Source organism: Marivibrio sp., assembly GCF_040218065.1.
GTDB lineage: Bacteria > Pseudomonadota > Alphaproteobacteria > UBA8366 > Aestuariispiraceae > Marivibrio.
The window spans coordinates 334,820-527,565 of record NZ_JAVJQE010000008.1 but is presented as its reverse complement, the minus strand read 5'-3'; the positions used below and the strand labels follow the sequence as shown (position 1 = coordinate 527,565).

At 68.6% G+C, this 192,746-nt stretch carries 169 protein-coding genes, 1 other RNA gene and 1 pseudogene (1 of these 171 cut by a window edge); 83 read left to right on the top strand and 88 right to left on the bottom strand.

Going from position 1 to position 192,746, the window contains the following annotated elements; all coding sequences use genetic code 11:
* Together RIB45_RS08750 and RIB45_RS08745 are read right to left on the bottom strand one after the other, a co-directional pair.
* A partial coding sequence (locus tag RIB45_RS08750) for a T1SS-143 repeat domain-containing protein (protein ID WP_350049865.1) occupies positions 1–6,868 on the bottom strand: 6,868 nt, incomplete at its 3' end.
* A 386-nt stretch (positions 6,869–7,254) separates the two neighbouring features.
* The gene (locus tag RIB45_RS08745) at positions 7,255–9,318 is read right to left on the bottom strand and encodes a TolC family outer membrane protein (RefSeq protein WP_350049864.1); all 2,064 of its coding nucleotides are present in this window, start codon (positions 9,316–9,318) and stop codon (positions 7,255–7,257) included.
* Between the two features lie 447 nt (positions 9,319–9,765).
* Here RIB45_RS08745 and RIB45_RS08740 point away from each other — a divergent pair, with 447 nt between their 5' ends.
* The 4 genes from RIB45_RS08740 (at position 9,766) to RIB45_RS08725 (ending at position 13,032) form a co-directional block, all read left to right on the top strand.
* Positions 9,766–10,575, top strand: a complete 810-nt coding sequence (locus RIB45_RS08740) for an ABC transporter ATP-binding protein (RefSeq protein WP_350049863.1) — start codon at positions 9,766–9,768, stop codon at positions 10,573–10,575.
* 122 nt (positions 10,576–10,697) lie between these two features.
* A complete protein-coding gene (gene aotJ / locus RIB45_RS08735) occupies positions 10,698–11,474 on the top strand; it encodes an L-arginine-binding protein AotJ (protein WP_350049862.1) in 777 nt (258 codons plus the stop codon).
* A 125-nt stretch (positions 11,475–11,599) separates the two neighbouring features.
* A complete protein-coding gene (locus RIB45_RS08730; protein WP_350049861.1) occupies positions 11,600–12,289 on the top strand; it encodes an ABC transporter permease in 690 nt (229 codons plus the stop codon).
* Between the two features lie 14 nt (positions 12,290–12,303).
* Entirely contained in the window at positions 12,304–13,032 is a 729-nt protein-coding gene (locus tag RIB45_RS08725; RefSeq protein WP_350049860.1) for an ABC transporter permease, read from the top strand.
* A gap of 55 nt (positions 13,033–13,087) precedes the next feature.
* Here RIB45_RS08725 and RIB45_RS08720 read toward each other — a convergent pair whose 3' ends face one another.
* Complete coding sequence (locus RIB45_RS08720; protein ID WP_350049859.1) at positions 13,088–14,245, bottom strand: succinylglutamate desuccinylase/aspartoacylase family protein; 1,158 nt, start codon at positions 14,243–14,245, stop codon at positions 13,088–13,090.
* A gap of 125 nt (positions 14,246–14,370) precedes the next feature.
* Here RIB45_RS08720 and RIB45_RS08715 point away from each other — a divergent pair, with 125 nt between their 5' ends.
* Together RIB45_RS08715 and RIB45_RS08710 are read left to right on the top strand one after the other, a co-directional pair.
* Positions 14,371–15,927, top strand: coding sequence for a gamma-glutamyltransferase (locus RIB45_RS08715; protein WP_350049858.1), 1,557 nt, complete (start codon positions 14,371–14,373; stop codon positions 15,925–15,927).
* Positions 15,918–16,691 carry a sulfite exporter TauE/SafE family protein gene (locus RIB45_RS08710; protein WP_350049857.1) on the top strand — a complete coding sequence of 258 codons (774 nt, stop codon included), beginning with the start codon at positions 15,918–15,920 and terminating at the stop codon, positions 16,689–16,691. The genes RIB45_RS08715 and RIB45_RS08710 overlap by 10 nt, the downstream gene beginning before the upstream one ends.
* Before the next feature lie 109 nt (positions 16,692–16,800).
* On the opposite strand, the gene RIB45_RS08705 is transcribed toward RIB45_RS08710, so the two are convergent.
* A complete protein-coding gene (locus RIB45_RS08705) occupies positions 16,801–17,703 on the bottom strand; it encodes a LysR substrate-binding domain-containing protein (protein WP_350049856.1) in 903 nt (300 codons plus the stop codon).
* 117 nt (positions 17,704–17,820) lie between these two features.
* Between RIB45_RS08705 and RIB45_RS08700 the strand changes: the two genes are divergently transcribed.
* A complete protein-coding gene (locus RIB45_RS08700; protein ID WP_350049855.1) occupies positions 17,821–19,050 on the top strand; it encodes an aromatic ring-hydroxylating oxygenase subunit alpha in 1,230 nt (409 codons plus the stop codon).
* Between the two features lie 172 nt (positions 19,051–19,222).
* On the opposite strand, the gene RIB45_RS08695 is transcribed toward RIB45_RS08700, so the two are convergent.
* Genes RIB45_RS08695 through RIB45_RS08685 form a run of 3 tightly spaced genes read right to left on the bottom strand, consistent with a single transcriptional unit; the run spans position 19,223 to position 27,170 of the window.
* The gene (locus RIB45_RS08695; protein ID WP_350049854.1) at positions 19,223–21,232 is read right to left on the bottom strand and encodes an adenylate/guanylate cyclase domain-containing protein; all 2,010 of its coding nucleotides are present in this window, start codon (positions 21,230–21,232) and stop codon (positions 19,223–19,225) included.
* Positions 21,229–22,503, bottom strand: a complete 1,275-nt coding sequence (locus RIB45_RS08690; RefSeq protein ID WP_350049853.1) for an amino acid ABC transporter substrate-binding protein — start codon at positions 22,501–22,503, stop codon at positions 21,229–21,231. The genes RIB45_RS08695 and RIB45_RS08690 overlap by 4 nt, the downstream gene beginning before the upstream one ends.
* On the bottom strand, positions 22,500–27,170 hold the full coding sequence (locus RIB45_RS08685; protein ID WP_350049852.1) for an nSTAND1 domain-containing NTPase: 4,671 nt from the start codon (positions 27,168–27,170) through the stop codon (positions 22,500–22,502). Before RIB45_RS08685 ends, RIB45_RS08690 begins: the two co-directional genes overlap by 4 nt.
* Before the next feature lie 210 nt (positions 27,171–27,380).
* Here RIB45_RS08685 and RIB45_RS08680 point away from each other — a divergent pair, with 210 nt between their 5' ends.
* The 4 genes from RIB45_RS08680 (at position 27,381) to RIB45_RS08665 (ending at position 33,410) form a co-directional block, all read left to right on the top strand.
* Complete coding sequence (locus RIB45_RS08680; RefSeq protein WP_350049851.1) at positions 27,381–28,475, top strand: ABC transporter substrate-binding protein; 1,095 nt, start codon at positions 27,381–27,383, stop codon at positions 28,473–28,475.
* A gap of 6 nt (positions 28,476–28,481) precedes the next feature.
* The gene (locus RIB45_RS08675; protein WP_350049850.1) at positions 28,482–29,213 is read left to right on the top strand and encodes a hypothetical protein; all 732 of its coding nucleotides are present in this window, start codon (positions 28,482–28,484) and stop codon (positions 29,211–29,213) included.
* A 5-nt stretch (positions 29,214–29,218) separates the two neighbouring features.
* Positions 29,219–31,267 carry an MFS transporter gene (locus RIB45_RS08670; RefSeq protein WP_350049849.1) on the top strand — a complete coding sequence of 683 codons (2,049 nt, stop codon included), beginning with the start codon at positions 29,219–29,221 and terminating at the stop codon, positions 31,265–31,267.
* A 106-nt stretch (positions 31,268–31,373) separates the two neighbouring features.
* Positions 31,374–33,410, top strand: coding sequence for a hydantoinase/oxoprolinase N-terminal domain-containing protein (locus RIB45_RS08665; RefSeq protein WP_350049848.1), 2,037 nt, complete (start codon positions 31,374–31,376; stop codon positions 33,408–33,410).
* Here the strand turns inward: RIB45_RS08665 and RIB45_RS08660 are convergent.
* From RIB45_RS08660 to RIB45_RS08640, 5 genes are read right to left on the bottom strand one after another with little or no spacing between them, the layout of a single operon-like run.
* On the bottom strand, positions 33,407–34,507 hold the full coding sequence (locus tag RIB45_RS08660; protein ID WP_350049847.1) for a phosphotransferase: 1,101 nt from the start codon (positions 34,505–34,507) through the stop codon (positions 33,407–33,409). The two genes, RIB45_RS08665 and RIB45_RS08660, sit on opposite strands and share 4 nt — an antisense overlap.
* Positions 34,504–35,130, bottom strand: a complete 627-nt coding sequence (locus RIB45_RS08655; protein ID WP_350049846.1) for a TIGR04282 family arsenosugar biosynthesis glycosyltransferase — start codon at positions 35,128–35,130, stop codon at positions 34,504–34,506. Before RIB45_RS08655 ends, RIB45_RS08660 begins: the two co-directional genes overlap by 4 nt.
* Before the next feature lie 25 nt (positions 35,131–35,155).
* A complete protein-coding gene (locus tag RIB45_RS08650) occupies positions 35,156–35,899 on the bottom strand; it encodes a TIGR04283 family arsenosugar biosynthesis glycosyltransferase (RefSeq protein ID WP_350049845.1) in 744 nt (247 codons plus the stop codon).
* 25 nt (positions 35,900–35,924) lie between these two features.
* A complete protein-coding gene (locus RIB45_RS08645; protein ID WP_350049844.1) occupies positions 35,925–36,437 on the bottom strand; it encodes an Lrp/AsnC family transcriptional regulator in 513 nt (170 codons plus the stop codon).
* Positions 36,438–36,447: 10 nt separating this feature from the next.
* Positions 36,448–37,377, bottom strand: coding sequence for a DMT family transporter (locus RIB45_RS08640; RefSeq protein ID WP_350049843.1), 930 nt, complete (start codon positions 37,375–37,377; stop codon positions 36,448–36,450).
* Between the two features lie 135 nt (positions 37,378–37,512).
* Here RIB45_RS08640 and RIB45_RS08635 point away from each other — a divergent pair, with 135 nt between their 5' ends.
* On the top strand, positions 37,513–38,547 hold the full coding sequence (locus RIB45_RS08635; RefSeq protein WP_350049842.1) for a peptidoglycan-binding domain-containing protein: 1,035 nt from the start codon (positions 37,513–37,515) through the stop codon (positions 38,545–38,547).
* Here the strand turns inward: RIB45_RS08635 and RIB45_RS08630 are convergent.
* The 3 genes from RIB45_RS08630 to RIB45_RS08620 all read right to left on the bottom strand — a co-directional run bounded on the left by RIB45_RS08630 (position 38,524) and on the right by RIB45_RS08620 (position 40,333).
* Positions 38,524–39,351 carry a hypothetical protein gene (locus RIB45_RS08630; protein WP_350049841.1) on the bottom strand — a complete coding sequence of 276 codons (828 nt, stop codon included), beginning with the start codon at positions 39,349–39,351 and terminating at the stop codon, positions 38,524–38,526. The genes RIB45_RS08635 and RIB45_RS08630 overlap by 24 nt on opposite strands.
* A 274-nt stretch (positions 39,352–39,625) precedes the next feature.
* A complete protein-coding gene (gene yidD / locus RIB45_RS08625; RefSeq protein WP_502882563.1) occupies positions 39,626–39,880 on the bottom strand; it encodes a membrane protein insertion efficiency factor YidD in 255 nt (84 codons plus the stop codon).
* A gap of 9 nt (positions 39,881–39,889) precedes the next feature.
* Positions 39,890–40,333, bottom strand: coding sequence for an iron-sulfur cluster assembly scaffold protein (locus RIB45_RS08620; protein ID WP_350049840.1), 444 nt, complete (start codon positions 40,331–40,333; stop codon positions 39,890–39,892).
* Between the two features lie 222 nt (positions 40,334–40,555).
* On the opposite strand from RIB45_RS08620, the gene folE reads away from it, so the two are divergent.
* The 4 genes from folE to RIB45_RS08600 all read left to right on the top strand — a co-directional run bounded on the left by folE (position 40,556) and on the right by RIB45_RS08600 (position 44,320).
* Positions 40,556–41,158, top strand: coding sequence for a GTP cyclohydrolase I FolE (gene folE, locus RIB45_RS08615; RefSeq protein WP_350049839.1), 603 nt, complete (start codon positions 40,556–40,558; stop codon positions 41,156–41,158).
* Between the two features lie 250 nt (positions 41,159–41,408).
* A complete protein-coding gene (locus RIB45_RS08610) occupies positions 41,409–42,701 on the top strand; it encodes an O-acetylhomoserine aminocarboxypropyltransferase/cysteine synthase family protein (RefSeq protein WP_350049838.1) in 1,293 nt (430 codons plus the stop codon).
* 26 nt (positions 42,702–42,727) lie between these two features.
* The gene (gene bmt, locus RIB45_RS08605; protein ID WP_350049837.1) at positions 42,728–43,786 is read left to right on the top strand and encodes a betaine--homocysteine S-methyltransferase; all 1,059 of its coding nucleotides are present in this window, start codon (positions 42,728–42,730) and stop codon (positions 43,784–43,786) included.
* Positions 43,787–43,831: 45 nt separating this feature from the next.
* Positions 43,832–44,320, top strand: a complete 489-nt coding sequence (locus RIB45_RS08600) for a YtoQ family protein (RefSeq protein ID WP_350049836.1) — start codon at positions 43,832–43,834, stop codon at positions 44,318–44,320.
* A 15-nt stretch (positions 44,321–44,335) separates the two neighbouring features.
* Here RIB45_RS08600 and RIB45_RS08595 read toward each other — a convergent pair whose 3' ends face one another.
* The 3 genes from RIB45_RS08595 to RIB45_RS08585 form a co-directional block, all read right to left on the bottom strand.
* A complete protein-coding gene (locus RIB45_RS08595; protein ID WP_350049835.1) occupies positions 44,336–44,995 on the bottom strand; it encodes an endonuclease III domain-containing protein in 660 nt (219 codons plus the stop codon).
* Positions 44,996–45,189: 194 nt separating this feature from the next.
* Positions 45,190–45,360 (bottom strand): hypothetical protein, encoded by a 171-nt coding sequence (locus RIB45_RS08590; RefSeq protein WP_350049834.1) that lies wholly within the window; start codon positions 45,358–45,360, stop codon positions 45,190–45,192.
* A gap of 358 nt (positions 45,361–45,718) precedes the next feature.
* Positions 45,719–47,023 carry a hydroxyacid-oxoacid transhydrogenase gene (locus RIB45_RS08585; protein WP_350049833.1) on the bottom strand — a complete coding sequence of 435 codons (1,305 nt, stop codon included), beginning with the start codon at positions 47,021–47,023 and terminating at the stop codon, positions 45,719–45,721.
* A gap of 443 nt (positions 47,024–47,466) precedes the next feature.
* Here RIB45_RS08585 and RIB45_RS08580 point away from each other — a divergent pair, with 443 nt between their 5' ends.
* The 10 genes from RIB45_RS08580 (at position 47,467) to RIB45_RS08535 (ending at position 57,600) form a co-directional block, all read left to right on the top strand.
* Positions 47,467–49,779 carry a bifunctional salicylyl-CoA 5-hydroxylase/oxidoreductase gene (locus RIB45_RS08580; protein WP_350049832.1) on the top strand — a complete coding sequence of 771 codons (2,313 nt, stop codon included), beginning with the start codon at positions 47,467–47,469 and terminating at the stop codon, positions 49,777–49,779.
* Between the two features lie 19 nt (positions 49,780–49,798).
* A complete protein-coding gene (locus tag RIB45_RS08575) occupies positions 49,799–50,575 on the top strand; it encodes an SDR family NAD(P)-dependent oxidoreductase (RefSeq protein WP_350049831.1) in 777 nt (258 codons plus the stop codon).
* On the top strand, positions 50,572–51,093 hold the full coding sequence (locus RIB45_RS08570; protein ID WP_350049830.1) for a MarR family winged helix-turn-helix transcriptional regulator: 522 nt from the start codon (positions 50,572–50,574) through the stop codon (positions 51,091–51,093). Before RIB45_RS08575 ends, RIB45_RS08570 begins: the two co-directional genes overlap by 4 nt.
* Positions 51,090–51,920 (top strand): enoyl-CoA hydratase family protein, encoded by an 831-nt coding sequence (locus RIB45_RS08565; RefSeq protein ID WP_350049829.1) that lies wholly within the window; start codon positions 51,090–51,092, stop codon positions 51,918–51,920. Before RIB45_RS08570 ends, RIB45_RS08565 begins: the two co-directional genes overlap by 4 nt.
* Positions 51,921–52,037: 117 nt before the next feature.
* Complete coding sequence (locus RIB45_RS08560; RefSeq protein ID WP_350049828.1) at positions 52,038–53,210, top strand: acyl-CoA dehydrogenase family protein; 1,173 nt, start codon at positions 52,038–52,040, stop codon at positions 53,208–53,210.
* A 3-nt stretch (positions 53,211–53,213) separates the two neighbouring features.
* Positions 53,214–54,860 (top strand): benzoate-CoA ligase family protein, encoded by a 1,647-nt coding sequence (locus tag RIB45_RS08555; protein ID WP_350049827.1) that lies wholly within the window; start codon positions 53,214–53,216, stop codon positions 54,858–54,860.
* Positions 54,857–55,324, top strand: a complete 468-nt coding sequence (locus tag RIB45_RS08550) for an acyl-CoA thioesterase (protein ID WP_350049826.1) — start codon at positions 54,857–54,859, stop codon at positions 55,322–55,324. Before RIB45_RS08555 ends, RIB45_RS08550 begins: the two co-directional genes overlap by 4 nt.
* Positions 55,325–55,449: 125 nt before the next feature.
* Positions 55,450–55,845 carry a RidA family protein gene (locus RIB45_RS08545; protein ID WP_350049825.1) on the top strand — a complete coding sequence of 132 codons (396 nt, stop codon included), beginning with the start codon at positions 55,450–55,452 and terminating at the stop codon, positions 55,843–55,845.
* Positions 55,846–55,915: 70 nt separating this feature from the next.
* The gene (locus RIB45_RS08540) at positions 55,916–56,683 is read left to right on the top strand and encodes a glutathione S-transferase (protein WP_350049824.1); all 768 of its coding nucleotides are present in this window, start codon (positions 55,916–55,918) and stop codon (positions 56,681–56,683) included.
* 77 nt (positions 56,684–56,760) lie between these two features.
* On the top strand, positions 56,761–57,600 hold the full coding sequence (locus tag RIB45_RS08535) for a L,D-transpeptidase family protein (RefSeq protein WP_350049823.1): 840 nt from the start codon (positions 56,761–56,763) through the stop codon (positions 57,598–57,600).
* Positions 57,601–57,769: 169 nt separating this feature from the next.
* Here the strand turns inward: RIB45_RS08535 and RIB45_RS08530 are convergent, their stop codons facing one another.
* Positions 57,770–58,069, bottom strand: a complete 300-nt coding sequence (locus RIB45_RS08530; RefSeq protein WP_350049822.1) for a DUF2312 domain-containing protein — start codon at positions 58,067–58,069, stop codon at positions 57,770–57,772.
* A gap of 156 nt (positions 58,070–58,225) precedes the next feature.
* Between RIB45_RS08530 and hemN the strand changes: the two genes are divergently transcribed.
* Positions 58,226–59,647, top strand: a complete 1,422-nt coding sequence (gene hemN / locus RIB45_RS08525) for an oxygen-independent coproporphyrinogen III oxidase (RefSeq protein ID WP_350049821.1) — start codon at positions 58,226–58,228, stop codon at positions 59,645–59,647.
* A gap of 9 nt (positions 59,648–59,656) precedes the next feature.
* Here the strand turns inward: hemN and RIB45_RS08520 are convergent, their stop codons facing one another.
* Positions 59,657–59,977 (bottom strand): DUF1244 domain-containing protein, encoded by a 321-nt coding sequence (locus tag RIB45_RS08520; RefSeq protein ID WP_350049820.1) that lies wholly within the window; start codon positions 59,975–59,977, stop codon positions 59,657–59,659.
* A gap of 127 nt (positions 59,978–60,104) precedes the next feature.
* Between RIB45_RS08520 and RIB45_RS08515 the strand changes: the two genes are divergently transcribed.
* Positions 60,105–61,367 (top strand): hypothetical protein, encoded by a 1,263-nt coding sequence (locus tag RIB45_RS08515; RefSeq protein WP_350049819.1) that lies wholly within the window; start codon positions 60,105–60,107, stop codon positions 61,365–61,367.
* Positions 61,368–61,373: 6 nt separating this feature from the next.
* Here the strand turns inward: RIB45_RS08515 and RIB45_RS08510 are convergent, their stop codons facing one another.
* From RIB45_RS08510 to RIB45_RS08500, 3 genes are all read right to left on the bottom strand, one after another.
* Complete coding sequence (locus tag RIB45_RS08510) at positions 61,374–61,796, bottom strand: hypothetical protein (RefSeq protein ID WP_350049818.1); 423 nt, start codon at positions 61,794–61,796, stop codon at positions 61,374–61,376.
* Positions 61,797–61,906: 110 nt separating this feature from the next.
* The gene (locus tag RIB45_RS08505; protein ID WP_350049817.1) at positions 61,907–63,067 is read right to left on the bottom strand and encodes a carboxylate-amine ligase; all 1,161 of its coding nucleotides are present in this window, start codon (positions 63,065–63,067) and stop codon (positions 61,907–61,909) included.
* 68 nt (positions 63,068–63,135) lie between these two features.
* Positions 63,136–63,951, bottom strand: a complete 816-nt coding sequence (locus tag RIB45_RS08500; RefSeq protein WP_350049816.1) for an N-formylglutamate amidohydrolase — start codon at positions 63,949–63,951, stop codon at positions 63,136–63,138.
* 164 nt (positions 63,952–64,115) lie between these two features.
* Between RIB45_RS08500 and RIB45_RS08495 the strand changes: the two genes are divergently transcribed.
* Both RIB45_RS08495 and RIB45_RS08490 read left to right on the top strand, forming a co-directional pair.
* Positions 64,116–64,643, top strand: a complete 528-nt coding sequence (locus RIB45_RS08495) for a hypothetical protein (RefSeq protein ID WP_350049815.1) — start codon at positions 64,116–64,118, stop codon at positions 64,641–64,643.
* Between the two features lie 91 nt (positions 64,644–64,734).
* Positions 64,735–65,481, top strand: a complete 747-nt coding sequence (locus RIB45_RS08490) for a FadR/GntR family transcriptional regulator (RefSeq protein ID WP_350049814.1) — start codon at positions 64,735–64,737, stop codon at positions 65,479–65,481.
* Positions 65,482–65,581: 100 nt separating this feature from the next.
* Here the strand turns inward: RIB45_RS08490 and RIB45_RS08485 are convergent, their stop codons facing one another.
* Both RIB45_RS08485 and RIB45_RS08480 read right to left on the bottom strand, forming a co-directional pair.
* Positions 65,582–66,445: a hypothetical protein gene (locus tag RIB45_RS08485; protein WP_350049813.1), complete on the bottom strand. Its 864-nt coding sequence runs from the start codon at positions 66,443–66,445 to the stop codon at positions 65,582–65,584.
* Positions 66,446–66,569: 124 nt separating this feature from the next.
* Entirely contained in the window at positions 66,570–67,772 is a 1,203-nt protein-coding gene (locus RIB45_RS08480) for a sensor histidine kinase (RefSeq protein ID WP_350049876.1), read from the bottom strand.
* Between the two features lie 226 nt (positions 67,773–67,998).
* On the opposite strand from RIB45_RS08480, the gene RIB45_RS08475 reads away from it, so the two are divergent.
* Positions 67,999–69,180: an MFS transporter gene (locus RIB45_RS08475; RefSeq protein ID WP_350049812.1), complete on the top strand. Its 1,182-nt coding sequence runs from the start codon at positions 67,999–68,001 to the stop codon at positions 69,178–69,180.
* On the opposite strand, the gene RIB45_RS08470 is transcribed toward RIB45_RS08475, so the two are convergent.
* The 3 genes from RIB45_RS08470 to ettA form a co-directional block, all read right to left on the bottom strand.
* Positions 69,173–69,460: a hypothetical protein gene (locus RIB45_RS08470; protein WP_350049811.1), complete on the bottom strand. Its 288-nt coding sequence runs from the start codon at positions 69,458–69,460 to the stop codon at positions 69,173–69,175. The genes RIB45_RS08475 and RIB45_RS08470 overlap by 8 nt on opposite strands.
* A 78-nt stretch (positions 69,461–69,538) precedes the next feature.
* On the bottom strand, positions 69,539–70,510 hold the full coding sequence (locus RIB45_RS08465; protein ID WP_350049810.1) for a D-2-hydroxyacid dehydrogenase: 972 nt from the start codon (positions 70,508–70,510) through the stop codon (positions 69,539–69,541).
* Positions 70,507–72,189, bottom strand: a complete 1,683-nt coding sequence (gene ettA / locus RIB45_RS08460; protein WP_350049809.1) for an energy-dependent translational throttle protein EttA — start codon at positions 72,187–72,189, stop codon at positions 70,507–70,509. The genes RIB45_RS08465 and ettA overlap by 4 nt, the downstream gene beginning before the upstream one ends.
* A 250-nt stretch (positions 72,190–72,439) precedes the next feature.
* On the opposite strand from ettA, the gene hspQ reads away from it, so the two are divergent.
* Positions 72,440–72,808 (top strand): heat shock protein HspQ, encoded by a 369-nt coding sequence (hspQ, locus tag RIB45_RS08455; protein WP_350049808.1) that lies wholly within the window; start codon positions 72,440–72,442, stop codon positions 72,806–72,808.
* Between the two features lie 261 nt (positions 72,809–73,069).
* Positions 73,070–74,677, top strand: a complete 1,608-nt coding sequence (locus RIB45_RS08450; RefSeq protein ID WP_350049807.1) for an acyl-CoA synthetase — start codon at positions 73,070–73,072, stop codon at positions 74,675–74,677.
* 181 nt (positions 74,678–74,858) lie between these two features.
* Here the strand turns inward: RIB45_RS08450 and RIB45_RS08445 are convergent, their stop codons facing one another.
* The 3 genes from RIB45_RS08445 to ssrA all read right to left on the bottom strand — a co-directional run bounded on the left by RIB45_RS08445 (position 74,859) and on the right by ssrA (position 77,891).
* Positions 74,859–76,496: a fumarate hydratase gene (locus RIB45_RS08445; RefSeq protein WP_350049806.1), complete on the bottom strand. Its 1,638-nt coding sequence runs from the start codon at positions 76,494–76,496 to the stop codon at positions 74,859–74,861.
* 311 nt (positions 76,497–76,807) lie between these two features.
* On the bottom strand, positions 76,808–77,323 hold the full coding sequence (locus RIB45_RS08440) for an SspB family protein (RefSeq protein ID WP_350049805.1): 516 nt from the start codon (positions 77,321–77,323) through the stop codon (positions 76,808–76,810).
* A 177-nt stretch (positions 77,324–77,500) separates the two neighbouring features.
* Positions 77,501–77,891, bottom strand: a transfer-messenger RNA (tmRNA) gene (gene ssrA / locus RIB45_RS08435).
* Between the two features lie 60 nt (positions 77,892–77,951).
* On the opposite strand from ssrA, the gene RIB45_RS08430 reads away from it, so the two are divergent.
* Positions 77,952–78,746: a thymidylate synthase gene (locus RIB45_RS08430; RefSeq protein ID WP_350049804.1), complete on the top strand. Its 795-nt coding sequence runs from the start codon at positions 77,952–77,954 to the stop codon at positions 78,744–78,746.
* 11 nt (positions 78,747–78,757) lie between these two features.
* The gene (locus RIB45_RS08425; RefSeq protein ID WP_350049803.1) at positions 78,758–79,285 is read left to right on the top strand and encodes a dihydrofolate reductase; all 528 of its coding nucleotides are present in this window, start codon (positions 78,758–78,760) and stop codon (positions 79,283–79,285) included.
* Positions 79,286–79,340: 55 nt separating this feature from the next.
* On the opposite strand, the gene RIB45_RS08420 is transcribed toward RIB45_RS08425, so the two are convergent.
* Both RIB45_RS08420 and RIB45_RS08415 read right to left on the bottom strand, forming a co-directional pair.
* Positions 79,341–80,795: a hypothetical protein gene (locus RIB45_RS08420; RefSeq protein WP_350049802.1), complete on the bottom strand. Its 1,455-nt coding sequence runs from the start codon at positions 80,793–80,795 to the stop codon at positions 79,341–79,343.
* 163 nt (positions 80,796–80,958) lie between these two features.
* A complete protein-coding gene (locus tag RIB45_RS08415) occupies positions 80,959–82,323 on the bottom strand; it encodes a pentapeptide repeat-containing protein (RefSeq protein WP_350049801.1) in 1,365 nt (454 codons plus the stop codon).
* A 242-nt stretch (positions 82,324–82,565) separates the two neighbouring features.
* On the opposite strand from RIB45_RS08415, the gene trxB reads away from it, so the two are divergent.
* From trxB to RIB45_RS08400, 3 genes are all read left to right on the top strand, one after another.
* On the top strand, positions 82,566–83,534 hold the full coding sequence (gene trxB, locus RIB45_RS08410; protein WP_350049800.1) for a thioredoxin-disulfide reductase: 969 nt from the start codon (positions 82,566–82,568) through the stop codon (positions 83,532–83,534).
* A 149-nt stretch (positions 83,535–83,683) separates the two neighbouring features.
* A complete protein-coding gene (locus RIB45_RS08405; RefSeq protein WP_350049799.1) occupies positions 83,684–84,244 on the top strand; it encodes a bactofilin family protein in 561 nt (186 codons plus the stop codon).
* A 12-nt stretch (positions 84,245–84,256) separates the two neighbouring features.
* A complete protein-coding gene (locus RIB45_RS08400) occupies positions 84,257–84,601 on the top strand; it encodes a TfoX/Sxy family protein (RefSeq protein WP_350049798.1) in 345 nt (114 codons plus the stop codon).
* Between the two features lie 18 nt (positions 84,602–84,619).
* On the opposite strand, the gene RIB45_RS08395 is transcribed toward RIB45_RS08400, so the two are convergent.
* Positions 84,620–85,729: an enolase C-terminal domain-like protein gene (locus RIB45_RS08395; protein WP_350049797.1), complete on the bottom strand. Its 1,110-nt coding sequence runs from the start codon at positions 85,727–85,729 to the stop codon at positions 84,620–84,622.
* Between the two features lie 119 nt (positions 85,730–85,848).
* Between RIB45_RS08395 and fumC the strand changes: the two genes are divergently transcribed.
* On the top strand, positions 85,849–87,243 hold the full coding sequence (gene fumC / locus RIB45_RS08390) for a class II fumarate hydratase (RefSeq protein WP_350049796.1): 1,395 nt from the start codon (positions 85,849–85,851) through the stop codon (positions 87,241–87,243).
* 149 nt (positions 87,244–87,392) lie between these two features.
* Here fumC and RIB45_RS08385 read toward each other — a convergent pair whose 3' ends face one another.
* Positions 87,393–88,403, bottom strand: a complete 1,011-nt coding sequence (locus RIB45_RS08385; RefSeq protein WP_350049795.1) for a chemotaxis protein CheW — start codon at positions 88,401–88,403, stop codon at positions 87,393–87,395.
* A 144-nt stretch (positions 88,404–88,547) separates the two neighbouring features.
* On the opposite strand from RIB45_RS08385, the gene RIB45_RS08380 reads away from it, so the two are divergent.
* Complete coding sequence (locus RIB45_RS08380) at positions 88,548–89,180, top strand: alpha/beta family hydrolase (protein WP_350049794.1); 633 nt, start codon at positions 88,548–88,550, stop codon at positions 89,178–89,180.
* Between the two features lie 140 nt (positions 89,181–89,320).
* Positions 89,321–89,614, top strand: a complete 294-nt coding sequence (locus tag RIB45_RS08375; protein ID WP_502882562.1) for a ribbon-helix-helix domain-containing protein — start codon at positions 89,321–89,323, stop codon at positions 89,612–89,614.
* Positions 89,615–89,618: 4 nt separating this feature from the next.
* On the opposite strand, the gene RIB45_RS08370 is transcribed toward RIB45_RS08375, so the two are convergent.
* Positions 89,619–92,660 (bottom strand): AsmA family protein, encoded by a 3,042-nt coding sequence (locus RIB45_RS08370; RefSeq protein WP_350049793.1) that lies wholly within the window; start codon positions 92,658–92,660, stop codon positions 89,619–89,621.
* A gap of 173 nt (positions 92,661–92,833) precedes the next feature.
* Between RIB45_RS08370 and RIB45_RS08365 the strand changes: the two genes are divergently transcribed.
* Complete coding sequence (locus RIB45_RS08365) at positions 92,834–93,061, top strand: DUF4169 family protein (protein WP_350049792.1); 228 nt, start codon at positions 92,834–92,836, stop codon at positions 93,059–93,061.
* On the opposite strand, the gene RIB45_RS08360 is transcribed toward RIB45_RS08365, so the two are convergent.
* A complete protein-coding gene (locus RIB45_RS08360; protein WP_350049791.1) occupies positions 93,058–93,966 on the bottom strand; it encodes a transcriptional regulator GcvA in 909 nt (302 codons plus the stop codon). The genes RIB45_RS08365 and RIB45_RS08360 overlap by 4 nt on opposite strands.
* 138 nt (positions 93,967–94,104) lie before the next feature.
* On the opposite strand from RIB45_RS08360, the gene RIB45_RS08355 reads away from it, so the two are divergent.
* Positions 94,105–94,305 carry a DUF1127 domain-containing protein gene (locus RIB45_RS08355; RefSeq protein WP_350049790.1) on the top strand — a complete coding sequence of 67 codons (201 nt, stop codon included), beginning with the start codon at positions 94,105–94,107 and terminating at the stop codon, positions 94,303–94,305.
* A gap of 78 nt (positions 94,306–94,383) precedes the next feature.
* Here the strand turns inward: RIB45_RS08355 and RIB45_RS08350 are convergent, their stop codons facing one another.
* Positions 94,384–95,796 (bottom strand): FAD-binding oxidoreductase, encoded by a 1,413-nt coding sequence (locus tag RIB45_RS08350; protein WP_350049789.1) that lies wholly within the window; start codon positions 95,794–95,796, stop codon positions 94,384–94,386.
* Between the two features lie 225 nt (positions 95,797–96,021).
* Between RIB45_RS08350 and RIB45_RS08345 the strand changes: the two genes are divergently transcribed.
* The gene (locus RIB45_RS08345) at positions 96,022–96,645 is read left to right on the top strand and encodes a DUF2062 domain-containing protein (protein ID WP_350049788.1); all 624 of its coding nucleotides are present in this window, start codon (positions 96,022–96,024) and stop codon (positions 96,643–96,645) included.
* On the opposite strand, the gene RIB45_RS08340 is transcribed toward RIB45_RS08345, so the two are convergent.
* From RIB45_RS08340 to RIB45_RS08290, 11 genes are all read right to left on the bottom strand, one after another.
* Positions 96,597–97,913: an MFS transporter gene (locus tag RIB45_RS08340; RefSeq protein ID WP_350049787.1), complete on the bottom strand. Its 1,317-nt coding sequence runs from the start codon at positions 97,911–97,913 to the stop codon at positions 96,597–96,599. The two genes, RIB45_RS08345 and RIB45_RS08340, sit on opposite strands and share 49 nt — an antisense overlap.
* Positions 97,914–98,071: 158 nt before the next feature.
* Complete coding sequence (locus RIB45_RS08335) at positions 98,072–98,491, bottom strand: SufE family protein (protein ID WP_350049786.1); 420 nt, start codon at positions 98,489–98,491, stop codon at positions 98,072–98,074.
* A 75-nt stretch (positions 98,492–98,566) separates the two neighbouring features.
* Positions 98,567–99,163: a dimethylsulfonioproprionate lyase family protein gene (locus tag RIB45_RS08330; RefSeq protein WP_350049785.1), complete on the bottom strand. Its 597-nt coding sequence runs from the start codon at positions 99,161–99,163 to the stop codon at positions 98,567–98,569.
* A 74-nt stretch (positions 99,164–99,237) separates the two neighbouring features.
* Positions 99,238–100,068 (bottom strand): phytanoyl-CoA dioxygenase family protein, encoded by an 831-nt coding sequence (locus RIB45_RS08325; protein WP_350049784.1) that lies wholly within the window; start codon positions 100,066–100,068, stop codon positions 99,238–99,240.
* Positions 100,069–100,246: 178 nt separating this feature from the next.
* Positions 100,247–101,053 (bottom strand): phytanoyl-CoA dioxygenase family protein, encoded by an 807-nt coding sequence (locus RIB45_RS08320; protein ID WP_350049783.1) that lies wholly within the window; start codon positions 101,051–101,053, stop codon positions 100,247–100,249.
* A 252-nt stretch (positions 101,054–101,305) separates the two neighbouring features.
* Complete coding sequence (locus tag RIB45_RS08315) at positions 101,306–101,818, bottom strand: PAS domain-containing protein (RefSeq protein ID WP_350049782.1); 513 nt, start codon at positions 101,816–101,818, stop codon at positions 101,306–101,308.
* A 99-nt stretch (positions 101,819–101,917) separates the two neighbouring features.
* Entirely contained in the window at positions 101,918–105,523 is a 3,606-nt protein-coding gene (locus RIB45_RS08310) for a hydantoinase B/oxoprolinase family protein (RefSeq protein ID WP_350049874.1), read from the bottom strand.
* Between the two features lie 148 nt (positions 105,524–105,671).
* Entirely contained in the window at positions 105,672–105,989 is a 318-nt protein-coding gene (locus RIB45_RS08305) for an AzlD family protein (RefSeq protein WP_350049781.1), read from the bottom strand.
* Positions 105,979–106,725 carry an AzlC family ABC transporter permease gene (locus tag RIB45_RS08300; protein ID WP_350049780.1) on the bottom strand — a complete coding sequence of 249 codons (747 nt, stop codon included), beginning with the start codon at positions 106,723–106,725 and terminating at the stop codon, positions 105,979–105,981. Before RIB45_RS08300 ends, RIB45_RS08305 begins: the two co-directional genes overlap by 11 nt.
* Positions 106,726–106,798: 73 nt before the next feature.
* A complete protein-coding gene (locus RIB45_RS08295; protein ID WP_350049778.1) occupies positions 106,799–107,536 on the bottom strand; it encodes a hypothetical protein in 738 nt (245 codons plus the stop codon).
* Positions 107,533–107,919, bottom strand: a complete 387-nt coding sequence (locus RIB45_RS08290) for a hypothetical protein (protein ID WP_350049777.1) — start codon at positions 107,917–107,919, stop codon at positions 107,533–107,535. Before RIB45_RS08290 ends, RIB45_RS08295 begins: the two co-directional genes overlap by 4 nt.
* Positions 107,920–108,042: 123 nt before the next feature.
* Here RIB45_RS08290 and RIB45_RS08285 point away from each other — a divergent pair, with 123 nt between their 5' ends.
* The gene (locus tag RIB45_RS08285) at positions 108,043–109,053 is read left to right on the top strand and encodes a DUF3179 domain-containing protein (protein ID WP_350049776.1); all 1,011 of its coding nucleotides are present in this window, start codon (positions 108,043–108,045) and stop codon (positions 109,051–109,053) included.
* 84 nt (positions 109,054–109,137) lie between these two features.
* On the opposite strand, the gene RIB45_RS08280 is transcribed toward RIB45_RS08285, so the two are convergent.
* Positions 109,138–109,344 (bottom strand): cold-shock protein, encoded by a 207-nt coding sequence (locus RIB45_RS08280; protein WP_350049775.1) that lies wholly within the window; start codon positions 109,342–109,344, stop codon positions 109,138–109,140.
* Between the two features lie 286 nt (positions 109,345–109,630).
* Between RIB45_RS08280 and RIB45_RS08275 the strand changes: the two genes are divergently transcribed.
* The 3 genes from RIB45_RS08275 to RIB45_RS08265 all read left to right on the top strand — a co-directional run bounded on the left by RIB45_RS08275 (position 109,631) and on the right by RIB45_RS08265 (position 113,523).
* On the top strand, positions 109,631–110,767 hold the full coding sequence (locus RIB45_RS08275) for a trimethyllysine dioxygenase (RefSeq protein ID WP_350049774.1): 1,137 nt from the start codon (positions 109,631–109,633) through the stop codon (positions 110,765–110,767).
* Positions 110,768–110,851: 84 nt separating this feature from the next.
* On the top strand, positions 110,852–112,351 hold the full coding sequence (locus tag RIB45_RS08270) for a CoA-acylating methylmalonate-semialdehyde dehydrogenase (RefSeq protein WP_350049773.1): 1,500 nt from the start codon (positions 110,852–110,854) through the stop codon (positions 112,349–112,351).
* A 161-nt stretch (positions 112,352–112,512) separates the two neighbouring features.
* Positions 112,513–113,523, top strand: a complete 1,011-nt coding sequence (locus RIB45_RS08265; RefSeq protein ID WP_350049772.1) for a hypothetical protein — start codon at positions 112,513–112,515, stop codon at positions 113,521–113,523.
* On the opposite strand, the gene RIB45_RS08260 is transcribed toward RIB45_RS08265, so the two are convergent.
* The 5 genes from RIB45_RS08260 to RIB45_RS08240 form a co-directional block, all read right to left on the bottom strand.
* Positions 113,520–114,065: a CDP-alcohol phosphatidyltransferase family protein gene (locus RIB45_RS08260; protein WP_350049771.1), complete on the bottom strand. Its 546-nt coding sequence runs from the start codon at positions 114,063–114,065 to the stop codon at positions 113,520–113,522. The two genes, RIB45_RS08265 and RIB45_RS08260, sit on opposite strands and share 4 nt — an antisense overlap.
* A gap of 96 nt (positions 114,066–114,161) precedes the next feature.
* Positions 114,162–114,920 carry a glycerophosphodiester phosphodiesterase family protein gene (locus RIB45_RS08255; RefSeq protein WP_350049770.1) on the bottom strand — a complete coding sequence of 253 codons (759 nt, stop codon included), beginning with the start codon at positions 114,918–114,920 and terminating at the stop codon, positions 114,162–114,164.
* Entirely contained in the window at positions 114,917–116,506 is a 1,590-nt protein-coding gene (locus RIB45_RS08250) for an alkaline phosphatase family protein (protein WP_350049769.1), read from the bottom strand. Before RIB45_RS08250 ends, RIB45_RS08255 begins: the two co-directional genes overlap by 4 nt.
* Before the next feature lie 74 nt (positions 116,507–116,580).
* Positions 116,581–117,564, bottom strand: coding sequence for a calcium/sodium antiporter (locus tag RIB45_RS08245; RefSeq protein WP_350049768.1), 984 nt, complete (start codon positions 117,562–117,564; stop codon positions 116,581–116,583).
* Positions 117,565–117,708: 144 nt separating this feature from the next.
* Positions 117,709–118,431: a TetR/AcrR family transcriptional regulator gene (locus RIB45_RS08240; RefSeq protein ID WP_350049767.1), complete on the bottom strand. Its 723-nt coding sequence runs from the start codon at positions 118,429–118,431 to the stop codon at positions 117,709–117,711.
* Positions 118,432–118,511: 80 nt separating this feature from the next.
* Between RIB45_RS08240 and RIB45_RS08235 the strand changes: the two genes are divergently transcribed.
* Positions 118,512–119,825 (top strand): phenylacetate--CoA ligase family protein, encoded by a 1,314-nt coding sequence (locus tag RIB45_RS08235; protein ID WP_350049766.1) that lies wholly within the window; start codon positions 118,512–118,514, stop codon positions 119,823–119,825.
* 9 nt (positions 119,826–119,834) lie between these two features.
* A complete protein-coding gene (locus RIB45_RS08230) occupies positions 119,835–120,593 on the top strand; it encodes an enoyl-CoA hydratase/isomerase family protein (RefSeq protein ID WP_350049765.1) in 759 nt (252 codons plus the stop codon).
* Positions 120,594–120,610: 17 nt separating this feature from the next.
* On the opposite strand, the gene RIB45_RS08225 is transcribed toward RIB45_RS08230, so the two are convergent.
* Positions 120,611–121,105: a hypothetical protein gene (locus RIB45_RS08225; protein WP_350049764.1), complete on the bottom strand. Its 495-nt coding sequence runs from the start codon at positions 121,103–121,105 to the stop codon at positions 120,611–120,613.
* A 101-nt stretch (positions 121,106–121,206) separates the two neighbouring features.
* On the opposite strand from RIB45_RS08225, the gene RIB45_RS08220 reads away from it, so the two are divergent.
* Complete coding sequence (locus tag RIB45_RS08220) at positions 121,207–122,079, top strand: AraC family transcriptional regulator (RefSeq protein WP_350049763.1); 873 nt, start codon at positions 121,207–121,209, stop codon at positions 122,077–122,079.
* 13 nt (positions 122,080–122,092) lie between these two features.
* Here the strand turns inward: RIB45_RS08220 and fghA are convergent, their stop codons facing one another.
* From fghA to apbC, 6 genes are all read right to left on the bottom strand, one after another.
* The gene (gene fghA / locus RIB45_RS08215) at positions 122,093–122,932 is read right to left on the bottom strand and encodes an S-formylglutathione hydrolase (RefSeq protein ID WP_350049762.1); all 840 of its coding nucleotides are present in this window, start codon (positions 122,930–122,932) and stop codon (positions 122,093–122,095) included.
* A 14-nt stretch (positions 122,933–122,946) separates the two neighbouring features.
* Positions 122,947–124,056 (bottom strand): S-(hydroxymethyl)glutathione dehydrogenase/class III alcohol dehydrogenase, encoded by a 1,110-nt coding sequence (locus tag RIB45_RS08210; RefSeq protein ID WP_350049761.1) that lies wholly within the window; start codon positions 124,054–124,056, stop codon positions 122,947–122,949.
* Between the two features lie 84 nt (positions 124,057–124,140).
* Positions 124,141–124,899 (bottom strand): HpcH/HpaI aldolase family protein, encoded by a 759-nt coding sequence (locus RIB45_RS08205; protein WP_350049760.1) that lies wholly within the window; start codon positions 124,897–124,899, stop codon positions 124,141–124,143.
* A 260-nt stretch (positions 124,900–125,159) separates the two neighbouring features.
* Positions 125,160–126,365: a 2'-deoxycytidine 5'-triphosphate deaminase gene (locus RIB45_RS08200; RefSeq protein ID WP_350049759.1), complete on the bottom strand. Its 1,206-nt coding sequence runs from the start codon at positions 126,363–126,365 to the stop codon at positions 125,160–125,162.
* Between the two features lie 83 nt (positions 126,366–126,448).
* Complete coding sequence (locus RIB45_RS08195) at positions 126,449–127,360, bottom strand: CAP domain-containing protein (RefSeq protein ID WP_350049758.1); 912 nt, start codon at positions 127,358–127,360, stop codon at positions 126,449–126,451.
* Positions 127,361–127,368: 8 nt separating this feature from the next.
* Positions 127,369–128,529: an iron-sulfur cluster carrier protein ApbC gene (gene apbC / locus RIB45_RS08190; protein WP_350049757.1), complete on the bottom strand. Its 1,161-nt coding sequence runs from the start codon at positions 128,527–128,529 to the stop codon at positions 127,369–127,371.
* Between the two features lie 369 nt (positions 128,530–128,898).
* On the opposite strand from apbC, the gene hflK reads away from it, so the two are divergent.
* The 14 genes from hflK (at position 128,899) to queG (ending at position 145,962) form a co-directional block, all read left to right on the top strand.
* Positions 128,899–130,068, top strand: coding sequence for an FtsH protease activity modulator HflK (gene hflK / locus RIB45_RS08185; RefSeq protein ID WP_350049756.1), 1,170 nt, complete (start codon positions 128,899–128,901; stop codon positions 130,066–130,068).
* Positions 130,065–130,958 (top strand): protease modulator HflC, encoded by an 894-nt coding sequence (hflC, locus tag RIB45_RS08180; RefSeq protein WP_350049755.1) that lies wholly within the window; start codon positions 130,065–130,067, stop codon positions 130,956–130,958. The genes hflK and hflC overlap by 4 nt, the downstream gene beginning before the upstream one ends.
* Before the next feature lie 101 nt (positions 130,959–131,059).
* On the top strand, positions 131,060–131,257 hold the full coding sequence (locus RIB45_RS08175) for a DUF2065 domain-containing protein (RefSeq protein ID WP_350049754.1): 198 nt from the start codon (positions 131,060–131,062) through the stop codon (positions 131,255–131,257).
* Positions 131,258–131,569: 312 nt separating this feature from the next.
* Positions 131,570–133,084 (top strand): DegQ family serine endoprotease, encoded by a 1,515-nt coding sequence (locus RIB45_RS08170; RefSeq protein ID WP_350049753.1) that lies wholly within the window; start codon positions 131,570–131,572, stop codon positions 133,082–133,084.
* A 99-nt stretch (positions 133,085–133,183) separates the two neighbouring features.
* Complete coding sequence (locus RIB45_RS08165) at positions 133,184–133,924, top strand: 2OG-Fe(II) oxygenase (RefSeq protein ID WP_350049752.1); 741 nt, start codon at positions 133,184–133,186, stop codon at positions 133,922–133,924.
* 107 nt (positions 133,925–134,031) lie between these two features.
* The gene (gene pepN, locus RIB45_RS08160; protein ID WP_350049751.1) at positions 134,032–136,665 is read left to right on the top strand and encodes an aminopeptidase N; all 2,634 of its coding nucleotides are present in this window, start codon (positions 134,032–134,034) and stop codon (positions 136,663–136,665) included.
* 149 nt (positions 136,666–136,814) lie between these two features.
* The gene (locus RIB45_RS08155) at positions 136,815–138,248 is read left to right on the top strand and encodes a dihydrolipoyl dehydrogenase family protein (protein ID WP_350049750.1); all 1,434 of its coding nucleotides are present in this window, start codon (positions 136,815–136,817) and stop codon (positions 138,246–138,248) included.
* A gap of 66 nt (positions 138,249–138,314) precedes the next feature.
* The gene (locus RIB45_RS08150) at positions 138,315–139,940 is read left to right on the top strand and encodes an MBL fold metallo-hydrolase (RefSeq protein ID WP_350049749.1); all 1,626 of its coding nucleotides are present in this window, start codon (positions 138,315–138,317) and stop codon (positions 139,938–139,940) included.
* Positions 139,937–140,761, top strand: coding sequence for an LOG family protein (locus tag RIB45_RS08145; RefSeq protein WP_350049748.1), 825 nt, complete (start codon positions 139,937–139,939; stop codon positions 140,759–140,761). The genes RIB45_RS08150 and RIB45_RS08145 overlap by 4 nt, the downstream gene beginning before the upstream one ends.
* A 21-nt stretch (positions 140,762–140,782) precedes the next feature.
* On the top strand, positions 140,783–141,601 hold the full coding sequence (locus tag RIB45_RS08140; protein WP_350049747.1) for an isocitrate lyase/PEP mutase family protein: 819 nt from the start codon (positions 140,783–140,785) through the stop codon (positions 141,599–141,601).
* A gap of 403 nt (positions 141,602–142,004) precedes the next feature.
* Entirely contained in the window at positions 142,005–142,574 is a 570-nt protein-coding gene (locus tag RIB45_RS08135) for a queuosine precursor transporter (RefSeq protein ID WP_350049746.1), read from the top strand.
* Between the two features lie 12 nt (positions 142,575–142,586).
* Entirely contained in the window at positions 142,587–143,642 is a 1,056-nt protein-coding gene (queA, locus tag RIB45_RS08130) for a tRNA preQ1(34) S-adenosylmethionine ribosyltransferase-isomerase QueA (protein WP_350049745.1), read from the top strand.
* Positions 143,643–143,694: 52 nt separating this feature from the next.
* Complete coding sequence (gene tgt / locus RIB45_RS08125) at positions 143,695–144,822, top strand: tRNA guanosine(34) transglycosylase Tgt (protein WP_350049744.1); 1,128 nt, start codon at positions 143,695–143,697, stop codon at positions 144,820–144,822.
* An 18-nt stretch (positions 144,823–144,840) separates the two neighbouring features.
* Positions 144,841–145,962 carry a tRNA epoxyqueuosine(34) reductase QueG gene (gene queG / locus RIB45_RS08120; RefSeq protein ID WP_350049743.1) on the top strand — a complete coding sequence of 374 codons (1,122 nt, stop codon included), beginning with the start codon at positions 144,841–144,843 and terminating at the stop codon, positions 145,960–145,962.
* Positions 145,963–146,096: 134 nt separating this feature from the next.
* Here queG and rpmB read toward each other — a convergent pair whose 3' ends face one another.
* The gene (gene rpmB / locus RIB45_RS08115; protein ID WP_350049742.1) at positions 146,097–146,390 is read right to left on the bottom strand and encodes a 50S ribosomal protein L28; all 294 of its coding nucleotides are present in this window, start codon (positions 146,388–146,390) and stop codon (positions 146,097–146,099) included.
* Between the two features lie 361 nt (positions 146,391–146,751).
* Between rpmB and RIB45_RS08110 the strand changes: the two genes are divergently transcribed.
* The 3 genes from RIB45_RS08110 (at position 146,752) to RIB45_RS08100 (ending at position 149,212) form a co-directional block, all read left to right on the top strand.
* Positions 146,752–147,264: an acyloxyacyl hydrolase gene (locus tag RIB45_RS08110; RefSeq protein WP_350049741.1), complete on the top strand. Its 513-nt coding sequence runs from the start codon at positions 146,752–146,754 to the stop codon at positions 147,262–147,264.
* A gap of 78 nt (positions 147,265–147,342) precedes the next feature.
* The gene (locus RIB45_RS08105; protein ID WP_350049740.1) at positions 147,343–148,689 is read left to right on the top strand and encodes a spore maturation protein; all 1,347 of its coding nucleotides are present in this window, start codon (positions 147,343–147,345) and stop codon (positions 148,687–148,689) included.
* Positions 148,690–148,771: 82 nt separating this feature from the next.
* A complete protein-coding gene (locus RIB45_RS08100) occupies positions 148,772–149,212 on the top strand; it encodes a VOC family protein (protein ID WP_350049873.1) in 441 nt (146 codons plus the stop codon).
* A 27-nt stretch (positions 149,213–149,239) separates the two neighbouring features.
* On the opposite strand, the gene RIB45_RS08095 is transcribed toward RIB45_RS08100, so the two are convergent.
* The 3 genes from RIB45_RS08095 to RIB45_RS08085 form a co-directional block, all read right to left on the bottom strand.
* Positions 149,240–149,923 carry a FecR family protein gene (locus RIB45_RS08095; RefSeq protein ID WP_350049739.1) on the bottom strand — a complete coding sequence of 228 codons (684 nt, stop codon included), beginning with the start codon at positions 149,921–149,923 and terminating at the stop codon, positions 149,240–149,242.
* Between the two features lie 73 nt (positions 149,924–149,996).
* Positions 149,997–150,248 carry a hypothetical protein gene (locus RIB45_RS08090; RefSeq protein ID WP_350049737.1) on the bottom strand — a complete coding sequence of 84 codons (252 nt, stop codon included), beginning with the start codon at positions 150,246–150,248 and terminating at the stop codon, positions 149,997–149,999.
* A gap of 99 nt (positions 150,249–150,347) precedes the next feature.
* Entirely contained in the window at positions 150,348–151,646 is a 1,299-nt protein-coding gene (locus RIB45_RS08085) for a hydroxymethylglutaryl-CoA reductase, degradative (RefSeq protein WP_350049736.1), read from the bottom strand.
* Between the two features lie 193 nt (positions 151,647–151,839).
* Between RIB45_RS08085 and RIB45_RS08080 the strand changes: the two genes are divergently transcribed.
* Positions 151,840–153,381 carry a sensor histidine kinase gene (locus tag RIB45_RS08080; protein WP_350049735.1) on the top strand — a complete coding sequence of 514 codons (1,542 nt, stop codon included), beginning with the start codon at positions 151,840–151,842 and terminating at the stop codon, positions 153,379–153,381.
* A gap of 67 nt (positions 153,382–153,448) precedes the next feature.
* Here RIB45_RS08080 and RIB45_RS08075 read toward each other — a convergent pair whose 3' ends face one another.
* The 6 genes from RIB45_RS08075 to RIB45_RS08050 form a co-directional block, all read right to left on the bottom strand.
* Positions 153,449–154,417, bottom strand: coding sequence for an ABC transporter substrate-binding protein (locus RIB45_RS08075; RefSeq protein WP_350049734.1), 969 nt, complete (start codon positions 154,415–154,417; stop codon positions 153,449–153,451).
* 94 nt (positions 154,418–154,511) lie between these two features.
* Positions 154,512–156,632: an ABC transporter permease gene (locus tag RIB45_RS08070; RefSeq protein WP_350049733.1), complete on the bottom strand. Its 2,121-nt coding sequence runs from the start codon at positions 156,630–156,632 to the stop codon at positions 154,512–154,514.
* Entirely contained in the window at positions 156,629–157,738 is a 1,110-nt protein-coding gene (locus RIB45_RS08065; RefSeq protein ID WP_350049732.1) for a quaternary amine ABC transporter ATP-binding protein, read from the bottom strand. Before RIB45_RS08065 ends, RIB45_RS08070 begins: the two co-directional genes overlap by 4 nt.
* A 216-nt stretch (positions 157,739–157,954) precedes the next feature.
* Positions 157,955–158,737, bottom strand: coding sequence for an SDR family NAD(P)-dependent oxidoreductase (locus RIB45_RS08060; protein ID WP_350049731.1), 783 nt, complete (start codon positions 158,735–158,737; stop codon positions 157,955–157,957).
* Positions 158,727–160,424 carry a choline dehydrogenase gene (locus tag RIB45_RS08055; RefSeq protein WP_350049730.1) on the bottom strand — a complete coding sequence of 566 codons (1,698 nt, stop codon included), beginning with the start codon at positions 160,422–160,424 and terminating at the stop codon, positions 158,727–158,729. Before RIB45_RS08055 ends, RIB45_RS08060 begins: the two co-directional genes overlap by 11 nt.
* Complete coding sequence (locus tag RIB45_RS08050) at positions 160,421–161,605, bottom strand: aromatic ring-hydroxylating oxygenase subunit alpha (protein ID WP_350049729.1); 1,185 nt, start codon at positions 161,603–161,605, stop codon at positions 160,421–160,423. The genes RIB45_RS08055 and RIB45_RS08050 overlap by 4 nt, the downstream gene beginning before the upstream one ends.
* A gap of 285 nt (positions 161,606–161,890) precedes the next feature.
* On the opposite strand from RIB45_RS08050, the gene RIB45_RS08045 reads away from it, so the two are divergent.
* The gene (locus RIB45_RS08045) at positions 161,891–162,928 is read left to right on the top strand and encodes a GlxA family transcriptional regulator (protein ID WP_350049728.1); all 1,038 of its coding nucleotides are present in this window, start codon (positions 161,891–161,893) and stop codon (positions 162,926–162,928) included.
* 290 nt (positions 162,929–163,218) lie between these two features.
* Here RIB45_RS08045 and RIB45_RS08040 read toward each other — a convergent pair whose 3' ends face one another.
* Positions 163,219–163,770 carry a hypothetical protein gene (locus RIB45_RS08040; protein WP_350049727.1) on the bottom strand — a complete coding sequence of 184 codons (552 nt, stop codon included), beginning with the start codon at positions 163,768–163,770 and terminating at the stop codon, positions 163,219–163,221.
* A gap of 210 nt (positions 163,771–163,980) precedes the next feature.
* On the opposite strand from RIB45_RS08040, the gene RIB45_RS08035 reads away from it, so the two are divergent.
* From RIB45_RS08035 to RIB45_RS08005, 7 genes are all read left to right on the top strand, one after another.
* Positions 163,981–165,003, top strand: coding sequence for a GlxA family transcriptional regulator (locus tag RIB45_RS08035; protein WP_350049726.1), 1,023 nt, complete (start codon positions 163,981–163,983; stop codon positions 165,001–165,003).
* 94 nt (positions 165,004–165,097) lie between these two features.
* Positions 165,098–166,252: an aromatic ring-hydroxylating oxygenase subunit alpha gene (locus RIB45_RS08030; protein WP_350049725.1), complete on the top strand. Its 1,155-nt coding sequence runs from the start codon at positions 165,098–165,100 to the stop codon at positions 166,250–166,252.
* Positions 166,249–167,007, top strand: a complete 759-nt coding sequence (locus RIB45_RS08025) for an SDR family NAD(P)-dependent oxidoreductase (RefSeq protein ID WP_350049724.1) — start codon at positions 166,249–166,251, stop codon at positions 167,005–167,007. Before RIB45_RS08030 ends, RIB45_RS08025 begins: the two co-directional genes overlap by 4 nt.
* Positions 167,008–167,012: 5 nt before the next feature.
* Entirely contained in the window at positions 167,013–167,957 is a 945-nt protein-coding gene (gene kce / locus RIB45_RS08020) for a 3,5-dioxohexanoate:acetyl-CoA acetone transferase (RefSeq protein WP_350049723.1), read from the top strand.
* Positions 167,958–167,989: 32 nt separating this feature from the next.
* On the top strand, positions 167,990–169,411 hold the full coding sequence (locus RIB45_RS08015) for a gamma-aminobutyraldehyde dehydrogenase (protein ID WP_350049722.1): 1,422 nt from the start codon (positions 167,990–167,992) through the stop codon (positions 169,409–169,411).
* Positions 169,408–170,178: an SDR family NAD(P)-dependent oxidoreductase gene (locus RIB45_RS08010; protein WP_350049721.1), complete on the top strand. Its 771-nt coding sequence runs from the start codon at positions 169,408–169,410 to the stop codon at positions 170,176–170,178. The genes RIB45_RS08015 and RIB45_RS08010 overlap by 4 nt, the downstream gene beginning before the upstream one ends.
* Before the next feature lie 3 nt (positions 170,179–170,181).
* Positions 170,182–171,132, top strand: coding sequence for a 3-hydroxyacyl-CoA dehydrogenase NAD-binding domain-containing protein (locus RIB45_RS08005; RefSeq protein ID WP_350049720.1), 951 nt, complete (start codon positions 170,182–170,184; stop codon positions 171,130–171,132).
* 99 nt (positions 171,133–171,231) lie between these two features.
* Here the strand turns inward: RIB45_RS08005 and RIB45_RS08000 are convergent, their stop codons facing one another.
* The 5 genes from RIB45_RS08000 to RIB45_RS07980 form a co-directional block, all read right to left on the bottom strand.
* Entirely contained in the window at positions 171,232–173,313 is a 2,082-nt protein-coding gene (locus RIB45_RS08000; protein ID WP_350049719.1) for a dipeptide ABC transporter ATP-binding protein, read from the bottom strand.
* 7 nt (positions 173,314–173,320) lie between these two features.
* Entirely contained in the window at positions 173,321–174,217 is an 897-nt protein-coding gene (locus RIB45_RS07995) for an ABC transporter permease (protein WP_350049718.1), read from the bottom strand.
* On the bottom strand, positions 174,204–175,148 hold the full coding sequence (locus tag RIB45_RS07990) for an ABC transporter permease (RefSeq protein WP_350049717.1): 945 nt from the start codon (positions 175,146–175,148) through the stop codon (positions 174,204–174,206). The genes RIB45_RS07995 and RIB45_RS07990 overlap by 14 nt, the downstream gene beginning before the upstream one ends.
* Positions 175,149–175,223: 75 nt before the next feature.
* The gene (locus RIB45_RS07985; RefSeq protein ID WP_350049716.1) at positions 175,224–176,789 is read right to left on the bottom strand and encodes an ABC transporter substrate-binding protein; all 1,566 of its coding nucleotides are present in this window, start codon (positions 176,787–176,789) and stop codon (positions 175,224–175,226) included.
* A 169-nt stretch (positions 176,790–176,958) separates the two neighbouring features.
* Positions 176,959–178,986 carry a CocE/NonD family hydrolase gene (locus tag RIB45_RS07980; RefSeq protein ID WP_350049715.1) on the bottom strand — a complete coding sequence of 676 codons (2,028 nt, stop codon included), beginning with the start codon at positions 178,984–178,986 and terminating at the stop codon, positions 176,959–176,961.
* Positions 178,987–179,110: 124 nt separating this feature from the next.
* Here RIB45_RS07980 and RIB45_RS07975 point away from each other — a divergent pair, with 124 nt between their 5' ends.
* The 3 genes and pseudogenes from RIB45_RS07975 to RIB45_RS07965 all read left to right on the top strand — a co-directional run.
* Complete coding sequence (locus tag RIB45_RS07975; RefSeq protein ID WP_350049714.1) at positions 179,111–179,926, top strand: helix-turn-helix domain-containing protein; 816 nt, start codon at positions 179,111–179,113, stop codon at positions 179,924–179,926.
* A gap of 136 nt (positions 179,927–180,062) precedes the next feature.
* On the top strand, positions 180,063–182,390 hold the full coding sequence (locus RIB45_RS07970) for a molybdopterin-containing oxidoreductase family protein (protein ID WP_350049713.1): 2,328 nt from the start codon (positions 180,063–180,065) through the stop codon (positions 182,388–182,390).
* Between the two features lie 217 nt (positions 182,391–182,607).
* Positions 182,608–182,747, top strand: a pseudogene (locus RIB45_RS07965) (transposase); the annotation flags it as partial.
* A gap of 363 nt (positions 182,748–183,110) precedes the next feature.
* On the opposite strand, the gene RIB45_RS07960 reads toward RIB45_RS07965, so the two are convergent.
* On the bottom strand, positions 183,111–183,869 hold the full coding sequence (locus RIB45_RS07960; protein WP_350049712.1) for a polysaccharide deacetylase family protein: 759 nt from the start codon (positions 183,867–183,869) through the stop codon (positions 183,111–183,113).
* A gap of 277 nt (positions 183,870–184,146) precedes the next feature.
* On the opposite strand from RIB45_RS07960, the gene RIB45_RS07955 reads away from it, so the two are divergent.
* Positions 184,147–184,974, top strand: coding sequence for a class I SAM-dependent methyltransferase (locus RIB45_RS07955; RefSeq protein ID WP_350049711.1), 828 nt, complete (start codon positions 184,147–184,149; stop codon positions 184,972–184,974).
* A 319-nt stretch (positions 184,975–185,293) separates the two neighbouring features.
* On the opposite strand, the gene RIB45_RS07950 is transcribed toward RIB45_RS07955, so the two are convergent.
* On the bottom strand, positions 185,294–185,593 hold the full coding sequence (locus tag RIB45_RS07950; RefSeq protein ID WP_350049710.1) for a helix-turn-helix domain-containing protein: 300 nt from the start codon (positions 185,591–185,593) through the stop codon (positions 185,294–185,296).
* 133 nt (positions 185,594–185,726) lie between these two features.
* Here RIB45_RS07950 and RIB45_RS07945 point away from each other — a divergent pair, with 133 nt between their 5' ends.
* Positions 185,727–186,314: a class II aldolase/adducin family protein gene (locus RIB45_RS07945; RefSeq protein WP_350049872.1), complete on the top strand. Its 588-nt coding sequence runs from the start codon at positions 185,727–185,729 to the stop codon at positions 186,312–186,314.
* A 241-nt stretch (positions 186,315–186,555) separates the two neighbouring features.
* The gene (locus RIB45_RS07940; protein ID WP_350049709.1) at positions 186,556–186,678 is read left to right on the top strand and encodes a hypothetical protein; all 123 of its coding nucleotides are present in this window, start codon (positions 186,556–186,558) and stop codon (positions 186,676–186,678) included.
* A gap of 136 nt (positions 186,679–186,814) precedes the next feature.
* On the opposite strand, the gene RIB45_RS07935 is transcribed toward RIB45_RS07940, so the two are convergent.
* From RIB45_RS07935 to RIB45_RS07900, 8 genes are all read right to left on the bottom strand, one after another.
* Positions 186,815–187,126: a DUF6455 family protein gene (locus RIB45_RS07935; RefSeq protein ID WP_350049708.1), complete on the bottom strand. Its 312-nt coding sequence runs from the start codon at positions 187,124–187,126 to the stop codon at positions 186,815–186,817.
* A gap of 106 nt (positions 187,127–187,232) precedes the next feature.
* Positions 187,233–187,904: a 3-oxoacid CoA-transferase subunit B gene (locus tag RIB45_RS07930; RefSeq protein WP_350049707.1), complete on the bottom strand. Its 672-nt coding sequence runs from the start codon at positions 187,902–187,904 to the stop codon at positions 187,233–187,235.
* Complete coding sequence (locus RIB45_RS07925; protein ID WP_350049706.1) at positions 187,901–188,623, bottom strand: 3-oxoacid CoA-transferase subunit A; 723 nt, start codon at positions 188,621–188,623, stop codon at positions 187,901–187,903. Before RIB45_RS07925 ends, RIB45_RS07930 begins: the two co-directional genes overlap by 4 nt.
* A 23-nt stretch (positions 188,624–188,646) precedes the next feature.
* Entirely contained in the window at positions 188,647–189,246 is a 600-nt protein-coding gene (pcaG, locus tag RIB45_RS07920) for a protocatechuate 3,4-dioxygenase subunit alpha (protein WP_350049705.1), read from the bottom strand.
* Between the two features lies 1 nt (position 189,247).
* Positions 189,248–189,991, bottom strand: a complete 744-nt coding sequence (gene pcaH, locus RIB45_RS07915) for a protocatechuate 3,4-dioxygenase subunit beta (RefSeq protein ID WP_350049704.1) — start codon at positions 189,989–189,991, stop codon at positions 189,248–189,250.
* A complete protein-coding gene (pcaC, locus tag RIB45_RS07910) occupies positions 189,988–190,371 on the bottom strand; it encodes a 4-carboxymuconolactone decarboxylase (protein WP_350049703.1) in 384 nt (127 codons plus the stop codon). Before pcaC ends, pcaH begins: the two co-directional genes overlap by 4 nt.
* An 80-nt stretch (positions 190,372–190,451) precedes the next feature.
* A complete protein-coding gene (locus RIB45_RS07905) occupies positions 190,452–192,374 on the bottom strand; it encodes a TRAP transporter permease (protein ID WP_350049702.1) in 1,923 nt (640 codons plus the stop codon).
* Positions 192,371–192,746: the end of a TAXI family TRAP transporter solute-binding subunit gene (locus tag RIB45_RS07900; RefSeq protein WP_350049701.1), read on the bottom strand. 608 nt of this gene lie beyond the right edge of the window; only the last 376 of its 984 coding nucleotides appear in the window; its start codon lies off the right edge, out of view; the stop codon is at positions 192,371–192,373. The genes RIB45_RS07905 and RIB45_RS07900 overlap by 4 nt, the downstream gene beginning before the upstream one ends.

Here is a 192,746-nt window from a genome sequence, read left to right as displayed (position 1 = left end):
TGTAGGTGAAGTCGTCCGGCAGGTCGCCGTTCGAATGATCCTCGCTCGGATCGGACTCATAGCTCCAAGAGCCGTCGGAATTGACCGTCAGCGTGCCGTACTGGGTGTTCATCGGCTGGCCGATGACGCCGTCCTGGGTCGAGCCGTCCTCGGCCGTGTAGGTGAAGCCGGTCACCGTGACCGAGCCGTCGGCGCCGGCGTCGTCATTGTCGAGGACGTTGCCGCCGATCTGGTTCTGACCTTCCTGGACAGCGCGGAGAGCGTCGTCTTCGGCGACGGGGCCGGCGCCGTCTGTGATCTCGATCGCCTGGGTCGCGCTAGACGTATCGCCGTCGCCGTCCGTGATCGTGTAGGTGAAGCTCTGCTGCGGGTTGCCGGAGGCGTTGTCGACGTCGGAGGTCGGCGTGAAGCTCCAGGTCCCGTCGGCGCGCACGGTCAGCTGGCCGAACTCGGCGTCGACCGTTGTCTCGCCGCCAGCCGGAACACTCGCGGAGACGGCCGCGCCGCCGCCCGCGGGCGTGTATTCGAAGCTGGTGAGCGTCGCGCCGTCGGGTCCGCCGTCGTCGTTCGCCATCACGTCGCCGGTGACCGGACCCGCGCCCTCCTGCACCGACTTCAGCGGATCGTCGACCGCGACCGGCGCGCCGTCCGTCACCGTGATGTATTGGGTCGCAGACGCCTGGCTGCCGTCCTGATCCTCGATCGTGTAGGTGAAATTGTCGGGCAGATCGCCGGAGGCGTGATTCTCGCTCGGATCGGACTCGTAGGTCCAGGAGCCGTCGGAATTGACCGTCAGCGAGCCGTATCGGGTGTCGACCGTCTGGCCGGCGTCGACGGTCTTGGAGGAGCCGTCCTCGGCCGTATAGGTGAAGCTGACGACGGTGATCGGGCCGTCCGAGCCGGCGTCGTCGTTCGCGACCACGTTGCCGCTGATCTGGTTCTCGCCCTCGACGACGCTCGCGCCGCCGTCGCCGGCGCCGGGGCCGTCGTCGTTGGCGACGGGGACGCCGGCGTCGGTGATCTCGATCCCCTGGGTCGCGCTCGACGTATCGCCGTCGCCGTCCGTGATCGTGTAGGTGAAGCCGTCCGCGACCGGGCCGTTCGACTGATCGATCCCGTCATCGGCCGTGAAGCTCCAGGAGCCGTCCGAATTGACGGTCAGCGAGCCGTACTGCGTCGCGACCGTCGCGCCGCCGCCGCTCGGGACCGTCTGGCTGACCGCCGCGCCGCCGCCCGCGGGCGTGTATTCGAAGCTGGTCACGCTCGCGCCGTCGGCGCCGAGCGCGTCGTTGGACAACACGTTCCCGCCCGTTGCGCTGTCGCCCTCCGCGAGCGAGACGGTCGCGTCGTTGACCGCCTGGGGCACGTCGTCGACCACGTCGACCGTGAAGCCGGCCTCGGCCGTGCTGCCGTCGCCGTCGGTCACCGCGACGGTGAAGGGCAGATTCTGGGCGACGTTCTCGCCCGCGCCGGCCGCATGGTCGAGCTCGCCCGCCAGCGTGAAGGTCGCGCTGTACTGGCCGCCGCTCTCGCTCAGCTGGACGGTGAAGACCGTCTCCCCGCCAGCCTCGGCCGTCAGCGTCCGGCCGTCGCCGGAGACGCTGTAGCTCAACGGCTGGCCGCCGGAGGTGAGGCCCATGACCTGCAGCGCCTGCGGAACCTGAAGCGCGACCGAATCGAGCCCGTCCGAGCCGCCGTCGATCGTCAGATCGCCGGTGACGGAAAGCGAGTCCGAGCCGTCGGCGCCGGCCGGTAGGTCGTCTTCGTCCACGGAGAATTCGTCGCCGCCCGCGCCCAGGCCGCCGCCGACATCGACGCTCGGGCCGTCGTCGGTGATCGAGATCGGCTGGGTCGCGCTCGCCGTGTCGCCGTCGCCGTCGACGATGGTGTAGCTGAAGCTGTCGTCCAGCGGCTGGCCGCCGCTGTGATCCAGATCGCCGTTCGCGGTGTAGCTCCAGCCGCCCCACGGATTGACGGTCAAGGAGCCGAACTGGGTCGTCACCGTCTGCGTCTGGCCGCCCATCGCTTGCGTCGCCGCGTCGCCGTTGGCGTCCGTGTAGGTGAAGCTCTGAATCGCCGCGCCGTCGGCGTCGGCCCCGAAGCTGTCGTTGGCGATCAGATTGGCCTCGCCCTGGGCGGTGCCGATGGTCCCGGCCCCTTCCTCGATCGAGACCGCGGGCTCGTCCGCCGCCTGCGGAACGTCGTCGATCACCTCGACATTGATTGTCCCGCGGGCCTGATCGCCGTCGGAATCGGTCACGACGACGCCGAGCGGAACGTCGGCGATCGAATTCTCGCCCTCGCCCTGCGCCTGGTCGAGATTGCCAACCAGATCAAACGTGTAGCTGTAGCCGCTGTTCGGATCGCCCGACAGCACGGCCGTGAAGATGGTGTCGCCGCCGGCCGAGCCGGTCAGCGTCGTCCCGTCGCCCGAGACGGCGTAGCTCAGCGCCTCGCCGTCGGACGTCAGGCCCTTGTCGGTCAGCGCCTGCGGGATCTCGAACTGCACCGCGTCGCTGGCGGCCGGGCCGTCGCTGCCGAAGTCGACGTTGATCGACTGGGTGAAGGAGCTGGCGCCGGCCTGATCGGTGCCGGCCTCCCGGTCGCCGCTCTCGGCGCCCAGATCGTCCTCGTCGACGGCGCCGCCGCCGTCCTGGCCGAAGGGCTGGCCGCCGAAGCCGATCTGCGGGCCGCCGTCGGTGATCGAGATCGCCTGCATGGCGGTCGCCTCGTCGCCGTCGGCGTCGCGGATCGTGTAGGTGAAGCCGTCATCCAGCGTCGATCCGGTCTGGGCGCCCGCATTCGCGGTGAAACTCCAGGAGCCGTCGCTGTTGACCTGCAGCGTGCCGTACTGGGTCGTCACCTCCTGGCCGGCCGAGGCGCTTTGCTGAACCCCGTTGGCGTCGGCGTAGGAAAAGCTGACCAGCGTCGCGCCGTCAGCGCCGAGATCGTCGTTCGAGAGCACGTTATAGCCGGTGACGCTGTCGCCGTCGCCGATCGCCAGCGCCGGCTCGTCCGTCGCGGTCGGCACGTCGTCGATCACGTCGATCTCGACGCCGGCGCGCGCGACCGTGCCGTCGCCGTCGGTCGCGACCACGGTGACCGGCAGATTCTGGATGGAGTCCTCCCCCGAGCCGTCGTGATCGAGCGGCTTGGAGAGCGTCGCGGTGTAGCTGTAGCCGGAGGCGGGATCGCCGGAGACGCTGATCGACAGCACCTCCTCGCCGCCGGCGGAGCCGACGATGCTGAGCCCGTCCGCCGACAGCGCGAAGGTGACCGGCTGCCCGCCCGCGGTCAGACCCGCGCTGGCGAGCGCAGGCGGGATCTCGAGCTGGACCGGGTCGGTCGCCGCCGGCCCGTCGTCGCCGAAATCGATCGCGATCGGCTGAGTGACGCTGGCGGACGAGATGTCGTCCTCGTCCACCGCCGCATCGCCCGTCTCGGCGTCCGGCGTCCCCGGATCGCCGTCCGGGAACCCGATCTTCGGCCCGCCGTCGGTCAGCGTTAGGCCCTGAGTCGCGCTGGACGTATCGCCGTCCGCGTCGGTGATCGTATAGGTGAAGGCGTCGCTCACCCCGTCGCCCGCCACGCTCGCGTCCGAGGAGTAGGACCAACTCCCGTCGGCGTTGACGGTGAGCGAGCCGTGCTGCGTGTCGACCGTGACGCCGTTCGTCGGATCGACGGCGGCGGTCTTGGCCGCGCCGGACTCGTCCGTGTAGGCGATTTCGGTGATCGTCGCGCCGTCGGCGCCGGTCTCGTCGTTCGCCAGCAGATTGACGCCGCCGTTCGAGGATCCGACGCTCTCACCGCCCTCGCCCAGCGTGATCGTCGCTTCGTCGACCGCCTGCGGGACGTCGTCGACGATGTCGACGGTGAAGTCGGCGCTCGCCGTGGTGCCGTCCGTGTCCGCGACCTGCACCTGGAAGGGCACGCCGGAAATGACGTTCTCACCCGCGGCGTCCGGATGATCCAGCTCGCCCTGTAAGGTGAAAGTGAAGCCGTACTGGCCGCCGCTTTCGCTGAGCGCGACGGTGAAGACAGCCTCGCCGCCGGCCGAGGCCGTCAGCGTCTGGCCGTCGCCGGAGACGCTGTAGCTCAGCGCCTGCCCGCCGGAGGTGAGCCCCATATCCTGCAGCGCCTGCGGAATCTCAAGCGCCACGCTCTCAACCCCGTCGGCCGCGCCGTCGATCGTCAGCTGACCGCTGACGGAGACGGCGTCCGAGCCGTCGGATCCGGCCGACAGATCGTCCTCGTCCACCGTGAAGCTGTCGCCGTCGGCGCCCAGGCCCCCGTCGACGTCGATCGAGGGGCCGGCGTCGGTCAGCAGGATCGGCTGCTGGCCGCTGACCGCATCGCCGTCGGCGTCCACCAGCGTGTAGCTGAAGCTGTCGAACGGGAATTCGTTGGCGTCGTGATCGGCGCCGGTCGTCGCCGTATAGGACCAGGTGCCGTCGGCGTTGACGGTGAGCGAGCCGTACTGCGTCGTCACCGTCTCGCCGGCGTTCGCGCTCTGCGTCGCGCCCGTCGCATCGGTGTAGCCGAAGCCGGTAATGGTCGCGCCGGAGGCCGGCTGGCCGTCGGCGCCGAAGGTCTCGTTCGCCAGCAGGTTGGGCGCGCCGTGATCGGTCCCGACCGCGCCTCCGTCCTCGCTGACGGTCAGCGTCTGCTCGCTCGCCCCGACCGGCGTGTCGTCGACGACGGAGACCGAGAAGGAGCCGGCGGCCGTGTCGCCGTCCGCGTCCGTGACGGTCACGGCGAAGGGCAGATCCAGGCTGTTCTCGCCGCCGCCGTAGGCGTGGTCGATCGCGCCCGACAGCGTGAAGTCGTAGCCTGAATTGTCCGACTTGACGGTCGCGGTGAAAATCGTCTCGCCGCCGGCGGAGCCGGTCAGCGTCTTACCGTCGGACGAGAGGCTGTAGGTCACCGCCTCGCCGTTCGAGGTGAGGCTCGGCAGGCCGTCGGTCCCGCTGAACTGGATGTCCGCGATCGCGTCCTGGCCGCCCGTCTGGGTGAAGGCGCCCGAGACGGTCGTGGATTCCGGGCTCGAATCCCGGCCGGCCGCCAGATCGTCCTCGTCGACGCTCGTATCCTCGGCCGCGATCGTCGCCGCGCCGGCGTCGGTGATCGAGATGTTCTGGGACGCGCTGGCGGTGTCCCCGTCGCCGTCCGTCAGGGTGTAGATGAAGCCGTCCTGCACCGCGCCGGCGGAGTGATCCAGCACGGCGTTCGGCGTGAAGCTCCAGGAGCCGTCGGCGTTCACGGTAAGCGAGCCGTTCGGCGTCGTGACGGTCTCGCCGGCGGCCGCGGTCGCGGTCGCGCCGCTCGCGGCCGTGTACTGGAACGAGGTCAGGTCGGCCCCGTCGGCGCCGACCGTGTCGTTCGTCATCACATTGCCGGTCAAGGCCGCGCCGCCTTCGGCGACCGAGGCGGTGCCGTCGGAAATCGCGGTCGGCACGTCGTCGACCACGCCGACCGTCACGGTCGCGGTCCCGGTCTCGCCGTCGTCAGCCGCGACGCTCAGCGTCAGCGGAATGTTGCTCACCGAATTCTCGCCCGCGCCCGACGGGTGGTCGAGCCCGCCGTTCAGCGTGAAAGTCAGGGAATAGGCGCCGCCCGACTGGCTGAGCGCCGCGGTGAACACAGTCTCGCCGCCGGCCGTCGCGGTCAGCGTCTGACCGTCGCCGGAGACCGAGTAGCTAAGCGCCTCGCCGCCCGACGTAAGGTTCAGCGCCTGCAGGCCGCCCCCGGCCGAGAGCGTGACGCCGGTGACGTCGCCCGACCCCTCGGTGATCGAGAGCGTCTGGCTGACCGACAGCGCGTCCGCGCCGTCCGAGCCGGCCGTCAGATCGTCCTCGTCGCGCTCGAGCGAGAAGGCGCCCAGGCTCGGCGGGCTCGACAGATCAGGCTCCGGCGGAGGCGGCGGAGGCGGCGGCGGAGGCGGAGGCGGCGGGGGCGGCGGAGGCGGCGCCGAAGAAAGCGGCGGAAGCGGCGGCGGGGCCGGCGGCAGACCGCCGCTCGCCAGCGTCGGGGCGGGGGTGTCGGCGCCCAAAGCGCTCTCGCCCGGCTGCTCGCCGGCGCCGTCGCCGTAATTGGTCACCGGGCCCACATTGGCCTGCCCGGCCGCCGTGTCGACGCCCGCCAACGCGTCGGCCAGCGCGTCGATGTTGGATCCCATGTCGATGAGCTCCTGGGAGCTCATCAGGCTGCCGTCCGGCAGCAACAGCACCGGCGGGGCCTCGGAGAAGGCGGCGTCCACCAGAGAGCTGAACGAGATCTGCGCGCCGTCGGCGAAGCTGAGCACGATGTCGCTGTCGGTCTGGATGACCTCGACCTCGTCGAGATCGAAATTGAGCTTCAGCGGCTGCCCGGGTTGGATCAGCATCTCGCTGGTTTCGCCCGCGCCGGGTTTGTCCACCTCGATCGCCCGCGCCTCGAGCTCGGCGTCGCCGGCGGCGAACTGGAACGGATTGCTCGAGTCTCCGCCGTCCGACTCATCGCTAACGGCGCGCTCGCCGCCATCTTGCGCCGCTCGATTTCGCGCGTCCTCATACTGGGAATCCGGGGTCAGCAGAAGCGGGGGATTGTCCCCGAAGCCGCCGGGTTCGGTCGAGGCGAGGGTCAAGGTGGAGCCGTCGGCGAAGGTGAGGGTCACGCCGTCCGGGCCGGAGGTCACGGCGACCTCGCCCGGGTCGAAATCCAGACGCAGCGCCTGCCCGGGCGCGACCGGGATCGTGTCCGACCCGCCGCCGAGCGGCGCGCCGATCGAGATCGCGGCGCCGGCCGCCTCGTGGCTCTCCGGGATGAAATCGAACGCGTCGTCCGCGCCGTTCTGGTATCCCGGGCTCGGGATCTGACCCTCAACCGCCATGGCTCTCGCCTTTCAGATGCCGTCCCGCTGACGTCGACCCTCTCGACGAACCGTGGCGGGGCGCTTCGCTTTCCGGTCGTGCAACCGCGTTCCGGTCGCCCAACTGGACGACGGGACGCACTTCGCCCCGCCTTATCCGAGCGCACTCTAAGGTCGCGATGGGGTGAAAATCTACAAAAATTTGAAAATCTTTTATACGAATTTAATTAAATTTTTATCGATATCATAATTATACTTTTAAAACAAATAGAAAGCATTCAACGCCCGAAGGGAAACCGACGTGTCAGCGCGCGTCGAAGGCAAGAGAAAGAGGAGCCCGGCCGCATCGATTCGACCATCGGACGCGTCGGCGCCCGTTTGCGGGGCGCCGCCGCAGTCTTGGCCGCTCACTCCGTGAACAGTCCGTACGGAGCCGCGGGCGCTTGACGAACCGGCGCGGCGCGGACGGCGGCCTCCGCCTTCTCTCGCCCGCTCCTAAGCGCGCCGGCGCCCGGTACGTCTGCGCCCTCCTCATCCGGGCCCGCCATGACGTGCAGGCGCGAGGCGGGACCGTCGGCCGCCGGATGTTTCGACGGTGCGTCGGGAAGTCGTGGGCCGCCGCCTCCCAGGGCCGTGAACTGCGCGGCGTCCGCCTCGCTGACCCGACGCAACGGCGCAACGTCCGGGAAGCTCTCCTCCATCGGCGCGCCCTGGGCGCTCGGGTCCAGCGGCGCGTTCGGATCCAATGGCGCGTTCGGATCGAGCGGAAGGCTCGGATCCAACGGAGCGGACGGGTCGAGCGGAGCGGACGGGTCGAGCGGGGCGGACGGGTCGAGCGGCGCCGAGGGGTCCACCGTCGACGCCCCCTCCCCCCCGCCGCTCGGATCAAGCGGCGCAGAGGGATCAAGCGGCGCAGAGGGATCGAGCGGCGCAGAGGGATCGAGAGGCGCGGAAGGATCGAGCGGCGCGGAGGGGTCGAGCGCCGCCCCCGGTTCGGTGAAGACAGGCGGGGCTGGCAACCCGCCGGCGGCGTCCGGCGACAGCGTCGGGTCGCCGCCCTGGCCCACGCCTCCCTCTTCAGGCGGCGCCTCCAGCTGACGCTCTAGATTGATTTGGTCCGGCGGCGTGGGATCGAGGCCGGTGCGCCCGTCGCCCAACTGCGGCACGTCAAGCGCCGCCAGAAGCACGCCGCCCGTCGCCAGAATGCGGTAGACCGAAAAAAGCTCCGTGAACTCGGAACTCACCAAATTCCCGCGCGCCAGAAAGTACTCGTTTTCAGAATCCAGCAATTCCAGAAGATTGCGCCCGCCAAGATCGAATTGCTGACGGTAGGTCTGGCGCACGCGGTCGTTCGCCTCGACTTCCCGGCGCTGCGCGCGCAGCCGATCGCGTGCGGCGGTCAGCGCATTCCAGGCCAAACGCATTTCCTCTTCGGTGAGCCGCATCGCCCGATTGTGGCGCTGCCGGGACTCCGCGATGCGATGCACCAGCTCCTGGCGTCGATTGACGTCGCGCCCGCCGTTGAAGAGATTGTAGTTGAGCCGCAACAGCGCCGACGCCCCGTAGTCGGCTCCGCGCGAGCCCTCCAGGTTCCGACTGGTCTCGCCCGAAATCTCAAGATTGACGCTCGGCATGAAGGCCGACTTCGAGGCCTTGTAGTCTTCCCGCGCTGTATCGAGATCGGCGCGGGTGACCGCGATCGTCGGATTGTTGCGCAACGCGATCTCCACCGCGCCGTCCAAGCTTTTCGGCAAGGACCAAAGCGGAGGTTGCGGCCGGAACAGCTCGCTCGGGCTTTCGCCGATGACGCGCACGTAGGTCGCGTCCGCGTCGCGCAGACGCGCCTCCGCTTCGGTCAAGGTGCTCTCCGCGGCCGCGAGGCGCGACTGCGCCTGCTGGATGTCGGCGACGGTGGCTGCGCCGCCGGCCGCCTTCGCCTCGACGAGTTCCAGCGTCTGCTCGTGGCTGCGCACGTTATCCTCGGCGATCGCCACGAGTTCCCGCTGCCGCAGGCTTTCCAGGTAGGCTTCGATGGCGTCCAGGCCGACGAACTCCGCCGTCTCCCGCACCCGACGCGAGGCCGAGACGACCCGGCTTTCCTGGCGCGAGACATCCGCGTCGGTGGCGAAGCCGTCGAAGATCGGCTGGGTCAGGGTCAGGCTCGACTCCCAGCGCGGCATGCGCACGGAGTCCGCGTCGCCGCCCGCCTTGGACCGCCCGCGGGTCGAGCGGTCGTCCGTCCACTCGTAGCCGCTCGACGCCTGGAAATCGACGGAGGGATAGTAGCCGCCCTCCGCCTGCTCCAACTCGTACTCAACAGCGCGCTTGTTCTCGGCGACGATGCCGACGTCGGGGTTGGTCTGCAGGGCGCTTCGGACGGCGTCGCTCAATTCGATCGCCCACGCCCCGGGCGCCGCGATCAGGACGGCCCAGGCCGCGCCTCCCGCGAGCAGCCGGGCGCGGCGTCGCACAATGCGGCGCGCCGCCCGCCTGACCAGACGACCGGTCGCCGCAAAACCGCGGACTCCGTATCGGTCCTCGCTCGTCACGGTCTCGGACCTACCCAGGCTCTCGCGGCCTCGGCCGCGCAGGGTTCCTATCAGCTGAGCCAAGCGCCCGCCAAACCTCGTGAGCGCGCTCTCTCCCACGGCAACATATAGTATAGACCACCATATACCCGCCAGGAAAAACCGGACGAAAAGAGCATGCTGAGAAGAACAAGCCGTGATTCGGCGCCGCAACGCAATGCGCTTGCGTCCGTTTCGGCATACCACTACGGTTTCGTTTGTATGACAGGGACGATGCGGGTCCGATCGGGGGGGACTCGCGCCGCTTAGCTCACCGGCCGACGCGCAGACGCGCACAGGATCGGCGCCAATGACGGGAGCGCGGCGAAGCCAGGGGGCTTGGAGCCACTGATGGATGGGGTGAGCCCGACCGGGGGCGGAGCCGGACCCGTCGCCGATCAGACGGTGCTGGCGGTCGACGACCTGCACAAGAGCTTCGGCGAGATCGAGGTGCTGAAAGGCGTCTCTTTGACCGCGCGGCGCGGCGACGTGATGGCCATGCTCGGCTCGTCGGGCTCGGGCAAGAGCACGTTTCTGCGGTGCCTCAATCTGCTGGAGACTCCGAACGCCGGTCAGGTGTCCGTCAACGGCGAAACCATTCGGATGACCGAAAAGCGCGGCCAACCCGTCCCGGCCGATCCCAAGCAGGTGCAGCGCATCCGCACCCAGCTCGCCATGGTGTTCCAGAGCTTCAATCTCTGGGCTCACATGACGGTTTTGGAGAATGTGATCGAAGCGCCGGTCCACGTCCTGGGCGTTCCGAAGAAACAGGCGCTGGAACGCGCGGAGGCGCTGCTCAACAAGGTCGGCATTTGGGAGCGCCGCGACTACTATCCCGCCCACATGTCCGGCGGCCAGCAGCAGCGCGCGGCGATCGCGCGCGCGCTGGCCATGGAGCCGTCGGCGCTGCTGTTCGACGAGCCGACATCCGCCCTCGATCCGGAGCTGGTGGGCGAGGTCTTGACCGTGATGCGAGATTTGGCGGAAGAAGGCCGTACGATGATCGTTGTCACGCACGAAATGGGCTTCGCCCGCGACGTCGCCTCGGAGGTCGTCTTCCTCCACCAGGGGCGCGTCGAGGAGCGGGGGCCGCCGGATGAGGTTTTCAGCAATCCGCGCTCAGACCGGTTTCGGCAGTTTCTCGCCCGCACCCGCGAGTGAGGGAGGAGCGGCCGAACGAGGGAGAACCGGCGCGACGCCGGATCAAACCACGGGCGACAAGGAGGCGGGACGCTTGGTTCCCGCGCCGTCCGCCGCCCCGATAAACGAGGAGAGTGAGCACCATGCGTTTCCCGAAATTCACCGCCGCCCTGGCCGCGGGCGTGATGGCCCTCGGCGTTTCGGCCGCCTCCGCGCAGGACACGCTGCGCATCGGCGTCGAAGGGGCCTATCCTCCGTTCTCGGAGAAGACCGCCTCCGGCGAACTGGTCGGCTTCGACATCGACATCGCCAACGCGCTCTGCGCCGAGATGAATGTCGAGTGCACGCTCGTCGAGCAGGACTGGGACGGCATCATTCCCGCCCTGCAGGCGAAGAAGTACGACGCCATCATCGCCTCCATGTCGATCACGCCGGATCGCCAGAAGGTCGTCGACTTCACCAACAAGTACTATCAGACCCCCGCCAAGTTCGCCGCCGAGGAAGGCGTGGACTGGGCGGACACGCCCGAAGGGCTGGCCGGCAAGACGATCGGCGTGCAGCGCGGCACGATTCATGACGATTACGTCAGCGCGCTCTACACCGACTCGGAGATCAAGCGCTACGCCACCCAGGACGAGGCCTATCTCGACCTGCAGGCCGGTCGCGTCGACGCCATTCTGGCCGACTCGATCGCCGTTTCGGACGGCTTCCTGAAGACCGAGGCCGGCGAGGGCTACGCCTTCTTCGGCGGCGATCACACCGATCCGCAGTATTTCGGCGAAGGCGCCGGCATCGCGGTGCGCAAGGGCGAGGACGAGCTGCGTCAGAAGTTGAACGACGCGATCGCCGCGATCCGCGAGGACGGGACCTACAAGGAAATCAACGACAAGTACTTCGAGTTCGACATCTACGGCGGCTGAACGGCCGACCGGTCGAGGACCGAGTGACGCGTTGACGGGGCCCGCCGTCTCGTCCGACCGGATGTCGGATCGGGCGGCGGGCCTTCCTGTTTCGGATCAAGCCGCGGCTTGAGGAGGCCCATGCGATGGAAAGCGTCTGGGAATATCGCTGGAACCTGCTGGACGGCGTCCTGGTGACGATCGAGGTGGCGATCGCCTCGGTCCTGATCTCGGTGCTGCTGGGCCTGCTGGGCGCGTGGGGCAAGCTGTCGGGGGCGCGCGTCCCCGGCGTGATCGCCGAGGCCTACACCACCGTGATCCGCGGCGTGCCGGACCTCGTGCTCATGCTGCTGATCTTCTTCGGCGGTCAGCTGCTGCTGAACGATCTGGGCGAACTCACCTCGCTATGGACCTATGTCGAGGTCAATCCCTTCATGGCCGGGGTGCTGACCATCGGCTTCATCTTCGGCGCCTACATGACGGAGACCTTCCGCGGCGCCTTCCTCTCCATCCCGAAGGGACAGATCGAGGCCGCGGTCGCCTGCGGCATGACGCCGAGCCTGACCTTCCGGCGGGTGATCTGGCCGCAGCTGGTGCGCTACGCGCTGCCCTCCTTCACCAACAATTGGCTGGTGCTGTTGAAGACGACGGCGCTGGTCAGCGTCATCGGCCTTCAGGACGTCGTCTACAACGCCAACGCCGGCGGCAAGGCGACGCAGGAGCCGTTCATGTTCTTCTTCGCGGTGCTGATCATCTATCTGGTGCTGACCGCGATCTCCGATTGGGGCCTCAACCGCCTCGATCGCAAATACTCCGCCGGCGTGCGGCGGGCCTGAGGGGGAGACGCAAGATGGATCTCGCCCTCGTCTTCGAGAATTGGGACTTCTTCCTGACCGGCGTCATCAACACGGTGCTGCTGGTCGCGATCGCGCTGGCGATCGGCTTCGTCCTGTCGGTCCCGCTGTCGCTGGCCCGCGCCTACCGCCATCCGGTGTGGAACCCGATCGTCTGGGCCTACACCTATTTCTTCCGCGGCACGCCGCTGCTGGTGCAGCTCTATCTGCTCTATTACGGGCTCAGCCAGTTCGAGGCGGTGCGCGACAGCGTCTTCTGGGTGGTCCTGAAGGACGCCTGGTGGTGCGCGCTGATCGCCTTCGTGCTCAACACCACCGCTTACACGACCGAGATCTTCCGCGGCGCGATCGAAGCGACCCCCTGGGGCGAGGTGGAGGCCGCGAAGGCCGCCGGCATGGCGCCCTGGACGCGGGTCCGCCGCATCATCATGCCGAGCGCGCTGCGCCGCGCGCTGCCCGCCTACGGCAACGAAGTGATCTTCATGCTGCACGGCTCGGTCGTCGCCTCGACCATCACGGTGATCGACATCCTGGGCGCGGGCCGCGTGGTGAACGCGAAATACTACGTCACCTGGGAAGGCTTCATCTCGGCCGCCGTGCTCTACGGGGTGCTGGTCTTCGGCATCACTCGGATCTTCAAGGCGCTCGAGCGCCGCTACCACGCCCATCTGCGCCCGCGCGAGACCGCCCCCGCCAAGACGCCCGCGCCGCAGCCGGCGGCGTAGGGGCGCGTCTTGTTTCTCCCTCTCCCCTTATGAAAGGGGCGAGGGGCGCCGGCTTCTAATCCTCCAACAACGCCCCCAGCTTGCGGTAGGAGAGCGGCTCGCGCCCCGCGACCTTGGCGATGCGGTCGCCGGGCTGGACCAAGCGGTGTTCGTTGAAGGCGAAGAGGCGGCCGGTCTGCTGCGTCGTCACCTCGGTGCGCGCCGCGCCGGGCTCGGCGGCCGGGTCGATGACGACGGCGACGACCTCGCCCGCCTGCACGGTCGCGCCCAGCGGCTTCAGATAGCAGGCGAGGCCTGCGACCGGCGCGTTGAGCGTGTCGACCGCATCCAGGCGGTAACCGACCGGCGTCGCGGCGGGCGCAGGGCCGGCGCGATCGGCCGCGGCCGGCGTCGTCGCGCCGACCCGCGCCAGGAAGCGCAGCAGCCCGGCCGCGTCGCGCGCCCCCAGTTCGTCGGAGACGTCCCCCTTTCCGCGCAACTCCACTGTCGCGCCGAAGCAGGCGACGGGCAGTCTCTCCGCGCCGGGGACGTCGTGCTCCTTCAGGCGCCACCAGAGCTCCACCGGCGCGGTGTCGAAGGCGCCGCCGCCGGCCTCCTCCTCCAGCAGCGCGACCTCGATCCCGAGATCCTCGGCCAGGCCCATCGCCGTCTCGCGGCGGGCTTCGTTGGCGTAGAGATGAAGCTCCGCCTCGCCGTCGCAGTGGAGGTCGAGGACGTGATCGGCGTCCGCAGAAAGGCCCATGAGGGTGCGGCGCAGCTCCATCATCGGGGTGCGGCTCGGCAGGTCGGCGACGGCGGCGCGGATCGCGCCGCGCACGCGCTCCACGTCGGCTTCGGCCTCGCCCGACAGCGGGCCGTTCAGGCGTTGGGCGATCAGCGGCGCCAAATCCGCCCAATCGCGGTTGTAGTTGCCGGAGCCGTCATAGGCGTAGCGCCCGACGATCCCGCCGCCGTAGCGCGCGTCCATGCCGAGCGGGTTGGCGTAGGGGACGACGATGATCTCTCCCTGGATCTCCCCGGCCGCGTCGGCGGCGTCGAGCAGCGGCAGCAGATGATGGATCGCCATCAGGCCCGGCCACTCGTCGGCGTGCAGCGACGCCTGGATATAGACCTTCGGGCGCCCGCCGGGCGCGCCGTATCGATGCACCATAAGATGGCGGGCCACGCCGGGCGTGGGGGAGGCGAGGGGCAGACGCTCGGTCTGGCGGGGCATGGGGACCTCTTCCAAGCTGGTCGCTGTTGCCGGGACGCAAGCATTACGCCCGGCCCTATGGACGCGCAAGGGCGCGCGCGGCTATGGTCCGCCGCCTGAGCTGACGGGTTCGAGGAAACTGAGGGATGAGCGGACGAGGCGGCGCGGTCGCAGCCGGCGATCCGGCGACGGCCGCTGCGGCGGCCGAAGTCCTGGCTGCGGGCGGAAGCGCCTGCGACGCGGCGCTGGCCGGAATGTTGGCGGCCTGCGTGGCGGAGCCGGTCTTGTGCTCGCTGGGCGGCGGCGGCTTCCTGCTGTCCGCCCCGGCGGACGGGGACGCGCCGCGGATCTTCGATTTCTTCTGTCAGACCCCGGGCGGCAAGCGGCCGCAGTCGGACCTAGACTTTCGCGAGATCGTCGCCGATTTCGGGACGGCGACCCAGGCGTTCCACATCGGCCGGGCGGCGGCCGCCGTGCCGGGGATCCCCGCAGGCTTGTTCGCCGTGCACGCTGCGCGCGGGCGCCTGCCCTTGCGCGAGATCGCGGCGCCGGCGATCCGCCTCGCCCGGGAGGGCCATCCGATCGGGCCCTTCCAGGCGCTTTTGATGCGCGTCGTCTCGCCCATCATGCTGGCGAGCGACGAGGCCCGCGCCCTGATGGCCGACGCGCATGAGCCCGGCGCGACCAAGCGCGAAGGCGCTGTGCGCCGCCTGCCCGCCTTCGCCGACGCGGTGGAGACGATGGTCGCCGAAGGCCCGCGCTGGTTCTATGAGGGCGAACCGGCCGCCGCGATCGCCGACCAGGCGCGCGACGGCGGCCTGTTGACCCGCGCCGACATGGCCGCATACGCCGCGCAAACGCGGGCGCCGCTGGAAGCGCGCGCGCTGGGGGCGCGGGCGCTGACCAACCCGGCGCCGTCCGCGGGCGGCGCGCTGATCGCCGCACAGCTGGCGGTCATCGAGCGGCTGGCCCCAGGGCGCGCCGATCTGCTGAGCGCCGTCGCCGGGGCGATGGGCGCGGCGGTCGAAGGCCGCGCGGAAAGCGGCCTGACCGGGGCCGAGGATCTGCAGGCGATCGAGAGCGCGGCCGAGCGCCTCTTGGCCCCGGCGACGCTGGACCGACTGGCGGGGCGCGCGCGCAAGATCGGCGGGACGACGCATATCTCCGTCGTCGACGCCGCGGGCGACCTGGCCGCCCTGTCGCTGTCAAACGGCGAAGGCAACGGCGAGATCATCCCCGGCGCCGAGCAGATGATGAACAACATGCTGGGCGAAGAGGACCTGAATCCCCGCGGCTTCTTCCAATGGCGCGAGGGGGAGCGGATCGCCTCGATGATGGCGCCGACGGCGCTACTGACCGACGACGGCCGGCGCGTGGCGCTGGGCAGCGGCGGGTCGAACCGCATCCGCTCCGCGATCTTTCACACGGCCGTGCGGCTTCTGGCGGAGGATTTGCCGCTTGAGGCTGCGATCGCCGCGCCGCGCCTGCATGTCGAGGGAGAGCGGCTTGAGATCGAAGGCGGCTTCCGCGACGAGGAGGCGACAGCCCTCGCCGCGCTTTGGCCGGACCACCGCCTGTGGCCAGAGCGAAACGTCTTCTTCGGGGGCGTCCACGGGGCTGAGATCGACGCCGCCGGCGCGATCAGCGCGGCCGGCGATCCGCGCCGCGGCGGCGTCGGCGAGGTGGTTCCCGGATGGAGTTGATCGAGGATCCGCTGTTCTACGCGGTCGCCATTCCGGCGGTGATGATCGCCGGGATCTCCAAGGGCGGCTTCGGCGGCGGCCTCGGCATCGTCGCGGTGCCTACGATGGCGTTAGTGATCGGGCCGATCGAAGCGGCGGCGATCATGCTGCCGATCCTGTGCGCGATGGACGTGTTCGGGCTGATCGCCTACCGACGGACGGCGGATTGGACGAACCTGGCGCGCCTGCTGCCCGGCGCGATCGCCGGGATCGTCGTCGGCGCGCTGACCTTCAGGCTGTTCGACGCGGATGCGGTGCGGCTCACGATCGGGCTGATCGCCGTGCTGTTCACGCTGCAGCATTGGACGGGTTTCGGTCCGCGCAGGGCGGACGGCGCGCCGCCCCGCCCAAGCTGGTTGAAGGGAAGCGGCTTCGGCGGCGTCGCCGGCTTTACCAGCTTCGTGGCCCACGCGGGCGGCCCGCCGGTGCAGTTCTACATGCTGCCGCAGCGGATCGACAAAACCCTCTATGTCGGAACCACCGTCTGGTTCTTCTTCGCCGTCAACGCCGCAAAGCTCGTCCCCTATTCGATGCTGGGGCTGTTCTCGGCGGAGAATCTGGGCACGTCGCTCGCGCTCGCCCCGCTGGCGCCGCTGGGGATCTGGGCCGGGGTGCGGTTGCACCGGCTGGTGAGCCAGCAGGTCTTCTACCGCATCGCCTACGGGCTGTTGTTCCTGACGGGGCTGAAGCTCTGTTGGGACGGGGCGGCGGCGCTGGTGGGGTGATCGACGTCTCGCTTGCGGACTGCGCGCCGCCGCGCGCCACCCGGCATCCTCGGTGCAACGCGTCGCGACGATCCTCCGGCGAAGACCGCGCCTCCCTCCACCCGCCCCTTCATTGCGCCGCCGCCTCGGTCAGCCAGGCCTGCAGCAATTGCGCTTCCGCGCTCAACGGACGATCGGCGCGGCGGACCAGGAAGTAGGCGCCCGGCGAGGGGATCTCGTGCTCGGTCAGGCGCAGCAGGCGACCGGCCTCCACCAACCCGCTGATCATCGAATGCCAGCCGAGCAGCGCCCCCTGCCCGTCCAACGCCGCCTCCACCGCGATGGCGTAGGAGTTGATGCGGTTGAGCCTGAGCGGCCGGGCCGGCGCGCCCGCCGTGCGCATCCAGTCCGGCCAGCCGAGCCAGCCCTCCTCGCGCACCGCGCCGATGTCGATGAGCGGCGCGGCCGCGAGATCGTCGAGCGTGCGCAACGGCCCGCGCTCGAAGGCGAACTCGGGGGAGGCCACGGGGTAGATTCGGTCCGCGAACAGCATCTGACTCTCCAGGCCCGGCCACTGGCCCTGCCCGAAACGCACCGCCAAATCGACGCGCTGCTGCGTCAGATCGATCATGAAATCGGAGATCACGTGATGCAGTTGGAACTCCGGATAGCGGCGCCAGAAATCATGGAGGCGCGGGACCAACCAGAAGCGCGCCACCGCGGCCGTCGAGCCGATCGTCACATCCTCCTCCGCCGCGCCGCGCAGCGCGCGCGCCGCGCCGGCGATCCCGGCGAAACCGGCGGCGACCGCGTCGAAAAAGGCCTCCCCCGCCTCGGTCAATTCCACCCGGCGATGGAGACGACGGAATAGAGGCCGCCCGAACCATTCCTCCAGCCGACGGACCTGTCGGCTGATCGCCGCAGGGGTGACGTTCAACTCCCCCGCCGCCTGCTTGAAGCTGAGCCGGCGCGCGGCCGCCTCGAAAGCGGCGACGGCGGAAAGCGGCGGCAGATCGTGCGGACTTTTTGACATTACTTGAAGTTACCTGATGGATAGGAATTTGTCAGCTTTACGGCGCCCGGGATTCGGCGCGAAAGTTCGCGCTTGAGCTCAAGGCTCATGCAGGATCCAGCGGAAGGGAGCGCAGCCGTGACCGATCTCTCGCAGCACCCGACATCGGCCCTTTCGGATAAGGCGGCGTCACTTATACCGGCGCTCCACCGCGTCGCCGCGGACGGCAGCGCCATCGGCCTGCCCAACCCCTGCTACACCGACGCCGAGGTGACGGCGCTCGAGCGCGACACGGTCTTCGGCAAGCATTGGGCGGGTCTCGGCTTCACCGCCGACATCGCCAAACCGGGCGATTGTCATCCCCTCGACTTTCTCGGCCAGCCCTTGTTGATGGTGCGCGACAAGCAGGGGCGCGCGCGCGTCTTCCACAATGTCTGCCGCCATCGCGGCATGCTGCTGGTGGAGAAGGCCGGACCGAGCAAGGGCGTGCTGCGCTGCCGCTATCACAGCTGGGCCTACGATCTGGAGGGGCGCTTGAAGCGCACTCCCTATGTCGGCGGCCCGCAGCAGGACAGCCATCCCGACTTCGACCCCAGCTGCTACGGGCTGATGGAGGTGCGCGCGCATGAATGGCTCGGCGTCATCTGGATCAATCTGGACGGAAAGGCCCCGCCGTTCGAGGAGGCGAACGCCAAGATCCTCCATCGCTGGCGCGAGTTCGCGAACGCGCCGCTCGTCCATACGGGCGACGACTGCCGCCTGACCTTCGCGCTCGAGACCAACTGGAAGCTCGCGATCGAGAATTATTGCGAGGCCTATCACCTGCCCTGGGTCCATCCGGCGCTCAACAGCTATTCGCGGATCGAGGACCACTACAACATCGTCGAACCGGGGAATTTCTCCGGGCAGGGCTCGAGCGTCTACAATCCGCTCCTTTCCCACGACGGCGTGAAGTTCCCGGCGTTGCCGGACTTGTCCGAGATGTGGGAGACGGGCGCGGAGTACGTGTCGCTGTTCCCCAATGTGATGCTCGGCGTGCATCGCGACCACAGTTTCGCGATTGTAGTGCTCCCGGACGGTCCGACCCAATGCCGGGAGCGGCTGTCGCTTTATTATTTCGACGAGGCGGTGCGCGACCCCTCCTACGCCGAGCTGCGCGCCGTCAACCAGCGCACCTGGTCCCAGGTCTTCGTCGAGGACGTCTTCGCGGTCGAAGGCATGCAGAAAGGCCGGGCCTCGCCCGGCTTCGACGGCGGCGTCTTCACGCCCGTGATGGACCCGCCGACCCGCTGCTTCCACGTCTGGGCGGCGCAGACCATGCTGGACGGGCCGCGACCCGGGCGGGAGATGGCGGCCGCGGCGGAGTAGCGACCCAGGATTTCTCCTTTCCCGTCATTGGAGACGGTCGGGTAGCGGATGGGCGCGCCGCCAAGGCGCGCGTCGACCAGCCCTCTCGGCGCTTTCCCGCCCAGGCGACGCTGACGCATCGCCCCCTCCAACCTTCCCTCGTCGAAGGAAAAAGCTTTCAGGGCCAGCCCCGCTAACGCCCCCGCAAGCTATAGACCTTTTGCTTTCCGAATTTCTTGGCGAGCGCCATGTCGCCGACATACTCGACCCGCCAGGGGCGGCCCGCGCCGCCCGCCGTCTCACCCTGCTGCACCGCCTCTGCCGCCAGCAGCGCGGTGAACTGCTCTGAGCAATAGACTTGGCCCGGCACCGTCACCGGCTCGATTCGCGCGGCGCGGTTGACGTGGCCGCCGTAGAAGTTGGGCCGTCCGGTCAGCGGATCGGTCTCGCGATAGGCGGGTCCGGCGTGCAGCGCGATGCGCAGGTCCAGCGCCGCGGCGGGACCGGTCAGCTTGGCGCGCGCCTCCAAGATCGCCGCCTGCAGGGCGAGCGCGTAGCGCGCCATCTCCTCGGCCGTGTCGGTGACGGCGAAGATCGCGTCGCCCCACGTGTTGAGGAAGACAGGCGTCGGCGCGCCCGTCATCGCGTCGGCGACATGCGTGAGGAAGCGCACGAAATCCGGCACATGCTCCTCGTCGATCTTGGAAAAGCCGACCACATCGGCGAAGAGCATCGCCTGGATGCGCCGCCGTCCGGTGTGCGTGTCGTCCTCCGAGGGCGGCGGCGCCTCCATCAGCCGTGCGATCAGCGCCTCGTCGTCCGGCGCGTCGCCGCCGGGCGCGCGCAGCGCGGTCAGGTTCACCATGCGAAGCCGTCCGGTCGGCGCCCACAAGGCGGCCATGTCGGCGGTGCCGCCGACGATGCGCGTCGGCGTCCCGTCCCACAACGCGACCAGATAAGGCTGGGCGCCCAGCAGTTCCGCGCGCAGCTCCGCCATGCCTTCCATCACCTGCGCGCCGTAGCGGAACAGCACGTCGTCCCCCAGATGCTTCTCGGTCGTCGCGTAGGAGACGGTGTCGGCGATCTTCAGCAAATTCTCGAAGCGCGCGACCCAGCGCTCCCCCGCCGCGGCGACCGAGGCGGCGACGAAGTCCGGCTTGGCGAAAGGCAGCACGATGTTGACCTCCGCCCCGCGCTCGGCCAGCGCCTCAAGGAACAGGATGTCGCCGCCGCTGGCCGCGGCCGAGTAGCCGATGCGACAGTCGATCGCCTCCAGCTCGGCCGCGATCGCCGCCTTCGCCGCCGCTTCCAGAGGCGCGGGAAAGCGCGGGCTGGCGCGATCCGGCGCGTCGATCATATGCCCCGTGAAGAGCGCGATCACCGGCGGCTTTACAGCCGCCAGCAACGCCGCAGGGACGCTGAGCCCGGCGTCGGCCAGCTGCTCCAAGCGCGCGCGCAGAGCGGCGGCCGCGCCGCGTTCCGGCGGATGGGCGGCGAGCGCCGCCTCGGCGCGCCCGACCTCGCCGGCGATCAACAAAGCCTCCAACCGCGCCTCATCCGTCGCGCTCGGGTCGGCGACGGCCTGGGCGGCGAACTCCGCGGCGCGCGCCCTTTCGCCCGCGAGATAGGCGGCAACCGCCGCTTCCGCCGCCAGATCGGCGCGTCGGGTCAGCCGCACGCCGTCGGCCAGCACGTCGGCGGCGGCCGCCAGGTTCTCAGCTCCGCCGTCACGGCGCCAAAGCGCAAGATGCAGCCGGCCGAGCAGCAGGAAGGTCTCGCCCTCGGCCGCGCCGGTTCGGCCGCGGCCCAGCTCGGCGAAGGCGCCGGCCAGGCCCGCGACCGCGTCCAACGCCTCATCCGAAGGCGCGGCGCTCGGCTCCGCCGCGCGCAAGACGTCGGCCAGTCGATCGTAGGCGGCGCGGACCTTCGGATTGCGCCGCACCAGCGCGCCCTCCAGGGGTTCCGCCAGCCGGCGCGCCTCGCCAAGCGCCCCCGCGCGCAGCGCCGCTTCCGCGGCCAGGCGGCGCAGCGCGGGATCATGCGCGAACCGCTCCAATCCGGTGCGGGCCAGATCGTGGGCGACGAAATACTGTCCGTCCGCGATCAGCGCGGCGACCGCGCCCTCGAACTCGCCGGCCTCATAGGCGGTCGGGTCGACGCCCGCCCCCGCCAGCAGCGCAAGCCGCCCCGCTTCGCTCATCATTCGTCCCCCTTCATCTCGGCGCTCTCGGCGCGGCCGCGCTCCGCCCAGGGCGGCGCGGGATAGGTCGTTTTCCCCCACGCCCAGCGGGCGGGAGCCACGACGGGAAACCGCCCGTCGTCGATCTGCGTGAACAGCATCGGCTTGGCGATGTTGCGCCCGGCCGCGTCGAAACGCACCTCGCCGAAGAGCGTTTGCAGGTCGGTCGCCCGCAGGGCCGCGCGCACGGCCGATCGGTCCAGCGCGCCGGCCCGCTCGATCGCGTCGACCAGCACCAGGACCGCCGCGCTGGACTGGGCGGCCTGATAGCTGACGGGGCGGCCCGTCGCCTCTTCGTAGAAGAAGGCGTATTCGTTCGCCGTGCCGAACCAGCGATCGCGGTAGCTGAGGAAGCGCTCCCACTGCGTGCCGCAGACGAGGTAGGCGCTCGCCTCCGGCGCCAGGTCGGCCAAGGCGGCGGGATTGCAGTGGGTCATCGCCGTCATCGGCAGATAGCGCCGGCCCGCGTAGAGCGCCTCGGCCGCGGCCGTCGAGCCGGCGGAAAAGCCGGAAAGCAGCAACGCGTCCGGCCGCTCGGCCGCCGCGCGCGCCAGCGCGTCGCCCATATTCGAGAGATCGTCGGCCAAGGTCAGGTCGGCCGCGACCCCCATCCCCCAGCGCGCCAGGGCGTCCAACACCCCGGCCCGGATCTCCTGAGTGCCGGGGTTGCTGAGGAACACAAGCGCGACGCTCGCCTCGCTCGGGTCGCGTCCGCTCGTCAGCAGTTCGCGCCCCAGCAGATCGACGGCGCCCGCCAGATAGTCGCGACTGACCGACAGCACGGCGAAGACGTTCTCACGTCCCTGATCGAACAGGAAGCTCGCAGTGCCGTTGGAGATCATGATCGGCGCGCCGGCCGCCTCCGCCTCCGCGGCCGCCGCTTCCGACAGACCGGAGCTGTAAGGGCCGAGGAGGAAGTCGACGCCGTCCTCGCTCAGCAGCGCGCGGGTCGCCTGGGCGGCGCCGTCCGGCTGCGACCCGTCGTCGCGCAGGGTCAATGAGAAGACGGCTCGACGCCCGTCGGAAAGCGCGACGCCGCCGGCTCGATTGACGGTCTCGACCGCCAGCCGGTAGCCGGCGATCACGTCCTGCGAGATCTCGGCGAAGCGTCCCGACTCAGAGATCGCGGCGCCGAGCGCTACGGTCGTCGTTTCCTGCGCCGCGACCGGGGCCGCAACCGGCGTCGCGGGCGCGAGAAGGCAGAGCGCCGCCAGGGCGCGCAGCGCGCGTTTCATCCCGCGTCCTCCACATCCAGGAACCAGCGCGCGCGCTCAGTCGGCGACAGCGGCCGACCGCGCAAGGCGCGCGCGTGATCGACCAGGCTTTGCGCATCCGGCATCAGCGGCGTCCAGTAGAGCGTCCCGTCGACGCCGCCGGCGGCGGCGGCGCGCCCGTCCGGGGCCAACGCGGCTTCCGCGAGGGGCTCGCCGCTCGCAAGCGGTCGCGCCAGGGCGACGCCGCTGGAGCGATCCCACAGGCGCAGCGTGCCGTCGGCGCCGGCGGTCAGCAGGCGCTCGCTCGGGCGCGCCGGGGAGAGGGCCTCGACCGCGCCGTCATGGCCGGCGAACGCCGTCAACGGATAGCCGGTGCGCGCGTCCCACAGACGCACGAGACCGCTTTCTCCGCCCGCCGCCAACGCCCGGCCGTCCGCCGTGAAGGCCAGGTGATGGACCGCCGCCCTATCGGCTTCGAGCTTCGCCAGAGCCCGCCCGTCGGCCGTGTCCCAGAGCGCGACCGTTCCGTCCGCGAAGGCCGCGGCCGCCATCCCGCCGTCGGGAGAGAAGGCGACCCGCGTCGCCGCGGCAGCGCTTGGCGCGGCGAGAGCGCGCGCGGTCCAATCGGCGTCCCGACTCCACAGGCTTACGCCGGCCGCGCCGCCGGCGGCGGCCAACAACCCGCCGTCGTCGCTCCACGCGAGATCCGTCACGATCCCCGCTCCTGCGCCGGTCTCAAGCGTGCGCAGCAACGCGCCTGTGCCGACGTCGTAGAGCCGCACGCGTCCGTCATCCGCTCCGGTCGCCGCGATCGCCCCGTCCGGCGCAAAGGCGAGCGCCCGAACGTCGTCTTCAGGCCCGTAAAGCACGGCGGCCGGCGCGCCGTCCGCCGCCCGCCACAAGCGCGTGCGGCCGTCGCGTCCGGCGGTGGCCAGAAGCGCGCCGTCCGGCGAGAAGGCGAGCGCCCGCACGCGCCCGGCATGGCCGCGCAGACGCCAAAGCCCCGTCGGCGGGCCGGCCGCCGCCCGCCGCCACACCGCCACCTCGCCGCGCCAATCGGCTGCCGCCAGGCGCTCACCGCGCGGATCAAAGGCCATCCGGTCCACCCGATCGCTCATCCGGGCGAAGGGCTGCGCGGCGCCGATCGGAGCGTCGCCCCGCAGACCGCGCGGCGCGACCGGCCAGAGCGCGACCGCGCCGCTCGTCTCGCCGGTGGCGACGGACCGGCCGTCGGGCGTCAAAGCGGCGGTCCTCAGCGGCGCGCCGATCTGCAAGCTGGCCAGCGGCGCGCCGTCGGCGGCGCGCCAAAGACGTGCGGCGCCGTCCGCACGCGCCGTCATGACCAGCGCGCCCGCCGGATCGAAGCCGCCGGCGACGACCGCCGCGCCGCCGCCGTCCAGTATCGCGGTTTGGCGGCCGACGGCCGGATCCCAAAGCGCCGCATTGCCCGCGCGATCGCCGGTCAAAAGCCGCTCGCCGTCAGGGCTGAAGACAAGGGTCGCAATCGCAGCGCCGCGCCCCGGGAGGCGCACAGAAAGCGCGCCCGACGTCGCCTCCAGCAGCACGATCGAGCCGTCGCGGCCGCCGACGGCCGCCCGCGCGCCGTCTTGATCGACCGCCAACGCCGTCGCCGCCGAAAGCCGAAGATCGATCGTCCGCGCCGGTCGTTGGCCGGCCTGCAGGATCGCTCCGCCGTCCCAGCCTACGGCGATCCATCCGCCGCCAGGCAGCGCCGCAAGACCCGACAGACGGCCAAGGCCGGTCTCCGCGCGCGCAAGGGCGGCCCCGCTCGACGCGTCGTGCGCTGCGACCGCGCCGTCCCAGCCGGCGCTCAAAACCTGCGCGCCGTCGGCGCTGTAGACCAGCGCGGCCACCGGCCCGTCATGCGCCGGCGCCTCCGCGGTCCTGGCCCCGTCAGCCGCGCGCCAGAAATGCAGGCGCCCGTCGGCCCCGGCCCCGACCAGCGATCGACCGTCCGGCGCGACGGCCGCCGCCGTGGCGCGTACGCCGCCGGTCTCCAGCCGAAAGATCGGACGCCCGTCGATCCCTGCGCTGGCCGCGTTCCAAAGACCGACGCTTCCGTCTGCGGAAACGCTGGCCATGCGCGTTCGGTCGGCGGAGAAGACGAACGTCTCGACGGCGCCCGCATGCCCGGCCAGCCGCTGCGGGGCGCGGCGATTGGCCAAAACGTGATAGAGCGCCGCCTCCGCTTCCGGCGCGTAGGGCCTGTCCGGCCGCGCCATGGAGCGCGGCAGCGCCGCCAGCGCCAATTCAAGCGCTGTGCGGGATCGCCCGGCGTCGGCCAGATCGCGACTGACGCGCGACAGGAACAGCGATTGCTTCACCAGCGCGCGGTCGGTCTGCTTCTCCGCCCGCTCCAGCGACACCTCGGCCGCCAGCCGCGCCGCGTCGGTGCGCCGCGCTTGATAGGCCGTCTCGTCGGCGAGCCGCAGAGCCTCGGCGCGCGCCGCCTCGGCTTCGGCCGCGCGGCTCTCTGCGACGGCGCGCTGCGCCTCCGCGGCGCGTTGACCCGTGACCCCGAGCCAACCGCCGACGCCGGCGCCGAGCGCCAGCACGGCCATCCCCGCCGCCAGCAGACGGGTGCGCTTCAGCGTGCGGCGTTGGGCGGCCTCCTCGGCCGTGCGCCGCCGCTGAAACGCGTCGTAGGACGCCTCGATGAAGGCGATCGTCGCCTCGTCGAGATCCTCGGCGCGCAGGCGCAAGAGATCGCGCGCTTCGAACAACGGCTTGCCTTCGGGCAGCAGCAGCTCGACGCTTTCCGCCTCCTCGCGCCAATGGGCCGCCTGATCGGCCAGCCGGGCGCGCAGACGCAGGAACTCCTTGTCCGCCTCAAGCCACAGCGCGAGACGCGGCCAGCGCGTCAACAGCGCCTCATGCGCGACGCGGATGTGCGGCTGGCCGCCGTCGCCGTCGACGACCAGCAGGCGCGCCTCGACGAAAGCGTCCACCAGGCCCCGGCGCGCGGCGTCGTCGCCGATCGCCTCGGCCAGCGTCGGTCGCCGCGCGGTCGGCCGGTCCTCCTCCCCCTTCGCCAGGGTCACGAGACGGCGCAGCAGCGGGTTCAGCGCCTCCTGCACCGACGGGTCGAGGGCGCTGAAGACGTCTTCGGCGCGCTTTGCAAGCGCCCCCTCCAGTCCGCCTAGCGCGTCGTAGGCGGCGAAGGTGAGATAGCCGTCCTCGGTCCGGGCCGCGAACAGCTCGTCCAGCACGAAACTCATCAAAGGCAGCGCGCCGGGATCCTTCGCAGCGGCCGCCTGCAGGGTTTCGTCCAGCCGTTCCTCGCGCTTGGGGTCGAATTCGAAACGAAGCCCGGCCGCCCGCGCCGGCTGGCGGATCATCTGACCGATCTCGGAGAAGTCGGGCGGCAGAAGGTGCACCTGGCCTTCGCCGTCCATCAGGCCCGCCAATGTACGGTGATCGGCGGTGCGGTGATAGAAGTCGTCGCGCATCGTGGCGATGACGTAGACGAGGCCGCTGCGCGCGAGCGCGTCGATCAGATCGACGAAGCGCGCGGCGCTTTCGGCGGACAAGGCCTCGGTGGTGAAGAGCTCCTCCGTCTGGTCGACGGTCAGGATCAGCCGCGCGATCGGAGGTTTCGTCAACCGCTCCGCCCTCGCCGTCGTCTCCGCCGCCTGGTCGAGCGCTGCGCGGACCGGCGCGACGACGGCGTCGGGCGCCCGGGCGATCAGCTTGGCCAGGGCCGCGCGCTCGAAGCCGGAGCGGGCAAGCTCCGGAAGCGCCGTCTCCGCGAGCAGCGCGTCGGCGAGGCCTTCGGCCGCGTCGCCGCCCCCGTCGCTGGGCCGCACCGTCGCGCGACGCCACAGGCCGACGCCGTCGATCACGCCGGGCTGGCAGACCGTCGGCACAAGGCCTGCGCGGACGAGGGACGACTTGCCGCCCCCGGACGCGCCCAGCACCATCACGAAGGCCCGACCGCGCGCGGCTTGCGCGACAAGCGCGTCCTTCACCTCGCCGATCGCGCGCGTGCGTCCGAAGAAGACTGGCGCATGTTCATACTGAAAGGCCGCGAGACCGCGGAACGGCGAGCCGCGGGTCCAGGTGACCGCCGGCGCGCCCTCGTCTTCCGAGAGACGCTGCGGCGCCTTGGCGCGCATCAGGCGGCGGAGATGCTCTTCGGCCATCTCCTCGAAGCGGTCGGGCGTCTCGAAGGGGTGGAAGGCGCTCTTGAAGCCGCTTGAATGGCTGCCGAACCACTTCTCGAGAAAGCCGTCGAGCTTCTTCTTCTGCTGCAGGCGCTCGATCAGCGCATCCTCGTCCGACATGTCGGAGACGGGCGGCGCGGTCTTCTTGTAGACCAGGATGTCGGGCTTGCCGGAGGCGCGGAAGGACTCCAGCGCATCCTCGAACTCCCACTCCGTGCCGCTGTCGTAGCGGCTGCCGTCGGCGCGGTGGAACTGGTCCGGCAGGCGGGTTCCCAGGCGCGACCACAGGATGCAGACCATCACGTCCGCGTCGGAGGGCTTCTCGATCTCCTCCTGAAAATGGGCGCTGGCCCGCAGCGGCTCATGCTCCCAAAGGATCGGTTCGATCTGCAGGAATCCGCCGAATTCGCCCTGCAGGCGCTCAAGAATGCGCGCGCAGATCAACCGCTCCTGGCCCACGTCGCCGGGCGAGGAGATGAAGACTTTGACCGCGCGTCGGCTCATCGCATCCACAAACCCCGGGCGGGCGCCGACACGCCTGCGCCGGCGCCGCCCTCCCCCATGTCAGGCGGGCAGCTTAGCCCCGACCTCGCCTCGGAACCAAGCGGAACCAAGCGCCGCAATTGCCGGGCGTCGAGCCCTGTGCTTTGCTGGGCGCCGGATCGGCGGGCCGCAGCGCCCGGCGGTCAGGCCGCAGAGGGGGACATCGGCGCCGTGGGATGGGCTTCGCGCATTCGTCAGGCCGCAGGCGCGCCTCGGCTCGCATTCGCGCTCGTCGCGACCGCCGTCATCGGCGCGTCCGCCGTACCGGCCGCGGCCGACGGCGCGCCGGGGCCGACCCCCGCCGCCGACTTCGCGCCCGCGGGGGCCGCCGAAATCCGCATCGCCCTGCCCTTTCCGCCCGGGGTGGAGTACGCCGGCTTTTACCGCGCGCAGGATTTGGGGCTATACGCCGCCGAAGGGCTGCGCGTGCGCCTGCTGCATGAACTGGACGATCCGCTGGCTCGACTGCAGCAAGGAGGGGCCGACGTCGCCGTGGCCTGGACGGCCGATCACCTGACCGCCCGCGCCGCCGGCGCCCAGACGGTGGAAATCGCGCGTCTGATCGCCGGCGCCAGCCTGACGCTGGTCTGCCGCGACGCGGACGCCTTGGCCGACGCGGGGCCTAGGGGGCTCGCCGGGTTACGCCTCGGCCGGCCGGACGGACCGACGGGGCGCGGCCTCGACCTTTGGCTGGCGACCATGGGGCTGGACGCCGCGTCCGGCGGAGGCGCCGCACGGACGACGGCGCAACCGACGAGGGTGAGCGCCGCGGACCCCGCGCTTTTCGACTGTTTGACGGTGCGCCGACATGTCGATCTGGCGGACGCGCCGGCGGGCTTCGCGCCCACGTTCGCACTCGGCAGGCTCGGCGCGCCCTTGGCTGAAGACGCGCTCTACGCCTCGCGACACGCCGTCGCCGACCCGCAGCGTCGCGACCATCTGGCGCGCCTCCTGCGCGCGTTGTCGGCCGGCTGGGCGGACGCCTTTGCGGATCCTGCGGCGGCAGCCGCGGCGGTGGGCGCGCGAACCGGGACGGCGCCGTCCCCCGCCGCGGTCGCGGAGCGACTGGCGGAGCGCCGGACTCTCGCGCCCTCTGCCGGGCCGGTGGGCGCGCCGGATCCGGCGCTGATCCAAGCGGCGGCGGTCTGGCTGCTCAACGCCGGCGCCCGCCCGCCCCTCACGCGGTTTCCGCAGGGCGGTTGGACGCATGGCGTGGCGGACGCCGTCGCGGGACCGCCCGAGACGCCACCGTCGGACGAAAGGTAGCGAGGCATGCGGCTCAGCCTCAAGATCGCGGCCGTCCTCGGGTTGGCGCTCGCCTTCGGCGTCGGCCTCACCGTCTTTCTCAGCCTGGCCAAGGTGGAGCGGACCTTGGAGGAGCTGGTCGCCTCGCGCCTCGCCGTCGCGGCCCAGGATCTCGCCCACACGGTCAACGGCGCCTTGGCGCTCGGCCTGTCGGTCGAGGAGGCGCGCAACCTGCCGGAGGCCTTGGCGGCGGCGCTGGCCGCCGACGATCAAATCTTGGCGATCCGGATCGAGAACGCCGCCGGCGACGCCGTCCTGCAGGCCGGCGCGTCGGCGCCGCCGAACGACGCGCTGGTCGCCGAGGCGCCGTTGACCACCGCCTTCGGCGCGCCGGCGGGACGGGTCGCGCTGTTCGGCGCACGCGCGGCGGTCGACCGGACGGTGGCGGATCTGACCCGACGCATGGCCGCGCTCGCCCTCGCCGCGGTGGTCGCGGCCGCCTTGATCGGCGCCGTCGCCGCCTTCGGGCTGCTGCGCGGGCCGATCAGGCTGTTCGCCGAAGCCGAAGGCGCGCTGCGCGCCATGCTGGCCGGTCGAACGCCCCCGGTCGAACCGGCCTCAGCCGAGGCGCCCGCGATAGAACAGGACTTCACGGCGTTCCGGGCCCAGGCGCGCCAAGCCTTCGTCGACATCTACCAGGCCGAACGCGACGCCGCCCGGACGCCGTCCGCCCGGACGCCGCCCGCACGGAAGGGTTGAGCGCGATGCGAGCCGAGCAAGCCGACCGCTTCGCCCGCGGGATCCATCTGAAGCTTCTCGCGCTCGCCATGGCGCTGCTGGCGGCGACGCTCGGCGGGGTCGGCGCGGCCGCCTTGTGGAGCTACGAGGGCGCGCTGGCGCCGGCGATTGAGGCGAAGGCCGATACGCTGGGTCGAACAAGCGCCCAGGCGGTCGAGCGGGCGCTGGGTCTGGGACTGCCGCTGGAGGAGATGCGCGGAGTCGAAGAATTTCTCGCGGAGCAGCGCGAGGGTCATCCGGAGGTGGTCTACCTCGCCGTCAGCGACGCGGCCGGCGCCCCGCTTTTCTCGGTCGGCGCCGCGCCGGTCGGTCAGGGCGCAGCCGAGGGGGTGATAGACCACGCCCGGGCGTTGCGCGCGCCCTCGGCGCAGGGTCCGCAAGTGGTCGGGGCCTTGCATGTCGGCGTCGACGCAGACTATGTCCGCACGGCCCTGTCGGACATCCTGTTCGACATCGCCGTGGTGATCTTCGCCGCGTTGCTGATCACCTTCGAACTGCTGCTCTACCTTGTCACCGTCGCGTTGAGCGGACCGGTCCGCCAAGCGAGCCGCGTGATCGCGGGCGTCAGCGACGGCGATCTGACCCTTCGCCCGGCCCGCGGCGGGCGCGACGAAGTGGGCCGGACGCTGGCCCGCCTCGATCAGGTGTTGGAGGCGGTCAACGCGCGCTTCGCGGCCCTGCGCGCCCGGGCGCAGGCCGGCGAGGCGGAGGCCGCCGCCGCCGTCGCGCGGCTGCGCGGGCGCTACCGCTACGCCGCGGATCGGCGCGACGGGGCCGAGCGGGTGGAGACGGATCCGATCGCCTCGATCCGCACGCCGTTGTTTCTTTTCATCTTCGCGGAATCGCTGTCGATCAGCTTCCTGCCGATATTCGTTGACAGCCTGTATCAGCCCGACGGGCCGCTGGGCGCGATCGGACGGGAGGCCGCGATCGGCCTTCCGATCGCGCTGTTCATGTTGATCTGGGCCGTCAGCCAACCCCTGGCCGGGTTCTATTCCGAAGGCGCAGGCCGCGCGCGCACGTTCGTCCTGGGCGCGACGCTGGCCGCGGGCGGACTTGCGGCGAGCGCGTTCGCCCCGGATTTGACGACCCTGATCCTGTGCCGTTTGGTCACCGCCTTCGGCTACGGCGCGGCCTATATCGCCGCGCAGGGATACGTCGTCGACAACACGACGGCCGCGAACCGGACCCAGGGTTTCAACGTCTTCGTAGTCGGCTTCTTTTCGGCGACCATCTGCGGTTCGGCCATCGGCGCCATTTTGGCGGATCGGTTGGGCTATCGGCCGACCTTCCTGTTCGCTGCGGTCCTGGCCCTCGCGGCGGTCGTCTTCGTCGCCAAGCTGGTCCGGGACCGTCGCCCCCCGTCCGACCGGCCCCGCACGCGCCTGCGGCTGGCCGACATTCGGGCCGTCTTCGCCAATCCGCGCTTCCTCGCGCTGACGCTGTTCGCGGCGATCCCGGCCAAGTTCGTGCTGGCCGCCTACATCTACTATCTCGCCCCGCTTCACTTGAACGCCCTCGGCGAAAGCCAGTCTGCGATCGGCCGCATCCTGATGCTCTACGCCGTGTTGATGGTCTTCCTGTCGCCTTGGACGGCGAAGCTGTCCGACCGCATCGGGCGGCCGTTGCCGTTCGTTGCGCTCGGCACCGCGCTGTCGGGCGCGGCGCTGCTGATCGCGCTGGGCGTGCAAGGAACGGCCGGCGTCGCGGCCAGCATCCTGGTGCTGGGACTGGGCCATGCGATCTCGGTCTCGACGCTGGCGACCATGGTCCCGTTGGCCGCCGAGGCCGAGTGCGAGCGGCTCGGCCGCGGCGCGGTGATGGGGATTTACCGGCTGGTGGAGCGGTTCGGCAGCGTCGCCGGCCCCTTCGTCGCCGGCGCGCTGCTGGCCGCGGGGGGCTACGACATGAGCGCGGCGGCGATGGGGCTGGGCCTGACGGCCTGCGCGGCGGCGCTCGCGCTCGTGTTTCTCGCGACGCGCGGGCGCGCAGGCGGCGATTCGCGCGCCGCGTGACGCCGCCGTCCCGCTATCGCGCGTGCACGTCGTTTTCTCGATGACGCCGACCCCCGGCTTGGTCTAAACGCGGCGGAGCGTTCCCTCCAAGGCCGGCGCCCTATCCATGACCCTTCTTCTCGGCATCGACACCGGCGGCACCTATACCGATGCGGTCCTCTTCGACGAGGCTGAACGTCGGGTCGTCGCCGCCGCTAAAGCGCTCACCACCAAGCACGATCTGGCGCTGGGCGTCGGCGCGGCGATCGACCGGGCGTTGGCCGAGGGTCCACAAGATGCGGCCGGACGGATCGGCTTGGTCTCGCTGTCCACCACGCTCGCCACCAACGCGATCGTGGAGCGGCACGGCTTTCCCGTGGCGCTGGTCTTGGTGGGGCAGAACCGCGAAGCGCTGGAGCGCGCCGGCCTGGCCCAGGCGCTGGGCGGCGATCCGGCGCTGTTCGTCGACGGCGGCCACAACCCGGACGGAAGCGAGCGCACGCCGCTGGACGAGGCGGCGCTGCGAGCAGCCCTGCCCGAGTTGCGCAAGAAGGCCGCCGCCGTCGCGGTCAGCGGCTATTTCGCCGTACGCAATCCGACGCACGAACAGCGCGTCCGCGACCTGATCCGTCAGGAGACCGGCATGCCCGTCAGTTGCGGGCACGAACTCGCCAACGCGCTGGACGCGCCGCGCCGGGCGCTGACGGCCCTTTTGAATGCGCGGCTCATTCCCCTGCTGCACCAGCTTATCCTAGCGGTGCGCGGCAGACTGGAGGCGCTGAGCGTCGCCGCGCCGCTGATGGTGGTGAAGGGCGACGGCTCGTTGATCGCGGCCGAGACCGCGTTGACGCGCCCGGTGGAAACCATTCTCTCCGGCCCGGCGGCGAGCGTCGTCGGCGCGCAATTCCTGGCGGGCGAAGCGGACTGCGTCGTCTCCGACATCGGGGGCACGACGACCGACATCGCGGTCTTGAAGGGCGGCCGCCCGGTGATGGATCCGGACGGCGCGGCGGTCGGCGGCTACCGCACGATGGTGGAGGCTGTGGCGGTCCGCACCGTCGGTCTTGGCGGCGACAGCGAGATCCGCCTGGACGAGGAGAAGCGCCTGGTCGCCGGACCCCGTCGGGTGCTGCCGCTCAGCCTGCTGGCGCGCGATTGGCCGGAGGCGCTGACGATCCTGCGCGGACAGGCGGCGCGCCCTTGGAACAAAAGCCACGACGGGCGTTTCGCGGTGCGCCTGCGACCGCTCGTCGGCGGCGCCCTGTCACGCAACGAGGCGTTGCTGTGGGAGCGGCTGGAAGCGGGCCCGGTTGCGCTGGAAGCGCTGTTCGCCGGTCGGCCGTCGGAACAGCCTCTGCAGCGCCTGGTCGATCGCGGATTGGTGATTCTGAGCGCCTTCACGCCGTCGGACGCGGCCCACGTTCTAGGCTTGCAGGCCGATTGGGCGGGCGAGGCGGCGGCGTTGGGCGCCGCTTTGTGGGCGCGCAGCGAACGGCGGCCCGGTCTGCCCGTCGCCGACGACGGCGCGGCCTTCGCCCGCACGGTCTACGATCTGGTGGTGCGCCAGTCGGCCGAGGCGATCCTCGAGGCCGCCTTGGCGGAAGAGGATCGGACGGCCGGGGTGCGGGCGTCCGGCCTCGGCCCCTCGGCCGCCGTCCGGCGATTCCTCGACGTGGCGCTGAGCGCGTCCGCGGGCGACGACGCGGACCGCCTCGTGTCCTTCGCGGCGACGCTCGGGCGGCCGCTGATCGGCATCGGCGCCCCGGCGGCGACCTATTATCCAGAGATCGCCCAGCGTCTGCGCACCCGCGCCGTCGCGCCGCCGAACGCGGACGTGTGCAACGCCGTCGGCGCGGTCGCCGGCGGCGTCAGTCAGCGGGAAAGCCTGCTCGTCACCCAACCTGAGGAAGGCCGCTTCCGCCTGCACACCGCGCACGGCGCGGAGGATTTTCGCTCCCTGGAGGACGCCGCCGACCGGGCCGAACGTCTGGCGCGCGAGGGCGCCGAACGCAAGGCGCGCGAGGCCGGGGCCGGCGAGATACGCGTAGAACTCACGCGCGAGGACAAGACCGCCACGGTCGCCGGCGGCTACGAAATCTTCGTCGAAAGCGTAATTTCGGCCGTCGCCTACGGCCGGCCGCGCATCGCCGCGGGCGCGGCCTAGCCGGCCAAGCGTCCCAGCAGATCGCTCAGGGCGTTGCGCTCGCGCCAATCGGCGCGCACGCGCTCGACCGTCTCGGGCGCCAGATAATGCGCGGTGCGGTCGCGCACGTGGTCGACCAGGGCCGCCTCTGAATTTTCGGCCGACCAATCCTCCGCGCTTTCCGCGGCGCGCTTGTCCGCCTTCGCCGGGCGCAGGCTCTCCACCCGCCATTTCGCGCACCAGCTGACCGACCACAGCCACATCAGCCGGCGCAGCGCCATCAGATGGTCCGCCTGCGCCTCGGCCAGGCCGGACGGCAGGGCGTCCAGCCAGGCTTGGTAGAAGCCGGCGATCTCGTCGTGACTGGGCTCCGAATAGGTCCCGACGTCCCAAGTGGTGGAGGTGTAGAGCGTCGCATGCGCGAGGTCGAAGCCGGCCGCGCCGTAGCGCGCCTTCTCCAGATCCACCAGCACGGCGCGGCCCGTATCCTCGCGGATCAGGAAGTTGCCGGGATGCGCGTCGAATGAAATCAGCGTCAGCGGCGCGGGCGCGGCCAGCGCCTCGGCGTGCGCCTCGGCGGCGGCGATCTCCGCTTCGATCGCCTTGCGGGCGGCCGGGTCCAGCGCGGCCGCATCGAAGGCGCGGGCCTGCTCTCGCACCTCCTCCAACGTCGCGGCGTACGGGTCCGCGTGATCGGCGAGCGGCGGGCGCGCCTCTTCGCCCGGCACGGGCAGCGCGTGGATCGCGGCCAGCGCCTGGGCGACCCGCCCCATATCGTCAGGAAAGACGGCGAGGGGTCCGACGATCTCTTCCACGATCAACGCGCCCATCGGCAGCGTCTCGCCAGGGCGCAATTGCCCGAAGTAGCGCGGCGCCGCCCCGCTGTCCCCGGCGCGGGTGAAACAGGCGGCCTGGTAGTCCAAGTTGCTGCGCGCGTCGAGCCGCATCTGGCTTTGCTTAGGCACGCGCAGCAGCCGGCCCGCGCCGCGGATGCGCACATGGTCGTGCGCCAGCCCCGTCGTCGGCAAGGGCTCCAAGTCGGCCGCCGTGATCCCGGCGAAGCTGGGCACCACGCCCAGCGCGCCGGCCAGCGCCGGCAGGGCGTTCTGGATCGTCACGGCGCGGGCTCCTTATCTGTCGGTGAACGAAATAGGCGCTCATAGTCGCCTCCATCGTCGACGTCTTCAAGCGTTACCAGCGTCGCAACTTTGTACGCGCGTGGAAAGGTCGCCCCCGTGTCGGCGTACGCGTACGGACTGGACCAGCGCACGCCTCGGAAAAGGGTGGGCGGCGGCGGCGCGCGGCGGCGCAATCCGATCAGCCAATATCCCCCGTCGCCGGACGGCCCCAAGACCGCGTCCGCCCGGCCCAAGGCGGCGAAGGCCGATGCGATGTGCTCCGAGTCGAGGGCGGGTATGTCGCTGCCCACGATGACCACCGGCCCCGGCGGCAGGGTGCGGAAGACCCGCGCCATCCGAGCGCCCAGGTCGCCGCGCCCTTGGCCGATCAGCCGAGAACCCGGGCGCCGCAGGGCGGGCGCGCAGGCCGCCCGGTCGGGCGTCACCGCGAGCCAGGGCGTCCAGCGCGGATCTCCGAGCGTGCGTCGCATCACCGTGAAAAGCGTTTGGCGATAGAAGGCGAGCGCCCGCTGTCGGCCGACGTCACGGGCCAACCGCCGCTTTACCGCGCCGAGACGCGGTTCACGGGCGAAGAGGACGAGATGGCGGGCGGGCGTCGGCATGCCCCGACTGTGCCCCGTCGCCGGCTCACCCGTAAAGCTTCGCCAGAAGATGGGGCGAGACGCCGAGCGAATGCAGGCCGAGCAGGCTGAGATTCTTGAGCGGCCGGCGCCAGAATCCGTCACGGCGATAGCGCGCCGCGCCGGTCACGGCGACGGCCGGCATCTCCGACAGACGCGCCTTCCCGATGCGCCGAACGAGGCGCACGTCCTCCATCAGCGGAACCGACTCAAAGCCGCCGACCGCCTCGTAAAGCGCGCGCGACAGCAAGAGCCCCTGATCGCCGTAGGGCAGACCCATCCGTCGGCACCGCCAGGCGGTCAATCGCTCGATCCGCCGGGCGGCCGGGCGCGCAGGGTCGGTCGTCGGAACGTCGAGGGCGAGGCGGAAGTAGCCCGCGCGCATGGCGTTCGCCGGCGCGGCGGCGAAGGCCCGAACCACCGCCGGCCACCCCTCGGGCGGGCGCGTATCCGCATGCAGGAACAAAAACCACGCCCCCAACGCGACGCGCGCGCCTTCAGCCAATTGCGGGCCGCGTCCCCCGTCGGCGTGGGCGATCCGCACGCCGCAGCGTTGGGCGACGTCGAGCGTCTCATCCGTCGATCCGCCGTCGACGACGACCACGTCCAGCTCGATCCCCGGCGTCGAAGTCGCCAGCGCGGCCAGCGTCGCCGGCAGCGTTCCGGCGGCGTTCAGCGTGGGGATCACGACAGAGAGCGAGAGCGGCTCGCCTCCGCTCGGCGTCGGGTTCGGCGTCATGGGACGGGTCATGCAAGGGTCGGGCCGGGCGCCGGCGTCAACGCGTCGGATCGCCGCCGTTCATCAGCGCGGCCAGCGGCCAGCCGTCCTGCACCTTGACCGGCTTGGTGACGATGTAGGTGAAATACTTCTCGATCCCCAGATCGGCGCCCAGCAGCTCGTCCACCAGCGCCTGATAGCCGGCGATCGAGGGGACGGCGATCATCAGGATGTAGTCGACCCCCCCGCCGATGGCGTAGCAGCTGAGGATCTGGGGGCGGGCCAGCATCGCGCCCTCGAACCGGTCGAAATCGACCGCGGCGTGGCGGCCCAGCGTCACCTCCGTGAAGACCAGCGAGGTGGCGACCAGCCGGTCGACGTCGATCAGCGCGCGGTAGCCCTTGATGTAGCCGGCGGATTCCAGGCGCTTCACCCGCTCGTGCGCGGGACTCGGGCTCAATCCCACCGCGTCGGCAAGGGCGAGCTTGGTCATCCGGCCGTCGCGCTGCAGCGCGGCCAGGATCTTCAGATCGATCGAATCCAGTTTCGGGGCGCGGGCGTCGCTCGGCATGGTCGACAGTTTATCCGCCTCGCCGGGCCGTGGCGAGAGCGAGGGATCGCTGAAGCCGGCGCTCGCGATAGAAGGTGTAGAGGCCGGTCCCCACCACGATCGCAGCGCCCGTCATCATGTAGACGTCCGGAACCTCCCCGAAGACGAAGAGGCCGAGCAGGATCGCCCAGATCAGATTGGTGTAGCGGAAGGGCGCGACGAAGGCGACCTCCCCCTGGCGCATGGTCATGATCGAGAACAGATAGCCGAAGAAAATGAAGACCGCCGCGCCGGCGAGCGCGGCCAGCGCGTCGACCCGGCCCGCGTCCAGCGCGGCCCACTCGCCCGTAAGCGCCACCCCCAGCCCGCCCACGATCGTGATAACGACCGCCGTCAGGCTAGCCGCCAGCAGCGAGGGCGTCTCGGGCGAAAGCCGCCGGGTCGTCAGGTCGCGCAAGACGACGAAGCCGACGGCGGCGACAGCGAACAGCGCGTAGCTGTTGAACCCCTCCGCCCCCGGCCGGACGATGATCAGCACGCCCGCGAAGCCGACCGCGATCGCGAGATAGCGCCGCCAGCCGACCGCCTCGCCCAAGAACAGCGCGCCGGCCAGCGTGACCGCCAGCGGCAGCGCCTGCAGGATGGCGGTGGCGTTCGCGATCGGCATGTTGAAGAGCGCCGTCAGGAAGCAGAGCGTCGCCCCCACCTCCCCGGCCGAGCGCAGCGCCAGGATCTTCCAATCACGCCGCGGCGGCGCGCGGCGGAAGGCGCCCAGCGCGGCGGCCAGCCCCGCGATCAGCAGGCTGGCCGCGACCCCGCGCAGCAGGATCGCCTGAAAAAGCCCCATCTCCGCGGAGGCGAGCTTGATCAACGCGTCGTTCGCCGCGAAACCGGCCATCGAGCCGATCATCAACAGCGCGCCCTTCACATTGTCGGATAGCGGACCGCGAGCCCCCGTCATCCGCCCTTCATGCCGCAAGCGGAGCGGGGCGTCCAGCGGCGGGACGGCGCGTGCGGCGGAAGACTCGGTTTTAATTGCACAGACGCCTTACGGACCGGCCCGATCGGCCCCGACTACAACAGCGCGCCCGAGGACGTGCGCGGCGCCAAGCGCGCGCTCAACCGCCTTGGGCGCTATCGACCGCCCTTCGGCGAGATCGACGAGATCCCCGATCGCGGTTTGTTCGAAGGCGTGAAGGGCTTTCAGCGCGACCGCGGGCTGAAGGTCGACGGCGTGGTGACGCCCAAGGGCGAAACCGCCCGCGCGCTCGATCGCGCCTTGGCCGGACAGCGCGCCCCGCGCGCGACCGCCGCCGATGCGATCGCCAAGACCATGAAGCCCGCCGAACCCCGGCGCGCCGACGCCCGCGCGGGGGCCAACGCCGCCGCGCGCGACGCGCGCCCTGCGTTCAAGCTGTCCCGACCCGTCGGCGCCGCGCGGGAGAACGACGCGCAGGACGTGGTCAAAGCGAAAAGCGCGCTGGCCTGGACGGGCCATTACCCGCGCGAGCGCGCCCAGCGCCCGGACCCGGGCGCAGACCGGCTCCTCACCGGCGCCCTCGCCGCCTTCCAGCGCGCGCAGGGCCTGAAAGTCGACGGCTGGATGCGCCCGGGCGGGGAGACGGAGCGCGCGTTGTCCGGACTTGTCGAAACCATGATGGGGGCGGCTCAAAACGCCGCGCCGGCGGAGAGAACCGCCGCATTTGAGAGACGCGCGCCGCAGGATGACGAGAAAGACGCCGCCCTCGCTCTAGACACGAAGGATCTGCCCCATGACGGCGAGCGGTGTCGGATTCTGTTAGAGAGAATAGAGCGCTACAGACGAGAACCGGATGAAATCGAAAAAAAATCTGCACGAATTGAAGGACGAGAAGGACCGCTTGACCGAAGAAAGGGACAGGCTGGAAACGGAGATCCGAGAAAGCCTGATGCTGCTGGTCGGCAACGCGGCGCTCGCCTCGATCCTGGCGTTGGTGCGGAGCGGCGACGCTGCGGCGGCAAAGCGTGTGCTGTCGAAGAAGCTGAGGTCCATGGCCGACATTTTGAGTATCTCTGCAAAGATAAAACGCATCTCAAAAATCCTGGAGCGTATCCGCGAAATCGTTCCTCAGATTTCCGAATTGGAAGATAAGCGCGATGACAAAAAAGACCAGCTAGACGCCGCGATCATTGAGGCCGTGAGACCCTCGCCGAGCGCCTGTCGCTGCTGCGGCTCCATAAAGCCCGCCCTCTCGGCCCGCAGCGCCCAGCGATAGACGTCATGTGAGGACCACCACTTATCTTCCTGCTGGTGAAACGCGACGAGTGTCGTAAAGGCTTCACCCACGCAGGCACTTGCAGCGATTCTAAGGGCGAGAAGAACATCCAGCTTTGAGATCGAGGACATATGGGCGAGGCGGCCGTCCAGCACCGCTTTCGCGAAGTCTAACCTCGCTCTCGGATATTCCAGCGCCAACGCCGTCAGCATTTCGCGGCCCAAGGTCTCGGCGCGCGGTATCGGCTTATCGCTCCAATCCACAGCGCTTCCTTCCATCAAGGCGATGGCGAAGGCGCTCAGCCGACCCGGCGGCCCAGTGCGCAACCGCTCCGCCCACCGGACGCCCTCCGCCAGCGGGGGGTGGGCGGGCCTGAAGAGAACGACTTCTTCGGCCCACGCCGGGGTCGGCAGCGAGAAAAACCTCAGGGCGTAGACCAGCCAGTCCCGCGTCCGCTCATAGGATCGCTCTCGATCGCGCGCTACGCCGTGCCCGAACCACTCCTTCCACGCGACCGTCAGGAAGACTATGCGGCCGTCCTCGTCGCGCGCCGCGGCGAATTCCTCATAGGCGCGGTGCGGATCGAACGGCCGGCACAGCCCCGTATCGTACAGCAGCGCGATCAGACCCCGCCGAAACGGACGCTGAAAGTCGGGCGCCGCCGCGTCGACTGCGGGCAATCGCGCGTCAAAGGCGGCGCAATCGCCGGCGCGCGCAAGATCGTAGACGTCCCAATAGGCGTGGGACGGAAAAGACGGCGGCGGATCGATCGGCCCTTCGAACCGCGCGTCGGGCGCAGCCTCACGGAGCCCGCTGACAGGGCCGTCCGGCGCGCAGGCGGACAAGGCAAGCGTCGACAGGCCGAACGCCGCCGCCAATACGGCCGATAGGCGTTTCCTCGTCATGCAATCTATGATTGCGCGCGCCGCACGCGCCGTCAATCGCACACCCGCCTTACCTCTCGCGCGGCGGAACGGGATCGTAGCCGGAGCCGCCCCAGGGGTGGCAGCGGGCGATGCGGCGCAGCGCAAGGCCGGCGCCCTTGGCGGCGCCGTGGCTGCGGATCGCGTCGGCCGCATATTCCGAGCAGGTCGGTAGGAACCGGCACTGCCGGCCCATCACCGCCGACAACGTCACGCGATAGAGGAAGATCAGGCCGAGGGCCAGGCGCTGGGCCCAATTCAGGCGCGTTGCGTCCGGGGCGGCCATCGGCGCCGCTCACCCGCCGCCGGTCTTGGCGGCGGCTTCGTCATAGGCCTTCACCGTCGCCTTGAAGGGCAGCAGGATCGAGGCGTGGCGGGACTTGTGCGCGCGCGCGGGCGTCAGCAGCTCAAGCTCCGCCCACTCGCCCTCAGGCGGGGGCGCGCCCTGCTTCAGCATCGCCTCCATCGCGTCGCGGACCTGAACCAGCTCGTCGCGCGTGCGGCCGACGGCGTGGCGCTTGAAGATGGCGGCCGCGCTTTGCCCCAGCGCGCAGGCGCGCACCTCCTGGCCGTAGGCCTTGACGCGGCCGACCTCGTCCAGCGTCAAGTCGACGCGGATGCGGCTGCCGCAGAGCGGGCTCGTCACCTGGACGCTGGCCTGCGGGTTCGCCAGCCGGTCGTCGGGGACGAGCGCCTTGGCGGCCTCCAGGATCCGATCGTTGTAGAGCTGCTCGCTCATGCCGCCTCTCTCGCCTCCGACCCGTAGCGCGCTTGTCAAATGGCCGTTACCTGCGGGGTGATATTGTTGACTCGTCCGGCTCTTACAACAATATACCCGCCTCATTCGCCGCGGCGAGGCGTCGCCGACAGACCGGCCCCGGTCGTCCGGACGCCCGACCATTCTATATGGACGCAATAGAACAGCCGCATAGTCGCGACACCGCCGACAGGAAACCGTTCGATGCCAGAGACCGCCGCCAAGCCCGCGTTCGTCGCCGACCGCCCGAGCCGCGAAGAGGCCGAAGACGCCGTGCGCACGCTGCTTTCCTTCATCGGCGAGGATGTCGAGCGCGAGGGGCTGCTGGATACGCCCAAGCGGGTGGTGAAATCCTATGAGGAATTCTACGCCGGCTACGCCAGCGACCCCGACGAGGAACTGCGTCGCACCTTCGAGGAGACCGAGGGCTACGACGAGATGGTGATGCTGCGCAACATCACCTTCGAGAGCCATTGCGAGCATCACATGGCCCCGATCATCGGCGTCGCCAACATCGCCTATCTGCCGGACCGCCGCGTCGTCGGCATCTCCAAGCTGGCGCGCGTCCTGGAGATCTACGCCAAGCGCCTGCAGACGCAGGAGACTATGACGGTCCAGATCGCTGAGACGATCGAACGCGTCCTCAAGCCGCGCGGCGTCGCCGTCGTGATCGACGCGGAACATCAGTGCATGACGACCCGCGGCATCCGCAAGCAGGGCGTCACGACGCTGACCAGCCACATGCTGGGCGCCTTCCGCAAGGATCCGGAGACGCGGCGCGAATTTCTGGCGATGATCCGAGACTGAGGCCGTCGGGCTCGCCGGTCGAAAGATCCGTCACCGCCGGTCGCGCCCCTCAGCGCCCTCCTCAGGATGCCGTTTCCGCGCGCTCTCGCGAAAGCGGGGGCCTCAGGCGGCCGGCTCCGGCGGGCGAGCGCGCCGCCGAAAGCTCCCCGCTTTCGCGGGGGCGCCAATAGGCTGAGCGCCGAACAGCCCCTCTCGACCGCACGGCCCCGCTCCGATAAAGATCGGGGACGCATCGAGGAGGAACGGCGCTATGGCGCGGAAGAGCTACGGATTCGAGACGCGGGCGCTGCACGCCGGCGCGACGCCCGACGCGGAGACCGGCGCGCGGGCGACGCCGATCTACCAGAACACCTCCTACGTCTTCGACTCGTCGGAGCATGCGGCCTCGCTGTTCAATCTGCAGGAGCCGGGCTTCATCTATTCGCGCCTGACCAATCCGACCGTCGCGGTGCTGGCGGAGCGGCTGGCCGCGCTGGACGACGGCGTGGGCGCGACCGTGACGGCGAGCGGCCATTCGGCGCAGATCCTGGCGCTGCTGCCCCTCATGGGCCCCGGCGATCATATCGTCGCGGCGAACAAGCTTTATGGCGGCTCCATCAATCAGATGGGCCACACCTTCAAGAAATGGGATTGGAGCGTCGACTTCGTCGAGGCGACGGAGCCGGACGCCTTCGCCCGCGCGATCCGACCCGAGACCAAGGCGCTGTTCGTCGAGTGTCTCGCCAATCCGGGCGGCGTGGTCGTCGATCTGGAGGCGATCGCCAAGATCGCCGCCGAGGCCGAGATCCCGCTGATCGTCGACAACACGATGGCGACGCCCTATTTGTGCCGACCGTTCGAGTGGGGGGCGAGCCTCGCGACCTACTCCACCACCAAGTTCCTGCAGGGCCAGGGCGTGGCGTTGGGCGGCGCGGTGGTCGACAGCGGACGCTTCAACTTCAACCAGCCGGACAAGTTCCCCTCGCTCGCGAAGCCCGCGCCGGAATATCACGACCTGATCTTCTGCGAGACCTTCGGCGACCTGGCCTATACGATCTACGGCCAGGCGGTGGGCCTGCGCGATCTGGGGCCGAGCCAGCAGCCGATGAACGCGTTCCTGACGCTGCTCGGCATAGAGACGCTGCCGCTGCGCATGGAGCGGCACTGCGCCAACGCGCTCGCCGTCGCCGAGTTCCTGGAGGGGCACGACCAGGTCGCGCGGGTGAATTACGCCGGCCTGAAGAGCTCGCCCTACCACGATCTTGCGCGGAAATACCTTCCGAAGGGCGCGGGCTCGGTCTTCACGGTCGAGCTGAAGGGCGGCTTCGAGGCGGCGAAGAAGCTGACCGAGAGCCTGGAGCTCTTCAGCCATCTCGCCAATATCGGCGACGCGAAGAGCCTGGTGCTGCATCCCGCGTCGACCACCCATAATCAATTGAGCCCCGAGCAGCAGACCGCCGCCGGCGCCGGGCCGGAGCTGGTGCGGCTTTCGGTCGGGCTGGAGACGGCGGCCGATCTGATCGAGGATCTGGACCGCGGCCTCGCCAAGGCCGCCAAGCTTTGACCCCTAGTGAGAGAGACAGGCCCCCGATGAGCGACGCGTCCGATAATCTGTTCCTGAAGCTGCTGGCCGAAAAACCCTATCTTATGGCCGACGGCGCGATGGGCACCAACCTGTTCGCCCGCGGTCTGCAGTCGGGCGACGCGCCGGAACTCTGGAACCTCGACCATCCCGACCGGGTGGAGAGCGTGCATCAGGAATTCGTCGACGCGGGGGCCGACATCATCCTGACCAACAGTTTCGGCGGCAACAGCTTCCGCCTGAAGCTGCATCAGGCGCAGGATCGGGCCTACGAGCTCTCAAAGGCCGCAGCCGAGCGCGCGCGCGCCGTAGCCGACAAGGCCGGCCGGCCGGTGGTCGTCGCCGGCTCCATCGGCCCGTCGGGCGAATTGTTCGTCCCCGTCGGCCCGGTCACCCATGAGGAGGGCGTCGAGGCCTTCGCCGAGCAGGCCCAGGGCCTGGTCGACGGCGGCGCCGACATCCTTTGGGTCGAGACCATGTCGAGCCGCGAGGAGGCCGCCGCCGCGGTCGAAGGCGCCGCGCGCGCCGGCCGGCCCGTGGTCAGCACCATGACCTTCGACACCGCCGGCAAGACCATGATGGGTCTGTCGCCGGAAGACGCCTACACGAGCTTGCGCGCCCTGCCCGTCCGACCGGCCGCGATCGGCGCCAATTGCGGCCTGGGCGCGACCGAGAACGTGCTGTCGATCGTCCAGATGCACGGCGTCGTCGATCCGGACGCGGTGATCGTCGCCAAGGCCAATTGCGGCGTGCCGGAGTTCAAGGACGGCCAGTTCCGCTACACCGGCACGCCGGAGCTGATGGCGGACTACGCGCGGCTCGCGCGCGACGCGGGCGCGCGCATCGTCGGCGGCTGCTGCGGCACCGACGGGACGGTGCTGAAGGCGATCCGCCAGGCGCTCGACAGCCACGAGCCGGGCCAAGTCCCGACGCTGGAGGCGATCGTCGAAAAGCTGGGCCCGCTCGCCGGCGTCACCGACCGGCCGGCCCACGTCCACGCCGGCGGCGCGGGCGAGAGCGGCGACGGGGACGACGGCGGCCGCCGCCGGCGTCGCCGGCGGGCCTGATCGCCCTATACGCCCAAAGGGTTATCGATCGGAGGGAGAGAGACCATGAGCACGCACCGCCGTTGGACAGTCTATCTGTCGGGCGAGATCCACAGCGACTGGCGCGAGCGGATCGAGACCGGCGTCGCGCAGGCCGGCTTGGCCGTCGACCTGACCACCCCCGTCACCGTGCATGAGGACAGCGACGATTGCGGCGTCGCCATCTTCGGGGCCGAGGACAGCAAATTCTGGCACGACCGCAAGGGCGCGCAGCTGAACGCGATCCGCACGCAGACCCTGATCCGGGACGCAGACGTCGTCGTCGTGCGCTTCGGCGAGAAGTACAAGCAGTGGAACGCCGCCTTCGACGCGGGCTACGCCGCGGCGCTCGGCAAGCCGATCATCACCCTCCATCCGCCCGAACACGATCACGCGCTGAAGGAGGTCGACGCGGCCGCCAACGCCGTCGCGCGCGAGCCGGAGCAGGTCGTCCAGGCGCTCGCTTACGTCATCGGCGGCGCGACGCCCAAAACCAAGGCGGAGGCGGCGGAGTAAGGCCCTTCCGGCCGTCTATCGGCTCTTCTTTCCCTTCGGCGGAGCCGGGTTCTTTTCGCAGACGTCTTCCAGGAAGCAGGCCGCGCACTGGGGCGTGCGGGATTTGCACAGGCGCTTGCCGTGCTCGAGAAGCCAGATGTGGGCGCCGAAGCCGAAGCGCTTCGGGACCCGCGGCTCGAGCTGGGCGGCCGTCTGCGCCTCCGTCTTGCCATGCGCGAGTCCGAGGCGGTTGCACACACGGTGGACGTGGGTGTCGACGGCCACCACCGGCTTCCCGAAGGTGAAGCGCAGCAGGATGTCCGCCGACTTGCGCCCCACGCCCGGCAGACTGGTCAGCGTCTTGCGATCGGCCGGGACGCGGCCGCCATGCTCCTCCAGCAGCGCGCGGCACATCTTGTGCAGGCTCTTCGCCTTCATGTTGTAAAGGCCGCAGGGCTTGATCAGTTGGGCCAAGCGGTCCTCCGGCAGGCCCAGGATCGCCTGCGGCGTACCGGCCTCGGCGAACAGCTGATCGCGGGCCTTGGCGGTCATCTCGTCACGCGATTGCGCGGAGAGCATGACCGAGACGAGGCTGCGAAAAGGGTCCTTCTCGACCTTGTCGGGGATGCGGTTCACGTCCGGGAATCGCGCCTCGAACCGCTCGAAGAGCGTTTCCACCGCCTGATCGCTCAACATCGCGTCTCGCCTCTTCTCGTCGCCGCGTGGAACGGGGGCGGATATGGCGCACAAAAAACCCGGGTCAAACGCTTGCCGCGTCGAACCCGGGTTTTTTGGTCGGTTTGAATGCGCCGCTGTGGCGCGTATCGGCTGCGCCGCTGGGGCGCGTATCGGCTGCGCCGCTGGGGCGCGTGAAGCCGGTCGCCGGCGCGTTACGCGGCCAGCGAGGAATCGTTCCAGGCGCTGGTCTGCTTGCAGTTGGAGCAAACGCGCTCGCCCGGCCAGGAGCTCTTGAACTCGTTCCGACACATCAGGCACTTACGGGGCTTCGCCTCGTACTGACGATCCGACTCCGGCTTCTTGTTCTTGCTTGAATCGCTCATCTCTCGAATCCGCTCCATCTCGTTCTTGACCATAAGGGCCCCCCGCGACGCCGGACCCCGGACTGAAATCAAACGGACACATAACCCAAACCTGTTGGTCACACCAATTCGCTTTCCGCAAATCGAACTTGCCGAAAACGCATGGCAGCCGGCTCTGTTACGCAATCCGTGCATACCTGATTACCCGAGCGCGCGAAAAAATGGCCCTGCCGCAGAGTGATCTCTGCGCGGACCCACGCCTCTCGGATTGCCCCCAATATAGGCGGAAGCCGAAATGAATGCTAGGGGCAACGGGTCGCAGCCCGTCCGGGCTGTTTTTCCCAATCGTCTCAAATCCGCGCGAGGGCGCGCGGTCCGCCTACCAGTACCGCAGCGCGTCCCGGAACAGCGTCTCAAGCTCCGGTTCGCGCACGGCTTTCGGCGCATTGTCCAGGAGCCGGCGCTGCGGCGCGGATTTGGCGACGAGATTCGCCACATCCGCCTCGGCGTAGCCGACGCCGGAGAGCCCGTTCGGCATGCCGGTCGCGCGCATCATCTCGATGATCCGATCGGCGAGCGCCGCGCCGGCGTCCGCCGGCGCTACCTCGCTGACGTCGGCCCCCATCGCCTTCGCGCCCATCAGATGACGCTCCGGACAGGCGGGTCCCATCATGCGGAAGACCGCGGGCGCGTTGACGATAACGGAAATTCCGTGCGGAACCATCGGCTCGTTGGTCGACCACCCCTCCGGCACATAGTCTTCGACCAGCCCGGCTACGGCGTAGCTCATCGCGTGCGGCACGTGACAACCGGCGTTGCCGAAGCCGATCCCCGCCAGCATGCCGGCGAACATCAGCGCCTCGTAATCCTCGTCCTGCGGATCGTTGACGGCGCGGACAAGATGCGCGCCGACAAGCCGGATCGCCTCCTGGCAGGCGATGTCGGAATAGGGGTTGGCTCCCTGGCTCAAAGGCCGCTTCATCGGATCGTCGGCTTTGGGGCGGTGTGAATAAGGGCGCGCGGTCAGGCTTTCGAAGGCGTGGCTGAAGACGTCGAAGCCGTTCGCCGCAATCACCGGCGCCGGCAGGGTCCGCAGCACGCCGGGGTCGAGCACGCCCAGCGCCGGGCGCAGCCGCGGGCTCGCGACGCCCGTCTTAGCCTCCATCTCCAACAGGTCGAAGATCGCGATTCCGGTGCATTCGGAGGCCGTGCCGAAAGTCGTCGGACAGGCGATATGCGGCTTCAAGGGCCCGGGCACGGGCTTCGCCGCCCCGATCGGCGCATTGACGTAAGCGAGGAAGTCGTCCGGATAGGTCGCGTAAAGATTGGCCGCCTTGGCCGTGTCCATCGTCGAGCCGCCGCCGAGCGAGATGTAGCCGTCGAAGCGGCCGTCGATCGCGAAATCCGCCGCCGCCTTGAACGACCCGTCGGTCGGCTCGACCTCCAAATCGGTGTAGAGGACGGCGTCGAGACCCTCCGCCCTCAGCGCCGTCTGCACCGTCTCGGCCGCCGGCAGCTCCGCGATCTTGGGATCGCAAAACAGCGCGATCCGGGTCATGCCCAGCGCCTTGGCGTCCTTGCCCACCTCGCCGAGCGCCCCGTCGCCGAACTTGATCTTGGGCGCCTCCACCGTAAAGGCGGTGTCGCCGTCGGCGGAAGGGCTGAAATAGGGGTCGAGGGGCATCGGCGCGTCTCCCGCTTGCTGCTTTACCTTTGTTCTGACGGCCGGGATGATTCCACGGGTCCGCCTGTCGGACAATGCAGGCTGTCGGGGCGCCGGCGGTCGATCGCCCTATCCCCTGCTTTCGCAGGAATGAGGATAGCCGAGGCGGCCGCCTCTTTTCTCGTCGTCCCGGCCGTAAGAGCGGGGACAACCGGAGCCTGAGAGAGGCGCGAGCGCCGGTTGGCCCGGAACAGGTCCGGGCTGACGGGAAAACGATCTTTCAGGGCGGCGATGCTCCGCCGGTCGCGGGACGATCGGCCTCAGGCCGGGATCCCCGCCGTCGCGGGGACGTGGGCGGGTTGCGTCGCCCGCACCCTTCAAGCTCCCATTGACGGAAGATATTTTAAGCTTAAAATATTTAAGCCTGAAACAATCGGCGACCGCGAAGCGAGGTGAGGCGTTCCATGAAAATCGTGTGCATCGGCGGCGGCCCGGCGGGCCTCTATTTCGCGATTTTAATGAAACTGCAGGACGGCGCGCACGACATCACGGTGGTGGAGCGCAACCGGCCCTACGACACGTTCGGCTGGGGCGTGGTGTTGTCCGACGAGACTATGGACAATCTGCGCGAGAGCGACCCGGTCAGCGCCGAGACGATCTTGGGCGAATTCGCCCACTGGGACGATATCGACGTTCATTTCAAAGGAACGTGCGTCACCTCCGGCGGCCACGGCTTCTCCGGGATCGGGCGCAAGCGTCTGCTCAATATCCTCCAGGCCCGCGCGGAGGAGCTGGGCGTGAAGCTCGAGTTCGAGGTCGAGGTCGAGGGCGTCGAGGCCTACGCCGACGCCGATCTGATCATCGCCAGCGACGGTATTAACTCCAAGATCCGCAATCAGTTCGCGGACGTCTTCGAGCCGGATATCGACGTCCGACGCAACAAGTTCATCTGGCTCGGCGTCAACAAGATCTTCGACGCCTTCACCTTCATCTTCGAGAAGACGGAGGCCGGGTGGATCTGGGTCCACGCCTACAAGTTCGACAGCGACACCTCGACCTTCATCGTCGAGTGTGCGCCGGAGACCTGGGAGGCGCTGGGCCTCGACACGGCGGACCAGGACGACTCGATCCGCATCTGCGAGGAGATTTTCGGCAAGTATCTCGACGGCTGCCGGCTTATGAGCAACGCGCGGCATCTGCGCGGCTCGGCCTGGCTCAATTTCCAACGGGTCTCCTGCAAGCGCTGGCGCCACGGCAACGTCGTGCTGATGGGCGACGCCGCGCACACGGCGCACTTCTCGATCGGGTCCGGCACCAAGCTCGCCATGGAGGATGCGATCGATCTGGCGAATATGGTGAAGACCGGCGTAATCGAGGGCGGTCGCGCCTTGGACGACGTGCTCCACGACTATCAGGAGGCGCGCCGACTTGAGGTGCTGAAGATCCAGTCCGCCGCCCGCAATTCCACCGAGTGGTTCGAGGATATCGAACGCTACTTCCATTACGAGCCGATCCAGTTCGCCTATTCGCTGCTGACCCGCTCGCAGCGGGTGAGCCACGAGAACCTGCGCCTGCGCGATCGGGCGTGGCTGGAGGGGGCGGAGCGCTGGTTCGTCGGCGCCGCGCGCGGCCGCGAGACGCAAGAGCAGATCCCGCCGATGTTCGCGCCCTTCAAGTTGCGCGACATGGAACTGGCCAATCGGGTTTGCGTCTCGCCGATGTCGATGTATTCGGCCGAGGACGGGCTGATCAACGACTTCCACATCGTCCACTACGGCGCCCGCGCCCAGGGCGGCGCCGGCCTGATCTTCACCGAGATGACAGACGTCTCCGAGGACGGCCGAATCACCCCCGGTTGCGCCGGAATCTACCGCGACGATCACGAGGCGGCGTGGAAGCGCGTCGTCGACGTCGTGCACGGTCTGGGCGCGGCCAAGATCTGCCTGCAGCTTGGTCACGCCGGCCCCAAAGGCTCCACCCAGGTGGGCTGGGAGGAGATGGACGCGCCGCTGGGCGACGGGAATTGGGAGATCATCGCCCCCTCGCCCGTTCCCTGGTCCGAGCGCAATCAGATCCCGCGTGCGATGACCCGCGCCGACATGGATCGCGTGAAGGCGGACTACGTCCAGGCGGCGGAGCGTGCTGCGCGCGCCGGCTTCGACATGATCGAACTGCACTACGCGCACGGCTATTTGATGAGCGCCTTCATAACGCCCCTGATGAACAAGCGCGACGACGAGTACGGCGGAAGCCTGGAGAACCGCCTGCGCTATCCGTTGGAGGTGTTCCAGGCGGTGCGCGCGGTCTGGCCGCAGGAGAAGCCGATCTCGGTGCGCATCTCCTCCAACGACTGGGTCGGCGATCTGGGGATCACGCCCGAGGACTCGGTCGAGATCGCCCGCATGCTGAAGGAAGCCGGCGTGGACATCGTCGACGTCTCGGCCGGCCAGACCTCGACCCAGGCGAAACCGGTCTACGGGCGGATGTTCCAGACGCCGTTCTCGGACCGCATCCGCAACGAGGTCGGCATCCCGACCATGGCCGTCGGCAACATCTACGAGATCGATCACGTGAATTCGATTCTGATGGCGGGCCGCGCTGACCTTTGCTGCCTGGCCCGCCCGCATCTGTGGGATCCGTACTGGACGCTGAAGGCGGCCGCCCACCAGGGTTACGGCGACGTCTCCTGGCCCAAGCCCTATCTGACGGGCAAGAGTCAGCTTGAGCGGCTGGCCGAAAAGCAGGCCCAGCAGGGCGATCAGACGATCCGGGTCTGAGGCGGGGAGCGTAAGAGCCGTGGGGGACGATCCGCAACCGCTTGACGGCCGTCACGCCGTCGTGACCGGCGGCTACAAGGGCATCGGCGCCGCAATCGCGGAGCGTCTGGCGGCGCAGGGCGCGCGCGTCAGCATCCTGGCGCGCGACGCGGACGCCGCCGACGCCTTCGCGAAGACGCTGCCTGACGCCAAGGCCTTCGCCTGCGACGTAACCGACGAAGCCGCAACCGCGCAGGCCTTCGCCGCCGCCCGTCAGGCCTTCGGTCCGGTCGGCGTGCTGATCGCCAACGCCGGCGGGACGACCGCGGCCGCAATCGCGCAGGAGAGCGTCGAGGGCTTTCGCCGCGGTCTCGAACTCAACTTGATCGGCGTCTTCGCCTGCCTGAAAGAGTCGCTGCCGGACATGCAGAAGGCCGGCTGGGGCCGCGTCGTCGCGGTCGCCAGCACGGCGGGCCTCAAGGCCTATCCGGGCGTCGCCGCCTATGTGGCGGCCAAGCACGGCGTCGTCGGTCTGGTTCGCGCGGCGGCGCTTGAGACCGCCGGGAGCGGCGTCACCGTCAACGCCGTCTGCCCCGGCTACACCGAAACCGATCTGGCCGCCCAAGCGATCGAGGCGCTGAGCGCCAAGGGGATGAGCGCCGACGAGGCGCGCGAGAAGCTGGCCCGCACCAACCCGATGCGCCGGCTGATCAAGCCCCGTGAAGTGGCCGACGCCGTCGGCTGGCTGATGGGCGCGGACGCGGGCGCGATCACCGGCCAAGCGATTGCGGTCGCCGGCGGGGAGGTGATGGGATGAGCGATAGCGAGCACGCGCCGCACGCAGGCTCGGCCGCGGCCGCGTTGGCGGATCGGGACGTGGCCAAGCTGAGATTGTGGCTGCGCATCCTCGACGCCTCCAATCTGGTGCAGCGGGAATTGCGCGGGCGGCTGCGCGAAGAATTCGACGTGACGCTGCCCCGCTTCGACCTGATGGCGGCGCTCGACCGCGCGGGCGACCGCGGCATGACGATGGGCCAGCTCTCGCGCCGGCTGCGCGTCTCCAACGGGAACGTGACCGCCGTTGTCGATCGCCTGGTGAAGGAAGGCGCGGTGGTGCGCCGCTCCCCGCCCAATGACCGCCGCACGCATCTGATCGCGCTGACCGACGAGGGCCGGGCTCAGTTCGTGGAGATGGCCGCCGCGCATCTGGGATGGATCGACGCGCTGTTCGCCGACCTGTCGGCGGAAGAAACGGCGCAACTGATGAGCTTGATGGAAAAGGCGCGCGGCTCGCTCCGCCGGCACGCGCAAGAGTCCGAGGAGAAAGACAAGTGACCCAGCAGGCGCCCGACGGCGGCATGGCCGCCTACCAGCCCGCCCACTTTCAACTGGAGATGCGCGGGCCGATCGCCGTCGTCACGCTGAACCGGCCCGAGAAGAAGAACCCGCTCACCTTCGAGTCCTACGCGGAGCTGCGCGACTATTTCCGCGCCCTGCGGGACGCGGAGGACGTGCAGGGCGTCGTCGTGCGCGGAGCCGGGGGCAATTTCTGCTCCGGCGGCGACGTGTTCGAGATCATCGAACCGCTGACCAAGCGCGACATGAAGGGCCTGCTGCAGTTCACCCGGATGACCGGCGATCTTGTACTGGCGATCCGCAATTGCCGCCAACCGGTGATCGCGGCCGTCGAGGGCGTGTGCGCCGGCGCCGGCGCGATGATCGCGCTCGCCTCCGACCTGCGCCTCGGGGCGCCGGACGCCAAGACGGCCTTCCTGTTCGCGCGCGTCGGGCTTGCCGGCTGCGACATGGGCGCCTGCGCCATGCTGCCGCGCGTGATCGGTCAGGGCCGGGCGAGCGAGCTGTTGTTCTCCGGCCGATCGATGAGCGCGGACGAGGGCGAGCGCTGGGGCTTTTTCAATCGGCTGGTCGACAAGGACCGGCTGACGGAGGAGGCGATCGCGCTGGCGCGAAGCCTCGCCGAGGGACCCAACTTCGCGCACATGATGACAAAGACCATGCTGAACCGCGAATGGGACATGAGCCTCGAGGCGGCGATCGAGGCCGAGGCCCAGGCCCAGGCGATCTGCATGCAGACGCAAGACTTCACCCGCGCCTTCGAGGCCTTCGCGGCCAAGCAGAAGCCGGTTTTCGAGGGAGATTGAGGATGGGGACGGAGAGATCGTCGACGCGGCCCCCGCCTTCGCGGGGGCGCCATGTCGAGATGCGGGGAGTCCCCGTGAAGGCGGGGACCTTCATCGGCTCGCTCAGAAGGACGCGCGATGCCTGACCGCAGCTTCCTCTCCTGGCCGTTCTTCGAAGACCGCCACCGCGCGTTCGCACAGGAGCTCGCGCGTTTCGCCGAGGATCTCGGCGATCTGGCGCACGCCCATGACGCGGTCGACTTCGCCTGCCGCGAGCTGGTGCGTCGGCTGGGCGGCGCAGGCTGGACCAAGCACAGCGTCGCCGGACCCGGCGGGGTCGAGACGCTGGACGCGCGCACGTTGTGCCTGGCGCGCGAGGTCCTGGCCTACCGCGGCGGCCTCGCCGACTTCTCCTTCGCCATGCAGGGGCTGGGCGCCGGTCCGATTTCGCTTTTTGGAACGAACGATCAAAAACAAGACTGGTTGCCGAAAGTCGCCGCCGGCGAGGCGATCGCAGCGTTCGCGCTGAGCGAGCCCGAGGCGGGGTCGGACGTGGCGGCGCTGAAGACGCGGGCGGTCCTGGAAGGCGACGGCTACAGTCTCGAGGGCGAGAAGACCTGGATCTCAAACGGCGGGATCGCCGATCTTTACTGCGTCTTCGCGCGAACCGGCGAAGCCCCGGGGGCCAAGGGCCTCAGCTGTTTCATCGTCCCCGGCGACGCGCCGGGGCTTGAGGTGTCGGAGCGGATCGAGACCTCGGCCCCGCATCCGCTGGCCCGTCTGCGCTTCGATCGCGTGAAGGTTCCGGCCTCGGCGCGCGTCGGCGAGAGCGGCGCGGGCTTCAAGGTGGCGATGTCCGTGCTGGACGTCTTCCGCACCACCGTCGGCGCGGCCGCGCTCGGCTTCGCGCGACGTGCGCTGGACGAGGCGACCGCGCGGGCCGCGAAGCGCGAACTGTTCGGCGGCAAGCTGGGCGATCTGCAGATGGTTCAGGGGATGCTGGCCGAGTGCGCCGTCGAGGTCGACGCGGCCGCGCTGATGATCTACCGCGCGGCCTGGGCGAAGGATCAGGGGCAGGCCCGGGTCACGCGTGAAAGCGCGATGGCCAAGCTCTACGCCACAGAGGCGGCGCAGCGCGTCGTCGACCGGGCCGTGCAGATCATGGGCGGTCACGGCGTGGTGCTGAACAGCCCGGTCGAGCGGCTCTATCGCGACGTGCGCGCGCTCAGGATCTACGAAGGCGCGAGCGAAGTGCAGAAGGTCGTCATCGCCCGCCAGCATCTGGCCGGCTTCGAGGACGAGGGAGGCTGAGAGATGATCGAAAGCGCTCACCAGGACAGCTTCGCGCGCGACAACCTGCCGCCGCGCGAAGAATGGCCGGACTTTCTGCTCGACCGCCCGGAGTTTCAGTATCCCGAGCGCCTGAACTGCGCGGTCGAGCTGTTGGACGCGATGGTCGCGGCCGGCTACGGCGAGCGGCCGTGTTTCATCGGCCCGAACGCGCAACGCTGGACCTACGCCGACGTGCTGGACCGCGCCAACCGGATCGCCCGCGTGCTGACCGAGGATCTGGGCGTGGTCCCCGGAAACCGCGTGATGATCCGCGGCGCCAACAATCCGTCCTTCATGGCCTGCTGGCTGGGGATCGCAAAAGCCGGCGGAGTCGTGGTCGCGACAATGCCGCTGCTGCGCGGCCGCGAGCTGGCCGTCATCGCCGAGAAGGCCGAGATCGCGCTGGCTCTGTGCGACGAGCGGCTGAAGGAGGAGATGGACGAGGCGCTGAAACTCGCCCCCGCCCTAAAGCGCGTATGCACCTACAACGGCTCGGGCGAGGCCGGCGCCCGCGGCGAGCTTGAGGACCGGATGGCGAGCAAGCCGGGCGATTTCGAGGCCTGCGACACCGCCGCCGACGACGTCGTGCTGATCGCCTTCACCAGCGGCACGACCGGCAAGCCCAAGGGGACGATGCATTTCCACCGCGACGTGATGGCGATCTGCGACGCCTTCCCGAAATCGGTGCTGAAGCCGACGGCGGACGACGTCTTCATCGGCAGCCCGCCGCTGGCCTTCACCTTCGGCCTCGGGGGGCTCGCGACCTTCCCGATGCGCGTCGGCGCCGCCGGCGTGCTGCTGGAGCGACTGCCGCCGGAGGAGTTGGCGAAGGCGATCGACCGGCACAAGGCCACCGTCTGCGTCACCGCGCCGACGGCCTATCGCGCGATGCTGAACGTGATCGAGCGCTATTCGCTGAAAAGCTTGCGCAAATGCGTTTCGGCCGGGGAAACCTTGCCGAAACCCACCTTCGTCGCCTGGCGCGAGGCGACGGGGATCAAGATCATCGACGGCATCGGGGCGACCGAGATGCTGCACATCTTCATTTCCGCGCCCGAAGACGAGATCAAGCCCGGCGCCACCGGCAAGCCGATCCCCGGTTACGAGGCCAAGATCGTCGACGACGACATGGCCGAGCTGCCCGCCGGCGAGGTCGGCCGTTTGGCCGTGCGCGGGCCGACGGGCTGCCGTTATTTGGCCGACCCGCGTCAACGCGACTATGTGCGCGACGGCTGGAACCTGACCGGCGACGCCTACATGAGGGATGAGGACGGCTACTTCCACTTCAAAGCGCGGGCCGACGACATGATCGTCTCGGCCGGCTACAACATCTCCGGCCCAGAGGTGGAGGAAGCCCTGATGAGCCACGCAGCCGTCGCCGAATGCGCCGTCGTCGGCGCGCCCGACGAGGAGCGCGGCGTGATCGTGAAGGCCTTCGTCGTCCTGCAGGAGGGCGAGGCCGGCGACGCCGCCCAGGTCAAGACGTTGCAGGATCATGTGAAGAAGACCATCGCCCCCTACAAATACCCCCGCGCGATCGAGTTCGTGACCGCCCTGCCGAAGACCGAGACGGGCAAGGTTCAGCGCTTCAAACTGCGCAAGATGGAGGAGGATCGGGCGGGGTCATGAGCGGCTGGTTCGAGACGCGGCTGACCGTGCTGTTCCAGCACTGCGACCCCGCCGGCATCGTCTTTTTCCCGCGCTGGTTCGAAATGCTGAACCAGGTGGTGGAGATATGGTTCGACGAAGGCCTCGGGTGCGATTTCCGGGAGCTTCACCTGACGCGTAACTGCGGAATCCCGGCAATCCGGACGGAGGCCGACTACAGGAGCCCCGGCGTGCTGGGGGAAAGCGTGCTGTGGCGCCTGGGCGTCGTGAAGCTCGGCGGCAGCTCCATCGCGCTCAAGGTCGAGGCGAGCGGCGAGGACGGCCGCGTGCGCGTCGCCTTCGACCACACCGTCATCTTCGCCGAAATGGGTCCGCCGCCGAAGGCCAAGCGCGTGCCGGACGACCTCAGGACGCGGATGGCCGACTTTGTGATCGGCGAGGAAGACGGGACGGCCGCCGCTCCTCATCCGTCGGTCCGGACTTGATCCGGGCCAACCGGCGGCGGTTTTTCGCGCCGCCGCGTCATACAGGCTCCGGTCGCCCCGGCTCTTCGGCGGGGCCGACGCCATAGGAAGAACTGATCGGCCGCAGGGCCAAAGGGAGTGACGCCATGACGATCGAACACCTCAACCCCGAAGGCTGGCCGCGCCCCAGCGGCTATTCCAACGGCACGGCCGCGAGCGGCCGCATGGTCTTCGTCGCCGGGCAGGTCGGATGGCATCCGATCAACGGCTGGGAGAGCGACGCGTTCGTCGACCAAGTCCGCCAATGCCTGGAGAACACCCGCGCCGTGCTGGAAGCCGGCGGCGCCGGGCCAGAGCATATCGTGCGCATGACCTGGTACGTCACCGACAAGCAGGAATATCTCGCGAATCTGAAGGGCGTGGGCGACGCCTATCGCGCGGTGATGGGCAAGAGCTTCCCCGCCATGGCGCTGGTGCAGGTGACCGCGCTTGTCGAGGATCGCGCAAAGGTCGAGATTGAGACGACGGCCGTCGTCGGCTGAGCGAGCCTCGACAAGGCGTCCGCGCGGCCTTACCGTCCGGCCTTCGACAACCGCTCCGAGGCCGCCCTTCATGGCTCCCCGCCCGCCGCACGCCAGCGCCGACCTGACCCTCTATATCGGCAATCGGGCCTACTCCTCCTGGTCGATGCGCGCTTGGCTGATCCTCGCCGCCTCCGGCTTGCCGTTTCGCGAGGAGATGATCCGCCTGCGCGAGGCGGGCTTCCGCGAGAAGCTGGCTCTCGCGTCCCCGGGCGCGACGGTCCCGGCGCTGCATGACCGCGATCTGGTGCTTTCCGAGACGTTGGCGATTGCGGAATACGTCGCCGAATGCGCGCCCGACGCCGGGCTTTGGCCTGAGGACCCGCGCGACCGGGCGACGGCCCGCATGATGGCGACCCGTATGGCGGTCGGCTTCCACGCGCTGCGCGAAGAATGCCCAATGAACGTAAGCCAACGATTCAAACCGGCCAAACTGCCCGGCCTGGTGCTGGAGGATGTGGCGCAGTTGGAGGCCATGTGGCGCCCGCGCTTCCTGCCCGGCGCCCAATCGCCGACGGGGCCGTTCCTGTTCGGCCGCTTCGGAATCGTCGACGCCTTTTTCGCGCCGGTGGCGATGCGTTTCTACACCTACCGCGTGCCGGTCTCACTGGACGTCGCCGGGTACGTCGACGCGTTGATCGCCCACCCTCTGGTGCATCGCTGGTTGCAGGACGCGAAGGCGGAGGCCCCGCGCGACCCCGCGCTCGTCGGCGATTTCGCGCGGCGCAAACACACGCCCGGCGCCTTCGAGATCCTGTCGCACCCCGCCCTCGCGAAACCGGGCGAAACTGAGGCCTGAGCCCGGTCCACGGCCCCGAAAAGGCCCAAAATCGGCCCCGGATCGCGCCCCGTTGGGCGGCGAGGCTTCCCCCCGCCATGAAGACGATCGCCAAACCCGCGCTGTTCACCTGCCTGCTGACGCTCTGCGTCGCTGGGCCGCTCGCGCTCATCGAGCTGTCCCGCGCGCCGGTGGAGCCGCGCGAGACGCATACCACGGCAAGCCGCCTCGCCGACTTCGGCCCGGCGGCCCGCGCCCGGCTGAGCGGCGTCTTCGGGCGGGCCGGCGTCCCCTACCCGCCGGCGCGCGTGCGTCTCGCCGCCTTCAAGCAGGAAGGCCGCCTCGACCTCTTCGCCGCGGCCGACGCACACGGGAGAGAGCTGCGCTTCATCAAAAGCTACGACGTCGACGCCGGCCCGCAGCCGATGCAAGCCGCCTATCGCGGCCCGAAGCTGATGGAAGGCGACCGCCGCACGCCGGAGGGCCTCTATCGTCTGGAGGGCCTAAATCCCAACTCCATAGAGCATGTCTCAATCCGCATCGGCTACCCCAACCGCCAGGACCGGGCCAGGGCGGCGGCCGCCGGGCGGCCTCCCGAGGCGCTCGGCGGCGACATCATGCTGCATGGCGGGGGACCGGGCGGGACCGAGGGCTGCCTGAAGCTAACCGACCGAGAGGTCGAGGAGCTCTTCACCCTGCTGGCCGACGCCCGCGCCGACGCGGCCCGCGCCGGCCGGCCTCTGCCCGCCGACATCCTAATCGCGCCCTACGACTTCCGCTTTGCGAGCGCCGATCACGACGTGCTGGAGGCCGCGCGCCTGGACGCAGCCCTGCCCGAGTGGGCGCCCGCGCTCTACGCCGAAATCGACCGCTCGCTCGCCGACCTGCCGACGGCGGAGCCGGGCGCGCGCTTTCGCACCTGGCTCGCCGCCGATTGACGGCGCGCGCCGCCGCGAGACGGCGGAGTCACGTCCGGCCATGTCGGCGCAGCGTTGCGAGCGGGGTGAGAGACGCCCACCCTCCAGGCCCGGCCCAGGCCGCCGGCGAGACGCCGTCGCGCGGGTGCGGCGGTTTCGTCAGGCCGGGGGCGTGCGATAAGGCCCCCCCTCAGCGCATGCCCAAGGCGGACATGTAGGTGTCGAGCAGCGCGTCCTCTTCGGCCCGGTCGTCCGGATCCTTTTTCCGAAGGCTGACGATCTTGCGCATGGTCTTGACGTCGAAGCCTTGAGCCTTGGCCTCGGCGTAGACTTCCTTGATGTCGTCGGCGAGGCCCTTCTTCTCCTCTTCCAGACGCTCCACGCGCTCGATGAAGCTGCGCAGGCGCTGACCCGTGGGCGTCTCGGAGACGGGCGTATCCTGGTCCTGTTCTTTGGGGTCGGCGTTCGGGAAACCGGCAGTCTCGGACATGCGAAGGGCCTCGCTGGATGGTGGTGTCGCTGGAGGCCGGACAGTACCGACAGCCGGCGCGCCCATCAAGCGGAGCGGCGGGCGGGCGGCGCGCTTTTCGGCGCCGTTTGACCTCGATCAACGCGCGCGGGCGTTTGCGCCCGCAAGGTTCGCTCCATGACGATGCAAACCGCCCCCGCTCCCGCCGCCGCCGCGCCCGCCCGCGCCGCTGAGGCGCCCGCAGGCCTCCTCGCCAAGTACGGCGGCCCGGCTCCGCGCTACACCAGCTATCCGACGGCGCCGCACTTCGACGCCCGCGTCGACGGGGGCGTCTACGCCAACTGGTTGGCGCAGTTGCCGGCGGATCAGGCGGTCTCGATCTACGCCCATATTCCCTTTTGCGACACGCTGTGCTGGTTCTGCGGCTGTCAGACCAAGATCACGCGGCGCTACAAGCCGGTCTCGGAATATCTCGACGTGCTAGAGACCGAAATCGCCCTGATCCGACGCGCGATCGGCGATCGACGCCTGCCCATGAGCCACATGCATTGGGGCGGCGGCTCGCCGACCATGCTGACCCCGGACGACGTTCGCCGTCTGGCGCGCGCGCTCGACGCCCATTTCGACCGCACGGCGGACTGCGTCTTCGCGGTGGAGATCGATCCGCGCGAGATGTCGAACGCCGACGTCGACGCGCTCGCCGAAGCCGGGGTGACCCGTGCGAGCCTGGGACTGCAGGATGTCGACCCCAAGGTCCAGCAGGCGATCAACCGCCTGCAGCCGATGGACGAGACCGAGGCCTTGGCCGCGCGCTTGCGCGCCGTCGGGGTGAAGGAGCTCAATCTCGACCTGATGTACGGCCTTCCCTATCAGAGCGTGGAGCATGTGCTGCGCTCGGTTGAGGCGGCGCTGACGCTTCGGCCGGACCGCATCGCGCTGTTCGGCTACGCGCACGTCCCCTGGATGAAGACGCACCAGAAGATGATCCCGGAAGAGGCGCTGCCGGGCGGAGAAGAGCGTTACGCCCAGGCGGAGGCAGCCAGCGCCGCGCTCGACGCGGCCGGCTACGTGCGCATCGGTCTCGACCATTTCGCGCGGCCCGACGATCCGATGGCGATCGCGCACACGGCCGGTACGCTGAAGCGGAATTTCCAAGGCTACACCACCGACGACGCCTCGGCGTTGATCGGGGTCGGCGCCTCGGCGATCGGCCGTCTGCCGCAGGGTTACGTCCAGAACGAGTCCGCGACCGGAACGTACGCCCGCATGGTCGCCGCCGGCCGGCTGCCGGTCGGCCGCGGCAAGGCCTTTGAAGGCGACGACCGCCTGATGGGCGCCGCCATCGAACGTCTGATGTGCGATTTCGAGGTGGATCTGGACGAGCTGGCCGCCGAGTTCGCCGTCGGACCGGAGGCGTTCGCGACGGCCGAGACGCGGCTCGTCCCGCTGGTGGCGGACGGTCTGGCCGAACGGTCCGGCGGGCTGCTGCGGGCGACGCCGGAAGGCCGCCCCTATATCCGCCACCTCGCCGCCTGTTTCGATCACTACTTCAAGGATCCGGCGCGCGCCGGGGCGGCGCGTCACTCAAGCGCCGTTTAGGCCTCGGCCTCAGTGATTGTCCTTGAAGGAAGCCGCGAACTGCGCCTCCTGCTCCGGCGTCGCCTGGGCCTGGTGCTTCGCCTTCCACTCGTCATAGGGCATGCCGTAGACGATTTCGCGCGCCTCATCCTTCGACAGCTCGACCCCTTTCGCTTGCGCGGCCTCGCCGTACCAGCGGCTGAGGCAGTTCCGGCAAAAGCCGGAAAGATTCATCAGATCGATGTTCTGCACGTCGGTGCGCTCGCGCAGATGATCGCGCAAGCGCCGGAAGGCGGCCGCCTCCAGCTCCAAGCGGGTCTGATCGTCGAGTTTCTCTGCCGCATCGCTCATCGCGCACGCTCCTGTCGTCTGTCGGGTTCCCGTTGCACGGGTCTACAGATAAGTGAGCGCGACGGCCCCGCCAACCCTTCAGGCGTGAGGCGCGGGAATCCGGCTGTTCCCGCCGGACGGATGCGATATGGTCGACCCTCGAGCGTTGTTTCGACAGGCGGAAGCCGGGTGGGGCATGGACAAAGACGATCTTGACAGGCTGCTGACATCCGGCAAGTTCCTGTGTTTCAAGCCGGCGGCGATGAAGCCGCGCCCGCCCGCGGAGACGCCGACCGGGAATAGCGGCGACGGCGCCGCGGAGGCGCCGGTCGATCCGAAAGCGCCGCCCCCCGACCTGTTCGAAAACGCCTTGCTGCAGAACGCCGTCTATTTCAAGGAAACCGCCGTGGACGAGGGCGGCGATCTGGAGACCGAAACCCGGATCATGCTGTCCTTCGATGCGGGCGACCCGATGCAGGGCGGCGTCTCCACCTCGGCGGACGCCAATCGGCTGCTGCCGACGCTGAAGAAATGGTATGGCGGGTCCGGCGAACTCGACCTTGGCGAGCATGACCGCGCGGTGCTGTCGGTGCTGTGTCGCGCGCCGACCTTCGATCCCTTCATCCTGATGTCTTATCGCGGCGAGTTGGAAATGGCGCGCGCGGTGCACCCCGCCTATTTCGAGGTGGACGACCTCACCTCGCGCGGGGTCCAGAAGGTGATCGAGAGCCGGGCCTCGCGACTGGTCAAGCTGGCGCTGGCGATGGAGGAGAGCCTCGACGTCCCGGCCGGGGAAGGACAAGCCCCCAGCCATGTCCAACCGGACGAGGCGCTGTTGGACCGCCAACGCACCGTCACGCGCGCGCTGACCGAGGCGATCTGGACCAACAGCGTCGGGCCGCAGAGCAAATCGCTGCTGCAAAGCTTCCGCATCCAGGAGGCGGACATGCCGCGGGTCCTGTTCGCCTGGAAAGGGATCAGCTATTACGAGTTCCTGTTCCGCGGCCTCGCGCAGGAGCATAAGGACTTTTTCCGCTGGCTGGGCGCCCCGGATTCGCTGCCGCGCGACGCCCACCAGATCCCAGCCGACCAGTTGCGCGCCTTGCAGGAGCGCCGCCAACGCTCGATCCAGGCGATCCGCCAGACCTATCTGCGCTGCGCCAATCTGCTGAACCGTTACGAGGACGCCTATGAGGCGCTGACCAGCCGAAACGATCCGAAGCCCTTCCAGCGCTTTCTGATGGCGGCGCCGAAACTGTTTCAGGGGCTGGGCGCCAGCATCGGGCGCTTCGGCCACGCCTCGAACGCGTGGAGCGTGCTGACCAACAAGGGGCGGCGGATGCGCCTCGGCTTCGCACGGTTGGAGCCCTTCTACGACTTCATCTTGAGCCTGCACGCCGACAAGGGATGAGGCCGCTTATTCCGCGGCGAGCGGGGCGGCCTTGTCGGGCGCGCCGCCGGTCTTCGCCGCGAGCGCGCCCGACTCGATCAGCGCCTGGGTCTCCCACAGCGCGTCGCGCATCGCCTCCCACAGCTCCGCCGTCTCGCTCGGCGGGAACCCGTCGACCGGCGCCGCCGCAGCGGCGGCGCGCAGCGGCCGAACCTTTGCGGCCACGTCAGTCAGCCCGAAGCGCTCCGCGATCACCAGGATCTGTTTCACCCGACGGCGCAGGACCGGGACCTCCTCGGTCTCGATCACCTCCCGCGCGAGTTTCCAAAGTTGGCGCACGACTTCCTTCAACGCTGGTTGAAAGACGGCCTCGCCCATATGGGCGCGCAGTGTCTCGAACCGGTCGCGGTCGATCAGGGTCTTGCTGGAAAGGCCGATCACGGCGGTCATGCTGGTGCGCTCATCCGTTGACGTCCGCCGGGACGGCGGAACGATTGGGCACACTATCGGGCGATTCGATTAACGCGGGGTTAGCGCCGCCGTCTGAAAGTCACGGGCGGCTACACGCCGACGACCGTCTCGTCGATCAGCCAATCGACCACAGTCTTCAGCGCCGATTCCTTGTCGGCGCCGGCCTCAAGCGCCTCGTTGTAGACGCGGAGCTGATTGTGGGCGGAGGTGCCGCGCTGCAGGATCGTGCGGGCGTGCTGACACTCCTGGGCGCAGCCGAGACGCTCCTGATCGGGCGCCGTCAGCTCCAGGATCTCCTCCAACAGGCCGTCGAAAGCCCCCAGCTTGCCGACGCCGAAATCGACGAGCCCCTCGTCAAAGCCGTAGCGCTGGGCCCGCCAGCGATTCTCCTGGATCAACATGTTGGAGTAGGCGCGCCAACGCTGGTTAGAGCGCCGCAGCCGCTGCAGGAACGACAGCAACACGGCGTAAAGCGCCGCGATCGCGATCCCGTCCTCCAGGCGCGTGCAGATGTCGGGGATGCGCATCTCGATCGTCGGGAACTTGAAGTGCGGGCGCACGTCCCACCAGATCTTCGAGGCGTCTTCCATAAGCCCGGCCTTCACGAGCACGCTGATATGGCGTTCGTATTCCGACCAGCTGTCAAAGCGCTCCGGCAGGCCGGTGCGCGGCAGCTCGTCGAACACCGCCAGGCGATAGCATTTGAGGCCGGTGTCCGCCCCCTGCCAGAACGGGCTGGAGGTGGACAGCGCCAGCAGGTGCGGCAGGAAGTAGGCGATCTGGCCGAGCAGATCCATGCGATGCTCGTCGTCCTTGAAGCCCACATGGACGTGCATGCCGCAGATCACCAGCCGGCGCGCGACCCCTTGCAGGTCGTTCGCCAACATGTTGTAGCGTTCCTTGTCGGTGTGCTGGACGGCCATCCAATGCGCCGTCGGATGGGTTGAGGCGGCGATCGCCGCCAGCCCCTGATTGCGCGCGGCCTTGGCCACCGCGCCGCGCAACCGGGCCAGTTTCTCCCGCACCTCGCGAATCGACCCGCAGACGGCCGTCCCCACCTCCACCTGCGCCTTCAGGAATTCGGGCGTCACCATACCGACATCCTCGCCGACGGCGGCCCTCACCTCGTCGATCACCGCCTCCTGGCGATCGGTGTGACCGGCGAGTTCCCCGGTCGCGGGGTCGACCAGCAGATACTCCTCCTCGATCCCGATGGTGAAGTCGTCCGCTCTCGTCTCGCTCTCGCCCATCGCTCCCCTCCCCGGCCGTCGCTCGCGTCTTGCGGCGCGGGCAGTCTAAGCCGATTTCGAGGCCCGCGTCAGCCGTCGAAGGCGTTGAACAGACCGGGCTCCGCGAGGCAGGGCCCCAGCGCTTCGGCCAGGATCTCGGCGAAGCGGGCTTGGCCCTCTTCGGTGCGAATCAGATCCTGGCGCACCTCGAAGAGGACGTTCGGACGGCCGTGCGGCCGGGCGTGGGTCTCGATCGTGTAACCGAAGCTGTCCAAGCCCGAATACGGCTTGTTGTCGCCGACGACGAGATCTGGATGCGCGACGGCCAGCGTCGCCATCACGCGCTCCGCCATGCGCCGGTCTTCGTTCGAGAGCACGCCGACATGCCAGGGACGTTGGACGCCCTTGTAGACGTCGGTGCAGCTGTGCACCGAAATCAGCGCCGGATGCGAGACCCGCCGGCGCTTCGCCTCCAAGGCGGCGGCCAGAGCGTCGTGATAGGGCTGGAACAGCTCCGCCGCGCGTTGCGCCCGATCGGCTGCGCTCAGCCGCCGATTGCCGGCGACCACCACCCGATCGTAGATCTCTCGGATCGAGGTGAAGTCGTCCGGATCGCGGTTGATGTCGATGACGAGCCGGGAGTAGCCCGACAGGATCGCCGGCGCGTCCAGCAGATCCGCCAGTCGCCTGGCCACCCCGGCAGCCCCGATGTCGTAGGCGATGTGGCGCTCCATCGCGGCCGCGACGGCGCCGAGATCGCCCAGCGCTTTGGGAACCCGGTTCGAGGCATGGTCGCAGCAGACGACGACGGGCGCGCCGCCGGCCTCCCGCGCCCATTCGAAGGGCGGCGGATCGTCGGGACCCAGCAGCGGCGCGCTCGCAGGTTCGGCGGGGGCGGTGGTCATGGCGGGCGCGATCATACCGAACGGCGGCGGCTTTGAAAGTCCCGCCTGGGGCGGCGGGCGGCGCCGGTGAAAGAGCCGGTCGCGGTCTGGTCCGGGATCGAATCGCCCGCTACCTTATGGGCTGGTGCGAGGATCGTCCCAACGAGGCCTGAGACAGGCGAGAGATGCAGCCCTTCGACGACAAAGCGCGCGAGCGGTTTCGCAAGATCGTCGGCGTCATGGAGCGCGCGACGATCGAGGGCGAGCGTCTGGCCGCGCGCGAAGCGGCCCAGCGCATGGCCGCCCTGCACGGGATGAGCCTCGACGAGGCGATCCTGGAGGCGCATCCCGAGCGCGACGACGGACGCGTCGACGCCGAAGAGCGCCAACGCCGGCGCGACGATTTCGAGGCCTGGGCCGCCCGACAGACCCGCATGAACGCGGCCTACGAGCGCGCCGAAAAGGCCCGGTTCGAAGAGGCGAAGCGCGAGGCGATGCGCCGCGGCTACCAGCCGGAGCCGGACGGCCCCGCCCGCCCCGGCCGCTACAACGTGCGCTCCCGCTATCGCCCCAGCAACTACAAGCCGACGCCGGAAGACCGCTTTCGTCTGATCGCCGGCCTGCTGCGCGACGGGGTCAGCCTGCGCCGCGTCGCCGACCTCGCCGACGCCAGCGCCAACGAGGTGGCGCGGGTCTGGATGCTGATCCGGTGAGCGGGGCCCTGAACGCCTAAAGTTCCGGCGCCTTGGCAAGCCCGACGCCCCCGCACTATCCTGCGGCCCGAGGGGTGCGGGGGACTGCGGTATGGATGAGCTGTCGATAGGGGGCGAGGAAGAGCCTGCGCGCGCCCGGGCGACGGAGCGCGAAAGCGTCTCTGACCGGGTCGCGGCTGACGTCTTGCGCATGGTGGCTGCGGGGGACATCGCGCCGGGCGAACGCCTGCCCTCGGAACGCCGGCTGGCCGAGCGGCTGGGGGTCAGTCGCGTCTCCGTGCGCGCGGCCCTGCAACGCCTGAAGGCGCAGGGCTTTCTGGCGGCCGTACAGGGGGGCGGCACGCGCGTCGTGAAGACGGTCAGCGACGCCGATCCGGCGCTGGCGGAACTCGTGCGCCTCGACCGCAGCAATCTTCTCGACCTGATGGAGCTGCGCGCGCAGATGGAGGTCTGGGCCGCGCGCAAGGCCGCGCTTGAGGCGCGCGCCGACGATCTAAGCGCCCTGCGCCGCGCCTTGGAGGAGATGGGAAGCGACGCCGCCCCCACCCCAGAGGCCAAGGCGCGCGCCGACGTCGCGTTTCATATGGCGGTCGCCAAGGCGTCCCACAGCGTCGTCTACCGCCACCTGCTGTCGGTCGTGCGCGAGACGCTGGTCGAGATGCTGAACTATCATCGGACCGAGCTGTTCGCGACGCCGGAGGACGACCGCGCCGTGATGGCCCACCATACCGCCATCGTCGAGGCGATCGAAGGCCGCGATCCCGACCGCGCGGAAGCCGCCATGCGCCGACACCTGGATTGGACGCGCGCGCATTACGAGGAGTGCGACGCGCGGTAACGGCGGGAGGGCCTCGTCAAGGGTGAGACCGCGGCCGCGCCCCTGACACCGCCGTCCTTAGCCGCCTGACCGAGCGAAACGCCTCCCGCAGTCGGCCGCGTCATCGGTCGCGCGCGCCCAGCGATTTCAGGTTGACCACGAAATCGCGGGCGACCGGTGCGAAGACCCCGCCGAGGAACGCGACGATCGCGTAAAAGACCAAGTCAACCGGGTCGAGAACGTCGTTCAGGAAAACCGTTCGCCAGACGCCGGCGGCCAGGATGATGCCGGCGCTTAAACCGACCGACGCGATATGCATCCAGCGCCGCCATTCATAATCCAAAGAGACCTTCCAGGCGTCGAACTGCCGCTGCGCCCGCGCGCCGACGCGCGCGCGGACGTCGCCTATCTTCTCCCCGCGCGGGCTTATCTCCTCCACGCCCCGGCGATCGGATCGCGCGTCCAGGTCCGCGAGCAGGAGGTCGGCGACATCCTTCACATCAGCGCCCTTCGCAGCCAACCAGAAGATGTCGAAGTTCGCCACGGGCTGCATCAGACTTAACTGAAAGGCTGCATCCAACTGTCCGATCATCCGCTCCGGCGGCAGCGCATAGAGCGCGCGCCAATCGCCCGCGGCGGCCTCGCGCTCAATCGCCTCCGGCCCGCAGGCGTCTCGAACGAGATTGTCGGCTTTATCATAGAGCTCAGACGCATCGCCCTGTTCCGAGCCCTGCGCCTCCTTGCGACGCTTGCGCAATTCTTCTGCGAGGTCGCGCAACGCCTCGCGCCGCTCACCGCACCTGGCCCTCATCCAGCTCCGGTGGTGCCAGCGGCGAAGCGAGAGGCCCTGTTTCAAAAGTTCGATCAGAGCCGATGCAAGCAGTCCGACGACCGCGAGAGCGGAGGCGGCCGGCAGAAGAAATTGGGCGAACTCGTCAACGATCCCCCCCAATTCTTCCCATCCCAGCAGCATTTCATCCCCCATCAAAATGACGTCGCAAGTCGAGCGGCGGCGCTCCCGGCGCGTTCGATCTCCAGAATACCCGTAAAATGACGTATTGAGATGTTAAAACACGTCTTTAATGCAATTCTGAAAGGGAAAAGGGCGCTTAAGCGCCGAGAATGCGCTCCGCAGGCAGCACGACGCGGACGACGAGCCCGCCGCCGGCCCGGTTTTCGAGCGTAAGGTCGCCGCCGTGGAGTTCTGTCAGCGATTTGGCGATGGCGAGTCCGAGCCCGGCGCCGCCGGTCGACGCCCGGCTCAACGCCGAACCGCCCGCCTGTTCGAACGGCAGCAGGATGCGCGCCAAGTCCGCCTCCGGCACGCCCGGGCCGCGGTCCTTCACCAGAATCGCGCAACCGCCGTCGTCGGCGGCGACGATCGCCGCCTCCACCTCCGCCTCCGGCGGCGTGAATTTCAGCGCATTGGAAAGCAGGTTGGACAGAATCTGGCGCAACCGGCGCGGATCCGCGCGTAAGATGGGGGAGATGTCGGCCGTCAGCCGCGTGGCGGCGATTCCCGCCCGGCCGGCGCCGCGCGCCTGGCGCAAACAGGCCGAGACTTCGGCCGTCAGATCGACCGCCTCCTCCTCGAGCGACAACTGGCCGGCCTCCACCTTGGCGATGTCGAGAATGTCGTTGATCAACGCGTGCAGCTGGACGCCGGCGGTGTGGACCGCGTCCACATAGCCGCGCACCCGTTCGCCGTCCGGGCCGAGATCGGCGCCGGCGGCGATCAGTTCGGAGAAGCCGAGGATGGAATTGAGCGGCGTCCGCAGATCGTGGCTCATCCGCGCCAGGAAGTCGGACTTCGCGTTGTTGCTGCGTTCGGCCTCGGCCTTCGCGCGCGCCATCTCCGCTTCCGCGCGCTTCAGCTCGGTCACATCGGCCTGAACGCTGACGAAGCCGCCGCCCGGGATCGCCCGATCGGTGGTCTTCAACCAGCGCCCGTCCTTCAGTTGAACGGTGAAGGACCCTTTTAAGGTGCGGCGATACTCCGCCTTTCGCGCGAGATAGGCGTCGGCGCCGCCGTATTCGTCGCCGACGACGACGTTGCCCCGCGCCACGTCGATTTCGCCCAATGCGCGGAAGTGCACGCCGGGGCGCGCCTCATCGCGGCTATAGCCGTAGATTTCCCGGAACCGGCTGTTGCAATAGACGAGGCGGCCGGCCGCGTCATAGACGACGATCGCCTCTCCCAGGACGTCGAGCGCCGCGTCGAAGTCGACCGGACGCGTCGTCTCGCTGTCCCGCCGACCGGCGGTCCCGTCAGGAGAAACGTCCGACGGAGGCCGGGTCTCCCATCGCGCCATATGCACCTAAGACGTCTCCTACTCCGCGCCGTCCGTCACCGGACCGCGTCGCCCCCCCCCTGTATAAGACCGAAGATCCAGGAGTTTGGTTAAGAATTCCCTTAGAGGTGCGCCGCGGCCTCTGGCGCGGCGGCGGCGACCGTGCTAGCGCCACGAGGCCATGTATGACGCTTCTGGTTCCCCCTCTCGGGCCGCCTCCGCGCGACCGCGCGCCGAATTGCCGGCCGTGATCGCGACGGTGTGCGGTTTCGCGTTCTCGGCCGGGCTGCTCTATCCGATCGTCGCGCTGATGCTGGAGCGGCGCGGCGTCGCAGAAGACATGATCGGCCTGAACACGGCCATGGTCGGCCTCGGCGTCATCGTCAGCGCCTTCTTCCTGCCGCGTCTGACGGAGCGTTACGGCGGTTGGGCGATGCTGTTCGTCGGCGCCGCCGGCGCGATCCTGGTGCTGGGGCTGATGAGCCTCGAGTACGGCTACTGGCGGTGGCTCGTCCTGCGCTTCCTGCTGGGCGTCTTCATCAACGGGCTCTATGTGATCGGCGAGGCTTGGATCAACGCCATCGCGGGCGAGGAGCGGCGCGGGCGCGTGATCGCCCTCTACACCACCGTGATGGGCGCGGCCTTCGCCGCCGGCCCGGCGTTGGCGCCGATGGTCGGGACCGAGGACATGACGGCCTTCTATCTGGTGATGGCGGTGGTCGCGGCCTCGGTCGCGCCGGTGCTGGGGTTCCGGCGGCTGGATCCCTTGCGCGGCGAAACGGCCTTGGGCGCGCCAAGCGAGGCGCGCTTCGGGCCGATCTGGCGCGGCGGCGCGGTGATGCTGGGCGCGGTCTTCGCCTTCGGCCTGCTGGACGGGACGACCTTGGGGCTGACGCCGGTCTGGGCGCTGCGCCTGGGGTTGGAAGGGGACGCGGCCTCGCTGCCGCTGATCGCGATCGTGGTCGGCGCGGTCGGATTCCAGTACCCGATCGGCTGGCTCGCCGACCGGATCGGTCCGCGCCAGGTGCTGCCGGGCTGCGCCGCTCTGTGCGCGGCCTGCGGCCTCGTTCTGCCGTTGCTGGCGCCGGGGGGCTTCGTCTTCTACGCAGTGCTGGCGCTGTGGGGGGCGATGAGCTTCGCCCTCTTCACCGTCAGCCTGATGCTGATCGGCCGACGCTTCCGCGGACCGGCCCTGTCGGCCGCGAGCGCGCTTCTGACCATGATGTGGGGCTTGGGCGCGATGATCGGCCCCTGGGGCGCGGGCGCCGCCATGGGCGCGGCCGGCCCCCACGCCATGCCGCTCACCCTCGCCGTCGTATGCGTGATGCTGACCGCCGCGACGCTGATCTTCCGCGGCCTGCTGCCGACGAAGGCGGAAGCGCGGGCGACAGCCAAACTATCGAAGCCGCGTGGCGGTCCTCTCAATTGACATGCAAGACGATCGAATGAAGACCGTAGAAAACGACGAGCGACAAAAATGCAGCGCAAAGGAGGCCGGCCCGTCCGCGGAGCCCGGCCTGAAGCGCCTGCTCTAGAAGCGCCGATAGGATCACGCCGAGAAGAGCGCCGAGAAGGAGCGCCGCCGGCACGAGAAGCAGCGCCCAGAGCAACCGCACCTCCTCGGCGGCCGTCCAATAGGCGTATTGGCCAGTGGCGACGCCAGCCAAAGCGCCAAGTCCAGCCGCTACATCCTCTTTCTGAAAACGCATAGTCCACTCACACTTGCGGCTCGCGACATTGAACCATTTTAGTGGCGTCTATTAAAATAAACAACTAAATCGGGTGTTTTAATAGCCGACGGCAGGGTCCACTCGGTTATCGAGGGACAGTCCCGCTCGGCGCCGATCGAGGTTGTCGAAAAAGGCGCTGGTCATGCGGCGGAACCAATCGTCGACGAGGTCGGCGATGTGGGGTGTGATCAGGACCTGATCGAAGCTCCAGAGGGGCGAGGCCTCCGGCAAGGGCTCGGTCTCGAAGACGTCGAGGACGGCCTGACCGATCGTCCCATTTTCCAACGCGCGGATCAGCGCCGCCTCGTCCACGACGGGTCCGCGCGCGGCGTTCAGGAAGCCGACGCCCGGCTCCATGGCGCGGAAGACGGCGGCGTCGACCAGCCCGCGGCTTTGCGGCGTCAGCGCCGCATGGACGGCGACGAAGTCGCAGTCGGCGACGGCGCGCTCGATCTCATCGGGGCCGAAGACCTCCGAGACATGCTCCGTCGGCTGCGGATTGGCGCGCACGCCGACGACCTTGAGCCCCAGGCCCGCGGCGCGCGCGGCCACCGCGCGCCCGACCCGCCCCAGCCCCACGACGCACAGCCGCTTGCCCGCGATCGGCGTCCAGGTGCGCTCCGCCCAACGCCGGGCGCGCTGGTTGGTCCTATGCTCCATCAGGCGCAGGTTCATCGCCATGAGGGCGCCGGCGGCGTATTCCGCCAGGAAGTCGGCGTTGACGCCGGCGGCGTTGGTGACGGTCTTCGCGGCCGGATCCCAGGGCAGCAGATGCTCGATCCCCGCCCCGCCGTTGGAAAGCCAGCGCACGCTCTCGAAGTCGAGCGCGCGCTTCAGATCCTCTTTCGCGACCCCGCCGCCGCCCGTTCCGAAGACGATCGTGGGGCGGAAGTCTTTGAGCGCCGCGTCCAAGTCCGCCGAGCGCGCGACGTAACGCACGGGCAACTCGCCCGCCCGCGCCTCGACGATGTCGCGGATCTCGTCGGGCGCCGCGTAGAGGATGAGGAGGCGGTCGTCGCCGCCGCTCACCGCGTCATCCGGCGGTACTTGATGCGGTGCGGCTGGTCGGCGTCGGCGCCGAGGCGGCGTTTGCGGTCGGCCTCGTAATCCTCGTAGTTGCCCTCGAACCAGGTGACCTGGCTGTCGCCCTCATAGGCGAGGATGTGGGTGCAGAGCCGGTCCAGGAACCAGCGATCGTGGCTGATCACCACGGCGCAGCCCGGAAAGGTCTCCAGCGAATCCTCCAGCGCGCGCAGCGTATCCACGTCGAGATCGTTGGTCGGCTCGTCGAGCAGCAGCACGTTGGCGCCGGATTTCAGCATCTTCGCCAGATGCACCCGGTTGCGCTCGCCGCCTGAGAGCTGGCCGACCTTCTTCTGCTGGTCGCCGCCCTTGAAGTTGAAGGAGCCGACATAGGCGCGGCTGGGGACCTTGCGCTTGCCGAGCTCCAGCATGTCGGCGCCCTCCGAGATCTCCTCCCAGACGTTCTTGTTGGGATCGAGGGCGTCGCGCGACTGATCGACATAGCCGAGCTTCACCGTCTCGCCGACGCGCATGGAGCCGGAATCGGGCTCCTCCTGACCGGTGATGAGACGGAACAGCGTGGTCTTGCCGGCGCCGTTCGGCCCGATCACGCCGACGATGCCGCCCGGCGGCAGATTGAAGGTCAGATTCTCGAACAGGAGCTTGTCCTGATAGGCCTTTGAGATCCCCTCCGCCTCGATCACCACGTCGCCGAGGCGCGGCCCGGGCGGGATGACGATCTGGGCGGTCTGGTTGGCCTTTTCGGCGTCCTGCGCCTCCTGAACCAGCTTGTCGTAGGACTGGATGCGCGCCTTGGCCTTGGTCTGCCGGCCGCGGGCGGAGGCGGAGACCCACTCGCGCTCGGCGGCGATGGTGCGAAGCCGCGCCTCCTGCTCGCGCCCTTCCTGCTTCAGGCGCTTCTCCTTCTGCTCCAGCCAGCTGGAGTAGTTGCCCTCGTAGGGGATGCCGCGACCGCGGTCGAGCTCAAGGATCCAGCCGGTGACATTGTCCAGGAAGTAGCGATCGTGAGTGACCATCACGACCGTGCCGGCGTAGTCCGCCAGGAACTTCTGCAGCCAGGCGACGCTTTCGGCGTCCAGATGGTTGGTCGGCTCGTCCAACAGCAGCATGTCGGGCTTGGACAAAAGCAGCCGGCAGAGCGCGACGCGCCGGCGCTCGCCGCCCGAGAGCTTCTCCACCCCCCAGTCGCCGGGCGGGCAGCGCAGCGCGTCCATCGCCACGTCGACCTGGCTTTCCAGATCCCAGGCGTCGGCGGCGTCGATCTTCTCCTGCAGCTCCGACTGCTCGCCGATCAGCGTCATCATCTCGTCGTCGTCGGTGACTTCGCCGAGCTTCATCGACACCTCGTTGAAGCGGTCGACCAGCGCCTTCAGCTCGGCCATCCCCTCCATCGCGTTCTCGGCGACGGTCTTGCTCTCGTCCAGATGCGGCTCCTGCTCCAGATAGCCGATCTTGATCCCGTCGGCGGCCCAGGCCTCGCCGTTATATTCGGTGTCGCGGCCGGCCATGATCTTCAAGAGCGTCGACTTGCCCGCGCCGTTGTAGCCGAGCACGCCGATCTTGGCGCCCGGCAGGAACTGAAGCGTGATCTCCTTCAGCACCTCCTTGCCGCCGGGATAGGTCTTGGACAGCTTGTGCATGCCGAAGACGTACTGTTGGGCCATGGTGTCGATCCTCGCTCCAAGGCGCGCCCGGCGGCCGCTCAGGGCCGCGGAAATCCGCGCGAAATCCGGGAAAAGCCGGAGGGTTGTAGCCGATGGGGCGGCTGCGCTCAAGCGCGCGCGGCGGATTGCGCGCAAGGGTGTGCGCCCGGGCTTGATTTTCAGGCCCGTCGCCCCGATTTTGTTGGTTATGATGGATGACCGAAACGACCCCCGTACGACTGACCGCCAGCAGCGCGCCGGCGCGCCTCCGATGGCTCCGTCCGACGAGACGGCGCAGGAGGACGGCCCGCTGTTCGCGGAGGCGAAGTTTCCGATCGGCCTGCCGGTGCGGCACCGCAAGTTCGGCTTCCACGGCGTCATCTTCGACGTCGACCCCGAGTTCGACAATTCCGAGGAATGGTACCAGTCCATCCCGGAAGAGGTGCGGCCGCGCAAGGACCAGCCTTTTTATCATCTCTTCGCAGTCAATCCGCAGGACGAGAGCCCGTACATCGCCTACGTCTCCGAACAGAATCTGGAGCCGAGCGCGGACGACGAGGGCCCCTTCCACCCGGCCGTGGCGGAATACTTCGCCGGCATGGAGGAAGGCCGTTTCGTGCTGCGCACGCCGCTGAACTGAGCGGCGCGATCGACAAGGTCGCGCCAACGCTTGAGGCGACGCCTTGTCTTAGAGAGAGCGGTTAACGTCGGCCCGCACTTGTTCCGGGTCCGCCGCAGCCCGCTACGAGAGCGCGCGGCGCGGTTCCCTCGGGACAAGCCCGGGGTGAGGCGCGTTGCGACACCGTCGCGATCGGCGCGCTCCGCGTTCGCCCCCCCAACGCCGCCCCCTTCCCGTCGCAGCCGAACCCCACTACCCTCCCGCCTAAACGGGAGGAAACAAATGCTGACCCGCGCGCCGGACTACCGGACCCTGTATGACGGCTTCCGCTGGCCGATCCCGGATCGCTACAACATCGGCGTCGACTGCACCGACAAGCAGGATCCGCAGAAGCCGGCGCTGATCTACCGCGCCCCGGACGGCACGGTGACGCGCTACAGCTTCGGCGACCTGTCGCGCCTGACCAATCGCTTCGCCAATGTGCTGACGGCTGGCGGCCTCAAGCGCGGCGACCGGGTCGGCGTGCTGGCGCCCCAGGCGCCGGAGACGGCGGTCGCCCATCTCGGCGCGCACAAGGCGGGGATGGTCTCGGTCCCGCTCTTCACGCTGTTCGGCGAGGAGGCGCTGGAATACCGCCTGAAGACCTGCGGGGCGGCCGCGCTGGTGACGGACGCGGCGAGCCTGCCGAAGATTCTGGCGATCCGGGACCGGCTGCCGGATTTGCAGCTCATCCTGTGCATCGACGGGCCGGCCGACGGCGCCCAGGATTTTCACACGCTGATGGACAAGGCCGCCGACGCCTTCCAGGCGGTCGACACAGGGCCGGACGATCCGGCGATCCTGATCTTCACCTCCGGCACCACCGGGCCGCCCAAGGGCGCGCTGCACGGCCATAGGGTGCTGCTGGGCCATTTGCCGGGCGTCGAGTTGCCGCAGGAATTCTTCCCGCAAGCGGGCGATTTGTTCTGGACGCCGGCGGACTGGGCCTGGATCGGCGGCCTGATCGACGTGTTGCTGCCGAGCCTGCATCACGGCGTCCCGGTGTTGGCCTATCGCATGGGCAAGTTCGACCCGGAGGAGGCCTTTCAGGTGCTGGCCGACTTCAAGGTCCGCAACGCCTTCATGCCGCCCACCGCCTTGAAACTGATGCGCCAGGTGACAGAGCCCCGGCGCTTCGGGTGCGCCGTGCGCTCCATCGGCAGCGGCGGGGAGACCTTGGGCGAAGAACTGCTGGGCTGGGGCCGCGAGGCCTTCGGTCTGACGATCAACGAGTTCTACGGCCAGACCGAATGCAATCTGGTGCTGTCCAACTGCGCGGGCCTGTTCGAGGTGCGCCCGGGCGCGATGGGCCGCGCCGTTCCCGGCCACCGCGTCGCGATCGTCGACGCCGAGACGGGGGAGGAACTGCCGGACGGCGCGGTCGGCGCGATCGCCGTCAAGGCGCCGGATCCGGTGATGTTCCTCGGCTATTGGGGGAACGAGGCGGCGACCAACGAGAAGTTCGTCGGGGACTGGCTTCTGACCGGCGACACCGGCCGGCGGGACGCAGACGGCTATTTCTTCTATGTCGGGCGCAATGACGACGTCATCACGACGGCCGGCTACCGCGTCGGCCCGGGCGAGATCGAGGATTGCCTCGCCGGCCATCCGGCCGTGCAGATGGCGGCCGTCGTCGGCGTGCCGGACCCGATCCGCACCCAGGCGATCAAGGCCTTCATCGTCGCCGCCCCCGGCCATGCGCCGAGCGAGGATCTAGCCGAGGAGATCAAGGCCCACGTGAAGACGCGCCTCGCCGCGCACGAATACCCGCGGCTCGTCGAGTTCGTGGACGAGTTGCCGATGACCGCGACCGGCAAGATCATGCGCAAGAAGCTGCGGGAGCGGGGGTGAGGCTTTGCGCCGGCCCCCTTCCCCCTCTCCCCTTCAGAGGGGAGAGGGTCGGCGTGAGGGGTGGCTGCTGAAAGTCGGGAAGTCGGCGCGTCGCTGCAACCATCCCCTCACCCTCCCACGACGCGTTCCGCGTCGCGGCCCCCTCACTCTCCCCTTATGAAAGGGGAGAGGGGGTCTCCCCTCAGATCTTCAAATCCTTGAAGAAATCGTTCCCTTTGTCGTCGACGACGATGAAGGCGGGGAAGTTCTCGACCTCGATGCGCCAGATCGCCTCCATGCCGAGCTCGGGATACGCCAGGCACTCCACCTTCCTGATGCAGTCCTGGGCGAGGCGGGCGGCCGGGCCGCCGATGGAGCCGAGATAAAAGCCGCCGTGCTTGGCGCAGGCCTTGGTGACGACCGGGCTGCGGTTGCCCTTGGCCAGCATGATCATGGAGCCGCCGGCCGCCTGGAATTCGTCGACGAAGCCGTCCATGCGTCCCGCCGTCGTCGGCCCGAAGGAGCCGGAGGCGTAGCCTTCCGGCGTCTTGGCCGGGCCGGCGTAGTAGATCGGATGATCCTTGAAGTACTGCGGCAGCGGCTCGCCCTTCGCCAGGCGCTCGCGCAGCTTCCGGTGGGCGGCGTCGCGGGCGACGATGATCGGGCCGGTCAGGCTGAGGCGGGTCTTGATCGGGTGTTTGCTCAGGATCTCGCGCTGCTTGTCCATCGGCAGGGTGAGGTCGAGCTCGACCACCTCGCCCTCGAACTCGCTCGCGTCGACCTCGGGCAGATATTTAACCGGGTCGCGCTCCAGCTCCTCCAGGAAGACGCCGTCGCGGGTGATCTTGCCCATCGCCTGGCGGTCGGCCGAGCAGCTGACGCCGATCCCGATCGGCAGCGAGGCGCCGTGACGCGGCAGGCGGATGACGCGCACGTCGTGACAGAAATACTTGCCGCCGAACTGGGCGCCGATGCCCATGTTGCGGGTCATCTCGTGGACGGCGGCCTCCATCTCCAGATCGCGGAAGGCGGCGCCTTCCGGGCCTCCTTGCGTCGGCAGGCCGTCCAGATAGCGGCAGGAGGCGAGCTTGACGGTCTTGAGGTTCAACTCCGCCGAGGTGCCGCCGATCACGACCGCCAAGTGATAGGGCGGGCAAGCGGCGGTCCCCAGCGTGCGGATCTTCTCGTCCAGGAAGGCCAGCATGCGCTCGCGATCGACCAGCGAGGGCGTCGCCTGATGCAGGAAGGTCTTGTTGGCCGATCCGCCGCCCTTGGCGATGAAGAGGAACTTGTAGGCGTCCTCCTGTTGGCCGGCGCCTTGCGCGTAAAGGTCGATCTGCGCCGGCAGATTGGTCTTGGTGTTGGTCTCCTCGAACATCGAGACGGGCGAGACCTGGCTATAGCGCAGATTGTTGCGCTCATAGGCGTCGAACACGCCCTGGCCCAGCGCGGCCGCGTCCGACCCGTCGGTCCACACCCGCCGGCCCTTCTTGCCCATGACGATGGCGGTGCCGGTGTCCTGGCACATCGGCAGCACGCCGCCGGCGGCGATGTTGGCGTTCTTCAAGAGATCGAAGGCGACGAAGCGGTCGTTCGGCGAGGCCTCCGGGTCCTTCAAGATGTCGGCCAACTGCTGCAGATGGCCCGGGCGCAGCAGATGGTTGATGTCGCGGAAGGCTTCCTCCGACAGCAGGCGCATCGCCTCGGGCTCGACCGTCAGCCACTCCTCGCCCCGGAAGCTGTCGGTCCCAACGAAGTCGCCGGAGAGCTTGCGATAGGGCGTCTCGTCCGGCGAGAGCGGGAACATGTCGTAGGCGGCGGGCGGGACGGAATCGGGCATGGTCTGCCTCCCTCGATGCGCTTTTTCGGATCCGCCTCAGGTTATCGGCGACAGCGCGGCGAAGCGCAAGATCGGGGGCGCTCGACAAGCTCCCCAGATCAGGCCCGGGAATGATAAGAGCGCCGGTATGTCAGAGAACGATCCCGCCACGGCCCGGCTTCACCCGGCCGTCTGACACGTCCCTCCCCAGTCCGCCGTCGCAGCATTAGAGCCGCGTTGCGCGGGCGCCGGAGCGGCGGCGCCGGCTCCCCCGGAACGAGTGAGGGTGGACGCGCGCAATCGTTTTTCAGGCGGATCGCCGGCGAAAACGCCTACTTCTTCCGGAACGCGTCCAGCGTGACGACGTTGTCGCCGTCTTCCTTGTCGGGATCGTCCGCGGCGGCCTCCTCGGGGGCGTCATCCGCCTCCGGCGCGTTCGGGCCCTTTTCGTCGGAGGCGGCGGGCGGCGAGGCGCGACTCGGCGCCTCGTCCATCTCGACGTGGAACTGCAGACCGAAATTCACCGACGGGTCGGCGAAGGTGATCAGGCTGTCGTAGGGAATGCGCAGGTGCTCGTGGATCTTGTTGAAGCTGAGCTCCACGTCGAAGCCTTCGTCGTCCGCCACCAGGCCCCAGAACTGGTGCTGCAGGACGATCGTCATCTCCTCCGGATACTGCTGGCGCAGCCGGTCGGGGATCATCACGTCCGGGTGGTCGGTGCGGAAAGTGACGTAGAAATGATGGTTGCCCGGCAGCCCGCCTTTGGCCGCGCGCTCCAACGCCTGGCGCACGACCGAGCGCATCGCGGTCTCCACCATTTCGTTGTAGCCGAGCAGGTCCTCGCTCATTTCGTCCATCCGATCCGTCATCCGGCGCGTCAGTTCGTCCCTAAGCAGCAGGCCAGCCTAATCGCATTGCTCCGGACTCTCCAGAGCAAATGCCAGGCCGACCGAGAGCCAAGCAAATGCCGCGCGCCGACGCAACCGGGCGTTTCGTCGAGAGCGGCGGGCTAGCGGAAAAAGAAATGGGGAGAGTTCTGTTGCTAGGCCTCTCCCCGCGCCCCACCTACCCGGCGATGAACCGGCTAGGGATTTCGAGTCAATGTCACCTTGACCGCATTACGCGGCGACGGCGACCATCTCATCGTTGTCGTTCGCATCTAAGCGAATGGCCCGATAACGGCGGGTACCATACCGAGCGCCAACACCGCTTTTACCACGCGCGTCGATCCTGGTTCGCCCCCTGAGAGAGGCCGCCGGCCGCGCCCGGCGAGGGCGGCGGCGGGCAGCCTTGAAGTGGTGGAGGCGCCGGGTACTGCCCCCGGGTCCGCTGCGCTTATTCTGCGGCGCTGTTTAGCGCCATAGTCGGTCGCCCGACATCGCTTATATAGGACGTCCGCCCGGCTTTTTGAAGGGAAAAGGCGGCGGACCGCGCCGGCGCATTGCGTCCGGCCCGGACTCGCCCTAGGAAGGAGCCATGCGGCAATATCACGACCTGCTGGCCCATGTGACGGCCCACGGCCTGGAGAAGGGCGACCGGACCGGGACGGGCGTGCGTTCCGTCTTCGGCTGGCAGATGCGCTTCGATCTGAGCGACGGCTTCCCGTTGCTCACCACCAAGAAGCTGCATGTGCGCTCGATCATCCATGAACTGCTCTGGTTCCTCGCGGGCGACACCAACATCAAGTACCTCAAGGACAACGGCGTCAGCATCTGGGACGAATGGGCGGACGAGAACGGCGATCTCGGACCCGTCTACGGCCATCAGTGGCGCAGTTGGCCTGCGCCCGACGGACGCGCGATCGATCAAATCGCCCAGGTGCTGGAGCAGATCAAAACCAATCCGAACAGCCGCCGGCATCTGGTCACCGCCTGGAACCCGGCCGAGGTGGATAAGATGGCGCTGCCGCCGTGCCATTGCCTGTTTCAATTCTATGTCGGGGACGGGCGGCTCAGCTGCCAGCTTTACCAACGTTCGGCCGACATCTTTCTCGGGGTCCCGTTCAATATCGCCTCCTACGCCCTGCTGACCATGATGGTCGCCCAGGTGAGCGGTTTGAAACCCGGCGATTTCGTCCACACGCTGGGTGACGCGCATCTCTACTCGAACCATCTCGATCAAGCGGCCGAGCAGCTGACCCGCGAGCCGCGCGCGCTGCCGACGATGCGCCTCAATCCGGACGTGACGGATCTGTTCGCCTTTCGCTTCGAGGACTTTGCGCTCGAGGGCTACGATCCGCACCCCCACATCAAGGCGCCGGTGGCGGTGTGAACGGGGCGGCCATGACGTACTCCCCCACCCACCCGATCGCCCAGGTGGTCGCCGTCGCCGCCAACCGGGTGATCGGCGCCGACGGCGATCTGCCTTGGCGGTTGCCGGGGGACCTCAAGCACTTCAAGGCGGTGACGCTGGGAAAACCGATCGTCATGGGCCGCAAGACATGGGAATCGCTGCCCAAGCGCCCCCTGCCGGGTCGGCCGAACATCGTCGTAACCCGCCAGGCCGGCTATCGCGCGCAGGGGGCCGAGGTCTTCACCGACCTGGACGCGGCCTTGGCCCGCGCCGACGCGCTGGCGGGCGAGTCGGGTCTGGAGGAGCCGGAGGTAAGCGTCATCGGCGGCGCGGAAATCTTCCGCCTGACCTTGCCGCTCACCGATCGGCTCTACCTGACGGAGGTGCACGCCGCCCCCGAGGGGGACACCTGGTTTCCCGAGCTGGATCGCCGTCAATGGCGCGAGGCCTGGCGCCGGCCCGTCGGCCCGGAGGACGACGCGCCGGGGCATGATTTCGTGCTGCTGGTGCGTTGCTAAACAAAATGCTTCGTGTTTAATGCTCAGAATTTCGTACAGAAGGGGAACTACGCTATCAAACCCAGGCTGCCGAAGATACTTTGAAAATCTCTTCCCTATCTTCTGGAAAAAGATCGACCATGCATTCACGGTATTCATTTGGAAATTCGTGCTGAATCATAGGAACAATGTTCCATGTCGCATGATCTTTCGAGTATTTTTTTCGCATTATTGTCTGGATATCCAATCGGCCCATGACTTGTAGCGAAACCTCCAAATCTCGCACTGACATCACCGTGTAAGGAAAAAGTTCAAAGAGGTTCTGTTCAATGCCGGAATCAGCTAGGGCCTTGCGGATGTACGTATCCAAATACGGGCGGACTTGGATACCGAAAAGATACCAATCCTCAAGCGTTACGACTATTGGATAAATTGGCTTGTCATCAGGCGACCAATGCGGATATCGGCCATGACGAGCGTCGTCAAGAGTCCTGTATGATTGAACTACAAAGCTGGCCAGTTTGGAAATGTCATCCTCAAGAACGCCTTTCATCTCAAGGGATTGCTTTGACCCCAAACGCATCCGCTTTGTTTTACACTCCAAAAATATATGGGCTGAATCGTCTGATATAATCCAATCGATAGAATGCTTTTGACCAGATTCGTAGGGTTTCTCTCCAAGAATTTGAAAGGAATTTCCCGATAGATCGTCGATTCTTTTTGCAGCTTCGCCCACGTACAACTGAAACGATTGACCAAACGCATCAGAGAAACCTTTCTCATCATGTATTTCATAGTAAATTCCCGAAGTAAAGCGATTAAATAGAAGTGTGGGTAATGGGCAAATCAAATTTGGACGACTTTTCCGATTAGTGAGAATGATCGGATAGGTTCTTAGTGGATTAAAGGCGTACGCAAAATTTTCATCGTACTTCTGCGATTTTTCAATTTCATTTCTGAGCGTCCTGATGTCGATTGCGAACCGCTCAATGAAACGCTTAAACGATTCGCTTGACAGATTCGGAATAGCAGGCGGCTGAACCAAATCAAGATACGTACTCTTGAGAAATCCGCCACAAGTCATACAGCCAATAGTGTATAAATCCTTAACCTCCAAACCAATCTTTCTTTCGATTAATTCAGCTAGGCCTTCTCTCGCAAAAATTCGGTAATACCGTGAGATCATTCCTGCATCAGGCGGATGCTGCCAATGAAACTGGCGGTGTGCGATACGGGAAAGTTCGTGTAGCACATTGTCTTGGTTAATACTTTCTCCTGATATACTATCCTCGAGATTCTTTATTCTATTAATTGCTGCTGCGAAATCATGCCACTTCCGCAAATCGTATTTGCCACGAGGTTGTGCATGCAATATCAATTCTTTAGCAAGGAGTTCCAGTTCCCAGGGAAAGAATCCTTTTTTGGTCCAAACTTCTTTCTCTCGAAACTTTGGGAATTCGATATCTCTTGGAACAGGTTGGTTGAAGTGAAGGTATTGAATATATGCACGCACAACCGCCAAAGAATCCAAGAGTGGACATTGCCGTAAGTAGTTTCGAAGCGGTTTATAGTAGGGGTAGATATCCACAACGATCACTTGAAGAGCTTATGGTGCGATCGAAATAGTATATCATCTAGCATTGGTTTTCGATAATTTCTCTCATTGCACAACCCTGCGACACAAAGCCCTTAGTTTACGCCCGCTCCCCCGCCGCGGCGACGGGCAGGCCGCTTTCCAGGATGGTGTTCTTCAGATCGGCGCCCTTGAAGTCTGTGCGGGTCGTGACCGCCTCCTCCAACAGCGCGCCCACCAGGACGGCGTCGCGGAAGTCCGCGCCCGCCAGGTCGGCGTTGGTCAACTTCGCCGCGCTCAAATCCGCGCCGGCGAATTTGGCGTTGCGCAGCCGCGCACGGGTCAGATCGGTGCGCCAGCGATCGCCGCGCACCCCGATCATATGCACCGCATCCAGGCGCGCGCCGGTCAAATCCGCGCCGGTCAAGTTGGCGCGCACCAGAACCGCGCCGCGCAGGTCGGCGCTGTGCAGGTCCGCCCCGCGCAGATCGGCCCCCGTCAGGTCCGCCATGATCAACCGCGCGCCCGACAGCTTGGCGCGCGCCAGGCTGACATAGCCGAGCTGCGCGGCCGAGAGGTTGACGCGGCTCAGATCCTGCTCCTCCAGATCGACCTTGGAGAGGTCGGCGCGGTTCCCCTTGTGGCCGGAGCTCTCAAGCCAGCGCTGATGGTCGCGCAGGATCTCGGTGATCTCGCGGCCGATTTGGTCGAGCTTGCGGGCGATCTCGGCGTCGGAGATGTCGACCTCGCTGAGGTCGACGAAGTCGAGCACCGCGCAGACCATGTTGGCGCCGGTCAGCACGGTGCCGCTCAACACCGCGCGGCTCAGGATGGCGCCCTGCATCGAGGCGTCGGAGAGATTGGCGTCCGTCAAGTCCGCCCCCTCCAGCACCGCGCCGGTCAGGATGGCGCCGGACATGTCGGTGCGGTTCAATTGGGCGTCCTGCATCTTCGCGTCGGTCATGTCGGTGCGCAGGATCTCGGTGCCGGTCAGCTTGGCCCCGCGCAGCTCGGCGTTCTTCATCACGGCGTCGGCGAGTTCGGTCGCGCCGGTATGGCCGCCGTGCGCCGTCAGGCCTCCGCGCCCGTCGGGCACGATCAGCCGGCCGGCGCGCATGTCGGCTTCGCTCAGAATAGCGTCGGTCATGTTGGCGCGGTGAAGCCGCGCGCCGCGCATGTCCGCCCGCCGCAGCGACGCGCCGACCAGCGAGGCTTCGCTGAGATCGGCCCCGTAAAGCAGGGCGTCGTCCAAAATCGCGCCGTCGAGCCGGGTCCCCTTGAGCAGCGCGCCGGTCAGGTCGGCGCCGCTCAAGTCGCGGCCGGAAAAATCAGCGTAGGACAAATCGGCCAGTTTAAGACTGGCGCGCGCCCCGCCGGCGCGCTGTTTCAGAAACAGCGCATGGCGCTTCAACGCCTCGGCGAGCTCGCCGCGCCCGGGCTTGTGACGGGGGAACTCGACATCCTCGACTTTCAAATCGCGCGGCATGCAGCGCCCTTCCACTCCCCGCCACGGCCCTGCGCGACTGGTGCGACGCGGCGGGTCGGCATGGGATCACCTTTTTTCGCGTGCGACTATAGCGAGCGCTCCTTACCGGAGCGTTAACGGTCTTCGGCGCGCTCTCGGACTTGCGCCGGGCGGCGTGCGGGGTATGGTGTGAGGAGACGCGCGCCGGCGCGCGCAGCCGCCCTCCAAAGACCTCTGTCGCGACGCCCGGGAGAGCCGATTTCATGGCCGACGAACTCCACAGCAAGGTGCTCATCATCGGGGCCGGCCCGGCCGGCTACACCGCCGCCATCTACGCCGCGCGGGCGAGTCTCGCGCCGCGCCTCGTCGCGGGCATGCAGCCGGGCGGCCAGCTGATGATCACCACGGACGTCGAGAACTATCCCGGCTACGAAGACGTGATCCAGGGTCCCTGGCTGATGGAGCAGATGCAAAAGCAGGCGGAGAAGGTCGGGACCGATATGATCTACGACCTGATCACCGCGGTCGACTTCTCGACGCGGCCGTTCCGCTGCACGGGCGACAGCGGCAAGGTCTACACCGCCGACAGCGTCATCATAGCCACCGGCGCACAGGCCCGCTGGCTTGGGCTGGAGAGCGAACAGCGCCTGCAGGGCGCCGGCGTCTCCGCCTGCGCCACCTGCGACGGCTTCTTCTTCCGCGGCAAAGAGGTGGCGGTGGTCGGCGGCGGCAACACCGCCGTCGAGGAGGCGCTCTATCTCACGAATCACGCCTCCAAAGTCACTCTCATTCACCGCCGCGACAGCCTGCGCGCCGAGAAGATCCTGCAGGAGCGGCTGTTCGAGCACCCGAAGGTCGAGGTGGTCTGGAACAAGGTCGTCGACGAGATCTTGGCCGAGGGCGAGCCGCCCGGCGTCTCCGGCGTTCGGTTGAAGGACACGCACTCCGGCGAGATGTCGGAGATCGGCTGCGAGGGCGTCTTCATCGCCATCGGACACGACCCGGCGACGAGCCTGTTCAAGGGCGCCCTCAAGATGGACGAGAACGGCTACATCCTGACAGCGCCGGACTCCACCGCCACCGAGATCCCCGGCGTCTACGCCGCCGGCGACGTCAAGGACCATGTCTATCGCCAGGCGGTGACGGCGGCCGGCATGGGCTGCATGGCCGCCCTGGAAGCGGAGCGTTTTCTCGCGATGGGCGGGGCGCAAAAGGCCGAGGCGGCCGAATAATCGGGGAAAGACAACCCACGCGCGTATTCTGCGTGGAAATCCGTAAAATGTAACATGGTCTTCGTTGCCGCCTCCTGATCGCTGACGTACCATTCATCCGCGTGACAGGGCGACGAGCGCCCCCATTCGTCGGCGGAGGATCAGCGCGCATGTTCGGCAGCAAGAAATCCGAGACCCCGGCGCCCCCGAGCCCGACGCCTGAAAAAGCGAGCGTTGCGCCCGAAACCGCGGCCGCCCGGCGCAAGGTCTCCGAGATAACCGCGGGGCTCACCGTCGTCGGCCGGATCGAAGGCGACGGCGACGTGCGTCTCGACGGGCGGCTTGAAGGCGACGTGCGCTGCCGCGCGCTGACCATCGGCTCGACGGGCGAGCTCATCGGCCGGATCGAGGCTGAGGAACTGACCGTTCAGGGCCGGATCGAAGGGGATGTGCGCGCCAAGCGCGTGCGCCTGGAGGCGACGGCGAAGGTCATCGGCGACGTCGCCCACGACGTGCTCGAAGTCGCCGCCGGCGCCACGATCGAGGGCCGCTACAGCCGCGGCGCCGCCAAGGCGGATAAGCTTTCGAAAAGCGCGCCGGTCGACGTGTCGAAGGACCCGCCGCCGCGTGCGCCCGCCCGCCCCCTCGCCAAGCCGGCGAACGGCGGCGGGTTGGCGCGTCCGGCGTTGGCCGCGTCCGCGACGGAGCCGCGCGGCGCCTCGGACGCCTGACGCGCCGGGCGCATGGCGTCCGCGCCCGACCTGCTCGCCTTCTATCGCGATCTCTACGATCAGGCCGGCCTGGGTCCGGTGACGACGCGCGCCATGTTCGGCGGCGCGGGCGTCTTCAAGGACGGCGTGATGGTCGCCCTCGTCGCCTTCGATCAGCTCTACTTCAAGACCGACGCCGAGACCCGCCCCCGCTTCGAGGCCGAAGGCCTGCCGCCCTTCACCTATGACGGCAAGCGCGGCCGGCCGGTGGTGATGTCCTATTCGCTCTGTCCCGACGCGGCGCTGGAAGATCCGGAGCTCTTCGCCGACTGGGCCGGGCAGGCGATCAAGGCGGCGCGGAGAGCGGGGCGGCGCTAGCCGCTCGCCCAAGCCTGCTCACACCCCGTACCGCCTCACCGCCGCTTCGTCCCAGGCGATCCCGGTTCCGGGCGTCTCGCTCGGATGGGCGAGGCCGTCTTCGATGCGAAGACCTTCGGTTAGAATCGACTCGGCCCAATCGACATATTCCAAGCGATGGGCCGTCGGCGTCACCGCCATCAGATGTGCGGAGACTTCCGGAAACAGGTGGGTGGAGACCGGCAGGCCCGCCGCCTCCGCCAGCGCCGCCGCGCGCAGCCAGCCCGTCGTCCCGTAGATCTTCATCGCGTCCGGCATCATAAAATCCGTCGCCTCGGCCTCGACCGCACGGGCGACATCGTGCGGACCCCAGCAGTTCTCGCCCAGTTGGATCGGCGTCGTGACGCGCCGGCGCAGGGCCGCGTAGCCGGCGTAGTCGTCGGCGCGGATCGGCTCCTCCGCCCATTGCGGGCCGAGGCCCGCGCGGGTCTCATCCAACGCCTCGAGGGCCGTGATCCGCTGCACCGCCTCGCCGACGGAGAGCGCCTGATTGTAATCGATCGGCAACTCCGCTTCGCCCGCCGCCTCCCGCGCGGCGCGGAAGGCGGCCAGATCGTCGCGCGGGTCGGCGTAGCCGAGGCGCAGCTTCACGCCCCTGAAGCCCTTGCCGTCCTGGGCCAGCAGCCGCGCGGCCTCCGGCCCCACCTTGTCAGGTCCGATCAAGCCGAGGCCGTTGCTGTTGTAGGCCCGGATCGGCTTCGGCGCGCCGCCCAGCAGCCGGCACAGCGGCAGGCCCGCCGCCTTCGCGGCCGCATCCCACAGCGCCATGTCGATCCCCGCGAGCGCCATGCCCGCGATCCCCGCGGCCCCCAGCAGCTTCAGCTTGGCCTGCAGCATGCGTTCGACGTCAAGGGGATCGGCCGGCTGACCGGCGATCAGCTCGCCGAACTCCGCCAGCATGCGGCAGGTCGGCGCCAAGGCCGGCGGCGTGTAACAGAAAAGATAGCATGACCCGACGATCCCGTCCGTGCGCTCCACGTCGATCAATGCAAGCGGGACGTCCTTCACCAACCCCGCGCCGGTCATCAAGGGCTGCGGCATGGGGACGATCACGGGGCGGACGGTCAGGCGGGCGATGATTGCGGCCATGGAATCCTCATCTCAAGGGCGGGACGGAAACGCTAGCAAGCCTCCCCCCTGGTGGCGAGCCCGCCGCGCCGCCCCATATGCGAAGGCAGCCACCCGCCAACGATTGGAGCGACCGCGCCATGACCGAGACCCGCATCGAGACCGACAGCTTGGGCGAAATCGAGGTTCCCGCCGACCGCTTCTGGGGCGCCCAGACCGAGCGGTCGCGCCGGAATTTCCGGATCGGCGAGGAGCGCATGCCGATCGCCCTGATCCGCGCCTTCGCGATTCAGAAGAAGGCCTGCGCGCTGGCCAATAAAGAGCTCGGCGAGCTGGAGCCGGAAATCGCCGACGCCATCGCCGCGACGGCGGACGAGGCCGCCGGCGGCGAGCTCGACGATCATTTTCCGCTGGTGGTCTGGCAGACCGGCTCCGGCACTCAGACGAACATGAATCTGAATGAAGTGATCGCGAACCGGGCGAGCGAGCGCCTGGGGGGCAAGATGGGCGAGAAGAGCCCGGTCCACCCGAACGATCACGTCAATCGCGGCCAAAGCTCCAACGACAGCATGCCGACCGCGATGGCGATCGCCGTCGGGGTCGAACTGCACGAGCGGCTGCTGCCGGCGCTCAAACGGCTGCACGCGAGCCTCGCCGCCAAGCGCGACGCCTTCCAGGACATCGTGAAGATCGGGCGCACCCACACCCAGGATGCGACGCCGCTCACCCTCGGGCAGGAATTCTCAGCCTACGCGCAACAGGTGCGCAACGGCGTCGATCGGCTGGAGGCGGCCGCGCCGCGGACGATGGAGCTGGCCCAAGGCGGCACCGCCGTCGGCACGGGCCTCAACAGCCGCGAAGGCTTCGACCGCCTGGTGGCGGAGAAGGTGGCGGAGATCACGGCGCTCAGCTTCACGCCCGCGCCCAACAAGTTCGAGGCGCTGGCCGCCCACGACGCCCTGGTCGAGATGTCGGGCGCGCTCAACACGCTCGCCGTCAGCCTCATGAAGATCGCGAACGACATCCGCTTCCTCGGCTCCGGTCCGCGCTCAGGTCTGGGCGAATTGATCCTGCCGGCGAACGAGCCCGGCTCCTCCATCATGCCGGGCAAGGTCAACCCGACCCAGGCGGAGGCGCTCACCCAGGTCGCCGCGCAGGTGATGGGCAACCACACGACCGTCACCGTCGCCGGCTCGAACGGCCATTTCGAGCTGAACGTCTTTAAGCCGGTGATCGTCTACAACGTGCTGCAGTCCATTCGGCTGCTCGCCGACGGCGCCGTCAGCTTCGCCGAGAGGTGCGTCGATGGAATCGAGGCGAACGAAGCGCGCATCGCCGAGCTAATGCGCCAGTCGTTGATGCTGGTGACCGCGCTCAATCCGCATATCGGCTACGACAACGCGGCCAAGATCGCCAAGAAGGCGCATGCGGAGGGGACGACCTTGAAGCAGGCGGCGGTCGAAAGCGGGTTGGTGTCCGAGGAGGATTTCGACCGCTGGGTCGATCCGAAGCAAATGATCGGGCCGAGCGCGTGAGCGCGCCGGCTCCTCGGCGCGCTGAAAACGGCGCGCGATCGGCGCGCTCGCCCCGGGGATCGCGCGGGGCGCCCTGAGAGGGCCGGGTCAAGCTCGGCCGCGGCGATCAACCTCTAAACGGCGAAAGTACACGCCGACGCCGCACCGCCTCAGCGATCCAGCACCTCGTCCCGCAGCCCTTCGACCGCGCCGAGGACCTCGTGGATCAGCTCGTCCGGAACGCTCATTTGATTGAGCGTATCGGCCAAGTGCCCGGCGACGGCGATGAAGTGGCTGTCGTCCAGCCCCTTCTCATGCACCAGCTGCTGATGGGCGCTGCGCATGTCGCGGCCCTTATAGTTCTTCGGTCCGCCGAGCGCCTGGGCGAGGAAGGCCTTCATGGCCGCGCCCTGCATGCTCATCTCGACGCCGTCGAAGAAGGGCGTAAGCCGCTCGTCGGCCGCAGCTTTCTCGTAGAACAGGTCGACGGCGGCGTCGATCGCCGCTTCGCCGCCAAGACGCTCATAAAGAGAGGGTTTCGCCGTTGGCGCCCCGACGTCTTTCTTTGCGGCTGCGGTTTTCGCCGCGTCGTTCGCGGGACCCTTCTTCACCGGGCCTGCGGCGGCGACCTCCTTCTTCTCGCGTGCGCGGTCCTTCTTGGCGCGGTCGAGATTGAGGCGCGGACGGGTGCGCGTCGGCATGCTGGCGATGAACTCCTCGTCCAGCACCTTCTCGACGTCGAGCACGGCCAGCAACTGTCCCTCCAGCCGGAAGACGCCGGAGCACAGGCGGCGCATGCGCTGATCCAACGTCACCGGCGGCTTGTCGAAGGCGTTGCGCGGAACGGAGCGGACGTCGCCGATCGAATCGACCAGAAGGGTGAAGAGATCGCCCTTGTGCTCGACCGTCACCGACATCAGCCGGCGATCTTCGGAGGCCGCCGGCGCGCCGAGACATTCACGCAGGTCGATGACCGTCACGATGCGCCCGCGCAGATTCAGGACGCCCGCGATCGCCGACGGCGCGCGCGGCACCGGAGTGATCTGCTGGGGCTCCACAATGTCCTGCACGCGCAGGATCGGAATGCCGAACAGCTGGTCGTCGACCATCATGGTGACGAGTTGCTCTTCTTCGCCTGCGCTCATGACCTCGGTATTCTCCGCGACCGCCAGATTGGACATGGTCCCATCCTTCCCATACTCGTTCAACGCGCCCCGTCGCACGACGGGCTTCGGGGCCGCTTGCCGAGCGCATCATGACCGGCGATGGTTAACATCCTATTGACGGGCGGAGCCGGGTCGCGATCCGCGACGAGAGAGGGCGAGTTGCAGTTTCTTGCGCAGGGGCCGTCCAATGCGCCGCGGACGCTTATTCTGGCGCACGGCGCCGGCGCGCCGATGGATTCGGACGTGATGAACGACTTGGCCGGACGGTTGGCGACGGCGGGCTTGCGGGTGTTGCGGTTCGAATTTCCTTACATGGCCGAACGCCGGGCGAGCGGAAAGAAGAAGCCGCCGGACCGTGAGCCCAAGCTTCTCGACGCTTGGCGCACGGCGGTCGCGGCGGCGCGCGTCGACCTGCCCGTGGGAGGGCGGTTGGCGCTGGGCGGCAAGAGCATGGGCGGGCGCATGGCGAGCCTGATCGCCGACGAAGCCGGCGCGGATGCGCTGGTCTGCTTCGGCTATCCCTTCCATCCGCCGGGCAAACCGGATCGCCTGCGCACCGCCCATCTAGAGACGATTCGGACGCCGACGCTCATCTGCCAGGGCGAGCGGGACCCGTTCGGTCGGCGCGCAGAGGTCGAGGCCTATGCGCTCTCCGGAGCCGTGGAGCTCTTCTGGGCGCCGGACGGCGATCATGACCTCAAACCGCGCAAGGCGTCGGGCCTCACGCATGCGGACGCCCTCGACCGGGTGAGCGCGGCCGCCGCACGGTGGTTGGAGAACCGACTCGGATGATCGCCAGACGTTGGTAAGCATTCATTAAGGCCCGGCCTGTACAACAACGTCATCTGACCGACTTGGTTGACGGCGCACGCCCGCAGAGCGGCCCTATGTTAGGGTCGGGCGGCGCGTCGGATCTAAAGGATGTGCGCCCCATGAACGAGCAGCCTCGGTACGCGATCGTCTCCGCCGGGTGCGAGAACCAGAGCATGGCCGAAACAAACGCCGCAGAAGCCGCCGAGATCAAGAAGCGATCCGTCGTAATCGCCGGTCATCGGACGAGCATTTCGTTGGAGAACGCTTTCTGGGACGCGTTGCGCGACCTCGCCACCGCCCGAGACCTTTCCGTCAACCAGTTGGTTACGGAAATCGACCGCGGCCGACGCGGCAATCTGTCGAGCGCGATCCGCACTTACGTGCTGTTGGCGCGCGGCACGGCCAACGGTTGAGCCGCTAGTTTCCGGAAATCCAGGCGCCGCCGGTGCGCACGTCGGGTCGCGCGATCGGCCCCGAGGCCTCGACTTCCAGATAGGGGCGTTCCTCGCCTTGGCTGAGCACCGTCAGGTCCCCGCTGAGGCGATCTTCCGACAGATCGAGCGTCAGCGATCCGCGCCCTGTCGCCTCCCGGCCCTCGAGCCGCATATCGCGCACGGTCAGTCGGCCGTCGGCGAAGCGCACCGCCCCTGACAAGGCCCCGCCGGGCGTCGGAAAGTCGCGCGCCAAGCGCCGTTGCAGCGCGTCCAGTTGCCGAACCCCTGCGGCCGCTCCGCCCGCCTGATCCTGAAGGCGCAAAAGCGCCCGCCCCCCGAGCCGACCGACGACCGTAAGACCGGTCAGCGGGTCGGCCGGGTCGAGGGCGTCGGCCGTCACCCGCCCGCTCGCCTCCGCCCGCCCGCCGAGCGCCAGCAGCGGCCCCATGCGCCCGATCAACCGATCGAGAGCGAGGGACTCGATCCGCGCCTCCAGATCGAGCGACACCCCGCCCTCCGCCAACCGAATCGGCCCCGAAGCGCTCATCAGGCCCCCCGCATAGCTCGCGGACAGGCTGTCCACCGAGACGTCCGGCCCCGCTTCCTCGAGCGGCAGGACCGCGGCCATCTGCAACCCCTCCAGCACGAACTCCGGCGTCGCCAATTCCCCCTGGCTCACCTGCAGCGCCAATCCGCCGCCCTGGGCCGGAGACAGCACGCCGCCCAGCGTCAACCGACGGGGCGCCGGGTCGTCGGGGGCGCCCACCGGACCGAGCCCCAGATCGGCGCGAAAGCCGAGGCCGGCGGCGTTGCCGTCGATCGTCGCGTGCAGCGTCGCTTGCCGCCAGCCGCGCGCGCGCTGGATCCAGTCGGAATCGGCGATCAGCGCCGCGGCGGTCTGATCGAGCGCGGGCCCCTCGGCCCGGACGGCCAGACGCCAATCGACCCGCCCCTGATCCGTCGGGAAGCGCAAGCCCGCGCGCAAGCGGAGCGCCGCGGCGTCCGCCACCTCCACCGTTGCGCGGCGTTCGCCCGAGCGCGCCCCGAGCGTCAGCCGAACCCCCTCATAGGTTCGTCCGCGATAGCCCAGCCGATCGACGCTGAGGTCGAGGGTCAACGGCGCATCCTCGATCGCCCGCGCCCAGGCGCTGGTCGACCGGAACAGCGCGGCTTCGCGTCCCGTCCCCGCCGACTGATCGGCCCCCGCGTCCCGGGCGTCGCCGGCGAGGGGCGCGCCGGCGTCCACGGGCGCGCCCGGCGCCCCGGGGCCGGTCGGATCGAGCCGCGTTGGCGCGCGATAGACGTCGAGATTGACCGTATCCGCCTTGAGATCCAACGACAGCGCCGCCGGACCCTGATCGAGGGAGAGGGAAGCCGAGCCCGTGAAAGCGGCCGCGTCGACGTCGGCCAACAGATCGCCGACCCGCAACCCGTCACGCGTCAAAACCGCCGAGGCGGACAGTCGGACGGAGCGCAGCCGATCGCGCGGCAGATCGCGCACCCAGGCTTCGTCCTCCATGCCGGCCCATTCGAGGATCCGCCGGGCGTCGTCCGACTGCAAGGCGACTTCGCCCTCGAACCGGGGATCGTCCGGATCGGTGGCGACGAAGCCGAACAGCGAGACGTCCGACCCGCCGGGCAACAAGGCGCCTGCGCGTTCGATCAAGAGTTCGCCGGCGTCCGCCGAGGCCTTCAGGCTGGCCTGCCGAACCACGCCGCCCGCCGTGCGCAGCGTCTCGACAGACAGATCGAGCGTGACCGCCAGGCCGTCGAAGGCGCGCGCCGCGCCGGCGGCGGCCGCCACGCGCAGCATCAGGGCGCGGTGCGCCGCTTCCATCCGCGCGGCCAGCGCGGCCGGAAAGCGGGTCGGATCGGCAAGCCCGTCGGCCTCGGCCCCCGCCGTCCGATCGAGCGGCGCCTCGGACGGCGACGGGTCGGCGGCGTCGGCGCTTTCTCGCAACAGATCCCCGGTCCCTTCCGGCGCCGCCCGGTCGGCCGTCGCAGCGAGATCAAGCGAAGCGAGCGCAAGCCGCATGTCGAGGCGCGGCCGCCCGGCGAGCGATAAGGCGAGTCCGCCCGTCCCGCGCAATGCCGGCGTCGACGCCGCCGCGTCCTCCAGCGCCAGACGCTCCTGCGCCCTGTCGGCGATCAGTCGGCCTTCGAGGGTCAAGGCGCCGGGCGCATATAGCGCCGCCGCGCGCGTCAGGTCCGTCGGGGCCCAGGGCAGACCGGTCAAGCCTCGGGCGGTCAGCCGCGCGTCGCCGGTCAGCCGCTGCGGGGCGTCCGGGCTGGTGGTCCCTGCGAAGGTGAGGCGCGCCTCCGGCTCGCCGGCGGCGTTGCGGCTGTCGTCGGTCTCCAGCTCCACCGCGAGGCGGAGGCGGGCGCCGGCGGGCGTGCGCTCCGGTTGCAGGCGAAAGCCGCCGGACAATCGCCGCCCGGCCAACGCGAACAGGCCCTCGAAGGCCAGTTCCTCGGCCCCGCCGGCGGCGTTCGGACGCAACGAGAGCACGCCGTCGACCTGGTCCAGGCGCACCTCGAGCCCGTCGATCGGCGCGCCTCGCAAAACGCCGTCCTCGATCTCAAACGGGATGACGGGACGGTCGGCGCGACGCCCTAGAAAGGCCGGAGGCTGCGCTTCCGTCCGGTCCTCGGGCGCGCCGGCCGCATCGGACAAGGCGCGGCCCAGGCGATTGATATGCGCCTGCGGTTCGACCACCGCGACGCGCTCAAGCACGACGGAGCCTTTGATTAATTCGCGCAAGTCCAACGCCGCGCGCACCCAGCGCATGCTGGCGGCGGGCTGCGTCGGATCGCCCAGCGTCACCTGGGTCGCGGTCAGCCGAGGGGTCGGCAGCAGGTCGACGCTGACATTCCCGCCGATCGCCACCGGCAGTCCGAGCCATGCGCCGGCGCGGCCCTCGATTTCGCCGCGCCACTGGTTCCAATCGACGAACCGGGGAGCGACCGCGAGAGCCGCGACCGCCGCAAGAACAAGCGCTCCCGCCGCCCAATAGAGCCGTCTCATTCGGCCTCCCGCATGGGGTCCCCTCCCCCTCATTCCCGATCCGACGGCGATCCACGCGCTTTTTGCTCTGGCCCCCGCGCGTCGGCGCGCTAAGCTTAACCGAGGGCGGCTTTGGATCAACCGCCGCGCCCGGCCCGAGCGCCCCCGGCGCGGCTTTTTGCGAGCGGACGAGCATGGCGGAGATCGTCAATCTCAATCAGGTGCGCAAGGCCAAGGCCCGTCGACGGAAGGAGGCCGAGGCCTCGGCCAACCGCACGAAGTACGGCCGCACCAAGGCCGAGCGCCAACGCCGCGAGCAGGAGCAGGCCCGCGAGCGCCGCGTGCAGGACGCCCATAAGCTGGAGGGCGAAGAGACGCCGTCCGACCGGCCGCCCGATCGCCAGCCGACCGACGACGCCTAAGCCGCCGAGGGCGCGCCGCGCGCGACTTCCGCGAACAGCCAGTCGCGAAAACGCTTGATCTTCGGCAGGTCGGCCGTCTCCGGCAGGGTGACGAACCAATAGGCGGCCCCCGCCGGCGATTCGAGCGTGAAGGGCCGCACCAGCGAACCCGCAGCCAGCGCGTCCGCCACCAACACCGAACGGCCCAGCATCACGCCCCGTTCGGCGATCGCGGCCTGCACCAAAAAGGTGCTGTTGGTGAATCCGGGACCGCGGTCGAGATCCAGCCCTTCGAGCCCGTGCGCGCGGGCCCAGGTCTTCCAATTGTAGATGTAGCGTCCGGTGGCGCTGGCGTCGTGCAGCAGGGCGACCTCGGCCAAATCGGCCGGACGGGTCAGACGCCGGGCCAAGGCCGGCGCGCAGACCGGAAAGACCGTCTCGTCCATCAATTTTTCGGCGTGCAGGCCGGAATAGGGACCCGGACCGTAGCGCACGCCCGCGTCGACGCCGTCCGCCGCCAGATCAACCACCCGATCGGAGGTGGCGAGGCGGACGTCGATCTCGGGGGCGGCCGCCTCGAAGCCGGGGAGACGCGGCACCAGCCACAAGGCCGCGAAGGAGCCGAGCGCGGTGACGGTCAACGTGCGGTCGTCGCCGCCGGCGGCGAGCGCCCGGCTCGCTTCGGCGATCGCGTCCAGCGCCTCGGTCAGACGCGGCAGATAACGCCGCCCGGCCGCCGTCAGGCTCAAGCCCCGCGCGCGGCGGGTGAACAAAGCGACCCCCACTATCTCCTCAAGCGTCTTCACCTGCTGGCTGACGGCCGAGGGGGTCACCGCCAGCTCGTCCGCGGCGAGCGCGAAGCTTTCGTGCCGGGCGGCGGCCTCGAAAGCGCGTACGGCGTTTAGCGGCGGCAGGCGGCGAGCCATGATTCTAGCCTTAGATCAGCTAATCCAAACCATCAGATCTTCCCGTTTGTGACCGGGCCGGTCAACGCGTATCTAATCCTCAGACAAGGCGCTAAAGGGGTTTTTCACCAATCGCGCCGCCGATCAAGGAGACGAGCCATGCACGCGTTGACCAAGAATTCTTATGCGTTGAGCCGCCCCGCATCGCGGTCGGGCCTGATCGCGACGCTGCGGCTTTGGCAGGCCCGCGTCGAGGATCGCGCGCGGCTGCGCGACGCCCCGGCGGCGCTTCTGGCGGATATCGGCGTCACCCGCGCCGACGCCGAGCGCGAGGCGGCGAAGCCCTTCTGGCGCGCCTGACCGGGCGCGTCGGAGGCCGGCCGGGCGCGTCCATCAGCGCGGACGGCGCGCCCGGCCGGCACGCGCTTCACGCCGCCGTCACAGACTGACGATCTTCCCCGGATTGAGGATGTTGTCCGGGTCCATCGCCTGCTTGAGCGTGCGCATGACGGCTACGGCCTCGCCGTGCTCATGGGTCAGGAAGTGCATCTTGCCGACGCCGATGCCGTGCTCGCCCGTGCAGGTGCCGCCATAGGCGATGGCGCGGTGGTTCATGCGCTCGACCAGATCCTTGGCGCGCTTGGTCTCGTCCGCGTCGTCGGGATCGAACAGCAACACCAGATGGTAGTTGCCGTCGCCCACATGGCCGACGATCGGGGCGATCAGACCGCTTTCCTCCACATCGCGCTTGGTGTCGAGGATGCAGTCGGCGAGTTTTGAGATCGGCACGCAGACGTCCGTCGCCATGCCCTTCTTGCCGGGTCCCAACGCCATCGCGGCGTAATAGGCGTCGTGGCGGGCCTGCCAGAGCTTGCTGCGATCTTCCTGCCGGGTCGACCAGGCGAAGGCCGAGCCGCCGAAATCGTCCGAGATCGCCTTGACCTGCTCCGCCTGCTCTTCGACGGAGGCTTGGGAGCCGTGGAACTCGAAGAACAGCGTCGGCTTGGTCTCGAACCCGTCCAGATCGGAATAGTCGACGCAGGCCTTCATCTGCACATCGTCGAGGAGTTCGATTCGCGCCACCGGGATGCCGGACTGGATGGTCAGGATCACCGTGTTCACCGCGCTTTCCAGATCCGGATACTGGCACACCGCGCTGGAGACGGCCTCTGGGATGCCGTAAAGCTTCAACTGAACTTCGGTGATCACGCCGAGCGTCCCCTCGGAGCCGACGAACAGCCGCGTCAGATCGTAGCCGGCGGCCGACTTCTTGGCGCGTCCGCCGGTCTTGATGATGCGACCGTCGGCCAACACGACGGTCAGCCCCATCACATTCTCGCGCATGGTGCCGTAGCGCACGGCGTTGGTGCCGCTGGCCCGGGTCGCGGCCATCCCGCCCAGCGACGCGTCGGCGCCGGGGTCGATCGGGAAAAACAGGCCCGTGTCGCGCAGATGCTCGTTCAGCGCCTTGCGCGTGACGCCGGCCTGGACGCGGCAGTCCAGATCCTCGTCATTCACCTCAAGCACTTGGTTCATCGCGCTGACGTCGATCGAGACCCCGCCCGTGAGCGCCGCCACATGCCCTTCCAGCGACGTGCCCGTGCCGAAGGGGATGACCGGCACCTTGTGCGCCGCGCAGGTGCTGACGACTTCGGCGACCTCTTCCGTCGTCTCAGCGAAGACGACGAGATCGGGCGCGGCGGTCGGCTGATAGCCCTCGCCGCGGCCGTGCTGCTCGCGTACGGCCTGAGCCGTCGAGGCGCGCTCGCCGAAACGCTGCGTCAAAATCGAGACGACGCGCGCCACATTCTCGCTCGAGGCGGCCGACGCGGCGGCGGTTTCTGCGGGCATGGAACGTCCTCCAAATGTCAGGCGCTTGCGGCGCCTATTTAGTTCCATATGGAACCAATAAGCGCTTCGCCGGTCAAGATCATATCGCCCCTCGCCGGCCCGGTCACGTCGTCGACCGCTTCCTTGACGTGGCGCGAGGAAGCCCTTCATTCAATGTTCAGATTTATCCGGTATCTATCGCGCGCGTCGCCGATCCGGCGCGACGCTCGGTCGAACAGAGTTCCCATGGCCCGTCCGCACGAGAAGAAGGCGACCCTCGGTTGGCTCAACCGGCTGCTGCGCTATCGCTTGGTGGTTCCGATCCATCGCAATCGCCAGGACCCGCGCCCGGCCGCGCGGGGCGTGGCGGTCGGGCTGTTCTTCGCCCTCACGCCGACGGTGGGCGTACAGCTGCCGCTGCTCGGCTTGTTCTGGGCGACGATGCGCTGGCTTCGGCCGGGTTGGCGCTTCAATCTGCTGGTGGCGGGGGCCTGGGTCTGGGTCACCAACATCCTGACGATCCCCGTCGTCTATTACGTGTTCCTGGTGACCGGCCGACTGATGATGGGCGTCGAGCGTCCGTTCGGCGGGTTCGACGCGTTTCGCGCGCACATGGAAGCGTTGCTGACGGCCGATACAGGCTTTCTCCAGTCGCTTTACCTGACCACGATGGAGATATTCCATGAGTATGGCGAGCCGTTATTCCTCGGATGTCTGCCTTGGGCGATCGGCTCGGCCTGGCTCGGCTATCGCTGGTCGCTGGCGGTCTTGAAGCGGCTGCACGCCCGCCATCGCCGCAGGCTGGAGGAGCGTTTCGCCCGTCAGCTCCGCGGGGTCGAGGGCTCCGAGCCTCCCTCCCCGCCGGCGTGAGGCCCGACGACGTCGCCGACCGTCAATTTGTCGAGATCCTCCTCGCTGCGCGGATCGAGAACGAAGACCTGCGGCGTCGAGCGCTCAGCCGGCACGAAGACGCCCTGCTCGGCCGCCGGGACCGCCGCCCGTCGCGTCATCCGGAACAGCGCGTAGAGCAACAAAAGCCCGTGCACGCCGGCGGTGAAGACGAACAGGCTCGCGGGTCCGAAAAGCCGGATCAGCTCGCCCGCGGCCGGCGGGCCGACCACCGCCCCCATCGCATAGGCCACCAGCAGCGCCGCCCCCGCTTCGACGAAATCGCTTGGGGCCAAGTGATCGTTCATATGGGCCACGCACAGGGAATAGAGCGGCATGGCGAGCCCGCCGAAGAAGCCGACCGCCGCGAACAGCATCCAGCCCCCGAGTTCCGCCGTCAGCACCGCGGCCAGCGCCAACCCGCTGAGTCCGGCCAAGCCCGCGGCGATTGTAAGCACCAGACGGCGATCGAAGAAATCGGACAGGCGCCCGATCGGCAACTGCAACACCGCCCCGCCGACGACGGCCGCCGACATGAAGCTCGCCACCCCGACGCTGTCTAGCCCCACGTCCAACGCCACCTTCGCGCCGAGCCCCCAGAAGGCGCCCAACGCCGCGCCGACCAATACGCAGCCCATCATGCCGAGCGGCGAGGCCTTGAAGAAATAGACGAGGCGCACCCGCCCGGCGGCGACCGGGCCGGGCTGCACCCCTTTGGTCAGGCCGACCGGCACGAGGCTGAGCGCGATCAGAATCGTGACGGCCGAGAACAGCTCGAACCCCGCCGGATCCGCCAAGGGCAGCAGGAACTGGCCGCCGGTCACCGCCGCCAGATCGACGATGCGGTAGATCGACAGGACGCGTCCGCGGTTCTCGTTGGTGGAGAGCTCGTTGACCCAGCTCTCGATGACGACGTAGAGGCCGGCGAAGCACAGCCCCGTCACCGCGCGCAGCGCCGTCCAGGCCCACGGATCGACGACCAGCGCATGGGCGCTGGCGGTCGCCGCCACGACGGCAGCAAAGACGGCGAAGGAGCGAATGTGACCGACGCGCCGCACCAGCGGCACGGCGATCAGGCAGCCGACGCCGAAACTGGCGAAATAGGCCGCCGCGATGACGCCCAGTTCGCCGCCCGTGAATCCTTCGAGCGTCGCGCGCACGGCGATCAGCGTCGGCAACAGCCCGTTGCCCAGCGACAAGATCGCGAGCGACAGAAAAAGCGCGCCGAAACTGACGAAGACGGTGATCACGTGACCGAAACCCTGAAGCTGATCCTCAGCCCGACGCTATGCCGTCCCGCCGACCCACGCAAATAGACGGGCCGGGCGGGCGGTCCCGAACGCCGCGTCGCCCCGTCGGAAACGACGCGCGCTCTGGGCGACGCGGACGTCGCCCCGGGTTCGATCCGTCAGGCGGTCTCGGCCGCGACGCCCTTGATGCGGTCGACCATGGCGACGAAGCCGTTGCGGCGGTTCGGGGACAGGTGATTGGACAGGCCCAGCCTGCCCAACGTCTCGACCGCGTCAGTCTCCAGGATTTCGGCGGGTCGGCGGTCGTTGTAGAGCTCAAGCAGGATGGCGATCAGCCCTTTGACGATGAAGGCGTCGCTGTCGGCGCGGAAATGCAGGCGCGTGTCGCCGCCCTCCTCGACCACGTCATGGGCGAGCCAGACCTGTGACATGCAGCCCTTGACCTTGGCCTCGTCGGTCTTCTCGGCCTCAGGCATCGGCTCCAGCTTCTTGCCCAGATCGATGACGTAGGCGTAGCGGTCCTCCCAATCGTCGAAGAGGGAGAAATTCTCGACCAGTTCGTCGACCGTCATGGCCATGGCGGCGCCTCCAGCTTTGCTAATTCGTCCGCGGATGCGGATATAGGCCCTACCCGCCGGTGGGGAAAGGGCGGGTCAGCCGCCCGTCGCGTCCTCCGGATCGACAAGGCGATAGCCTTCCGCGCCCGCGGCGCACCCCGCGCCTCGCCAGACGTAGAGCGCCAGCAGCGGCTGCGGGCGGGTTTCGATCGCATGCGCCTCCTCCGACGCATGACGCCGAAGCGCGCCTGGCCCCTCCGGCTTTCCCTCGATCGCGCCGCCGCGCCCCCACCATGCGGCGCCGGCCAGCGTCAGATAGAGCTCGGCCGCCCGGTGCACGTGCCAAGGATAGAGCGTCCGCGGGCCTTGCAGATGCAGGCCGATCCGAAGCCGGTCGCACGGGACCGGCGCCGTCGGCCCCACGATCTCCGCCCAGGCGACCTTCCCGGCGACCGCCCAGCCCAATTCAGAGGCCGCCGGCCGTCGCCAGATCAGCCGATCGGAAAGCGCGCCGACGGACCCGACAAGGTCCGCCGTCGCCGGCCCGCCCAGCCCCAAAACCGGACGCAGGAAGGCGGTCGCCGGCTCGCGCCGCCCGCCGGAGATACGCGGACCGGTGCGCGGGCGGGCGCGCGTGAGGCCGTCGATCGCCTCGGCGATTTCCAGCCCGCTGCGCCCTGCACGGGCGCGCATGTGGGCGGCGACGATGTCGAGAAACGGTTGATGCGCATCGTCCCTATCGGGTCGCGCCGGTCGGCGCGGGCCGTTCACGCCGCGCCCCCGGCGCGTTGCGGCCAGACCTGCGGCGTCATCGGGTTGTCCAGCGGCGCGTCGACCGCCTGACCCTGCTCGATAAGGAACTGCGTCGTCTCCTCAGTCCAGGGGCCGCGCGGGCGGAAGCGAACGTCCTGATCGCCGTAGCGCAAACTGAGCCGGCGGATCGTCCGGTCCAGGGGCCGCCGCCCGGCCGTCGCGCCGTGCACGGTGCGCAGATCGAAGACCAGACAATCGCCCGGCGTCGTATCCCAGGCGAGGCGCCGGTCGTCGAACCTCGGATCGTCGAAGTCGGGGGCGCGCGCATAGTCCGGTCCCACGCCGACGAACGGCGCGTCCAGCTTGAAGTTCTTCGGCTGCAGCAGCCCCATGTCTCGATGCGAGCCGCGGATGAACGTCAGCCCCTCATCGGCGCTTGAGGCTTCGAGCGGGATCCATACAGCGCACATCCGCCCGCCGTCGAAATCGAAATACGGCTCGTCGTGATGCCAGGGGGCGCCGTTCTCGGCCCCGGCCTCGCGCAGGAACCAGTTGTCCATCAGAAGCGTCAGCCGTTCGGCCTGCAGCAATTGGGCGACCAGCTGCGGGACGACCCCCGTTTGGGCCGCCTCCGCGATGGCCGGATTGTCCGGCCACATCCAGTAGCTGAAGAGATAGCGCGCCGGCGACCCGTCGGGGGTCTGATCGCGAAAGAAGCGGCCGGGCGAAGCGCGGTCCGCCTCGATCCCGTCGGAGATGAGATTCAGCGTCGCGTCCGGGATCGCCCCGGCGAGCTTCACCACCCCGTCGCGATCGTAGGCCCGGCGCGTTGCGTCATCGATCATACGTCGGATGCTAGGAGCGCAAGCGGCGCGCGACAAGAGGAGCGACGCGGAGGCGTCAACCCGCCCCCCTTCTCCTCCTAGACGGGAGAGGCGCGGCGCGAAGGCGGGGCGGCCGTCAGGCTCTCGGAACAGGGGCCTCGGCGCTTTTCCGCCAGGGCGATCTCCCGTCCGTAACCGATCACGCGCCCCGCGGCCAGAGCACCGGAAACCAATCCTCGCGCAGCCGTTGGCCGGCGATCATGCCGTGGCCCGGAAAGGGCGGCGAGGTGCGGCCGGGCCGTTCGGCGTAGCGCACGTCGTCGCCGACCCAACGCATGGAGAAAGCGCGGCGGCGACTCTGGCTCAGATTGCCGGGCGCGCCGTGGGCGGTGCGGAAATCGAACAGGATCGCGTCGCCCGGCTGCATCTCCCAGCTCAGCAGATCGAAATCCTCCGTCGCCGGGTCCGGGACCGGGCGGTAGAGCGCCGGATCGGGGTAGAAGTCGCTGTCGTCGAGCCAGCGCACAGGCGTGACCATCTTCTCCCACAGATGCGAGCCTTTGATGAACTGCGGACAGGTCGCGCTCGCCACCGGATCGACCGGGATCCAGAAGCTGACCGTCCGGCGCCCGTCGACGAAGTAGTAGGGGATGTCCTGATGCCAGGGGGTGGGCTTGGCCGTGCCCGGCTCCTTCACCAGCACGTGGTCGTGGAAGAATTGGGCGGTTTCGGAGCCCATGATTTCGGCGGCGATCTCGGCCGCCGGGCTCGTCTCGATCACCTCCACAAATTCGGGAATGCGCCGCCAGTTGCAATAGTCGTCGAAGAAGCGCCCCGGCTCGCCCGGCTTCAGGTTCTCGGCCGCGAATTCGCCCGGCTCCGCCATGTTGCGGTCGATTCCGGCGGCGATGGTCTCGACATGGGACGCGAAGACGCCGCGCAGCAGCACGGCCCCGTCGCGCGCGAAGGCGTCCTTGGTCGCTTGGTCGATCTCGATCACGCTCATGAGGCGGATGCTAAGACGCGCCGGGTCCGGGCCGCAAGAGGGAGTGCGGCCGCGAAGGACGGATCGGACCTTCGAACTTCATGGGGCGTCCCCTGCACTTGCAAAGAGCGTCGGCCAGGACGTGTTCCGGACCCACGGCGTCACGCGAAAGACGGCGCCCGTCGCGGGTCCCCCGGGACAAGCCCGGGGCGACGAAGTCTTCGCTCTTCATGAGGGAAGCGGACGTCCCGGCGGTCGATCCGCCTTCGGCCCTCACCCCGCCCCCAACACCTCCCGCGCGATCTCTGTGCGCACGGCCTCGCCAACCTCGGCGATGATCGGCTGGACCGGACCGCTCTGGGAATAATCGAACACCTGGCTGACAAGCACGAAGCCGACGACGCCGGGATCCTCATCCCGGGCGAAAGGCAGCATCAGGCGCCGCGTGTCCAACGTCCGGCCTCGATCCCATTGGAACCGGCTGTGCGAGAAGACGCAGGCCTGCGTGCGCACGCACTGGTCGAAAAGGCTGCGGATGAAGGCGTGGTAGTCGCCGGTCATGATGTCGGACAGCCGCTCGCCCGTGTAGTCGCGCCCCCAGGCTTCGACCATATCGGTGCCGACGACGCGGAAGAAATAGTCGTCAGGCTCCACCTCGGCGAAGATCAGGGTGGACATCGCCTTGGGCGCGTCGACGGGGTCGAAGGCCGAGCGTGCAGGCGCGCCCCCGCCCTCGGGACGCTGGGAGAGCCACAACTCGTACAATTGCTTTTGACGCGCCTCCAACAAAGGCCTGCCTCCGCGTCGCGACCCCCGATCCGGGCGGTAGGCCCGCTCTAAGCGTCAAGATAGAGCGCGGACGCCCGATTGGCCAGATCAGCGACCCTACGCCTTGCCGAAGCCGCCTCCCGTCGGCGTCTGCAGGACGAAGACGTCGCCCGGCTTCACCGTGCGCCGGTCGGCGTTGGTCATCTCGTCGACCGAGCCGTCGGTGCGCTCCACCCAGTTGCGCCCGGCCTCGCCGTCCTCGCCGCCCTCAAGGCCGAAGGGCGGCACGCGCCGGCGGTTCGCCAGGATGACGACCTCCATCTCCTCTAGGAACTTCAGCCGGCGCAGCGTGCCGTCGCCGCCCTTGTGCTTGCCTTTCCCGCCCGAGCCCTCGCGGATCTCGAAGCTCTCCAGCCGCACGGGGAAGCGCCATTCCAGCACCTCTGGGTCGGTCAGGCGGGAGTTGGTCATATGCGTGTGCACGCCCGCCGTCCCGTCGAAGTCGGGTCCGGCGCCGGAGCCGCCGCACACCGTCTCGTAATACTGATAGGTCTCGTTGCCGAAGGTGGTGTTGTTCATCGTGCCCTGGGCGCCCGCCAGCACCCCGAGCGCGCCGTAGATGGCGTCGGTCACGACCTGGCTGGTCTCGACATTGCCGGCGACGACGGCCGCCGGATAGACCGGATTGAGCATCGAGCCTTCGGGGATGACGATGTCGATCGGTTTCAGGCACCCTTCGTTCATCGGGATCTCGTCCTCCACCAACGTGCGGAAGACGTAGAGCACCGCCGCCCGGCAGATCGCGCTGGGCGCGTTGAAGTTGCTCTCCAGCTGATCGCTGGTCCCGGTGAAGTCGACCTTGGCCTGGCGCTTGTCCTTGTCGATGGAGACGGCGACCTTGATCACCGCGCCGTCGTCCATCTCGTAGGAGAATTCGCCGGGCTTGAGGACGTCGATCACGCGGCGGACGCTCTCCTCCGCATTGTCCTGAACGTGGCCCATATAGGCGAGCACGGTGTCGAGGCCGAAGCTCTCCACCATCTTGTTGAGTTCCTTGACGCCCTTCTCGTTGGCGGCGATCTGGGCTTCCAGATCGGCCAGGTTCTGCTCCGGATTGCGGGCCGGATACGCGCCGCTCGAGAGCAGATCAAAGAGCGCGTCGCGCCGGAACTCCCCCTGATCGACCAGCTTGAAATTGTCGATCAGCACGCCCTCCTCATCGACCGTCTTGGAGTTCGACGGCATCGAGCCGGGCGTGATGCCGCCGATGTCGGCCTGGTGCCCGCGGCTGCCGACGTAGAACAGGATCTTCTCCCCCGCCTCGTCGAAAACAGGCGTGATGACCGTGACGTCGGGCAGGTGCGTGCCGCCGTTATAGGGCGCGTTCAGGACGTAGACGTCGCCCTTCTTGATCGCGCCCTCATTGTTGCGGATGACGGCGCGCACGCTCTCGCCCATGGAGCCCAGATGCACCGGCATGTGGGGCGCGTTGGCGACCAGGCCGCCCTCGCTGTCGAAGATCGCGCACGAGAAGTCCAACCGCTCCTTGATGTTCACCGAAAAGGCGGTGTTCTGCAGCGTGAAGCCCATCTGCTCGGCGATCGACATGAAGAGGTTGTTGAAGACCTCCAGCATCACCGGGTCGCTTTCGGTGCCGATGGCGTGGGTGCGCGCAAGCTCTTCCACCCGCGTCAGCACCAGATTGCCGATGGCGGTCATCTCCGCCTCCCAGCCGGGTTCGACGACGTTTGTGCCGGTCTTCTCGGCGATGATGGCAGGGCCTTTCACCTTGGCCCCGGCGGGCAGCGCGTCGCGCTCGAAGATCGGCGTCTCGCGCCGCTCGCCCGCCATGTGGATGTCGAGGCGCGCGGTCGCCTCCGGCGTCTCGCCGGCCTCGCCCGTCTCGTCCTCGGCCAGATCGAAGGTCTTGCCGACGGCCTCGACGGCCGCGTTGGCGGCGATCATGGTCTTGCCCTCCATGACGAAGCCGAAGCGCGCGCGATACTCGGCCTCGAAGGCCTCGATCATCTCGTCCTTGGCGCCGTAGGGAACCTCCAACGGCGTGTCGGAGCCGTCGTAGCGGATGTGGACGCGGCGATGGACGGCGATCTTCTCCTCCGGCACCTCCTGGTCGGTCAGTTCGCGATGCGACTCCTCGGCCATCTCGTCGAGCGCCCGGTCGAGCTCGCCGCTCTCCAGCGCCTCGCCAAGCTCCTTCTCGATCGAGCGTTCGCGCAACGAGCGCACGTCCGCCAATCCCATGCCGTAGGCCGACAGCACGCCCGCGAACGGGTGCAGCAGCACCCGCTTCATGCCCAAGGCGTCGGCCACCAGGCAGGCGTGCTGGCCGCCGGCGCCGCCGAAGCTGACCAGCGTGTAGTCGCTGACGTCGTAGCCGCGCTGGACCGAGATCTTCTTGATGGCGTTCGCCATATTCTCGACCGCGATCTTAAGGAAGCCTTCGGCCACCTCTTCCGGGCTGCGATCGTCGCCGGTCGCCTCGCGGATCTCTTTCGACAGCGCATCGAACTTCTCGGCGACGGCGTCGACGTCCAGCGGCTGATCCTGATTCGGCCCGAAGACCGCCGGGAAGAAGTCCGGCTGCAGCTTGCCCAACATGACGTTGCAGTCCGTGACCGCCAGCGGTCCGCCGCGGCGGTAGCAGGCGGGGCCGGGGTCGGCGCCCGCGCTTTCCGGACCGACGCGATAGCGCGCGCCGTCGAACTGACAGATCGAGCCGCCGCCGGCGGCGACCGTGTGGATCTGCATCATCGGCGCGCGCATGCGCACGCCGGCGACCAACGTCTCGAAGGCGCGCTCAAGCTCGCCGTTATAATGGGCGACGTCGGTCGAGGTGCCCCCCATGTCGAAGGTGATGAGCTTGTCGAAGCCGGCCTGTTCGCTGGTCTTGACCGCACCGACGATGCCGCCCGCGGGGCCTGAAAGGATCGCGTCCTTGCCTTGGAACAGCCGCGCGTCGGTCAGTCCCCCGTTCGATTGCATGAATTGCAGACGCACGTCGCCCAGCTCGCCCGCCACCTGATCGACATAGCGCCGCAGGATGGGAGAGAGGTAGGCGTCGACCACGGTCGTGTCGCCGCGCCCGACCAGCTTGATCAAAGGGCTGGTCTCATGACTGACGGAGATTTGCGTGAAGCCGATCTCGCGCGCGCGCTCGGCGATCTTCTTCTCGTGATCCGGATAGCGGTAGCCGTGCATGCACAGGATCGCGACCGCGCGGATCCCGTCGTCATAGGCGTCCTGCAAGCGCGGGCTCAGGTCGTCGAGGTCGAGCGGCTCGACCGTCTCTCCCTGCGCGTCCACCCGTTCGACGACCTCCTCGACCCGCTCGTACAGCAACTCCGGCAACTTGATATGCCGGTCGAACAGCCGGGGGCGCGCCTGATAGCCGATGCGCAAGGCGTCGCGGAACCCCTTGGTGACGACGAGGAGCGTGCGATCCCCTTTCCGCTCCAACAGGGCGTTGGTCGCGACCGTCGTCCCCATCTTGACCGCGTCGAGATCGTCTTCCGGGATCGGGTCGTCCGCGCCAAGCGCCAACAGATCGCGCACGCCCTGGACGGCCGCGTCGCCATAGGCCTCCGGATTCTCGGACAGCAGCTTGTGGGTGGAAAGCCGCCCGTCCGGCGCGCGGGCCACCAGATCCGTGAAGGTGCCGCCCCGGTCGATCCAGAACTGCCAGCCGTCGCGCTGGTCGGCCATGTCGGTCAGGCCGGCGACGGCGCCGGCGTCTTTTTGGTCGCTCATCAGCTTAGAATCTCTCAAACAGTGAAGGGGCCGCGGACTCGCGTGCTTCCTAAAGAGTGCGGCGGGCGAGCCGAGAGTTCAACGCCCTGCTGCCGCGCGCGCCCTAACCGAGCAGCGCGCGCAGGGCGACCACCGCGCCAACGCCGATGACCGCGGCCGCCAATGTCGGCAGCTTCCAGGCGGCCAGCACCGTCGCCGCGGCGGCGATCGTCTCGGCCGGGCCCGTCGCGAAGGCCATGGGGGCGACCAGGCTGGTCAGCACCGCCGGCGGCACGCCCTCGAGCGCCGCGGCGAGCCGCCCGCGCACCGCGAAACGGCCCACCGCCAGATAGCCCGCGAAGCGGGTCGCCAACGTCACCAGCGCCATGCCCGCGATGGCGGCGAGGTTCAGAGGATCGATCGCGAAGAGATCAGCCGGCATGGGCCGCCTCCCGCTCGGCTTGCGCCTTCAGCCCGGCGGGGTCGAGGGCGGCCGCGACCGTCCCCGCGGCCGCGCCCAGGAAGACGTACCAGACCCCCGGCAACGCGAGATAACCGAGCGTCGCGGCGAGCGCCGCCGCGATCACCGGCGGCGCCGACGGCCGGCCGCGCCACAATCCCACCGTCAGACACAGGAACATCGCGGTGAACACGAAGTCCGCCCCGAAGCGCGCCGGATCCGTCACCAACCCGCCGAACAGATTTCCGATCACCCCGCCGATCGGCCATTGGATGTAAAAGGGGACGATCATGCCCAGCACATAGGCGCTCGTCAGGCCAGGCCCGCGCGTCGCGCGCTTCAGGCCGACAGCCCAGCTCTCATCGGCGTGGATGGCGATGTAGAACAGCCGGACGGGCTTCGGCAGATGCATAAGATGCGGGGCCAACGCCGCCCCCATCAGCAAGTGCCGGGCGTTCACCAGCAGACAGGCCGCGACGATGGCGGCGACCGGCGCCGGGGTCGTCCACATGTCGACCGCGATGAACTGCGCGCCGCCGGCGAAGACCAGCGCGCTCATCAATCCGGTCTCAACCGCGCTCAGCCCCTTCTGCGCGGCCAGCGCGCCGTAGAGCAGGGCGAAGGGAACCGCGCCCAGCAGCAAGGGCAGGATGTCCAGGAAGCCGCGGCGGGCTTCGAGGAAGGCGTCGTGCGGGGGTCGGGGCGCGGGCGTGGTCATGGGGGAGGGAATAGCCGATCCGCCCCGTCGGCGCTTGCAGATTTGTGCGCGGCCGCAAGCCGCCCCGGCCCCGTCAGGCGCTTGTCGGTTTGTCCGGCGGCGCGAGCGCGTCGAGCAACTTCTGCGCCGCAGCCTTGGCTTCCGGCGTTTTCGCGGTCTCGATGAACTCGAGCAACGCCTGCGGATCGATCGCGCCGCCCCTGAGGGCCGGCCGCTCTTGCACGGAATCGAGCCCCACCTTCGGCAGCACGGCGTTCGCCACCCGGTCCAGCGCCTGATACAGGAAATCGACATTGAACCCGGCCAGGAAGGCGAGCGCGGCGGAGAGCAAGTTCACCCTCGCCCCGTCGTCATAAACGTTCTCCGCCATCAGCAGCACCGCGCCCCCGGCGATCACGCCCAGCAGGATGCGGCTCAAATACTCCTGCTTGCGCAGGCGAGAGAAGGTGCGCGCCGCCAGATGTTTGTGACAGGTGCGCAACAGATGGACGCACGCCCCCAGGCCGCCGTAGACGAAGGGCGAGACGTGGACGACCAGCGCGTCCCAGATGGTTTTCGCGTCGCCGCCGGCGATCCGCCCGTCAAGGCCTGTCATCGTGCGGTACATCTGCGCGGCGAGCACGCACAGCAGAAAGATCGCGGTGATCGCCCACAGCATCTTCGACCAGCGATAGCCGTCGCCCGTGCCGCCCTCGTCTGCAGGCAGGCTGTCGCGCAGGATTTCGGCCGTGACCGGCGCCATGATCCGGCCGAGCTGAAGCTGGGCCGCCTGATAGAGGGCGGCGGTGTTGGGCGGGGCGACGCCGTTCATGACTTCGCCTCCGTCTCGTCGCTCGGCGTTTTTTGCGCGGGCTCCACGCCCGTCGACTTCATCACCAAGCCCGCCGCCTCTTCCAACGGTGTCTGCGTCATGACCGACGTTAGCTCCGCATAGTCCTTTTCGATGGCGGTCGCGTCTTCCGCCTCGGCCGCGGCGCCGCCGGCCGCCACGAACTCGATCCGGGCGCGTACGAGCGCCAAGTCGGCGATCAGGCGTTCCGGAATCGCCTCGCCCTGCGTCAGGCCGAAGGCCAGCAGACGCTCCGTCGCCTGGAAGGCCGCATAGTCGATGCCGAGACGACGCGCCGCCTCCGCCCGTTCGACGGCGGTTCCGCGCCCCGCGCGCGCCGGCGCCTGGTCGTCAACCTGGGCCATCGTCTCCCCTCTTCGACGCCGATCCGAATCCGGCGGCGAGTTTAGGTATGACGCCCTTTAAAATCGATATTTTTATTTATTGCTATTTTAGGACGATCCGCCTCACGACGCTTTGATTGGCGGGTGATCGCAACGCCGGCCATCCTGTACGGCGTCATGATGATGCGCCCGCTCCTCGCCGCCGTCCTTCTCGTCGCCCTGTCGACGGGCCCCGCCGCCGCCTCGCCCGAGGCGTGGAAGCACGCTTGGCCGCACACCGATTTCACCCGACACAGCGTCCCCTTCACGGAGATTCGCTCCGGCGGGCCGCCGAAGGACGGCATCCCGCCGATCGACCAACCGCGCTTCGAAGCGGCGGGCGAGATCGACGATCTGGCCGCGACGGAGCCGGTGATCGGCGTCGCGATCGACGGCGATTGGCGCGCCTATCCGCTGCGCGTCCTGATGTGGCATGAGATCGTCAACGACCGCGTCGGCGGCGCGCCGATCGCCGTCACCTTCTGTCCGCTATGCAACGCGGCGATCGTCTTCGACCGGCGGCTGCCGGACGGGACGGTCCTGGATTTCGGCACGACCGGCAAACTGCGCCATTCGGATCTGGTGATGTACGACCGCCAGACCGAGAGCTGGTGGCAGCAGTTCCTGGGCGAGGCGATCGTGGGCGAGATGACCGGGGCCGAGCTCGAGATCCTGCCCTCGCGCCTGGAGAGCCTCGCCGCCTTTCGGGCGCGCGCGCCGGCCGACGCAAAGATCCTGGTTCCAAACGACGCCGACTTTCGGCGCTACGGTCACAACCCCTACAAGGGCTATGACAGCCTCGCGCGGCCGTTCCTCTATCACGGGGAGACGCCGCCGGGACTCGAGCCGCTGGCGCGCGTCGTCTCGCTGCAGGACAAGAGCCGCGCCTGGTCGCTGGATCTGTTGCGCGCGCGCGGGCGGATCGAGACGCCGGAGGGCGTCATCCTGACCTGGACGCCGGGCCAGAACTCGGCCCTCGATACGGCGGAGATCGCGAAGGGCCGCGACGTCGGCAACGTGGTCGCGACCGAGGACGGGCGCGACGTCCCTTATTTCGTCGACTTCGCCTTCGCCTTCCACGCCTTCCACCCGGACGCGCCGATCGTCACGGACTGACGCGGACGCGAAAACCCCGCGCCGGGAAGGCGCGGGGTTCGTCGTGTCGGGACCCGCCGAAGCGGGTCCGATCAGCCGATCAGCTTAGAGGAAGCTGACGTTCTCGGCCGAGGTGCGGCCGTCGCGGCCGGGCTCGACGTCGAACTGGACCTTCTGCCCTTCGGCCGGGGCGGAAAGCCCGGCGCGCTCGATGGCGCTGATGTGAAGGAAGACGTCCTTGGAGCCGTCCTGCGGCTCGATGAAGCCGAAGCCTTTGGTCGCGTTAAACCATTTCACGGTGCCGGTGGCCATGATCCGTGTCTCCTATTTATGCGCCGCGCGCGGAATGCCGCGGCGTTGGCTCGTCGGTCAAATCAAGAAGGACCGGCAGCCTTAGGAGACGGACAGTTCTTTATCTGAGATCGATAGCGAAGCCTGGATGCGCCTTTATCGCGCCCGATGCAAGCGAATTCGACAGGCCTCGCCCGCGGGTCAAGGCTGGGCGGGTCGGCGTCGGCTTGCGCGGACGCCCGCGCTTTGGGATGCTCGCCTCGCCTTTGCGGACAAATAGATCATCACAGTGCGGGAGAGCGTAGAGATGGCGGAGACGATCGCCTCGGCGTCGGTCGGTGCGGACGGGCGCGATGTGACGGTGCGTTGGGCGAGCGGCGGCGAGAGCCGGTTCCCGGCCGTGTGGCTGCGCGATCATTGCGAGACGCCGGAGTGCCTGCATCCCGAGACGCTGCAGCGCCTCGTCGACGTCTTCGACTTCGAGGAGCCGGTGCGCGCGACCCAGGCCGAACCGATCGACGGCGGCCGGACGCTGTCGGTCCGTTGGCGCGCCGAAGATCACGTGAGCCGCCTGTCGGCCGCCTTCCTGAACCGGATGGCCGAGGGGGCCGAGCGCCCGCCCGCGCGCACGCTGTGGGCCGAGCCGCTGGCCCCGGAGAGCGACCTGCCGAGCGTGCCCTATCAGGCCGTGATGGCCGGCGATCAGGGCCTCCAGGAATGGCTGGAAGGGGTCGAGCGGTACGGCTTCTGCCTGGTCGACGACGCCCCGGCCACGCCGGAGGCGACGCGCGACCTGGCCGAGCGCGTGGCCTATCTGCGTCAAACCATCTTCGGCGACTTTTGGGACGCCAGCGCGAACATGGAGCACGCCGACACCGCCTACACCACGCTGGCGATCACCCCGCATACGGATTCGACCTATTCGCACGACGCGCCCGGCCTGCAGATGTTCCACGTCGTCGAGTTCGACGGCGAGGGCGGCGAGAGCGTGCTGGTCGACGGATTCGCCATCGCCGAGGAGATCCGACGCGAGGACCCGGAGGCCTTCCGCACGCTGAGCACGGTCGAGGTCCCCGCCCGCTATCTCGAAGAGGGCGTGCATCTGGAGGCGCGCCGGCCGGTACTGCGCCTGGATTCCGCGGGGCGGCTGTTGCAAGTCAGCTTCAACCATCACGACCGCGCGCCCTTTCTGCTGCCGCCCGAGGAGCAGAAGGCCTTCTACCACGCCTACGGCCTGTTCCATCGCAAGGCGAACGAGCGCGGCCGGCAGCTGGTCTTCGGCCTGCGGCCGGGCCGAGTGCTGCTGTTCGACAACTGGCGCGCGCTGCACGGGCGGCTCGCCTACGCCGGACGGCGCCGCCTGTGCGGCGCCTATCACAACCGGGAAGATTTCGAGAGCAGGCTGCGCACGCTGCGCGAGAACGCCGCCCGCAAGGCGGCTTGAGGCGGCGGGTCGGGCGGCCTAAAACAGCGGCGCCTGACGACATCCTGTTCCAAAAATAACGCGTGCGAAGGAGCGCCTGTTTCCATGACCGAGACTCTCAAGCACTTCATCGGCGGCCGCCCGGTCGCGGGCGACAGCGGCCGCTTCGGCGACGTCTTCAACCCGGCGACGGGCGAAGTCAGCGCCAAGCTGCCCTACGCCTCGACCGAAGAGATCGATCGGGCGGTTGCGACCGCCAAGGCCGCGTCCGAGAAGTGGGGCGCGACGGCCGTGCCCAAGCGCGCCGCCGTGATCTTCAAGATGCGCGAACTGATGGTGGCCCGGCGCGACGAACTGGCCGAGGCGCTGTGCAAGGAACACGGCAAGACCAAGCCCGACGCGCTGGGCGAGATCCAGCGCGGCCTCGACGTGATCGAGTTCGCGGCCGGCATTCCGCACCTGATCAAGGGCGAGTTCAACAGCAACATCGGCGGCGGCATCGACCTCTATTCGATCCGCGAGCCGCTGGGCGTCGTGGGCGGGATCACGCCCTTCAACTTCCCGGTCATGATCCCGCTGTGGATGGGCGCGATGGCGATCGCCTGCGGCAACGCCTACCTCAACAAGCCGAGCGAGCGCTGCCCGTCGGCCCCCAACATGCTGGCCGAGATGTGGCTGGAGGCCGGTCTGCCCGAAGGCGTCTGGAACACGATCCACGGCGACAAGGAGGCGGTCGACGCCCTGCTGCATCACCCGGACGTGCCGGCGATCAGCTTCGTCGGCTCGACCCATGTAGGCGAGTACATCTACAATGAGGGCTGCCGCCACAATAAGCGCGTGCAGGCCTTCTGCGGCGCCAAGAACCACATGGTCATCATGCCGGACGCCGACATGGACCAGGCGGTCGACGCGCTGGTCGGGGCCGGCTACGGCTCCGCCGGGGAGCGCTGCATGGCGATCTCGGTCGCGGTGCCGGTCGGCGAGGAGACGAGCAAGCGTCTGGTCGAAAAGCTGACGCCGAAGGTCCAGGGCCTGACGCTCGGCCCGTGGAACGACGAGAGCGCCGACATCAACCCGCTGATCACTCGCCAGGCGAAGGAGCGCGTGGAGAGCCTGATCCAGCGCGGCGTGGACGAGGGCGCCGACCTCAAGGTCGACGGCCGCGGCGCCACGCTGCAGGGCTATGAGAACGGCTATTTCGTCGGCGGGACGCTGTTCGATCAGGTCAAGACCGACATGGAGATCTACAAGACCGAGATCTTCGGCCCCGTCCTCTCCGTCATGGCGCCGTCGAGCTATGACGAGGCGGTCGACATGATCAACGCCCACGAATACGGCAACGGCGTCGCGATCTTCACGCGCGACGGCGACGCGGCGCGCAACTTCACGGATCGCGTCGACGTCGGCATGATCGGCGTCAACGTGCCGATCCCGGTGCCGATGGCCTTCCACAATTTCGGCGGCGCGAAGCGCTCGAAATTCGGCGACACCCAGATGCACGGCCCGGAATCGATCCGCTTCTTCACCAAGATGAAGACGATCAGCTCCCGCTGGCCGTCCGGCATCAAGGACGGCTACCAACTGGCCTTCCCGACGAACGACTGACGCCTCGGCGACAACCCAAGGCCACGAGAAAGCCGCGCTCCCCGGAGCGCGGCTTTTTCATGCGCCTCCCGCCGCTCTTATGCATTCATAGGGTTGATTTCATAAATTTTATATTGCATTAGTTGTGTCGCATGATGAAACAGAAACGATAACTCAAAATTATGCGGAAGTTCTGCGCGCGATTTATTCTGATGATTGTCGACGCCAGCCCGCTTCATTTGGCGATCCTCGGCTTGCTTGTCGCGGCAATGGAGGCCGGGCTTCTGTTCGCCGCCGCGACTTATGAGAACACGCTCTTCATCCCTGAGGGGGTAGGCCTGCTTCAAAACTACGGGGTCTTCAGCAGTCTTTTTGGGGACGTTCTGATCCTGATGCTCGCGCGTCTGTGCTTCGCCCAGGTCGTTCTTCAATTAAATGGTAGGTCGAGCGGCTTCCAGGTGCGGCGACGCAGGTTGCGTGAGGAGTTGAGGGCACACCTCACTTTACAGACCCGGCTGCGCTTCGTGCTCTACTTCGCTTGCCTGGTAGGCTTCCTATTCGGCCTCTACAACATTGGAGTTCATCTGCTCGGCGATCCGAAGACGGTCTGGGCGGGCGACGGATTCTTCGACGAGAGCGCCAACCCTCTCGGGTTCGCCGCCAACCGGCTCAATGGGTTCATATCATGGGCTGTGGTCCTGCCTGTGGCGGCCTTCTTCTGCGCCGTCACTTTCTACATGTTCTATCGAATTGCTGATCAAGGCCCACGCGGCGGAGCCTTTTACGACGAGACGCATCCTGACGACTTCGGGGGCTTTTTTCCGATTGTCCGGGCGAAGGTCTTCTATTCGATCGGACTGAGCGTGGTCTTCTTCCAGATTGCAGCTCACGTGGTCACTTTCGATGCGAGCGCTCATCATTACGTGGTCATTGGGGCGGCGTCGCTCATGCTCCTGTTGGAGCAGATCTTCAGTTCAGGGTTCACAATCGATCGCATCAACATGATGCGGGACCGGCGCCTCCAGAGGCTCTCCCGTGCTGTAGCCCGCGGAGGTCTGTCAGAAACGGCGACCCTCTATTTCATGCGCGCCTACGCCGAGCACGGGTGCCGGAAACGCCAAGTCGAGCTCTACGGACAAGCGCTCCGGGTGGGCTCCATCGGCGCCGCCTTCTTGCTGCGGATCGCAACCTAGTCGTCCGGCAGCCTCAAATACGCATAAATACTAAGCCACCCAAAGATCAGCGCGCCAAAAGATGCCACGTGCACCGTGTTCAGCAAAAAGCGCTCCTGCACGATATCGCTCGCGTAGGGCTGTGAGAGGGAAGAAATTATGATTATATATAAGAAGTACCCGTGCCAATTTGTGAAGAATCTTGTTTCTTCAACCGATTTGATTTTCTTTATATAAATGAGGCGGGTAATATAAAGCACTACTTCGCGATAGAGTAACCCCCATGCGACCGCGCTGAACATTAAGCCGTGTTCCAGCAGCGCCAGAATTACCGCGATGTAGAAAGCTTTGTCCCCAAGGCTGTCCCATAACCTGCCGAAGACGCCTAACGTATCCCCGAGCCGTGCGATACGCCCGTCCGCAATGTCGGTCGCGAAAGCTAACAGGAAAATGGCGGCGGCGATCGGAGCGGCTTCGGTTGTCGGTTCATAGAAATGAAGAAACGCCAGACCGAGAGGCGCGCGACTCAAAGACAGCGCGTTCGCCAGGATTCTGGTTCGCATAATTTTGAGTTATGCGAGACATCTGACCACCTAAAGCCGCAATGCTGAGGCGCCAAGGTCTCAAATGCACGCTGGGGGAGCGCGGAGGACGCTTGGCTAGTCGGGGCGGCGGTCGCAGAAGAGCGTCGAGACGCCCTGTGAATATAGCGTGGCGCTCTGGGCGGCCTCATTCACCGTATAACACCGCACCGCCGCCCCGCTTTGCGTCACCTCTTCGGCGCGGCGTTTCGTGAGCCGTTTGGCGTTGCAGTGGAGGGCGGTCGCGCCGACGGCCTGCATCCGGGCGGCCCAATCGTCGGGGATGCGCTCGAACAGCGGGGCGTAGTCGTGGGCGGGGTGCGTCGAATGCGCCGCGCGCAGCGCGGCTTCGGAGAAGCTGGAGACGACCGGCGGGGGCAGGCTTTTTGGCCAGTCGGCGGCGAGTTGGGCGGCGACCGTTTCTCCGGTCTCCTCCTCATGCCCCTTTGCCGGCTTGATCTCGACATTGGCGCCGAGGCCGAGGCGGGTGAGCGCGGCCAGCGTCTCCGCCAAGGTCGGGATGCGCGCGCCGACGAACTGAGAGCCGAACCAGGACCCCGCGTCGAGGCGCTGGAGGTCGGCGGCCGCCGTCTCCGACACGCGGCCCTTGGCGCCGGTGGTGCGCTTAAGGCTTTCGTCGTGGATCACCATGGCGACGCCGTCGGCCGACAGCATCACGTCGAACTCGACCCACGTGAAGCCGGCGGCGGCCGCGGCCTCGAAGGCGGGAAGGGTGTTCTCGGGCGCTTCGGCGCTGAGGCCGCGGTGGGCGATCAGGCGGGGGACGTCGGCCCTTGGACGGAAGCGGCGAGGGTGAAAGCGCGGCGGTCCGCTCACAGCAGGCCCTCGAAGCGCTGGTCCGCGGTCTCCTTCGGACCGCCGTCGATGTGATAGTGGGTGAGCGTCTTCTCGTCCTGCGCCATGCGCCAGGTGAGCAAGCGCCCGCGCATCTCGGCGAGCGCAGGGGCGTAGGCGGGATCGTCGGCGACGTTTCGGCGCTGCTGCGGATCGGCCTCGAGATCGTAGAGCAGCGGCCGGAGCGCTTCGAAGTGGACGTATTTGAAACGCCCGTCAGTGATAAAGGCGAGGCCGCATTGGTCGCTCGTCAGGCCGAAGGCGTCCTCCGCCGCGCGGCCGATCGGATCGCCGAAGTCATATTCGACATGGGCGGCGTCGCGCCAGCGCGCGGGCGTCTGCCCCCACAGCCATCTGGAAAGCGGCAGACCCTGCATCTGGCGCGGGATCGGCGCGCCCAGCGCGTGCAGCACGGTGGGCGCGACGTCGACCGATTCCGTGAAGGCCTCGACCCGTCGGCCGCGGCCCGCCGCCGCCGCGTCCCGCGGGTCGCGGACGATCAGCGGCACGCGATAGCTCTCGTCGAAGAAGCCGGTCTTGGAGAGCATCCAATGGTCGCCCAGCTGCTCCCCATGGTCGGAGGTGAGCACGATCAGCGTCTCGTCATAGGCCCCGGTCGCGCGCAAATGGTCGAGGATGCGCCCGAGGCAGGCCTCCACCTCGTTGATCATGCCGTAATAGGTCGCGCGCAGCTGGGCGAGCTCCGCATCGGCCATCTCCGACGGGGGAACCTGACGGCCGACGAAGGCGCCCACGCCGGCGTTGGTCCCGCCGGCGCGCCCGTCGATCTTGTAGCGCAGGAAGGGGTGCGCCGCCGCCTCGGCTTCGGGCGCCTTGGCGCGCACGGGGGGCGGGGCGTCGCGCGGGTCGTAGCGCTCGTGATAGGGCGCGGGCGCGATGAAGGGCGGGTGCGGGCTGATGTAGCTGATGTGCGCGAACCAGCGGCGATCGGCCTGCGCCCTCAGATAGCGCAGCAGTTCGTCGGTGAGGAAGGCGGCGGGGCTGTCCTCGGCGCGAAAGCGCGCCGGCGCGGCGCAATAGGCGCGGCCCGCCGCCTCAACCTCGGCGAGCGCCTCGGACGTCGGGCGGAAAATGTCCCAGGGGCGCGCCGGCGGGGCGTAGCCCCTCGCCTTCAGCGCCGCGAACCAGGCGCCGAAATCGTCGTCCAGCCGGCAGACCCGCGTCATACCCGGCAGCACGCCCTCGTAACTGTCGAAGATCGGATCGCCCGGGTCCTTGCCGCGCGGGTCAGGCGAGATGTCGGTGTAGCCGAACAGCGCCGGATCATAGCCGAGGCGCCGCGCCTCCAGCGCCAGATTGGTGAAGCGGTCGTCCAACGGCGTCCCGTTGCGCAGACTGCGGTGGCGATGCAGGTAGGTTCCGGTGAAGAGCGAGGCGCGCGACGGCCCGCACGGGCAGGTCACCGCCCAGTGGTTGGCGAACAGCGTCGCGTCGGCGGCGAAGGCGTCGAGGATCGGCGTCTGCAGCTGCGGATGCCCGACGGCCGAAAGGCAGTCGGCGCGCCACTGGTCGAAGGTGACGAAGAGGACGTTTCGGATCGCGGGCATGGGAGCTCGACAGGCGGGAATGAGGGCGCAGTCGGAAGACTAGCACCCCGCAATGACGCTTTCGAGACCGCGCGCTAAAGGGCCGCCGGCGCCACGCGCCCGGCCATGCTGGCGATGTAGCCGACATAGGCGATCAGCAGCACCCAACCGCCCACGCGCCCGATTCGTTGACCGCGCAGCAGGAAGATCATCACCAGGAGCGAGGCCGCCAGCATCACCCACAAGTCGATCGCCTGGATGTCCGGCGCGATGGTCAGGGGCTTCACCATCGCGGTGATGCCCAGGATCGACAGCACGTTGAAGACGCACGACCCCATGACGTTGGCGATGGCGACATCCGTGTGCCGACGCAGCGCCGCGACGACGGTGGCGGCCAGTTCCGGCAGCGAGGTGCCCAGCGCCACCAGCGTCAGCCCGATGATGCTTTCCGGCACGCCAAGATCGGTCGCGATGCCGACCGCGCCGTCGACCAGCAGGTCGGCGCCGAAGACCAGCCCGCCGATGCCGAAAAGCGTCAGCGCCGCGATCGCCCAGGGGTTGCTCGGCACCTCGCCGACCTCTTCGACCTCCTTAGCGTGGACGTCGGCCTCGGCGCCGCCGTTCTTGGCCGCCGTCAGCTTCTTGTCGTGGAAGTAGGACCAGACCAACAGGACGAAGAGGGCCGCCAACATTACAGCGCCCTGCCAGCGCAAGATTTCGCCGGTCATGCCGAGGCCGACGAGCAGGATCGCCGTCCCGATCATCATGCCGGCGTCGCGGCGGGCCGCGCCCGCGTCGCAGGTCAACGGCCAGACGGCCGCGCCGACGCCGAGAATCAGCAAAAGGTTCGAGATGTTGGAGCCGACGACGTTGCCGATGGCGAGCGCGGCCTGATCCAGCAGCGCCGCCTGGACGGTGACCACCAGCTCCGGCGCGCTGGTGCCGAACCCGACCACGGTCAGGCCGATGACGGCCGGCGAGACGCCGATCTTCTTCGCCAGACCGATCGCCCCGCGTAGAGTCGCTTCGCCGGCGATGAACAACAACGCCAGCCCGACCGCCACAAAGATGAAATCCATAAGAATAGCGGACCCCGCCTCGGTTCGCCGCACTTCGGTTCGACATGCGGCCTTCCCCCGCCGCACTATCGAGAGATATGCGGGGAGATCAGGAATTTACAAGAGGGCGCGCCCCCGCATATCGCGACGCCCGCCGGTCGATCGTCACCCCTTCGCAGCCGCCCGCCAGAGGCGCGCCAGAAGCTCGGTCGTCGCCTCCGGGTCGGCGCGCAACCGCGCCAGCGCCGGATCCCGGCGGATGTGAATCTGAGCCAGGAACTCATCGACCATGCCGTCGAGCGCATAGGCGGCGTAAAGCGCCTCCTGCGCGCCGATCGGCGCGCCGACGGCGGCCCGCTGCGCCTGCATCGCGCGGGCGACGCGGCCGTTCCAATCCCGGTTCAGCGCATGGAAGACGCGCCGAAACGGACCGTCCCGCTCTCCGGCCTGGGTCAAGCAACGCATCAGACCCGCGTTCGCCGCGAATAGATCCACGTAACGGCGGGTCGCGGCGCGCACCCGCTGTTCGGAGCCGGGCGCGCCGTCGCGCACCTGGGCCAAGTGATCGCGCAGGAAGTGCGCGAACCCCTCCGCCGTCGCGGCCTCCAGCGCAGGACGGTCGGCGAAGTGAAGATAAACGGTGCCGTGCGCGACGCCCGCCGCTGCGGCCGCGGCGGGCATGGTCAGCGGCGCCCGGTCCGCATCGTTGAGCAAGCCAGCGGCGCCCGCCAAAATGCGAAGGCGCGTCCGCTCCGCCTTGCGCAGTCCGGCGTCCGAGGCCGCGGCGCCCAGCGCCTCCGGGTAGCAGACCCGTCCCGGCGCGACCCGAAAGGGCGAAGGCGGCGCCGTTAAGGCGGGGTCTTGCTTTTGAACGGCGTCGTTCGTCATGGCTGAAGCCTCTTGACCGCGCATCGGCGTTGCTCAAAACTGATAATGACATCATTATCAGTTTTTAGAAAGAGCGCGCGATGAGAGAGGCGCTGGCGGATGGAGCGGATTTTGCGGAGCTGGAGGCGCTGGCGCGCCGGCGCCAAACGCTGTGGGAAGACCAGCGCGCTCGGCTCGCCGCCTCCGCCTTCCTGCACGCGGCCTGGGACGGGGCCGCCCCGCCGGAGCGCTTGGAGGACCTGCCCGACCTTCCGCTGATCGACAAGGCGACGCTCCGGGAGGATCAGTCGGCGCATCCGCCCTTCGGCTCTTATCTCGCGGCGCCTCCGGAGCGAATCGCCCGCGTCCATCGCACCTCCGGCACGACCGGCCAGGCCATGACTCTCGCGCTCTCCGCAGAGGACGCGCATCAAACGGCGATCGTCGGCGCGCGGGCGCAGCGCGCCGCCGGCCTCGCGCCGGGCGTGCGGGTCGTCCATTGCCTCAACTATCGGCTCTGGATGGGCGGCTTCACCGACCACACGACCCTGGAGGCCGCGGGCGCGACGGTCGTCCCCTTCGGCGTCGGCGACAGTCGGATGCTGATCCGCACCATCCGCGAGCTGGGCGTCCAGGCGATTTCGTGCACGCCCAGCTACCCGGCCGTCCTCGAACGCGTGATCGCCGACGACTTCCCCGACCTCGCGCCCGCCGATCTGCGGCTCGAACTCGGCCTCTTCGGGGGGGAGCCGGGCCTCGACGATCCGGCCTTCCGCGCCCGGCTGGAGGGCGTCTGGGGGTTTCAGGCGCGCAACGCGAATTACGGCGTCTCGGACGTCTTCTGCAATTTCGCGGCCCAGACGGCGGCGGACTCAAGCTTGCACTTCATGGCGCTGGACGTGCTGCACCCCGAGCTGATCGACCCCGACAGCGGCGCCCCGAAACCGTGGCGCGCCGGCGAGCGCGGCGAATTGGTGCTGACCCATATGGCGCGGGAATGCCAGCCGCTGGCGCGTTTCCGAACCGGCGACGTGATCGACCTGGTCGCGACCGACCGCGCGCCCTGCGGACGGACGAGCCCGCGCTTCCGGGTCGTCGGCCGGGCGGACGACATGGTGGTGGTGCGCGGGATCAACATCTTCCCCACCCAGATCGCGGCCTGCGTCACGGCGCAGGCGGGGTTGTCGGGGGAGTACCGCATCGCACTGCCCGGGCCCGGCCCCTACGACAGACTGCCGGTTCAGGCCGAGGCGGCGGAAGGCCGAGCGCCGGACGACGCGCTGGCCCGCGCCCTCGAAGCGCGGATCAAAAGCGAGTTGGGCGTCAGCGCGACGGTCCACATGCTGGAGTTCGGCGCGCTGCCGCGCACCGAGGGCAAAACGCGGCGCGTGGTGCGCCTGGACGAGGACGGGTAGGAGCGGATCATGGGCGAGGCGGTCTTGGTGCAGGATATCGGCGACGGCGTGCGGCGCGTCAGCCTCAACCGGCCGGATCGGTTGAACGCGATCAACCCGGCCTTGCTGGCCGACCTGACGGCGGCGCTGCGCGCGGCCGACGCCGACCCGGCCGTCCAGGCGATCCTGCTGACCGGTGAAGGCCGCGCCTTCTGCGCCGGCGACGATCTGAAGGAGTTCGACGCCCAGGCCGGCGACAGCGAGGGCGCCAGCCGCACCTATGTCGAGGCGATCCAGGACGTCACCCGCGCCCTGGTGCTGGGTCGCACGCCCGTGATCGGCGCGATCCGCGGCTGGGCCGTGGGCGGCGGCCTGGAGTGGGTGATCAACTGCGACCTGGCGGTGGCGTCCCGGGGGACGCGCTTCTTCTTCCCGGAGGTCTCCTGGGGCCTGTTCGTCACCGGGGCCGTGACCGCCTTGCTGCCGCGGCTCGTCGGGCTCGCCAAGGCGCGCGAGCTTATCCTGTTCGGCGAGCGCTTCGAGGCCGAGGACGCGAAGCGCTGGGGTCTGTTGCACGATGTCGTCCCCGAGGAAGCGCTGGAAGAGAACGCCCGCGCGCTCGCAGCCCGGGTCGCCGCCCTGCCGCCCGGGCCGGTCGCAGCCCTCAAACGTTGCCTCGCCTACGGATTGGCGGCCGAGGATCTGGAGCGCGCCATGGCGCTGGAAACGGAGGCAACGGTCGCCGGCTTCCGCGATCCGGAAACCGCGCGGCGGATCGCCGGCTTCTAGCGGCGGGGCGGGTCAGGTCAGCCGCGCCGCACCTGCCGGTCGGGGTTTTCGGCCGCGCCGGTCTCGAACAACGCGCGCCGCATGATCCCCAAAACCTCGTCGGCCCGATTGTTCGTCGCGACGAAGTAGCCGCTCGCGCGCTCGGCCGAGTGTTCGATCGGATGCGGCCTGTCGTACAGATCCTCGCGACGCCGCGCGACGGGGCGCTTGGTGCGCTTCTTGCCCTGCGCCAGCCGCTCCAGCACGCCCGGCCAGCGCGACTCCAAGATCTCCAACCTGTCGGTCAGAAGCTGCGCCGCCGAGCCGAAGCGATAGACGGCGTCGTCGAGCTCAAGTTCATAGGGCTGTGAGGCCCGTCTCGCCTTGTAGGACAGATCGACGCGCCGCGTCGCCGTATCCGCCGGAGGGCCGGGCGGCGCGCGCTCATCGCCCTTTTGCTGCACGCCGTCACCCGCGCCGTGCGCGGCGCCGCCCTCGTCGCGGGCGCTGGCGGCGGCGTCGAGGGCGACCAACCTCTCCGCTGCGAAATCGAAGCGATGCGACGGCGACCGGGTCGCAACCGCGCACAATTCTACAAGAGCGGCCGCAGGCTGCGTGCTATCGTTCCGCCGTCATGACCCAACAAACGATCGATCAGCAATCGGCCCTGGCGGCGGAGCCGTTGGGCGCGGCCGAGGAGGCGCGCTTCTGGCGCGATCCGCGTTGGCGCGATCTGGAGTGTCTGTCGGCCCAGTTCGTCCGCCATGTCTACGCCCCGCACGTGCACGACACCTACGCGCTCGGCGTGATCGAGGCGGGGGTGGAGTTCTATCGCTACCGCGGACAGGAGCATGCGGCCGGCGCCGGCGATCTCATCATCCTCGACCCGCACGAGCTGCATGACGGGCGGCCGGGCGAGGCCGGCTATCGCTATCGTATGATGTATCCCGCGCAGGAGCTGATGGCCGAGATCGCGGGCGAGTTGGCCGACCGCCCGCGCGAGGCGCCGCATTTCCCGGAAGCGCTGGTCGGCGACCCGGCCGTGACCGACGCCTTTCGCCGCGCGCACGCGCTGCTCGAAGCGGACGCCGAACGGCTGCAGAGCGACGGCGCGCTGGTCGAGGCGCTGGCGCTGCTGATTCGGCGCTGCGGCGAGCGGCCGGACCCCGCCCGCCTGGCGCGGCGCGAGGATCGCGCGGTCGCGCGCGTCGCCGAGGCGATCGAGGAGACGCTGGATCAGGATTGGTCGCTGGAGGATCTGGCGGCGCTGGTCGGCTTCAGCCGCTACCGGCTGATCCGCAGCTTCCGCAAGACGCTGGGCGTGACGCCGCACGCCTATCGCCTGTCGCGCCGGGTGATCCGCGCGAAGCGGCGGCTCGCCGCCGGCGCGAGCCCCGCGGACGCCGCGCTGGACGCCGGCTTCTGCGACCAGGCGCATCTGACGCGCTGCTTCAAGAGCGTGGTGGGGGTGACGCCGGCCGCGTTCCAGCGCGCCTGCCGGACGTGAGCGTCGCCGACATCTAGACGCCCAGCCGCTCCGCGTGCCAGGCGAAATGCTCGCCCATGAAGGTGGCGATGAAGAAATAGCTGTGGTCGTAGCCCTGCTGCAGGCGCAGCTCCAGATCGACCCCGGCGCGGTTGCAGGCCTCCTGAAACAGCTCCGGGCGAAGCTGCTCGGTCAGGAATTGGTCGGCGTCGCCCTGGTCGATCAGGATGTCCGACGGCCAGCCGCGCGCCTCCACCAGCTTGCAGGAATCGTAGTCGGCCCACGCCGCTTCGTCCGATCCCAGATAGCCTTTCAGCGCCTTCTGGCCCCACGGGACCGTCGCCGGGGCCGCGATCGGCGCGAAGGCGGAGACCGACTTGAAGCGGTCGGGATGCTTGAGCGCGATGGTGAGCGCGCCGTGCCCGCCCATCGAATGGCCGAAGATCCCGCGCCGCGCGCCGTCGAAGCCGAACTCCCGCTCGGCCAGCGTCGGCAGTTCATCGGCGATGTAGGAATACATGCGGTAGTTCCGGTCCCACGGCGCGACCGTCGCGTCGACGTAGAAACCGGCGCCGCTGCCGAAATCGTAGGCGTCCTCGTCCGGCACGCCCTCGCCGCGCGGGCTGGTGTCGGGGGCCACGACGGCGATCCCGTACTCCGCCGCCCAACGCTGGGCGCCCGCCTTCACGGTGAAGTTCTCTTCCGTGCAGGTCAGCCCGGACAGCCAATAGAGGACCGGCGGCGGACCCTCCAGCCCCTCCGGCGGGTGGTAGACGGAGACCCGCATCGCCGTCCCGGTCTCCCGGCTCTCATGGCGATAGACCGCCTGGATCCCGCCGAAGCATTTGTTCTCGCTGATCGTCTCGAAGGTCATACGGGCCCCGCGCCTCAGAACGTCACCACCGAGCGGATCGACTTGCCCTCATGCATCAGATCGAAGGCCTCGTTGATCTGGTCGAGCGGCAGGGTGTGGGTGATCATCGGGTCGATCTCGATCTTGCCGTCCATGTACCAGTCGACGATCCGCGGCACGTCGGTGCGCCCGCGCGCGCCGCCGAAGGCGGTGCCGCGCCAGCTGCGGCCGGTGACCAGCTGGAAGGGCCGCGTGGAGATTTCCTGGCCGGCGCCGGCGACGCCGATGATTATGCTCTCGCCCCAGCCCTTGTGCGCGCATTCGAGCGCCTGGCGCATGGTGTTCACGTTGCCGATGCACTCGAAGCTGTAGTCGGCGCCGCCGCCGGTCAGTTCCACCAGATGCGGGACCAGATCGCCCTCGACCTCCTTCGGATTGACGAAGTGGGTCATGCCGAAGCGCTCCGCCATCGGCTTCTTGTCGGGGTTGATGTCGACGCCGACGATCATGTTGGCGCCCACCATCCGCGCGCCCTGGATGACGTTGAGGCCGATGCCGCCCAGGCCGAAGACCACGACGTTGGAGCCCGGCTCGACCTTGGCCGTGTTCACCACCGCGCCGATGCCCGTCGTCACCCCGCAGCCGATGTAGCAGACCTTGTCGAAGGGCGCGTCGTCGCGGATCTTGGCCAGCGCGATCTCCGGCAGCACCGTGATGTTGGAGAAGGTGGAGCAGCCCATATAGTGCAACAGCTTCTCGCCGTTCAGCGAAAAGCGCGAGGTGCCGTCGGGCATCACCCCCTGGCCCTGCGTCCCGCGGATCGCCTGACACAGGTTGGTCTTGGGGTTGAGGCAGTACTCGCACTCCCGGCATTCGGGCGTGTAGAGGGGGATGACGTGATCCCCTTTCTTCAGATGCCGCACGTCCGGGCCGACGTCGACGACGACGCCCGCGCCCTCATGGCCCAGGATGGTGGGGAAGGCGCCTTCCGGATCCTCGCCCGAAAGCGTGAAGGCGTCGGTGTGGCAGATCCCGGTCGCCTTGATCTCGACCACCACCTCGCCCGCCTTGGGGCCCTCAACCTCGACCTCTTCGATCGACAACGGCTTGCCGGCCCCGAAGGCCACCGCGGCGCGCGCTTTCATGGAACTGCTCCTCCCGCTTGATGCGTCTTTCCGCCTGTTTGTGTGGGGATCGTGCCAGCCGATCCAAGCCTGCGCAACAAGGGCCTAGCGCTTCAATCGCCCCAGCGCGCTCTCCGCCGCGCCGCGCATGAAGGCCAGGTCGACGTTCAGGCTGATCCAGCGGTAGCCGAGCGCGATCATCTCATTCGCCATCTCGGCGTCGCCGCAGTGGATGCCGGCCATCACGCCGGCCTCCGCCGCCTTTTTCGGGATGATCTTGATCGCCTCCACCACGTCGGGGTCGTCCGGCATGGGCTTGGGCAGATTGCCGAAGGTGAAGCCGAGATCGTTCGGCCCGACCAGCAGGCCGTGCAGGTTCGGCGTCGCTAGGATTTCGTCGAGCGCGTCGAAACCGTCGCGCGTCTCGATCATGCCGGAGGCGAAGACGGCCGCGTTCGCCTCGGCCGCGTAGTTCGGCCCGCCGGTGAGCCCCGCGCGCACCGGCCCCCAGCTGCGCCGCCCCTCGGGCGGGTAATGGCTGGCGGCGACGATCGCCTTGGCGTCGTCGGCCGTGTCGGTCAGCGGCGCGATGATTCCGCCGGCCCCGCAGTCGAGCGCCCGGCCGATCACGGCCGCGTCGTTCGAGGGAACCCGCATGATCGGCGTGCAGCCCGCGCCGGCGACCGCCGTGGTCATGGCGATCGCCGTCCCCTCGTCCATGCCGCCGTGCTGGCGGTCGACGATCAGGAAGTCGAAGCCGGCGTGGGCCAGGGTCTCCGCCGTAATCGCGCTGTCGGCCATCAGCATGCAGCCGACGGCGACGCCGCCCTCCTCCCAGATCTTCTTCAATGCGCGCGCATGCATGGATCGCGTCCCCCCGGTTGATGTCGATTTTCCCAAGCTATGGCACGGGCCGGGGGATTGTGAAAGACGGGGGGCGGGGCCAGGCTGGCCGCGGGTTCCGGTTCTGCAGGGGGGGGGATCAAGTCAATCCAGCCTTCGGGGCGGGTCCCCGCGAAGGCGGGGACCCGCCCCCTCCATCGCTTGAGCGCGTTGCTGGAGGCCCCCGCCTTCGCGGGGGCGCCTCCGGGGGGAAGGGGGGGGGTCTTCGAGCGGTCCGCCCCCTACCGCCGGAACTGCTTCGAGAGCGCCAGCGCCTGCCCCTGATAGTTGGAGCCGATGCCGGATCCGTAGGGGCGGTCGGTCGGGCGGCTCAGGCGCTCGAACAGGACGCGACCCATGATCTGGCCGTGGTCGATCAAGAAGGGCACCTCGTGACTGCGCACCTCCAGGACGATCTTCGCGCCCGCCGGTCGATCGCCCTCATAGCCGAAGCCCGGGTCGAAGAAGCCGGCGTAATGGACGCGGAACTCCCCCACCTGGGTGTCGTAGGCGACCATGTCGGCGGCGTAGTCGGCCGGGATCGCCACCTTCTCCTTGGAGGCGAGGATGAAGAACTCGTCCACGCCGAGCACGATGCCGCCGCTTTCGGGCTTGCGGATCGGCTCCCAGAACGCGGCCGGCTCGCAGACGCCGACCCGGTCGACGTCGATCGCATCCTCGGCCCGTTTGGCGCGATAGCCGACGATCTCGTCCGGCCCGGCGGACTTCAGATCGACCGACAGCGCGATCGCGCCCTGCTTGATGTCGATCTCGTCCCCCGGCGCGTCGGCGTCGGAGTCATGCACCAGCCGGGCGCGTTCGTTCAACTCGCGGATGAAGCTGTCGGAGGTGCGCGGGCGGCCGAAGCGCAGACGCAACTGCGCGAGCCGCGAGCCTTCGCGCACCCGCACGTGGAAGGAGCGCGGCGCGATCTCGAGATAGAGCGGCCCGCAATAGCGCTCGCGCACGGCGTCGAATTCGGTGGCGTGATCGGTGATGAGCCGCGCGAAGACGTCCAGCCGCCCGGTCGAGCTCTTGGGATTGGCCGAGCCCGACCAGCGGCGTCCCAGCCTTACCGATTCCTGCAGCGGGACGAGATAGACCGAGCCCCGCTCCAGCACCGCGCCGTCCGGGCCGTCGAGGGCGATCCGCTCCAACGCGAACTGCGCGAGCTTCTGCTCCACCGTCTTGGTCGGGCCGGGCAGGAAGCTCGCCGGCAGCTTGTAGGCGAGCGCGCCCAGGCGCAGATCGAGGCTGGCCGGCTGGATCTGCGCCTCGTCGATCCCGCGATCCGCGCGCAGGTCGCCGCGCTCGATGGCCGCCTTGATCCCCTGCGCCGGCAGGATGCCGGTCGCCGTCTCCGGCCCGGCGCCGATCTCCGGCAGCGCCGGCTGTATCGGATCGGGCGCTGCCAGTCCGAAAATATCGGGCGTCGAGGGATCGGTCATCGGCGACGGCGGTCCAGCGGTTGGGACGACAGACGGGCGGAGATCAGAGCGCGCTTAAGCCTAACGAAGCGGACCCGCCTAGGCTAGCGCGGCGCCGCCAGCGTCATCGCCCAGTAGTGGTGCACCGTCAAGCGCCCGCGGTCGCGCGGCAGATAGCGATACCCGACGCCGATCTCGCGCACGTCCTTCGAGAGCATCGCCTCGCGGTGGCCGGTCTTCGAGCGGATCCAGCCGTCGACAACCTCGCGAGGCGTCGGCTGACCGGCGGCGAGATTCTCCAGCACCGCGCTCCAATGATACCCGGTACGGTCGACCCGGTCGGCGGGTCCGCTTCCCTCCGGCGCGAGGTGCGCGAAGAAGTCCCGGCGCGCCATATCTTCGGCGTGCGCCTGGGCCGCCTGATCGAGCAGCCGATTTCGGCTGAGCGGGATCAGGCCGTTCTCGGCGCGGAACGCGTTGACGTAACTCAGGATTCGATCGCCCCAGCCGGACGCCGCGGGACCGGTCGGCGCGGCGAGGACGACGCTGTAGACGTTAGGCGGCGGCTGCGGTTGATCGGCCGGCGCGCGGGGGAGCGCGATATGGCCGGCCCCGATCTCGACAAAGCCGGGGTCGAGCAGCGCCTCCCGGCGCGTGCGGTCGGCGGCCCAGGCCCGCGCCTGCCCGACAGGGTCGAGGTCGCCGCCTTCCACAAAGGCGCGCATGGCGAGATAGGCGTACGCGCTGTCGGAGAGCTGTTCGGCCACATCAAGGGCCGGATCGTCGCGCCGGACGCCGCGCGCGGAGGCGGCCGCATAGCCCTCCGCGATGCGACCCAGGCGGGGCTCGTAGCGCAGCGGCGCAAGCCCCCGTTCCGCGCGGATCTCGTTGATCGCGCCGATCAGCGCGCGTTCGGGTCCGTCGAGCGCCCGCGCCGTCGGCGCGGCGGCGAGGCCGGCGGCCAGCACGGCGAGAAACCCCGCCGCTAGGATCCGAAGCCGCGCCGCGCCGCCCATCGCGCTCCCTACTCCATCGAGATCTTGGGCGCCTGGCGCGCCCCGCCGAGGACGGAGTCGCGCACCTGTTCGGCGATCGCGAGATAGGCCTTGGCGTGCGGGCCGTCAGGCTCGCTCACCACCACCGGACGCCCGCCGTCGGAGGTCTCGCGGATCAGGATGTCGAGCGGGATCTCGCCGAGGAAGGGCGTTCCCAGCTTCTCCGCCTCGCGCTTCGCGCCGCCGTGGCCGAAGACGTGCGCCTCGTGGCCGCAGTTCGGGCAGACATACATCGACATGTTCTCGATGATGCCGAGCACCGGCACGTCCACCTTGCGGAACATGTTCAAACCCTTGCGCGCGTCGAGCAGCGCGATGTCCTGGGGCGTCGAGACGATCACCGCGCCGGACAGCGGCGTGTTCTGCGAAATCGTCAACTGCGCGTCGCCCGTACCCGGCGGCATATCGACGATCAGGATGTCGAGGTCGCCCCAATCCACGTCGGCGAGCATCTGCTGCAGCGCGCCCATCACCATCGGGCCGCGCCAGACGACCGGCTGGTCCTCTGAGACGAGAAAGCCCATCGACATCGCCTTGATCCCGTAATTCTCCATCGGCTTTAGGATCTTGCCGTCCGGCGATTCGGGTCGGCCGGAAACCCCCAGCATGCGCGGCTGAGAGGGGCCGTAAACGTCGGCGTCCAGCATGCCGATCTTGAGGCCAAGCGCCTTCAGACCCAACGCCAGATTGACCGCCGTCGTCGACTTGCCGACGCCGCCCTTGCCGGAGGCGACGGCGACGATGTGCTTGATCCCGGCCGCGCCGCCCTTCTTGGCGCCGCTGGTCCCGGAGCCCGCGCCCGCACCCTGCGGGTTCTGCGAGCCGGCGGCGGCGCCGCCCTTCGGTCCGGCGCCCTGCGTCCCGCCCTTCGCCTTGCCTTTGCTTTCGGCGGTCAGCACCGCCGTCGAAGATAGGACGCCGGGGATGGCGGCGACGGCGTCCTCGGCCTTGCGCCGTACGGTCTCGTAGTCGCCGGCCTTCGCCGGGTCGATCTCGATCGAGAACTGCACCATGCCGTTCTTGACCGCGATGCCGGAGATCATGTCGCACGAGACCACGCTTCGCTTGGCGAAGGGGTCCTGCACGCTTTGCAGAGCGTCGAGGATCTGGGCTTCGGTGACGTCGGCCATTGCGGGATCCGTTCTTCCATCCATACCGGTTGTTTGAGCCCGCCAGAGGGCGGGTCGCGACTTTTTCGCGCGGGGCCCGGTCTCGGCCGCGCTTTCGGGGCGGAAAGCATTGGCGCGCGAGCCTTGGGGTACATATATGAAGGCGGGTTGGGACGCAAAGGGTCCGGGTCGGGCGACGCGGCGCGGACGTCGCGGCGCAAAAAGGCGCGGACCGGGCTTGATTCGTCCCCGCACAAGATAGTGTTATGCCCGCGCCGTCGATCACGGCGCGCGGATGCGACTACCTCTAAGGGGCGATCTCCAAGGGGGCGATCGACGCGGGCGAGGCGAAACGCCTGAGCGAGCATCATGGAACCGGAGCGATAAAGCATGCCTTGGCAGAATAACGGCGGCGGCCCCTGGGGCGGCGGCGGCAACAGCGGCGGGGGCGGCGGCCCGCAAAGCCCGTGGGGGCGCGGACCCGGCGGCGGCGGCGGTCGCGGACCGCAACCGCCCGACGCGGAAGAGCTGGTCCGGCAGGCGCAGGAGCGTCTGAAGAAGATGATCCCGGGCGGCTTCGGCGGCGGCAAGCTGGTCGGCGTGATCGCCGGCGTGCTGGTGGCCGTGTGGCTGGCGACCGGCTTCTATACGGTCGACACCAGCCAGCAGGGCGTCGAGCTGGTCTTCGGCGAGTTGTGGGAGACCACGGGCGAAGGCCTGAACTACAATTTCCCCGCCCCGATCGGCGACGTCCTCCTGCCGGAGGTCACCACGGTCAATCAGACCAACATCGGCTTTCGCGACAGCGGCCGCGGGACGTCCCGCAACGTCGAGGAAGAAAGCCTGATGCTGACCGGCGATGAGAACATCATCGACATCAAATTCACGGTCTTCTGGAAGATCAACGACGCCGGGCGCTATCTCTTCAACATCCGCAATCCGGACGACACGGTGAAGAACGCCGCCGAGTCCGCGATGCGCGAGATCATCGGCCAGACCAATTTCGAATTCGCGCGCACCAGCGGCCGGACCGAGGTCGAGAACCAGGCGCAGGATCTGACGCAGCAGATTCTCGACTCGTACGAGGCCGGCATTCTCATCACCAACATCGAGACGCAGTCGGTGGATCCGCCCTCGACCGTGATCGACGCGTTCCGAGACGTGCAGGCGGCCGCGGCCGACCGCGAAAGCAAGATCAACACGGCCACCGCCTATCTGAACGAGGTGACGAACCGCGCTCAGGGTCAGGCCGAGCAGATCGTGCGCGAGGCCGAAGCCTACAAGGAAGAGCAGATCAATCAGGCCGAGGGTGAGACAGACCGCTTCCTGGCGATCCTGACCGAATACAAGCAGGCCCAGGACGTCACCAAGCGGCGGATCTATCTCCAGACCATGGAGAACATCTTCGCGAACATGGAGAAGGTGCTGATTGAAAACGGCCAGGGGGGCGCGGGCGTGCTGCCCTATTTGCCGCTCGACGCGCTCAATCAGGATCGCACCGGCCGCACCAACCCGCGGCAGGTGGAGCAGGAAAGCACCGGTAGGAGCACGACCCAATGAAACGCACCGGCATCATCATCGGAGTCCTCCTGGCGGTCGGCCTGATCGTCCTGTCGAGCGCCGCCTTCACGGTGCGTGAGACCGAACAGGTCCTGATCCGTCAGTTCGGCGAAGTGCAGCGGATCGTCGGCCAGCCCGGTCTGCACTTCAAGATTCCCTTCATTCAGAAGGCCACCTACTTCGACAAGCGCATTCTCGATTTCGACGCCGAGCGTGAAGAGATCCCGACGCTGGATCAGAAGCAGTTGGTGGTCGACGCGTTCGCGCGCTACCGCATCGTCGACCCGCTGCGCTTCTATCAGTCGGTCGGCAACGAGGCGGGCTACCGCGATCAGTTGACGCAGATCCTGGCCAACGCGCTGCGCTCGCAGATCGGCTCGATAACCTTGTCGACGGTTCTGACCGAAAAGCGGGCGGACCTGATGGAGCGGATCGCGGACTCGGTCGACACGGAATCCCGCAACCTCGGCGTGGAAGTGATCGACGTGCGCATCAAACGCGTGGACCTGCCGGAGGAGAACAGTCAGGCGATCTATCGCCGGATGACCACTCAGCGTGAGCAGGAAGCGCGGCGCATCCGCGCGGAAGGCGACAAGGAGGCTCAGCGCATCCGCGCCGACGCCGACAAACAGCGACGCGTCATCATCGCGGAGGCTCAGCGCAAGGCGGAAGTGCTGCGCGGCGAGGGCGACGCCCAGGCGCAGAACCTCTACAACGCCGCCTACACGCAGGACGAAGGGTTCTTCGACTTCTGGCGCTCCATGCAGGCGATGCAGAAGGGGCTGGCGCCGGACACCACCACGCTGGTGGGGCCGCCGGACAGTGCGTTCTTCCGCTACTTCCAGGACCAGGATCCCGACGAGGCGATGCTCGATCGGTCCGCGAACTGATCGGCCGCCTCACGCGGTCGCCTTGCAATGCGATCAGCGCCCCGTCGGTCGGACCGGCGGGGCGCTTTTCTTTCCGGCCCGATTTCGCCACGCTTCGGCTCATGGATGATTTCTGGATCGCATTGCTGAGCGCGCTGGGCCTGGTTCTGGTGATAGAGGGGCTGGCCTACGCGCTGTTCCCCGACGGCGCGAAGCGGCTGGCCGCGTTGGCGCAGAGTCTGCCGGCGGAGAGTCTGCGCCGCGGCGGCTTGATCGCGGCGCTTGTCGGCGCCTTCATCGTCTGGCTGGCGCGCGGTTGAGCGCCGCCCCGGAACAAGCGGAGGCGCCTGGCGCGCGGCCCCCGGGGGAACGAATTGTGGCGAGATCAGGGTATTTTCATCCTGACGAGCGGCGCCCGTTGATCACCTGTCCCCGCCGTCCCACATCGTCTCCCAGTCTGGTCGGCGGCGCGGACGCCGCTATATCTCTGGTCAGTCCCGCCCTTTCGCGGCACTGTTTCAGAGTGGAGATCGCGCCGACCGGCCGGTTACGGCGAAACAGCCCGGTTCCGCCGCTTCGTGCGGCGTTCGGCCGGCAGACGCAGACATCATATACGGGAGACGATCAAAACCATGTCTCACCCCATCCCCCATCACCGGCGCGCACGCGCCGCGACCGCCGCCGGCCGGCTTTGGCTGGGCCGCGCGATCGCGACGACGCTCGCCCTGACCATGGCGATCGTCCTCGCCGCCAGCGCGCACGCGCGCGGCGCGCCCGAAGGCTTCGCCGATCTGGCCGAGCGGTTGCTGCCGGCGGTCGTGAACATCTCCACCACTCAGGAAATGGAAGGCGGCGAGCAAGGGCCGGGCTTCCGGCTGCCTCCCGGTTCGCCGTTGGAGGATTTCTTCGAGCGCTTCGGCGACCCGCGCGGCGGCGGCGGTCCGCCGCGTCAGGCGCAGAGCCTCGGCTCCGGCTTCGTCATCGACGCTGAAGCCGGCATCGTCGTCACCAACAACCACGTCATCGACGGCGCCGACGAGATCAAAGTGATCCTGCAGAACGACGAAGAGCTGACGGCCGAGCTGCTGGGCACCGATCCGAAGACGGACATCGCGGTGCTGTCCGTCGGCGAGGGGCATAACCTGACGCAGGTGCCCTTCGGCGACAGCGACGCGGCGCGCATCGGCGACTGGGTGGTCGCCATCGGCAATCCGCTGGGCTTCGGCGGCACGGTCACCGCCGGCATCGTCTCGGCGCGCGGCCGCGACATCAACGCCGGTCCGTACGATAATTTCATTCAGACCGACGCGCCGATCAATCGCGGCAACTCGGGCGGCCCGCTGTTCAACCTCGACGGCGAAGTGATCGGGATCAACACCGCGATCATCAGCCAAAGCGGCGGCTCTATCGGCATCGGCTTCGCCATTCCCTCGAACCAAGCCGAGCGCGTGGTGCAGCAGATCCGCGAATTCGGCACGACCAAACGCGGTTGGCTCGGGGTGAACATCCAGGGCGTGACCGACGACATCGCCGAAAGCCTCGGCCTGTCCGAAGCGATGGGCGCGCTGGTCGCCAACGTCTATGACGACAGCCCCGCCGATCGGGCCGGCTTCAAGTCGGGCGACGTGGTCATCGAGTTCAACGGCGAAAAGGTGCCGAACCACCGCGCCCTGCCCCGCATGGTCGCCAACACCGAGGTCGGCAAGACCGTCGACGTCGCCGTCTGGCGCAACGGCGAGCGCGAGGAGCTCGAAGTCACCCTGGGCGAGCTCGAGAAAGTCGATCTCGCCGCGCTGCGCGCCGAGGACGGCGGCGGCGACGCCCCGGGCGGCTCCGAATCGGTCGTCTCCGTCGAAGCGCTGGGGCTGAGCTTGGCGGAACTCGACGCCCAGATCGCCGAGCGGCTGGAGATCGACCCCGACACCAAAGGCGTCGTCGTGACCGACGTCGCCGAGGGGTCGGACGCGGCCGAGAAGGCGCTTCAGCCGGGCGACGTGATCCTGGAGGTGAACCAGAACCCGGTGACCACGCCGGGCGAGGTCGCCGCCGCCGTCCAGAAAGCGCAGGACGCGAACCGCAAGTCGGTTCTGCTGCGCGTTGAGCGTGACGGCGAGCAGCGCTTCACCGCGGTGCGCATTCAGGGCTGATTCGAGGGGCTCCCCCGGCCCGAGACGAGAAGGCCCCGCCGGCGCGCCGGCGGGGCTTTTTCTATAGCGGGCGCCGCAGCGAAAACGCTACCTTAGATCATGCTCGCCGATACGCTTCTCGCAAAGGCCGATCCGGCCGCCATCCGGCGCGATCCCTTCCCGCATCTGGTGATCGACGAGGCGCTGCCGACGGACCGGGCGCGCGCGCTGTTGGACAGCGCGCCGGACCCGACGGCGGGGTGCGGCCGCCCGGCGAGCCGCATCCCGATCGAAGCGCGGTTGATGACGACGCTTCCCTTCTATCCCGAAATCTGGCGCGCCTTCACCGAGCGTCACACCCGCCCGGACGTCACCCGCGCCGTCCGGCGGCTGTTCGCCGATCACTGGCCCGCCCATTCGGCCGATGTCGATCTGGAGACCCCGCGCTACGCGCTGTTGAACGGCGCGAACGCCGACGCGGCCGAAATCATCACCGACGCGCGGTTGGAGACGATCTCGCCCAACCCGGACGCACCGGCCAGCCATCGCGGGCCGCACCTCGACGATCCGGCGCGCCTTTTCTCCTGCCTGTGGTACCTGCGCGCACCGGAGGACGAGGGGGCCGGCGGCGGACTGACGCTCTACCGCTTTCGCGGCGAGCGGCCGGCCCGGGCGGAGGACGCCTTCGCGCTGCCGGACGCGGCGGTCGAGGCCGTGGAGACCCTGGCCTATCGCTTCAACCGGCTGGTGCTGTTCCCCAACCGCCCGGACGCCTTGCACGGCGCGGCGGAACGGGCGCCCAACCCACTGCCGCGACGCTATGTCTTCGTCACCGCCGAAACGCGCCGTCCGCTCTACTGAGAGCCCCGTCCCCCTTGACGCAGTCGCCCCGAACCCGATGTTAGACGCACCGCGCGGCGCGCCCCGCCCGCCGATCGTCGTCCCTCACCCGTCATATCGGAGCGTTCATGAAGACCGAGCAACCGCCCGTCATCCGGCTCAGCGAGTACACCGCGCCCGCTTTCGCGATCCCGCGCACGGAGTTGAGCGTCGATCTCGACCCCTCGCGCACGATCATCGAGGCGCGCCTTAGCGTCGAGCGCACCGACGGCGACGCCGAAAGCCTGACGCTGAACGCCGAGGGCATGGAGCTGCTGGGCCTGGAGATCGACGGCGAGGCGGTCCCCGAGGACGGCTATCGTCTGGCGGACGAGCAGCTTTCGATCGCCCAGGTTCCGGAACGCTTCACGCTCACCGCCCGGGTCGCGATCGACCCGCAGAGCAACACGCGGCTCGAAGGGCTTTACCGCTCCAACGGCGTCTTCTGCACCCAGTGCGAGGCTGAGGGTTTTCGTCGGATCGCGCCGTTCCTGGACCGCCCGGACGTGCTCTCCACCTTTCGCGTTACGATCCGCGGCGACAAGGAAGCGAACCCGGTGCTGCTCTCCAACGGCAACCTGGTCGAGAGCGGCGGTCTGGACGACGGCCGCCACTACGCCGTCTGGGACGACCCCTTCCCCAAGCCGAGCTACCTCTTCGCCCTGGTGGCGGGCGATCTGGGCCGCCTGAGCGATCGCTTCACCACCCGGTCGGGCCGGGAGGTTGATCTTCACATCTATGTCGAGCACGGCAACGAGCCGCGCGCCGAATATGCGATGGACGCCCTCAAGCGCTCCATGCGCTGGGACGAGGAGCGCTTCGGCCTCGAATACGATCTCGACATCTTCAACATCGTCGCCGTCAGCGACTTCAACATGGGCGCGATGGAGAACAAAAGCCTGAACGTCTTCAACGCGAAGTACGTTCTGGCCGACCCGGAAACTGCGACCGACGGCGACTTCGCCGCGATCGAAGCCATCGTCGCGCATGAGTATTTCCACAATTGGACCGGCAACCGGGTGACCTGCCGCGACTGGTTCCAGTTGAGCCTGAAGGAGGGTCTGACGGTCTTCCGCGATCAAGAGTTCACGGCCGACGTGCGCTCGCGGCCCGTCAAGCGCATTCAGGACGTCCGCGCGCTGCGCGCCCGGCAGTTCCCGGAAGACGCCGGCCCGCTGGCGCATCCCGTGCGCCCCGACAGCTACATCGAGATCAACAACTTCTACACCGCGACCGTCTATGAGAAGGGCGCGGAGGTGATCCGGATGCTGCACAGCCTGCTGGGCGAAGAGGGCTTCCAGAAGGGCATGCGGCTCTATTTCGAGCGCCACGACGGCCAGGCCGTCACCTGCGACGATTTCGTCGCCGCCATGGCTGACGCGAACGAGCGGGATCTGAGCCGCTTCAAGCTCTGGTATTCCCAGGCGGGGACGCCGGAAGTCTCGGCCGAGGGACGCTTCGATCCGGACGCCAAGACCTATCGCCTTACGCTCACCCAGGCGACGCGCCCGACGCCGGGCCAGCCGAAGAAGTCGGCGCTTCACATCCCGATCAAGGCCGCGTTGATCGACGCCGACGGCCGTCCCGCCCCGCTCTGCCTGGAGGGGGCGGAGCTCGGGACGGAGACGATCCTGCACCTGACGGAGGATCGTCAGGACTTCGTCTTCGAGGGGCTGGACAGCGCGCCGACGCCTTCGCTCAACCGCGAATTTTCGGCGCCGATCCGACTGAGCCAGCCGCTCGACCGGGATCAACGGGCCTTCCTTATGGCGGCCGACGACGACCCTTTCGCGCGCTGGGAGGCTGGCCAGCAATACGCCTGCGACCTGTTGCTCGAGATGATCGAGGCGCTCTCCCGCGATGAGGAGCCGACGGTCGATCCCGCCTTCATCCGCGCGATGCAGAAGACGCTCAGCGATGAAAGCCTCGACGACGCCTTCCGGGCCCAGGTCCTCACCCTGCCCAGCGAAGAGTATATCGGCGAGCAGATGAAGACGGTGGACGTGGACGCGATCCACACCGCGCGCGAGGCGTTGAAACGCGCGATGGCGGTCGCGCTGAAGGAGGATCTGCTGGCGGCCTATCAAACGCGCCGCGCCAATGCGCCCTTCTCGCCGGACGCGGCGCAGGCGGGCAAGCGCGCGCTGAAGAACGCGAGCCTCGCCCTGCTGGTCGCGGGCGGCACGGCGGATGCGGCCGAACTGGCCCGCACGCAGTACGATGCGGCGAACAACATGACCGACCGTATGGCCGGCCTGTCGCTGATGGCCGCCTACGCGTTGCCGGGACGGGACGAGGCGCTTTCCGACTTTCGGGCGCGCTTCAAGGACGACGAGCAGGTGATGGACAAATGGTTCGCCGTCCAGGCGGCCTCGCCCCAGTCGGACACGCTCGCGCGCGTGCGCGAGTTGATGAACGACCCCGCCTTCTCGATGAAGAAGCCGAACAAGGTCCGCGCGCTCCTCGGCGCCTTCGCGGCCGGCAATCCGGTGCAGTTCAACCGCCCCGACGGCTCCGGCTACGATTTCCTGGCGGAGCAGACGATCGCGCTCGACCGGCTCAACCCGCAGGTGGCGGCGCGACTGATCGGCCCGCTGGGTCATTGGCGGCGCTTCGACGCCAACCGCCAAGCCCGCATGAAGACGGCGCTGGAGCGCGTGCTGGCGGCCGACGGCCTCAGCCGCGACGTCTACGAGATCGCGTCCAAGGCGTTGGCGGAGTAGCGGCATCCCTGCGCCCCCTCCCGCCGGAGCCGGGGGGCTTCTCCCGTTTCCCTAACGTCAACGTGATCGCACGTCACTGGCCGGGACGCTTGGCCTCTCCCACCTAATCGGCGTATCCAGGAAGCCGACGAGGGGAGCCCACTCAGGCCATGAGCGAGATCATCGAGACCGACATCTGCGTCATCGGCGCCGGGAGCGGCGGCCTGTCCGTCGCGGCGGGGGCGAGCCAGATGGGCGCGCGCGTCGTCCTGATCGAAAAGGGCGAGATGGGCGGCGACTGCCTGAATTACGGCTGCGTGCCGTCGAAAGCCCTGATCGCCGCCGCCCGCGAAGCCCAGGGGCGGCGCGAGGGCGGGCGCTTCGGTCTCGACGCGCCGGAGCCCGAAATCGACATGGCGCGCGTCGCCGCCCATGTTCGCGGCGTGATCGCCGCAATCGAGCCCAACGACAGCCAAGAGCGCTTCGAGGGCATGGGCGTGCAGGTGATCCGCGCCGAAGCCCGCTTCACCGGGGAGCGCGAGCTCAAGGCCGGCGACGCCCGGGTGCGCGCCAAGTACTTCGTGATCGCGACCGGCTCGTCCCCCTTCGTCCCGCCGATCCCGGGCCTGGATCGGGTTCCCTATCTGACCAACGAGACGCTGTTCGAGGTCGACAAGCCGATCGGCCGGCTCCTCGTCGTCGGCGGCGGGCCGATCGGACTGGAGATGGCGCAGGCCCACCGCCGCCTGGGCGCGGACGTCACCGTCGTCGAAGCGGCGCGGCTGATGGGCAAGGACGACCCGGAGGCGGCGGCGGTGGTGATAGAGCGCCTGCGCGCGGAGGGCGTCTCATTCCGCGAAGGCGCGAAGGCGTCGGGCGTCGCACAGGGCGATGACGGATCGATCCGACTTACGGTCGAGACCGAGGCGGGCGAGGAGACGCTGGAAGGCGACCGGCTGTTGATCGCCGTAGGCCGGGCCGCGAATGTCGACAGTCTGGATCTGGACAAGGCCGGGGTCGCCTTCGACCGGCGGGGCGTTCAGGTCGACGGGCGTCTGCGCACGACCAACCGCCGCATCTTCGCGATCGGCGACGTCGCGGGCGGCCTGCAGTTCACCCACATGGCGGGCTATCACGCCGGCGTCGTCATCCGCCAGATGCTGTTCAAGATGATCTGGGCCAAGGCCGACGACCCGGCGGCGCCATGGGTCACCTACACCGACCCCGAACTGGCGCAGGTCGGTTTGAGCGAAGCTCAGGCGGTCGAGCGCTTCGGGGAAGGCGCGATCAAGATCCTGCGCTGGGGCTTCGAGGAGAACGACCGCGCCCAGGCGGAGCGCGACCTCCACGGCTTCGTGAAGGCGGTGCTGGACAGACAAGGCCGCGTGCTGGGTGCGACGATCGTCGGCGCCCACGCCGGCGAGTTGCTGCTCCCCTGGTCGATCATGGTGCGCGAACGCCTTAAAATCTCAAAGCTCGCTTCCGTCATCGTCCCCTACCCCACCCGCTCGGAAGCCAGCAAACGCGCGGCCGGCAGCGCTTTCACCGAAACGCTCTTCTCCGATCGGACGAAGAAGATCGTGCGTTTCCTGCTGCGGTTCTGAGCGCGGCGTAACGCGCCGAGGCGATTTCCTTGTCCCCGTCGGGAAACCCCTCCTATGCTCGGGGTCATGAGCGTCACCCTTTCCTTTCACGGCGCCGCCGGCACGGTCACGGGCTCCGCCTACGCGCTGGAGCGCTCGGGCGAGATCGTGCTGGTCGACTGCGGTCTGTTCCAGGGACCGAAAGCGGTGCGCGCGCTGAATTACGGCGCGCTGCCGATCGATGTGAAGCGGCTGTCGGCCGTGCTGCTGACCCACGCCCATATCGACCATTCCGGCCTGCTGCCCAAGCTGGCGGCCGCGAGCTGGGAGGGACCGATCTTCGCCACCGAGGCGACCTGCGACCTGCTGGACTTCATGCTGCGCGACACGGCGCACATCCAGGAGGTCGAGGTCGAGCGCCTGAACCGGCGCAACCAGCGTCGCGGCCGACCGACGGTGACGCCGATCTACACCCGGGCGGATGCGGAGCGGACGATCCGCATGCTGCGCCCGGTCGCGTTGAGGGAGACCGTCGGCGTGGTCGACTGGCTGGCCGCGCGTTTCTGGAACGCCGGGCACATCTTGGGCGCCGCGTCGATCGAGATCGAGGCCGCCGCGCGCGAGGACCGTCCGATGCGCCTGTTGTTTTCGGGCGATCTGGGACCCGGCGGCAAAGCGTTCCACGATGACCCGGACGGCCCGCATGAGGGCGTGGACCACCTGATCCTGGAATCCACCTATGGCGGACGGGTGCGCCCCCGCCTGGACGAGCAGGCTCGCCGCGACGCGCTGGCGCAGGTGCTGACGGCGGCGCTCGCGCGCGGGGGGCCGATCCTGATGCCGGTCTTCGCGGTCGAGCGGACGCAGGAGCTGCTTTACGACATCGACCGACTGATCGACGAGGGGCGACTGCCCGATCTGGAGACCTTCCTGGACAGTCCGCTGGCGATCCGCGCGACGGAAGCCTTCGACCGCCATCTGCCCAAAGTCAACGAGCCCGGCACGCCGCATCCCTTCCGCCGCAAGAGCCTGCATCTGGTGATGGAGGCGGCGGACAGCATGCGGCTGTCGCGGCTGCGCGGGCCGGTCCTGATCATGGCGGGCAGCGGCATGTGCGACGCGGGACGCATCCGCGAGCACATCGTCGACCATCTGTGGCGGCCGGAGACGACGCTTGTGATCGTCGGCTATCAGGCGCCGGGCACGCTCGGCCGCGTGATAGCCGACGGGGCGAAGCGCGTGCGGATCCACGGGGCCGAGATCGAGATCGCCGGCCGGGTCGAGACGCTTGACGTCTATTCCGGTCACGCCGACGCCGAGGAGTTGGCCGCCTGGGCGGCGGCGCGGGCGCCGGTCCGCGGCACGCTTTTCCTGACCCACGGCGAGGCGGCGTCGCGCGCGGCGCTCTATGAACGCTTGGCGAGCGGGGGATGGCCGCGCGAGCGGATCGAGTCGCCCGAGCTCGACCAACGCTATCGCCTGCGCCCCGGTCGCCCCGCCCAGGCGATGAAGAAGCCGCGCCGCCGCGCCGCGGCGAAGACGCTGGCCGCCCAAGGCGAGGCGGATTGGCACAATCGTTACGCGGCCGCGTCGCTGGCGCTGTCGCAGGCCCTCAAGGACGCGCCGGACGACCGCGCGCGCGACCGCCTCTTGGCCCGAGTCGAGAAGGCGCTCGGCCTCGCGCCTGGGAAATCCGCGAGGAAACGCCCATGATAGACGACCCCTCCGAGACCCGCGCGCCGCACGGCCTGGCGCCGAACAGCCATCGCCTCGCCTTTGAGGACGCGGCGTTCCTGTGGCGCGACGAGATGCGCCCGATGCGTCTCGCGGCGGAATTCGCCAAGGCCGACCTGGTGCTGCGGGATTGGAAGATACGATCGACCGTCGTGTTCTTCGGCAGCGCACGCCTGCGCCCGAATCCGGCCGATTGCGCGCCGCTGCCGCCGGGCGCGTCGCGCGACGCGACCCTGCCGGCCGCGCTCTACGAGGAAGCGCGCGTCTTCGCCCGGCGCGTGGCGGCCTACGGCGAGGCCGCCTTCGAGACCTCCGGCGGGGCGCACCGCGACTACGTCGTCTGCACCGGCGGGGGTCCGGGCCTGATGGAGGCGGCGAACCGCGGCGCGGCCGAGGCCGGCGCGCCGACCATCGGCCTCAACATCGACCTGCCGCACGAGCAGGCGCCGAACCGCTGGGTCACGCCGGGCTTAAGCTTCCGCTTCCAGTACTTCGCCCTGCGCAAGATGCATTTTTTGCTGCGCACCAAAGCGTTGGCCCTGTTCCCCGGCGGCTTCGGCACGCTGGACGAGCTGTTCGACGCGCTGACGTTGATGCAGACCGGCAAAATCCCGAAGATCCCGATCCTGATGTTCGGCGCCGACTATTGGCGCCGCGTGGTCGACTTCGACGCGATGGCCGACGCCGGGACGATCGATCCGGCCGACCGGGATCTGATGCATTGGGTCGCCGACCCGCAGGAGGCCTGGGAGGCGCTGGCCGCGCATGAGGGCCTGGAGCGGAGCGCGGGCGCCGACTGAGCTCGGGCGAAGGAGACGGACATGATGGACAAACACAAAGGGTTCCGCGATCTGCATCGGTCGGAGGGCTGTTTCGTTCTCGCCAACGCTTGGGACGCGGGATCGGCCAAGATGCTCGCGGCCGCGGGGGTGCAGGCGATCGGCACGACCAGCGCCGGCCTCGCCTACGCGCTGGGGGAGCGCGACGAGGCCGAGGCGATCGGCTTGGAGCGCGCGCTGGAGAATATCGCCGAAATCGTCGCCGCAAGCGACCTTCCCGTCAGCGCCGACTTCGAGAACGGCTACGCCGACAGCCCCGCCGGGGTCGCCTATGCGATCCGGCGCTGCGCCGAGACGGGCGCAGCCGGTGCCAGCATCGAGGATCTCCCGGGCGACCCGTCGCGCGGCCTCTACGACCCCGGCTTCGCGGCCGAGCGCATCGCCGCCGCGGTGGAGGCGGCGCGCGGCCTTGGCCGGCCCTTCACCGTCACCGCGCGGGCGGAAAGCTATCTCGTCGGCGTTCCCAAGGCGGCGGACGACGCGTTGGATCGCCTGCAGCGCTATGCGGCGGAGGGGGCGGACTGCGTCTACGCGCCCGGCGTGCGGGATCGGGACGAGATCCGTCGGTTGGTCGAAGAGACCGGCGCGCCGCTCAACGTGCTGATCGGGATCAAGGGGATGGAGGCGAGCCTCGACGAGATGCAGGCGCTTGGCGTCAAGCGCCTGTCGGTCGGCGGCGCGCTGTCGCGCCTCGCCTGGCGGGCGGTGATGGACGGGATCGCCGAGTTGCGCGACGGCCGCTTCACCTTTCCCGAGCGCATGGCGAGCGATGCGGAGATCCTTCGGGCGATGGGGAAGTAGAAGAGCCGACCCGCCAAACGCTTTTCCGCTGGAGGCGGCGGGAGAGGAATCGCGATTATCGCCGATGGACTACGGCCGCCATCAAGCCAGCCCCCTCCCAACTCCAGAGACACACCCCGTCGGCCCGGCCTCGAGCCGGGCCACCCGGTGACGGCGCATCGCTCAGGCGCCGGGCGTCCCGGCCCTTGCGGCCGGGACGACGGCGGGGCGGGCGGGATTCGAGAGGCGCCATGCCCGGGCCGCCTCGCTCAGCTGTCTACGCTCGACGCGCCCCGCCCCAATTGACGCCCGCGCGCCGCGCGGCTATATCCCCGCGCACCCAAAGACGGACGTCGGGGGCGCGGCCCGTGCTGCGCCGGCCTTTTCAGGAAGGCCAATTCGCCCGACGCAAAAGGGACAGGTCATGACGAACGACGCCCCGAAGGCGGCGCTTTTGGCGCCGCCGATGCTGGCCATGGGTCTGGTGATCCTGGCCGCCAACATTCTCGTGCAACACCCAATCCAGGCGACGATCGGATCGCTCGACCTCGCCAATTGGCTGACCTACGGCGCGATCAGCTATCCGATCGCCTTCCTGGTGACGGACGCGACCAATCGGCTGTTCGGCCCGGCGGCCGCGCGGCGGGTCGTCTATGTCGGCTTCGCGGTCGGCGTGACGCTGTCGCTCGTCTTCGCCGATCCGCGCATCGCGATCGCGTCGGGAACCGCCTTCCTGACCGCGCAGCTGCTGGACGTGCTGGTGTTCGACCGGCTGAGGGCGCTTCGCTGGTGGACGGCGCCGCTGGCGAGCTCGCTCGTCGGATCGGCCGTCGACACGGCGCTTTTCTTCTCGATCGCCTTCTACGGCACGCCGGTCCCCTGGGTGAGCCTCGCCTTCGGCGACTTCCTGGTGAAGCTCGCGATGGCGCTGGTGCTGCTGCCGGCCTTCCGGGCGATCGTCGCCTGGTATCCGAAGCGGCTGCAGACCGCCTGAGCGGAGCGGCCGATGCGCGTCGCCGATTTCGACTTCGATCTGCCGCCGGAACTCATCGCGCAAGCGCCGGCGGAGCCGCGCGACAGCGCGCGCCTGCTGCACGTGCCGGCGGACGGCGGGCTCGCGGACCGCGGCGTGCGCGATCTGCCAGACCTGCTGCGGCCGGGCGACTTGATGGTGGTGAACGACACCAAGGTCATTCCGACGCGGCTGTTCGGTCGACGCGAAGGCTCCGGCGGGCGGATCGAGGCGACGCTGGTGGAGGAGGCGGCGGCCGACAGCTGGATCGCCTACTGCCGCCCCGCCAAACGGCTGAAGCCCGGCGACGCGATCCTGTTCGCCGACGGCGCGCTGGCTGCGACGGTCGGGGCCAAGGACGCTGAGGGCCGCGTGCGGCTTTCCTTCAACGCCTCCGGCGCGGGCTTGCGGGAGGCGTTATGGCGCGTCGGCTCGATGCCGCTGCCGCCCTACATCAAGCGGGCGGCGGGCGCCGACCCGGCCGACCGCGACCATTATCAGACCGTCTTCGCGCGCGAGGAAGGGGCCGTCGCCGCGCCGACGGCGGGACTGCATTTCACGCCCGCGCTCTTGCAGGCGATCGAGGCGCGCGGCGTCCGGCGCGTGGAAGTTACGCTGCATGTGGGCGCCGGCACCTTCGCGGCCGTGAAGGCCGAAAACGTCGCCGATCACAAGATGCACAGCGAATGGGCGCGCCTGACGCGTGAGACGGCGCGCGCGGTGAACGAGACCCGCGCCGCCGGCGGCCGGGTGTTGGCGATCGGCACGACCGCTATGCGCACGCTGGAAAGCGCCGCAGCGGCCAGCGCCGGCCCGGAGATCGAGCCCTTCGAGGGCGACACCGACATCTTCATCACCCCGGGCTACCGATTCCGCGCTGTCGATCTGCTGCTGACCAATTTCCATTTGCCGAAATCGACATTGTTCATGCTGGTCAGCGCCTTTTCGGGCTTGGATCGGATGAAGGCGGCCTACGCCCACGCCGTCGCCGAACGCTATCGCTTCTTCAGCTACGGCGACGCCTGTCTGTTGGAGCGCGCGGAGACCTGAGTCTCCCTCTCCCCTCCAGAGGGGAGAAGGGCTTTTCTGAACGGAGCGTATTATGCCCCCCTTCTCCTTCACAGTGCACGCGCGCGACGGCGCGGCCCGGCGCGGGACGATCCAGACGGCGCACGGGCCGGCCGAGACGCCGGCCTTCATGCCCGTCGGCACCGCCGGCACGGTCAAGGCCATGACGCCGGAGGACGTGGCCGCCACGGGGGCCGAGATCGTCCTGGGCAACACCTACCACCTGATGCTGCGCCCGGGGGACGAGCGGGTGGAGCGCCTCGGCGGCCTGCACAAGTTCATGAACTGGTCCGGGCCGATCCTGACCGACAGCGGCGGCTTTCAGGTCATGTCGCTGGCCGAGCTGCGAAAGTTGACGGAAGAGGGCGTGCGCTTCCGCAGCCATATCGACGGCAGCTACCACACGTTGACGCCCGAGCGCTCGATGGAGATCCAGCGCCGGCTCGACGCCGACATCACCATGGCCTTCGACGAATGCACGCCTTTCCCCGCCGACCACGAGACGGCGCTCACATCGATGGAGCTCTCGATGCGTTGGGCGCAGCGCTCGCGCGAGGCCTTCACGGACCGCGAGGGGTACGGCCTGTTCGGCATCGTCCAGGGCGGGGTCTACGAAGACCTCCGCCGACGCTCGGTGGAAGCGCTGACCTCCATCGGCTTCGAAGGCTACGCCGTCGGCGGTCTCGCGGTCGGCGAAGGGCAAGAGCTGATGTTCCAGGTGCTGGATTACACCGTCCCGTTGCTGCCCGAGGATCGCCCGCGCTATCTGATGGGCGTCGGCAAACCGGACGACATCGTCGGCGCGGTCGAGCGCGGCGTCGACATGTTCGATTGCGTGCTGCCGACCCGCTCCGGCCGGACGGGGCAGATCTTCACCAGCCGCGGGACGATCAACCTGAAGAACGCGCGCCACGCCGACGATCCGCGCCCGCTGGAGGAGGACTGCCCCTGCCCGGCCTGCGCCAACTACTCGCGCGCCTATCTGCACCATCTGATCCGCGCGGGCGAGATGCTGGGGCCGATGCTGGCGACGCGCCATAACGTGCAATTCTATCAGCGCCTGACGGCGGGCCTGCGCGAGGCGATTGAGGCCGGGCGCCTCGCCGATCACGCAGCCCGGTTCCGCGAAGACTACGCTCGGGGCGACATCCCGGCGCTGTAACGATAGGCTCGGCACGCCATGAGTGACGCGGCCCCCAAGCAGACGATCATCGATCGGGCGCGCGCCGAAGGCTTCGACGCCGTCGGCGTCGCGCCGGCGCGCGTCGGCGCGCGCGAGCAGGCGCGCCTCGACGCCTTCGTGGCGGGCGGCGAGCATGGCGAAATGGGCTGGATGGCGGATACGTTGGCGCGTCGGCGCGACCCGAAGACGCTGTGGCCGGAGGCCGAAAGCGTGCTCGTCCTCGGCCTGAACTACGGCCCCGAGAGCGACCCGATGGGGGAGCTTGAAAGAATCGATCGCGCCAACATCTCCGCCTACGCCCGCAACCGCGACTATCACGACCTGATCAAGAAGCGCCTGAAGCGCGTCGCGCGCTGGATGGTCGAGGAATTCGGCTGCGAGGTGAAGGTCTTCGTCGACACGGCGCCGGTGATGGAGAAGCCGCTCGCCGCCCAGACCCGGGTCGGCTGGCAGGGCAAGCACAGCAACCTGGTGAGCCGGGAATACGGCAGTTGGCTGTTCCTGGGCGAGATCTTCACGACCCTCGCCCTGCCGCCCGACGCGGCCGAGCGCGATCATTGCGGCAGCTGCCGCGCCTGCCTGGACGTCTGTCCGACGGACGCCTTCCCGGCGCCCTACAAGCTCGACGCCACGCGCTGCATCAGCTACCTGACGATCGAGCACAAGGGGCCGATCCCGGTCGAATTCCGCAAGGCGATGGGCAACCGGATCTACGGCTGCGACGATTGCCTGGCGGTCTGTCCCTGGAACAAATTCGCGACGCCGACGGAAGAGACCGCCTTCCTGCCGCGGCCCGGCGCGCATGGGGAGCGGCTGGCGACGCTCTTGACCCTGGACGACGCTGCGTTCCGCGGGTTGTTCACCGCCTCGCCGGTGAAGCGCATCGGGCGCGATCGGTTCTTGCGCAACGTGCTGATCGCCTGCGGCAACGCGGACGCGCCCGCCCTCGCCCCAACGGTCGAGCCGCTGCTGGACGACCCGGCGCCGGTGGTCCGCGGCGCGGCGGTCTGGGCGCTCAAGGAACTGGCGCCGGCGCGCTTCGAGGCCGTTAAGGCGGTGCGGCTGGGCGCCGAACCGGAGGCGAGCGTGCGGGCGGAGTGGCTTGGAGAGGCGGTGTAGCGGCGCCTGGCGCAGACCTATTCCTTATCTCCCTGTCGAAGGGGTAAGGCTTCTGTCAGGTCGACGCGCGCCACAGAAAAACCCGCGGACGGTCGCCCGTCCGCGGGTCTTTCAACAGCAGGTCCTGCGGAAGATCAGGCCGCGATCTTGGCCTGACGGCGCTCGATGCGGCGCTTCAGGCGGCGCGCCTCTTCCGGCAGCTTGCGGTTCGGCGTGGACAGCAGGAAGGCGTCGAGGCCGCCCTTCTTGTCGATCGTCCGCAGCGCGCTGGAGGTGACGCGCAGGCGCACCTGCTCGCCCAGAGTCTCGCTCAGCAGACGGGTGGACTGAAGGTTCGGGGTGAACCGGCGGCGGGTCTTGTTGACCGCGTGGGACACGTTGTTGCCCGTGGCGACCCCGACACCCGTGATTTCACAACGTCGCGACATGACATCCTCTCAAAATCTGCGTCGACGGGGCCCTGTCGGCCGCCCGTCCTCGGCGGCGACGCGCCGCGCACCCGCGCGACGAAAAGCGCCTCGAATCCCGGAAACCGACCGCACCCGGCCGGAAAGCGCGTGTATTTAGTCGACACGCCCCCGGGCCGTCAAGCCTGGAAGGCGGCGCGCGCGGCCGCTTTCAAGCCGCGACGCTCCAGCGACGGGGGGCGGCCCGCCCTGTCGCCTTCGTGCAACATCGCTCTTTGCAGATCGCACCGTTCGCCGTAAAAGGAGTCGCCGATCATCGGGCCTGGGGGTACAAGCTGACGATCGGTTTGGGTACGTTGCTTTTTGGGGAGAGACAGGCGTCATGCGGATCGGTGCGTCCTTTGCTGCAGCCGTTCTCGCCTTTTTGCTGGCGGTCGGTCCGGCTGCGGCGCAAGAGGCGGGCGACGACCCCGGCTTCCTACGGGTCGGGGCCGGGTATTACGACCTCAACGACGAGTGGGATGCGGGCGAGGTTCACGCGGAGTTCATCAGCGGTCAGAAGTTGTGGGTCTTCAACCCCTTCGTCGGCCTGATGGGCACGACGGACGCCGCGATCTACGGCTACGCCGGCATTCGCCTGGACGTGTTCTTAGGGCGACGCTGGGTGTTCACGCCCTCTTTTGCGCCCGGCCTCTACAGCGACGGCGACGGCAAGGACCTCGGCCATGTGATCGAGTTCCGCTCGGCGCTGGAGATCGCCTATCGGTTCGACGATCGCTCCCGGCTCGGCCTGTCGATCTACCACCTCTCGAACGCCAGCCTGGACGAGAACAATCCCGGCACCGAGGTCGCGACGATCCATTACTCCTATCCGCTGACGAAGCTGATGGACTGAGGCGCGGGCCCCTTCCGCGACGCGTGCGAATCTGAGTAGCCTCCGCCCGGTCATCGCGCCGGGCGGAGTTTTCATTTCATGAACCTTATTTTCCTCGCGATCGTCTTCATCGCCTTCGCTGTCGCCGCCTGGCGGCAGGCGCGTTGGGAGACGCCGGCGGACGATCCCGAAGCCGCCTCGCCGATGCAGGATCTGGCGCTGGGGATGATCGACACCGCGGAGGCGTCGGTAACGTTGGCGCTCGGCCTGATCGGGGTGATGGCCCTGTTCCTGGGTCTGATGAAGGTGGCCGAGGCCGGGGGCCTGCTGCGCATCATCGCCAAGGTCTTGCGACCGGTCATGGTGCGGCTCTTCCCCGACGTCCCGGCGGATCACCCGGCGATGGGCGCGATCATCATGAACATGAGCGCGAACGCGCTCGGCCTCGGCAACGCGGCGACGCCTTTCGGCATCCGCGCGATGCAGGAACTCGACAAGCTCAACCCTCATAAAGGGACGGCGACCAATGCGATGGCGCTGTTCCTCGCGATCAACACCTCCTCCGTCACGTTGCTGCCGACGGGGGTGATCGCGCTGCGCGCCGCCGCCGGATCGACCGATCCCGCCGGCATCGTGCCGACCACGCTGGTGGCGACGATCGTCTCGACCACGATCGCGATCATCAGCTGCAAGCTGCTGCAGAACGCCTTTCCGGCGCCGGCCCCCGACGCCGCGCCGGCCCGGCCCGCGGAGGGCGAGACGGTGGGACGCGACGCGACCGAGGCCGACGCCGGCGAGCGTCCGGTCGAAGCGCCGCTGCCCGAGACGACCGACGAGGCCTATCCGGGCTGGGTTTCGGCGCTGGTGCTGCTCGGCCTCGCCGGGTTCGTGCCGTTGACTGTCGCCTACGGCAAGGCGATCGCGCCGTGGATCGTGCCGGGCTTGATGGTGCTGCTGCTGGGCTTCGGCGCCGCCAAGCGGGTGCGGGTCTACGAAAGCTTCGTCGAAGGCGCGCGCGACGGCTTCCAGGTGGCGGTGCGGATCATTCCCTATCTGGTGGCGATCCTGGTGGCGGTCGGCATGTTCCGGCAATCCGGCGCGATGGAGTTGCTGATCGATCCGCTCGGCGCGGTGACGAGCTTGGTCGGCATGCCCGCCGAGGCGTTGCCGATGGCGCTGATGCGCCCGCTGTCCGGGTCCGGCGCCTACGGCATCCTGGCCTCGATCATCCAAGACCCGGCGATCGGGCCGGACAGCTACACCGGCTATCTCGTCAGCACCATTCAGGGCTCGACCGAGACGACCTTCTACGTGCTGGCGGTCTATTTCGGGGCGGTTCAGGTGCGCCGCGTCCGCCACGCCCTGCCCTGCGCGCTGCTGGCCGATCTGGCGGGCGTGATCGCGGCGACGGCGATCTGCCTCATCCTTTACGGCCATCTCGCCTGAGCGGTTTGCATCGCCCGTCCGGCCGCTCTACTTAATCGGTCGAACCGGCACAGACCCGTTGAGGAGGAGCCCGATCATGGCGATGGAATATCTGCACACGATGGTGCGCGTGACGAACGTCGAGGGTTCGCTCGACTTCTACTGCAACAAGCTCGGGCTTGAGGTGATGTCGCGCAACGACTACCCGGAAGGCCGCTTCACGCTGATCATGCTGGCCGCGCCGGGCGACGCGGAGGCCGCCCGGGAAACGAAGCGCCCGATGGTCGAGCTCACCCACAATTGGGACCCGGAAGAGTATGACGGCGGCCGCAATTTCGGCCACCTCGCCTACCGCGTCGACGACATCTACGAGATCTGCCAGCGCCTGCAGGACAACGGCGTCACCATCAACCGCCCGCCGCGGGACGGCCGCATGGCCTTCGTGCGCTCGCCCGACGGCATCTCGATCGAACTTCTGCAGCGCGGCGACCCGCTGCCGAAGAAGGAGCCGTGGGCGTCAATGGAAAATACCGGAAGCTGGTGACGCGCCAAGGGCGCGGCGCGCACGCTCCTACTCCGGCAAAGCCACCGTCTCGGCCGCCTGGGTCAATCCCTCTGGGGTCAACGTCTCCAGGGTGGGCAACGCCTCCCCTCTTTGGAAGCGCATCAGCGTCATCGGATCGCTCAGCACGACGGTTCCGCTCGGCAGGGTGATTGACAGTTCGCCGTCGTCGATCAGCGCCATGAGCAGACTGTCCTCCCGCTGCAGTCCCCAGAAGTCGGTCCCGCGCACGCCGATGGTGGCGAGCGGCGTGCGAATCGTCAGCCCGCCGCCAAGCCCCTTGTTGATCTCGCCGCTGATCAACCGGAAAGCCCCGCGCAGCACCCGCATCTCGGCCCCCGCGACGCCTTGATCCAGCACGAAGCGATCGAGGGTCAGGGCGGCGTCCGCACCCAGCATCAGCACGCTGCCGTCGCGCATCGTCGCGTGAAGCCGGGCGTCAGCGCCGGTCTCCAGTCGCTCCCCTTCGAAAAGCGGATCGTTTAGGGCGAGGCGGCGGACCCGGTCTGCGCGCGCCGCTTGCGCCGTCGCGACGACCGCGTCGACCGCGCCCACGTCGCCGGCGCGCGCCGGGGCCGCATCGACCGCGCCGCCGGAGTCGGCCGCCTGCAGCGGGCCGATCAGGACGAGGACCGCAATCAAGGCCCCCGCCGCCGCCGCCGCCGTGCGCGCCGGCCGAACGATAAAATCCAAAGATGTCTCCCGCGTCTCGATGCGCCCCTCAGTCCGTACGAGGGTTTCAGAGCGGCCGGATGATCGCAAGCGCCTAAAGCGATTCGCGCTTCGCCAGTATCTTCTGATAGCCGGCGTCGTCCGGCATCGGCGTGCGGCAACCGCGCCGCACGACGCGCACCCCGGCCGCCTCCAACTCCGTCTTCAGATCGACCCCGCGCGACAAACAGGCTTCCTTGGTCCAATAATGCCCGTGGCGATCGACGCTGCACTCGTGATTGCCGAGGCCCGCGTCGGGCGGCGTCGTGCAGACGAAGGCGAAAAGAAAAAAGCCTAGACCCTCCATGACAATCTCCTGCGATAAAACAGCGCGGAAAAAGCGGATTGAAGGAAAAGTCTAGGGCGGCGCGGCCGGCTTGACGAATCACGGGGGCGAGAGCCGGCCTCAGACCTTCGCCAGAAGCGCGCGCGCCGCCGCCGTCGTGATCTCGCCTCCGGCGATCAGATCGCGGGCCACGCGCTCGATCTCCGCCCCTTCGGCGCCCGCTGTGATCGCAATGTTGCGGGCGTGAAGCGTCATGTGGCCGCGCTGGATTCCCTCGCTCGCCAGCGCGCGGAGGGCGGCCAGATTCTGCGCGAGGCCCACGCAGGCGGCGACCTGGGCCAGCTCCTGCGCGCTCGCCACGGCGAGCAGCTTTAGCGCGACCCGCGCCGTCGGATGGGTTTTGGTCGCGCCGCCGACGAGGCCGAGCGCCATCGGCAATTCGATCGTCCCGACCAACCGTCCCTCGGCCCCGATCTCCCAGCGGGTCAACGAGGTGTAGCGCCCGTCGCGCGCGGCGAAGGCGTGGGCGCCGGCCTCGATCGCGCGCCAGTCGTTGCCGGTCGCCGCCACCAGCGGGTCGATCCCGTTCATGATCCCCTTGTTGTGCGTCGCCGCCCGGTAGGGGTCGACGAGCGCCAGCGCGCAGGCCTCGACGATTCCGAGGACCACCTCCGCGCCGTCGAAACCGTCGGTCGTGAACCGCTCGGGCGCGATCTCGACGCGCGCGCGGGCCAAGCGGCGGTCTGCCAGATTGGAGAGAATGCGCAGGCGAACCCGTCCGCCGGCGATGCGCTCCACCTCCGGCGCCAGCTTTTCCGCCATCGTGTTGACCGTATTCGCCCCCATCGCGTCGCGCACGTCGACCAACAGATGAAGGACCGCCATGGGACCCACGGGCGTTTCCTCGAACAGGCGGACCTCAATATCGCGCGCTCCGCCGCCGAGGCCGACCAGCACCGGATCGCAAGCGTCGGCGCGGGCCATCAGATCGCCCTTCGCCGCCAGCAGGCGATGGCGCGCGCCATGAGGGTCGGAGAGCCCGAGGATCTGGATTTGCGCACGCATTACCGGCGGATCGCTCGACGCCTGAAATCCGCCGTCTGCGGCGGCGAGTTTCGCCATATAGGACGCGGCGGCGACGACCGACGGCTCCTCCACCGCCATTGGAATGAGACGGGGCTCGCCGTTGACGACGAAGTTCGTCGCCACTCCGAGCGGCAGTTGGAACCGCCCCACCACGTTTTCGATCATCCCGTCGGCGATCGCCAACGGCAGCGCCTCGCCCCCGTCCAGCAGCCCCGTCTCTTCCTCGCTTAACCCGGCGGCGCGTCCGACCGCCGCCCGTCGGGCCTCGGGCGTCAGGGCGCGCAGCCCCGTCGGAGTCGATCGGCGGGTCTCGGAGTCGGTCGGCTGGCTCATTGCAGGTGCTCCCATATTTCGAGCGGCGCGCTCACTATGCGCTCGCGAAAACCATCGGGAAAAGCGCCTTGACGGCCGGCCGCCCAAAATGAGGAATTAAAACTGCGATGCTGTATGCTTTGACCTGACGCATGCGACGAGACCCTGACGGCGGCGGCTTTGCGTCGCCCGAACGAGCGGTGAGACGTAGTCGATGGCCGAGCCCTCTGCGCCCGAGCAAATGAGCCGCGAGGCCCTGGTCGCCGAAGTGCGGCGCCTGCGCGCCGAGTCGGCGGATGCGGCGTCTTCGGCCGCACGGCCCCTCGATTGGCCGTCGATCCTGCACGACGCGCCGATGCCGATCTCGCTCAAGGGCGCGGACCAGCGGTTCCGCTACATGAACGCGGCGATGGCGGCCTTGTTCCGCTGCACGCCGGAGGAGGCGGTCGGGCGCACGGCGCATGAGTTGGTCCCCGAGCGGGAGGCCGCGCCGATCGCGGCGCGCGACGCGCTGGTTTTGGAGACGGGCGAGACCAGCGCGCTCTATGAGGAATCGCTTGGTCAAGACCACGCCAACTACGCCTGGGCGCGCTCGATCAAGGCGCCGGTGCGCGAGGCCGACGGCCGGATCAGCGGCGTGCTCACCCTGTCCACGATCAACCCTGCGCAGGCGGAACACGGGGCCCAGCTCGCCTCTCTGATCGAGAGCGCCCCGTTTCCGGTCTATTTCAAGGATCGACTGGCCCGCTTTACGATCGCCAACGAGGAGTTGCTGCGGAACTACGGGCTGACCCGACTTGAGCAAGCGGTGGGCAAACGCTCGGCCGAGCTGTTCGCAGAGGAGGGCGAGACCTACACGGCCGAGGATCTGCACGTGCTGAAGACGCGCGAGATCTTCACCCGAGAGATAACGCTGGGCGATCACGCGCATATGATCGTCAAATTCCCGGTGATCGACCGGCAGGGCCGCCTGCTCGGCCTGGGCGGGATTGAGCCGAACATTACGCAAAAGGCTCGCTACGAAGAGGCCCTGCGCCAGGCCAAGGAGGAGGCGGAACAGGCGAGCCGCGCCAAGAGTCAGTTTCTGGCGACCATCAGTCACGAACTGCGTACGCCGCTGAACGCCATCATCGGCTTCGCGGAAGTGGTGACGGACGCGCAGGCGCTCGGAATCGATCCCGGACGGCTCTCCGGGTATGGCGCGGACATCGCGCGCTCCGGGCGGATGCTTAAGGCGTTGATCGACGACATCCTCGACCTCTCCGCGGTCGAAGCCGGGAAGCTTTCGCTGGAACGCGAACGCCTCGACCTGCGCGCCGTGGTGCAGCAGGCGCTGGGCGTGATGCGCCCGGAACCCTCGGAGCGCGTCGACCTGCAGATCGATCTGGGCGCCCTGCCCTTGATGGTGAACGCAGACGCCCGCCGGCTGACGCAAGTGGCGATCAATCTGATCAGCAACGCGTTGAAATACACAAGCGAGGGCCGCATTCGGGTCAGCGGGCGGCGGGTCGACGGGCGCGTCGAGGTCGCCGTCTCGGACACCGGCCCCGGCATGGGGCCGCACGACCTGGAGGCGGTGATGCGCGAGCCGTTCCGGCGCGCCGAAAGCCCGTTCGTACGCCGTACGGAAGGGGTGGGCCTGGGCCTGTGGCTCTCGCGCCGGATCATGGAGGCGCACGACGGCGGCCTTCGCGTCGAGAGCGTCGAGGGCGAGGGGCTGACCGCCACCCTGTTCGCGCCGTTCGCGGAGGGCTGATAAGCGCTCGGCCCGGCCGCCGTTGCGGGCGACCGGGCCGAGCCGACGATCGTCGATCAGGCGCGCCTTACATCGCGGCGTCGACCCAGGGCTTCCAAACGGCCTCGTTATTCTTCACCCACTCGGCCGTCACGGCGTCGAGATCCTCGCCGTTCTTGTCGATCGCGAGCATCAGCTTGGCCTGCTCGTCCTTGTCCATCTTGAACTGCTCGAGGAAGGCGTAGGCGGCCGGCCACTTCTCCTCGAAGCCGCTCCAGGCGGTCTTCATGACGTCCGGCCGGTCGACGCCGCAATCGTTGATCGCGTTCGGGTTCGGCCCCCAGGACGGATCCTCGTGACAGGCGGGATCGTATTCCGGCAGATCGACCCATTTGGTCTCGAAGTCGGCCAGCGCCCAATGCGGGCCCCAGAACATCATGACCAGCGGCTTCTTCGCCGTGACGGCGGCGCGAAGCTCCGCCACAAGCGCGCCTTCGGAACCGGCGGGGACCGAGGCGTAGGGCAAGTCCAGCCCTTCGATCATCTCGCCGGTGCGGTTGCCCCAATCGGCGGGATAGCTGAGGATCCGTCCCTTCGGAAAGGTCTCGGCCGTCGCCAGGGTCTCCTGGCAGTCCCTGAGCGCGGTCCAGTCCGGCAGGCCCGGGCAGAGCTCCTCCATATGGATCGGGTAGAGCCAGCCCTCGTTGGTCTCCAGGCCCAGCAGACCGATGTCGACCAGATTTCCACCCGCCTTCATCTTGGGATAGATGTCGCCGACATTGTTGAGCCAGACCTCAAGCGAGGCGTGGATCGTGCCGTCGGCCACTGCGGCGTGGTGCGGATAGTTGCCGGCGGTCACATACTCGACCTGGTAGCCCATATTCTCCAGGATCTTGCCGCCGATCTTCGAGGTGACCTGCGCGCCGGTCCATTCCAGCATGGCGAGCTTGATCGGCTCGTCGGTCGCGCCCATTTCGGCCGCCTGCGCGCCCGTCGCCGCAGAGGCGAGCCCCGCCGTCACGGCGAGCGCTTTCAAGGTCTTCTTCAGCATCGTCATCGAATGCTCCCTGTTTTTCGGTTGGTGACGACCGGCGCGACCGTCGAGAGCCGCGCCGGCATGGGTTAACTTTTCACGCTCCTTCTCCCCTCACTCATCCCAGACCCAGCGCCTCGCGGCGCTTGGCGCTCCAGGCCTGGAGGATCCGGTCGGAGACCATCGCGACCAGCGCGATCGACAGCCCCGCGACCAACCCCATGCCCATATCCGCCTTGCCCAAAGCGAGGAAGACCTGCTGGCCCAGCCCCTTGGTGCCGACCAGCGCGGCGATCACCAGCATGGCCAAGCCGTACATGATGGTCTGATTGAGCCCCAGCATGATGATCGGCAGCGCCAATGGCAGCTTCACCTGAAACAACATCTGCCGGCGCGAGACGCCCATTTGCTCCGCCGCCTCGATCACGTCGGCGGACACATTGCGCAGCCCGTGCTCCACATAGCGAATCGGCGGCACGATGGCGTAGAGGATGACGGCGATCAGCGCCGAGAACTCGCCCACCTGAAAGAGCATCAACACCGGGATCAGGATCACGAACTGCGGCATGGTCTGCAGCGTGTCGTTGATCGGCCGCAGAAAGGCGGAGACGCGATCGTTATTCGCCGCCCACACGCCCAGCCCCCCGCCGAGGGCGAAGCAAATCGCCACCGCAAGGCCGCACAGATAGACCGAGCGGGTCATCGGCTCCCACGCGCCGGTCAGCAGGATGAAGCCGAGCGAGCCGGCGGCGAAGGCCGCCGTTCGCGCGCCGCCCGCCGACCAGGCGAGCGCCGTGACGACCGCTATGAAGGCCGGCCAGGGAGTCCCGCTGACCCCGAAAAAGAGCAGCCCCGCGCCGACCAGCAACCCGACCGCGCCGAAGAACCGCCCGCGCCAGACGAGCCATCCGGCGAGCGCCGCCGCCGCCGCCCAATAGCCCGCGATCATCTCCGGCGTCAGGCTGAACCCGAAGGTGAAGGGCGCCACGGCGTCCTGCAGGCCGATGCGCAACGGCAGCATCACGAAGAACAGCACGGCGTTCTTGACCGCGTCGATCTCCCGACCCCAGTCGGTCAGCAGATAGTCGACGATCCCGTTCAACGGCTCGGCCGGATAGAAGATCAGCGCCTTCGGCCACTCCTGGAAGATGGGCGCGACCCAGCCCAGAAGCACGCCGACGGCGAAGGCCGACAGCGCGATCGCCAGATGGCGATTGCGCGCAAGCCAGCCGGCGCCGTGGGACGCTTCTTTCAGGTCGGCGCCGCGCGTGCGATCGGCGAAGCCCGCGCTGATGCGGTCCATGATCATCGCCATCAGGGCGATCACGATGCCGGAGAGGAGAGACTGGCCGAACTGCGCCTTGCGCATGCTGGACAGCACCTCCCAGCCGATATCGCCGAAGCCGCCGATGATGGCCGCGATGATCACCATCGAGAGCGCCGCCATCGTCGTTTGATTGACGCCCACCATGATCTGCGGGAGCGCCGTCGGGGCCTCCACCCACCAGAAGCGCTGACGCGGCGTGCAGCCGGACATGGCCGCGCTTTCCTTGACGTCGGACGGCACGCGCTCCAAGCCCAGGACGGTGTTCCGGACCATCGGCGGGGCGGCGTAGATCGCGCTGGCGATCAGCCCGACGACGGGGCCGAAGCCGAACAACAGCAGGATCGGGATCAGATAAGCGAAAGCCGGCACAGTCTGCATCAGATCCAGGGTCGGCATGATGACGCTTTTGGCGCGCGCCCGTCGAAACGCGAGGACGCCGAGGCCGAAGCCGATCGCGACCGAAAGCGGCACGCTGACGCCGACCAGCGCCAACGTGTTCATGCTCTCCTCCCAATAGCCGACGATCACCATGTACATCAGCGTCGCGAAGGTGAAGGCCGCGATCTTCCCACCTCCTGCGCGATGTCCGATCACGGTGAACAGAGCGACCGTCGCAGGCCAGGGGGCCCAGACCAACAGGTCGCGCAGCGCCACCATCGGCCACTCCAAAACCCAGGCGATGGCGCGAAAGAAAAAATCCGTATGGCGCACCAACGAGTCCATGACGGCGTTGGTCCAGGCCGCCACCGGCAGGGTCCAGGCGGCCGGATACTCTGCGATCCACGGCGCCGCGCCCTGCGCGGCGACGCACAGCGCGCCGAAGATCACGACCCCCGCCCAGACCAGCGCGCCTGGATCGACGCGCCCAGCCAGCGCGCCGACCGGCCCCTTGTCTTCGACGGCGACGGTCATGCGGGCTCCCTCTCGTCGCCGCGTGCAGGGGCTTCGCCATGCTCCGCCAAGGCGCGCAGCACGCGCTTCGGCGTCACCCGGCCGACGGCCGCACCCGTTCGGTCTAAGACCGTCAGCGGGCTGTCCGCATCGGCGAAATGCGGCAGGATCGCTTCAAGCGTCATCTCGGGCGTCACCTCCGGCGCGCCGTCCGCCGCCGCCTCACCGCGCTCCATCACGTCGGCCACGGTGATGACGCGGACCATGGGCACGTCCTCGGTGAACTCGCGCACATAGTCTGTCGCAGGGTTGAGGACGATTTCGGACGGGCGCCCGATCTGCACCACCCGCCCGTCCTTCATGATGGCGATCCGATCGGCGATCTTCAGCGCCTCCAGGAAGTCGTGGGTGATGAAGACGATGGTCTTGTGCAGCATCGTTTGCAGGCGCACGAACTCGTCCTGCATCTGCCGGCGGATCAGCGGATCGAGGGCCGAGAAAGGCTCATCCAGGAACCAAAGCTCGGGATCGACGCACAGCGATCGGGCGATGCCGACGCGTTGCTGCTGACCGCCGGACAACTGACGCGGGAAGGCCTGATCGCGGCCGTCCAGGCCGACCAACTCGATCATCTCCAACGCCTTGGCGCGGCGCTCCTCTTCCCCCACGCCCTGAACCTTTAGCGGGAAGGCGACGTTCTCCAGCACCGTCAGGTGCGGCAGCAGGCCGAAGTTCTGAAAAACCATGCCCATCTTATGGCGACGCAGGTCGGTCAGCGCCTTGGCGTCCATGCGCAACAGGTTCTCGCCGTCCAACAGGATTTCCCCGGCGGTCGGCTCCACCAAGCGCGAGAGACAGCGCACGATGGTCGATTTTCCGGAGCCGGAAAGACCCATGATCACGAAGATCTCGCCGGCACGGACGTCGAAACTGACGTCCGCGGCGGCGGGGATAAGCCCGTCCTCGCGCAGCCGCGCCACCAACGCGTCGGGGTCGTCGCTGCGGCCGTCGCCGTCCGGGAAATAGCTCTCAGCCTTCGGCCCGTAGACCTTCCATACATTCCGGCAGGCGATCTTCACCGCGCGCTCGCCCCCGTCCGCTTCGCCCGTCCTTTCGGCAGCCGCCATGTCGTTGTCACCTCGCCCCGACGCGCGCGCGAGCGTTCGCCCGCGCTGCAGCGCTTCCCGTTGAAGAGTAGGAGAAGGCCGCGCCCCTGTCTGACTATTTCGGCCGCCTTCGTCCGATTCACGCAGATCAAGCGGCGCCCCCCGCCGCGATCTGACGGCGCTATGGTACGAGACTTCTTCCATAATCGCAAAAGGCGTCGGCGAGGCGTCTCTCCTTCAGTCGAAGCCGGCGACGCCGCCGCCGTCGATCGGGAGGGCGACGCCGGTCGTAAAGCCGGCCCCCGGGGAGGCGAGGAAAAGCGCGGCCTCCGCCACCTCCTGCGGCCGCGCCATACGCCGCATCGGCGCGCGCGCGGCCGCGGCGGCGCGATAGGCGACGGGGTCCTCCGCCCGCTCGGCGGACCGCGTCATCATGTCCGTATCGACATTGCCGGGGCACACGCAGTTGACCCGAACGCCGGCCTGAGCGTAGCCGATGGCGAGGCTTTTGACGAGGCTCACCACCGCCCCCTTGCTGGCGGAGTAGGTCGGCGCGCCGGCGTAAGAGATGAGGCCCGCGTCCGAGGCCGTCGCGACGATGGCGCCGCGGCTCTCGACCAGCGCCGGCATCGCCGCCTGGCAGGCGAAGAACAGACCGGCGAGATTGACCGCCATCGTTTCGTCGAAATGCGCCTGATCCACCTGCTCGAAGGGCACCTCGGCGAAAATCCCGGCGTTGGCGCATAAGACGTCTAGACCGCCAAGCGCCGAGACGGCGCGATCGACAACGGAGAAGGCGCTGATCCGATCGTGGATCGCGCCCGGGGCCGCGATGAAGGGCGCGCGCTCCCGGCCGTCCAGAAACCCCTCGACGGAGGCTTGCCCGGTCCCGTTGACGGCGACCGTCGCGCCTTCGGCCGCGAAGGCGTCGCAGATCGCCGCGCCGACGCCGCGGGTTCCGCCGGTGACCAGCACGCGCGCGCCGTCGAAGCGCCGGCCGGGAGTCGCGTCAGCCGGCATGCGCGGGCTCCCGACCGGCGGCGGGCGCCTCCGGCGCGCGGACCGGCGCCTCGATGGGCGCAAGCGGCGCTTTACCCAGGATCGCGTCGCTCATCTTCTCGGCGATCATCAGGGTCGGGCAGTTGGTGTTGCCGTTGACCACCTCCGGCATGACGGAGGCGTCGACGACGCGCAAGCCCTCGACCCCGATCACGCGGCCCTCCACGTCGACGACGGCGTTTGGGTCGTCGACCGGCCCCATGCGCGCGGTGCAGGACAGGTGCCATTGCGTGTCGACCGCCGCGCGCAACGCCTCGTCCAGTGCGGAATCGCTTTCCACCTGCGGGCCTGGGAAGATCTCCTCGCCCGCCAACTCGGCGAAGGCCGGCTGGCCCACCAATTTGCGCGCCATGCGCGCGCCGGCGCGCAGCCGCACGGCGTCGCGCGGATCGTCCAGATAATTGACCTGGATGCGCGGGGCGTCCGCCGGATCGGCGCTGCGCAGCCGGATCGACCCGCGGCTGTCCGCGCGCATCAGGCCGACATGGATCTGGAAGGCGTGCGCCGGGATCGGCGTCCAGCCGTCCACCTGCATGGCGATGGGCACGATGGTGAACTGCAGGTCGGGATAGGCGACGTCTTCGCCGCTGCGCAGGCAGGCGACCGTCTCGAAATGATTGGTGGCGCAGACGCCGCCGCGGTCCAGGAGCCAGCGCAGGCCCGCGCCGATCCGCCCGATTCCCTTGGTCGCCGGCCACAGCGAGAGCGGCTGCTTCAAGCCGAACTTGAGCACGAAATCCGGATGCTCGTTGAGGTTCGCGCCGACGCCGGGCCGGTCGACCAGCACGTCAATCCCATGCTGCGCGAGATGCGCTCCGGGCCCCACCCCGGAGAGCATCAGCAGATGGGGCGAGCCGACCGCGCCCGCGCTCAAAATCACCTCGCGCGCGGCGCGCAGCGTCCGGACCGCGCCGTTCGCCTCCTGGACCTCCACGCCGACCGCCCGCCCGCCCTTGAAGACGACGCGCCGGACCAATCGGTCGGTCAGAATCTCCAGGTTCGCCCGCTTTCGCGCGGGATCGAGATACCCGCGCGCGGCGCTCCACCGCTCCCCTTTGTGAATCGTCTGGTCGAGCAGGCCGAAGCCCTCCTGGCGCTCGCCGCAGATATCGTCGCTCTCCGCCCAGCCGGCCTCGCGGCCCGCGGCGAGGAAGGCGCGGGAGAGCGGATGCAGGCGCCCGCGATCCGGTCGCGCGACGCGCATCGGCCCGTCGTCGCCGCGATAGAGGTCGCCGCCGCCCTGATAGGTCTCCAGCCGCTTGAAGTAGGGCAGCACGTCGGCGTAGCTCCAGCCTGCGCATCCTTTCTGGCGCCAGCCGTCATAATCGCCGGCGTGGCCGCGGATGCATACCATGCCGTTGATCGAGCTCGACCCGCCCAGCGTCTTGCCGCGGTCGTGCTTGACGGCGCGCCCGTCCAGGCCCGGCTCCGGTTCGCCCTGGAAGGCCCAATTGTGGGTCGTGCGCTGCAGATTGATCGCCATCGCCGACGGGATCTTCAACGACAACGCGTCGTTCTTCGGCCCCGCCTCGATCAGCAGCACGCGCGTTTCGGGGTCCGCGCTCAGCCGATTGGCCAGGACGCAGCCGGCCGATCCGGCGCCGACGATGATGTAGTCCGGCGCGTCCGCCGGCGAGCGCCCCCTCATTCCGCCGCCTCGGCCGAGCGCAGCGGCGTCGTGTCGCCGCTCAGCGCGCGATAGACCAGCGTGTGAAAGTGGTGGACCAGATGTTCGCTGTTGGCGCTGCGCGCCTCGTCGATCACGTAGCGGCCCTGATCGAAACCGAGCGAATGGACGCCCTTCTGCACCATGACGTTGAGGTCGATATCCTCGGGGCCGAGCTGGGTGTTGAACCAGTCGATCACCGCGCGGCTGAGCGCCCCCGGCTTGCGCGCGCGCGGCCGGTAATGGCCGAAGCGCAGCAGCGTCTTCTCCGGCCCCAACGGCATCTTGTTGAAGGTGCCGATCACGTCCGAATAGGGGAAGGTGTAAAGCGTCGTCATCGGCCACAGCGTGACGTTGTAGAACCAGTCGGTCTGGAAATGCGCGCCGGCGATCTCGTGCCCGAAGGCCTTCTCCACCTTCTTCGGCGGGCCCTTGAAATCCCACCAGCGCGGGTGCGGCGTCATGGAGTAGCCCTTGAAGTCGATGAGACGTGAGATCTCCTTGTGCACCGGGCCGGAGAGTTGGAAATGATAGCCTTCGATCTCGTTGTCGATGATGGTCTTCCAGTTGACGTCGACGATCATGTCGACCTCCTCCTCGAAGACCAGATCGTCCAGATCGGGGAAGAACGCCCGCATCGCCTCTTCGGCGCCGTCCGCCTCCTCCGCCAGCGGCCGCGCGTCCGCATCCATGTTGATGAAGTAGAAGCCGGCGTACTTCTCGACGCGTACGGCGGACAGCGGGAACTCGCCCGCGTCGAAGCCCTTCAGCTCCTGGGTGCGCGGCGCGATCTTCAACGACCCGTCCAGCGCATAACTCCAAGCGTGATAGGGGCAGGTGATCATCTGGCGCACCTGGCCCCGACGCTCCTGGATCAGCTGCGTGCCGCGGTGCTTGCAGACATTGTGGTACGCGTACACCTCGCCGTCGTCAGCGCGTACGATCAGGACGCTCTGCTTGTCGATGTCGAACTTCACGAATTGTCCGGGCTCCTCCACTTCGGAGGCGTGGGCGGCGCAGTGCCAGCTCTTATGGACGATCTCCTCGACCTCGCGCGCGTAGATCGCCGGATCGAAGAAATAGCGCGAGGGCAGCGTCCAGGCGCGCTCCGGGTCGCCGATCTCCCAGTCGAGGCGCTTCTGGTCGTGGGTTTGCGAGGTCATCCTGCGTCTCCTCATCTTGTCATCTTGTCATCTTGTCATCTTGGCCGCGCCGTCTGCAGTCGGCGCCCGGGCCGCCGCCCCTCCGTCCTGCCGCAGACAGCCCCTCGGGACCGCTCCTCAGGAGGGGGCCGTAAGTCTTGACCATTCGCTCAAGGCCCCGCCTTGCGGAGGGCGCGCCAGCGCCCGCCTCAAGGGACGAGGCCGAGATCGGCGTCCGCGCCGACCTGACCGAGCGCGACGCTAGGCTGTCAGAACAGAGAGGATTTGATATAAGCCGACATGATTATGTCGATTTCAGATAATTCTAGGACGCCGCGCAAGGTCGTGCTGATGCTGCATGAAGGCTTTCCCGCGACCCCGCTCGGCCTTCTGCACGACGCTTTCTCGGTCGCGAACTGGCAGGCCGGACGGCGGCTGTACGACCTGACGCTCGCCGCGAGCGACAACGCCTCCACGGTCAGATCCTTCGGCGGACTGCCCGCGCAGACGCATCCGATCGACGCGCTCGACCCAGGCGAGATCGACCATCTGGCGCTGCTGGTCAGCTTCGATCCGTTGACCGCGGCCTACAGCGAGCGGGTCGCAGGCCTGATCCGCCAAGCCTATCGCCGCGGCGCCGGCGTCTACGGGGTGGAGACGGGCGCCGCCGTAATGGCGGCGGCCGGATTGCTCTCCGGCGGGGAGGCGGCGGTCCATTGGGCGAACCGCGACGGCTTCCAGGAAGCCTTTCCGGACGTGGCGCTGTCAGACGCGCCGGTGGCCGCGCACCAACGGTGCCTGACCTGCGTTGGGGGCGGGGACGTGATCGACCTCGCGCTGATCGTGATCGAGCGGGACTGCGGCCGGCGCCTCGCCTTGCAAGTGGCGGAGCATATGAACCGCGGCGAGGCCTATGGCGCGCTGCGCCAGCTTCTGGCCGGAGCGCCCAGCCCGGCGCGCCCAGCCTCGCCCGCGCTGGCGACGGCGCTCGCACGGATGGAGGAGACCTTGGAGGACCCGATTTCCTGCGAGGAGATCGCCGCCGAGGCCGGTCTCTCCCTGCGGCAGTTGGAGCGGCTGTTCCTTGCGGAACTGGGCGCGAGCCCGAAGGGGCACTATCGCGCGCTGCGCCTGACGCGCGCCCAGAACCTGCTGCAGCAGACGACGCTCAGCGTCGCAGAGGTCGCGACCTCGGCCGGCTTCGCCTCGTTCCCCCACTTCGCGCGCACCTACAAGGCGCATTTCGGCGTCCCGCCGAGCCGCGATCGCCGCCAGGACCCGAGCGCCAGCGTACCGGCGGTGTTCCTGGATCCGGCGTTGCTGCGCGAAGAGAGCGGACGCTAGCGGACGGGTCCGCGCTTGCCGTCCGCATCTTCGCCATTCCCGGCGTCGGCGTCAGAAGGGTCCAGGGACCGGGACCCGCGAAGCGTTCCCGCGGCGTCGCTTCGAAAGCGCGCAGGATGCGCTCCGCGTCCGGCGCGCCGACAAGCCCGGCGCGGGTTCGGATTTGCTCGCTGAACCGTCGCACGATGTCGCGTCCGACTGTCCTCGACGCGGTGTAGAGGATCCGGCGCCAAAAGTGGAAGCGGACGGGCGGTTCATCCCGCGGCGCGCGCCGCGCGAAGCCGCAGCCTTCAGCCTTCCGCGTGATCGGTCGGCATCGGGCCGAGATACCGCCGCGTGATCGGGTCGTAGGTTTCATAGAAGGTGGAGGAGAGCGGCGGGACGCCTTTGCACTCGAGCACGTGATGTCGCTCGTAATCCGTCGCGCCGAAGATGTAACGCGGCGCGCCGGAGGCGTCGGTCACTGGTCCGTAAATCCGCTCGGCGACGAGCCAGGGTTTCGCCGCGGTGCGCGAGACGCTGTGGATGAGCCTCTTCTCCCGAAGGCAGTAGTCGAAGCGCGCGGCCACGCAGGCCGCCCCCGGCCCCATGAGAGCGTCGAGCGACGCCGCATCGGCGCCGGCGTTCCAGGCCCGTTGCACATCGCCGCCCAGAAAGACCGCCTCGTAACGCCCCAGTTCGTTCCGCGCATAGAGCCATAGAGCCTTGCGCTCGACGCCGCGAATGCGGGCGTCGGCGGCGTAACGCCGCGGCAAGATTCCGGCGACCGTCAACTCCATCCAGCAACGAAGAAAAGCGGCGGCGTGCGCCGACAAGGGAAGCAACGCTTCGAAGTCGAACATCGGGGGCTGCCTTCAAAGGCGGAAAGCGTTTCATAAGGGGGCCGGATCGAAGGGTAAATTCCCCCGAAAGGCTTAAGAAACCACTAACGAAAAGCGGATATAGTCCATGCCCTGTCAGACGTCGGGGGCGCCCCCCCGGACCCCCGCCCCGAGATCCTCCGCCGGCCGCTCGCTTGCGGGCCGGGCCGAACGAGAACTACTCTCTCGCCTATGTCCCACCGCATCGCCCTCGTCCTCATCCCCAACTTCAACGCGATGGCGACGATCGCGTTCTTGGATCCGTTGCGGGCGGCGAATTATCTGAACAACGGGGCGCTCTATCGCTGGCGGCTGTTCTCCAGCGCAGGCGGCGCGCTGCCCGCCAGCAACGGGCTGTCGCTGACGACCGAGCCGATCGCCGCGGCGGACGATTGGACGGTGGATCTCGCCGTCGTCTCGTCAAGTTGGACGCCCGAGGCGGCCTATGGGGACGACCGTCTGATGGGGCGGCTGCGCCGCTGGGCGCGGCGCGGCGCGGCGATGGGGGGTCTCGACACGGGCGCCTTCATCCTGGCGGAGGCGGGCCTGCTGACCGGCCGGCGCGCGACCTGCCATTACGAGCATATCGACGCGTTGCAGGAGGTTCACCCGGAGGTCGAGGTGAGCGAGGAGTTGTTCGTCATCGACGGCGACCGACTGACCGGCGCGGGCGGCGTCGCCTCCGTCGACCTCGCGCTTCAAATCCTGCGCCTGCATCACGGCGAGGCGTTGGCGAACGCCGCCGCCCGCTACCTCTTCCACGATCGCTTGCGTTTGGCCAGCGAGCGCCAGAACCCTGCCGGCTACGAGCCCGTCGGCTCGAGCGCGCCGGCCAAGCTGCGCGCCGCCATCCTGGCGATGGAGCGCCATCTGGAAGAGCCCTTGAGCGCGCCGGAGGTGGCGGCGGCCGTCGGCCTGTCCCACCGCCATCTGACCCGCCTGTTCCGCGAGTACACGGGTAAATCCGTGGTGCAATATTATCGCGACATCCGCCTCGACCGGGGCCGGGCGCTTGTGACGCAGACGGAGATGAGCGTGCTAGAAATCGCGCTCGCCTGCGGCTTCGCCAACCCGGAGCATTTCAGCCGCGCCTACAAGGCGCGTTTCGCGATCACGCCGCGGTCCGACCGGGTCGCGGGCCGCGTGCCGTTCGAATACCGCGCCTGGCCGATGCACCCCGCCTCCGCGGCGGGACCGGATGGCGGAAAAAGTTAAGTCGCCGGCTACCTTGGACAGGGTAACGGGCGCGCGGCTTACCAGACTGGGCGTCCTGGGACCACCGCCCGTTCGGATTTTGGAGGATGATTCAATGACCATCGCGCCGCCGCGCGCGGCCTTCGAGGCGTTGCGCCAGGGCTTTGACCCGAAGGTGACGCGCTCCCACTCGCTGGCCGCCGACGCCTACACCGACCCCGCCTGGTTCGCGGCCGAGCGGGAGGCGATCTTCGCGAAGAGCTGGCGCTGGGTCTGCCATGCGGAGAAACTGCGCGAGCGGGGCGCTTACGTCGCGACCGAGCTGGCCGGCCGGCCGATCCTGCTGGTGCGCGGACGCGACGGGGAGTTGCGGGGCTTCTACAACGTCTGCAAACACCGCGCCCACCACCTGCTGACCGGCGAGGGAAAAACGAGCGGCATCACCTGCCCCTATCACGCCTGGACCTACGATCTGACCGGCCAGCTGCGCGCCGCGCCCCACACCCAGCATCTGGAGGATTTCGACAAGAGCGCGATCTGCCTGGATCCGATCCGGGTGGAGGAGTTCTGCGGCTTCATCTTCGCGAACCTGGACCCGAACGCGACGCCCTTGGCCGAGCAGTCGGGCGATCTGTCGGCCGAGATCATGCGCTACGCGCCGGACGTCGGCGAGCTCACCTTCGCGCATCGCCTCACCTACGACATCCGCTCCAATTGGAAGAACGTCGTCGACAATTTCCTGGAATGCTACCACTGCCACATCGCGCACAAGGATTTCGTGACGCTTGTCGACATGGACACCTACAAGGTGACCACCCACGGCATCTATTCCAGCCACATGGCCGAGGCGGGCAAGGCCGCCAACAGCGCCTATTCGGTGGAGAACGCAACCGTGCGCGACCACGCCGTCTGGTGGCTGTGGCCGACCACCTGCCTGATGCGCTATCCGGGTCGGGGGAACTTCCTGGTGCTGAACGTGATCCCGCTGGGACCCGATCGGACGCTCGAGACCTATGACTTCTATTTGGAGGAGCCGACGCCCAACGCGGACGAGCGCGAGGCCATCCGCTATATCGACGAAGTGCTGCAGCCGGAGGACATCGGCCTCGTTGAATCGGTGCAGAAAGGCATGGAGACGCCGGCCTTTCGCCAGGGCCGCTTCGTCGTCGATCCCGGCGGCTCCGGTCTGTCGGAGCACGCGGTGCATCATTTCCACGGGCTGGTGCTCGACGCCTACGCCGCTCTCTACGCCGAGGAGGGCGCGGCGTGAGCAAGCTTCAGGGCAAGCGCGCCGTCGTCACCGGCGGGTGCGGCGGCATCGGTCAGGCGATCTGTCGGCGCTTCGCCGCCGAGGGGGCGGCGGTCGTCGCCTGCGACGTCGCGAACCTCGATCAGACGCCGCCCGACGGCGTGACGGTCCAGCCCCTCGACGTGACCGACGAGGCGGCGGTCGCCGATTTCTTCGCGAAGCAGGGCGCGGACGACGCGCCGCTGCAGATCCTGGTCAACGCCGCCGGCATCGAGATCGAGAAGACGGTCGAGGACACGACGCTCGAGGAGTGGAACCGCATCTTCGCGATCAACGTGACCGCGATGTTCCTGACGGTGAAATACGCGCTCCCCGCCCTGCGCCGGGCGGGCGAGGCCTCGGTGATCAATTTCGGCTCCTACGACGGCTTCATCGCCGACCCGCATCTGGCGGCCTACTGCGCGACCAAGGGCGCAGTCCACGCGCTTACCCGCGCCATGGCCTGCGACCACGGGCCGGAGGGGATCCGCGTCAACGCGGTCTGCCCGGGCTATATCGACACGCCGATGCTGCAGAGCTTTTTCCAGGGCGCGGGCGACATCGAAAGCCTCCAGCAGGCGGTGCGCGACGTGCACCCGATGCGCCGCTACGGCACGCCCGAGGATATCGCCAATTTGGTCAACTGGCTCGCCTCCGACGAGGCGCGCTACGCCAGCGGTCAGCTCTGGGTCCTCGACGGGGGTCTGAGCGCGCAGGTCCAACAGATGAGGCTTTGAACCCGATGGCTTCTAAGAAAAAGCAGAAATCCGTCATCCTCACCTGCGCGCCAACGGGCGGCATCCACACGCCGACCATGTCGCCCCATCTGCCGATCACGCCGCGCCAGATCGCGGACGAGGCGATCGCGGCCGCCGAGGCGGGGGCCAGCGTCATCCACCTGCACGCCCGCGACCCCGAAACCGGCAAGCCGGACCCCAGCGCCGCGCGCTTCATGGAGTTCCTGCCGATCATCAAGCAGTCGACCGACGCGGTGGTGAACATCTCCACCGGCGGCGGCCTCGGCATGACCCGCGAAGAGCGGCTGCGGGCGGCGATGCGGGCCTCGCCGGAGATGGCCTCCCTCAATGTCGGGTCGCTGAATTTCGGGCTTTTCCCGCTGCTGGAGAAGTACAAGGATTGGAAGCACGACTGGGAGCCGCAGTTTCTGGAGATGACGAAGGACTTCATCTTCAAGAACACCTTCGCCGACATCGAATACATCCTGAAGGAGCTGGGCGACGGGCACGGCACGCGCTTCGAGTTCGAGTGCTACGACCTCGGCCATCTCTACAATCTGGCCTGGTTCGTCGACCAGGGCCTCGTGAAGCCGCCCTTCTTCGTCCAGATGGTCTTCGGGATTATGGGCGGGATGGGCGCCGACCTCGACAATCTGATGCACCTCCACAAGAAGGCGGACGCGCTGTTCGGCGACGACTACGAGTGGTCGGTCCTGGCCGCCGGGCGGAACCAGATGCCGTTTGCGACCCAGGCGGCGATGCTGGGCGGCAATCTGCGCGTCGGGCTGGAGGACAGCCTCTACATCGGGCGGGGCGAACTGGCCGAAAGCAACGCGCATCAGGTCTCGAAGATCCGCCGCATCGTGGAGGAGCTGGGCCTGAGCCTGGCGACCCCGGCGGAGGCGCGCGAGCGCCTGGCCCTCAAGGGCGGCGATCAGGTCGGGTTCTGAGCCCCCAAGACAATCGATCGAGGAGCGAGCCCATGAAACTGCTGATCAACGGCGAACGGGTCGACGGCGCGGGCGAGCCGCTGCCGGTGCTGGACCCGGCGACGGGAGAGACGATCGCAGAGGTCCCCGAGGCCTCGCCCGAGCAGGTCGACGCCGCCGCGCGGGCCGCCGCCGAGGCCTTCGAAAGCTGGTCGCGCACCCCGCCGGGCGAGCGGGCGAGCCGTCTGCTGGCGCTGGCCGACGCCTTCGAGGCGGCGCAGGAAGAATTGGCCGACATCGAAAGCCGCAACTGCGGAAAGCCGCACGCGCTGACGCTCAGCGAAGAACTGCCGCTGTGCGCCGACGTCTTCCGCTTCTTCGCCGGCGCCTGCCGCACCCAGCACGGCGTCGCGGCGGGGGAGTACGCCGCCGACCACACCTCGATGATCCGACGGGACCCGGTCGGACCGGTCGCGGCGATCGCGCCGTGGAACTATCCGCTGATGATGGCCTCCTGGAAGCTGGCGCCCGCGCTGGCGGCGGGCTGCACGCTGACGCTTAAGCCCTCGGAGCTGACGCCGCTTTCCCTGCTGCGCTTCGCGGACGCGCTCAACGAGATCTTCCCCAAGGGCGTCGTGAACGTCCTGCACGGCCGCGGGCCCGTTGTGGGCGAGGCGATGCTGAACCATCCGACGGTCGAGGCGATCTCGATCACCGGCTCGCCGGCGACCGGCAAGCGCGCGATGGCCGCCGCCTCGCAACAGATCCGGCGCACGCATCTGGAACTTGGCGGCAAGGCGCCGGTGCTGATCTTCGACGACGCCGACCGCGGCGCCGTGATCGAGACGGTCCGCGGCGGCGCTTATTTCAACGCCGGACAGGACTGCGCCCAACCCTGCCGCCTCTATGCGCCGAAGAAGGGCTTCGACGAGTTCGTCGCCGACCTCGCCGGCGCGGTGGGCGAGATCAAGGTTGGCGCCCAGCGCGAGCCGGACGTGGAGATGGGCCCGCTCATCAGCGCCGACCAGCGCGCCCGCGTCGCCGGCATGGTCGAGCGCGCGCTTGAGACGCCCGGGGTCGAAGCCGCGGCCGGCGGGGCCGCCGGCGACGGCGCGGGCTTCTTCTACCAGCCGACGATCCTCGCGCATGCGCCGCAGGAATCGGAGGCCGTGCAGGCCGAGATCTTCGGCCCCGTCGTCACCGTGACGCCGTTCGACGACGTCGATCAGGCGGTGGCCTGGGCGAATGACAGTCCCTACGGCCTCGCCTCCTCCGTCTGGACGCGCGACGTCGGGCGGGCGATGCGGGTGGCGAGCCGCCTTCGCTTCGGCTTCACCTGGGTCAACACCCACGGCGTCGCCACGCCGGAGATGCCCTGGGCCGCGATGCGCGGCAGCGGCACGGGCTGCGACATGTCCGTCTTCGCGCTCGAGGCCCACACCGCCGTGCGCCACGTCATGGTCGCGCACGGATGAGCGCGCGCGTGCTGGACGGCCGCACCGCGATCGTCACCGGCGGGGCGCGCGGCATCGGCCGCGCGATCGTCGAGGCTTACCGGGCGGCCGGCGCGCAGGTCCTGACCTGCGGCCGGGGCGAGCGGCCCGACGACCTGCCGGACGACGTCGCCTGGCGCCGCGCCGACGTGAGCGACCCGGACCAATGCGCGGCCCTGGTCGCGGGGGCGGAGGAGGCCTTCGGCGCGCTCCGCATCCTGGTCAACAACGCCGGCGTGCAGGTGGAAAAGACGGTCGAGCAGTCGAGCGACGCCGACTGGGACGCCGTCATGGGCGCCAACGCCAAGGGCGTCTTCCAGATGGCGCGCGCGGCGATCCCCGCGATGCGGCGCGCCGGCGGCGGGTCGATCGTCAACATCGGCTCGATCTCGGGCGATACAGCCGACCCCCAGATGGCGCTCTACAACGCCAGCAAGGCCTTCGTGCACGGCCTGACCCGCTCGATCGCGGTGGATCACGGCGCGGACGGAATCCGCTGCAATGCGATCAAACCCGGCTGGATCATGACCGAGATGGCGGAGGCCGGCTTCGCGCTCGCCCGCGATCCTGAGGCCGCGCAGCGCGACGCGCTGGCCCGGCACGCGGCCGGACGCTTCGGCCAACCGCAAGACATCGCCGAAGCGGCGGTTTGGCTCGCCTCCGACGCCAGCGCCTTCGTCACCGGCCAGACCGTCACCGTCGACGGGGGGCTCACCGCCGCCTCGCCGCTCAACCCGGGGCTTTTCTGAATCATGACCGACGCCGACTTCTCAACCCTGAACGGCCTGCCCGTCGCCTGTTTGGGCGGGGGCGTCATCGGAGCCAGCTGGGCGACGCTGTTCGCGGCCTGCGGCTGCCGCGTCACGGTCTACGATCCGGCCGACGGCGCAGGCGAGGCGATCGCCGCCTACGCCGCCCGCGCCTGGCCGAGCCTGCAGGCCCTGGGCGTCGCGAAGACCGAGGCGCCGCCCGAAGTCCCCGTCGTCGCCGCGCCGGAGGACGCGGTCGAGGGCGCGCGCTTCATCCAGGAAAGCGCGCCGGAGCGGATCGAGATCAAGCACGACCTCTACCGCCGGGTCGAACCGGCGCTGGCGCCGGACGCGGTGGTCGCCAGCTCCGCCTCAGGCCTGACGGTGACGGAGATGCAGGGCGGCTGGAAAGACCCGGCGCGCTTCGTCCTCGGCCACCCCTTCAACCCGCCGCATCTGATCCCGCTGGTCGAGGTCATGGGGAATGAACGCACGGAAGAATCCGCGCTGACGGCGGCGGAGGCCTTCTACGCCGCCTGCGGCAAGACGACGATCCGGGTCAACAAGGAGGTCCCGGGTCACGTCGCCAACCGCCTGCAGGCGGCCCTGTGGCGCGAGGCGGTGAGCCTGGTGCAGAACGGCGTCGCCAGCGTCGAGGACGTCGACCGCGCGATCTGGGCCGGCCCGGGCCTGCGCTGGGCGGCCATGGGGCCGCATATGCTGTTCGGCCTCGGCGCGGGCGAAGCCGGGATGGCGGAATTCTGCCGCCGCTACGCCCCCAGCTTCCATCGCTGGTGGGAGAGCCTGGACGACGGCGTCACGCTGGACGAGGAGACCGCCAAGGCGCTCGCCGACGGCGTGGCGGCCGAGATGGGCGGTCGCAGCACGAGCGAGATGATGGCCGAACGCGATCGCCTGATCCTAGGCTTCCTTAAGGCCGCGCAACGCGGCTGACAGGCCCGAAACGCATCGCTGTCGGACGCGTCGAGGCCGGCCGCGTGGAGGCCGGCCGCTTGGAGGCCGCCGCGTCGATACCGGGCGACCGGAGGCGCCTCAGACCCGCTCCACCAGCGGGCGCCAGCACGCGACATGGCGGCCGGGCTGGATCTCCTCCGCCCGCGGGACCTCGCGCGCGCAACGCTCGTCGGCGTAGGGGCAGCGGGTGTGGAAGTCGCAGCCGGGCGGGCGCTTCAAGAGGCTGGGCGCTTCGCCGGTGACGGCGAGTTCGTCGCGCCGAAGATCGGGGTCGGGCTGCGGCACGCCGCGGACCAGCGCTTGCGTGTAGGGGTGCGCCGGCTGGTTGAAGATCGCCTCGGACGGTCCCTGCTCGACGATCCGGCCGAGATACATGATTGCCAGCCGATCGCTGATATGGCGTACGACGGGAAGATTGTGGGTGATGATCAGATAGCCGAGGCCGTGCGCTTCCTGCAGCTCGCGCATCAGGTTCAGGATCTCTCCCTGAACCGAAACGTCGAGGCCCGCCGTCGGCTCGTCCGCAATGATCAGCTTCGGGCGAAGCGCCAACGCGCGCGCCACGCCGACCCGCCGCGCCTGTCCGCCGGAGAGTTGATGCGGATAGCGGCTGAGGAACGCCTTGGGCAGCCGCACCAGATCGCACAACCGCTCCGCCTCCGCATCGCGGTCGACGTCGCCCACGCCGTGAATGTCGAACGGCTCGGTGATCAGCGCGCGCACCGTCTTGCGCGGGCTGAGCGACCCCACCGGATCCTGGAACATCATCGCCATGTCGCGCCGCAGCCGCTTGAAGCGCCGCTCGCTCAGGCCCAGCGTCTCCTCGCCCTCAAAGCGGACCGAGCCCGCATACGCCGCGACCAGATTGAGGATCGTCCGGCCCAACGTCGTCTTGCCCGAGCCGCTTTCCCCGACGAGGCCCACCGTCTCGCCGGGCTTGACGCTGAGGGAGACGTCGAGCACCGCGTCGACGAACGGGTCCGCGACGCCCGACAGCTTCGCCTTGATCGGCCCCATGGTCGGGAAGCGCACGCGCAGGCCCTGCACGTCCAGAAGCGACTCCTCCGTCGGCGGACGCTCGCTCGGCGCGGGTTCGACTTTCGGCGGCGAACCGGCGCCGGCTCCCCCTTGAAAAACAGTGATCACCTCCGACGGCGGCGGCCAATCGGGATCGCGGCCTGGGCCGTTCAACAGGTGGCAGCGCGCGCGCCCGCCGGCCTCGTCGCGCGCCTCAGAGGGCGGGGTCGTGCGGCAGATCTCCATCGCCTTGGGACAGCGATCGGCAAAGACGCAGCCCGGCGGCGGACGGGTCAGGTCCGGGATGTCGCCGGGGATCACCGGCAGAATGCGCGTCTTCTCGACGATCCGCGCAGGATCGCACTCCAGAAGCGCGCGGGTGTAGGGGTGGCGGGCGTCGTGGAAGATTCGGCGGACGGGACCGGCCTCCACCACCTCGCCGGCGTACATCACGACGACGTCGTCGCACATCTCTGCGATCAGCCCCAGATTGTGCGAGACGACGATCACGGTTGACTGCAACTCGCGCTGCAGGTCGCGCAGCAGCTGGACGATCTGCGCCTCCATCGTGACGTCGAGCGCCGTGGTCGGCTCGTCCGCCAGCAGCAGCGCGGGATCGGTCAGCAGCGCCATCGCGATCCCGGCGCGCTGGCGCATCCCGCCGGAGAATTGATGCGGATATTGGTCGATGCGCGCACCCGGATCCGGGATGCCGACCTTGCCCAGCATCTCGGCCGCGAGGCGGCGTTTTTCGGCGACGCTCATCCCCCGTCGCCGATAGAGGATGTCGCGCATCTGCCGGGCGTAGGTCAGCACCGGGATCTGGGAGGTCATCGGATCCTGAAAGACGACCGACACCTCCTCGCCGCGCAGCGCGCGCCGCTGGCGTTCGGCCAAGGCCAGCACGTCGCGCTCGGCGAAACGCACGGCCCCGCCGGTCACCTCGGCGTTGCCCGCCAGCAAGCCCAGGATCGACCAGAGCACGGTGCTCTTGCCCGAACCGCTTTCGCCGACCACCCCGACGATCCGGTTGCGCGGGACGGAGAAACTCACCTCACGCAGCGCCTGGACGCGTCCGCGCGCGGTGTGAAAGGCGAGCGACAGGCGATCGATCTCGAGCAGCGGGGCGGCGTCGGCGTCCATCCTTGCGCTATCTCCCCTTGCTCAGCCTGGGATCGAAGACGTCGCGCAGCGCCTCGCCGAGGAAGGTGAAGCCGAGCGTCGTCAGCACCAGCGGCACGCCGCCCGCCAGCACCATCCACGGCGTCTCGCGGATCACCAGATAGCCTTCGTTGAGGATCGTGCCCCAGCTCGCCGTCGGCGGCAGCACGCCGAGGCCCAGGAAGCTCAACCCCGCCTCCACCGTCACCACCACCGGAACGTCCATCGCCGCCAGGATCAGAAGCGGGCCGATGACGTTCGGCATGACGTGCTCGCGCAATATCCGCGCGGTCGAAGCGCCGAGCGAGCGTTCGGCCAGGATGAACTCCGTATTCTTGAGGGCGAGCGTGGCGGTGCGCGCCATGCGCGCATATTGCGGGATCGAGGTGATGATGACGATCGCCAGCACCATCTCGAGGCTGGGTCCCGTCAGCGCCACGGTGGCGAGCGCCAGCACGATGGTCGGGAAGGCGCGCACCGTGTCGAAGACGAGCAGCAACAAGTTATCCAGCCAGCGCGGCCCGAACCCCGCCAGCATGCCGAGAACGAGCCCGACGGCGAGCGCCACGGAGACCCCGATCGCGGCCACCTTCAAGGCGACGCGCCCGCCGTGCAGCACGCGCGAGAAGGTGTCGCGGCCGAGCTGGTCGGTGCCGGCCAGATGCTCAAGGCTGGGGTCGGCCAGCCGGTCGGGGATGTCCATCGCGTTGGGATCGTAAGGCGCGATCCAGGGCGCGAAGATCGCGCTGGCGAAGAACAGCAGCACCAGGACGAGGCCGGTGACGCCGAGCGGATTGCGCAAGAATGCGCCCAGCGTCGCGCGCCGCTCGCGCGCGGCGCTCTCGCGCTCGCGATCCAGATCCGGGACGGCGTCAGAGGGTTTCACGGACACGGGGATCCAGCCACGCGACGACGAGGTCGCTGATCAGCGTGATGACGATGTAGAGCGCGGTCGTCAGCAGCACCGCGCCCTGCACCACGGGGAAGTTCCGGTTCATGACGGAATCGAAGATCAATTTTCCGATTCCGGGTCGCGCGAAGATGATTTCGGCGAAGACCGCGCCGGAGAGCAGGCCGCTGAACCCCATGCCGATCAGCGTCACAGTCGGCAGAATCGCGACACGCAACGCGTAGCCGTAGACGACCCGACGCGGCGGCAGGCCGAAGGCGTGCGCGGCGCGAATATAGGGCTCGCCCATCACCTCCAGCATCGAAGCGCGCACCATGCGCGCCAGATAGCCGACCCATCCGAGACCGACGGCCAGCGCCGGCAAGGCCAGGTGATGCAGTTGGTCCAGCGGATCGCCCGGCTCGCCCGCGCCCATGGCGGGCAGCCATCTCAGCTCGAGCGAGAACAGCAGCAGCGCCCAGATCGACACGACGAAGGAGGGAATCGCGATCGTACCGACCGAGAGGACGGCCGCCAGCCGGTCGATCCAGCTGTTCGGCCGCACCGCCGCCAGACAGCCGAGCGGCACGCCCAGCAAAACCGCCCAGGCCAGGCTCACAGAGACTAGCGCGACGGTGAAGCCCATCCGGTCGATCGCGATCTGCGCGACGGAGCGGTTCGAGAACACGTCGACGCCCAGATCGCCCAGCGCCGCATTCTTCACATAGATCAGGAACTGCATCACGACCGGCTTGTCGAGATGCATCTTCTCGGCGTAACGCTGAACCGCCTCGGGCGTTGCGCGCGGGCCGAGGGCGACGGTCGCGGGATCGCCGGGGATCAGGTGCAGGAGCGAGAACAGCACCAGCACCACGGCGACGACGACCGCCAGCGAGAGGCCTAAGCGCTTCAGGATGTAGCTCAGCACGCCGGGTCTCCTCTCGCGGCCCGGATAGAGCGGCGAGCGGCGGCTCCCAGGCGCCGCCGCCCGCCGTCCCGCCCCTTAAAGCTGCCGGAACCGGCGGTAGTCGAGTTCGGCCGACGGGGCGGCGCTGATCTCGACGTCGTCCGCGTGAACGTAGACCTCCGGCTCATGGTTGATCCAGACGTAGGCGCCCGTCTCCTCCATGATGTCCTGCATGCGCAGATAGATCTCGGCGCGCTTGGCCGGATCGGTCTCGCCCAGGCCTTCCTCGTAGAGACGGTCGAACTCCGGATCCGTCCAGCGCTCCCAGTTCCAGACGCCGACCTGGCTGGAGACGAACCACTGCATCGCCTCATAGGGGTCGGGGGTGGTGGCGAAGCGCATGGTGAACAGCTCCAGATCCTTCCACTGCTCCCCCTTGCTCTCCTGGCCCATCTCCCAGAACGGCCCGGCGTCCTGCGGGAGGATCTTAACCGTGATCCCTATCGCCGCCAGGTTCGCCTGAATGATCTGGGCGCCCAGCATGCGCTCCTGGTTGTTCAGCACTTTCAGCGTCAGCTCCAACCCGCGCACGCCGGATTCCTCCAAGAGCTCGCGCGCCTTGGCGACGTCGTGCGTGTAGTAGCGGGTGGTCGTGCGCTGGCCGATCAGCCCCGGGCAGACATTGCCGTAGGACCGCGTGACCACGCCGGAATAGGCGCCCTGGTTGATCGCCTCGACGTCCACCGCGTGCTGGATGGCGCGACGCACCAGCTTGTTCTGCAGCTTCGGATGCTGGGTGTTCATGCCGAGCCAGAGATACTGCAGTTCGCCTGCGGCCGTCACCTTGGCGCCGGCCGGCATCTCGTCCGCATAGCGCGCCAGCGTGTCGGTGCCGATCTCGGTGCAGTGCAGCTCGCCCGCCTCGAAGGCGAGCTCCGCGCCCTTCATCTCGGTGATGACGTTGCAGTTCACCCGGTCGAAGTCCGGCTTCGGCCCGGTCCAGTCCGGATTGGGCGTGAAGACCGCGCGCTGGCCGGGGATCTGTTCATAGACGTAAGGCCCGCAGATCGCAGGGAACTCGGTCGTGAACTTCTCTCCGACCGCCATCATCGCCTTCTCGGAGAGGACCGCCCCCGGCCCGTGGCACAGCGTGATCACGATGAAGGGCGCGAAGGGCTTGTTGAGGACGATCGTGCCGGAGCGCTCGCCCGTGACGTCGACCCGCTCGAAGGCGTCGAAATAGCCGCTCCAGTCGGTGGTCTTCATCCGCTCGTAGCTGTACTTCACGTCGGACGCCAGCACCGGGCCGAAATCGCCGCTCCACATCAGCCCTTCGGCCAGCTCGAAATCGATGTGGGTGGGGTCGCGCTGCTCCAGCTTGCTCACGAAATAGGTGGGCTCCCAGCCGACCGCGCCGTCCTCGACCACATACTGCGCGAGAAACGGCAGACACTGCTTCTGCGCCTCGATCTCCGAGCCGCCGACCATGTAGCCGGGGTCGAGAATCGCATTGTCCGCGTCAAGTCGCAGATTCAACACGCGCTCCGCGGCCTGCGCCGGCCCGACCCACTTGGGAAGCATCGCCGCCGCGCCGACGGCGCCGCCCGCCGCCAGGAACCCCCGCCTCGTCGTGGTAAAACGCGTCGTCTTCCAACCGGTCATCGTTCGCCTCCGTCCTGTTCCCTGGTGATTGGCCGCCGGCGCGCCTCCTGACGCAGCCCGACGCCCGCGGTTCTCTTTTTTTGCGGTCCGTATTGGACGCCCTGTCCGTGCACCAATGCAATTTCGCATCGCGCGCAATCAGACGCGTAAATCGCGTCATTTCGCGAAGTCACGCCATGCGACGCGGGATGCGTTCGCTCCACACCTCCTCGTGCGCCAGCTCGTCGCCCTCCCAGGCCTTCAGGCGGGCCTCGATGATGAAACTCTGCGGATCCGAGGTCAGGGTCGTCTCGGTTTCGGTGCGCACCTGCCAGTCGGCGCGGCCCATGGCGTACTCCCAGCGCACAGTCCCGCGGGCGGAGCGCGCGTCGCCGCCCTCGACCGTGTAGCGTTCATAGGCTTGGCTGCGGATCGTCAGATCCCAATCGACGATGCGGATCACCCCGTCGCCGTCGCCGACATGGAGTTCGATCCGATCGGATCCGACGTCGTCGACCACGCGCCAATGGAGGTCGGGCGCCTCCAGGGTCTCGACCGCAAGCTCGGGGCCGGCTTCCGGCTCCGCGAAGGGGGCCAGGGCTTCGTCCGCCGGGCTGGCGACGCGCACCGGCAATTCCAGGCGCGAGCCTTCGGTGTGGAGCGTAAGCGTCACCGTCTCCGGCGTCGGCCAGATCATCGGGAAATAGACGGTGGAGAGGGAAAGGCGCAGGCGGTGGCCTTTCTCGAAGCGCTGCGCCACCGGCTTCATCGGCACGCGGATGCGATAGCGCTCGCCCGGGATCAGCGGCTCCGGCTCCGCATGGCCGTCGCGATGGCAGAGATTGAGGACGCCGTAGCAGACCCGCGTCGCGGCGCCGTTGGGATGCACGTCGACGATCCGCGCGGCCAGCTGGGCCACCGGCTTGTCGACAGACAGCTCAAGTTCGACGGCCGCGTCTCCCGCGATTTCCAAAGGCTGTTCCAGCGGCGCGGTCTCAAAGCGCAGGCTGCCGGCGTCGTCCGTCCCCTGGTCGCCGGGCTGGTCCCCAGGCACGGCGTAGGAGCACCATTTGCCCGACGCCATGCCGACGCGGCCCTGGCTGGCGTGGGTCAGGACCCCGGCTTCGGCCTTGGCGTCCGCCTCGAGATGCAGGCGTCCGTCCGCGCCGAGCGGCAGCGCCCGCCGCTCGATATTGGGCGAGGGCCAGGACGGTTCGGCCACCCAGCGACCCGGACGGTCGGCGTACCATCCCTTCGGCGGGGCCGGATCCTGCATGTAGAGCCGCAGCATCGGCTCCTCCATGATCCCGGTGTCCTGGCCCTTCAGCCAATGGTCCCACCAGCGAAGCGCCTCCTGCAGGAAACCGATGGCCGGCCCCGGTTGACCAAGGTGCGGGTACTTGTGCGCCCAGGGGCCGATCAGCCCTTTCTTCGGCCCTTGCAGGTTCTCCATCAGGCGGAAGACGGCCCGGCAGTAGCCGTCGGCCCAGCCGGAGATCGCGTAGATCGGCGTCGTCACCTTCGACCAGTCCTCGCAGATCGAGCCGTGCTTCCAGAACTCGTCGCGCGTCTGGTGCTCCAGCCAGTTCTTCAGCCACAAACCGCTCTTCTCCAGCCGTTCGCGCCACATCGGCCGCCACGCCTCGCCCACATGGCGCGGGTCGGGGGGCAGGGTGTTCTTGCCGAACATGATGGAGGCCCAGGAAAGTTGATCGATCACCATCGCGCCGCCCATGTAGTGGACGTCGTCCGCGTAGCGGTCGTCGGTGGAGCAGACGCTGATCACCGCCTTCAAGGCCGGCGGCTGAAGCGCGGCCACCTGAAGCCCGTTGAAGCCGCCCCAGGAGATGCCCATCATGCCGACATTGCCGTCGCACCAGGGCTGATCGGCGATCCAGGCGATCGCGTCGAAGCCGTCCTGCAGTTCCTGCGGCAGATACTCGTCGAGCATCAGGCCCTGCGATTCGCCCGTTCCCCGCAGGTCGAGGCGCACCACCGCATAGCCGTGGCCGGCGGTGTAGGGATGCATGCTCTCGTCGCGCTGGGCCGTCAGATCATTCTTGCGGTAGGGAATGTACTCGAGGATCGCGGGGACCGGCGTACTCTCCGCCCCTTCCGGCATCCAGATCCGCGCGGCCAGCTTGCAGCCGTCCGGCATCGGCACCTCGACATGCGGCAGTTCGCGGACCTTGTGGGGGTATTCCTTGACGATCCTCATGGGACGGTCGCCTCCTCCGGCTTGTTCTCGGTTGCGTCCCAATTGAGCGCGCGCCGAACGGCGGAGACAACTTCGCGCCCTTTCGCGACTTGACACGCTTGCGGCGTCAAGCTGCGATAGAGCTATGGAGGATCACCATTTCCCGCGAAATCTCGCGCTGCTATGCAGCTACTATTCCTCAATCGCCGAGGTGTGCCGGAAGCTCGACGTCAACCGACAGCAATTCAACAAGTACCTGAACGGCCAATCGCGACCGTCGCGCCACAATATGCGCCGGGTCTGCGACTTCTTCGGCGTGACGGAATCGGAGATGCTGTTGGAGCCTGGCCGATTTCAGGAACTGGTCGCCCTGCGACGCCGGCCGATGGAGGCGGCGGTCGGCGCCGATCCGCTGCGCCATCTGGAAATCCTCTATCAGCGCAGCAGCCCGCTGGACCGCTATGTCGGCTATTATTTCCGCTATTTCTATTCCTTCGGTTACGCCGGCCAGATCATCAAGTCGCTCGGCGTGATCTACGAGAAGGACGGGCGCTACTACTGGAAGAACTTCGAGATGATGCGCCGCCGAACCACGGGCGCGCGCACGACCGTCTCGAAATACATGGGCGCCGTGCTGATGATCTCAGAGCGCATCTACGTCCTCGAGTACGAGGCGCTGCTACAGAAATCGATCACCCAAATGACGCTCTATCCCAGCTACCACACGCGCGTCGATCAGATGCTCGGCGTTCAGACCGGGGGGCCGGTGCGCCGCGGCCGCCGCCCGGGCGCCTCGCGCGTGCTGCTGGAGTATCTCGGCCGGCGCGTCGACGTGCGAAAGGCTCTGGCCCAGGCCGACATCTACCCGCCCGAGGACCCGCAGATTCCGCCCGGCGTGCGCCGCTTGATCGAGAACGAAATCCCGGCCGGCGCCTACGTGCTGGAGGCGGAAGAGCCGTAAGCGCGCCCCCTCCCGAAACCCGCGCTCCCTATGGCGTCGGTCCGGCGTTCTTGCACTCTAACCGCCCACGTCCTGGTCGCTCAGCAGGATAGAGCGCCGGCTTGCAGAAGCTCCCTCCCAATCGCTACGCTTCACCATGACCGACGCGACACGAATTCCCGCCTTCTGCACCCAGTGCCGCTCACGATGCGGCTGCATAGCCGTGATAGAGGGAGGCCGCCTCACCGCCGTCGAGCCTGATCCGCGGCACCCCTCTGGGGCGAAGCTATGTCCGAAGGGGCGCGCCGCGCCGGAGCTCGTCCACCACCCGGATCGCCTGACCCGTCCGCTGCGCAGGGTCGGGGCCAAGGGAGACCGCTCCGCCGACGCGTGGGCGCCGATCAGTTGGGACGAGGCTCTCGACGAGATCGGGGCGCGTCTCGGCGGAATTCGCGACGCCGGCGGCCCCGAACAGGTCGCCTTCTCGGTTACGACGCCGAGCGGCACGCACATGTCCGACTCCATCGCCTGGGTCGAACGGTTCATCGCGGCCTTCGGCAGTCCCAACACGATCTACAGCACGGAAATCTGCAACTGGCACAAGGACGTCGCGACGCGCTTCACCTACGGCTGGGACATCGGGACGCCGGACGTCGCCCGCGCGGACGTCGTGCTTCTTTGGGGCTGGAATCCGACGGCGACCTGGCTCGCCCGATCGGTCGAAATACAGAAGGCTTTGAAGCGCGGCGCGAAGCTCGTCGTCGTCGATCCGCGGCCGACCCTCTACAGCCGCCACGCCGCCAGCTGGCTGCGCGTGCGCCCCGGCGCGGACCGGCTGTTGGCGCTCTGTCTCGCACGCGCTTTGATCGACGCGGGACGCATCGACGGCGACTTTCTGACCCGATGGACCGACGCGCCGCTGCTGGTCCGTCAGGACATCGGGCGACGGCTGCGCGGGCGCGATCTGGGCTGGACCGACGCGCCGGAGGCGATGATCGGCCTCGACGCCGCCGGCCGGCTGCTCGCCTACGATCCGGCGGAGGGGCGCTGGCTCGACGAGACGGCCGCGCCGACGCTCGACGGCGCCGTCACGACGCCGGGGCCGGAGGGCGCCATCCCCTGCCGCACGGTCTTCGCGACGTTGCGGGACGCCTTGTCCCCGTTCACGCCGGAGCGCGCCTGCGCCGAAGCCGGCGTCGATCGGGCCGCCTTCGATCGGGCGGCGGAACTCATCGGCGGCGGCGGCCGGGTCGCCTACTACGCCTGGAACGGCGTCGGGCAGAGCGCGGACGCGACGCAGACCGACCGCGCGATCTCGATCCTATACGCCCTGACCGGCTGCTACGGCGCGGCCGGCGGGAACGTGCCCGGGGCCGCCGCGTCCTTCAATCCGCTCTACGGGCCGGACCTGCTCGGCGAGGCGCAGCGGGCGAAGGCGCTGGGTCGCGATGCGCGGCCTCTCGGTCCGGCGGGCCAAGGATGGGTGACGGCCGAGGCGGTCTATGACGCCATTCTGGAGCGGCGCCCCTATCCGGTGCGCGCGCTCGTCTCCTTCGGCGGCAACCTTCTGGCGGCGCAGCCTGAAACCGCCCGGGCGCGCCAGGCTTTGGAGGCGCTCGATCTCCACGTCCACGCCGATTTCTTCCTGAACGAGACGGCGGCCCACGCGGACATCGTGCTGCCGGCCGCGACCTCTTGGGAACGAGAAGGTTTGCGGCCCGGCTTCGATGCGAGCTTGGAGGGGCTGCGCCGGGTTCAGCTTCGCCCCGCGGTCGTCGAACCGGTGGGCGAGGCGCGCGGGGACACCGAGATCGTGATGGCGATGGCGGAGCGGCTCGGCCTGTCGGCGCAGATGTTCGACGGGGACGTCGACGCCGGATACGCCCATATCCTGGCCCCGACCGGCCTGACGCCGCAGGCGCTGCGCGCCGCGCCCGAGGGCGTGACCCTTCCGGACGAAGTGCGGCTGCGCCCGTTCGACCCCGACGGGTTCCCGACGCCGAGCAAGCGCCTCGAACTCTTCTCGGACCGGTTGGCGGCGGCCGGGTACGACGCGCTGCCCTGCGCGCCGCCGCAGGAAGCCTCACCGCCGCAGGGCTATCCGCTGCGCCTCGGCTGCGCCAAGACGCTCACCTATTGCCACAGCCAGGGGCGCAATCTGCCGAGCCTGCGGCGCCTGCAGCCCGACCCGATCCTTCAGATGGCGCCGGAGACCGCCGCGGAATACGGCCTCGCCGAAGGGGATTGGACGGAGGTGCGCACCGCGAGCGGACGCTTCGCCGCCCGCGCCGCGATCGTCAAGCAACTCGCCCCGGGCGCCGTCTATGCGCAGCATGGTTGGGCCGGCGCCGGACCCGACGGCTCGACGCTGAACCTGAACGCGGCGATGAGCGTCGAGCGGCGCGACCCGATCAGCGGCTCGCTGCCTCTGCGGGCAGGATGGTGCGCGCTCGGAACGGTCGAATTCAACAGCCCCCCTAAGTAATCTGAAAGCTCTCAGAATCGCGTCGCCGCAGTGCAGTCGGTTCAATGATCCGCCGTCGCCGATGGGTCGAGAATGCGCGTAGGCCTGAGATTAAATGTCAGTTGCGGAAGCGCGCTTCCTTGAATCACCAGAATCATTGATCTGAACCCCGAAAACTGGATCGCTTTCGGTTAGAGTTTTCCGCGGTGATTGTCCTGGCCGGGAGGAGCGGAGAGCTATGAAGGCCTCGAAGTTCTCGGAGGACCAGAAGGCGTTCATTTTGAAGCAAGGGGAAGAGGGGCGCCGGTTGCTGAGATCTGTCGGAAGGCGGGTATCAGCCAGGCGACGCACTTCAATCGAAAGAAGAAGTGCGCCGGATAATCTCCCCCAACGCGGGATCGATGACGCCTTTTGACCGCAGGCGGCCCGGCGCACCGCCTCAATGATCGATGGTCGCAAAGGCGTCGCCATGACCGCGGACTTGCGGCGGGGCGTGCTCATCAGCCTGCTTCGAAACAAAGGAGGTCTGCGCTTCAGAGTTCGTCGACGCCTGCAAGGAGGTCTCCTCAGCCCTTAGGCGGGTCCCTAATAGGAAAACGCCGGCGCAAAAAGGTCGGGTTGCTGGGAAGCGGATCGGTTAACGCCCTCGGCGCGAGGTCCCCACGGTCCGCTCCGCATGCGGTTGGATGAGCCGCGCGCAGCGCCCGCTCGGTCAATTGAAACGCCTAGCGGCCCGCAGAGTTACAGGGTCGGGAAGGCCGCGACCCGGTCGTACTCGCCGCGCGCCGCACGCTCGCCCAGGGGCGGGGCCGGCGCGACCGCGCGGGCGAGACGTTCGATCTTTCGCCTCGCGCCCGATCGGTTGGCCCAGAGCAGCAGGCTGACCCAAAGCGGGGCCCCCGCGATCGCGCCGAACGGCTCTGCGGCGTCGATGTCGTAGGGGTGGATATAGCTCCAAAGGCACGTCTCCGCGGGCTGGCCCGCGATCCCGCGCCGCACCAGGGCGGCCGGCAGGTAGCGCAGATAGAAGCCGCCGAGAAACGGAGTCGGCGAGCGCCCGATCCGCATCACCGGCGTCGGCAGCTCCAGCAGCCCCTCCGGCCAGCGGAACGGGGTCGCCGGGGCCTCCGGAAAGCCGTAGAGCGGCGAGGGCGCCGGCAGCACGCTCGAGGAGTAGGTGAAGCCCAAATCGCTTAACGCCGCCGGCGCCCAAAGGGTCTTCCGGGTCAGCGAGAAGACAGGCGCGCGGTATCCGGTCACCGCGACGCCGGCCGCATCCTCTATCGCCGCCTTGGCGTCCGCCGTCTCTCGGCGAAAACGCTCCGGCGTCTCCCGGTCCAAGGGCCGATGGTTCAGGGAGTGACAGGCCGGCTCGTGGCCGCGCGCGACGACTTCGCGGATCAGGTCCGGCGCGGCGCGCGCGATCTCGCCCACGATGAAGATGCTCGCCCGCGCGCCGATCTCGTCGAACAGATCGAGCAGCGCGCGTGTCGCCCGCATAGCGCGGCGGCCCGCGCCGGTCGGCGCGATGATCTTCCAGATCCAGCGTGAAGGTGAGCCGCGGGCGCGGCGTCTGCGCCTGCGCCTGCGTCATGACCGGGCGTACTTGGCGCGGAAATACGGGCGCCAGACGATCTCCGGCGCGCCTGCCTTAGTCGCCCGGTTTCCGACGCCTGGAGGCCGCGCAAGCGCGCCCAAGAAACGAGGACAGAGTTTGTGCATGCGTGACGCAGATCCAACCTCAGGACCGCTCTCCTGTCCGCTCTGCGGATCGTCCATGACCCCGGGACCCGTCGCCTGGGTCGCTCGCTGCCCGGATTGCGCGCTTGAGCGGTCGCGCCTCGACGATCCGGCGGCGAACGGCCCGATTGTCGCCGGCTGGAGCGAGAGCGCGGTCGACGCCCACAGCCGGCTGCGTCGCGCGAACGCCGGCCGCAGTCTCGACGCGATGGCCCGCTTCGCGCCGCCGCCCGGGCGCCGGCTGCTCGACGTCGGCTGCGGGGCGGGCTGGTTCCTCGACATCGCGCGCGAGCGCGGCCTCGAGACCTTCGGGATCGAGCCCGATCCGGGGGTCGCCGAAGCCGCGAGGGCGAACGGCCACGACGTGACCGCCGGCCTCTTCCCCCGCCCGGACGCCCCGGCGCGGTCCGCCGACATCGTCTCCTTCAACGACGTCCTGGCGCATCTGCCCGACCCGCTCTCCGCGTTGTGCGAAGCGCACCGGTTGCTGGCCCCGGGCGGGACGCTCATCCTAACCCTCCCCGATCGGCGCGGCGCGTTCTATCGCATGGCGGGCGCGCTGCTGGGGCTCGGCCTGAAAGGTCCCTATGAGCGCCTGTGGCAGCGCGGCTACGAAAGCCCGCACCTCTGGTACTTCTCGCCCGGCAGCCTGGAGGCCTGCGTGCGCGCGGCCGGCTTCGAGCCGCTCCGTCACGCCGGCCTGCCGAGCGTCGCGCTCGCCGGTCTCTGGGGCCGTCTCGCGATCCGCGGGGATTTGGGATGGCCGGCCCGCGCCGGTCTGTTCGCGACCCTTGCGGCCGCGCATCCCGTCATCCGTTACGGCGCCCCATCCGACATCATGCTGCTTCTCAGCCGCAAGAGGTAGCCGTGTAAGCTCCGCGACCGGTCAACTTCGGTCGATCTGCATGTCCGGCGCGGATGCGTATTCATAGCCACCTCCAGACGGCCATGGCGCAGGGGCCGACGCAGCCGGTCAGGCGCTGGTCTCTATGAAGGCCAGACAAGCGAGGCGGGCGAATAGGTGATGAAAGGTCGGTTTGGCTAAGGCTGTTGAAAAACTTGTTTCGCAGCGGCTTTCCCGACGCTGTGGGCCGCCGGCCTCGCTCGCAGACAGGCCGGCGCCCCTAGCCGAGGCGCTTCCAGTGGGCGGCGTGACGGATTGAGGCGGCAGTGGGGTCCGCGCTTTAGGCCGGTTTGCGAGGTGAGACTTTTCGGAACTGTCCCGGGGCGGACTGAAAGGCGCAGCGAAATGCACGCGAGAACGCAGCCGGGCTGGCAAAGCCCGCCGCCAGGGCGATTTCGGAGGCGCTCATCTCCGTCTCTCGCAGAAGATCGAGCGCGCGGCCGAGGCGCAGCGTCCGGCGATAGCCGGCGGCTGTCAGGCCAAGGCCTCTACGACAGCGTGTTCGCAGGCGCTTGGGGCTGAGCCGCAGGCGCCGCGCGATCTCTTCCACCGCAAGCGGCTCGGCCAGGTTTGCCTGCATCGCCGAAGAAGGAGTCCCCATCATATCCGTCGTCACCCGCTCCCGTCCCACAGGCGCGAAAGAGACGCGTCCTTCCGGCTGTTCGGAAGCGGAGTGGGCGACCCGCCAGGAGTTGGCGGCGATCTAGCGCGCGCTGGTCAAGTATCGCCTAACCGACCTCACCAACCAGCGGCCTGCGATGCGGGTCCCAGGGGAAGACGCGCTCTTAACCCATCATTACGGCTGGATGCATGAGGAGGTGACCGCCTCCAACCTGGTCAAGGTCAGCTTCGAGCGCACGAACCTGACGCCACAGAATGGGGAGGCGACCCCCTCAGCGACGGAGATCGGGAAGCGCTTCTTCGAGGCTGATCCCGAAATGAACTGCATCATGCACATCCACACCAAGGCGATTATGGGTGTCTCCGCCCAGGCCGAGGGCATGGGACCCTTTTCGCAAGCCTATCTGATGATCGGCGGCGGGGCGGGGATCGCCTATACCGACTATGAATTCGAATGCAGCGACGACTTCCTCTCGGGCCTGCTGGAGGCAGGGCGCGACAAGAAGATGGTGGTCGAGGCCTGGCGCTGCGCCTTCGTCTTCGGGCGCAATGCGGGCGAAGCTTTCTTCCGCTCTTTCTATCTGACCAGGCCTGCGCGGTGCAGTTGCAGGTGCAGGAAGCCGCCGCAGCGGGCGCCGCCATCTGAGCGATATGGCTGCGAGCGACTGGTACGGCTATGAGGGCGCGCTGGAGTGGGAAGCCGTCCGCCGCAGCCTGGACGCGGAGCAGCCGGACTACCGGACGTAACGACGCCGGCGCTATTGCCTGGCTTCAGAGCTCGCCCCCAGGAAAGCTGGGGGGAAACACGCGTGGGCGCGGCGCCCGCAGCCACTACGGCGATCGACAGCCAAAAGGCGGCGATGACGCTCGGCGCGATTAGGGCTTGCTGTCAAAGCGGCGTGCGGCTGGGCGCCGATCGACGTGATCCAACCAATGTACAATCCGCTCACCGGACAGGCGGCGGTCGAGATTTGGCCTCTCGCCCAGGAAGAGGAATTGGGCGTCGTCAGCTTCGGCCCTCTCTGGACGCTCCGAACGGTGTAATCGACGAGATCTGTTGGACCGAAATCGCCGCCCTCTCCCGCACGACGCCGCTGGCGACGGACCGGCTGGAGCGGCAGCGTTGAAACGGCCGCGCCGCCGGCCCTGTCCAAGGCCGGCGGCGCGCCCGTGGCCGGGATCAGGCGCGCAGGCCGTCGATGAAGGCGCTGTTGGGGCAGATGTCGCGATAGGCCGGCGCTTGCGTCGCCTGCAGCCGTGCGCCGCAGGCCGCCCGATTCTCGCAGGCGCGGCAGATGCGCGCGCAGTTGGCGAGGTCGTCCGCGAGACCGCGCTCCTCCAGCCCCGCCAAGCTCACGCCTCGCCGGCGCAGCATCGCGCCGATCAGCACCGGGCGACGGCCGTCCGCGCGGACGCCCCCGCGCCGTTGCATCGCAATCGCGGCGATTAGGACCGCTGCGGCGATCAAACCACCCCAGACCAACGTCGACATAACCGAGTCCTTCCTCATTAATTAGATTTCTAATTTATCGGTCGGCCTTGGGTCCGCCGCATTGACCCAGATCAAGCGATCCCCTGCTGTTGTCGGTCGAGTCAGCTCAAAGCGCCGGGACGTCGAGGTCTGCGACGGCGCCGTCGGTGTGCAGCGGCGCGCCGGTCAAGGCCTGAAGCTCCTCCATCGTGATCGTGGGGAGCTTCTCTCGCAGGACGAAGCGACCGTCCAGTATGTCGACCACCGCCAGGCTGCTGTAGATTCGCGTGATGCAGCCGACGCCGGTCAGGGGGAAGCTGCAGCGTTCCACCAGCTTCGGCTGGCCATCCTTCGTGACATGCTGGGTGACCACGGCGACGCGCTTCGCGCCGTGCACCAGATCCATCGCCCCGCCGACCGCCGGCACGCTCCGGGATCCGACGCGCCAATTGGCCAGGTCGCCGTTCTGCGCCACCTGATAGGCGCCCAGGATCGCGACGTCGAGATGCCCGCCCCGCACCATGGCGAAGCTGTCCGCATGGTGGAAGAAGCTGGCGCCGGGCTTTTGCGTCACCGCCTTTTTGCCGGCGTTGATCAGATCCCAGTCCTCCTCGCCCGCCGGCGGGGCGGCGCCGAAGCCCAGGAGGCCGTTCTCGGTGTGATAGACGGCTTCGCGCCCCGGCGCCTGAAACTTGGCGACCAGTTCCGGAAAGCCGATGCCGAGATTGACGTAGGCCCCGTCCTCGATGTCCTGGGCGGCGCGCCAGGCGATCTGAGCGTTGCTGAGATGCTCGGTCATAGGATGCTCGCCCCCGCGCGATTAAGGTCCTCTTCCTGCTGCGGCTCCGGGACCTCGACGACGGCGTCGACGAAGATCCCCGGCGTCACGACCGCCTCCGGATCGATCTCTCCCGCCTCGACGACGCGGCGCGCCTGGACGATCGTGCGCGACGCGGCCGCGCACATCAGCGGTCCGAAATTGCGGGAGGTCTTGCGGTAGGTCAGGTTGCCGTGCAGGTCGGCGGTCTCCGCCTTCACCAGCGCGTAGTCCGCCTTCAGCCAACGCTCCTGCACGCACATCTTGCCCTCGAACTCCGCGGTCGGCTTCCCCTCCGCCAGCTCGGTGCCGTAGCTCGTCGGCGTGTAGAAGGCCGGAATCCCGGCCCCGCCGGCGCGTATCCGCTCCGCCAGCGTGCCTTGCGGAACCAGTTCCAGCTCGATCTCGCCGGCGAGATACTTCTCCGTGAAGGCGCGCGGATCGGCCGAGCGGGGGAAGGAGCAGATCATCTTGCGCACCATGCCCAGCGCGATCATCGCGGCCAGCCCCACTTCGCCGTTGCCGGTGTTGTTGTTCACCACGGTGAGGTTCGCGGGGGCGCCGGTCGCCTTGAGGCGCGCGACCAGCGCATGGATCAACTCGATCGGGGCGCCGGAGCCGCCGAAGCCGCCGATCATCAGGCTGGCGCCGCTCGGGATGTCGGCGACGGCGGCCTCGAGGCTGTCTATCCGTTTGTCCATTACTTTCTCCGCTGCCGCACCCGTCACATGTCGAAGAAGACGGTCTCGCCCTCGCCCTGCAGGACGATGTCGAAACGGTAGGCGCCCTCGCCCGTCTTCTCGGCGATCAACGTGTCGACGCGGCTTTTCGGATCGATCCGGGCGAGGAGCGGGTCGCCGCCGTTGTCCTCGTCCGCGAAATAGATGCGGGTCTGCAGGCCGACATTGACCCCGCGCGCGATCAGCCAGACGGCGATGTGCGGGGCCTGTTCCAGCCCGTCGCGCCGGCGCGTTCGGCCGGGCTTGACCGTGCGCAGGCGCCATTCCCCGCTTTCCGGGTCGGCGCAGACCCGCGCCCACCCGAAGACCTTGGGATCGGCCCCGTCCTGACCGGGATAGCGCCCGTCGGCGTCGGCCTGCCAGACCTCGAACAGCGCGTCGCGAACCAAGCCGCCGGCCCCGTCAAGGACGCGGCCTGAGATCTCCACGATCTCGCCGCGCGCGCCGTCCAAGAAGGTCGCCCGCCCCAACTCCGTCTCATAGACGCCGCCTAGGCCCGCATAGGTCGGGACCGTCCCGATATGGACGAAGGGGCCGGCCGTCTGCGACGGGGTCTCCTGAAGCGCCTCGAGCGGCTGCACCATGTTACTGGCCCTCCGGCTTGTTTTCGAAAAAAGTCTGGCGACGCCCGCGCAGCACGATGTCGAACTTGTAGGCCAAGAAGTCGTGCGGTTTGGCGCGGCTGAAGTCGAGCGGGGCCACGAGCCGGTCGATCTGTCCGCGATCCTTGATCGTCTCGACGATCGGGCAACGCGCGATCAGCGGATCGCCTTCGAAATACATCTGCGTCACCAGCCGCTGTCCAAAGCCGCGTCCGAACAGCGAGAAGTGAATGTGCATCGGCCGCCAGTCGTTGCCGCGGTTCGGCCAGGGATAGGCGCCCGGACGGATGGTGAGGAACTGATAGCGCCCCTCGTCGTCGGTGATCGTGCGGCCGCAACCGCCGAAATTGGGGTCGAGCGGGGCGAAATACGTATCCTTAATGTGGCGGTACCGCCCGCCGGCGTTGGCCTGCCAGATCTCGACCAGGCTGTTGCGCACGGGCCGCGCGTTCTCGTCCAGCACGCGGCCGTGAACCAGGATGCGCTCGCCGACCGCCGGGGCGGCGCCCTTGGTCCAGTTCAGGATAAGGTTGTTGTCGAGCGGCCCAAGGGAGTCGTGGCCGAAGACCGGGCCCGTCTCCTCCGTGACCGTGCTGTCCATGGCGAGCAGCGGGAATTTCGGGGAGCGGGTGACGCTGGTCTTGTAGCCGGGATCGTAGGCCACGGGATGGACGTCGCGATCCCGCGGGATCAGGGGGCCGTCGTCGACGGACGCAGGGCCGGTCATGACTGGGTCTCCTCCATTTCGGCGAAGGTCTGTTTGGCGATTTTCAGGGCGTGATTGGCGCGCGGCGCGCCGGCGTAGATCGCGACATGCTGGAAGGTCTCCTGCACGTCCCGCGGCGTCGCGCCGGTGCGCGCGGTCGCGCGGATGTGCATCGGGATCTCGTCGAAATTGCCGAGCGCCGCCAGAAGGGCGAGCGTCAGCATCGAGCGCTCGCGCGCGCTGATCCCGTCGGAGGCCCAAACCGTCCCCCAGGCCCCTTCGGTGATGAGGCTCTGGAAGGGTGCGTCGAAGGCGGTCTTGGCCGCCTCGGCCCTATCGACATGCGCGTCGCCGAGCACCGCCCGGCGGACGGCCATTCCTTTGTCGTATCGCTCTGACATGGTCGCTCCTGGACGGGCCGGAAAACGGACGGACGCGCAGCCGGCTCACCGCCGCGCGTCCGCGTCGTTTGACGAAGGGTCTACTCGGCGCTCGCGCGCTTCTCCTCCACCGGGTTTCGGCGGGCGTGGAGATAGATGACGCCGAGCAAGGCCAGCGACGCCGCCATGCCGCAGAGCGAGACGAGCGGAAGAGGCGCGACCGCGGCCGCAGCGGAGCCGAACAACGCCGCCCGCATCGGCCAGGCCATCGCGCGGCCGCCGGGCAGGTTCGCCCACTCCATCGCCACCGCGACGGACCAGGCGGCGCACACCCCGCCTGCGATCGCAAGCGCGATGGAGACCGGGTCGCCCTGCCCGAGGATCGCCGGGTTCCACAGGAAGACGAAGGGAACCAGGAAGCCGATCACGGCGAGACGCACGGCCTGCAGGGCGATGATGATCGGGTCCTCTTCCGCGATCGCCGCCGCGGCCAGCGCCGCGACCGCGATCGGCGGAGTGAGCGCGGACAGGATCGCGAAATAGAGCAGGAACATGTGGCTCTCGAGGACGGGAAAGCCGATCTTCGCCAACGCCGGGCCGACCAGCACGGCCGCAAGAATGTAGGCTGACGGCGTCGGCATTCCCAGGCCGAGGATGATGGTGACGATCGCCGCGACGAGGAGCGTGAGAACGTCCACGCCGGCCGAGATCTCGACGATCACGTTCGCCGCCTTCATGCCGAGGCCGGTCATCGACAGGCCGCCGATGACGAGGCCGGCCGCCGCGCAGGCGCCCGCCACAGGAAGGATGCGCAAGGTGGTCTCGGCCAGCCCCTCCATCACCTGCATCGGGGTCATGCGCGTCCGCTTGGTGAAGAGACTGGCGACCACCACGGCGAGCGCGCCGGCGCCGGCGGTGAAGACCGGAGAATAACCGGCGACCAGCACGCCGATGATCATCGCGATCGGCGCGAGGTAGGGCCAGCCCTCCTTCAGCGTCTGGGAGAGCGGCGGAACGTCCTCCTCATAGGGGCGCAGATTGTGGCGGACCGAGCGGATATGCACCTGCAGGAAAACGCCGAGATAATAGAGCAGCGCGGGGATGATCGCCGCGAAGACGATCTCGCGATAGGGCGTGCCGGTGTATTCCGCCAGGATGAACGCGGCGGAGCCCATGATCGGCGGCATCGCGCTGCCGCCGGTGGACGCCGCCACCTCGACCGCGCCGGCGAAGCGCCTCCTGTAGCCGAGCCGCCGCATGATCGGGATGGTGATCGACCCCGTGGCGACCACGTCGGACGTCGGGCTGCCGGACATCGTGCCGTAAAGGCCGGACGAGATGATCGAGACCTTGGCGGGGCCGCCCGCGCTCTTGCCCGTCAGCGAGGCGGCGAGATTGAAGAAAAAGTCGCCGCCGCCCGCCTTCGCCAGCAGCGTGCCGAACATCACGAACAGGAAGACGTAGCTCGCCACGACCTGGATCGGCACGCCGAACACGCCGTCGGTCGTGAAGACCAGGATGTCGAGCAGATAGGTGAATTCGGAGACGCCGTGCCCGAAGGGCGGCGGCAGCAGATAGCCGAACTGGTTGTACAGCAGAAAGGCGCCGACGACGCCGGTGAGGCCGAGACCCGTCGTGCGACGCGTGGCTTCCAGCGTCAGCAGCAGAAGCGAGGTCCCGAAGAAGAACTGAGGCGGCGTGAAGGGATCGAGAAGCGTGATGCGGTCCGCGATCTCCTTGGCGTTGACGAAGAAAAACACGCCGGCGGCGAGGCTCAGGCCCGAGAGCGCCCAGTCGACCACTGTCGGCCGGTCGCTCGCCGTCGGCGAATGGCCGATCACGAGGAAAAGCAGCGTGTAAATGCAGGAAACGAAGAGAATGCCCAGGACCAGCGGGTCGGAGATCACGAAGATGTTCGCGTAGATCACCCAGACCGCGAAGGCCGCCGCAACGACGGTGAGCAGGGTTTGCGGCGCACCCCGAAAGGTGCGCCGCCGACCCGTCGCTAGAAGCGAGAGCCTCATTTCAGAAGACCCGCTTCCTCATAGGCGCGCTCAGCGCCCGGATGGAACGGCAGAACCGTCTGGCTCACCATCAGTTCCGGGTTCAACTGCTGCATCGCCTTGTGGACCCCGCGGATCTCGTCGATGTGCTCGACGAAGGATTTGGCGAGCGTGTAGGCGGTGTCGTCCTCCATGCTCTCGGTCGTGACGACCATTGCGCCCAGCGCCATCGTCTCCACCGGTTCGGCCTGGTTGGAGTAGCTGTCGGCCGGGATCGTATAGGCCGACGTGCCGAACTCCTCGTTGGTCGCGTCGATCACGTTCTGCGGGATTTGCAGCAGAACCACGTCGACGTTCTCGTCGATCGCGCGGAAGGACGAGTGCCCGATGAAG

Coding starts and splice junctions, on each gene's coding strand:
- RIB45_RS08710 (WP_350049857.1), top strand. CDS start 15,918: ATGGAGTTGATCGAGGATCCGCTGTTCTACGCGGTCGCCATTCCGGCG.
- RIB45_RS08585 (WP_350049833.1), bottom strand. CDS start 47,023: ATGCCCCTCGACCCCTATTTCAGCCCTTCCGCCGACGGCGACACCGCC.
- RIB45_RS08415 (WP_350049801.1), bottom strand. CDS start 82,323: ATGCCGCGCGATTTGAAAGTCGAGGATGTCGAGTTCCCCCGTCACAAG.
- apbC (WP_350049757.1), bottom strand. CDS start 128,529: ATGGCCGACGTCACCGAAGCCCAGATCCTCGACGCTCTGCAAAGCGTG.
- RIB45_RS08260 (WP_350049771.1), bottom strand. CDS start 114,065: ATGCGAACCAGAATCCTGGCGAACGCGCTGTCTTTGAGTCGCGCGCCT.
- RIB45_RS08375 (WP_502882562.1), top strand. CDS start 89,321: ATGAACGAGCAGCCTCGGTACGCGATCGTCTCCGCCGGGTGCGAGAAC.
- RIB45_RS08105 (WP_350049740.1), top strand. CDS start 147,343: ATGAACCTTATTTTCCTCGCGATCGTCTTCATCGCCTTCGCTGTCGCC.
- RIB45_RS08685 (WP_350049852.1), bottom strand. CDS start 27,170: ATGAGCCGACGCGCGGTCAAAGTCTTCATCTCCTCGCCCGGCGACGTG.
- RIB45_RS08400 (WP_350049798.1), top strand. CDS start 84,257: ATGGCGTCCGCGCCCGACCTGCTCGCCTTCTATCGCGATCTCTACGAT.
- hemN (WP_350049821.1), top strand. CDS start 58,226: ATGACGATGCAAACCGCCCCCGCTCCCGCCGCCGCCGCGCCCGCCCGC.
- RIB45_RS08365 (WP_350049792.1), top strand. CDS start 92,834: ATGGCGGAGATCGTCAATCTCAATCAGGTGCGCAAGGCCAAGGCCCGT.
- RIB45_RS08430 (WP_350049804.1), top strand. CDS start 77,952: ATGCGGCAATATCACGACCTGCTGGCCCATGTGACGGCCCACGGCCTG.
- hflC (WP_350049755.1), top strand. CDS start 130,065: ATGAAACGCACCGGCATCATCATCGGAGTCCTCCTGGCGGTCGGCCTG.
- trxB (WP_350049800.1), top strand. CDS start 82,566: ATGGCCGACGAACTCCACAGCAAGGTGCTCATCATCGGGGCCGGCCCG.
- bmt (WP_350049837.1), top strand. CDS start 42,728: ATGAGCGACGCGTCCGATAATCTGTTCCTGAAGCTGCTGGCCGAAAAA.
- RIB45_RS07955 (WP_350049711.1), top strand. CDS start 184,147: ATGACCCCGGGACCCGTCGCCTGGGTCGCTCGCTGCCCGGATTGCGCG.
- RIB45_RS08295 (WP_350049778.1), bottom strand. CDS start 107,536: ATGAACGGCGTCGCCCCGCCCAACACCGCCGCCCTCTATCAGGCGGCC.
- kce (WP_350049723.1), top strand. CDS start 167,013: ATGGCTTCTAAGAAAAAGCAGAAATCCGTCATCCTCACCTGCGCGCCA.
- RIB45_RS08715 (WP_350049858.1), top strand. CDS start 14,371: ATGAGCGGACGAGGCGGCGCGGTCGCAGCCGGCGATCCGGCGACGGCC.
- RIB45_RS08110 (WP_350049741.1), top strand. CDS start 146,752: ATGCGGATCGGTGCGTCCTTTGCTGCAGCCGTTCTCGCCTTTTTGCTG.
- RIB45_RS08000 (WP_350049719.1), bottom strand. CDS start 173,313: ATGGACGCCGACGCCGCCCCGCTGCTCGAGATCGATCGCCTGTCGCTC.
- RIB45_RS08200 (WP_350049759.1), bottom strand. CDS start 126,365: ATGACCGATCCCTCGACGCCCGATATTTTCGGACTGGCAGCGCCCGAT.
- RIB45_RS08010 (WP_350049721.1), top strand. CDS start 169,408: ATGAGCGCGCGCGTGCTGGACGGCCGCACCGCGATCGTCACCGGCGGG.
- RIB45_RS08055 (WP_350049730.1), bottom strand. CDS start 160,424: ATGAGGGGGCGCTCGCCGGCGGACGCGCCGGACTACATCATCGTCGGC.
- RIB45_RS08325 (WP_350049784.1), bottom strand. CDS start 100,068: ATGATCGATGACGCAACGCGCCGGGCCTACGATCGCGACGGGGTGGTG.
- RIB45_RS08070 (WP_350049733.1), bottom strand. CDS start 156,632: ATGACCGTCGCCGTCGAAGACAAGGGGCCGGTCGGCGCGCTGGCTGGG.
- fumC (WP_350049796.1), top strand. CDS start 85,849: ATGACCGAGACCCGCATCGAGACCGACAGCTTGGGCGAAATCGAGGTT.
- RIB45_RS08075 (WP_350049734.1), bottom strand. CDS start 154,417: ATGACGATGCTGAAGAAGACCTTGAAAGCGCTCGCCGTGACGGCGGGG.
- RIB45_RS08620 (WP_350049840.1), bottom strand. CDS start 40,333: ATGAGCGAGCAGCTCTACAACGATCGGATCCTGGAGGCCGCCAAGGCG.
- RIB45_RS08245 (WP_350049768.1), bottom strand. CDS start 117,564: ATGGATTTCATCTTTGTGGCGGTCGGGCTGGCGTTGTTGTTCATCGCC.
- RIB45_RS08205 (WP_350049760.1), bottom strand. CDS start 124,899: ATGCATGCGCGCGCATTGAAGAAGATCTGGGAGGAGGGCGGCGTCGCC.
- RIB45_RS08265 (WP_350049772.1), top strand. CDS start 112,513: ATGCGGAAGTTCTGCGCGCGATTTATTCTGATGATTGTCGACGCCAGC.
- RIB45_RS08520 (WP_350049820.1), bottom strand. CDS start 59,977: ATGAGCGATGCGGCAGAGAAACTCGACGATCAGACCCGCTTGGAGCTG.
- RIB45_RS08555 (WP_350049827.1), top strand. CDS start 53,214: ATGATCGAAAGCGCTCACCAGGACAGCTTCGCGCGCGACAACCTGCCG.
- RIB45_RS08050 (WP_350049729.1), bottom strand. CDS start 161,605: ATGACCTCGCAAACCCACGACCAGAAGCGCCTCGACTGGGAGATCGGC.
- RIB45_RS08645 (WP_350049844.1), bottom strand. CDS start 36,437: ATGCCGAGCGACGCCCGCGCCCCGAAACTGGATTCGATCGATCTGAAG.
- hflK (WP_350049756.1), top strand. CDS start 128,899: ATGCCTTGGCAGAATAACGGCGGCGGCCCCTGGGGCGGCGGCGGCAAC.
- RIB45_RS08440 (WP_350049805.1), bottom strand. CDS start 77,323: ATGAGCGAGGACCTGCTCGGCTACAACGAAATGGTGGAGACCGCGATG.
- RIB45_RS08310 (WP_350049874.1), bottom strand. CDS start 105,523: ATGGCCGACCAGCGCGACGGCTGGCAGTTCTGGATCGACCGGGGCGGC.
- RIB45_RS08290 (WP_350049777.1), bottom strand. CDS start 107,919: ATGGCCCAGGTTGACGACCAGGCGCCGGCGCGCGCGGGGCGCGGAACC.
- RIB45_RS07905 (WP_350049702.1), bottom strand. CDS start 192,374: ATGAGGCTCTCGCTTCTAGCGACGGGTCGGCGGCGCACCTTTCGGGGT.
- RIB45_RS08040 (WP_350049727.1), bottom strand. CDS start 163,770: ATGTTCGACTTCGAAGCGTTGCTTCCCTTGTCGGCGCACGCCGCCGCT.
- RIB45_RS07935 (WP_350049708.1), bottom strand. CDS start 187,126: ATGTCGACGTTGGTCTGGGGTGGTTTGATCGCCGCAGCGGTCCTAATC.
- RIB45_RS08560 (WP_350049828.1), top strand. CDS start 52,038: ATGCCTGACCGCAGCTTCCTCTCCTGGCCGTTCTTCGAAGACCGCCAC.
- RIB45_RS08600 (WP_350049836.1), top strand. CDS start 43,832: ATGAGCACGCACCGCCGTTGGACAGTCTATCTGTCGGGCGAGATCCAC.
- RIB45_RS08195 (WP_350049758.1), bottom strand. CDS start 127,360: ATGGGCGGCGCGGCGCGGCTTCGGATCCTAGCGGCGGGGTTTCTCGCC.
- RIB45_RS08725 (WP_350049860.1), top strand. CDS start 12,304: ATGGATCTCGCCCTCGTCTTCGAGAATTGGGACTTCTTCCTGACCGGC.
- RIB45_RS08035 (WP_350049726.1), top strand. CDS start 163,981: ATGTCCCACCGCATCGCCCTCGTCCTCATCCCCAACTTCAACGCGATG.
- queG (WP_350049743.1), top strand. CDS start 144,841: ATGAGTGACGCGGCCCCCAAGCAGACGATCATCGATCGGGCGCGCGCC.
- RIB45_RS08275 (WP_350049774.1), top strand. CDS start 109,631: ATGGCGGAGACGATCGCCTCGGCGTCGGTCGGTGCGGACGGGCGCGAT.
- RIB45_RS08670 (WP_350049849.1), top strand. CDS start 29,219: ATGCGAGCCGAGCAAGCCGACCGCTTCGCCCGCGGGATCCATCTGAAG.
- RIB45_RS08690 (WP_350049853.1), bottom strand. CDS start 22,503: ATGAAACGCGCGCTGCGCGCCCTGGCGGCGCTCTGCCTTCTCGCGCCC.
- fghA (WP_350049762.1), bottom strand. CDS start 122,932: ATGACCTTCGAGACGATCAGCGAGAACAAATGCTTCGGCGGGATCCAG.
- RIB45_RS08080 (WP_350049735.1), top strand. CDS start 151,840: ATGGCCGAGCCCTCTGCGCCCGAGCAAATGAGCCGCGAGGCCCTGGTC.
- RIB45_RS08360 (WP_350049791.1), bottom strand. CDS start 93,966: ATGGCTCGCCGCCTGCCGCCGCTAAACGCCGTACGCGCTTTCGAGGCC.
- RIB45_RS08085 (WP_350049736.1), bottom strand. CDS start 151,646: ATGAGCCAGCCGACCGACTCCGAGACCCGCCGATCGACTCCGACGGGG.
- RIB45_RS08470 (WP_350049811.1), bottom strand. CDS start 69,460: ATGCGTTTTCAGAAAGAGGATGTAGCGGCTGGACTTGGCGCTTTGGCT.
- RIB45_RS08500 (WP_350049816.1), bottom strand. CDS start 63,951: ATGACCACCGCCCCCGCCGAACCTGCGAGCGCGCCGCTGCTGGGTCCC.
- RIB45_RS08450 (WP_350049807.1), top strand. CDS start 73,070: ATGCTGACCCGCGCGCCGGACTACCGGACCCTGTATGACGGCTTCCGC.
- RIB45_RS07970 (WP_350049713.1), top strand. CDS start 180,063: ATGACCGACGCGACACGAATTCCCGCCTTCTGCACCCAGTGCCGCTCA.
- RIB45_RS08135 (WP_350049746.1), top strand. CDS start 142,005: ATGACGAACGACGCCCCGAAGGCGGCGCTTTTGGCGCCGCCGATGCTG.
- RIB45_RS08165 (WP_350049752.1), top strand. CDS start 133,184: ATGCTCGCCGATACGCTTCTCGCAAAGGCCGATCCGGCCGCCATCCGG.
- queA (WP_350049745.1), top strand. CDS start 142,587: ATGCGCGTCGCCGATTTCGACTTCGATCTGCCGCCGGAACTCATCGCG.
- RIB45_RS08695 (WP_350049854.1), bottom strand. CDS start 21,232: ATGATGAGCGAAGCGGGGCGGCTTGCGCTGCTGGCGGGGGCGGGCGTC.
- RIB45_RS08640 (WP_350049843.1), bottom strand. CDS start 37,377: ATGACGGGGGCTCGCGGTCCGCTATCCGACAATGTGAAGGGCGCGCTG.
- RIB45_RS08090 (WP_350049737.1), bottom strand. CDS start 150,248: ATGGAGGGTCTAGGCTTTTTTCTTTTCGCCTTCGTCTGCACGACGCCG.
- RIB45_RS08495 (WP_350049815.1), top strand. CDS start 64,116: ATGCAGCCCTTCGACGACAAAGCGCGCGAGCGGTTTCGCAAGATCGTC.
- RIB45_RS08610 (WP_350049838.1), top strand. CDS start 41,409: ATGGCGCGGAAGAGCTACGGATTCGAGACGCGGGCGCTGCACGCCGGC.
- yidD (WP_502882563.1), bottom strand. CDS start 39,880: ATGGCCGCCCCGGACGCAACGCGCCTGAATTGGGCCCAGCGCCTGGCC.
- RIB45_RS07930 (WP_350049707.1), bottom strand. CDS start 187,904: ATGACCGAGCATCTCAGCAACGCTCAGATCGCCTGGCGCGCCGCCCAG.
- RIB45_RS08355 (WP_350049790.1), top strand. CDS start 94,105: ATGCACGCGTTGACCAAGAATTCTTATGCGTTGAGCCGCCCCGCATCG.
- RIB45_RS08345 (WP_350049788.1), top strand. CDS start 96,022: ATGGCCCGTCCGCACGAGAAGAAGGCGACCCTCGGTTGGCTCAACCGG.
- RIB45_RS08655 (WP_350049846.1), bottom strand. CDS start 35,130: ATGCCGACGCCCGCCCGCCATCTCGTCCTCTTCGCCCGTGAACCGCGT.
- RIB45_RS08730 (WP_350049861.1), top strand. CDS start 11,600: ATGGAAAGCGTCTGGGAATATCGCTGGAACCTGCTGGACGGCGTCCTG.
- RIB45_RS07960 (WP_350049712.1), bottom strand. CDS start 183,869: ATGCGGGCGACACGCGCGCTGCTCGATCTGTTCGACGAGATCGGCGCG.
- RIB45_RS08385 (WP_350049795.1), bottom strand. CDS start 88,403: ATGTCCAATCTGGCGGTCGCGGAGAATACCGAGGTCATGAGCGCAGGC.
- RIB45_RS08175 (WP_350049754.1), top strand. CDS start 131,060: ATGGATGATTTCTGGATCGCATTGCTGAGCGCGCTGGGCCTGGTTCTG.
- RIB45_RS08300 (WP_350049780.1), bottom strand. CDS start 106,725: ATGACCACGCCCGCGCCCCGACCCCCGCACGACGCCTTCCTCGAAGCC.
- folE (WP_350049839.1), top strand. CDS start 40,556: ATGCCAGAGACCGCCGCCAAGCCCGCGTTCGTCGCCGACCGCCCGAGC.
- RIB45_RS08140 (WP_350049747.1), top strand. CDS start 140,783: ATGATGGACAAACACAAAGGGTTCCGCGATCTGCATCGGTCGGAGGGC.
- pcaG (WP_350049705.1), bottom strand. CDS start 189,246: ATGGTGCAGCCGCTCGAGGCGCTTCAGGAGACCCCGTCGCAGACGGCC.
- RIB45_RS07985 (WP_350049716.1), bottom strand. CDS start 176,789: ATGACCGGTTGGAAGACGACGCGTTTTACCACGACGAGGCGGGGGTTC.
- RIB45_RS08145 (WP_350049748.1), top strand. CDS start 139,937: ATGATAGACGACCCCTCCGAGACCCGCGCGCCGCACGGCCTGGCGCCG.
- RIB45_RS08250 (WP_350049769.1), bottom strand. CDS start 116,506: ATGCCCGCGATCCGAAACGTCCTCTTCGTCACCTTCGACCAGTGGCGC.
- RIB45_RS08545 (WP_350049825.1), top strand. CDS start 55,450: ATGACGATCGAACACCTCAACCCCGAAGGCTGGCCGCGCCCCAGCGGC.
- RIB45_RS08270 (WP_350049773.1), top strand. CDS start 110,852: ATGACCGAGACTCTCAAGCACTTCATCGGCGGCCGCCCGGTCGCGGGC.
- RIB45_RS08650 (WP_350049845.1), bottom strand. CDS start 35,899: ATGACCCGTCCCATGACGCCGAACCCGACGCCGAGCGGAGGCGAGCCG.
- RIB45_RS08320 (WP_350049783.1), bottom strand. CDS start 101,053: ATGAGCGTGATCGAGATCGACCAAGCGACCAAGGACGCCTTCGCGCGC.
- RIB45_RS08395 (WP_350049797.1), bottom strand. CDS start 85,729: ATGGCCGCAATCATCGCCCGCCTGACCGTCCGCCCCGTGATCGTCCCC.
- RIB45_RS08590 (WP_350049834.1), bottom strand. CDS start 45,360: ATGAGCGATTCAAGCAAGAACAAGAAGCCGGAGTCGGATCGTCAGTAC.
- RIB45_RS08675 (WP_350049850.1), top strand. CDS start 28,482: ATGCGGCTCAGCCTCAAGATCGCGGCCGTCCTCGGGTTGGCGCTCGCC.
- RIB45_RS08535 (WP_350049823.1), top strand. CDS start 56,761: ATGAAGACGATCGCCAAACCCGCGCTGTTCACCTGCCTGCTGACGCTC.
- RIB45_RS08370 (WP_350049793.1), bottom strand. CDS start 92,660: ATGAGACGGCTCTATTGGGCGGCGGGAGCGCTTGTTCTTGCGGCGGTC.
- RIB45_RS08060 (WP_350049731.1), bottom strand. CDS start 158,737: ATGCCGGCTGACGCGACTCCCGGCCGGCGCTTCGACGGCGCGCGCGTG.
- RIB45_RS08045 (WP_350049728.1), top strand. CDS start 161,891: ATGTCGATTTCAGATAATTCTAGGACGCCGCGCAAGGTCGTGCTGATG.
- rpmB (WP_350049742.1), bottom strand. CDS start 146,390: ATGTCGCGACGTTGTGAAATCACGGGTGTCGGGGTCGCCACGGGCAAC.
- RIB45_RS08350 (WP_350049789.1), bottom strand. CDS start 95,796: ATGCCCGCAGAAACCGCCGCCGCGTCGGCCGCCTCGAGCGAGAATGTG.
- ettA (WP_350049809.1), bottom strand. CDS start 72,189: ATGGCCCAACAGTACGTCTTCGGCATGCACAAGCTGTCCAAGACCTAT.
- RIB45_RS08515 (WP_350049819.1), top strand. CDS start 60,105: ATGGTCGACCCTCGAGCGTTGTTTCGACAGGCGGAAGCCGGGTGGGGC.
- RIB45_RS08485 (WP_350049813.1), bottom strand. CDS start 66,445: ATGGGGGATGAAATGCTGCTGGGATGGGAAGAATTGGGGGGGATCGTT.
- RIB45_RS08510 (WP_350049818.1), bottom strand. CDS start 61,796: ATGACCGCCGTGATCGGCCTTTCCAGCAAGACCCTGATCGACCGCGAC.
- RIB45_RS08425 (WP_350049803.1), top strand. CDS start 78,758: ATGACGTACTCCCCCACCCACCCGATCGCCCAGGTGGTCGCCGTCGCC.
- RIB45_RS08305 (WP_350049781.1), bottom strand. CDS start 105,989: ATGCCGGCTGATCTCTTCGCGATCGATCCTCTGAACCTCGCCGCCATC.
- RIB45_RS08230 (WP_350049765.1), top strand. CDS start 119,835: ATGGGCGAGGCGGTCTTGGTGCAGGATATCGGCGACGGCGTGCGGCGC.
- RIB45_RS08030 (WP_350049725.1), top strand. CDS start 165,098: ATGACCATCGCGCCGCCGCGCGCGGCCTTCGAGGCGTTGCGCCAGGGC.
- RIB45_RS08580 (WP_350049832.1), top strand. CDS start 47,467: ATGAAAATCGTGTGCATCGGCGGCGGCCCGGCGGGCCTCTATTTCGCG.
- RIB45_RS08445 (WP_350049806.1), bottom strand. CDS start 76,496: ATGCCCGATTCCGTCCCGCCCGCCGCCTACGACATGTTCCCGCTCTCG.
- RIB45_RS08540 (WP_350049824.1), top strand. CDS start 55,916: ATGGCTCCCCGCCCGCCGCACGCCAGCGCCGACCTGACCCTCTATATC.
- pcaH (WP_350049704.1), bottom strand. CDS start 189,991: ATGACCGGCCCTGCGTCCGTCGACGACGGCCCCCTGATCCCGCGGGAT.
- RIB45_RS08405 (WP_350049799.1), top strand. CDS start 83,684: ATGTTCGGCAGCAAGAAATCCGAGACCCCGGCGCCCCCGAGCCCGACG.
- RIB45_RS08005 (WP_350049720.1), top strand. CDS start 170,182: ATGACCGACGCCGACTTCTCAACCCTGAACGGCCTGCCCGTCGCCTGT.
- RIB45_RS08550 (WP_350049826.1), top strand. CDS start 54,857: ATGAGCGGCTGGTTCGAGACGCGGCTGACCGTGCTGTTCCAGCACTGC.
- RIB45_RS07980 (WP_350049715.1), bottom strand. CDS start 178,986: ATGAGGATCGTCAAGGAATACCCCCACAAGGTCCGCGAACTGCCGCAT.
- RIB45_RS08505 (WP_350049817.1), bottom strand. CDS start 63,067: ATGGGCGAGAGCGAGACGAGAGCGGACGACTTCACCATCGGGATCGAG.
- RIB45_RS08595 (WP_350049835.1), bottom strand. CDS start 44,995: ATGTTGAGCGATCAGGCGGTGGAAACGCTCTTCGAGCGGTTCGAGGCG.
- pepN (WP_350049751.1), top strand. CDS start 134,032: ATGAAGACCGAGCAACCGCCCGTCATCCGGCTCAGCGAGTACACCGCG.
- RIB45_RS08235 (WP_350049766.1), top strand. CDS start 118,512: ATGAGAGAGGCGCTGGCGGATGGAGCGGATTTTGCGGAGCTGGAGGCG.
- RIB45_RS08530 (WP_350049822.1), bottom strand. CDS start 58,069: ATGTCCGAGACTGCCGGTTTCCCGAACGCCGACCCCAAAGAACAGGAC.
- RIB45_RS08155 (WP_350049750.1), top strand. CDS start 136,815: ATGAGCGAGATCATCGAGACCGACATCTGCGTCATCGGCGCCGGGAGC.
- aotJ (WP_350049862.1), top strand. CDS start 10,698: ATGCGTTTCCCGAAATTCACCGCCGCCCTGGCCGCGGGCGTGATGGCC.
- RIB45_RS08705 (WP_350049856.1), bottom strand. CDS start 17,703: ATGTCAAAAAGTCCGCACGATCTGCCGCCGCTTTCCGCCGTCGCCGCT.
- RIB45_RS08150 (WP_350049749.1), top strand. CDS start 138,315: ATGAGCGTCACCCTTTCCTTTCACGGCGCCGCCGGCACGGTCACGGGC.
- RIB45_RS08210 (WP_350049761.1), bottom strand. CDS start 124,056: ATGAAAGCGCGCGCCGCGGTGGCCTTCGGGGCCGGCAAGCCGTTGTCG.
- RIB45_RS08220 (WP_350049763.1), top strand. CDS start 121,207: ATGACCCAACAAACGATCGATCAGCAATCGGCCCTGGCGGCGGAGCCG.
- RIB45_RS08665 (WP_350049848.1), top strand. CDS start 31,374: ATGACCCTTCTTCTCGGCATCGACACCGGCGGCACCTATACCGATGCG.
- RIB45_RS08740 (WP_350049863.1), top strand. CDS start 9,766: ATGGATGGGGTGAGCCCGACCGGGGGCGGAGCCGGACCCGTCGCCGAT.
- RIB45_RS08720 (WP_350049859.1), bottom strand. CDS start 14,245: ATGCCCCGCCAGACCGAGCGTCTGCCCCTCGCCTCCCCCACGCCCGGC.
- RIB45_RS08490 (WP_350049814.1), top strand. CDS start 64,735: ATGGATGAGCTGTCGATAGGGGGCGAGGAAGAGCCTGCGCGCGCCCGG.
- RIB45_RS08480 (WP_350049876.1), bottom strand. CDS start 67,772: ATGGCGCGATGGGAGACCCGGCCTCCGTCGGACGTTTCTCCTGACGGG.
- hspQ (WP_350049808.1), top strand. CDS start 72,440: ATGGCTCCGTCCGACGAGACGGCGCAGGAGGACGGCCCGCTGTTCGCG.
- RIB45_RS08240 (WP_350049767.1), bottom strand. CDS start 118,431: ATGACGAACGACGCCGTTCAAAAGCAAGACCCCGCCTTAACGGCGCCG.
- RIB45_RS08015 (WP_350049722.1), top strand. CDS start 167,990: ATGAAACTGCTGATCAACGGCGAACGGGTCGACGGCGCGGGCGAGCCG.
- RIB45_RS08100 (WP_350049873.1), top strand. CDS start 148,772: ATGGAATATCTGCACACGATGGTGCGCGTGACGAACGTCGAGGGTTCG.
- RIB45_RS08280 (WP_350049775.1), bottom strand. CDS start 109,344: ATGGCCACCGGCACCGTGAAATGGTTTAACGCGACCAAAGGCTTCGGC.
- RIB45_RS08170 (WP_350049753.1), top strand. CDS start 131,570: ATGTCTCACCCCATCCCCCATCACCGGCGCGCACGCGCCGCGACCGCC.
- RIB45_RS08330 (WP_350049785.1), bottom strand. CDS start 99,163: ATGCGCGCCCGTGCAGGGCGCAGCGGGCTGGAAATCGCCGAGGCGATC.
- RIB45_RS08065 (WP_350049732.1), bottom strand. CDS start 157,738: ATGGCGGCTGCCGAAAGGACGGGCGAAGCGGACGGGGGCGAGCGCGCG.
- tgt (WP_350049744.1), top strand. CDS start 143,695: ATGCCCCCCTTCTCCTTCACAGTGCACGCGCGCGACGGCGCGGCCCGG.
- RIB45_RS07975 (WP_350049714.1), top strand. CDS start 179,111: ATGGAGGATCACCATTTCCCGCGAAATCTCGCGCTGCTATGCAGCTAC.
- RIB45_RS07925 (WP_350049706.1), bottom strand. CDS start 188,623: ATGGACAAACGGATAGACAGCCTCGAGGCCGCCGTCGCCGACATCCCG.
- RIB45_RS08335 (WP_350049786.1), bottom strand. CDS start 98,491: ATGGCCATGACGGTCGACGAACTGGTCGAGAATTTCTCCCTCTTCGAC.
- pcaC (WP_350049703.1), bottom strand. CDS start 190,371: ATGTCAGAGCGATACGACAAAGGAATGGCCGTCCGCCGGGCGGTGCTC.
- RIB45_RS08570 (WP_350049830.1), top strand. CDS start 50,572: ATGAGCGATAGCGAGCACGCGCCGCACGCAGGCTCGGCCGCGGCCGCG.
- RIB45_RS07950 (WP_350049710.1), bottom strand. CDS start 185,593: ATGCAGGCAAACCTGGCCGAGCCGCTTGCGGTGGAAGAGATCGCGCGG.